The organism is Jejuia spongiicola, assembly GCF_023502325.1.
GTDB lineage: Bacteria > Bacteroidota > Bacteroidia > Flavobacteriales > Flavobacteriaceae > Wocania_A > Wocania_A spongiicola.
The window spans coordinates 346,028-576,713 of record NZ_JAMFLZ010000002.1 but is presented as its reverse complement, the minus strand read 5'-3'; the positions used below and the strand labels follow the sequence as shown (position 1 = coordinate 576,713).

The window sequence follows — 230,686 nt, the reverse complement described above, 5'->3', positions numbered from 1 at the left end:
ATTAAAATCAACAATACTATCAGATAAATTAATTTTGTTTGATTCTTCAATTGAAAAAGTGTCAGAAAAAGGTATTTTTAAAATCATACCTACTTTTAATCCACTTTCTGCCAACCCTGGGTTTAATGCTTCTATTTCGGTTTGTTCTAACCCTAATTTAAGTTTTAATCGGTAAAACCCTTCTTTTGGTAATACCTTATAATAGCTGTATTTTTCGTCAACCTCTTGCTCTTTATCATCGTCAATGTTTGGCACTAAAATTTCTTGACCATCTTGTAAAACTTCTCCCATTTCTGGATTAAGTTCTTCTAGCTCTCTAACAGAAATTCCAAATCTATATGCAATTCGCCATTTACCTTCTTTAGGCTGTACAATGTAAGTTTTGGTAAGCTCTACTTCTTCTATTTCTTCAGTTATTTTAAATATTGGTATTTGAAGCTTATCTCCCTTTCTAAGCGGATCTGCATATAGAAATTTATTATACTTTTTTATATCCTCTTCAGATATGTCGTATTTTTTAGCTAAGCTATATAAGGTTTCTTTTCTTCTTGTTTTATGTTTTTTAAACCCTTGTAACTCTTTAACTAGAGTAATTTTAGGTTTTTTAGATTTTGAAACTGGAATAATTAAAACTGTATTTGGTTTTAATTCCTCTTTTGCATCAGGATTTAATGCATAAATATCTGAAACAGTAACATAATAGCGACTTGCTATTTGCTCAATAGTTTCTCCTTTTTTAACTTGATGAGTGCTAAAATTTTGAGCATTGACAGTATTAAAACTAAAAAGTAGTATTAAACATAAAACGAAAAGAAATTTATTCATGTAATCTATTTTTTAAAATTGCGTTAAAGATATTATCCTTAGACATCTATCTGGGTAAATTTTATTCTTCTATTTTTACTATTTGCATATAGTATGCCAAAAATAAAAGATAAAATGTAAAGCCTGACACTATTTTTTTAACTTACTTAATTATATACGAGTATTTAATAAAAATCAGATAACTTTATACAATAAATATAGTTTATAAATATTGAGATCCCCAAATATTATGACACACTAATGATTAGCTAGTCACTAAAATTATTCCCACTCGATTGTAGCAGGTGGTTTTGAACTAATATCGTATACTACTCTATTAACGCCTTTTACTTTATTTATTATGTCGTTTGATGTTTTTTGAAGAAACTCATAAGGCAAATTAACCCAGTCAGCAGTCATACCATCTGTACTTTCTACTGCTCTAAGCGCCACACATTTTTCATAAGTACGTTCGTCTCCCATTACACCTACACTGTTTACGGGTAACAACATAGCTCCAGCTTGCCATACCTTATCATATAAACCCCATTTTTTTAATCCGTTTATAAAAATAGCATCAACTTCTTGAAGAATACGTACTTTTTCGGCAGTGATGTCGCCCAAAATTCTAATCCCTAACCCAGGGCCAGGGAATGGATGGCGCCCCAAAAGTTCTGGATCAATACCTAAAGTAGCACCAACACGTCTTACTTCATCTTTAAAAATAGCACGCAATGGCTCAACAATTTTAAGTTTCATAAAATCAGGCAAGCCACCTACATTATGATGAGATTTAATAGTTGCTGAAGGCCCTCCTGTAGCAGAAACACTTTCTATAACATCTGGATAAATAGTGCCTTGCGCTAACCATTTAACATCTTCAAGCTTATGAGCCTCATCATCAAAAACTTCTATAAAAGCATTACCGATGGCTTTACGCTTTTTCTCAGGATCTTCAATACCTTTCAAAGCATCTAAAAATCGTTGAGAAGCATCAACGCCTTTTACATTAAGCCTCATGCCTTCGTATTGGTTAAGAACGCTTTCAAATTCATTTTTCCGAAGTAAGCCATTATTAACGAAAATACAGTATAGATTTTTACCAATAGCCTTATTTAACAATACTGCAGCTACAGTTGAATCTACACCTCCTGAAAGACCAAGTACTACCTTATCGTTCCCTACTTTTTCTTGAATTGCCTCAACCGTTTCTTCAACAAAAGAATCTGGTGTCCAGTCTTGTGTTAAACCAGCAATATTTACTAAAAAATTTTCCAAAATTTGTTTTCCGTCAGTTGAATGGTAAACCTCTGGGTGAAATTGAATAGCAAAAGTCTGTTCGCCATCAATTTTGTAAGCAGCATTTTCAACATCATTAGTACTGGCTAATAAAACAGCATTATTTGGTAATTGTTTAATAGTATCGCTATGACTCATCCAAACTTGACTTCCTACAGATACATTATCAAAAAACCCTTCATCAGCTTTTATAAAAGACAGATTTGCTCGACCATACTCTCTAGTATTTGATGGTGCTACTTCTCCTCCAGAAAAATGGGCTAAATATTGCGCTCCATAACAAACTCCTAATAGTGGTTTTTTAGTTCTTATCTCAGATAAATCTGGATGTAAAGCGGCATCTCCTCTTACAGAAAATGGACTACCAGAAAGAATTACTGCTTTGTAATCTTCTAAAGTTGATGGAATTTTGTTAAATGGGTGTATTTCGGAATATATGTTAAGTTCTCTAACTCTACGCGCAATAAGTTGTGTGTATTGCGATCCGAAGTCTAAAATTAATACCTTGTCGTGTTGCATGCGCAAAAGTAAGAATTGATTTTATATTGACGAATATAGGATTAACAATTTTTTAAACTTTTTTACACCATAGAGTCCAAAATTAATTTGATGTCCTTTTCCGTAGTATCTGGGTTAATAAAACAGAAACGTGAAACTGTTTCAAAAGTATCTCCTTTTTTCCATTTGGTTGGCGTTACTAAAGCAAATCCTTTTTTATGATTTTCATAGGTCCAATGGGTATAATCTTCGGGCTTCCACCCTAATCTTCTATATAATACACACGACAAACTAGGCTCCCTTACTAATTCAACATTAGGGTTTTCTTTTATCATTCTACCTGCAATTTGAGCTAACTCTATACCGCGCTCAACCGCTTCTTTATATCTATCAGTACCATGTGTTGCTAATGAAAACCATAAAGGTAACCCTCTAACACGGCGTGTTAGCTGAATTTGATAATCGGTTGGATTAAAACCATGTGCGCCATCATCTTTAAAAATATCTAAATACGAGCCTTGTTGTGAATGAGCATTTTTAGCTAACTCTGGATTTTTATATATTACAGCGCCACAATCGTAGGGTGAAAACATCCATTTGTGTGGATCGACAGTAATACTGTCTGCTCTCTCAATACCATTAAATAATTGCCTAACAGAATCTGCAGCCAAAGCGCCTCCACCATAAGCAGCGTCAACATGAAACCATAGATTTTCTTTTTCACAGATTGAAGCTATTCCTTCTAAATCATCAATAATACCTGCATTGGTAGTGCCTCCTGTGCCAACAACAGCAAATAAACGTTTACGCTGATGCTCGGTTAAACTATTGATAGCTTTTTGTAATTCTGAGCCATGCATCACATCTTCTGTATCTACTAAAAGAATATCAACATCTGCAACTTTAGCCATTGCTTTTATTGAAGAATGCGCACCTATTGATGTGATAATTAACCCTTTTTCTCCTTTAAAATCATCATTCTCTCGCCAATGCTCGCGGGCTGTTACTATGGCAGATAGATTGGCTGCTGTACCTCCGCTAGTAAAAACACCAAAAGCGCCTTTTGGTAACCCTGTTAAAGACACTATCCATTTCATAGCTTCGTTTTCGCAAAAAATACCGCCAGCTCCTTCCATCCAATAAGCTCCATGAATACTAGAGGCCGATGTTACTAAATCGAACATAATTGCTGCTCTTGTTGGGGCCGCTGGCACAAACGCTAAATGCCTTGGATGATCTATAGGAACATTAGTTTTCATTAAATGCTTCCTCCACTTTTTAAAAGCAACTTCTCCGCCTATACCTTCTTTGGTAATAGTTTCTCCTACCAATGCTTTTAATTCTTCAGCTTTTTTGGGCTTTCCAATTTTTGGATTCGTAGAAGAAATCCTATCAATAGTATACTTCATGACATCCATTGTCATTTCTACTAGTTCTATATCTATTTTATGCATTTTGTGTTACGAGTTTAATATTAAAAACTCACCTCTTAAAGGCTCTAGACTTTCAACTAATTTTGGTATTAGTTGCTCTCCATACTCCAAATAAAATTCAGAAAAATTAGCTTGTCGTTCCTGTAAACTCTGGTTTGGAAATAAAACTCTTTGAATATCTGTCATCCTAGAAACTTGGTCTGCTAATTTTACTTTTTGAGATTTCAACAGGCGTTTTTCAAGATTATCTAACCCCTTTAGTTGTTTAACTTCTTGGGCTTTTACTGCTCCTAAAAATGATTCATCAGTAAGCTTTGCTAATTTATGCAAATCTTCAAATTGTTTTTTAAGATGCTCTCTTTGCGAAGAAAAATCGATTTCAATATCAGAAATTTGTCTTACTTTTTTATTAATAAAAGCATCGCTTTTTAAAAAAACATCTTCTTTTTGAATATTTAATCTTTCAAGTTTTTTATGCTGATTTTCGGTTTGAATCAAAACCGAATTACGTAACAATAACATTGGAAACGGTACATTTACTTCATCAAAAAAATGTTTTAACTGAAACCAATAGGCTAACTCACCACCACCACCAATGTAACACAAGTTTGGCAAAATAACTTCTTGATACACAGGACGCATAATTACATTTGGTGAAAATCGTTCAGCATGTTTTTTGACTTCATTCAAAATTTCATCTTTAGTAAAAGTTAAATCTGTATTATTAACTTTATAAACGCCTTCTTCAAAAATAATGCGCTCTCGCAAATTTTCTTTTAAATAAAAAAGATTTATTTCTCTAGGATTAACCTGAATATTATATGATTTTGAAAGTGCTTTATTTGTTTCAGAAACTGTTTTAAATGATGTTTGGTTTAATAACTCGTCTACAATAAATGGAACAAATTGTTTTTTTAAATCAGTAACATTAGCATCAATAATTACTAAACCATAATCTGCAAACAACTCATTTGCCAAAAAACGTGTTGCATCAGTTAAATTGCTATGTTTTATATAGGCTTTTTCAAATAAGCGCTTTAAATAATTTGAATTTTTACTATTACCTAATTCTTTTGAAAACAAATCAAAAACATCATCTAAACCTTCTGTTGTTAATTCTCCAACTGCGCCACTAGAATCCTTATTCCATTGTAGTTTCTTCCCTTTAAAATTGAAAAAATTTATTTCTTGAAAATCATGATCCTCAGTAGCCATCCAATAAATAGGCACAAAATTATATTTTGGATAGGTTTCTTTTAATTTTTTTGAAAGATTAATTGTGGATACTATTTTATATAAAAAATACAATGGCCCTGTAAATAAATTTAACTGGTGCCCTGTAGTTATTGTAAACGTATTATTCTTTTTTAGTAACTCAATGTTTTGAAGTGTAAGTTCTGATGCTTCAATATTTTTGTATTGCTCACTTAAAACAGAAGCTAAAACTAAGCGATGAGTTTCAGAAGTAAGTTTAGAATGATTTCTCTCTTCTATTTGAGATTTGAAATTTTGAAGATTAGGAAAACGATTATAAAATGAATTAAGCTCGTTTTTTTCGTCTAAATAATCACAAATAAGTGATGAAAAATAACCAGTATTACGAAACGGAATATGATTTTGTTGCATATTTAATTGAAAAATTATGTAAATATACAGCTATTCCATTTTTAAAAATCTAAAAAATAAGTTAAGAGTTTGCTATCTACTAATACCTAAAGCTAAACATAGCTTTAACACCTAAAAAATCAATATTTAAAGTATTTTATAAAAGCTTTGTTAATTCTTACATAACATTAATCCAAGAATACTATTTACATTCTTAATACTCTTTTAATCTTGTTAACTTTTCAATAACCCTAAATTAATACAACAACATTAATAGCTTAACAAGTTTTAAATAGTCTGGTTATAATTTTGGAATCAAATTAATAATCAAAATATATTCAAATCAAATTATGAAAAATTTATTCAAACTATTTTTATTTCTTTTTGTTACAGTAATGGTCAATTCTACATTAATAAGCTGTGATATTGAATCAGGAAAAGACGGACTAAATGGCGTTGACGGTATTGATGGTGCTGACGGACAAGATGGGAATGATGGAAATGATGGCTCAGACGCATCTATTTATTTAACAAACTCTAAAACTCCAAGCTTATTAAAAGTGACAAGTGCTTTTGTTAACTTAAAAATCTTTCCAATATTATCATCTGAAGATGTTATACCAAACACTCCAGATTTTGTTTATGGATCAATGGCTGATGGTGCTGGGTTAATTAATAATGGAGACGATACTTTCACTTTAATCAATAATATTGAAGCAGATTATTCAATTGCTCGTATTATTTTAAACAAAAACTTAAGACCAGTTTCTGGTGAGTATATTTTAAATGCTCAAGCTACTGCAGAAACAGCACAATGCTCTGGTTCCTTAATATCTCCAGAAGAGCATGGGTTTGGTCCATTATACCTTTCTGGTGGAGAATGGGGAGGCGCTTCTAAGGGAGTTTTCCTTACAGACCCTTTTAAAGAAACCACTGACGCTGGTACAGGTCAAATGTTATCAGCTTTTGGCCAATGGTCAACTGAAAATGCTGTAGCAATAGGCAAAGATGCTTACCCAAATAAAACTGTTGCTTTTATTGGTGATGATCACTCTGATAATTCTGTACCTTCTGGTCAATTAGGCATGTATGTTGGTGATAGAGGAGATTTAAATAATGGAAAACTATATGGCCTTAAAGTAACTTCTAGTAGTATAACTTATGAAGTAGATATGACTGAGGGTATTGAATATGATGCTGAATTTGTTGAATTAACTGAAAGAGAAATATCTGCTTTAGATACAGAATGCAAAACTAAAGGCGTTATGGGGTTCTCAAGACTAGAAGATATAGATTGGAGAAGAGGTTCAGCTGCAAATCAAAGAGAAATTTATTTTGCTGTAACTGGACGTAACAAATCAGGTTTAGTTGGGAAAGGATCTATTTTAGGAAGAATTTACAAAGTAACATTAAACGATACTGATCCAACTGGAGCTTGTAAAATTACATGTGTTTTAGATGGTGATAAAGTTGGTGGTAAAGCAGAAGGATTTCATTCTCCAGATAATATTTTAGTCACAGAAAACTACGCCTATATCCAAGAAGATCCAAACGGTTATTTAGACACAGCAACTAATGGCTACGCAAAACTATACCAGTACAATTTAACAAACGGCGAAATTAAAACCGTTTTAGAGTGTGACCAAGATAGAGCAGCTTCCTTAGGATATGGTTCAATCACTAGAAACTGGGAAATTACTGGTATGATTGATGTTACAGATGTTGTAAATAATGGAACAAATACGTTCTTATTAATTACACAAAACCATGGATGGGAGCCTGCAGACGGGACTTCGTTCACAGACCCAAATGCTAATCCTGATTTAGCCAACAGAAAAGAGGGTTCTACTTTATATGTAATCAAAGGTTTAGACAGGTAATTCCATGAAAACATATTTGAATTTTATTACATTCAAAGCAAAAACATGCATATTAAGTGTATGTTTTTTGCTTTTCTACACTTCTTGCTTAGATAAAGAATATAAAAAAATCGATTACCAAGAAAGCCTAAATCAATTAGAAAAGTTATATAAACATAATCTAACTAAAGCTTATATTTTTTTAGACAGTATCAGTTTAAAAAACAATCACGACCTTAATAAATCATACTATATAAATTCAAGAGAGTATTTTAAAAGGAGTGAGCCTATTCTTTCTTTTTTAGAAAAAGAAAACTTTAAATCTTTAAATGCTCCTAACATAATTAAGGTTCATGAAGAAGATCCTACGGATATTAAAATAAATCAACCTATTGGCTACCAAGTTATCGAAGAAAATTTGTTTTCAGAATCAATGGATACAATGGCATTGAAAAGAGCAATCAATATAACAAGTGCTAGACTTAAGCTTATAAAAAATAATAGCAAAACAATACTAAAAGAATATCATTTACTATGGCTAATAAGAGATGCTTTAATTAGAATTACAACTACTGGGTTATCCAATTTTGATTCTCCTGTGTTAGGACAATCTTTAACAGAATCTGGTTATGCATTAAATACTTTAAAAGATATTTTAGCTATTTATGAATCTAAGTTTAGCAATAAATCTCTTTATAATAAATGGCAAGACGAATTGGACAGCTCTATCATATCGCTAAAAACAGATTTTGACACTTTTGATAGGTATGAATACATTAAAACACATGCACACAAACAATTAGAGTTATGGAATGAAACAGTTAAAAACTGGCAGGTAGAATTTCCTTTTGAAATAGCTTTATCTAATGATTTTAATTCTCTATTTAGTGAAAACATGTTTAACAAGCTTCACTTCTCAGATTATAAAAGCGATACAACCAAACTTGAACAAAAAATCATCTTAGGAAAAAAGCTATTTAAAGACGTAAACCTTTCCAAAGAACGTAACATGTCTTGCGCTACATGCCACATAAAAGAAAAAGGGTTTACTGATGGCAAAACTACTTTTGACAATAGGCAGAAAAGGAATACCCCTACTTTAAGTTATGCGGCTTACCAGCAGCTTTATTTTATGGATGCTAGATCTGGGAGCCTTGAAGGTCAAATAGTTGGTGTAGTTAATAATCATGATGAATTTAATATGTCTATGGATTCAATCATTAAAAGAGTAAGAAAAAACACAAAGTATTCTTTTTTATTAGATTCACTATATAACAATGAAAGAGATGACTTTAATTTAAGGCATGCAATAGCTTCTTATGTTAGGACCTTAAACCCTTTTAACTCAAAATTTGATAACAATATTAATGGTAAAGAAAATACTTTAACAAAAAAAGAAAAACGAGGTTTCAACCTATTTATGGGCAAAGCTGCTTGCGCTACATGTCATTTCCCTCCATTATTTAATGGAACTATTCCTCCTAATTTTAATGATACCGAATTAGAGATTATTGGAGTACCAAAAACTAAGGAAAATAAAAACTTAGACGATGATTATGGTAGATATCATTTGTTTAATGTAGAAGAAAGGAAAGGTTCATTTAAAACACCTACAGTACGTAATATAGCCATAACTAACCCATACATGCATAATGGCGTTTACAATACTTTGGAAGAAGTTATGGATTTTTATAACGAAGGGGGCGGTGCAGGTTTAGGTTTTGACTTACCACATCAAACTTTGCCTTTTGATAATTTAAATTTGTCCGAAAGTGAAATTGAATCAATCATTGCATTTATGAAGACACTTACAGATAACTATTAGTTAAAAACTCTCATACGAATATATGCTTTTATGATTCTTTAATTAAAATATCGGTTTTATCGATTTTTAACAAAAAAACCGATTGATTTATGTAATTTTTATTAATTTCACACAACGTCGTCAAAATAAATCAATCATGAAAAATCAAAAATTCATCTTAACCTATTCATTTTTACTCCTTATTTTATTGAGTTGTAATAAATCTGGTGTTTTTGAAGAACCAGATATTGCTGAGCCAGGACCAAGAACTTACGAAGACATTCAAAAAGATTTTGAAGGATTTGATTTTACCCCTGGGCATAATGATGTAGAACTAGAAAATCTTAAAAATGAAATTTGGAAGTTTAGAGTAGTAATGCCCGATGTAGATTTTACAAATAATAACAGGCCTCTAATTATTTCTCTACACGGATGTGCCTCATGTGGTATATCACCAGATTCACATAAATTCACGGAATGTTTAGCAGAAACTGGATTTAGAGCTCTTGATGCCATCATTTTAAGCCCAAATAGTAATGGTAAATTATGGCCTACATTAGAAAACAATGAGCAAGTTATTACTTTAGTAGATTTGGCTTCTACTTACCTTCCTGTAGATACAGATAAAATTGTAATACACGGTTATAGCGACGGAGGTAATGGAAGTTGGTTTTTTTCAGAGACACAGTCTAGTTTATTTTCAGCATCTATTCCTATGGCTAGTCAATACAACACTACAAACAGTGGTGTTGGTAGGCTAATCCCTATACCAGTATATGTTATTCATGGGCAAGAAGACGCACTATTTCCAGTGGGCAATGTCGAAAATTGGGTTAACGCAAGTATTGACTCTGGCAGTGATATTACTATGGTTATTGCTCCAGATTTAACTCATAACGAGCCTTGTGAATACGCCTCTTATTTAGAAGATGCCGCAGATTGGTTGGTAAATGACGTCTGGAATTAATTAAATAATATTTTAAAAACATAAACTCTTTTTGATCCCGATAAATTTATCGGGATTTTTTATAACATATGAATCCATAAATTGAGTAAATTAGTGCTCTACATTAATTTCTTTTTATGAAATGTTATAGCCAGTATATAGGTACTAACCAGAATAAAAATTACGGCTTTACATCTAGTCTTAAAAAACAATAAATATTAACAAATGAAACATTATTTAAATAGTTTTCTTTTTTTTGCTTTTATAGTATTTACGATTAATATTAACTCTCAAAACCTTAAAAGCCCTTCTGAATTTTTAGGCTATAAATTAGGTACTCAATTTTCAAGACATCACCAAGTAGTCGATTACTTTAAGTATTCTGCCAATCAACAACCAAATCAAATAAAGCTTGAAAAATATGGCGAAACTTACGAACGTAGACCATTAATGGTAGCCTATGTTTCATCTGAAGAAAACATACATAACCTTGAAACTATTCGAAAAAACAACTTAAATAATACTGATGTAAACAATAGTACTTCATCTAATACAAATGTCGCTATTGTGTGGCTAAGTTATAATGTACATGGTAACGAAGCATCGAGCACTGAAGCAGCGATGAAAACACTTTATAAGCTTTTAACCGAAAAACAAGACTGGTTAAAAAACACCATAGTTATTATAGATCCATGTATAAACCCTGACGGGCGCGATAGATATGCTAACTGGTTTAACGAAACGGCGAGTGTACCTTATGATATTAATCAACAAGCTAGTGAACATAATGAACCATGGCCAGGGGGAAGACCAAACCATTATCTTTTTGATTTAAATAGAGATTGGGCTTGGGCTACACAAATTGAGTCTGCTTCAAGATTAAAAATATATAACAAATGGTTACCGCATATTCATGTCGATTTTCATGAACAGGGGATTAATGAACCTTATTATTTTGCACCAGCAGCTGAACCTTTTCATGAAATAATTACCAATTGGCAACGTGATTTTCAAACACAAATTGGAAAAAATCACGCTAAATATTTCGATACAGCTGGCTGGCTTTATTTTACAAAAGAGAGGTTCGACCTACTCTACCCTAGTTATGGCGACACCTACCCAACATACATGGGAGCTATTGGTATGACTTACGAGCAAGCCGGTCATGGTCGAGCTGGATTGGGTATTTTAAATGATGAAGGAGACGTTTTAACACTTATTGATAGAATAGCACATCACACAACCACAGGGTTATCTACTGTTGAAATAGCTTCAAAAAATGCTGAAAAATTGAATACTGAGTTTAAAAAATTCTTTAACAATTCAAACTTGAAATATAAAAGCTATGTAATGCAAGGTGATAATGACAAAATTGAATCATTAAAAAAACTGCTTGATAAACACGAGATTAAATATGGTTTCGCTCAAAGTGGAAGGATTAGCGGATATAATTACATGACATCTTCGCAAGGACAAATAAATACATCATCAAAAGATTTGGTAGTAAGCACTAATCAACCAAAAGGAAAAATGGTTAAAGTTCTTTTTGAACCTAATACCAAATTAAGCGATTCAATAACTTATGATATTACTGCATGGAGTATTCCCTATGCTTATGGTTTAAATGCGATGGCTTGCAAAAGCTTAGTAAAATCAAATAGCATATTAAAACAACATGATATAAACAATACTATTAGCAAAACTGCTACAGGCTATATAATAGATTGGAATCATTTAAAAGATGCTGAGTTTTTAGCTGATTTATTAAAACAAAATATTAAAATTAGATTTACCGAAAAAGCATTAAAAACTGGAGGGAAATCTTTTAATAGAGGTTCTCTTATTATAGTTAGAGGAGATAATAAAAAAATTGATGATTTTGATAACATCATTTTAAAATCTGCTAGCAAATACAACCGAGTATTACATGCTGTGCAATCAGGGTTTTCTACTGACGGGCCAGATTTTGGCTCACCAGAAATTAAATTAGTTAACAAACAAAAAATTGCAATGCTTTCGGGTAAAGGTACATCGTCTTTAAATTATGGGGCGCTTTGGCACTTTTTCGAGAGGCAATTGCATTACCCTGTTACATCTGTAAATACTGAAAATTTTGGTGGCTTAGATTTAAGCAAATTTGATGTGCTTATAGTACCTAGTGGGAGTTACAAGAGTGTTTTAAATGATAAAAGTCTTGAAAAAGTAAAATCTTGGGTTGCAAAAGGCGGAAAAGTAATTGCAATACGTAATGCATTAAATGCTTTTGCAGGTAAAAAAGGGTTTAAATTAAAAAAGAATGAAACTAACAAAAAAAATAAAGATACAAGTAACTTAATTGCGTATGCCAACAGAGAACGTGAGGGTATTAAAAACTTGATTTCTGGCGCAATTTTTAAAACAAAGGTAGATAATACGCATCCAATGGCTTTTGGTTATAACAACACATACTTTTCGCTCAAGTTGGGAAGTAGTTCTTATAAATTATTGGGTGGCAATAATTTTAATGTGACTTATTTGGAAAATAATCCAACACAAGTATCTGGTTTTGCAGGAAGTAATACTTTAAAAAAACTAAACAACTCTTTAGTTTTTGGAGAAGAACGTATTGGAAAAGGGAGTATGATTTATATGGTAGACGATGTTATGTTTAGAAGCTTTTGGGAAAACGGAAAATTGTTTTTAGTAAATGCAATTTTCTTTGTAAACAATAATGCTGTTGAACTATAAAATTTGACACTTGATATTGTGAAAGTTTTCATATAACTTCGTTTAACGGAGTATCTCACTCATTAAAACAGACTGAAATACTCAAAAAGTTGTGTACAATTTAAAAAATGGAATGATTAGAAAATATTTTGCTTACATTTTAATTCTTTTTGGATTACTCTGTTTTTTGATTACTGGGGGCGGATCTTTTCGCTATTCTAATGGTAGCGCATTTAGAAATATTACATATACAGAAGGATTCTTTTTAATAGCTTTTTTTATTATTACACCAATTCTAGGTTACTTCTGTATGAAAATAGGTTTTAGAATTTTAGATAAAATCAAGGAATAACAAAACCATACACGAACACGTTAAACGAACTTCTTCAATTCAAAACCTCAGCATACAAATCGAAATCTTCTGCTTCAATAATTTTAACAGTAGAAAATTCACCAGTCTTTAAATAGGTTTTAGTAGCATCAATAAGTACTTCATTATCTACATCGGGCGAATCAAATTCGGTACGACCAATAAAATAATTACCTTCTTTTCTATCAATAACTACTTTAAACTCCTGCCCAATTTTTTGCTGATTTAATTCCCAAGAAATCTGCGATTGAATTTCCATGATTTGGTTAGCTCTATCGATTTTCACTTCTTCAGTCACATCATCTTCTAAATTATAAGCATGGGTATTCTCTTCATGAGAATATGTAAAGCATCCTAAGCGTTCAAAACGCATTTCTTGAACCCAACTTTTTAAAGTTTGAAAATCTTCTTCCGTTTCTCCAGGATATCCAACAATAAGTGTGGTACGTATCGTCATATCTGGAACAGCTGCTCTAAATTCTTTAAGTAATGCTGTAGTTTTTTCTTTTGTAGTACCGCGACGCATACTCTTTAAAATAGCATCAGAAATATGTTGCAATGGTATATCTAAATAATTACAAACTTTAGGTTCTCGGTTCATTACATCCAGCACATCCATTGGAAACCCTGTTGGAAATGCATAATGTAAACGAATCCACTCCACGCCTTCTACCTTTACTAAGGCTTCAAGTAATTCGGCTAAATTTCGTTTTTTGTATAAGTCTAACCCGTAATAAGTTAAGTCTTGAGCAATTAAAATCAACTCTTTAACACCGTTAGCAGCTAATTTTTCAGCCTCAGTAACAATCTCTTCAATTGGTGTACTTTTATGTTTTCCTCTCATTAAAGGAATAGCGCAAAAACTACATGGTCTGTCGCAACCTTCAGCAATCTTTAAATAAGCATAATTTTTAGGAGTAGTCGTTAAGCGCTCACCAATAAGTTCATGCTTATAATCTGCACCTAAAGCTTTTAGTAAACCTGGTAATTCAGTTGTTCCAAAATACTCATCTACATCAGGAATTTCTTTTACTAAATCTGGTTTATAACGTTCGCTTAAACAGCCTGTTACAAACACTTTATCTACATCTCCTTCTTCCTTTTTTTTAACGTATTCTAAAATAGTATTTACGCTTTCTTCTTTAGCATTATTAATAAATCCGCAGGTATTAATAACAACAATGTTACCTTCCTCTTCGTGTACAACATCTTTATTATTGGCTTTAAGTTGCCCCATTAACACTTCACTGTCGTAAACATTTTTACTACAACCCAAGGTTACTACGTTTATCTTATTTTTTTTAAGAGTTTTTGTGCGCATACGTTCTATAAATCTGGGCGCAAAGATACGTAATACTTAATGATTTAAGATAATTGATTCCCAAATTACAATTTGAATTTCCGTATACTAATTAAACCTTTATTATATTTATATGTCTTAAATTAAAACCTACCACTATGAAAAAGATACTCTATCCCGTTTTATTGGTGATTATTTCTTTTTTTAATTGCTCATCAAATGACAATCCAATTGATGAAAATCTTACAGAAAATGAACTCTATTTTCCTCCTATAAATTCAGATATTTGGGAAACAAAGTCTATAAGTAGTTTAAATTGGAATGAAAGTGCACTACAACCGCTTTTAAGCTTCATTGAAAACAAGGGCACTAAAGCATTTCTTATATTAAAGAATGGTTGCATAGTAGTAGAATGGTATGGAAACGGTGAAGATGAAACTTCAAATTTAGCATGGAATTCTGCGGCTAAAACACTAGTAGCATATACAACTGGTATCGCTCAACAAGAAGGTTACTTAAATATAAATGATGCATCAAAAGATTATTTAGGTAATGGATGGTCCAACTTAACACAGGAACAAGAAGAAGCCATAAGTATTTGGAATCATTTAACTATGACTACTGGTTTAGACTATACGGTATCTAATAATAATTGTACAGACCCTGAATGCTTTATTTATAAAAATGAGCCAGATAGCTTTTGGTATTATCATAATGGGGCATACACTATTTTGCATGATATTGTAGCCAAAGCTGTAAATACTGATTTTAATAGTTATTTTAATGATAAGCTGAGAAATAAAATTGGCATGCAAGGTACATGGATACCTTTTGGGTATTATAAATTATATTATAGTAATGCTAGAAGTATGGCTAGGTTTGGGTTATTAAATTTAAATAAAGGGAAATGGAATGGAACAGATGTTTTAAATGACAACAGCTATTTTGAAGCCATGACAAACACTTCTCAAGACCTAAATAAAGCCTATGGGTATTTATGGTGGTTAAACGGAAAGAGCAATTATAGAAGCCCCGGTTTGACTTTAGAGTTTCAAGGAAAATTGATTCCGAATGCTCCAGATGATTTAATTGCTGGTTTAGGTAAAAATGACCAAAAATTATACATTGTCCCTAGTCAAAACCTAGTTATTGTCAGAATGGGTGATGATGCTGGCGACTTGTTATTAGGTCCATCAAGTTTTGACAACGACCTTTGGGGAGAAATTAATAAGTTGATTAATTAATTTTTTAGACTATCTCTATTTCGGCTTTAATAACAAAACGTATAATTCAGATCTATACGTACTATCTTCACTTTAGTATAAATATGAAATTGTAAAAACAAATAATTATCTTCAAATTACAAGAAATAATTGCATCTGAGTAATTAACCTTTTCATAAATTTTGCTAATAACCATGGGTGTTTTGTTAAAATGCTCTTAAATCTATCTCTACATTTCAATAATAAGGAGTTAATACTGCTATTCTAGTTATAGTTTCGCTTTATCAAATAAACTACTCTTAGCAATAAACTAGGAATGGTAATCTTTTAAGGTTGATGACTACCTTAAATGAGTTAGTTAACTATAATCTGTTCCTAGTTTTATTTGATAATAAGAACATCTGCTTAGCTAGCATCAAGTAAATTAAAGAAATGAAAATATCCATCAAAGTATTGGTGCTATTACTTATAAATTCAAACTTTCTTGTATCGCAAGAAAAAACTATTCGAAACACTTATAAATATAGTATTAAAGAAGCTGTTTCTATTATAAAGGTTGATGGTATTGAAAATGATGGAGAATGGAATGCTTACCAAACAATAGACACTTTTTATAACCATAATCCGAGCGATGTTGGTGTTTCAAAATATAAATCAGAAATCAAATTAACTTTTGACAATAAGTACCTATACATTATTGCTAAGCATTATGATGATGGTAAAAGAATTGTTCAGTCATTACAAAGGGATTCTGATGATGCACATTGGGGCAGCGAATCATTTACTGTAGCAATTGACCCTATTAATAAAAAACAAAGCGGTGTTTTATTTGGCGTTAATGCTGGTGGTGCAGAACATGATGGAAGCTTACTAATACAGCCTTCAAGAACTACTTATACAGATACTTGGGATCAACGTTGGTTTTCATCAACAAAACAATACAATAGGTATTGGTTAGTAGAAATGGCTATTCCTTTTAGTAGTTTAAGGTATAACCCAGAGAACCTACATTGGGGAATTAATTTTATAAGAGGGCATAAAACTGAAAACTTTTATTACACATGGACTCCTTTTCCAATAAATTTTAATGGTATAGATGTAAACTATATGGGCACATTACAATGGCCAAAAGTTCCTGTTATAAAAAACAACATTGCATTTATTAAACCCTATACTACACTTTCTTCACTTAAAGACAATCAAGCAGAAAACACAAGTACAAAAACAAATGTAAATGCAGGAATAGACCTTAAAGTTGGAATTACAAAATCTCTAAATGCAGATATTACCTATAATCCAGATTTTTCAAATGCTGATGTCGACGCAGAAGTAACAAATATTACTCGATTTGATATTTCTCTACCAGAACAACGTGAATTTTTTATAGAGAATGGAGACATATTTTCAAGTTTTGGAAGTTATTCAATAAACCCCTTTTTTTCAAGACGAGTAGGCCTAAATACTCCTATAGTTTACGGAGCAAGAGTAACAGGCAATATTAGTGATGATTTGCGTATTGGTATTATGAATTTGCAAACAGAGAAAAGTGATGGTATAGATGCTCAAAACAATACTATTGCTGCATTTAATTATAAAGTTTTAAATAGATCACAATTAAGAGGCTTATTTGTTAATAGGCAGGAAACTGGAAATAATAATGTAAATGACTATGCTAGGAATTTTGGAAGTGAGTTTACATATATTTCTAAAAAAGGAAACTTTAATAATAGCATAAAATACCATGCTTCAATTAACGATGAGAACTCCAAAGGATCTTATTTTGGAATAAATGGAAGCTATGCCACTAGAAGGTTTAGTGCAGGTTGGACCCTAGATGCTATAGATAAAGATTATCAAGCAGACTTAGGGTTTACACCTAGAATATTTAATTATGATGCAAACAATCAATCAGTAATTAGGAAAGGTTACATATTTTTGAATCCTTATGTTACCTATAAATTTTTCTCAAAAAAACAAAGTAGTAAGCTTATTTTTCAAGGGTTTAGATTTTTCCATAACATCTTTTTAAATTCAGATGGAAGCCTTAATGAACGAGATAATAGCTTAGCGTATGATTTAAGATTCAAAAATACTTCTGAGTTTTCTGTTATAGTTTCAAATAGAGAAGTAAATCTAGGTTTTGCAACCAATTTTTTAGGAAATGAGTACGATAATTTACCCATAGGAAATTATAATTTCACAAGTGCTACATTAAGTTATTCAGCAGATACTAGATCAATTTTTACTTATGATTCATCGGTTACCTATGGCCATTTTTATAACGGCTATAGGTTTTCTGGGGACTTAACAGGTAATGTTAGATTTGGGTACTGGGGCAAATTTAGCCTTACTTATAACTACAACAAAATCAATTTACCTAATAGCTACGGAAAAGTAAACCTACATTTATTAAGTGCTCGTGGCTTATTTAGTTTTACAAATAAGTTGTTTTTCAATAATACCATTCAGTACAATTCTCAAAGCGAAAATTTTAGTGTATTCTCAAAATTACAATGGAGATACTCGCCTTTGTCTGATATATTTTTAATATACAATCAAAACAATAATACACATAACTTTAACTTAAATAACAAATCTATAATCTTAAAATTAACCTATCGATTTGCGGTATAACTCAAATAAAATACAATGAAAAAAACATATCACACCCCTATCCTTCTTTTACTATTACTACTAAATTTTTCAAAAAGTAATGCACAAGTAGATTCAGTTTTAGTAAGTAATGTAGAATTTAATAATGCAAAGTACAATAACCCACATGCAGGAAGCGGTTTTTTATTAGAGTATAAAAATAAAATATATGCAATCACCGCAAAACATGTTCTATTCTTCGCTAAAACCGATAGTATGAAAACCGTCAGTTTTAATGGCGATTTAAAGTTTTGGGAGTTCAATTCAAAAGTTTTACCAAATAAAAAAATTATAGCTGGAAAACTAATCAATGAAAATTCAAATGAACTTATAGAAATGCCACCAAAAGGCGATTGGTTAATTTTTGAAACCAATAAAAACATACCAAAAAATGTAGCAATTTATCAACTAAGAGAAGACCCATTGAAATTAGGTGAAGAAGTTTATTTTCTTGGATATCCATATAAGAGTAAAAAGTCAATTAATATTAAAGGAACATACATTGGCTTAACCAAAGACAATAACCTAAGGCTTAATGTTCCTAAGGGTACTTACAACGGATGCAGTGGAGGCCCGGTTTTAGACAAACAAGGTAAACTAGTAGGCTTAGTATCGATGGGATACTTTAACGAAAAAGAAAACAAAATGATTTTTGAACCTGCATCATTAGGTTACTTCATAAAAACCATCGAAAGTTATATTGATACAAAACACAAATTATAAACTTATGAAAGCTTTCACTCTAAATAACTCGAAAACAATGAAAAAACGCTTCGCACAATTAGTTCTTGCTATCGTAGGTATAATAATGACATCATGTACTAATGAAAAAAATAATGATATTATTTTCTATTCTCAATTAGAAAATACAAATGTTCCGAAATTGTTTATGCCAGGAAATGTTTCAAAAAGAGGAGTTGTACATTTTGGTTCATCGTTTAGTAAACATGGTAAGCATTTAGTTTATACTATAACAAGTAAAGGGAAACCTGGAAGAGTAGTATACCAAACGTTTAAGGGTGATATGTTTTCTGAGCCAGAACTTGTTATTAATGATACAATACATTCTTATGCAGATGCAAGTATTTCGCTAGATGGAAAAACTATTACGTTAACAAGTAATAGGCCTACAAATATTAATAAAACTACAAGTAATTATAGCAATCTATGGCAATTCAAACATACAGGAGATGATTGGGGCACTCCAAAGCTTTTAACTTTAGAGATGGATTATAAAGGTGGTTTTGGATATCCTACAATGACTAAAGACAAAACCTTATATTTTGCATACTTGCCAGACGATGGATCCAGAAACATGGATATTTTTACTTCAAAATTCAAAAATAAAGCTTACGAAAAGCCTGTGAAATTACCGCCTCATATAAATTCAGAAAAGTTTGAAGGTGACCCTTTTATAGACAGTCACGAACGGTTCTTAATTTTTGCAGGTTTTGAAAGAGAAAAAACCTATGGAAAGAGTGATTTGTATATATCATTTAAATTAAAAAACGGTTGGTCCAAAGCTATAAATTTAGGTAAACCTATAAACTCTCATGGTTTTGATGGGAGTCCTTATGTAACTTCTGATGATAAATATTTAATTTTTACCAGCAGTAGACATCCAGAAGAAAAAGACAAAGAAGAGTATTTCAATATTTTTTATGTTTCATTCGATTTAGAAAAATATAAAAAACAGCTTAACGATAATTGAAAAATTCGTTTATAAAAAAATTGAATTTTTATCATAACTATTGCTGCTTTAGTAATAAATTAAGCTGGCTACTTAGCTGTTTTGCATCAATATTTTTTTCAATTATTAAACCCTTTTTGTCTAGTAAAAAATTTGATGGCAAAGTAGATAATGAATAAAGCTTATATATAGATAAATTTGAGTCCAGAATTTGCTGATGACTTAATAAGCCATCAGCTTTTATAGCTTCTTTCCATTGCCCTAAATCTTTATCAATACTTATGCTAATAATTTCAAACCCTAAATCTTTAAACTCCTCATATACAAGCATTAGCTTTGGGTTCTCAACTCTACACGGTCTACACCATGTTGCCCAAAAATCTATAAGCACATACTTTCCTGTAAAATCTGTTAATTTCACTTCAGAGCCTTCTAAGTTTTTCGCATTAAATTCTAATGCTTTTTTGCCTACTGAAACTCTATTTGCAACGTCAATTCTTCTTTGTAAAGATTTGCTCATTTCACCATCAGGATATTCTTCTTTAAATTTTCTTGCAGTTTCATCTATAAAAGCATAATTCTTATTCATATCAAAATATTGTAATGCATCAAATGCTAAAGCTGTTACTCCCATATCTCTCACAGCATTTTCTATATCTTTAGTAAACTCCTTTAAAACACTGTCCTTCTTTTTTTCCAATTCTATCAATGTTTTCTTATCATCTTCTTTGAGAGCCTTGTCAAATTTTTGAATCATTTTTTGAAAATGCTTTCTATTTAGCTCTTGAATTTTTACTTCGAAATTTGAAATATTTGCAACATCCGATTCTAATTTTATTGTTTCATCTAATTCAATATTTACAAAACCACTTTTCTCTATTGCTATTTTCACTTCTTTTATAGAGTTTGTTCTAAAAGAAAATATTGAAGGTTCTAAAAACTGAGAAGTGAAGACCTTTGAATTATTGGGTGCAATTTCATATAAAGTATCGATCTCAACCATTCTATCCAACTCAAAATTAAACTTAGAAAGCTTTATTTTTTGTATGGTTTTTGAGTTATTTATAACATTAAATGTTATTGTTGATTTTTCTTTTTTCTGAATACAAGAAATTAAAAAAATAGTATAAATGAATAGTTTAATTGTTTTCATGAGTTTATTTTATTTTCATCAAATATATCCAAGCATTAAACTACAATCGACTGAAAACGCGAATTCGAACTTATTTTATAATTAAAAATTAGTTCCGATTTATACAAGCATGAATTAATACTATTTGTATTTAGATTTAAACTCTGAAGGAGTAAGATTTGTTTTTTTCTTAAAAGTTGAATTAAAAGAAGATTTTGAATTAAAACCAACCTCATACATCACTTCTAATATGGTTAAATTTGGGTCAACCATATTCATTAGCATTACTTTTGCTTCTTTAATTCGGTATGTATTAATAAAATCAACAAAATTTTTATCGTAGTGGTCATTTATTAATTCAGAGAGAGTTCGTTTTGGAATATCAATTTCTTCTGATAGCGAACCTATTGTTATATTAGGATTTTTATATGATTCTGTCTCGGCAAGATATTTTTCTAAACGATTAATTAAGGTTTTATTTTCTATAAGCGAAGTGTTGCGCCGTTTTCTTGATTTTATTGAAATTGAAAGTTCTAGCTCTTCAGTATTAAATCTTTTAACCTTAGGTTGGTTAAATCCACTAAAATATAACAAATTGATAACTGCTAATATTAATATAAAAACGATTATTTCTAATCTTAATAATTTTTGAAATACTAAAATCGAACCAATTTGAATACCATCTACTATTACAATTAAAGAGAATAATATTAAAGTCCACTTAAGCCATTTTACATTCAAGCTTTCCAGTTTTGAATAATTGTCCATTAATACCTTTCTATACATTTTTAATTGCCAAAAGCAAGCCAAAATATAACTGAGAATATGCATTGCGTAAGCCATATACAGAATGACTTGCGGAATTCTTTCTTCTAAAAAAGCAGAAGTAGTAAGTATTAAAATAAATGGAAGAAAGTGAACAGCATCTTTAAGTTTAAATTTAAAATCTGAAAAGGTAATATCTTTACTATAGAGATATAGTAAAGGACCATAAAGGAATAAATAAACACTATTAATCTTATTGAAAAAATTTGTCTGAATGTTACGATTCACTAAGAAAATTCCAGTAATCTGAAGCACTAATGCTCCTATTAATAGCGCAAGAAAGAAGTCGTTTCTGGATTTTGGTTTATTATAAGCTAATATAAACAGAGCCAGCAAACTACCTTGAAAAATAATTATTACTTGTACTATATTCGTTAAAGAGTACATTTTCAACTGTCTTTTGAAAGCCGCAGAAGCTAAGTTACTTTAATTATTAATTAATTTTTATTCAGCTTTACGCTTTTATGTATACATTAACAAATATTCTATTTTAAAATCATTTATCCGTTCTGATTCGCGTATTCGAACCTTATTATAAAAAATCGATAATATCGCTTTAACTAAGTTAAATTTAACTTTTATCGTCGAGTCTTGAAAAAGAAACTAATTAACTAGTTATAATTTTTAGGCATTTTTCGTCTTTTAGAAACTTGCTCGTAAATATAAGCCCAATACAATAAGTTTTTTTCAAATAAGGGTTTACTTATAAACGTTAAACCCTTTGGAGCACCTTTTTCAGTATAACCCATAGGTACAGTTATAGCAGGATATTCAGCCACAGCAGCAAACTCTGCATGATAATTATTTATAGATAAGAATCCATCCAGACTATGCTTGTTTATTGGATTATCAAAAAAACTTCTTCCGTTTGTTTTTAGTGTATTCTTTATATTTTGAAACTCTGTATTCGTTGCATTATCTGCTACAATACCTTCAAATAGCTTTTGACCATAAGGCATAATATTTGCAGAATCTTTTTTGTTGAAGTCAATAACGTCTTTAACAGATTTCACCATAACTTCATTACTACCATAACTTGAAAGATATATAGGTAAGTCCTTTTTCATATCTAAGTTTAGTAACCTTAAAAAATCGGGTAGGTCAACTTTTTCTTCTTCAACCTCAACAATTATAGCGCCTTTAGTTTTTAAATCAGAAATAGCTTGAACATATAATGAATCTTCTAATAGTCTTTTAAATACACCAAATCGCTTTCCAATCAAAGAATCATCATATGGCATGTTGTCATAATAATAACCATTTCCCCATTTTGCATTAATTGATTTTGAATCTTTTTTATCAAAACCAAACATAGCATCTAATAAAATGGCATTATCAGTTACATTTTTGGTCATTGGACCAGAGGTATCTAAAGTAGATGAAATTGGCACAATACCACTTCTACTTAGCAAACCAATTGTTGGTTTTAAACCTACTACAGAATTCTGGCTTGAAGGAGACAAAATAGAACCTGATGTTTCACTACCAACTGCACCAACACAAAAATTAGCAGCCACAGCAACACCACTACCAGAACTTGAACCGCCTGTATCAATTGTTCTTCGTCCGTATGGATTAAGAGTTTGACCTCCAATAGCACTATAACCACTTGGACAATCTCCGCAAAAGAAATAGGCCCATTCGCTAAGGTTAGCTTTTCCTAAAATTATGGCTCCTTGATTTTTTAATTGCTTCACAACAAAAGCATCTTCAGTTATATTTTTTTGTAATGCAACAGCCCCCGCAGTAGTTATCATACCGGAAATATTAATATTATCTTTTAACAGAATTGGCATTCCATAAATGGGATGTGGTTCAACCTCAAAATCTGTATTATCTGCTTTTATTGCTTCTTTAATTACATTAGGATTTAATGAAATAACTGAATTAAGGGACAAATCATTTTCTCTATCAAATTTTCTAATACGATATAAATAGAATTTAGTCAATAACTCATAAGTTAGCCTACCGTTAGAGATATGCTTTTGAAGTGTTGGAATATTCGTTTCTAATATTAAAGGCTTTAATGCATTATAACTTTCATCAGTAAAATTTTCCAAGGCTTTATTAAAAGTATTCCAAAGTTCACTATTATCAATATACTTAGAGTCTAAGACTTTTAACTCTCTAAAGTCTTTTATAGATATAGTGTCTTCCACAACTACTGTTTCTGTAGTAGAATCTTTTGAATTTTGGTTTTTACAAGAAAGAATAAAAAAGGGCAATAGAAAAAAAATAGAAAACCTCATAATTAGTATTTTGAATAAAAATACATAATTAATTTAATGGCTTAGTTTCTTTCTTCAAAAGGAATGATTATTCCTTTTTCTAAATAATTTTTCAACCCATTTAAAAGCATTGCCCAACAAAATGAAGAGTGTTTAAAATGATGATTATCTTCTTGCCAATTTATATGGCTAAATTTAACTAATGTTTCATCATTTTTAGTTTCTAAATCGAACCCAAAAGAGGTTGGTTTCCAATCCTCATCAGATTTTGTCATTTTCAAGTAAAATGATTGGTTGTTTTCTATTTTTGATACTTTACAAAACCAGTTATAATCATCGGTAAAATTCAAATTATACTCTGTATTTAATTCTGGTTTCCCTGAAGATTTTAAAGTCCACCAATTATCAAGATGCTTTGGTTGAGACACGGCATCAAACACTGCTTTCTGTGAAGCTTTTATTAGAAGGTTATGATAGATGCTATAGCTCATTACTTCTATTTATAAGATTCCTGTCTTCGCAGGAATTTGTTATTTAAAAAACGAATCTACAAACTCATATTTATTAAATACTTGTAAATCTTCTATACCTTCTCCAACGCCAATGTATTTTACAGGTATTTGAAATTGATCTGAAATACCAATTACAACACCACCTTTTGCTGTTCCGTCTAGTTTTGTAACAGCTAATGAAGTAACCTCTGTTGCTGCAGTAAACTGTTTAGCCTGTTCAAATGCATTTTGCCCTGTTGAGCCATCTAATACTAAAAGTACGTCATGTGGAGCATCTCCAACAACTTTTTGCATAACACGCTTAACTTTGGTAAGCTCGTTCATTAGATTCACTTTATTATGAAGTCTTCCTGCTGTATCTATAATAATAACATCGGCATCTTGATTAACTCCAGATTCTAAAGCATCAAAAGCTACTGAAGCTGGATCGCTACCCATGTCTTGACGTACCATTGGTACATCTACACGATCTGCCCATACTTGTAATTGGTCTATAGCTGCAGCTCTAAATGTATCAGCGGCCCCTAAAACCACTTTTAAGCCTTGTTTTTTAAATTGATAAGCTAACTTTCCTATTGTTGTTGTTTTTCCAACGCCATTTACACCAACCACCATTAATACATATGGGGTTTTCGATCCATTTTCTTGTTTTGGTAAATTAGGAATAGTATAATCAGTCTCTTCACCAGAGTTTGTTTCGCTTAATAAACCAGCAATCTCTTCACGAAGAATTTTGTTGAGCTCGTCAGTGCCCAAATACTTATCTTTAGATACGCGCTCCTCAATACGGTCAATAACTTTTAGTGTTGTATTTACACCAACGTCAGAAGAAACTAAAACTTCCTCTAAATTATCTAAAACTTCATCATCTACTTTTGATTTTCCAGCTACTGCTTTGCTCAGTTTACCTAAAAAGCTAGATTTAGATTTTTCTAAACCTTTGTCTAGTGTTTCTTTTTTTTCTGATGAAAATATTTTTTTAAAAAAACTCATTAAAAAATTTTTATTTATTTATTTTGAAGCTTAATCTTCCTTTTGCGTTAGGGATTGAAGCACTTGTTGAAGCTCCTTGCAGAGAGCGACTGCTGAAAGCCCGACCCTCGTGGTAACGCTCAAATTATTTATGTCAATTTTCGCACCACAATTTTTTACTGTAATTATGGCAGTAAATTTACTAAAATATAAGCACAAAAAAACTGCTTCCGTAAGGAAAGCAGTTTATAATATTTTGTATTATTAGTTTTACTTTTTGTTTAAAAAGTCGTTTACTAAATCTGGACTCATAATTGATTCAACAAACATGTAAGCTCCTGTTTTAGGTGACTTCACCATTTTTATAGCTTTTGTTAATCTTTTTGATCCTGTTTGTAACGATGCTACTGCTTTTTTTGCCATGACCTATATGCGTTATTTGAAATTTTGCTTTCTTAAAATTTCTAATTATTTAATTTCTTTATGAACTGTCATACGTTTAAGGATGGGATTGAATTTTTTAATCTCCATTCTATCTGGCGTATTCTTTTTATTTTTTGTAGTAATATAACGAGAAGTTCCTGGTTGTCCAGACTCTTTGTGCTCTGTACATTCTAATATTACTTGTATTCTATTGCCTTTCTTTGCCATGTCTTTTTACTTATTAAATACAGCTATTATTTATAAAATCCTTTAGATTTTGCTTCTTTAATTGCTGCAGAAATACCAATTTTATTAATAGTTTTTAAAGCAGATGTAGAAACTTTTAAAGTTACCCAGCTTTCATCTTCTGGAATGTAAAAACGTTTCTTTACTAAATTCGCGTTAAACTTGCGTTTAGTTTTGTTCATTGCATGAGACACGTTGTTTCCAACCATTGCCTTCTTTCCTGTAAGTTCACAAACTCTTGACATTATTTATAACTTTAAATTTTTTGTTGCTTAAAATCGAGGTGCAAATATACAAATTCTTTATATTATGACAACCTAATTTTTATCTATTTTTTAAAATTTCTTTTTGAAGCATTTCGAATGCTTTATTTACTGCCTTATTTACAACTTTTACACGATGGTTTCCCATATTAAATACTTCTGAAAAAACATCTGTTTTTGTTGCTATGGCGATAAAAACTGTTCCTACTTCGGCATCAGAATCTCCTTTTTCAGGACCAGCATTTCCTGTAGTTGCAATAGCATAATCTGTATTAAATAACTGCAATGCATTTTTTGCCATAGACTCTGCCACTTGGGCACTTACAACAGAATGAGTATCAATAATGCCTTTTGAAACGCCCAAAACATCTGTTTTTGATTGTGTAGCATAAGTCACTAATCCGCCTTTAAAATATGCTGATGATCCCGCATTTGATGTAATTTGTTGTGCAATTTTACCTCCGGTGCAACTTTCAGCTACTGCTAATGTTTGCTTTAATTTTACTAATTGTTTACCAATAACCACCTCAATAGAATCATCGTCATCTTCAAAACCAAAAAATTCATCTTTAATTAAAGGCAATAACTTTTCAATTTGCTGGTCTACTTCGTTTTCAATAATGTCTTTATCAAATCCTTTTGCTGATAATCGCAATCTTACTTTTCCTAAATTTGGTAAATAAGCTAGTTTAATATAATTAGGTAATGCATCTTCCCAAGATTCAATTCTTGCTGCAAGCGAACTTTCACCAACACCATAAACTAATAATGTTTTATGTAATATAAATGGGCAATTAAATGTGTCTTTTAATTTTGGAATAACCTCGTTCTCAATTAGCGCTTTCATTTCAAAAGGCACACCAGGAAGCGAAACAAAAACTTTATTGTTCTTTTCAATCCACATCCCAGGAGCACTACCTAATTTATTCATCAACACCATACATTTTGATGGCACCAATGCTTGGTCTTTATTTACTTGAGCAAGCGGTTGTTTAATATATTGTTCCCATAAATGCTCAATATTTTTTAAAACTGAAGCATCACGCACTAGGGTATCACCAAAATATTCAGCAATAGTTTTTTTAGTAATATCATCTTTTGTTGGGCCTAAACCACCTGTTAAAATAATAATATCTGCGTTTTCTTGAGCTTCTTTTAAAGCTTTTAGAATGTGTTTTTTATCATCTTGGATGGAAGTGATTTGATAAACTGAAACGCCAATTTTGTTAAGTGCTTTGGCTATAAATACGGAATTGGTATCTGTTACTTGTCCAATAAGTAATTCATCACCAATGGTAATTATTTCAGCTAGCATTATAAATTAAAATCAGACTTAATTTCAGCTAGGGCATTATCAACTGCAGTTATAACAATATCTAATTGAGGTTTGATGTCTAATTCTGTTTTAGTGAATTTTCCCCAATCTTGAACTTCAATTAAGACATCTAACACTCCTAACTCAAACAAATCTACTGTAGGTTTCATTTTATGTGCCGCTTGATATGCTTCTTGATAGTCCTTTTCTGCTACTGCCTTTTTTAGTCGGTCTGCATCAACCGAAACTTCTTCTATAAAAGTTTCTGCCAATGTTGTAACAAAGTCTTCGTCGTTATCAGCTAATTCTCGCACTCTAAATAATTTGTAATGTTGTTCCATTTATTTTACTATTATTGAAAACATTTCTTTGTCTTCTATAAACCCTTTTAATCTATCATTTGCAATAACTTTGCCAACTCCTGCTGGCGTGCCTGTAAATATAATATCTCCAATCTTTAAAGTAAAATATTTTGAGACATATTCTATTAATTCATCAATTTTCCATAGCATATGACTTGTATTCCCTTGCTGAATAATTACATCATTTTTTTGTAAAGTAAAATTTATATCATCAACATTTTTAATCTCCTCAGTCGAGAGCCAATTACCTATAACTGCTGATCCATCAAACGCTTTCGCTTTTTCCCAAGGCAATCCTTTTGTTTTTAATTGGCTTTGTAAATCGCGAGCTGTAAAATCTATTCCTAATCCAATTTCTTTATAATATTTATGTGCAAATTTTTTATCGATATACTTCCCTACTCTGTTTATCTTAACCAAAATTTCAACTTCGTGATGCACATCATTTGAAAAATCTGGAATAAAAAAAGGTTGCTTTTTAAGAAGAATAGCAGTGTCTGGTTTCAGAAAAACAACTGGATTTGATGGCCTTTCATTTTCTAATTCTTTAATATGTTCGGTGTAATTTCTTCCGATGCAGATTAACTTCATAACTTTTATTAATGAGATTTCTGCCTTCGCAGAAATGACAAGGTTACCCCAATTTATTATTAAAGCTTTTTAATTTTATTGCTGTTAGTACCTTTTTGGTGTATAAAGGAAAATCGGCATTAAGTAACCATCCAAAATATCCTGGCTCTTTTTCTAAAACCTCAGTTACCAATTTACCTTTATGTTTTCCGAAAGAAAAACATTCTACGCCTTCACTATTATATGTAATAAAACCTGCAAAATCTGCAAACTTTTTACGTGAACTAAATTCTGCCAAAAATTTGGTGTTATTTTCTACTTCATCATATTTGGCTATTTGAGCTTTTAAAACCTCATAAGTTGCATTAGTATCTGCCTCTGCACTATGAGCTCCTTCTAAATTTTTATCACAATAAAATTTATACGCAGCGCTTAATGTACGTTGCTCCATTTTATGGAAAATAGTTTGTACATCAATAGACACTCTATTTTTCATATCAAAATCTACTTCTGCACGTAACATTTCTTCTGCTAAAAGCGGAATATCAAATCGGTTAGAATTAAAACCTCCTAAATCAGAATCTTTTATCATATTATATACCTCTTTGGCTAATTCTTTAAACGTTGGCTTATCAGCAACATCAGCGTCAGAAATACCATGAATTTCTATTACTTCTTTAGGAATTGGCATTTCAGGGTTTACCAACCACGTTTTGCTTTCCTCTTTTCCGTTAGGGTATACTTTAAGTATTGAAATTTCTACAATACGGTCTTTTGTGATGTTTATTCCTGTGGTTTCTAAATCGAAAAAACAGATGGGTTTTGTTAAGCTTAATTGCATTTACTTTATTTAATTGAAGCGTAAAGATACTAAATTACAAACCTGTAAAAAATAAAAAACCAACCGTTTTAAAAGGTTGGTTTTTTATTAAAAATAGATATATTAAATAATGTTAAATTAACATCATTACAAACAAGAATATAACGTAGAAAAATAAAAAAATGAATAAAACACCTACTAAATAATACAAAATTGTCAATCCAATTTCTTTAAAAAAAGAGGCCATTTTGTTCATAAGCATTATATCTCCCTATTACTATCCCAAGCTTCTAAATAATCTTTAACTGCTTTTACAAACTGTCCACCAAGTGCTCCATTTACAACACGATGGTCGTACGAATGCGACAAGAACATTTTGTAACGAATACCAATAAAATCTCCTTCTGGAGTTTCAATAACCGCAGGCACTTTACGTATAGCTCCTAAAGCCAAAATACCTACTTGTGGCTGATTGATAATTGGTGTTCCCATTATACTACCAAATGTTCCCACATTAGTAACTGTGTAAGTACCACCTTGTATATCATCTGGCTTTAACTGATTAGCTCTTGCTCGATTAGCTAAATCGTTGACTTGCTTTGTCATTCCAACTAAATTAAGTTGATCAGCATTTTTTATAACTGGCACAATTAAATTGCCATCGGCTAACGAAGCTGCCATACCTAAGTTAATGTTCCTCTTCTTTACAATAGTATCACCTTGAATAGAAATATTCATCATTGGAAAATCACGCAACGCCTTAGCAATGGCTTCCATAAAGATTGGCGTAAAGGTTAAATTCTCGCCTTCTCTTTTCATAAAGTCAGCCTTAACTTTCTTTCTCCAATTCCATATTTTAGTTACATCGGCTTCTATAAAACTTTGAACATGCGCTGATGTTTGTACCGATTCTACCATATGATGAGCAATAAGCTTACCCATTCTTGTCATTTCTATAATCTCATCTTCTCCATTTGAAACTACTGGTGCTTGCACAGGTTTAGGTTGCGCTTCAGTTTTTACAACAGACTTTATAGTTTCAGTTACATGCCCTTCTTCTTTTTTAGCAGAACCTCTATTTTCTATAAAATTTAGAATATCGTTTTTTGTAACACGTGCATCTTTACCAGAGCCTATAATAGCATCTAATTCATTTTGAGAAACACCTTCTTGCTTAGCTATATTTTTGACTAATGGTGAATAAAAGCGTTCGTCACTTGAGCTTACTGGAGCAACAGTTTCTTTCGCTACAACTATTGTTTGTGCTACTTGTTCAATTACTGCTGGTTTAGGCTTATCGATTTCAGCATGAGATGGCTGATCATCAGAAACATCTTCTCCTTCAGTTTCTATTACGGCTATGACTTGTCCAACTTGAACAACATCATCTACATTAAAACGCTTTTCAACTAAAACACCATCAACTTCACTTGGCACCTCGCTATCTACTTTATCTGTAGCAATCTCTAAAATCGCCTCATCTAGCTCAATAGTATCTCCAACTTCTTTTAACCAAGAGGTTATCGTTGCCTCAGCAACACTTTCTCCCATTTTCGGTAATTTAAGTTCAAACTTTGCCATATCAATAATGTAATCCTTGTTTTTTTATTTTATTTTGCAAAATTAATAAAAAAGCATTGATTTTTTTAAATTATTCTTATTAAATTAAAATTCGTTATTGCTCTTTGTTTATCCTTGTGCAAAGTTAAGACCTTTGCTGTATTACTTCAAAAGAAATTGATTTTTGTTTTAATTGTTTTTTAAAGTTTTCACTAGGGTTAACTATTACATTTCGCTTGGCGAGTTTTATTAAAGGCATATCATCTATGCTATCCGTTACCATTACATCTATGTGATTTATATTACTTTTTGACAAATAGTCCATGACATTTTCTTTTTTAGTAATTTTACTATTCTCGAAAGATGATTTAAAAGTAGAATTAGAAAAATCGGTTCCCAAACATATATGAAAACTATTGTTCTTTGCAATAATATTTGCATAGCAAGATGGAGCAGCGGTGGCTAATATTTTAATATCAAAACTAGAATCTTGTAATATTGATAATTCTCTTTTTTTTGTAGAAATAGTATTTACAAAATGATTAAAATCTATATCTGTTCTATCCTTTATTATGTTTAAAACATAAAACTTCATTTTTGCATGTGTTAGAAATAGTCGAGAAGAAAGAGCTAAACCTAACTTAAACAAAAACAACACGTTAACTTCTTTAATAGATTTAAAAGTAAGATACTTAATAAAATGATGAAACGTATTTATACTAAACAGTGTTTTATCTAAATCAACTACTAAAACTTTTTTTTTCAAAATCTTTACCTTTATAATCTTTAGACCACGGAAATCTTACTAAAACATTCTTGTAAATGTAAAAATCGGGTTTAATAATTGAATTTTCAAGCGTCCAAGATATAATAGCCGTTTTTATGTTTGCCTTTGGGAATTGTTTTTGCAAGCTATTCTTTATAATAAACATTGTTCTACCCGTATCTATTGCATCATCTACAATTAGAATATTTTTAACGCTTTTTTGGTGTAAAAAGCCTAAATGACCAAAACTTATATTATCTTTTTGTAATTCATCTAAATTCAACGCGCTAATAGAGTTCTTTGCTTTTTTAGACTCATAAAGTCTTAACCTGTCAAGAATTATATAAGGTAATATTTTAAGCAAAGTTCTAAAAACAATACTCTGCTTTATGTATTCCCTCCGTCTTTGAATTTTTATTTGTTTATACTGCGCTTTATTAAATTTTTTATCAACTTTAATCGCCTTCCCTAGATAACCACCAGCGCTTAACACTTCCACAACGATGTCCGGAACAATATCTATTTTACCAGACAACTCATCAAGCTTTTCAAAAAAATCAATAGCATTAAGTGTTATTACTTTCATATAATCTAATAAAAAGCATTTAAGCGCATTTCATCTTTACACACAATGTTCCTAATTTATAAAATTCAAATAAATATAGACTTACATATCCTTTTGAAAGAAAATATTTTATTATTGGTTTGAATATAATAAAAGACACCACTATTAGTCGTCTTAATCTAAAATACTTATAATATATTCGCAATAATCGAACATCTTCTATAAACTTTTTATCATAATTTATAAATCTAAGTATTTTAATTAAATTATCAACTGCGCTTTCTGTACTTGAAATATAACTATTATTACATTCTAAGCCGTCACTTAATACCGTATTATCAATATGAAGAATTTTAATATTTCTTTTTTTTAATTCAAAACCAAATAAGGTATCTTCATGCCCATATTGATTCAACCGCTCATCAAACTTTATTTGCTGAAATGTACTTTTAGTGATGACAAAATTGTTTGTCATGAAAGACTTATTAGGGCTTTTACCTCTAATTTCGTGTGATTTACTTTCTCTACTTACACCATATTTCCATCTTAATAACCTATCTCTTTTTGGAGGTATTGCTTTATAGGTTCTTCCTCCGCACATAATTTGAGCATTATTCGCTTTAATAATATCGATATAAGTTTTTAAAAAAGATTTAGAATTAATTATAACATCACAATCTAAAAAAAGAAGGTTTTCATATTTGGCATAATTAAGGAACTTATTACGTATTGCTGCTCTACCTATATTTTTATCTAACTTAATATACACCTCGTTAGAACATATACTTTCATTTACTTTTTTAATAGAACTTTTAGAGCAATCGTCTATCAGAATTATTTCAGATGAAACATTTAAAATAGACGACTGCCTAGACAATTCTTTTACAAGCTTTGTAACATTAAAATTATAAATAGGAATGCAAACTGAAATCATTATTCAATATTAAAAATCATGTGCTATTTTTTAAGCGTACTTTAAATAATTTGTAAATTATAGTTTTAGAGAGGTTTCAAACGGAATTCTATTAACAATACTTCTCCCTAAAGTAATCTCGTCGGCATACTCTAGTTCGTCTCCAACCGAAATACCTCGTGCAATAGTTGATGTTACAATTTTATATTTTTGAATTTGTTTGTAAATATAAAAGTTAGTTGTATCTCCTTCCATAGTCGAGCTTAACGCAAAAATAAGCTCTTTTATAATCCCTTGTTTTACTTTTGAAACTAACGATTCAATATTCAAATCGTGGGGCCCTACACCATCCATTGGTGATATTTTACCGCCCAAAACATGGTACAAGCCTTTAAAAGAACTTGTGTTTTCAATAGCCATAACATCCCTAATATCTTCAACTACACATACAATAGTTTCATTTCTGTTTGGGTTTGAGCAAATTTCACAAAGCTCAATATCACTAATATTATGACAAGATTTACAAAACTTAACATTGCTTCGCATTGATTGCAAAGCTTCAGATAACGCCATTGTCTGGTCCTTAGACTGTCTTAGCATATGCAATACCAAACGTAACGCTGTGCGTTTACCTATACCTGGTAATTGAGACATTTCGTTAACAGCACGTTCTAGCAATTTCGAAGAAAACTCCATGGTTGCGAATTTACTATTTAGACATGAATTTCGCTAATTTTAAATAACACTTTTAAATAACGCTCTCTACATTTGGAAATTGAAGTTTAATATTTGTAATTTGAAAGCTTGAAAAAATATTTTTATGACTGCTACACAAATTCTTCTTCTTATTGCTGCTTATTTTGGAGTACTTATTTTGATATCATATTTAACGGGAAAAGATGATAGTAATGAGGTTTTCTTTAAAGCTAAAAAGCAATCTCCATGGTATTTAGTCGCTTTTGGAATGATTGGCGCTTCGCTTTCTGGAGTCACATTCATATCGGTTCCAGGAATGATAGGTGGACAACAATTTGCTTATATGCAAGGAGTCTTTGGCTTTTTTGTGGGATATTTATTTATAATATTAATATTACTACCTCTCTATTATAAGCTTAATGTAACTTCTATTTACCAATATTTAGAACAGCGTTTTGGCAAAGTAAGTTATAAAACTGGAGCGTTTTTTTTCTTACTCTCTAGAGTTACTGGTGCTTCATTTAGACTATACTTAGTAGCCTTATCTATGCAGTATATAGTCTTTCAAAAACTTGGTGTCCCTTTTTGGCTAACTGTTGTAGTTTCTATTTTATTAATATGGTTATACACTAACAGAGGCGGTATAAAAACAATTATTTGGACAGATACTTTACAAACTTTAGCAATGCTAGTATCTGTTGGTGTTGGTATTTATTTAATCAATCAGAAATTAGATTTCTCATTAATTAGTATGTTAAAATCTGAATCCTTTTCTGCAAAAAGTCAAATCTTCTTTTTTGATAACCCAAATGCTACAACTTACTTTTGGAAATACTTTATTGGAGGCATTTTTATTGCTATTGCTATGACAGGTTTAGATCAAGATATGATGCAAAAAAACTTAACCTGCAAGAATAAAAAAGAAGCTCAAAAAAACATGCTTACAATGGCGACTTTAGTCATTATTGTAAATTTTGCGTTCTTATCCCTTGGCGCTTTATTGTTTATTTATGCTGATAAGTTTAATTTACAAATACCAGTTGTAAACGATATAACAAGAACCGATTTGCTATTTCCAGAAATTGCTATGAATCAAGGCTTGGGCGGTGCTTTATCTATAACTTTTCTTATAGGCTTAATTGCTGCAGCCTACAGTAGTGCAGATAGCGCGTTAACATCATTAACTACTTCTTTTTCTGTAGATTTTTTAAACATAGAAAAGAAGCCAAGTGAAGAACAAAAACCGCTTCGTAAAAAAGTACATATTGGTGTTTCTATATTATTAATATTTGTAGTTATACTATTTAATAACCTTGAAGGTAATGTTGTAAGTAACTTATTTAAATTTGCAACTTATACTTATGGACCACTACTAGGCTTATTTGCATTTGGTATTTTAACAAAACGACAAATTAAAGATCAATATGCTTGGGTTGTTGCTTTACTATCTATAATATTAAGTTTTGTAATAACCTCTTTACCAGAAAGTGTTTTAGGTACCTATAAATTTCATTGGGAAATTTTACCACTTAATGGCATAATTACCTTTATTGGTTTAATATTGATCAGTAGAAAGCAAAACTAAAGAGCAAGCTTCTTCAAAATAAATATTGTTTTCTTTTAAAATACTATAGAACTCTGGGTTCTCTGTTCCAGGGTTAAAAATAACACGCTTTGGGTTTAAAGAAATGATATAATCATAATAGTCTTTCTGCCTTTTAGAATTGAGGTACAAAGTTATTGTGTCTATTTTTTTATATTGTTTCAACACTACATCAATGTTAACACCTACTACCTCTCCTTCTTTTAGACCAAAAGCTACAACTTCAAAGCCTTGATTAACAAGCTTTTTAATCACAAAATTAGAATATCTGTTTGGCTTTAGAGAAGCACCTAGTACTAGTGTTTTTTTACTCATATGTTAAAAAGATGTTAATTCATGTCAAATATAGTAACAGAAATTAAATTTAGACGTCTACTTAATATTACAATTAATCAATCAAAAACAATCAATCAAAATGAAACAATTATTCTTTGTGTGCTTATTATTATTTTCAATAACTACACAAGCAAACACCACAGATCCTGAAAATAGTGCCGACAAGACTGGTACAATTTCAGGAAAAGTATTAGACGCAAAGTTAAAACAACCCTTACCTTATGTAAATGTTATTATAAAAAATAATGCTGGCGAAACCTTAACAGGTGGCATTACTTTAGAAGATGGCTCTTTTGAAATTAAAAAGGTAGAAGAGGGCAATGTAAAAGTAAGTATTCAATATATAGGATACAAAACAATTACTAAGGATATTACCATTGGTAAAGGCAACTATAAAATAGATCTTGGCAATATTCTTTTAGAAGAAGAAGCCGAAGGTTTAGATGCCGTTACAGTTATTGCTGAAACTTCAACAATACAGCAAAAGGTAGATAGAAAAGTTATTACCATTGGTAAAGATTTAGCAGCTTCGGGTAGTGCTTCAGAACTTATGATTGGTATACCTTCTGTAAGTGTAGATGCTCAAACGGGTGATATTAGCTTGCGTGGTAATCAAAATGTTCGTGTTATGGTAGATGGAAAGTTATCTAACATTCCAACGGCTCAATTACTTAAACAAATTCCTTCTACGGCTATAAAATCTATAGAACTAATCACTAACCCTTCAGCAAAATATAACCCTGAAGGTATGAGCGGTATTATAAATATCGTACTTCATAAAAATACCATGATAGGGTTTAATGGTAATTTTAATATAGGTTTATCTCATGAGAAAGAAGCTAAATTCAATAGTGCCTTAAACATGAATTATCGCAACGGTAAATTTAATTTATATGGAAGTTATAGTAATAACATTTCAAAAAACAGAAATCATGGAAATGTTGCAAGACCAGAAAATAATTCGGAGCAATTCTTTAAATTTTTAGATAAAAGACAGTCTCACTTGTATAAAGTAGGATTAGACTTTTATTTAGATGATAAGAATACCATATCTTTTTTCACTACTCAAAACACTTCTGACAGTAGTACCGAAGGTAGCACTGAAGCATTATTTTATAGTAATTCTTCTTTCAACCAAAGACAACTTTTTACTAACGATAGTGACAACTCCTCTTCTCAGTACAATTTTGATTATAAGCATGATTTCTCTAAAGATGGGCATAATATAGAATTGGAAGTAGACTACAATACTTTTGAAGATGACACGCCAGTAGATTTTAAGTTTCTACTAGGATCAAACGAGGATTACAAAGATTTTAATAATACTGATAGAAAAAGTACTACTGTAAATTTAGATTATGTAAACCCATTATCTGAAACCACAAAATTAGAACTTGGTTTACAAGCTCGTTTATTCAATTCTGATATTGCATATTCTTCTACAGGCGAAACTTTAAATGATCTAGGTGTTTTAAGACCAACACCAAGTACAGATTTTGATTATACAAGAGATATTTATTCTGCTTACGCAACGTTTAGTAAAAAGTTCGAAAAATGGACTTATCAAATAGGTTTGCGTACAGAAAACGTAAAAGAAGATGCCTTAGCATTATCGTCTGAAGCTATTAGTACTCAAACTTTTAAAAACGATTATTTCGAATTTTACCCTTCCGCTTTTATAACGTATTCGCCATCAGAAAAAAATTCATATCAATTTAGTTATAGCCGAAGAGTAGACCGTCCAGGGATAGGGCAAGTAAACCCAATAAAAGAATGGAGTACACCTTTAATTTCTTCTTTCGGAAATATTGACTTAAGACCTCAATTTACAAATTCTATTGAAGCAAATTATACAAGAACTTTAAACAACAGAAAAGGAAGTGTAACTGGAGGCGTATTTTACAGAATAATTTCAGATGAAATTAATAGAGCTCTATTTATTGATAGATCGGATGTAAATTCTGGGCGTATTATATTAACTCATGATAATTTTGACGACACCTCAGCATATGGTATTGAATTATCAACAAATTATAGACCAACAAAATGGTGGAGTATAAACGGAAGTTTTGATTTGTATTCGCAAACCCAAAAAGGTATAGCGGAAAATTTAACTGCCCCAATAGAAACTGCTACGATTAATGATATCGAAACTAATATAGATGAAATAGATAATGTTGCTTGGAACCTGAGAATGTTTAATAATTTTAAGGTAACTAAAACCATAAGTCTTACAGCATTTGGCTTTTACAGAGGAAAAAACAGAACATTACAATTTGATATGAAACCTATGTATTTTGTAAATATAGGTTCTCGAGTAAGTTTTGCAAAAGGAAAAGGTTCCTTTAGTCTGAACTTTAATGATATTTTAAACACAATGAACTTTGCTTTCGAGGGCACAAAACCTTTTGTCCAAGTTGGTCAATTTAACTGGGAAAGTCACACAGTACAAGCAAGTTTATCTTATAGATTTGGTGGCGGTAAATATCGTGCAAAATCTCGTAAGCGTAGAGATAATAATGAAAAATCTGGAGGCGGAGGCTTCCTATAAATACAATTTAATTACCTGCATAATAGTTGATGGTTAGTGTTAATGCACGGTTATTAAATTAAGAAAACCCAAAAGATTAATCTTTTGGGTTTTTGTTTGCTAAATTGTTAACACATTTGAAAAAAAAATGTTAAAAATGTTAAAAAAACAACATTTAGTGCAACAAAATCAAAAACCAAACGTTATATAGACATACAATCATACGAAAAAGTAATTATTTTAAGAGTTAGTCACCTTCATTTAACAAAATTTCGTCAATCAAAGATTCGTATAACTGTAAAACTCGAAATTAAAATTTCGAGTTTTTTTTTGTTAAAAATTTAAAATATCAACAATATATGTAATGAAGTTACAATTTATACGTCAAAACATTAACACGAGCCATAAAAGTATTGTTTATTTGAATTAGTCATCAAAAAAAAACATATGAGTTGCTAAGTGTATAAAAAACAGAAACTCGAAATTTTAATTTCGAGTTTCTTATGTTAAAGATGTTAAAAAATATAATAATATTAGTTTTTAAACGTCTACATATAATAATTTGTGTGGTTAACGCAAATTAAGGTGGTTAATAGCTAAAGAGCCCAAAACTTACTGTTTTGGGCTCTTTTTTTATATTCTTAAACTAATTACCATTTAATAATAGCGCTTCCCCAGGTAAAACCACTTCCAAAAGCTGCTAGCACAACATTGTCTCCCGCTTTTATTTTACCTTCTTCCCAGGCTTCAGTTAACGCAATAATTACAGAGGCTGCTGTAGTATTACCATATTTTTGAATGTTATTAAACACTTTATCATCCCTTAGCGCAAATTTTTTCTGAATGAATTGAGCAATACGCAAATTTGCTTGATGCGGAATAAGCATATCTATATCATCTTTAGACATATTGTTTTTAGCTAAGCCTTCTATAATAACTTCGCTAAATCTAACAACAGCATGTTTAAAAACAAAAGTACCATCCATATAAGGGAAATATGATAAATCCTCCTCTTCAGATTCTAGTATTTGTGGCACCCAATGTTTAATACTTGGCGATTCAACAATAAGCTTATCTGCGTATTTACCTTCACTATGTAAATGTGTAGACAGTATTCCTTTTGTCGTATCTTCTTCTCTGCTTAAAACACAAGCACCTGCACCATCTCCAAAAATAACAGTTACACCACGCCCCCTCGTTGTTTTATCCAATCCATTGGAGTGGTATTCGGCCCCAACTACCAAAATGTTTTTATACATTCCCGTTTTTATAAATTGATCAGCAACAGAAATGGCGTAAACAAATCCTGAACATTGATTTCTAATATCAATCGCTCCAACGTTTTTTAAGTCTAATAAATCTTGAATCTGAACACCACAACCAGGAAAATAATAATCTGGTGTCATAGTAGCGAATACAACAAAATCAATATCATCTTTAGTTAATCCAGAACGTTCAATAGCCATTTTTGATGCTTTAGCACCCATAACTGCAGAAGTATCATCGGTTCCTTCTTTAATCCATCTTCGTTCTTTTATACCAGTTCGTTCTTGAATCCAAGCATCATTAGTGTCCATCATTTTAGACAAATCATCGTTGGTTACAACATGGTCTGGAACATACTTACCTAAACCTATTATCTTTGAATTATACATAAAATTTCTTTAGTTATATAACATACATTGCATGGAAATGTATCCTTTAATAAAACCAAAATACAACAACTGAATTAATTTCTCAAATTTCAAATCACAAATTCACAAGCACTCTAAGTTCTTCCTTAGTTTTTTGAGTTTTGAATATAACTTTTTTAAAAGTTTTTCACTGTATCAAAATCAAGGTGTGTCAGTTTGTCACATTTTAACTATTGGTACTTTTTTTGTCTAAATTCATAAAGTAAGTTAAAAACTAAAATTAATCAGGTTCCTGACTTTACAGGAATAACAAATAAACTATTTATTATGACAAAAGGAAATATTAATGTTTCGGTAGAGAATATCTTTCCTCTCATTAAAAAATTCTTATACAGTGATCACGAAATATTTTTACGTGAGTTAATTAGTAATGCTACAGATGCTACTTTAAAACTAAAGCATTTAACTAATGTTGGTGATGCTAAAATAGAATATGGCAATCCACAAATTGAAGTTAAAATTGATAAAGATGGTAAAAAGCTTCATATTACAGACCAAGGTTTAGGAATGACTGCTGATGAAGTTGAAAAGTACATTAATCAAGTAGCATTTTCTGGAGCTGAAGAATTTTTAGACAAATATAAGGACTCAGCTAAGGATTCTGGAATTATTGGTCATTTCGGTTTAGGGTTTTATTCAGCTTTTATGGTTGCTGAAAAAGTAGAGATTATTACAAAATCTTATAAAGACGAACCTGCAGCACATTGGACTTGTGATGGATCACCAGAGTTTACATTAGAACCATCTAAAAAAACAGATAGAGGTACAGAGATTATACTTCATATTGCAGAAGACTCTACTGAGTTTTTAGAAGAAAGTAAAATTAGTGAACTATTATTGAAGTACAACAAGTTTATGCCTATTCCAATCAAGTTTGGAACTAAGGAAATAAACGACCCTGAACACGAGCCAAAAACTACTAAAGATAAAGATGGTAAAGAAACTACAGAACCTCACAAACAAATTACGGTAGATAACATTATAAACAATCCAAATCCTGCATGGACAAAACAACCTGCAGAATTAAAAAATGAAGATTATAGTGGTTTTTACAGAGAATTGTACCCAATGCAATTTGAGGAACCATTATTTAATATCCATTTAAATGTAGATTATCCGTTTAATTTAACTGGGATTTTATATTTCCCAAAAATGACAAACGATTTAAACATTCAAAAAGACAAAATTCAACTGTATCAAAACCAAGTTTTTGTAACTGATAATGTTGAAGGTATTGTACCAGAGTTTTTAACTATGTTACGCGGTGTTATTGATTCTCCAGACATTCCTTTAAATGTATCACGTAGTTATTTACAAGCTGATGGAGCAGTTAAAAAAATATCATCTTATATTACCAGAAAAGTTGCCGATAAATTAAAATCGTTATTCAATAATAACCGTGAAGATTTTGAAGCAAAATGGAACGATATTAAAATTGTTATTGAATACGGTATGCTTTCAGAAGAAAAATTCTTCGAAAAAGCTGATGCTTTTGCGCTATACCCAACAGTAGATGGAACTTACTACACATACGAAGAATTAGTAAATAAAATAAAAGCGAATCAAACCGATAAAGATGACAAAATGGTTATTCTTTATGCATCAAATAAAGATGAGCAACACAGTTACATTGAAGCTGCAAAAGCTAAAGGTTATGAAGTACTTTTATTAGATTCGCCAATAGTTTCACATTTAATGCAAAAACTAGAAACTACAAAAGAAAAAATATCTTTTGCCCGTGTTGATGCAGACCATATTGATAAAATAATTCAGAAAGACGAAACTAAAATTTCTAAGTTAGATGAAGATCAAACTAAAGTTTTAGATGAATTGTTAAAGGAAGTTATATCTTCTGAAAAATTTATTGTACAATTAGAGCCTATGGATAGTGATGCAGCTCCATTTATGATTACGCAACCAGAATTTATGCGTAGAATGAAAGAAATGCAAGCTACAGGTGGCGGAGGCGGAATGAACATGTTTGGGAGCATGCCAGAAATGTACAACCTAGTTGTAAATACTAATTCTGAATTAGTAAGCGAAATTTTAGGAACAAAAACTAAAAAGAAGCAAGAACGCTTAATCAATCAAAGTTTAGATTTGGCAAGATTATCTCAAGGGTTACTTAAAGGTGAAGAGCTAACAAACTTTATTAAGCGTAGTTATGATATGATAAAGTAACTTTTTTATTATAAAGTATAAATCACATTACAAAATATAGAAACCACTTTGTATTTCTCAAAGTGGTTTTTTATTTTCGTGAGAAATTTATTGTAAGACAAAATTATTATATATCCATGTTTTACGTTTCAGGATTAAAATTATGCCAAGAATAAAACTATTAGCCTGTCTTTTAACTTTTATTATTATTTCATGTGATAGCGATAAAGTTGAATTGGCAAATGAAGAACCAAAAATTGACTTAGGCAAAGAAATAATCAGTATTGACATCCCCGAGAATTTCATGAGAGAAGATCAAAATCTACATATAGTACTTTTTGACAGCTATGGAGAAATTTTAGACACAAAACCTTCGTCAAACTTAAAAGAAACTTTGACTTTTTATACTAAAAATGAATTTTCTGATGAAACCCAATTTTCTTTAGCATTTATTTCTAGCAGTGATCATGACATTTTTGGATTAAATATTTATCATAACGTAACTATAAAATCATTAAATGGTAAAATTGAATTAAAGCCTAGAGGGTATTCAAAAAGTACCCCAAGCCTAAAGATTGATGCTCTAGATCTTGATAACAGTTTAGTTTTAAATGCTAAAGGTCATGGGTATTCTATGGTAAATATTAACAATAGATTGTCTGGTCACTATACAGATGACTTTAATGAAAATTTAGGACCAAATAATATTCTAATTAAATATTTTGACCCCCATAGTGTATTAAATGACAGTTACAAATGGTTATTAACAGATAATATATCTACTTTATCCAAATTAGAAGTCAGTAGCTTTTCACATGAGCATGTTGAATATCATCAACTTAGCACCAATAGACCTACTGAGACACCTCTACTAGATTTCTTAGGATTTGAAAATGAAACATTGTTCAATAAAGTTTCTGGACACCAATTATACGGTTCAGACATCCCGCCCTTTGGTTTTGGAGGTAATCACTACTACTCTTTTCCTAATATCTTTTATAAAACTGCCTATTCTATTTCTTTTTCAGATTATTCGTTATTCAATGTTGGGATACCACCAAGCTCTATAGAAGTACCAAACTTGAATATAGATAGTAGTTATTTAGACGGGAAATTAACTTTTTCTGGAGTCGCAGGTTATGAAGTTGGAAGAATTATGCTTGATAATTATAATAATAGAATTAATATCCGATTAATTTTTGATGGCACTTCTAATGAAGTTCTGATGCCAAAAATCCCTACCGGAATTTTACCAGACAACATAACTAGCATCATCAATAATGGTCAATTAAGACTGGTTCAGACCATAGCCGAAGATTATGCCTCTTTTTCTAACTATAATGAATATCTTTTTAAGGTATTAAAAACCTCTACTCCTTTTTATATAAATTCCCCAAAAAGAGAAAGAGTTTATAAACCGCAAGGCACTTCTCATATCTTACCTTCTAGTGAATACCCCTATTACGTTAGATTTAGATAAGACAAAACCTTCTTTTTCAAAAAAATATATGAAAGTATTAATCTGGCTAGATTCTCAAAGCTTACATAAAAGTGAAGCGTTAACAAACTTTGTTAAGCATAGCTAGGTATGATAAAGCAAACTTTTATTAACATAAAATTCGTTTAGTAACTAATATATTAAAAAAACCACTTTGAAAAAACAAAGTGGTTTTGCTTTTTTAAACAGATTGACTAATTTATCCTACAAAATAACGAACATTAGATGTTTTGTAAGAGGTTTATCGTATTTTAACTATTTAGACATAAATTCAAGTGAGTGCTAATAGCTACATGGTAACAGAAATATTCAAAGGTCTTACTTTTTCAAGTGATGAGGTTATGATTTTAAATTCTGTATTCCATAAAGAAACTCATAAAAAGGGCACAATATTATTAAATATAGGAGATAAAGTAGATGTACAATACTACATTCAAAGTGGATATCTAAGATCTTTTTATATAGACCTGCAAGGTAAAGAATACACAGTACAATTTGGTTATAATGACTGGTGGATTAGTGATTACACAGCATTTTTTTCTACTTCAAAATCTATAATGACTATTGAAGTATTACGAGATGCAATACTATATAGAATATCAAAAGAAGATAAGGAGTTTTTATATTCTAAAATACCAAAAGTGGAGACTTTCTTTAGAATAAAACTAGAACGTGCATTTGCTGCTTTTCAAAAACGTATTCTGGCAAGTTTATCACAATCTGCTACTGAAAGATATACTAACTTTATTAAAGCATTTCCTAACATTGAACAAAATTTAAAGAATTACCACATAGCGTCTTATTTAGGAATTACTACAGAAAGCTTAAGTCGGATTAGAAAGGAATTGTCAAACAATTAAATTTATTACCATACATCAATTTTTATATTGATTTATCATTATAAATTTGTAAAATAGTTGAGAGATTATCATATTTTAAATTATTAATCCCTGTGATTAATAGCTAAAAAAAAGCGCATATATTATGCGCTTTTTTATTATATTTTTTTTTAAAATCAACTAAATAAAACTACCTCGAATAATTAGGCGATTCTTTAGTAATTGTTACATCATGAGGATGACTTTCGTTAATACCACTAGCAGTAATTTTAACAAACTGCCCCGTTTCTTTTAAAGTATCAATATCTTTAGCTCCACAATACCCCATACCAGCCCGTAAACCACCAATAAATTGATGAATACTTTCGTATAAATCGCCTTTATAAGGCACACGGCCTACTATACCCTCTGGCACTAATTTTTTAATATCGTCTTCAACATCTTGAAAATAACGGTCTTTACTACCATGCTTCATGGCTTCAACAGACCCCATACCTCGATAAGACTTAAATTTTCTTCCTTCATAAATAATAGTTTCACCAGGTGATTCTTTAGTACCTGCTAAAAGCGAACCTAGCATAACCGTATCTGCACCAGCAGCAATAGCCTTTGGTATATCACCAGTATAACGAATACCACCATCAGCAATTACCGGAACACCGGTTCCTTTTATAGCCTCTGCAACTTCTAAAACTGCTGAAAACTGTGGAAACCCAACACCAGCAACTACACGAGTTGTACAAATAGATCCAGGACCAATGCCAACTTTAACAGCATCTGCACCAGCTTCAACTAAATACTTAGCTGCAGCACCCGTTGCAATATTACCAACAATAACATCTAATTCTGGGAATTTAGTCTTTATCTCTTTTAAGACTAACACAACACCTTTTGTATGCCCATGTGCTGTATCAATAACAACAGCATCAACGCCTGCATTTACTAAAGCTTCTGCTCTATCTACAGCATCTCCTGTAACACCAATAGCAGCTGCAACACGCAAACGACCATATTTATCTTTATTTGCTATAGGTTTCTGACTTACTTTTGTAATATCTCTAAAGGTTATTAACCCAGATAATTTAAAATTATCGTCTACAATAAGTAACTTTTCTATTTTATGTTGCTGAAGAATTTTTTCTGCATCTTGTAATGAAGTTCCAACTGAAGATGTTACCAAGTTTTCACTTGTCATGACTTCTGTTATTGGTCTTTTATTTTCATGTTCGAAACGTAAATCTCGATTGGTTACTATTCCTTTTAAAATACCATTTTCATCAACAATAGGAATTCCTCCAATACCATTTTCTGCCATAGATTGCTTAGCATCTGCGACTATAGCTGTTAATGGCAAAGTAACAGGATCGATAATCATTCCGCTTTCTGCACGTTTCACTTTCCTAACTTTCGTAGCCTGCGCCTCAATAGTCATATTTTTGTGCAGCACACCAATACCTCCTTCTTGAGCCATAGCTATTGCCATTTTACTCTCTGTAACGGTATCCATGGCTGCCGAAATAATAGGAACATTGATCGTAATGTTACGAGTAAATTTTGTTTGGATATTAACTTCGCGAGGAAGTACTTCTGAAAATGCTGGAACTAAAAGAACGTCGTCGTAAGTTAAACCTTCTCCTACTAATTTGTTTTGATGTGAAGTCATTGTGCAATTACGTTATAATTGCGTGCAAATATACGACTTAAATATAAAATAAGTGTTAATTATTCGTATCTGTTTAAGCAATACTCCCTAAGGTTATTAAAAGCATAATTATATCGTGTTTCAGCATTTGAGAGATTGCCTTTAAAACGAATTGCTCTAGGAACAACTAATCCATATAAAAACCTGCCTTTTGCAATACGATGCAGCTTTTTTAAACTTCTCTCATCCATCTTTTTATAAATATTATCAATCCACTTATATTGTTCTTTATACAAAATATCTTTATCCCACTTTTCTGCTCTGCCTCCTTTATAAATTTTATCAGATTTATATACTACGCTTAATTCTAAAAATGCATTATTAAAAACTATTTCACTGCCTGTATTGGCATGTTCAAGAATTTTTTTACTAGAAAATATTGAAAATGGGAGAGATTCCATTTTACGCAATTTGATAGAAATATAATGCGCCATTTTTATCCAAACCATTTCATGTCCTTTTTTACTAAGTACATTATACATCCATTTATAAAAGTCTCTTCGTTCTTTAATTTTAGTATATTCTTGAGGTAAATTATTAATTAGGTTGTATTTGTTAGCTTTTTGCCAAATCAAAGTATTTTTTATCCGGTCAGATTTTAACCAATCGGATGGGGATAGATTTTGCTTTTGAGTAATTTTTTGATAGGTATTTAAACTTCGCCATTCTTTGGCAGAAACCGAATTATTAAAAATAAATAAGATTAATAATGTCAAAATCCATCTCATAACTTTATAAAAGTACGAGAAAATATATTTTAAGCTATCTTTTTTGAAGTAATTGTTTTAATACAATTAAAATTGAAAGAGAAAAAGTGAGTGTCATCAAAATACCAGAAAACATAACTATGTATTTTGTCCACAAGATACCTGTCCAAAGTAGATAAAGACCTCCAAAGGTAAATATAACAGATACAAATGGCTCAATGATTAAAAATAGTTTAAGCTTATTATTAAGCTTTGTAATAGCAACTAAAAGACCTATTAAAAAGAAAATAATGGACATTGATAATATATGATTATGTACCAATGTAAGCATTTCCCTTTCGCTTTTTTTAAAGCGCATTACTGTAGCATTTTCATCATCTTCATTACCTAAATATTGTTCTTCAATACCGTTAGGATTAGCTGATGATGTTTCGCCAACAAACAATAAACCTGTATAAAAACCTATACTTAATACAATTATAAAAGCACCGATTAATAATTTAATCTCTTTAGGAAGTGTAAATATTAATCCGTTTAACTGCATTTACAAGATGTTTTTACTTTGAAGTATTCTTAAAGACTCAAGAAAATCATTCATTGCATTTGTCATAGAACGTACAGAAATAGTAGCTCCAGAAATAGCCATAATATTATCGCCGTGTTTCAATTGATCTCCGCCTTTTTTACCTATAAATTGTTTTAACCAACGCTTACTCCCAATTTCGCCACCATACTCTTCTCTGTAAATTAAAACTTTTGATTTTAAAACAATTAAGTCTTTATCTAATAATACTAAATAATCAAAAAGTGCTGTTTTGCTTGGTGCCTTAGATAAGTAAGCATAACCTAAAAGGTTGCCATTAGCTTCAATTTTAAATAAATTATTGGTTTCAAACTTTGATGGTAACCCTTTTGCTACATCTGAAGCAATAATAACTTCGGTAAAATCGAAAGTTTCAACACCATAAGTTTTTACGATTTCTTTATTTACTTTTTTCTGAATGTTTTTTGGTAGACCAAAAGACATCATAATTAAAGCTAAAATTAATAATGAAACCTGTTTTAAATTCATATTGTAAAAGTATTGTTTTTTATTCTTTTAACAATTAAAATGCCAAATAGCTTATTGGTAATAATATTATTTACGAATAAGCTACTTGGTACTTGTACTTGTGCGTTAGGGTTTGAGGCATTTGTTGAAGCTCTTCCGATTTTTTATCGGGAAGCGACTGCCAAAAGCCCGACCCTAAAAGGGTAACGCCTTAAACTATTTTTTTTAGAACCAAACGCCAATACCAAAATTAAGCCTGTTTGGCACATCACCGCCAGATACTGCATTGTCTCTAAATTGGTAATCTCCTTTTAGCACTACTCCTGGGGCAATATGGTAGCTTAATCCTGTCGTAACATCGGTACGGTTGTAAGCATCATTTTGCACTAAAGCACCATCAGTATCAGCATGTGTATCATATTGTTCATACCTCAAAAACGCAAACAGTTTTTGCTGTTTTTCTTGCGAAAGTAAATTGTAAGCCCCTTCTAGGTACCATCCTTGAAGTGCGCTACCTAAATCTCGCCCTGTTAAATTATTATAAGCTTCTGTATCGCTTAAAGTTGCATGGATAAACTGTCCGCGTGCTGTAAAACGTTGGAATGCATAACGTGCGTCCAAACCTATCATTGAAATACCGATGTTGGCCCCATCAATTTCTTCTACATCATCTTCTGCTTGTGTTTTACCAAAATATCCTGCAAGTCCTAATCGTAATCCAGGAATACCATAGTAATCAAACTTTGTTGAAAGTGTAGGGCTATCAACTGTTGATTTTATTGCTTTTTGTCGCCCTCCTCGTAATCCGTTAGAACCTTTTAAAAAGCCACTTACTCCTCCTTCTCCATCAAAAGCAGTTGATTTGAAACCATTAAATACATAAGCTTGATATCCTAAAGATATTTCGTTAAATCTACCTGTAACACCAATACCAATTTCTCGCCATGTAGTTGGCACAATGGCATTGTCTATTGCTGGTCTTTCTACACCATTAAATGTAGTTGGCTCATGAAATTCGTTAACTATACCCATTGGTATCAACATTAAACCACCACGTAAACTTACATTTGGAGCAATAGCATAATTTACAAAGGCTTGCTCTACAAAAACTTCTTCCACATGTTCAAACTCAACCTCTGTAATAAACTGGGTTTTATCGTTAAATTTATAACCAAAAAGCAATACTAAACGCTGAACATCCAATTCTCCATTGTTAGCCTCTGGCTGATTATACGTTAATTCGCCATACGCACCAACTGTAACTGCTTTACCATAGTTACCAGAAAGCAAACGTTGTGCTGCATTTAATTGTTTTTGAGGATCAAAAGTGATTGAATCTTGCTGTGTTTGGGCACTTGCTAATGATACTAATAAGATTGAAAAAAGTAAGGTTAGTCTTTTCATTTTGTGTCTTGTTTTTATTTAGACTGATTATAAATAATTGTTTATTTGAAGCTGCAAATATAAAACAGATTATTATTTACACAAAGCTTATTTAGAATAAATTAAAATAATTTTTTACAAAAAATTATTACTTATTGAATATCAGAATTATAAGTGTAAAAATTTTAATGGTAAGTATTAAATATTTTAGAAGCTTCGTTATAAGCACTCTCAAAACTGAGTGCATTTAAACTATTATTTTTTTGAGAAGTGAAGTATGATAATAATTTTTCTGTTGGCATGTTTCCAGTAAGCTCATCTTTTGCCATAGGGCAGCCACCAAACCCTTGTATAGCACCATCAAAACGCATGCACCCTGCTTTGTTAGCTGCATCAATTTTTTCGAACCAAGTAGTTGGTGTTGTATGCAAGTGTGCTCCAAATTCAATATTTGTATATTGAGGTATTAAATTAGAAAATAAGTAATCAATACTTTTAGGGTTTGATGTACCAACAGTATCGCTTAATGAAAGTATTTTAACTCCCATTTTATTTAATCGCTCGGTCCACTCACCTACTATATCTACATTCCAAGGGTCTCCATAAGGGTTACCAAATCCCATAGATATATAAACAACAACTTCTTTGTTGGTTTTATCTGCAATATTTAAAATATCTTCTAAAATTAAAACTGATTGCGCAATAGTTTTATGAGTATTACGCATTTGAAAGTTTTCGGAAATTGAAAATGGATAACCTAAATAATCTATTTCATTATAAACTGAAACATTTTCGGCTCCTCTCTGGTTGGCAACAATTGCTAATAATTTACTAGTAGTTTTACTTAAATCTAATTGTGATAAAACCTCGGCAGTATCAACCATCTGGGGTATAGCTTTTGGAGATACAAAGCTCCCAAAATCTATAGTATCAAATCCAACACGCAGTAACGATTGAATATATTGAACTTTACTCGCAGTTGGAATAAAATCTTTTATACCCTGCATGGCATCACGTGGGCATTCAATTATTTTTACTTTACTAGGCATTTAACAAATAAAAATTGAACGATAAAAATACTATTATTTTGTAAGGGATTGTAATTTAATTAGACTTAAATATTTATTAAACCACTAAGCTATTAAACTCATGAAAAAAATTACTTCTTCACTATTTTTATTATTTACATTTTTCTCTGTACTTACAGTGTTTGGACAAAGTATAGCTACATATAATATTGAGTTTGAAAGTATATGGGAATCGGTTGCTGATAATCCAACTACAGGGCAAAGCACAATTGCTTTGCCAGTGAGTGCACATTGGTCAGGCTTAGTTATTACAACTCATAAAACCGCAGGAACATTTTTAATGATGGGAGCCGCTGCCTCTCCTGGAATTGAATCGGTTGCAGAAACTGGTGCTACTGCTACTTTTCAAACAGAAGTAAACAATAATGCTGATGCAAATCAGTATATTAATGCTGGTGGTTTAGGGTCAGCTAAGGGTACTATAACTAGAAATGGAGTGCAGGTAAGCGAAGATTTTCCATTAGTAAGTTTAGCATCTATGATTGCTCCAAGCCCTGATTGGTTTATAGGCATTGACGGTTTAACCCTAAGATCTGGGAATAATGGTGTAAACAATGGTTGGAAAGATACCTTTACCGTAGACGTATACCCTTATGATGCTGGTACTGAAGACGGATCAGGTTATTCAGGAAGTAATCCAGATACTAATCCAATAGGTGTTATAACAAATCGCTCAAATACTACACCTTTTAATGCTAATAAAATTGGTACTGTAACTTTCACTTATGTTAGTTCTGTGTTAAGCAATAATGATATTGAAATTTTAGAAAATGTAAAAGTTTATCCAAACCCTACTAAAGGAAAAATTACGATTACGAATATTAAAAAAATCGATTTGCTATCAGCAAAAATTTATAATGTTTTAGGAAAATTAGTAAAAGAAATTTCAGTTGAAAAAGGTCTATCTAAATTAGATATAGATTTATCTAATTTAAACAAAGGTGTTTATCTTTTAAGTTTAAAATCTGCCGATAAAAACACTACCAAGAAACTAGTAATTAACTGATTTTAAGTTGATTTTTCAATCTAACCGATAAAATATAACGCTTAAACGTTTTTATTATTCATAATATTCAATTAGGTATACATTTGAGTAAATGTTTGCCCCAATGAATATTTTCAAATCAAGATTTAAATTTCTTTTTTTCTTAGTATGCTTTACTATTACAAATATTCTGTATAGTCAAAGCATAACATCAGATTGTGGCACAATAACTTCTACTGAATCTATAAAATATATTCAAACTATAAAACCTCAACTTAAAGCCTTTGAGCAAGAGTTTTTTAATGCTAAATCTGGTAAAGGTGATATTCCTGTAAAAAATGTAAACGCAATTCCTATAAAAGCGCATATTATTAGAAACTCAAATGGAACAGGAGGGCTTAGCCTTACTGAGCTTAATAGTGCTATTTCTAATCTTAACGAAATTTATAAAGATGCCTTAATGGAATTTTTCTTATGTGATGGTATAAATTATATTGATGATGATAAATTATGTCATTTTAATAAAAGTGAAGAAAATCTATTAGCAGAAAATAATAATGTTGCAGGATTAATAAATATTTATTTTACAGATTTTATTAAAAATGATTCAAACGAAAGCATTTGTGGTTATAGTAATAATGCTGGAAGACAAGATGTTATTGTTATGAAAAACGATTGCGTTACAAATGATTCTTCATTAGCACACGAAATAGGGCATTTTTTCTCTTTGGTACATACACATGGACCAAAAAATGATTCCTTAACTACTGAATTAGTTGACGGTAGTAATTGTGATACTGATGGTGATGGCATTTGTGATACACCAGCAGACCCTAAACTTACAGATAAAAATGTCAACAATTTTTGTGAATACATTGGCATAGAAACTGATGCACATGGAAAAGAGTTTAATCCAGATACACAAAACATAATGTCGTATTCTAAAAAAGGATGTAGAGCTCATTTTTCACAACAACAATTGGCACGTATGTATGCTTTCTATATGACTACAAAAAACTACTTATCCTGTTCTTCGTTTAACGCGGATTTTAGTGCAGATATTAGTCAAACTTGTGATGAAAATTTGACTGTACATTTCAAAAGTGATTGTAATAACATAAGTCAATGGGAATGGGATATAGATTCTGATGGGATTATAGATTATACAGATCAAAACCCAAAGCATACATATAATTCTGGGGTTTACGATGTAACACTTAAGGTTTCAAACAAATCAAAATCTATAAGTAAAACCTATTCTAAATATATTAAAGTTGGTACACAACCAGAAATGCTAAATGAGAATTTTGATAGTTTTGAAATAGCAGGAGATAAAGGATGGACAGCCAACGATGTATCAAAAAACGGATACAATTGGTATTCTAATTTTGGAAAAACAGCTACTGATAATACAGGCCCCAATAATGATAATTCGGATGAAATTTTAGGTAAATATATTTATGTTGAAGCTTCTGGCGCCAAATCTGGTGATATTGCCGAATTTATTTCGCCTTGTTTTACTATTAATAAAGAAAACTCTGAACTTGAATTTGCATACCATATGTTTGGAAATGGTATTGGCGAGTTACATATTGATTTAAAAACAGAGACAGGTTATATAAACGACGTTATACCTGCAATTATAGGAAGTCAACAAAACAATCAAGATGATGCTTTTTTAACAGCATCGATTGATTTATCTTCTTACACAAATCAGACTATAAAGGTTAGATTTAGAGCTATCAGAGGTTCTAGTTGGGAAGGTGATATCGCCATTGATGATGTTTTTATTAAAACGATTTACACACCCATATCTGACGACACATATAAAGTATACCCCAACCCAGTTAAAAGTGATTTGCTTTATGTAAAAGCTAATGATTCAAAATTAATTTCCAACTATGTAATCTCCAATTTAGTTGGTCAAACATTTTTATCTGGTACAGTATCTAATCGACCAATTAATGTGAGTAGTTTACCTTCAGGAACTTACCTGCTAGTTTTAAATAATGGTAATTCAAGAGTTTTAAAAAAAATAATCAAATAAAAATTAGCTTTTCTTTAAAATTGCTTTATTTATAGACTTAATTAAACTTGGTCCTTCGTAAATAAAGCCAGTGTAAATCTGTATTAAATCTGCTCCAGCATTAATTTTATCTAGAGCATCTTTTGCTGAATGCACACCTCCAACACCAATGATAGGAAAGGATTTATTACTATTCTCAGAAAGGTATTTAATGACTTGTGTACTTCTTTCTTTTATGGGCTGTCCACTTAAACCACCATTTCCAATAGCTTCCAATTGTTCTTTAGTGGCTTTTAAATCACTCCTATCCATGGAGGTGTTACTAGCAATTACACCATCTAATTTAGTGTCAGTAACAAGTTGAATAATTTCATCTAGCTGATTTGTATTTAAATCTGGAGCTATCTTTAAAAGAATTGGCTTCTGTTTTTCAAAAGTTTTGTTAGCCTTTTGAACGGCATTTATCAGTTCTTCCAAATAGTCTTTATCATTTAACTTTGCGTGACTACCTACATTTGGACAACTTACATTTAACACAAAATAATCAACATAAGGATGTAGCGCATTAAAACAATCCAAATAATCATTTGTATAATCTTCTGGTTTTGTTTGGGTGTTCTTTCCAATGTTGCCACCAATAATCAGCTTCCCTTTGTTCTTCTTTAATTGAGAGATAGCACCTTCTAAACCTTCATTGTTAAATCCCATTCTGTTAATAATTCCTTGGTCATCTTTCAATCTAAACAAGCGTTTTTTAGGATTTCCGGCTTGCGCTTTTGGAGTTACCGTACCAATTTCAATAAAACCAAACCCAAAGTTTGCTAACTCATTATACAATACTGCATTTTTATCAAACCCTGCAGCTAAGCCAACTGGGTTTTTAAAAGTTAAACCGAATAGTTTGCGTTCTAGTCGTTTATCATTTATAACATATAAACTTCTAAATATTGAATTAAACCCAGGTAGTTTAGAAATAAATTTTATTAACGAAAAAGTAAAATAATGAATCTTTTCAGGGTCGAATAAAAAAAATAAAGGGCGAAGTAATATTTTGTACATCAGTATTATTTATGCAAAAATACTTCTAAATAAAAAATTGAGCAATTCTAAAGTAAAAAACTTATAAATTGTAACTTTAGCCATTAAAAAGTATTTAATTATTTGCTCATGATCTCAAAAGAACACATTATAAAACGTTTTATAGGCTACGTTACCATCGATACGGAGTCTGACCCAAATTCAAGCACCACTCCAAGTACAAAAAAACAATGGGATTTAGCCAATAAATTATTTGAAGAGTTAAAAGTTATTGGTATGCAAGATGTTACTATTGATGAAAACGCATATATTATGGCTACATTACCAAGTAATGTAGAACACGACACACCTACCATTGGTTTTATTTCTCATTTTGATACCTCACCAGATTTTACCGGTGCTAATGTAAATCCACAAATTTTTGAAAATTATCACGGTGGAGACATTTTATTAAATAAAGAAGAAAACATTGTTTTATCTCCAGATTATTTTGATGATTTGCGTCAATATATTGGGCAAACTTTAATTACTACAGATGGTACAACTCTTTTAGGAGCAGATGATAAAGCTGGTATTTGCGAAATTGTTTCGGCAATGGAATACTTAATTAATCATCCAGAAATTAAACACGGAAAAATACGTGTAGGTTTTACACCTGATGAAGAAATTGGTCGTGGTGCACATAAGTTTGATGTTGAAAAATTTAACGCCGATTGGGCTTATACTATGGATGGTAGCCAAATAGGAGAATTAGAATACGAAAATTTTAATGCTGCAGGTGCAAAAGTAAAAATAAAAGGAAAAATTGTCCATCCAGGCTATGCCAAAGGAAAAATGATAAATTCTATGTATATCGCTACCGAGTTTATTAACTCGTTACCACGATTAGAAACGCCTGAACATACTGAAGGCTATGAAGGCTTTTTTCACTTGCATAATATAAATGGTGATGTTGATGAAACTATTTTAGAATATATTATTCGTGATCACGATAAAAGCCATTTTGAAGCTAGGAAAGAAGTTATGTCCAAATTAGCAAACGAGCTTAATTCGCAATACGGAACCGAAGCTATAGTAGTAGAAATAAAAGATCAATATTACAACATGAAAGAAAAGGTTGAACCCGTTATACATATTGTTGATATTGCTGAAGAAGCTATGAAGCAATTAGGGATAGAACCTTTAATTAAAGCCATTCGAGGTGGCACAGACGGTTCACAATTAAGCTACATGGGATTACCATGTCCTAATATTTTTGCTGGCGGTCATAACTTTCATGGACGCTATGAATATGTACCAGTAGAAAGCATGATAAAAGCTACCGAAGTGATTTGTAAAATTGCCGAAATAGCAGCGCTTAAAAAGTAGTTAGTTGCATCAATTTTGAAATTTGAATTTATAAAAAATCATCTGCCTTCTTATACATTATATTAATTATTAAACAGAATGGACTGATATACTTAAAAACTTTAAGTGAATTCTCTAATGTTATTATTTATCAATCTAATAAATCCTTTAAAGCAGATTGCAAGTGATACTCTTTAAATTGAAACCCTTTATTTTCAATTTTTTTAGAACTTACACGTTGACTACCAAAAAGTAAGGTATGCATCTCTCCTAAAACAAGTTTCATGAAAAATTTTGGAATATTAGGTAAAAACAAAGGCTTTTTCAACGCCTTAGCAATACTTTTTGTCAACTCCATATTAGTAACAGGGTTTGGCGCTACGCCATTATAAACACCAATTAATTTATATTCTAAAACATATAAAAATAAATGTGCCAAATCTTTAATATGTATCCACGATTGCCATTGCTTTCCATTACCGAAAGCAGAACCTAAACCAAACCTTATAGGCTTAACCATTTCTATTAATGCACCTCCGTTGTTTGATAACACTAAACCAATTCTTATTTTAGATACAGCTATGTTTAACTTTGAAAACCCATCAACTACCCCTTCCCATTTTTGTACGACATCACTCAAAAAAGAATCATCAAAATCGTTAAAAGCTTCGTCATAATAATTAATTAAAGAATCTGGATAAATACCAATAGCACTTGCCGATACTATTTGTGTAATGGTGTGCATTTCTCCTTTTAGAGCATTTATCAACAATTGTGTACCTTCAATTCTACTAGAAAGAATTTCTTTTTTATAATCTATTGTCCATCGCTTTGAAACTGTTGCGCCTGCTAAATGAATAATAGCATCAACATTTTTAAAACAGGTTTTATCTATATCTTGCGTTTTTGGGTTCCAATAAAAACCTTGGTAGTTTTTCTGGCCTTTAATTTTAGATTTGCTAGTTGTAAGGTAGTTTACAGCAATATCTTTTTCATGGCAAAGTTTAACAACCTCTTGCCCTACTAATCCTGTCGCTCCAGTTATTAAAACTCGCATAGTTACTTTTTATATAAAAATACAAAATGCAAGTTTTAATAGCTACACATTTATACTTGGTTTAACAGATTTAACTGGTTTTTAACTTTTAGTAGCGCGTAACATTTCTCGTTTTCCAGGTGGTCCTGGTAATCGCTCTACTTTAAATCCTACAGTTTCCATAGCTCTTCTAACACTACCCTTTGCAGAATATGTAACTAAAATACCTTTAATTTTTAATGCACTGTACATTTTTTGAAATATACTCTCTGTCCACAATTCTGGTTGTACGCGTGCTCCAAAAGCGTCAAAATAGATGATATTATAACAATTCTCTTCTTTTATTTCTGAAAAGAATCTTTTTTGCTTTGCTAAAGAAAAGTAAGATGTTACTTTATGAAACTCCTCCCACGAAACTTCATGCAATTTATTAAAAAGTGATGATTTATCTTCAACATTTAATTCTTCTGAATAGTTTAGTTGATTTATTTCATCCATTAAAACTGGATAGGCTTCTACACCAAAATAATCAACAAAAATTTTTAATTTTTTAGCTTCTAACAAAGTAATAAACGCGTTTAAGCCAGTACCAAATCCAATTTCTAGTATTGAAATATTACGATACTTCTCTACGGAGCTCGAAGTAACATCAATTATTTTTCGTTGAGATTCTTCGCTTTGTTCTGAATTACAAAAGTAGTGCAAGCCATGCTTTATAAAGACATGATATGCTTCTTGTATAGCACCGTGTTTTGAATGGTATTGCTCATCCCATTCTGGTAAATGAATAGTTGACGAACCATCAGCAGTTATTACAATTTCTCTCTTCAAACTATTGTTTTAACAATACACCATCTGCCTCAAAAGAATATGTTCTTTTAGGTTCGGTTATACTTGCAATCTCTTCAGCTGTTTTACCTTCATCTTCAGCGTAATGACGTTGTTCATCAACTGAAACCTCTTTAACATATGCTTTTCCATTTATAACAACTTCCTTTCCTCCAATATCTTTAGGCATAAAAAATCCATAATCTTTAAACTTAACCATAACTTCTTTGTCATCACCCAAATTTAAAGTCATCCAACACCCTTTTGCTTGACAAACTTTGTTCACTGTTGCAATCATTTTAGAATTAATACTATCTCCAACATTCATAGTTTTATAATGCGACGCCATAGAAGCAGCTTCAATAGCATCATCAGCAATTATAACGTTTCCAAAAGAAGCATACTCTACTTTTTCAGCTTCAACTGGTTTTTCTTGCTGTTTATCATCTTTATTTTTGCAAGAATTTAACATGAATACGCAAATAATTATTAAGGTTATTGACTTCATAATATGAATTTTTCAATTTTAAACGATTTGTTACAAATATATCATTTTTAATACCGTTTTTAATTAAATTTGTACCATAAACAACTTGAATTATGGATACTTTAATCAACGACATAGAGGTTATAAAAACAAAAAAAACAAAAATTCATGATGTAGATTTTGATAATTTAAGCTTTGGGAAAACATTTTCTGATCATATGTTAGAATGTGATTATAAAGATGGAAAATGGCAAGCACCTAAGGTTGTCCCTTATGCTCCAATTTCTTTGGATCCTTCTGCTAAGATTTTTCATTACGGGCAATCTGTATTTGAAGGAATGAAAGCTTACAAAGATGAAAATGATAATGTATTATTGTTTCGTCCTATAGATAATTTCAAACGATTAAATATTTCATCAAAACGTCTTGCAATGCCAGAATTGCCTGAAGCGTATTTTATGGAAGGCCTAAAAGCGCTATTAAAAGTTGATAGCGATTGGATTCCTAAAAATGATGGTAGTTCTTTATATATAAGACCTTTTGTATTTGCTACAGGAAAAGGGTTTCATGCCTCACCTGCAGACGAATATAAATTTGTGATTGCAACTGCTCCATCTGGATCGTATTTTGCAGGGAAAGTAAAAGTTTTAATAGAAGAGAAATATTCTCGTTCTGCTAATGGTGGTGTTGGTTTTGCTAAAGCTGGCGGTAATTATGCTGGACAATTTTACCCTACTCAATTAGCCATTGAAAAAGGTTACCAACAAGTCATTTGGACAGATGATAATACGCATGAATATATAGAAGAAGCTGGTGCTATGAATATTTTTATTCGTATAAATGATACCCTAATAACTGGACCAACTAGCGATAGAATTTTAGATGGTATTACACGTAAAAGTATTATAGAATTAGCTGAAGCTGAAGGTATTCCTGTAGAAGTTAGAAAAATATCTGTTAGCGAGGTTGTTACTGCTGCTAAAAATGGTACTTTAAAAGAAATGTTTGGAGCTGGAACTGCTGCTGTAATTTCTCCAATAGCTGGTTTTGGCTATAAAGACGAAGATTTTGATTTACCAGAATTGGAAAACACCTATGCAAGTTCTTTAAAGAAACGCATCACAGATATTCAAACTAACAAATCTGAAGATCCTTTTGGATGGAGATATAATGTTTAAAAAAAAAAAAGGAAGCAGCCAAATAGCTTCCTTTTTTTATTTATCCAATATAGCTTCAATATTAGGTTTAAAATAATTTGGTCCTTTTAGCACTTTACCATCTTCACGATAAATTGGTTGTCCATCTTCACCTAATTTACTCATATTACTCCTTTGAATTTCATTAAAAACCTCTTCTATTTTATATTGCATGCCATGCTCAATAATAGTACCGCACAAAATATAAAGCATATCTCCTAATGCATCTGCAACCTCAATCAAATCATTATTGTTAGCAGCTTCAAAATACTCTTCATTTTCCTCTTTCATTAAATTAAAACGCAACGTATTCTTTTCGCTGCCTAAATCTGCTTTTGGAGTTTCTCTGTGACCTATTTTAAATGCTGTATGGAAGGCTTTTACGGCTTCAATTTTATTTTTCATAAATAAACTATTTTTTCATTTCCTTGAAGAAGGAAATCTTTAGTGTTTTCATTAAATTTGCATAAAAATAACCATATGTTTAGTAACGGTCAAATCATTTTCGGAGTTTTATTTTTTATTGCCTTTGCTATCATTATTGGTTTTACTTACCGAAAAGATTTAAAACTACATAAACGTTTTTATGCTGGTAGTGTATGGGTTTTAATTGCTTTTATTTCATTTATATTATTTATTGTTGCTATTAAATTCTTTTTAAAGTAGTATTTACATAGTTTTTTAAGCCTTCAAGCTAAATTTCGAAAAAATGTATTAGGGAAAAACGGTTTTTAACTGTTATATAAATAGATGTAAGATTTGACGCAACCAATTGTAAAATTTTGCATCTAGATAATAACTAGAGAAACCTGAATCATGAAAATACTATTAATTATTGCTGCTCTTATTGTTGTTAACCTAATTCTTTTAGTTTTTAGTGTAAATAAAAAAACAGAGCCTTAATTAAAAAGCTCTGCCTTAAAAACGGAATTATATAACACTTAATTTACTTCCGGTAAAAAGTTATAATTTTTACTATAGTCTAGCATTTGACCAGGAAATGTTTCTGGTTGTGTAACTTTAATTTCTGTAATTTCTCCAGTCTCATCCTTTTTGGCAACCAAAACAGGGTTAACAAAACCACTATATGGAGCAGACGTAAACTGTTTGTTTCTTTCTAAAACCTCGGCATGAATTGCTTGATTTACTTTTACACCATAGCCTTCTACTAAAGCTTCAACTGCTGCATAATCGCCTTCAGATTTTATGCGTTGTGTTTCTCGTAATAATTGCCCAAATAAATTATGTAATTTATCATAATCTGTAATGTTGAAATAGGTTTTTCCGTCTCTAGTTACTTTTTCAATAACATTATCAGCTTTTCCTTTTTCAAAAGCCCAAGCAGAAACCCATTGCCTGTTACGCATGTGCGCCTCTTCAACATCATCACCTAAATTTAAACGAATTAACTGGGTCATTAAACCATTTCTAATATACCCATCGAAAGCTGTTTTTCCAACAGTTTTCCAATCTTTAACTAATCCTAATTCTTGTAATTTAGGGTTGTATAAATAGTATAATCCTACTAAATCTGCACGACCTTCTTCAAGCGTAGATGCATAATTTTTTAATGTTTCCTTAGTTTCTCCAACACCTGGATTTAATTGCCCGGAAGCATGCCCAATAACTTCATGTAATGCTGTGTGTAATTTATCAGCTAATTGTCCGTATTCCTCTTCTAATTTTAATTCATCTTCATCATGTACAAATTCCTTTAAACGTCCTGAACTTCCTGCATTATTATAAGCATTAATAATGTTACCTAAAGATACAGATTTACTTCCTACAGCAGCTCTAATCCAATTGGCATTTGGTAAATTCACACCAATTGGCGTACTTGGTGATGCATCGCCAGCTTCGCCAGCTACATTAACAACTTTATATGTTACTCCTACCACATTTTTCTTTTTGTGGGCATCCATTAAAGGCGAGTTATCTTCAAACCATTGTGCATTATCCGATAAAACCTTCATTTTTTGAGACATATCAAAATCATTAATTTGAATAATATTTTCATAAGAACCTCTATAGCCTAATGGGTCGTTATATACTTCAATAAAACTATTAATATAGTCTACATTTCCTTTAGTAGCAGCAGTCCAGGCTACATTATAATCATCCCAAATTTGTAAATCACCTGTTTTATAATATTCAATTAGTAACCCAAGTGCATTTCCTTGAGCTTCATTTTCGGCAACACTCTTAGCTAATTCAAGCCATTTAATAATTTCATCTATTGCAGATCCGTATAATCCACCAGATTTATAAACACGCTCTTTTAACTCACCATTTTCTTTTACTAACTGAGAGTTTAATCCATACGATAAAGGCTTTTCTGGATTAGGAGATGTTTTAGTTTTATAAAAACTTTCTACATCAGCATTAGTAACATTTGGTCCATAAAAATTAACTGCAGAAAGTGCTACATTATCAACTCCTTTTGCCTGATTTACTTTTTTAGAATCAGCATCATTAAAAATAACATCAAAAGCTTCTCCTTCTAAAGTTGCATTAGTTTCTGCTAATAATTCTTTTAAATAATCTGAAGAAAACTCAGGTTTCAACTTATCATTTGAATAATGATGATGAATTCCATTGCTGAACCAAACGCGTTTTAAATAAGTTTCATAAGCGCTCCAATTAGCAGTAGTTTTATCTCCTTTATAATTTGCATAAATATGCTCTAAAGCTTTTCTAATTTTAAGATTATGGCGGTAATTTTGATCCCACATAATATCTCTTCCAGCTAAACCAGCTTGTGTTAAATAATACACAAGTTTTTGTTCTTTTAAAGTCAATTGCTCCCAGCCTGGAATTTGATAACGCAATATTTTAATGTCTGCAAATTGCTCAACGTTAAAATTAAATGCAGTCGCTTCTTTCTCTTTTATATTATCGCTTTGCTTTTCAGATTTATCGTTTCCACAGGATAATAAAAAAGTTGCTACAAAAGCAAAACTTAATACGGTTTTTAATTTCATTTATTTTAGTTTTAGTTTTTCTATAAAAATTGGACTCGTTATACCTGAAAAATTAGTGATTATTCAAAATAAACAAGTTCAATTGTTAAATATTTAATTTTAGAGTAGCAAATGTAATAATTTATTAATCAAAGATTAAAATGATTATATTTGATTTTCAATATTTATTATAATTTTATTTAAGATGAAAACGTTAAAATATATTCTGTTTTTATTACTGATAGGTATTATTGGCGCTGCTATTTATATTGCTGTACAGCCCAATGAATTTGAAGTTACCAGAACGCGAACTATAAAAGCACCTGCTGGAATTATTTATGATAATGTTATCGATTTTAAAAATTGGGAATCATGGTCGTCTTGGGTAGAAGCAGACCCAGATATGAAAATTACATTATCCGACCAAACAAAGGGTGTAAATGGGTCATATTCTTGGGAAGATAAAGATGGTATTGGTACTATGAAAACTACTGAAGCTTCTCCAAACACATCTATACAACAACATATGCAATTTGCTGAATTTCCTCCATCAGATGTAAATTGGAAATTCACACCTAACGAGGATGGTTCTACAGATGCCACATGGACCATTTCTGGGAAAGATTTACCTTTTGTTTTTAAAATGTTTTCTGTTTTAATGGGTGGTATGGAAAAACAAATTGGACCACATTATGAGAGAAGCCTTGAAAAACTAGATAGCATTGTTGTTGCCAGTATGAAAAAATACAGTGTTACTGTTAATGGACCTACCAATCATAGTGGTGGTTATTATTTATACAACACAACGTCTTGTAAAATAAGTGATTTAAAAAGCAAAATGATTGAAATGTTACCTAAAGTTGGTGAGTACGCCATGAAAAATAATATAACTATGGCTGGAGCTCCTTTTGTTGCTTACCATAAATGGGATGAAGAAAATAATGCTGTCATGTTTTCTTGTTGCGTACCTACTACTGAAAAAATAATTACTACAGATAGTGATATTTTAACAGGACAATTACAGCCCTTTAAAGCAATTAAAACAACTTTAAATGGAGATTATACTAATTTAAAAGAAACTTGGGAAACAGCAACTAAATATATAAATGATAATGGTTTAGAAGAAGTGCATGATTTACCAGCTCTTGAGGTATATTTAACAGATCCAATGAGCAAACCGAATCCTGCAGATTGGATAACCGAAATTTATATTCCAATAAAAGAATAACTCCATAAATGAAGCAAGTTTTATTGGTTTTTGTTGGTGGTGGTTTTGGTAGCGTACTACGCTTTTTAATTGGTAAATATTTAAACTCTACTACTACTGGAATACCTTACGGCACTTTTGCTGCAAACATTATAGGCAGTTTACTTATTGGAATTATTTTAGGGTTTGCTGCTAAAAATGATTCACTAACTCAAAGCCAAACTTTGTTATTAGCTACAGGATTTTGTGGAGGCTTTACGACCTTCTCTACTTTTGCTTATGAAAACCATGTATTTTTAAAATCTGGGGACTTTACAAGTTTTGCTTTATACACTATTGCCAGTTTTGTAATTGGTTTTTTAGCAGTGTTTTTAGGAATGTTTTTGGTGAAGTAAAGCTTGACTTTATTAGAAAAACGTTTAATGTTATATATAAATTGTTAAAACAGATTCATATACTTGAAAAACATTATCTACAAACTAAAAAATGATAGAAACAAAATTCGAAATAGAAAATAACACAAAAGACGTTAAGTTATATTCCTCAAAAGCAATTAGTGGTGCAACATTCTTAGGCGGACCTCTTGCTGCAGGATATTTAATAGGTGAAAATTTTAAAGCAATAGATAAACCAACTGAAGGACGTTATTCTTTAATTATTGGAATTATTTCTACAATAATACTTTTTGGCGGAATATTTATGATTCCCGAAAATATAATTGACAAAATTCCTCAACAATTAATTCCAATAATATACACAGGAATTATTTGGGGAATTGTTGAGTGGAAACAAGGAGATATTCTTAAATCTCATAAAGAACATAATAACTCTTTTTTTTCTGGTTGGCGAGCTGCTGGAATAGGATTCATTTCCTTACTAATACTTGGAATTGGAATATTCAGTTATGCTTTCTTATCTACAGATAACGAGTTATATGAGAAATATGACGCAAAACTTGCTCAATTTTCAAAAAATGAAAATGAAACTTTAATCTTTTACGATAATTTAAATACGGGAACAAACTATTCTTTACTTAAAGAGTTGGACGAGAAAACAATTCCAAAGTGGAAGGAAAATATTAAGATAATTAATAAAACAAATCAGTTTGAAGGTTTACCATCTGAACTAATAAAACAAAACGAAATTTTACTAAAATATTCAAAACTTAGAGTCCAAGCATTTGAACTATTCAGAAAAGCAATTAAAGAAGATACAGATAGATATGCTCAACAATTAGAACAAATACATATGCAGATTGATAACGAACTTAAAAAACTGAATTGAGAAAAGCCAACCTACAACACCCTATATAAAAATTTACTAGTTTTAGCTAGACCAAAGTTAGTTACTCGTTATTAATTTCTGATTTTCATTCGGAAAAATTCTCGTACAATAACACGCAACATTCCATATATAAACGTTAAACGAACTTCACATACTTCAATGCTTATCAAAAGCTTTAACACCAGCTTCTATCCTTGTTTTTAAATAGTTTTTTCTTGGTACAATTGGACAAGAATATTTATCGTTATAAGCACAATAAGGGTTATAGGCTCTATTAAAATCTATTACCATAGTATCACCTTCAGGAATTCTTGTATCAATATAGCGTCCGCCACCATAACTTTCTAATCCATTGGTTTCATCTAAAAAAGGTAAAAACAAATAATCTTCATAGCCCTCTTTTTCTATTAACCCTTGATTTTGATATATATTTAAGGTGAAGTTTTCTCCTTTTAAACTAAAATTCAATACACCGTATTTAACATATTCTGGAGTTCTATCTGTTGTGGTTTTCATTTTAAAAACTTTCTCGTTTGGAGTTCTTTTAAAACTTGCAATTACTACATAAGTAGAATCGAACTTAAAAAAATCTAAACCTTCAAACTTTTTTCTGTCCTTATCTTTTAAAGGTGATGCTGTGGCATCTTTATATTCAGCATTTATTTCACGTTGAAACTCGGTTTCTCCTTTTAATGGTTGCTTTTTTTGAGCGCAACTTGTAAAACAGATAACACAAAAACTTAGAGCAAATAATGATTTCATTTTTATATAGAATTAGTTTTTAGACTTAATATTTATAAACTCGACTAAAAGATTTTTAGGATACATTGTAAACTCGAACTGCTCAACAATTTCTTCAGGTTTTACCGCTAATTTGAAATTAAAATGTTTGCAAAGTGTAGAAACCAGTGTAACCATTTCGTTTATTGCCAAAAACATTCCAGGGCAATAACGAGGCCCTCCACCAAAAGCTTTTATAACTTGCGGAGAATGTTTTTTATGCATTGGGCACTCGCTAACCAACCATCGTTCTGGTTCAAACGAATTAGCGTTTGTAAAATACGCTTCGCTAGTTTGAGCCACTTTATTTTGTAAAATCACTTTACCGTTTTTGGGTATAAGCAATCCTTCTATTTCAATATCCTCATTTGCTTCAAAATACAATTGAGGAGTTGTTGGTTTTAACCTTATAGCCTCTTGTACCACCGCATTAGTGTATTTCAATTCTGAAAGCTTTTCAAAACTTGCTGGAGCATCATCATTAAAGTATACCGTATTAGCTTCTTCTCTAATTTTATTAACTACTTCGGGGTGCTGAGATAAATAAAACAAAGTCCATGATATAGAGTTCGACGTTGTATCTTCTCCTGCTAAAAGCATAGTAAAAATATTTCCGTAAACTTCTTCATCATTAAAAACATCATTTTCATTTGCTAATAAAAGGGCTTCTAAAAAGTTTGATGGTTGCGCTTTTAATTCTGGATTATTTTTTATTTTATTTCTTGATTCATCAATAAACTCATAAATTATTTTTTCAATAGCATTTATTGATTTTTGTAAAACCTCATCTTTTTTACGCTTTATAAATCGCCAAATAGGTATTGGTGCTGTAATACGTTCATTTATCATAGGAAAAATAACTTCCAAGTGTTTTTGAAAACTATTATCAGCATTATTTATAGTATCTAATTTATGTCCAAATGCTATTTCAGTTGTAATATCAATAGTAAAAAGCATAAGCTCTTTTTGAACATCTATAGCAATATTTTCTTTTGAATATGTTTTAAATTTATCAAGTAAACTATTCGTTTTATCTAAAATAATAGGATAATACCCTTTTACATGTTGCATATTTAAGGCCTCTGCTATTGGTTTTCTATGTCGTTTCCAATGAGCTCCTTCGGCATTAAAAACTCCAGAAACTCCCATTTCTTTTAAAATCTCATCAATTTTGGAGAAACGTTTAAATTTTTCTGGTCGTAATCTTAAAATTGTATTATTTAAAGATGGTTTAGCCGAAACAATAAACTCTTTGCCTACAAAATTTATTTTAAATAAATCACCGCATTCATCAACCCAACGCTCTAAAACCTGATGTTTATTATGTGTATTAAATTGAGGTAAATGCCCCAATATAGAATGTCCTTTAGGTGATGATAAATCCTTTATTTTAATTAACTCTTTACGATGCATAAATATTTTAGCTCTAAAATATAAATCATTATTAAAATATTTTTTTAAAATATTTCTATTCCAAAAGTACAACTTAAGAATATTTTATATAGCTTTGTGGTATACAAAAAGAAAAAATGCGTAATAACGTCACTATTTATAGAAAGCAATGGACCTCTTGTTTAAAGACAAGATGTTGGGCTTATTATATATTGTGGTGATATGATTATAAAATATTACAATATTAAAAAGTCCGACTTCACAGTCGGACTTTTTATTTTTAGTCTATTAAAGACTTTAACTTAAAATCAAAATATGTAGAAACAATTTGAACAATCAGTACTAATGAAAACACTATTTAACAATTATCTAAACACATTTAGCGGCCTTTCTCGAGAAGTGTGGTGGCTCGCTTTAATAACACTAATCAATAGAGCCGGGACTATGGTAATTCCGTTCTTATCGCTTTACCTTAAAGAAAGTCTTGATTTTTCTTTAAGCAATGTAGCATGGATAATGAGTGCTTTTGGTTTAGGTTCAGTAATTGGATCTTGGTTAGGCGGTAAATTAACTGATAAAATTGGTTATTATAAAGTAATGACATTTAGTTTACTAGCTACTGGTTTGTTATTTATTGCATTACAATTTTTAATAACCTTTGTATCATTTAGTTTAGGTATATTTTTAGTAATGTTGGTGGCAGACATGTTTAGACCAGCCATGTTTGTAGCATTAAGCGCATATAGCAAACCAGAAAACAAAACACGGTCGGTTACTTTAATTAGACTAGCTATTAATCTTGGGTTTTCAGCTGGTCCTGCAATTGGAGGTCTTATAATAACAACTTTAAGCTATGGCGGGTTATTCTGGGTAGATGGTATTACATGTATTTTAGCAACATTAGTTTTAATAAATGTATTGAATCCAAAAACAACAAAAACATTGGATGACATAAAAGTTGAGAACCCAAAATCGGCTTACCACGACAAAGCCTTTTTAATATTTTTAATAGCTATGGTGCTTTTTGGAGTGGTATTTTTACAATACTTCTCAACAATGCCAATCTATTACAAAGATGTACATGATTTATCCGTGACAGAAATTGGAGTCCTCTTGGGGTTGAACGGGTTTTTAATTTTTGCATTTGAAATGCCTCTAATAAAATGGTTAGAAAATACAACATTTACTAAAACTGGATTAATGCTTTTCGGTGGCATTTTAACGGGATTAAGTTTTATTATTTTAAACTTTACGTCTTGGACAGGCGTATTGATAATTGGAATGCTTTTAATGACGTTTGGAGAAATGATAGCGTTTCCTTTTTCTAATGCTTTTGCCATGGATAGAGCTAAAAAAGGAAATCAAGGCGAGTATATGGCATTATATTCTATCTCATTTTCAATTGCTCATATTTTTGGTCATAATGCTGGCTTACAAATGACAGATAAATTAGGCTTTGAAAACACATGGTATATAATTACTGGTCTTGCTGCACTTTGTGTTTTCCTTTTGTTCTTTTTAAGACAATATCTAAATGCAAAAAAGAGGATAAAAGAAAAAGAAAGAAAAGAAGAAAAAGAAATTTTATGGATTTAAATCAAATTACTATACCATCGTTAGATGTTGTAAACGCAACTAAATTCTATCAAACCTTGGGGTTGCATCTAATTGTAGATGCACTTCCAGGGTATGTTAGATTTGAATGCCCTAATGGCAATAGTACATTTTCAATTCATCAAGTAAATAAATTACCTAAAGGTCATGGTATTACAATTTATTTTGAAGATGATAATCTTGATGAATTAGTAAAACAACTAAAAAGAAAAGGCATTATATTTACAAGTGAGCCTGAAGATAAAATGTGGTTGTGGCGAGAAGCACACTTAAATGATTTGGACGGAAACCATATTATACTTTACAAAGCTGGTAACAACAGGAAAAATCCGCCTTGGCGCGTACAATAAACATGAAAAAAACACTATATTTTTTAATTGCAATGCTGTTTGTGAGTTGTAATTTTTCAGAAGAAAGAAAAGGAAAGAATAATGTAGAGTCTTCAATTGAAAAGCAATTCCCAAAATTAGAACCTAATCGATACAATGTAGCGTTTTTAATAATGGAAGGCGTTTATAACACAGAACTTACAGCGCCTTTCGATATTTTTCAGCACACTATTTTTAGAGATAGTATTAAGGCTATGAATGTATTTACTGTAGCCAATACAGATAAAGCGATTACTACTTTTGAAGGTATGCGAATTATTCCAGATTATAATTATTTAAAAGATACACTGCCAAAAATAGACATCCTAGTTGTGCCAAGTGCCGAACATCATTTAGACACAGATTTAGAAGATAAAGCTATGATCGATTTTGTGAAACAAGTAGATAAAGGCGCACAATTTATAACCTCGCATTGCGATGGTGCCTTTGTGCTTGCTAAAGCTGGCCTGTTGGATAATAGTGTGTCTACAACCTTCCCTAGCGATATTGATACCATGCGCAAAATGTTCCCCAAACTAGATGTTAGAAAAGATGTACTTTTTGTACATGATGGAAAATATATAACCTCAGCTGGTGGTGCAAAAAGTTTTGAAGCGTCTTTATATTTATGCGAATATTTATATGGCAAAAAAATAGCACAATCGTTAGCTGGTGGACTCGTTATTGATTGGGATTTAGAAGCTGTACCCCATTTAGTAATTCATAAAGAGTGATTTATTCAATTGGTTTAATCTCTTTCTGCTTTACCACACGAGATAAAACAATTTGTGTTTTTGTTTCGCCGTAACTAATAAGCTGATCTATAAATATTTCTAAGTGTTTTTGATTTTTTAAAACTACTTCCATAACAATGTTCTCATCACCTGTAATACGATAGCAATTTATAACCTCGTCATAGGTTTTTACTTTTTCTAAGAACGGTTTTAATTTACCCATAAAGGCACGTAAAGTAATTATGGCTTTAAATTGATATCCCAAATCGAAAGGAGAAACCATCGCTTTATAATCTTCAATAACCCCAATATCTTCCATTTTTTTTATGCGTTCGGATACAGCTGGAGAACTAATCCCAACTTGCCTTCCAATTTCTGCATTAGATTGCCTTGCGTTTTGTTGTAAACACTTTAAAATCTTCTTATTTAGGTTATCTATACTCATTTAAAGAAATCAAACTACAGAACATTAATATTTAAAGCAAATATACATATTTACTTTAAAATCAAAAGACTAATTAGAATTGTTGTGAGTAATTTTGATAAAATTGCTTTAGAAAAAGAAACATGTTATCTAATACCCCACAAAACCTATCGGAATTACCGGTTTATAAAAAAGCACTGGAGATTTTTGCTCTATCTCAAAACATATCTACATATTTAAATTATGATTTATCTGTTTTAAAAAATGATGGATCTGAAGATATAAATATTTACTTTTCTGGTGATATTGTTCAGCAATCGGTGTCTTTAGTTCCAGAAATTGTAAATGTAGAATTAGAACGTTATTCAGATAGAAGACATAAGCACATTGCTTCGTTAAAACGTATTACTAATATGCTTTATAAAAATTCATATCGTTTAGAACGTTCTAACAGTAATGGAAAAGATTTTTTGCCAATTTTGCGCAAGGAGTTAAAGAAATTTAAAAAAATTCAACGTAATTGGTTGTTAACTCTTTAAAGCTTCTTATATTTTTTCAAACTTTTCTCCGCATCCTTCAATACAAGGATACCAGAGTATTAACTCATTATTTGAAGTAATATCAAAATAAACTCTAGCTTCACTAAACCCGCAATCATTTGGTTTTATTTCTCCATCATGATTAATATCTGTTTCATTAGTACTAATTAACTTAAACGTTCCAGTACTTGGATTACTTTCTGAACCCAGAAAACACAAAGTTCCACTTGCTGTTACTATTGCGTTACTAAAAAACTCAACTGTTCTGTTGTATGTAGCTGGTTGAAAAGTACCACTTCCATCTCCTGGATCTACTAGCACTTCAATAACTTTCCATTTCCCCAATAACGCTTCGTTTTCAATTAAGACCTTATTATCATCTGATGTGCAACTAATTAAAATTAAAGCAAATAGAAATAATATAGAATTTTTCATTTTTTTAATATACTAATTGGGTTTATATTATAAAGATGCAAAAAATAAAAATGGTTGCTTCAAAAAAGTTAAAAGGTTTTGTAATAATTTTCTTTTAAAAGTGCTCAAGAATTCTATATTTACAAAAAATTAATTATGAATAACGAGTTAATAAAGGATAACACTTTAAGGAGTAAGTATACTTTAATTGCATTTGCAGTTCTTGCTGGCGTAGATGTACTATCAGTTGGGCTAACTTTTTATCAGAATTCGGTATTTAAATCATATGAACAAAATGATTATTCTGAAGAGTTTATAACCAATCTAGACTATGCCACCATATTTCTAGGAATATTGCAATTTATATGTATTATAACTCTAATTGTGCTATTTATTAAATGGTTTAGAAGAGCTTATGGAAATTTAATTCGTTTAGAAATAAGGATGGATTATACAGAAAACGGTGCGGTTTGGGGGTACTTCATTCCTTTTATAAATTGGGTAAGACCAATAAAAACAATGAAAGAAATATATATTAAAACTCAAAAAGCAATTAAAGAGTATGATTCTACACTAGTTTTAGACCAAAATCTAAATTTTATTGCAATTTGGTGGATTATATATATTGCAAATGGAGTTGTTGGTAATTTTGCTTCAAAAGCTATGAATAGAGCTATAACAATTGATGAGTTTATAGATGCTAATAATATTTATATAATATCAGATTTAGTAGATATTTTATCTATAGCGTTAGCTGTAATTGTTATTCAAAAAATAACAAAATTTGAATTATCATTAAAAAAAGTAGACAAATCTTTGTCATTAATTGATCAAATTGGTACCGAATAAACTTTTTATAATGAATACTGACTTCCTTGATTTGTATTAATAATATTAGCTTCTATAAGATAATACTTTTCAGATTTAATAATATTAATCAACCAATCTAAATGGTTTTCAGACTTCCTTCTAAATTTGTAGTTTAAAGTAGTTTTCATATCTAATATATTTGGGTTATTTGATATGAATTTACTTTTAGAATTTAAAATTTTACTATTTCTTAAAATATTTTAGTTCAATGGTTTACATACGTCCATAACCTGTTTTTTTATGTAAAAAAACACGATAAAACAACAACCAGACAGATTACATTCGTCTGATTTTTAAGCAATTAATAGTATGCTCTGTTAAAAAAATTAAAATTACATGTTTCTCCGATACTGCCCGCCTACTTTAAATAATGCTGAAGTAATTTCTCCAAGAGTACATACTTTACAAACATCCATTAAGGCTTCAAAAATGTTTTCATTATTAATGGCCTTCTTCTGCAAATTTGCTAGTAACTCTTTTGTATCGTTGGCTTTATGAAGGTTCTCTAATGTTTTAATTTGAAATTGTTTCTCCTCTTCTGTAGCTCGAATTACTTCCGCAGGAATAACTGTTGGAGAACCTTTAGAACTTAAAAATGTATTAACTCCTATAATTGGAAACTTCCCGTTATGTTTCAATGTTTCATAATATAAACTCTCTTCTTGAATTTTAGATCGCTGGTACATCGTTTCCATGGCTCCAAGAACACCACCTCTCTCAGTAATTCTATCAAATTCTAACAATACAGCCTCTTCAACTAAATCTGTTAACTCTTCAATAATGAAAGAGCCTTGAATAGGGTTTTCATTTTTAGCTAAACCTAATTCTTTATTGATTATTAATTGAATTGCCATAGCACGCCTAACCGATTCTTCGGTAGGAGTTGTTATCGCTTCATCATAGGCATTGGTATGTAATGAATTACAATTATCATAGATTGCGTATAAGGCTTGAAGTGTTGTACGAATATCATTAAAGTCAATTTCTTGTGCATGCAAACTACGTCCAGAAGTTTGAATATGATATTTCAGCATTTGAGCTCTAGCATTTGCTCCATACTTGTGTTTCATGGCTTTTGCCCAAATTTTACGTGCGACACGACCAATAACTGCATATTCTGGATCGATACCATTTGAGAAAAAGAATGATAAATTTGGACCAAATTTATTAATGTCCATTCCACGGCTTAAATAATACTCAACATAAGTAAATCCATTAGATAAGGTTAAAGCTAGTTGCGTAATTGGGTTAGCACCAGCTTCAGCTATATGATATCCAGATATTGAAACCGAATAGAAATTACGAACATTATTTTCAATAAAATATTCTTGAACGTCACCCATTAAACGTAATGCAAATTCAGTAGAAAAAATGCATGTATTTTGCGCTTGATCTTCTTTTAATATATCTGCTTGAACGGTACCTCTTACTTGAGCTATTGTTTTTGTTTTAATATCTTGATAAACACCTTTTGGTAAAACCTGGTCTCCAGTAACACCTAAAAGCATTAAGCCTAAACCATTGTTTCCTTTAGGTAAATCACCATTATATTTTGGTCGTTCTTTACCTTTATAAATTTTAGAAATTTTACTTTCTACATCGTCTTCCAGCTCATTTTCTTTGATATAAACCTCACATTGCTGATCAATAGCAGCATTCATAAAAAAGCCTAACAACATTGGAGCTGGCCCATTAATAGTCATACTAACAGAAGTCATAACATGTGCTAAATCGAATCCAGAATATAATTTTTTGGCATCGTCTAAACAGCAAATAGAAACTCCAGCATTTCCAATTTTCCCATAGATATCCGGACGATAATCTGGGTCGCTTCCATATAATGTTACACTATCGAAAGCAGTTGATAGACGTTTTGCTGGTAAACCTTCACTAACATAGTGAAAACGCCTGTTGGTACGTTCAGGTCCGCCTTCTCCAGCAAACATTCTTGCTGGGTCTTCCCCAGTTCTTTTAAATGGATATAACCCTGAAGTATAAGGGAACTCACCAGGAACATTTTCTTGCAAATTCCATTTTAAAATATCTCCCCAAGCTTCATATTTTGGTAAAGCTACCTTAGGAATTTGTATGTGAGATAATGACTCTGTATGGGTTTCAATTTTAATTTCTTTATCTCTAACTTTAAAAGAATATATTGGGTTTTTGTATTTATTAACTTTCTCATTCCAGCCAATAATCATTTCCCAATTGTAAGGATCGAGATTTAATTTTACACGATCAAATTCTGCAACTAATAGTTTAGTAAAGTCTTTATTTCCATCCTTAACTTGTTTCAGTATTTCATCATTATTTAGTCCGTATTTATCAAGAAGTAATTGGTTTTCCTTGCTCGAAATATCTAATACAGATTCAAGTGTTTTATATATTCCGTAAAGCTTTTGAGCCACCTCAACTTGTTCATTCGCTTTTTTATCATAAGCCCGATTGCTTTCTGCAATTTCTGATAAATAACGTGTTCTGTTTGGTGGAATAACAAAAATTTTCTCACTCATTTCTTTAGAAATCTCAAAAGTCGATTTTAAATTAGCATGCGCTTTTTCTACCAATTTATCCATAATCGCTTTGTAAAGCGTATTCATTCCTGGATCGTTAAATTGAGAGGCAATAGTTCCAAAAACAGGTAATTCATCTTGAGGAATATCCCACAGATTATTGTTACGCATGTATTGCTTTTTCACATCACGCAAAGCATCAAGCGAACCTCGTTTATCAAACTTATTAATTGCCACTAAATCAGCAAAATCGAGCATATCAATTTTTTCTAACTGAGTTGCTGCTCCAAATTCTGGTGTCATAACATATAATGATACATCACTATGTTCAATGATTTCAGTATCAGATTGACCAATACCAGAAGTTTCCAAAATAATTAAATCATATTCAGCTGCTTTTAAAACTTCTACAGCTTCATTAACATATTTTGACAAAGCCAAATTAGATTGACGGGTAGCCAAACTGCGCATATATACTCGTGATGAGTTAATAGCATTCATACGAATACGGTCTCCTAAAAGAGCCCCTCCTGTTTTCCGTTTAGAAGGATCTACAGATACAATTCCTACTGTTTTTTCAGGGAAATCGATTAAAAAACGACGCACCAACTCATCAACTAAAGACGATTTTCCTGCTCCTCCTGTACCAGTAATACCCAATACTGGAGTTTTTGATGCTTTATTTTTTATATGAATTTTATCTAATGTCTCTTTTGCTACTTCTGGAAAATTTTCAGTTGAAGAAATAACGCGTGCTATCGCTTTTGGATTTTTATTTGATAGCTCTTTAGCGTTAACATTCAATTTATCTCCAATTGCAAAATCTGATTGTTCAACTAAGTCATTAATCATACCTTGTAATCCCATTTCGCGACCATCATCGGGGGAATAGATACGAGCAATTCCATAATCCATCAAATCTTTAATTTCTGAAGGCAAAATAACACCACCTCCACCACCAAAAATCTTAATGTGTTCTGCTCCTCGTTCTTTAAGTAAGTCAAACATGAATTTAAAATACTCATTATGACCGCCTTGATAAGATGTTAAACAAATGGCATTAACATCTTCCTGAATTGCAGTATTCACAACTTCTTCAACACTTCTGTCATGACCTAAATGAATAACCTCTACTCCTGTTGCTTGAATAATTCGGCGCATAATATTTATAGAGGCATCATGCCCATCAAATAACGATGCTGCAGTAACTATTCTTACTTTATACTTTGGACTATATGGTTTTGCTTGTATCATTCTTAAAGAAACTTGGATTTTATGAAGCAAATTTACGGAATATTCAAAAAAACACGCTATTTATATTGAATTATCTAAAGCTTTAAAAACTTCAATATTTAAAGTTATCTAAAAATTATAAAACTAAAAATGTGACTTTATTTTTTTTCTCGTGTCACAAAATCAGTGGAAAAAATAACCATTAACTAAATTTTAATTTTTATGAAAACAAATTTATTTTTTTGCCTAACATTTATTTTAGGCATCGGATTTACTCAGGCACAAAGCTTACCTGACAATCCAGAACCTGGAAAATGTTACGTTAAATGTATTACAAAAGACGAATTTAAGGATGTTCAAGAAACCATAGAGGTTTATCCTGCATACAACAAATTAACTGTTGTTCCTGCTACTTACAAAACTGTTGAAGAAACTGTTTTAGTAAAAGAAGCAACTAAAAAGTTTGTTTATGTTCCTGCTGTTTATGAAACTGTTGATGTTTCTTATATTAAAAAAGAAGGAAGAACAGATTTAAGTATTAACCCTGCTACTTTTGGATCGAACTCAAGAACTTTTGAAACCTATCCAAAAACTTCTGGATGGGAGTATAAAGAAACAGCTTGTGATTCTCCTAATAAAGAAGATTGTGTAGTAGCATGTTTTGTTGAATACCCAGCACAGTTTAGAGATGTGAGTTATACAACTTTGGCAAATGATGCTAACACAAGTAATGTTCCTGTTGCAGAAATTCCAACAACATACAAAAAACGTGTAGTTAAAACACCTGCTAGAATGGATCAAATAGATATTCCTGCAGAGTATAAAACCATCAAACGTCAAGTAGTTGCAACTCCTGCTTCAACAAGAAGTGTTACTGTACCAGCAAAAATGCAAACAGTTACTAGAACTGTTTTAGCTAAAAAAGGAGGTATTACAACATGGGAAGAAGTAGACTGTGGTTTATTAGATGCTAACGTTTTACCTATATTTTACGAATTAGCAAGTGCTCGTATTACACCAGCATCAAAGAAAATTATTGATGAAACTTTGTTACCACTACTTAAAAGTAAGCCTGTAAGCATTGAATTAATGTCTCATACAGATTCTAGAGGTAATGACGATTATAATATGTCTTTATCGCAACAACGTGCTAACTCTGTAGTTAACTATTTAGTATCAAAAGGGATTTCAAGAAGTCGCTTAACTGCTAGAGGTTATGGAGAAACAAGATTGGTTAACCGTTGTTCTAATGGTGTTGAATGTGCTGAATCTGAGCATCAAAAAAACAGACGTACAGAATTTAGAGTACTAGGAAACTAAAAGAGGGATTTAATTAGTTTATAGTTTGTGATTGTTAAAAGGCACCTTTCTCTCAAGGTGTCTTTTTTGTTATTATATATTGAGGATATTTAACAGTTTTCTTTTCAATTTGAATGCCATAATTATCTTTAAAACTAGATGCCATCAAATCGAAATATTTATAATGTATTTGCCAGTCATGCAGCTTACTATCTAAATCCTTTTCATTAATTACAATAGGTGTTTCTAAAAGTGTGGCCAATTGATATTTTACTTGATTAAGCGTAACATTATCCGCTTGTATATCAGAATCTCCAATTAAAAAAGCTTGCGAATCTGTTCCCCAATCTATTTGTCTAGTATCCCAAAACGTTGGTTTTTTCAAATTAAAAATCAAGGCTTCACCTTCAGTTTCAGAATTAAACTGGTTTAATTTTAAAGCTTCTAAAATAGTTTTAGGCATATTTAAATAAGCATCACTTTTAAGCTTAAAACTCATTTTATAAGATTTATTTAAAGCCGAAGGTATTTTTATCTGATCTTTAAAAACATTAAATGAATAAGCCAAAATATCCTGTAGTGTTCCTTGTAATTCAATATGTGTACGCTTTTTTATAGCTTGAATTTCTGCAACTTTATCTGCTCTTATTTTTGAGTATTCAAAATCCTTTTTGAGTATTTCAGTATTAGAAACGAATTCTTTTTTATAAGATTGAGATTTAAACATTTTACCTACTGCAATCTTCTTTTTATTTTCTCTTAAAAACTTTTTGACATGGTGTGCTTTAAACTCTGCTGGGTGGCCTTCCCAAAGTTTTTCACCTTTAGCATTGTATAAAATACCATATGGTAAACTTTGTATATTGTTTTTTTGAAACGTTTCTCCTTGATAATCAATTGCAATAGCTAAATCCATTTTATGCTTTTTCATAAAACGCTTAACTACTTCTGGGTTTTCTTGTGATAACGACAGAATATAAAAGTTATCTGGATATTGTCTTTGTAGAGATTCTAAATATTTAGACACATGAATACAAGGCATGCACCAAGTGGCCCAAAAATCGATAAAATATAGTGCGTTTTCATCTTGTGTAGTTATATAGGAGTCTTGGATTTTTTCAGAAACCTTTATTTGTCCTAAAAAAATCATGGGACATAAAAAACATAATAAATAAATCGAGAGTTTTTTAATTTGCATCTATTTAATTCTTAATCATTTATTAAACATATAACAATTATTATGCTAAAATAGTATTTTATTAAAAATACTTTCTTTTTTAAGTAGCTACAACCCATAAATAGCACCTTCTTTAGCAAAACGAAAGCCTAAATTTTGAATACTATCTTTTAATCTGTGATTATCTTTTAATGTAGGGTTGGTATGATTAAAATGAATAAAGTGAATTTTATTTTTTGTTTCCTTTGATTCATTTTCAAACAGCGTTGTGGTTTCTGCCGTAAACGGATGCGGTATTTTACTCATATCTCTGTCCAATTCTCCATCTCTAAAAAAGGAAGCGTCTAAAAAAGCGTAATTTACTTTCTTAACTTCTTCAATAATATCTCGTTTCCAAACATGCCACTTATCAATATCTGGAATAAATAAAGCTGATTTGTTTTGTCCTTCAATTTTATAACCAACTGTTTCTGAATATTCATCACGATGCGGTACTAAAAAAGGAGTCACTTTTAATTCTGAATTTAATACCAAAGTAGAGTCGTTTTTAAGAGGTTTCAAATCAATATTGTTTAAACTTACTAACTGACTCCATGGTCCATTGTTCTCTAAAAAAGCTTTCATTTTTGGCATGGCGTAAACAGGAATGTCATTTCCGCCTAAAGCTTCTCTTCCAAAATACATCAGCCCAGTATAGTGCCCAACATGTGCATGGGTTAAAAATACACCATCAATAACTTTATGATTATCTATATGATTTTCTTTAAGTAGCTGGGTTTGTACAGCAATATCAGGCGTGGCATCAAACAACCATTTTTTGCTGGTCTTTAAATCAACCAAACCTAAACATGAAATTAATTTCTTTGATTCTTTTTCATTGTAAAAAGCTTTGCAGCAATCTTTATTGCAATTAATTTGAGGAAAACCAGCATCTTGAGCAATGCCTAAAACTGTTATATATTGTGTTGGTTTTTCTATTAACTCCCCTTCTCTTTCCTTTTTATTATCTTGACAATTAAATAATGCAACACAAAATATTAGGCATAGTATTTGAAATAACTTCATTTGTAAAAATATATCTTTGTTAAATATATAAAACATAAATTATGATTCGTAAATTTTTAGCAGTCTTCTTAATATTCAACCTTACTGCTTGTGCAGAATTACAAGAAATAGCGAAACAATTACCTCAAAGCGGAGGTATTGGAAATGCCGAAATAGCATCTGGATTACGACAAGCTTTAGATTTTGGTATAGACAAACAAGTTACTAAATTAACGCAAACCGATGGTTTTTTTAAAAATGAACTGGTTAAAATATTATTACCTGAAGAATTACAAAAAGTTGATAAAGCACTTAGAGATATTGGTTTAAGCAAATTAGCTGACGAGGGTTTAAAAGTTCTTAATAGAGCCGCTGAAGATGCTGTAAAAGAAGCAACGCCTATTTTTGTTGACGCCGTTAAAGGAATTACGTTTGCAGATGCTAAAAATATTTTACTGGGAAACAATGATGCAGCAACGCAGTATTTAACGAGTAAAACTCAAACCGCTTTATACAATAAATTTAATCCTGTTATAAAGAATTCGTTTGCTAAAGTTGGTGCTGATGAAATTTGGAATAACTTAATAAACAAATACAATAGCATTCCTTTTACAAATAATGTAAACCCAGACTTAACTGATTATGTTACTGGAGAAGCTTTAAAAGGCGTTTACACTATGATTGCTGTTGAAGAAAAAGAAATACGTACAAAACTATCGTCTAGAACAACTGATTTATTGAAGAAAGTTTTTGCGTTACAAGATTAGAGGTTATTTATATATCTAGTTAACTATAGTTAACACAAATGAAAAAAATAATTACTTTACTAATTTTTAGTTTATGCTTTATTAGTTGTAATAAGTCTGAAAAAAAAATAGCATATAATGCCACTCAAGAAACTGGAATTAAATGCTCAGAGAATGGTTGTCAAGGACTTTACGAAGGAGCTGAATTTATAAATGGGTCAGACATTGCTCACCAGTTCTCTAATAAAATGTCTAATGTAGTAGGTAATAAATTAAAAGAGTTATATAACTCTAAAAAATACAAAAAAGTAGATTTTTCAAAAATCGACATGACGACTCAAGGAATGGGCTCTGGGCATGTTATTTACAAATTATCTATTCCATTTATTTCTGTTCAAGAAAAATGTAATGCATATACATCTTTCGATCATGTTGGTGGTTGGAATCATAGTCCAGCTCTATCTGAGAGGGAATTACAGTTAAAAAAGGCTTTAATGAAAGACCATAAGTTAAATATTAGCGACTTAAAAACTACCCCAGAAGGGTTACAAGAATATTGGATTCAATGGAAAAACAAAAAAGTCCAGTTTGATTGTAAATAAAATACATTCAAAAATAAAATACTTTTTAAAAAAGGAAGCAACTATTCAACCTTCCTATACAACCCATCAAAAGCCACAGTAATATCTTTATCATTGGTAATAGTTTCCCAATACTGTCGTACTGAACCATCATCGTTTAAAGTCCAAGTTACACGATGGTAAAACGGGTTCCCATCTTTATTTTTGGCCTCATCAGTTTTTAAAATCATTTGATTACCAGCTCTATTGCCCTTTAAATGTAAACTTCCTCCTTTATTATCAATCCAAATTTGTTCCCATTGTTTGGTTTTTGCATTATAAAAATTGTTGCTTGTTCCTGTAAAGTTTCCTTTAGCACTTGTCCAGTTTTCACGAAGAATACAGTTATCTTGAATTTTATCAATCTTATTTGTTCCAGCTGCTGTTCCATCTGGATTAGTTACATTCCAATTGCCAATCCAAAAATCAAATTCAGAATGTTTTTCGGTACAACACCCACAATTGTTATTCTGTGAGAAGCTAGAGATCACAAAAAATAAAAGCGCTACTGTATTTATTAAAGTCTTCATGTTAATATAGTTTAGTTAGTGTTTTAAAGTTATTAAATACTCATTAAACATAAATCTATATTAACAAAACATTACAATAATTACATCTGTATTAGTTCATTAAAAAAATAGTTGGTAGCTACTTTTTATTTTTAAATAAAAAATGTATCTTTAATAGCTTGATTTTCAAATAGTAAAATGGACAGAATTGATATTATAAAAAGCAATCAAACAAAACTCAGCAAACGCTATAAAGAACTTGTTGAGCAGGCTTATAATTTTCGTCAAACTGATTCTGCTTTAAGTGATATTTCTGAATACAGAGCTATAAAACTTCTAAACAAACTTAACAGGTTAAAATATTTATCTAGAGAGTTAAGTCAACCCGTTATATAAATTTAGCAATTTTTTAACTTTTCCATCACATCTAAAAGACTGACATACACGTACTTTATATATAAAAAAGAACGTTATGAGTCCACATTTTTGTAGAGTTGGTAAAATTAAGCCCAACTTAAGTAAATTAATTAGCTTAAAAGAATTAGAAAATAAAATTGCAAATTTTGTAGATGATGCTACTAAAGTGCATTATTCTGAAGATTTAAACGGAGCATTTTAAAATACGCAAAAGCTTTTGTAAGTCTTGACCCGTACCAAGAAAACATTTCTCCATCTACCAACTCAATGGTTGCATTGGGATAAAACTCTTGCAATTCTCTTTTATGAGAGTTTTTAAAAGGAAACGGTTCGCTCGATAATAAAATTACATCTACACTTTTATTAATTGGCACATTAATAAGTTCAATTTCTGGATAACGCTTTTTGGTTGTGTAAACATTTTCTAACTTATTTAAATTCAGCACATAATTAATAAACGTATCATTTGCTGCTACCATCCAAGGTTTTCTCCAAATAAAATAAGCTACTTTTAACGTAGGTTTCTTTAAAATAAAAGCTTTAAACCCGCTAATTTCCTCATTAATTTTAGTTACAATTTTTATTGCTTCTTTCTTTTTGTTAAAAATTTTTCCGTATTGATTAATTAACTCAAGGCTATCTTCTATATTAAAAATATCAGACACATGAACATTACAAACTTGCTTGCAGGCTTCAACAATTTCTTTAGTGTTTTCTTCTTTATTACAAAGAATAATATCTGGTTTTAAACTTACTATTTTATCAATATGAATTTGCTTTGTTCCTCCAACTATCTGCTTTTCCTTTTTTAAATGAATAGGATGTACACAAAACTTAGTAATACCAACAATATTATTCTCTAAACCTATATCGACAAGTAGTTCGGTTTGACTAGGCACTAAAGACACTATACGTTTAGGAAGGCTTTTAAAATGAAGCACTCTGTTTAGTTGGTCTTGGATTTGTATTGCCATTGTGAAGAAAGTTTATAATTTTCTACGGTAATCTTACAATCGTTTGTAGACTCCCACGTTATTCTCAAGACTTGGAATGGCAATCCAGTTCAACAGCCATTTGCTTTTGAAGCTCCTCAGCTTTTATAGCTGCAGCTTCTGCAAAATCTTTTTCTTTTGAAGCATAAATTATACCGCGAGATGAATTAATAAGTAATCCAATTTGTGAATTCATACCATATTTACAAACCTCTTGCAAATTTCCTCCTTGCGCCCCTACTCCAGGAACTAACAAAAAACTTTCTGGAATAATTTGTCTAATATCAGCTAAGAATTCAGCCTTTGTAGCTCCTACTACATACATTAAGTTTTTTGAATTCTCCCAAGTTTTTGAGATCTCTAAAACTTGCTTATATAACTCCTTTCCATCAATAGTTTTGGTCTGAAAATCGAAAGCTCCTTGGTTTGATGTCAGTGCTAAAAGGATGGTATGTTTATCTTTAAAAGTCAAAAAAGGCTCAACAGAATCTTTTCCCATATATGGGGCAACCGTAACAGAATCGAACGCCAAATCTTCTAAAAAAGCTTTAGCATACATCGTACTCGTATTACCAATATCACCACGTTTTGCATCAGCAATAGTAAAAATTTTTGGATGATTTTTGTTTAAATAATGAATTGTTCTTTCTAAAGATTTCCAACCTTTCAATCCATAAGCTTCGTAAAATGCCGTATTGGGCTTATACGCCACACATAAATGATGTGTAGCATCAATAATGGCTTTGTTGAATGCAAATATTGGATCTTCTTCTTGTAAAAGATGTTCAGGAATTTTATTTAAATCAACATCTAATCCTATACATAGAAAAGATTTCTTTTTTTTGATTTCTTGAACTAGTTGATTTGTAGTCATCTAAAATTGAAATATTAATGTTCCTTTTATATTTTCTTCGTCAACAAAACCTCTATATCTTGAATCTAAAGAATTATCTCTATTATCACCCATAAAAAAGTATTTGCCTTTTGGCAAAAAAATTGGGCCAAAATTATTTTCATCCCAACCCAAAACACCTGAAAATAAATCTTTTGATAAATTATCTGTATTGTAGTTTAAAGAACGATTCATTTTAATTGGAAGATTTTCAGCAAAATCTTCATCTAGAAACACATAAACTGAGTCTTTTACTTTATAAGTTTCATAAAAATAAAAAGATTCGTCTTTAGTAAATTCATTTTTAATATGGGTTTCGAAAAAAGCCTTATCAACTAAATACCTGTATCTTAAATTTAAACCTTCATCTATATTTACATCATTAACATAAATGATTCCATTTTTACATTCAAGTTTATCATTTGGTAATGCAATTAGCCTTTTAACAATTGTATAACCTCTTAAACTATCAGAAAATTTAAAATACGCAAAGTCTAAAGCTTTAGGCTTCACTAAATTTGATCCAATAAACCGCGATCCTAATTTCAAATTCGGCTCATTTGATGTAGAAGGGATATTAAAAAAGCTTAAAGCTCCAAAAAGTTTTAAAAGCACAAATAAAATTGCAACGCCAATTAATATATTTCTACCAATTTTCTTCATAAAAAAGCCTCTTAAAAGAGGCTAAATATTTAAATCACATCATCATTAGCTTTCAACTTTTCAGTGTTTTCAGCTAACATTAATTCGTCAATTATTTTTTGAATATCACCGTTTATAATATTACTTAAATCGTAAAGTGTTAAACCAATTCTGTGATCAGTAACACGACCTTGTGGGTAATTATAGGTTCTAATTTTAGCACTTCTATCGCCCGAGGTCACCATACTACCTCGTTTTGCAGCGTCTTCTGCATTCTTTATTTCAAGTTCTCTATCATATAAACGAGAACGTAATACTTTAAAAGCCTTTTCTTTATTTTTATGCTGCGATTTTTGGTCTTGACATTGAGCTACCAAACCTGTTGGAATATGTGTTAATCGTACTGCAGAATATGTGGTATTTACCGATTGCCCTCCAGGACCAGATGAACAGAAAAAATCAATACGCACATCTTTTGGGTTAATTTCTACATCAAACTCTTCTGCTTCAGGAAAAACCATACAAGTTGCAGCACTTGTGTGCACACGTCCTTGAGTTTCGGTTTGTGGCACTCGCTGTACACGATGCACTCCTGCTTCAAACTTTAAAGTACCATAAACATCTTCGCCAGAAACTTCAAATTGAATTTCTTTAAAACCACCATTTGTACCTTCACTAAAATCTACAGTACTAACTTTCCATCCTTTACTTTCGCAATACTTTGTATACATTCTAAACAAATCTCCAGCAAAAATACTCGCTTCATCTCCGCCAGTTCCTGCTCTTAATTCTACAACAGCATTTTTAGAATCTTCAGGGTCTTTTGGTATTAAAAGCACTCTAATCTCTTCTTCTAATTTAGGAATGCCTTCTTTAGCTTCATCATACTGCATTTTAGCCATTTCTACCATTTCTTCATCACTACCATCTGCAATAATAGATTCTGCTTCAGCTAAATTGTCGGTTAGCTCTATATATTGTTCTCGCTTATCCATAAGAATTCGCAAGTCTTTATACTCTCTATTAAGTTCAACATAACGCTTTTGGTCAGTAATTATATCGGGTTGAATAATTAAATCGCTAACCTCATCAAAACGCTGTTTTACTATTTGTAATTTCTCTAACATCTACCTTTTTTATAGGTAGCGAAAATACGATAATTTATGAATTTTTAATACTATCCTGACACTCTTATAAATGAATAGTTAGAATATTTTTATACCAAATGCGTTATTTAAGTAGTTATGCAGCAGTTATTTTCAATATTCATATTTTACAGACCACTAATTTTATGGTCTTTTGGAATTAATACACTGCTTTCTTTTTTAAAATATGAAATCGTTCCAATTTTAATTGTAAAGCTATTATTAGTTGCCTTTTTGTGGTATTTTTTAAATGAAACAAATGCAAAAAGAAAATTAATTTTTTATAAAAATTTAGGCATCTCAAGTTTTAAACTATTCTCTTTTTTGTATATTATTGACTTACTTTTTAGTATTCCTTTTCTTTTAATTTTGGGAGAATTTATATGATTTTAGAAATAGATAATGTTGAACTTTATTTTAAAGAAAAACGTATTCTAAATGGTATTTATTTAAAGGCAGAAACAGGCGAAGTTACAGGGGTTTTAGGAAGCAATGGATGTGGCAAAAGCTGTTTACTTAATATTATTTTTGGAAGTTTAAAACCTAAATACAAACTAGTACGAATAAATAATAAACCCATTTTAAAGCCTTTATTCCAAACAAAATTAGTAGCGTATTTACCTCAACACAACTTTATTCCAGGAGCGCTAAAATTAAAAACGATTTTCACAATTTTCAAAGTCTCTTGGAAGGATTTTATAAATGATTTTGATTCATTTAGCATTTATATGAATTCTAAATTTAATAAACTATCAGGTGGCGAACGTCGTTTAATAGAAACTTATATTATCCTAAAAAGCAACAGTAAAATTGTTTTGTTGGATGAACCTTTTTCTCACTTAGCTCCTTTACATATTGAAAAATTAAAAGCTTTAATTTCTGAAGAAAAACAAAATAAAGCAATCATTATAACTGATCATATGTACAGGCAGATTATTGATATTTCTGATAATATTTATTTTTTAAAAGGAGGTAGCTCAAAACTTATTAAAGATTTAAAAGAACTTGAAGATTATAAATACCTAAACATGAACACCTTTGAATAGATAATCTAGATCACCCCATATAACGCTATAATTTGATCCCCATAACTGCTTAACATAGCAAGTCAATAAGTAATATTTCTTTCCTCTTAATTTACGTTTATTAGTGTATAATACCGATTATAACCTATAAGGCACGATTACAACTTTACAGTTTAAAAAGGGTAATTACGCACTTACATTTGTAGTAAATTCAATAATCTTAACTTATTTTTTATGGAAAAACTATACAATTTTATTATCATTTTAGGTATTCTTTTTTTTGCTGAAGCTTTACCGGCTCAATGTACAACAAGCAAAGTTGAGAATACATCTGGCACTACTGCTGCATCATATCAATTGAGCCCCGGTACCAATGAGAAATCTTTTGGACAATCCTTTATAACACCTAGTGTTCCTGGGTCTTTTTCAGCTGTTAGATTTTGGTTAACTGACATGACTCCAAATCTTGATACACCTAGCAAATACAGTATAAGAATTTATGAAGGTTCTGGAAATACTGGCACACTGGTGGTTAACCAACCTATAAGGGTTAGAAATGCTGATCAGAATTTAACATTTATATTAGCAACACCATTTGCATATAATCCAGAGACAACATATACAGCATATGTTCACGGCGCTGGAGGTTGGTCATTTAACATGGGAATGAGAGCAGCTTTAAGTAATGTTTTCAATGACGGGGTAGCATGGCAAGATAATACTACTCTATCTGGATTAGACTTTAATTTCACAGTTGAGCTTAGTAACATTTCACCACCAGATAATCTTGCTGCCACAAGAATTAATGACACATCTGTAAATCTTACTTGGGACAACCAAACAGGCTCAGATAGCTACGATTGGGTAGTAGTTAATCAAGGTGGTGACCCAGACAACCCATTAGATTATGTTGACAATGGAAATACTACAACCCCAAATGCAATAGCAGCGGGGCTAACATTAAATGCCACTTATGATGCTTATGTTAGAGTAAATGCCATTTGTAGTTCAAATTTATTAACATCTTTGTGGTCTTCGGAATTTACTTTTATTCCTAGCAATTTGACTGTATTAGGAATTAATAAAACTGATGCTTTTGAAACTAAATTATACCCAAATCCTACTACAGATTATGTAAAGTTAATAAGCAATAATCAAAATATTAAACAATACGCTATTTATAATATATTAGGATCTAAAGTGTCTGAAGGAAAGTTAAATAATAATAAAACTATTAATGTTCAAAATTACACAAATGGTATTTACTTTATTCGTTTAGAAAATGGAACTGTTTTTAAACTTATAAAAAAATAAAAAAGAGTATATTAAGTAAAGTATTAAAGCCTATGAACATAGGTTTTAATACTTTTTTTATTGTTTAAAAATCTACCGCAAAACCAACACCTAAAAATTGTTTCCACTGTATTTTAGCGCCTGCTTCGTCCAATTCGCCTTCAATTTCTGATGGCTTAGATGTTTTTACATCATCATCGTATTTTAAATGTGAACCAAGAGTTGCTCTAACAAAACTATTCACTTTAAAATCAAAATCTACTCTCCAATCCATATCAACATTACCAAAATTGTTTATATAATCGGTATATAAATTTACCTGATGCATCATTGTAATATTTTCAGCCACTTGCATTTTATAACTATTAGTAACTAAAATACCTACTTCATTTCTAACACGGTCGCCTTCCATAATTATGTTCCCATTTTCATCTAAAACGGCTGGAGTAACCCCAAAAGAACCAGCATTTGCTAACTCTTCATCTAAAACAAAAGTAGCTTTTAAAGTAATTGGCGAAAAATAAAAAGAGAGTTCTTCAATATCTTTCCCATACTCCATTCCTCCTCCAAAAAACAAATAACCAGGAGCCATAAGTCTAGAGATAGGATTATCTTTATTTGGATATTTATATCCGTTTGTTAACTGGGTTTTAAAATTAAGTCGAGCTGAATAAAACCAGTTAGATTCTTCATTTGGTTTATATCCAATGTTAGAGTTTACTTCAAACAAATCGTCAGTTTTTCTAACCTCTCTACTTTGCTGTTTATTAATACCATAGCGCGTCGCTATATTATTATTCCAAAAAAAGTATTTGTCTTTGTAGTTTGCTTCAGATCGTATACCAATTAATCCAGAGATAGAGTTACTACCACCAGCGTTCCAGTTAACAAATGCAACCTCGCTCAAATCTATTGTGGCTTTGTTTTTTTGAACCCATTGAGGTTTTACAATATCTTCTTTAGGAGTATCGGGTTTTATAAATAAAGAATCTGGTTGTGCAAATACAAATTGAAGACACATACAAAATGCAGCAATAAGTGTTTTTTTCATTGTTTGGTTGGATATAATTAAAATATGTTTTTTATCAAAAACCATTCCAATTTAACAAAAAAGAATGAGAATTAGTAATTAAACTCTCCGAACTCAGATTTTATTGTAAGCCTTTTAGTCTTAGAAGATTCTACCCTACCAATTATTTTAGCATCAACATTAAATGATTTAGATATTGAAATAATATCCTCCGCAATTTCTGGAGTTACATATAACTCCATTCTATGCCCACAGTTAAAAACTTGATACATTTCTTTCCAATCTGTTTTACTTTGCTCTTGTATTAATTTAAATAGCGGTGGTATTGAAAACATATTATCCTTAATAATGTGAAACTCGTCAACAAAATGAAGAATTTTGGTTTGCGCACCACCTGAGCAATGCACCATTCCATGTACATTTTCAGCATTGTATTTTGATAAAATAGATTTTATGATTGGAGCATATGTTCGCGTAGGAGATAGTACTAATTTGCCAGCATCTATTGGTGAGTCATCAACAGCATCTGTTAATTTTACACCACCTGAATACACTAAATCTTCTGGTACTGAAGCATCAAAACTTTCTGGATATTTTTTTGCTAAATATTTATGAAACACATCGTGTCTGGCAGAAGTTAATCCATTACTTCCCATACCACCATTATATGCTGTCTCGTAAGTAGCTTGTCCAAAACTTTCTAAGCCTACAATAACATCTCCCGCTTTAATATTAGCATTATCAATAACCTCGCTACGTTTCATTCTTGCAGTTACTGTAGAATCTACAATAATAGTTCGTACCAAATCACCAACATCTGCAGTCTCTCCTCCTGTTGAATGTATGGTAACGCCAAAAGATTTTAAATCTTCAAGTAATTCTTCTGTTCCATTAATAATAGCTGATAAAACCTCTCCTGGAATTAAATTTTTGTTACGCCCAATAGTAGATGACAACATAATATTATCAGTTGCACCAACACATAACAAATCATCAATATTCATAATTAATGCATCTTGAGCAATGCCTTTCCAAACAGAAACATCGCCAGTTTCTTTCCAGTACATATAGGCTAATGATGATTTTGTTCCCGCTCCATCAGCATGCATAATCAAACAATAATCATCATCATTTGTTAAATAATCTGGTACTATTTTACAGAAGGCCTTAGGAAATAACCCCTTATCAATATTTTTAATCGCATTGTGCACATCTTCTTTAGATGCAGAAACACCCCGTTGTGCGTATCGTTTTGAAACTTCTTGACTCATTGTGTTGTATTGTGATGCAAAAGTAAAGTAATATTTTAAAACTGATGCCTTTTCAGTAAAATATGAAACAGGTTTTATTAACGGTTTTTCAACTAAAACATTAATTGAATATAACCAAATGCAGAGAACCTACTTACTTGACTTAGTAAGAAAAAATGTCGACCTTCGTTTAACGCAGTATATCAATCATTAAAACAGACCGATATACTCAAAAAGCATTAGCGGCAAGCAGGGAGTAAATAAGACAACATATATTATATGTTAATTGTTTAGTCATGGTGAGAAAAAATCAGATTATTGTCCTATTTTAAGTTTTTCAATCATTAAGAGTATGAAAGTTTATTATTCATAATTAAAAAACAAAAAACATGAAAGATTTTATGATGTTATTTCACAGTGAACCCAATCCTGATTTTAATCCTACTCCTAAACAAATAGAAGAAGAGGTTAAAGCCTGGCAAGATTGGATGGGAAGTATTGACGCACAAGGCAAGCTAAAAAATCCAGGAGAAGCTCTGGGTTTTGAAGGAAAAACGATGCATGCCAATGGAACTATAACAGATGGACCATACGCAGAACTGAAAGAAATTATTGGAGGTTTTATCATTGTATCAGCTGGCTCCATTGAAGAAGCCATCAAACTGGCTAATGGTTGTCCAGCATTAAGTAGTGGTGGCAAAGTAGAAGTCAGAGATATTATGGTTTTTGATGGAATGTAATATTCAGATTATCTGGATAATGTAGTCTTATGGACGACAAACGATTATCTATAATATTTAAGTCTGAGTACAGCAACTTGATTGCTGTACTCAGCAACTATTATGGATTAAAAGACCTGCAATTAGCAGAAGATATTGTCTCCGAAACTTTTTTAAAAGCCATGAAAGCATGGTCTCATAAGGGCATTCCCAAATTTCCAAAAGCTTGGCTTAGAAAGGTAGCACAGAATTTAATGTTTGAACATTTCAGGAGGAAGAAGACTTTTGTGGAAAAAATCACTCCTGAATTAAAAGCAAGAACTCAGCAAATTAGCGAGATAGAAATTACCGATAAACTAATTGAAGACAGCCAGCTTCACATGATATTTGTGCTATGCGACCCTGAACTTAATAGAGAATATCAGCTCAGTATTGTTTTAAGAATTTTATGTGGTTTTAGTATTGAAGAGATAGCAAGAGCACTTTTATCAAATAAAGAAACGATTAATAAAAAAATATATAGAGCTAAGAAGGTTATTAAAGAACGAAATCGGATTGAAACGAATCTTACATCAAACCAATATGTTTCAAGGCTTGACAATGTATTAAGAGTTATCTATTTAATATTTAATGAGGGCTATTATAGCAGTGTTAGTGAAGAAAATATCCGATATGAAATATGTTGGGAAGCAATGCGACTTAGTCTTTTCTTGTCGGAGCAAAAAATCTTTCCAAAGCAAAAAATATATGCCCTGATATCCTTAATGTGTTTCCACACTTCGAGATTAGATGCAAGGACGTCTGGAGAGAAAGGTGATCTTTTATACCATGAACAGGATAAAAGAAAATGGAATAAAAATCTAATTCAAAAAGGCAGAAAATATCTTAACCTTTCTACTGAAGGAAATGTTGTTAGCAAGTATCATCTTGAAGCTGCAATCGCTTTTTGGCATACTGAAGAAAAAAAGGGAAAATGGAATAATATATTACTATTATATAATAAGCTACTCACTATAGAATATTCACCTATAATAGCTATGAATCGAACATACGCTCTTGCACAAGCAAATTCAATTGATGAAGCTATTCAAGAAGCGCATAAATTAAAATTAAAAGATAACCACCACTATTTCTGTTTATTAGCTGAGCTTTATCGAATGAATAACGATACCGAAAAAGAAATAGAGTACTTAAATAATGCGATTGGACTTGCTAATAAGAAAAATGAAAAAGAATTAATCAAAGACAAATTAGAAAAAGCAAGTCGATAACACATTTTATAAATGCGGATTGTAAATGAGTGGTACTATAAAAAGGGATTAATATTTATAAAAAATGTATTGCTAGTATTTAATTATATGCCAGCCGCTAACAATGTGTAAAAGTGTATTAAAACGCATTTTACACTAAACGTTAAACGAACCTTTCCAAAAACAAAACAACTTTCAGTTTTAAAAATATGAACTAGTAAATAAGTGCGTTAGGGATTGAGGCATTTGTTGAAGCTCTTTTTTGTTTTTCTCAAAAAAAGCGACTGCCGAAAGCCCGACCGCTTGCCCTAAGCACAGTCGAAGGGTTGTGGTAACGCCCAAATAAAAATCTATCTTGTAAATAATAGTTCTCTATACTTTGTTAATGGCCAAATTTCATCATCAACAAGCAGTTCTAATTTATCGCAGTGATAGCGAATATCTTCAAATAAAGGCTTTACATTATAGCAATACGCGTGTGCTTTCTTTTCTGCATTTTCAATAGCATTTGCTAACTTTCTTTCGTTAGTCATTTTTGTAACATTAGCATTAATACCTTCTATATGATTTGATATTTCTTCAATTAAATTAATTTGTTCTTTAGAAACTGTTTTAAATTTTTTATCAAAAATGGCTTTTAACCCTTTAACATTTTCAATTAACGTATTTTGATATTTAACTGCAGTTGGCACAATATGATTTCTAGCAATATCTCCTAAAACACGCCCCTCTATTTGAATATGCATAATGTAGGCTTCAATTTCAATTTCGTAACGCGCCTCGGTTTCAATTTTACTCATCACATTCATTTCCTCAAACAAGGCTATGGTTTCTTTAGAAATTCTAGCTTTTAAAGCCTCGGGCGTTGTTTTATTATTACTCAGCCCTCTTTTTTTAGCCTCTTTTTCCCAAGCCTCTCCATAACCATTCCCATCAAACAAAATGCGCTTAGACGATTTAATGTATTCTCTTAAAACATTAAAAACAGCTTCATCCTTCTTTAAATCTTTTTTATCGATTAGTTTATCAACTTCAACTTTAAAATCTTTTAATTGTTTAGCTACTATAGTGTTTAAAACCGTCATAGGATTACCACAATTTGCTGTAGATCCTACCGCTCTAAACTCAAATTTGTTTCCTGTAAATGCAAAAGGAGAGGTTCTGTTTCTATCGGTATTATCTAATAAAACATCAGGTATTTTACCAACAACATTTAGCTTTAATTCTGTTTTTTCTTGGGGCGATAATTTACCTTTAGTAACCCCTTCCAACTCTTCTAAAACCTTAGTTAATTGCTCTCCAATAAAAACTGAGATGATAGCTGGAGGAGCCTCATTAGCACCCAATCTATGGTCGTTACTTGCCGATGCAATTGCCGCCCTTAAAAGTGCTTCGTGTTCATTTACCGCTTTTATGGTATTAATAAAAAAGGTTAAAAACTGAAGGTTACTCATTGGTGTTTTTCCTGGAGCCAATAAATTTACACCTGTATCTGTTGAAAGTGACCAATTATTATGTTTACCCGAACCATTTATTCCCGCGAAAGGTTTTTCGTGCATTAACACTTTAAAATTATGTTTTGCCGCTATACGTCCCATAATATCCATTAATAAAGAATTATGATCAACCGCTAAATTAGCTTCTTCATATATCGGTGCTAACTCAAATTGGTTAGGTGCTACTTCGTTATGACGCGTTTTTACAGGAATTCCTAAAAGCATGCATTCTGTTTCTAACTCTCGCATAAAATTTAAAGCTCTACTTGGAATTGAACCAAAATAATGATCGTCTAATTGTTGTCCTTTTGCAGCAGAATGCCCTAATAATGTTCTTCCTGTTAAAGTAATATCTGGACGACTTGCTGCCAATGTTTTATCGACTAAAAAATACTCTTGTTCCCAACCTAAAGACGAGGTTACCTTTTTTACGTTTTTATCAAAATATTTACAAATTGCTGTTGCTGCATCGTCAACAGCATGTAACGCTCTTAATAGTGGTGTTTTATAATCTAAAGCTTCACCTGTGTAAGCCACAAAAATTGTAGGGATACAAAGGGTTGTTCCGTATATAAAAGCAGGCGATGTTGGATCCCAAGCGGTATAACCACGAGCTTCAAACGTATTTCTAATACCACCGCTTGGAAAACTTGAAGCATCTGGTTCTTGTTGTACCAATTGACCACCTCCAAACTTTTCAATAGCCATTCCTCCGCCAATAGTTTCAAAAAAAGCATCATGCTTTTCTGCAGTAGCACCTGTTAATGGTTGAAACCAGTGTGTGTAATGTGTTACGCCTTTTGACAATGCCCAATCTTTCATTGAAGAAGACACCTGATCTGCAATAGATCGATCAATTTTTTTGCCATATTGAATAGCATTCATTACCCCAACAAAAGCATCTTTAGTCAAATATTGTCGCATCGTATTTTCATTAAATACGTTTTTACCAAATAAATCAGAACGCCGTTCTTTTTCTTTTACTGCGATAGGTTCAGATGCAAGTGATTTTTTTATAGCATGAAATCTTAAGGTTGACATTTTAAAATAATTTTTAGATGTTTCAACAATATTTTTTTACAAAAGTAAGTACCAAAAATAATAAATGCATAAAACAGAAGCGCTTATTATTAACAATTTTTCAATTTTTACACAAATTTATTTCCTTTTTTCAAAATAAACCTCAAAAAAATGGGGGTTAAACAAAAACAACCCCAATGTTAATTAAAATACCCCCATAATATTTATAGTATATACATAAAATTTTATATTTGCTGAATTATTATTAGTATCGTATTTATAAAACATTCATTATGGCAAAAATTAAATTAGAATACCTTTGGTTAGATGGTTACAAGCCAACTCAAAACTTAAGAAGTAAAACTAAGGTTGAAGAGCATGAAAACTTTAAAGGAACTTTAGAGGAAATAGGAAACTGGTCTTTTGATGGATCGTCGACACAACAAGCTGAAGGAGGATCATCGGATTGCGTATTAAAACCAGTTGCAATTTATCCAGACCCTGCTCGTATTAATGGGTATTTAGTAATGACTGAAGTTTTAAATGCAGATGGAACTGCTCACGAATCTAACGGAAGAGCTGGTATTGATGATAATGATAATGATTTTTGGTTCGGTTTTGAGCAAGAGTATTTCATTATGGATACACATACGCAATTACCTTTAGGATTCCCTATCGGTGGATACCCTGGGCCTCAAGGTATGTATTACTGCTCTGTAGGTGGAAAAAACACTCATGGTAGAGATTTTGTTGAAAAGCATGCTGACTTATGTATTGAGGCTGGATTAAATTTTGAAGGTATTAACCAAGAAGTTGCTAGTGGACAATGGGAATTCCAACTGTTTGCCAAAGGTGCAAAAAAAGCAGGTGATGAAATTTGGATTGCTAGATATTTACTAGACAGATTAACTGAACAATACGGATACTATATAGAATATCACCCTAAGCCTGTAAAAGGGGATTGGAATGGTTCTGGTATGCACGCAAACTTCTCTAATACAACATTAAGAACTTGTGGTTCTAAAGAAACATATGAAGCCATTTGTGAAGCATTTAGACCAGTTACTAGAGAGCATATTGATGTATATGGTGAGTTTAACGACCAACGTTTAACCGGGTTACATGAAACTGCATCTATAAAAGATTTTAGCTATGGAGTTTCTGATAGAGGAGCTTCAATTAGAATACCAATTTATACTGTTGACAATGGTTGGAAAGGATATTTAGAAGATCGTCGTCCAGCATCAAATGCAGATCCTTATAAAATTGCTGCAAGAATTATTAAAACTGTTAAATCTGCTAAAATTTAATAATTTAGCTTAGATTTTGTTCATAAAAAAACGCTAGCAAATTATTTGTTAGCGTTTTTTAGTTTTAGTTATTGATTACAATACAGCTTACAAGAAAAGAGCATCAAAACATACCATTAAATTATATCATGAAGTGAAATATCACTTATTTTAAAGTATAAAACATTACCTAAAAATGGAAAATAAGAAGTTAACAATAATTGCAAAAATATTAGTAAAACCAGAAAAGCTTGAATTAGTTAAAAAGGAACTACTCAAATTAATTGATTTAACAAAAGCTGAAGAAGGATGTATTAATTATGATTTACACCAAGATAATCAAGATAAAAATCTATTTCTATTTTATGAAAATTGGGAAAGCAGAGCATTATGGCAAATGCATATGAATAGCAAACATTTGGCAAACTTCCAAAAAGTAACAGATGGTGCTATTACTGAAGTTATATTAAATGAAATGACACAAATTGGGTGAAACTTTTACTAACACAGATTAAAATTTCCCGGAAGTAAATACTAAAAACATAAATATCCCATAAGCAAAAACCAAGAAAAACCCTTTTGCTCTACTTATTTGTAACCTTTTAGGAATAAAAATCATTGGCAATAAAACTGCAGAAAAACCAAGCATCCAAAAAATATCACTTGATAATATTTGAGGCTCTGTAACTGGAATTGATTTTACCATAGAAGTTAATCCTAAAACTGAAGCTATATTAAAAATATTTGAGCCTATTAAATTCCCCAAAGAAATCGCTTTTTCTTGCTTTGCTGCTGCAATAACTGATGCTGCCAATTCTGGAACACTAGTTCCTATAGCAATTAAAGACACACCTATAACGGCTTCACTAACACCAATTGCAACAGCTATTTCTTTAGCTCCAAACACTAACCACTCACTACCAAAATACAAGGATGTTGCACCAATAGCTAGCCAAATAAATATTTTAAAGTTTGAAACTACTGCTAAGCTTTCATCAACCTCTTCAATGCTAGTATTCTTTTTTGTTTTTCTTATTAATAAGAATAAAAATAAAATAAGACCAGTAAAAAGAATACCTCCTTCATAAGCTGATAACATACTATCATTTTTAAGAAAGAAATATAACACTACAGAAAACAACATCATCACGGGCCAATTGAGTTTATAAAATGATTTATCAACCGAAATAGAACCAACCATTGCTGTAATACCTAGCACTAAACCAATATTAGCAATATTGGAACCTACTACATTATTAATGGCTATTGCTGGCGAACCAGATAGGGCTGCCTGTAAGCTCACCAACAACTCTGGAGCAGAAGTAGCAAAAGAAACCACCGTCATACCAATTATCATTTTAGAAATATTAAACTTAAATGATAAAGCTACAGACGACCTCACTAAAAACTCACCTCCAACTACTAGTAGTATAAAACCAAGTATAACCCAAAGTAAACTCATAATTAATATTTTTTGCGAAGATATTATAAAGTTAGATTTTAGAGCATTGAAGACCAAAGTTTATTATCTACTTACTTAACAAAGTCTTAACTCAAAGGCTTTTATAATCGATTAACTACATCAATTTCAGTTCGTTCATCGAAAAACAGATTAACTACATCGCTTTAAAAATAAAATTTGCAACATTTGATGAACCAAACCTATTAAAAACACTAACTATGAAAAAACTAACACTTTTTATGTTATTCTCTGTTTTCGCCTTAACATCTTGTTCTAAGGATGAAATAGAAGTTATTGGTCTTGAAATTAGTGGAACCAATAGCCTTAATGGAATTTATATGCTTGATAAAGCCAATACTAAAGGGCTAAAGTATGTTAATGCCGATGATAATACAGAACGTATAATAACTTATCTAGCTGACAATGGTAAAGATATGTGGGGCTTAATGAAAAATAACATATTATATTACAAAATTGAACAAAATGGGGTTTATCCTCCTGAATCTGACTGGGAATGTGGTATTGGAGTTGATAAAGATAAATTTAAATGTGAACTTATTATTGATTAGCATTTTACAACTCCAATTTAGCACTATCCGGTTCTTGTTTTAAGAATCGGATTTTATTTTTTAATGCAATAAAAACTATAAATTTCGTTAAATAACTATTAAAATAGTTGTATAACTATAAAAATAGTTATAGGTTTGTTTTATGCTATAGACGTAGCCTCTCTAATTTGTTATAAACATAACTATTAGGTACTACAGAAAAGCAAAGTAATGTCCAAACAATGTATAAATGGAAAAGTTAACAAACAAGGAGGAAGAAATAATGCACATTTTATGGAAGCTTGAAAAAGCTTTTGTTAAAGATGTACTAAATCAAATAGTTAAAGATAAACCACATTACAATACGCTTTCAACTATTATACGAAACCTAGAAGAAAAAGGCTTTGTAGCCTATAATGCTTATGGCAAAACACATCAATACTACCCTATTGTTACTAAGGAAGCGTATAAAAAAAGGTTTATGAATGTGGCCATTGATAATTATTTTAACAACTCTTATAAAAATATGGTATCATTTTTTGCTAAAGAAGAAAAAATAAGTGTTGATGAGCTAAAAGAGATTATTGCATTAATTGAAAAACAAAAATAACTTATGGAATATTTACTTAAAACGAGTACCGTTATTGCTGTTTTTTACTTGTGTTACAAATTGTTTTTACAGCGTGATACTTTTTTTCAATCTAATCGTTGGTTTTTATTAGTTGGTTTATTTACAGCTTTTGTCCTACCTTTTGTTGTAATTCCAATTTATATTGAACACACTCCTGTATTGATGGACACTTATGTATTTAGTGATGCAACTTCTTTAAATACAAAACCAGAGCAATCCATTACTTTTATACAGTTTTTATATATCATATATATATTAGGTGTGATATTTTTCTCAATTCGGTTTTTAATTCAGTTATTCTCTTTAGCTAAAATGATATTTTTAAACGAAAGAGAAAAACTGGGACTATATACTTACATAAAAACAAATAGTCAAGTCTCTCCTTTTTCATTTTTTAATTGGATTGTATATAATCCAGATTTATTTAATCAAAATGAATTAGAACAAGTCATAACACACGAAAAAGTACATGCACGCCAATACCATTCAATAGATATTTTACTAACTCAACTATCGTGTATTGTGCTATGGTTTAATCCCTTTGTATGGTTTTATAATAAAGATTTAAAACAGAACTTAGAATTTATAGCTGATCAAAATGCTCAGAACAAATCTGAATGTAAAAAAAGCTATCAATATACATTACTAAAAACAAGTATGCCAACTCATCAATTGGCTTTAACCAATAATTTTTATAATTCATTAATCAAAAAACGAATCGTTATGTTACACAAATCAAAATCAAAAAAAATTAATCGACTTAAGTATGTATTAGTCATTCCTATACTTGTTATTTTTTTAATGAGTTTTAATACAAAAAAAATCTATGTTGAAAAAGAAGTACCCGTTTTAGAAAATCTATTAATAAACAATCCTGTAATAGAAAAAGCGCTAATAGAAAATGAGAATATTTTTGAAGAGGATAAAAAAGAAACAAGCGTTAGCAAATCAACAGCAACAAAAAACACTAAAAAAACTAATGCAAAAAAAGTAGAACCTAAAAAAACAAATATAAAAAACACTAAAAAAACAAAAGCTATTGGTGATTTAGAAATAATTATAATTACTAAAAATTTCACTGAAGCTGATTTTGAAAAAGTTGTTAGTGACTTTAAGAAAAAAGGAGTTACAGTTAAATTTAAAAGCATTAAAAGAAATGATGAAAATGAAATTACAGCTATTAAAATAGATGTTAGCTCAAAAAAGTCTAGCACAAATTATAGTGTAAGCTCAGATGAAGCTATTAAACCAATAAAAATTTCTTTTGATGAAGATAAAGAATCCATTTCAATAGGAAGTGGTAGCTCAAAACACATCTACAGTGCTAATTCTTATTACATAAAGTCCAAAGATGGTAAACATAAAATTAGTAAATCTGGAAAAGGAAACAATGTATTTGTTTTTTCTAGCGAAGATGAGGATTATGAAATAATACATGAAGACACAATTAATTTTAATAAGCACGGGAAAAAGGGAAAATATCGTAGTATATCAATAAGTAAAAATGTAGAAACAATTATAGATGATGATGAAGATATTGAAGTTATTGTTGAAAGTGATTACGATAACGAGGAAGAGGAAGATGTCATTATTTTAAAGAATGCTAATGCAAAAGGCTCTTATAAAGTAAAAACATTAGGAAAGAGTAGTAATAGCAAAATTATTATTAGTGATGATAATGGAAAAGAACCTCTATACATACTAGATGGAAAAGAAATTAAAAAAGAAAACGTAGAAGATATAGAACCTAATAATATTAAAAGCATAACTGTTTTAAAAGACAAGTCTGCTGAAAAAAAATATGGTAAAAAAGGAAAAGATGGTGTAATAGAAATTAACACCAAAAAGAAAAACTAAACCTATTTAAAATAAAACTTTAAGGCACTCATTAAATGAGTGCCTTTTTTTTGTGCTTTAAATTAAAAAAAGATGAAATAGCCTAAAATCTTCATTTTTTTAATAAAAACTCCCTTGGTTTTTAAAATTAGCCCTAAAAAAAGCCTACAAATATTACAAATTAAAACAATTATATCATTTTAAAATTACAATATAAAACTTCAATAAAGAGAGTCACTAAAATATTGAAATATAAATCATTTTTTTACTTACAAATATATATTCAATTTTATTAATATATGTAAAAACATTTGGTGAACATATTCCCAAATATATATCTTCAAAAAACATTGATAAAATTAAACCAATTACTAACCTTTTAAAACCTAAAATTATGATGACACTTGCCAAATTTATAATCGATATTATCTTCATTATATTCTCGATTATATAAATTCAAAAAAAATGTAAAGCTTAGTCTAGAATAAGTTTTACTATTTTTACCTTCAAGCAAGGTTATAAAAATGAAAAAGCAAGTATTTAAATTTTTAGCAAGGGTAAATAAAATGGTTTTACCAAGTTATTCTAAAAAGCAATTGGACTTAGCTAAAGCCACAAAACTACAAATGGCTATTATAGGCTGGAGATGGTTTGTAACAAAAAATGCTTTGGATTAGTTTTATATAATTTCTAAGGCGTAGTAGCTTTATATATTGTTGCACTAGAGGTAGAAGATATTATATATTTACAATCTGCTTTTAAAAAGGCTGATTCGCCTTTACTAACAAGTAACTTATTACTATCTGTAACAATTTCTGCTTCACCATCAATAACTATTAAAATTTGAGCTGTTTTTGTTTTAGATTTATAGATATCTGATTTTTTTAAATCTATTTTACTAAGCTCAAAATCTGGTGCTGGAGTTTTATAAATTCTTTCAATGCCATCCTCTTGTAGGCTACCTTTCATAACATTTGGTATAGTTTCTTCAAAAGCAACATGTTTTAATAACTCAGACACATCGATATGCTTTGGTGTTAAACCTCCACGTAAAACATTATCTGAATTTGCCATAAGTTCCATATTCTGCCCTTCAAGATAAGCATGAGGAATTCCAGCATCTTGAAAAACTGCCTCTCCTTTGTTAGCCTTAACGATATTGAAAAAATAGATAGAATAAATACCTTTATCTAAAACATTTTTATCTGTTGAAGAATCTACGGCTTTAGCTGCCCAATAATCTGGACTAGATTTATCCAACTTCCCTTTTAAGTACAATGGCATTATACGATTTACCAAAGGTGCTAGCGTCTGGTTTGTTTCATCAACAGATTGCTCCATAACTCTTTTATACAAACCAAAATAACCAGCTTCGTTAAAAACAGACAACAAATCGATAAACTCTGGAGTATTTCTCAATCTTTCTTCAAGTTTGTCTTTAGACAAAAAGCCATGCAATAACCAAAACTCACTAAGAGCCACCATAATTTCTGGTTTATGGTTATCATCTTTATAATTTCTATGTGGTGCTGTTAAAGGTATTCCTAATTCATTTTCGTGTCTAAAACCTTTTTCAGCTTCAGTTTTGGTAGGATGCACTTGAATAGATAACATATCGTACACATCTAACACTTTAAATAGAAAGGGCAATCTACCAAAGTTTTCAACCACCTCATCTCCTAAACTTTCAGAATTATGAGATGCTAAATAGCTATCTAAATTTTGATCGCCATCTGATGTCGATATTACAGAAGGGGCATTTGCATGCGCACCTAACCAATATTCTGCACATTTATCATTATTACTTTCAATCCCCAATAATTCAGGAATAAACCTGGTTCCGCCCCAAGCATAATTTTGAATTTTTCCTTTAAGAGCAAATAATTTCGGCATCTTCTTTTTAGTTATTGATTAGTGCTATGCAAATTTAAAGCTAAACATAACAAAACAGAAATAAAACAAGAAAACCTTAACACGAATTATCAAATATTTAAAATTCTCGTTTTTGATAATCAATTATTAATCATGTAAGCCTTCACTTTTTAAATATTCAATCAATTCTTTAGGGCGATCTGTTTGAATAACATTGGCTCCTTTTTCTATAATCCATCCCCAATGTGCACTTGGATTTTCTATAGCTTTATCATCTGTATGGCCTGCGCATAGTTCATCCCATAATGTATTGACCCAAACCGAAATATTTTCTTTTTTCATCAATGCTATAGCATCTATTACAGGAGAATCTTCTTTATCATAAATAACCTCAAATGCGATTGGATTATATTTATCAATAAACCCTTTAGCATAAACATCTGGTGCTTCTGATGTTTCTCCATAAATATTATAGTTAATAGGCCACACCATAGGCATATAATTAATGCTATCCATTAGCTTTCCATGCTTTTTTCTCATGACATGCAATGGGTCATTACCCTTGAAAATAGCTTGATTTATTGTCCCTGTTTCTTTTAAAATAGCATAGCTTTCTGGTAAGTTATCCCAGGCTTTATCCAAATTAAGTAATACAGGTTTACCTTTTACAAAATTCATCACCTCCTTTAATGTTGGTACTTTATGTTTTGTAGGCATCCCAGCTCCATTTTTAAGTACAAACTTTTGAATTGAATCTAATACTATTTCTGCTATTTTACCTTTACCTGTTGTGGTTCTATCAACAGATTTGTCGTGCATTACAATTAAATGATTGTCCTTTGTTTTTCTAACATCAATTTCGACAATATCAATTCCCATATCTATTGCTCTTTTAATTGCATCAACAGAGTTTTCTGGTGCATTTCTCCAATCTCCTCTATGAGCAACTGTTAATATATATTCTGAAGAAGGGTTCTTTAATTTATTTAAAATAAGATTAGAACTCTTATTTTCAGATATTTTAAATTCTGTTTTTTCTTTTACATCTCCTTTACAAGAGGTGAAAGCAATCATCAATAATGAAACGAATATTATATTTTTCATAACTACTGTTATTAAGTATTAAACAAACTATTTAATGTGTTTTTGCTATTTATATGATACGTTTGTATTCCAGCTTTTTGAGCAACTTCTATATTTTCAAATGAATCATCAATAAAAAGAGTTTCTTTTGCTTCTATTTTACTAGATTTAAGAACAAAACGAAATATTTTTTCTTCTGGTTTTCTAATTCCTACTTGATGAGAATAATATACTTTATTAAATAAATCTTTAAAATTATAACCATTGTTAATTATGAATTCTCTTTCAAACTTTTCTTGATGTATACTATTTGTATTACTTAAAAGGAATAATCTATAATTCTTTTTTAAACTAATAAGCAGTTCAATTCTTTCTTTAGGCATATTCAATATCATAGCATTCCAAGCTTCTTTAACGTTTTTATAAGTTACGTTGGAATTTGACATCCCTAAAAGCTTATTTACAAATTCATCTTCTGATACTACACCAATTTCAAAATCATAAAAAACAGAATCTGTATAATGGTGTCCAGTACTATTTACAATGTTAGTTATTCCTAATCGTTCAAACTTTTCAATAGTTTTAGGAACGTTAAGATTCATAATAACACCTCCTAAATCAAAAACAATATTTTTAATTTTATTCATCTTTTTTTAAGTTTTCTTCCAAGTGAACAAAGCTAATAATACAGAAAGTATAGCAGCAGAAATCCAAAACACGGAAATCATATCAAAATTGTACAAAGTTTCTCCAGCAACAATTGTCTTATTATTTTCAATAAGATACCCACTAGCAATATCTTGAATGCCTGCGGCAGCATAACTCATGATTCCAACAATGCCTAAAGCTGCACCTGATGCTTTTTTTGACGCAATATCTACAGCCATTAAGCCTCCTAAATAACAAATCAACCCTCCTATAGCTAATCCAAAAATCACCATACTAGTTACATCAATCCACCAAGCATTTTTTGGACCAAGAAGAAAAAGTGAAATTCCAAATACATTCATTAGCCCAAAAATAAGAGCTGGTGCATTTCTTCTTCCTTTAAAAAATTTATCAGATACAAACCCTGAAGATGCTGTTCCTAAAATACCACATATGGCACTTATAGCTACTAAACTATTTGCCTGAGTAAGTGTATATCCTTTTGCAGCTTCAAAGTAATAAGGCCCCCAACTGTTTACCGCATACCTAGATATATACATAAAAGCACTAGACAAAGCTAGCAACCATACATAAGGATTTTTTATAACTCCCTTTTGCTCATTCCAAGTTGACAGTTTCTTTTCACTAAAATCTTTGTTTACTGTTGGTAATCCTTTACTTTCTGGCGTATCATGAAAAAATACAGCTACCATTAAAGCACCTGATACTCCTACTATAGCAGCAGCTCTAAACCCCCACTGCCATCCAAAATAAGAAGCAACTACAGCTGTAAATATATAGGTTATAGCTTCACCGATATTATGACTCGTGCTCCAAAACCCATAAAAGCTTCCACGTTCTTTATCTTTATACCACCGTGATAAAGAAACTACACTTGATGGTGCTCCCATAGACTGCACCCAACCATTAACTCCCCAACAAATAGCAAAAAACAAGAAACTACTAGTAAACCCCATAATTAAATTTGCTAACGAAGACACTAAAAGCCCCATAGACATAAACCGTTTTATGTTGCTATGATCGGCTAAAAAACCATTTATAAACTTCCCGATGGCATACGAAAAAAATAACGCAGACCCAATAATACCAAGTTCTGTTTCGGTTAAAAGTCCGCTATCTACAATAGGTTTTTTTACCACATTTAAACTTAAACGACACACATAGTATAACCCATATCCTAAAGTAGCAGAAATAAAGACTTGCCATTTTAATTTCTTATAAAGTGCTTTTTTTTCTTCAGCTGTTTTATTAGATTCATGAGGCAGCGACTTTTTAAAATAATTTATCATGTATTCTATTTTTATTAAAAAATAAGCGCAGCCACTCAACTGCGCTTATCAAACTAATTCAACCATATATGAAAAAAAATACGATTCTTAATTGTGAAGTCCTTTACTTCTCAAATAATTTAAGAGTAATTGAGGTCTATCGGTTTGAATGATATCTACGTTATTATTTATATACCAATCATATACCGAAGGGTTTATAGCAGCTTTTTCATCATCATGCCCACCGTTGTGGTGTGGCCAAAGCGAGTTTACCCAAACACTTGTTCCTAGTTCTCTTAGTTTTTTAAATCTGTTTATCCCTTGAAGCGTATCATATTTAGCAGTAAACTCAATAGCTTCGGGAGGTGATAATAGCATGTATTGATCTACTATCTCTTTTGCTCCGGGTTTATGAAGTCTTACTACAGGCATAAAAAGAACTTTATCTAAATACTGCCCGAACTCTTGCTCGACTTGCGGTTTACTTATAACTCCTTTAATAATGACCTGGTCTTGGGTTTGGGTTTCTTTGATGATTTTGTAACATTCATCAAAAATATCGTAGCTCTTATCTAAATTGACTAATATCTTATCTTTAGTAACCAACAATGCTTCCTTAAGGGTAGGTATTCTGTGTTGTGTTGCCACCCCTAACCCATCTTTTAATTGTAGGGTTTTTAATGAATCTAGTGTCCAATCTTTAACATAGCCTTTACCTGTTGTGGTTCTATCTATTGTTATATCATGAATAACAACTAGTTGATTGTCTTTTGTTTTTCGAACATCAATTTCTACCATATCTACACCCATATCTATACAATTTTGTATAGCTTGCAATGAGTTCTCCGGTGCATTACGCCAATCTGCACGATGTGCTACCACAATGATTTCCTTGTTTTTTGAGTCTTTGAAATTTGCAATCTTTTCTTGAATTGATGAGATTTTATATCCCTCTTCAATTTTTTCTTTTTTAATTAATGTCTTTTTATTACAAGACATTAATACCACAATAAAAAGAAGCACATAAAAATATATTTTCATTATATAATTGTTTTATCTCTGTTTTCTGAATAGTAATTTATTCTAAATTCACAAACACAATTACCTTATTCAGAAATTTGATATTGAAAAAAAGAGTCAATTAAATTAATATGAACAAGGGGATTTCTCCCCTTATTCACTAATAAACTAAATTCAAAAAACTATTCTTGTTTTTTTAATACCCAGAATTTTGAGTTAATGCTGGGTCTGTATCAAGCTGACTTTGTGGGATCGGTAAAATAAGATTATTAGTATCTATGGTTACATTTATACTATTGGCTGCAAACCATGCATTCATTGTTTGAATTGCTTTACCTGTTCTTTTTAAATCAAACCAACGATGTCCTTCACCTATAAACTCGAGTCTCCTTTCCATTTCTATAGCATCTCTCAGTTCGCTCTGTGAAGTAGCAGTTGTATTTGCTAAACCAGCTCTGTTTCTTACCATATTGAGGTACTGAGCTGCATTTGCTCCTCCAGATTCATTCAATGCCTCAGCATATTTTAACAATACATCTGCATATCTAATCACAATATGGTCAGAACCGCCATCATTTGCTCCAGTTGCTGACACTTCATATTTCAAAGAAAAATAAAATGGGTTAGCAACAACGTCTAAACCAACAAAATCATCCTTACGCGTATCTCCTGATTCATAAAGTGCCACAAATTCTGCTGAGGGCAAATTATGCCCTTTTGCATTTGCAGTTGTTCCTGAAGGTCTGAATTGTGAGGCTGCTGATTCTCCCTCGCTATTACCATCAACACCACTGGCATACTGAACTTCAAACAAAGTTTCTGAATTACCTTCATTTGCTACTCCAAAGATTTGTGAAGTTGTAGGCATTAAACTATAAATATTTGAGTTAACTACAGCTGCAAGATTAGTAACGGCCTCACTATAATTTCCCATATTCATTTGCACATCCGCTAATAAAGATTGAGCAGCTCCTTTTGCCGGTCGTCCTGAGGATTTGGCAGTTGGTAAGCTTTGTATTGCTCCATTCAAATCTGATATAATCTGAACATAAACTTCGGATGAAGGTGTACGCACTTGCCCGAAAAAATCTGACGGATTAGTTGTTTCTTCAATTACCAATGGAACATCTCCATACAATCTCACTAGGTTAAAATATAGCAACCCTCGTAGAAACTTCATTTCACCTATTCTAATGCTTTTTAAGTTACTATCCTCAAACTCTATAGCATCAATTCGATTAAGAACAATATTAACTCTTTGAATTCCTTCAAAAGACTCTCTCCAAATATCTCCCACCAAATCATTTCCTGCATTTGTTGAAAAATCATCTAATTGACCAAAACGACCGCCATCGTTTGCGGCAATTTCCTCAAAAGTATCCTCTCCTGGTATTTCACCAACTCCTATTAAATCCAGCCCGTAAAGCCCTCCTGTTTGAAGCTGAGCATATGCTCCTGTTATAGCACTTTCTATTTCAGATTCACTAGAATAAAAGTTACTCGCTGCTTTTTCAGTTATTGGAGCTAGGTCTAACTTCTCTGAACAAGACCCTAAAACCAATGACACTAAAGCTATAGTTATAATATTAAATTTGATATTCATTTTTAGTATTTTTTAATTAATTAAAACTTGATATCCATTCCTATGGCTATAAATCGAGTCAATGGACTTGAAGAATCAATATAACCTCGGGACAACGATTGCCTTTCATTTGATCTAGTATCTATTCCATCAGGATTATACCCCCTGAATTTTGTGATATTAAATATGTTATTTCCTGTGAAGTACAATCTCAAATTGTCTATATTTAATTTTTCGATTATTTCATTAGGTAAAGTATACCCTAATTGTAGACTTCTTAATCTAAAATAATCACCATCAAGCACGGAAAGATTTGATTTTCTTGTTAATCTTCCGGCAGACGAAAAACTTGAAAAATCTGGCCTTCTAAAAAATCCATCTGGATTGCGATCGTTAAAATAGTTATCAAAATAATATTGAGATGGGACAAAGAAACCTTCACCACTCTCTGTACGATTAATTATATTATCGGAAACTTTTCTACCTTCAACCCCAGTAAACTGTGCAGATAAATCAAAGCCTTTGTAGGCCATTGTAAACCCAAAACCATAAGTAAAATCCGGATTAAAATCTCCCTGCATTGCTCTGTCATCAGATGTGATTCTACCATCTCCATTGGTGTCTTGTACAATGTAATCACCTACTTCGGTACCAGATAGTGGTGTTACCGGATCATTATCAATTTCCGACTGCGACTTGTAAACTCCTGTAACATTATAATTGTAAAACTGAGCTACTGGGTAACCAACTTTGGTAATAAAATCTACGCCACTTCCAAATATTATTTGATCTTGTCCATTACCAAGCGCTAGTATTTTATTCTTATAAGAAGATATGTTAGCATTGAATCCTAATTTCAAATCACCAATATTAAAATTTCTCCCTTTTAATTCAAACTCAATACCTTTGTTTTCTAACTCACCAATATTTTGCAAAGATTCAGAAAAGCCTGATTGTTGTGGTACCGGAACATCAAGTAACAAATCGGTTGTTTTTGAAATGTAATATTCTGCAGTAAATAATAATTTGCTTTGTAAAAACCCTAAGTCTAAACCAAAATTTAAAGCAGAATTAGTTTCCCATGACAAATCAGCATTTGGCGATGTACTAGTGTATACCCCGGAAGTTAAACTTCCGTTTAAAACATAATTATCAGCAGAAACCAATGCAACAGATCCAAAATCTCCAATTTGATTGTTTCCTGTTTGCCCAAAACTTGCTCTAAGCTTTGCATAATTAACTACTTTGTCATCAGGAAAAAAAGATTCATTACTCAAAACCCAGCCAGCAGATGCAGAAACAAAACTTCCGTATTTTGTATTAGCTCCAAAACGCGATGAGCCATCTCTTCTTATAGAAGCAGACAACGTATATTTGTTATCAAAATCATATTGCAAGCGGGAAAAGAATGATTCTAAAGCCCATTTACTACTTCTAGAAGTAGCAGTAATAGATGTTGCTCCACTAACGTTTCTTAAATTATCATCTGCGAAATCTCTACTTTCCAGATCTGTTTGATTTCTAAATTCTTGTTGATAACTGTAACCTAATAATACATCAAATGTATGCGACTTAATTTTTTTCTTATAGCTCAAAAGATTTTCGATAATAAAATTTTCTCGCTTTGTATCATATTTTGCAGCCTGTGTAAGGTTATTAGCTACTGGTGTTCTATAATTGCCAAAAGTTGAAGGTGCAAAAAATTCTTCGACACTAGTATTGTAGTCTCCACCAAAGGATGTTTTTAATTTAAGAGCTTCTATAAGCTCAACCTCTACAAATGCATTTCCGAACAATCTAAAAGTATTTTTAGTAAAATCTGACAATAATACGTGTGCAATTGTATTTTCTGAAATTGGACCATCCCAATTTTGGTTGTTATCATCTATTTGATGAGCAATAGCTAAACTACCATCAGGGTTGTATATTGGATAGTATGGCTGCATTAATGTAATTGTAAAAGCAGGATCGGCTTGTCTGCCTCTTCCTAAAAGGGTTTGCGACCATGCGCGTTCTCCTGTTGGGTTTGCATCAGAGATAGAGATATTTGTATTAATGCCAAACTTAATACGATTGCTAATTTGTGAATTGAATCTGATATTATTAGTATATCTTTTATAATCGGATGCAATAATAATATTATCTTGATCAAGATGTCCAAATGAAATAGAGTAGTCACTCTTTTCAGTTCCACCGCTAAGGTTTAAATAGTGGTTTTGTTGCATTGCATCTCTAAAAATCGCATTAGCCCAATTTGTATTAGTTAAACCAGGCGTGCCATTAATATAGTCTTGAAGAAATGGTTGAATTCGACTTCGTTTACCTCCTCCATTAGCGTCTCTAGTTGCATTATCATCTGTAATACTTCTCCCAGGTCCACCAGATATATAACCAAAGTTACGAGCATCTAAATCAAATAATGCGGTATCATATGCATCAGTAACTTTAAATTTATCAATTCGCTGTTGAAAGCCAACATATCCGTTATAACTAACTTTAAGTTTACCCTTACTTCCTTTTTTAGTTGTAATTAAAATGACGCCATTTGATGCTCTAGATCCATAGATTGCAGCCGAAGCAGCATCTTTTAATATGCTAATGGCCTCAATATCATTTGTATTTATAGAGCTTAATGAAGACCCCTCACTTAGTGGGTTTCCATCTACTACAATTAATGGATTAGTGCCAGCAGTTAATGTACTAAGGCCTCTGATTTGAATTACAGAATTATCGCCAGGGTTTTTACTATTACCTAATACTTGAACACCCGAAATTGTACCAGATAAAGCCTGCTCAAAGTTAGCAGAAGAATAATTGTTTAGAGTTTTATTATTTACTTTAGATACAGACCCATTAAACTTTTCTTTAGTACTTGTACCATAACCCACTACAACTACTTCTGCTAATTTTGCTGCATCTTCTTGTAAAGTTACGGTAATGTTATCTTGATTATTAACTGATATTTCTTGTGATAAAAAGCCAATGTAAGATACAACTAAAACTGCATTTTCATTACTTACATTTAATGAAAATTTACCATCAAAATCTGTTTGTGTGCCATTAGTAGTACCTTTTTCAAGAATATTAGCTCCTGGCAGAGGTTGGCCAGAAGCATCTGTTATTTCTCCCGAAATTTTATGTTGTTGTTCAGGAATAATAGAATCTCTAGGTTTTTCTTGTATTAAAATGGCATTATTATCAGTTACTATAATATTTAAATTACCTTGAGACAAGGTTCTATTTAATAATTTATTAGTTTTTAAAGCCCCTTTCTTTAAATGTACCTTGGGAAAATCTTTAAATATTCCTTCTTCATAAAAGAATTTATAATCTGTCTGTTCCATTATAAGGTCAAATACCTCATCAACAGTTAATACCTTATCTTCTTTAACTTTAATTTTTGAATTTTGTGAAATAACATTATTAGGTGCTAAGGCAAAAACCATTGTGCAGCATAGAAAAATGAAAGTTCTCATTATAATCATTAAGAGCCGTTTTCTATATTGAAAACAAGCGTTAGTTAATTTAATTTCCATAAATTTGTTTGTTATTTGTTAGTTAAACACTATTAATTAATAGATAATGATCCTAGGGGATAGAGTTATATACTTTTGCCGGTTAAACTTTATCCTCCTTTTTTGTAATTGTTTTTTTATTTCATAAGCAATTAGTTGTATTTTATTAAACAGTTGTTTTTCATCCTCTTATACAAGGTTTTTCATTTTCACTAGATAAGATTCATCTAGCAAAATGAATGGTCTATTTTAAAATTATAGTTTTTCCCTCAATTTTATAGTCACTTATTGTACTAGACTTCATAATTGATAAAATTTCTTCAATGCTTTGATTTTTACCCAAAACACCTTTAAATTTTAATTCTTCTAATTTTTTATCTAAAAAGATAACATCAACATCATACCATCTAGATACAACTCTCATAATGTTTTTTAAAGACTTCCCTTTAAAACTAAAAACTCCGTTTTTCCATGAAATCTCCTCCTCAACGTCAACCACAGCTACTTTAATACTATTTTTTTCAAGATTTAAATTAGATTGCTGATTTGGAATTAAATTTTGTTTTGAAATACCGTTATCTACAACAACCTTCCCTTCTACTAATGTGGTATAAATATTAACTTCGTCTCTGTAAGCTTTAATATTGAACTCTGTTCCTAACACTTCAACTTCTTGAGATTTATTAAACACTTTAAAGTTAGACCCTTTATGTTCTGTACTTGGAGATACATCAAAATAAGCTTCACCATATACAAGTTCTACTTCTCGCGTTTCTCCTTCTATAAAACTTTCTGGATATTTTAGTTGTGTTTCTGAGTTTAGCCAAACTCGAGTGCCATCAGATAAGACAACATAATATTCTCCCCCTCTTGGAATCGTTAAATAATTATATACTATTTCTGTTGGTCTTTGCTTACTGGCTTCATAAACTATTTCTTCGCCATTACTATTCGCATTTTGCCCTTGGTATGTATTGCCTTTTTCCAGCACAACAATAGAGCCATCCCCTAAGGTTAATGTTGCTTTGTCTGTACCTGGCACAATAGTTTTAGTATCTACAATTGTTGGAGTTGGGTCTTCAATACTATTATTAAAAAATTTGTCTTTAAAGAAATAACTTGTTGCAAGAACGCCTACCAGAACTGCAGCAGCCGCATATTTAATAACATTTTTTCGTATGATTAATTTACGTGTCTTGTTTTTATCTTTATTTATTTGCTGTAGCAAATTTCCTTTAATTTTATTAACATCGGGGTTAGACATAGCTAGATTAATTTTGTAATAAGTTTTAACATAATCCTCAAAAATTATTTGGTTTTCTGGGGTTTGAATCCAATCTGATAAGGTGTTCAAATCTTCTGAATTTGCCTCCTGTATCAGGTATTTTATAATTGCTTTTTCTATAATTTTAAAACTCATTTGTAGACCTTAATTTATAGAAAGACAAACCTCATTTTAAAAACCCTAACTTTTTTATTCTTTTTTTTTTATCTTTTTTAATTACCTTCATCACCTAATTTAGCTAATGAATTACTTTTATTTGAGTTAAAATCATGCATTATAAGAATCAAAATGATTTAATTGAAGCTATAAAACAAGGCAAAGAGAGTGCTTTTGTTTATGCATTAGAAACTTATAACAAACCGCTTTTTGCCTATGCGCTTTCGCTGGCAAATGATGAAGCCATGGCACAGGACATTCTGCAAAATGTATTTTTAAAAACGTGGGAGCAGCGAAAAAAAATTACTATCAAAAAATCAGTGCAGAATTATTTATTCAAATCTGTATATCATGAGTTTATTAACCAGTACAAAAAAAACAAGTCTCATTTACTCTTGGAACAAAAATATTATGCAGCTCTAGAAAAAGTGGCAACGGAAGAGGATGACAGCTTTTTCAAAAAAGCTATTGAGCGTATTACATCTGAAATACAAAACTTACCTCCCAAATGCAAAGAAGTGTTTTTATTAAGCAGAAAAGAAGGGCTAACTAATATTGAGATAGCCAATTATTTAAATATTTCTGTTAAATCTGTTGAAGCGCATATTACTAAAGCTTTTTCTGTGATAAGAAAAAGAATAAGAGATAAGGTTGATGGGTTTTTGTTTTTACTTTTTAGAAAACAGAAAAAAGTCAGGTCTTAATCTATTTTTTTTAACAAAAATCAAGGTTTTCTATAAATATACACTTTAAAAAAGCACATAAAAACAAAAAAAGCAAGCTACATTTTAAGCTTGCTTTTTGTTTTATTTGTGACCCAAAGTGGGAAAAGTTCAAACTTTTTGGAAGATATTAAACTAACTTTGAAATCTGACTAATTTATTTATTTCTTGAGCGTACAGGAAAAATATCAAACTCATTAATACAGGGATTAAAGCAATTCAAAGACCTTTACTAATCTTTGAATAATATTTAGCAGACTTCCTAATACAAAAAGTAACTATTCTTTAGTTATAAATATTTAAATACATAGAGTACAAAAACAGTACAAATGAATAAAAATAAATTAAAGCTATCCTCCTATCATTGACAATCAAAATAAGAGCAGAAATTATGATATTTAAGCCCATCTTAATAATCCTTAAATTTATAAAGTCAAGGGTTGTACATGTAAGCTTTTTACATAATTTTTTTTCAAAAAAAAAATCCCCTTGCAGTATTTATTATAGTAAAGAAATTCATTTATTATTCATAATAGATATAATGTTGTTAATCTTTTAATATAAAATAAACAATTATCATCGCTATTGTAAGAACAAAAATAAAGTCATATAACTTTTCTAATATACTATGAATGCTTATTCTTTTAAATTTCATGTGGAGAATCCAAATACTGGTTAAAACCAATTAATATGAAAATTAATTATCTGTACACCTTAAGTACTTCAAAAAATTCATCTTGATTTTGAAGTTGATTGACTAAATCACTTTCTTTTTTTTGCTCAATTTTTTCTTCAAACCAATCAATCAATTGACTTGCATTCAATTCTTTTGATGCTTCTTTAGCTAACTTAATGATCTCACAACGTTCCCTTAAATTTAAATTAAATCTTGTTCTCTCTTTCATAAAAAATAGTTTAAAAGTTTATATTTACTTTAATACCGCTTTTACTAAATAAATAATTTTAAAAAGCCCCGAGCATCCCAAATCTAACTCGGGGCATCACTATTAAAAAACCCCTAACAGGATTATTAGCACTAACCAACCAAAGCGTGCTAATCTTTTTAAATTACAATACAAAACAACAACTATATATTTAAAAAGTAAATTAGAGGCAGTACGTATTTTTTAAGCCCCACTACCTATAAAACTTAATATAAATTGTTTATTTTAAGCAAAAGCCTTCTTAGTTTTCACCAGAAGGCTTAATTACAATGATTACACCCCTTTTGTAATAATCATTGTTTGTCAACAATAACAAATAATACTTTAATAGGTTTATAAACAACACCATTCTTTAAATAAGTAATTCTAATTATTCTTAAAAAGCCCTGAGTATATATTAGAACTCAGGGCTACCTATAAAAACCCAGAGGGATTATTAGCACTAATCAACCAGAAGCAGTGCTAATACCTTTAATGCTCTTACTCTTCTATTACTTACTCTTTAACCAATCGGATGGTTTTTTGACCATTACTGCTAAAGAGGTTTACAAAATATACGGCAGATTCTAAATCACTAACATCCAATGTTTCGAAATTTTCGTCTAGTCTTTTTACTAACTGCCCCGTCATTGTATATATTTCTACACCTATTAATTGACTAATATCTCCTTTTATATACACCTTATCTTTTGCAGGGTTTGGATATAAACGGAATGCATTTAAGCTAGTAATATCTGTATTACTTAAAGTTGAACAACTAAAAGTAAATGTTGTTGATGGTGTATTACTATCGTAACGCTCAACCCCTACAAAAGTTGGAAAAGCTTGTGACGTAAAATTGTTATCAAATTGTCTACCAGCCATATCAGCTTCTGTTGGTTCTGGATCTGATGTATTATCCCATAACCTTATACAATCGTTCTTTCCATCACTTAGGGTAAAGGTTAATAATAATACTGGTACACCATCTGTAAAAAATGGTGTTTTTATACTTGTACCCCCTGCGTTATCTGCCCAAGAGAAAAACTCTTCTGTTGGGGCAGCTCCTGGTTTATGGATACTAAAGAATTCAGCGGTATATGTTATTCCTGATGGACTTGTATGTGTAAAAGTTCTTGGTGCATCTAAGGCACTAACAGCTATTGATATTCTTGATCCTGCTGTATTATGAACCATTTCATTTGGCGAAAAGTTTGGTGTTGCCCATACCTCATAGTAGTTTTCGGTGGCATTCCATTCCAGAGCATACGTAAGAGTCTGGGCTTTTATTATTGCTGTACTAGACAGTAATAGGATTAGTAAAAAATGTAGATTTCGTTTCATGATAACTCTCTGGTTTTTGTATTAATAAGTATATGTTATGTTTAATTATTTGATTGCAATGTACTTTGATAGGTTACTTATTAAAATAAGAGCCATCTCGTAATTATTACGTACTGGTACGTATAAATTAAGTGTTATCACCTTAATCCTATTTTTAATAGCTATTTATTGCATAGAAAAAGCCCCAAATTTTGTGAAATTTGGGGCTTATCTATACTAATTACTCTTATACAAAATTACACAAAAGTAAATTGCATTAATGCTTAACAGGGTAAGTAATAAATGTAGATTCTTTCTCTAACTTATCATTTATCTCTATATATTCTACAGTTATCGTTTTTGGTGTTTTCACAACTTCTTTTGTTGTCAAAGATTTAGATGTTGTAACTCCTATTGGCAACTGTGTGGTATAGCCTGAAAAAGATAAACTAAACCCTGTGTTTCCTGGGTGGGTATACATCATGGTTTGCAATTGGGTAAAATCGCCTCCCGCACTGTAAAGCACCTTGCCATCCATATCTAAATCTTCATTATAATAGCCTTCTATTCCTGTATAACTTAAGCTGAATGCTGTATTGTCTGGTTCTGAATATAGTTTTGTAGATAGCTTTCCTGAATCTCCTGTCCCCGAAATATTAACAAAACCATTGCCATCTGCATCTCCTGCCAACATCGCCATAGGTCCTGCGCCTGTAAACGATAAATCTATCTGAGCATTAATACCATAAGTTGGTACACTACCATCGGTAAAATCTACCTCTGTTGGCGAAACACTCAAAGCTACTGTGTTCGCACTCATAATACCTAAATGGTTACGGTGTTTTACCGCCACATAATAATCACCAGCTGGTACATTATCAAAACGAACATCTGGAATCTTCTCAAAATATTCTTCTGATTGGATAGTACCATCACGTTGTAATATTGCTGATTTTCCGGCTACGACTATCGTTGGGTCGCTTACATCTCTTAACTCTACCCAAATCCAATCTACCATGGCTCTACTTCCTGCAACATTAAGTACCGAACCTCCTTGCAACATGTCAGCATAAGGGCTAGTTATTGGGATTAAATCATTAACTCGTAAATCGTCACGCATTAAGTTTTCTTCTCCTAAATTTGGTTTTAATGAAGCTCCTTGCAAATATACTTTTGGAGAAACTACAACAAAATCAGAACAATCCTTAGTATCTCCTGTAATAGACCAACCATAATCATCTATAAGGGCTTGTCTAGCGCTTTCCCCATCGCAATAAATCAATGGTGATGAATTAAGTGATATGAAGCTTGTATTGGATGATTGTGGAATATCATCTACACCATCTCCAGCTCCTCCATCACTTGTATCTTCTGCCCAACCTATCAATGTAGCATCATAATTACTGCGATCTAGGTTAGTATGGAGAAATATACCATTAAACGATATGTTAATGCTCGATAAATCCCAATTGCTAAGACTTTGATTAAAATTACTAGCAGAATTAAACATGAATGCCATATTAGAAACATTGGAAACATCCCAATCATTTAAATCTTGATTAAAATTTTCCGCAAACTCAAACATACCTTTCATATTCAACACATTACCAGTCTGCCAATTATTAAGAGGTTGATTAAATGCAAGAGCCGCACTAAACATACCTTCCATATTCTTAACATTAGAGACATCCCAATCATTTAAATCTTGATTAAACTTGGTACTAGTACTGAACATCCGCTCCATTTCGATGACATTAGAGACATTCCAATCTGCTAAGGGTTGGTTAAAATTAGAAGCTCTTCTAAACATAGAAACCATACTAGTAACATTGGAAACATTCCAGTTTTCTATAGGTTGATTAAATTCTAAAGCTCCTGAAAACATAGATGACATAAGTTCTACATTACCAACATTCCAATTGCCAATGGCTTGGTTAAATGAGAATGCGTCTAAAAACAATTCTTCCATGTTTATAATATTAAATGTGTCCCAGTTATTAAAAGCACTAGTACCTACAAGAGAATTACATGATTGAAACATAGCTTTTATACTTGTTACCTGAGATAGGTTTGGTGTATCTGTAGCAGTAACGTCTAAATTTTCACAGAAGGCAAAGGCCTCTTCCATGGAGCTCCACTGGATATTACCCCACTGACTTATTTCTACTATTTTTTCTAAAATAGCAGATGATGTGTCTAGTTCTGGACCGAATCCAGAATCTATATAAGGCGCAATACGCACTCTTGGGAAAATTCCTTTTATGGCTATGGTTTTTACACCACCGTTACCATCTGTTAACGCATAATCATGGGTTAAAGCTTCGGTAGTTGTTTGCACTGGCGACCCATCTCCCCAATCTATTTGGTAATAATAGGTTTCACCTTCTACTATTGGGAATGTGAATTCTAAATCATCATCTTCTAATTGCCATTTGGTAATAAAGGCTTCTTCTCCTGAACATTGTGTGTTTTGGCCACCATCGGTAATATTCCAACCATACATAATCTCTAAATCATTTCTGGCGTCTTCAGCAAAACAATATTGATTACTACCTCCTGAAAAGGTAGCATTTTGTGGTATTTGTGCCTCATCTACATCTAAAGTTGCCCAACCGATTAAAGTGTTGTCATAGTTTTCTATAGATAATTGCGCCGATGTTAACATATTAGAAGCATTAGATAAACTGGAAATATCCCAAGCTCCTAAATTTTGATTAAAGGCTCCTGCTCCCAAAAACATACTAGACATATTAGAGACTGTAGACACGTTCCAATTACCTATATCTTGATTGAAGGTTTCTGCTCCAAAAAACATACTGGACATATTGGATACATTAGAAACATTCCACTGGTCTAATGGCTGATTAAATAATATAGCGCTAATAAACATGTCTTTCATGTTGGTAACATTAGATACATCCCAATCGTTAAAAGCAGGTGTACCAACCAAGTTTTCACACCCTGCAAACATAAGTTCCATAGAAGATACGTTAGACAAGTTTGGTGTGTCTGTAGCTGTAATATCTAAATTTTGGCACAGAAAAAATGCTTCTTCCATAGTATTCCATGATGGGTTATCTCCCCATGCCATGATCTCTAAAATATTGGATTCGCTACCTGTATTACCGAATTTAATAGATTCAATTCTACCTATAACTGTTATAATATAATCGTCTCTAACCTCGCTATATTGATGTGTAGGATTGTTGTTAGAAACAGGTTCTGCAGAACCATCTCCCCAAATAATTATTACACTACCATTTGGTACTATGGGTAAGGTTATGGTTTGATTTGGAGCGGTTGTTTCCCATCTTGTAACAAAACTAAGGTTTGAACACTCTTTTGCACCATCATTAATAGTCCATCCCAAATTTAATAACTCCGTTCGTGCATCTTCACCAAGGCAATAGTTAGATAAGTTAGCGCCAAATATAACATTACTTGGTACATCATCTATACCATCTCCAGCTCCTCCATCACTTGTATCTTCTGCCCAACCTATTAATAAGGCATCATAATTACTTATGGATAATTGCACATTTAAAAGCATGTTACCCATATTAGTAATATTAGAAATATCCCAATCACCTAGATCTTGATTAAAGCTATTAGCACCAAGAAACATTGCAGACATATCAGTAACATTAGACACGTCCCAATGCCCTATATCTTGATTAAAGCTAGTAGCACCAAGAAACATTCCTGCCATATTTATGACATTACCTGTTTGCCAATTTCCTAAAGGCTGATTGAAACTTGCAGCTAGACCAAACATAGCATTCATAGTTGTAACACCCGACACATCCCAATTATTAAATGCTGGTGTACCTACCAATGAAGAACAGCCTCTAAACATAACTGACATTGATGTGACATTGGATAGGTCTGGGGCATCTGTTGCCGATATGTTTAAATTACTACAATTATTAAAAGCTTCTTCCATAGAAGTCCACTGTATATCTCCCCATTGTATAACATCTACTATTTTATCTATTGATTCGTCACTGTTTGGAAAATATATTCTTGGAAAATCTCCATAGATTTTTACTTCATATTCTTCTTCAGAAACATATGTATGAAAAGCATCACCTGTTAAGCCTGTACTAATAATACCATCTCCCCAATCTACAGTATAATTGTAACCATCACCTACTGTTGGAATGGTTATACTTTCGCCAGCTTCTACATTCCATTTTGTTATAAAGGGCGAAAAATTAGAACTTGGGCATGTAAAATCAAGACCATTATCATAAATATCCCATCCTAATCCTTCTAAAAGAGTTTTTGCATCTCCTCCTAAACAATATTGACTACCACCTGCATTTAATTCTAAATCTGTTGGTATTGGTCCTTCTCCTGCTTCTTGAGTTGACCATCCTATGAGCAGCGCATCATAATTTTCTGTAGAAAGTGTTACATTAGTAAACATCTCTGCTCCATATTGTAAATTTGTGATATCCCAATCACCTAGATTTTGATCAAAACTAGTCGCTCCAGAAAACATGTTACTCATTCCTATAACATTAGACACATCCCAATTATTTAAAGGTTGATTAAAATTTATACAACCATTAAACATATGATCCATATAAATAATATTAGATACATCCCAATTACTAATATCACCGTCAAAATTTATACAGTCAATGAACATAGACTCTATACTTGTAACATTAGATAAATCTGGCTCGTCTATATCAGGGTTAGTAATCTTTAAATTTTCGCAACCATAAAATGCTCTATTCATTGACGCCCACTCAATATCTCCCCATTGCTCTATACTTTCTAACTTGTTTCTATTACTCTGGTCTGAAGAGTAAAAATAGATTCTTGGAAAATCACCATATATTTTAACTTCGTAAGTATCTGGTGTAGGATAGGTATGGCTTGCATCACCTGTTAAGCCTGTACTAATAATACCATCTCCCCAATCTACAATATAATTATATCCACTTCCTGTAGTTGGAATGGTTATAATATCAAAAGGTGTGGTTGTTTTCCATGTTGTAATAAAAGGTTCAATACCACATAATAGGTCTTGGTTACCATCAACAATACTCCAATCGTATGCGCTACTTAATTCGGTTCTTGCAGCTTCTCCATCACAATATTTGCTACCACCACCATTGAAACTTAGACTACTTGGTATTGGTCCTTCTCCTACCTCTTGAGTTGCCCATCCTATTAATAAAGCATCATAGTTCTCAGTAGAGAGTGTTACACCATCGAACATACTAAATACTTGATCAAAACTTGTAATATCCCAATCGCCTAGATTTTGATCAAAAGAAGTTGCAAAAGCAAACATAGAATTCATATGAGTAACATTAGACACATCCCAATCATTTAAGGGTTGATTAAAGTCTGCACAACCATAAAACATAGAATTCATATGAGTAACATTAGAGACATCCCAATTATTGATATCACTGTTAAAATTTGAACAACCATAAAACATTGCTTGCATATTGGTAACATTAGAGACATCCCAATTATTGATATCACTGTTAAAATTTGAACACTGAAAAAACATGTTTCTCAAATTAGAAACATTAGATAAATTTGGTACGTCTGAAGCGGTTACAATTAAATTACTACACCCAGAAAAAGCATTTTCCATAGAAGTCCATAGTATATCTCCCCATTGTACAACTTCTATTATTTTGGCTTTATTTTCATCAGTAGAATTGCTAAAATCAATTCTTGGAAAAACACCATAGATTTTAACTTCGTAAGTATCTGGTGTAGTATAGGTATGACTTACATCTCCTGTTATATTACTTTCTGAAGTACCATCACCCCAATCTACTATGTAATTATAAACCTCGTCTGGCGATGTAGGGATTGTTATATTCATCCCGTTAGTGGCATCCCATTTGGTAGTAAAAAAAGCAACATTACTACAATCTAAACCAGCATCTTCAATAGTCCATCCTTGGCTTAGTAACTGACTTCTACCAGATTCTCCCGTGCAATAACTTATTTCTGGCGCATCAAAAGTGATTCCAGATGGTATTATGGTTTCACCAGAATCTTGAGTACTCCAACCAATTAATAAGGCATCATAATTGGCTGTAGAGAATGTCGTATTATTCGAAAACATCCCAGTAGCATCTGATAAACTGGAGATATCCCAATTACCTATATCTTGATTAAAAGCTTTAGAAAAAGTAAACATATAAGCCATATTTGTAACATTAGAAACATCCCAGCCTCCTATATCTTGATTAAAAGCTTTAGAAGAAACAAACATACGATACATATCTGTGACATTAGATACATTCCAGCCTCCTATATCTTCATTGAAATTAGTTGAAGCAAACGTATTTCTCATATTTGTTACATTACTTGTATCCCAATTATTAAACGAGTCGTTTCCTACTAGAGATGTACAACCAGAAAACATGTCCTCCATACTAGTTACTTTCGATAAATCTGGTATGTCTGTTGCTGTATATTCTAAATTAGTACATCCAGCAAAAGCACCTTCCATTGTTGTCCATTCAATATCTCCCCATTGCATTACCTCAATAATTTTACGTTGGTCGAAGACATCAGAAGTAGAAAAATCAATACTTGGAAAAACACCATAGATTTTTACTTCATAAGTGGCAGTTCTATTGGGATACCCATGGCGTGCACCACGACCTTGATAGTGCTCTAAAGCCGAACCATCTCCCCAATCAATGACATAATTATAAGGTCCCGGAAGATCTATTGGTAACGGTATGCTTATGAATATTCCTCTAGCTCTTACTATACTCCATTTTGTTATAAAAGGCCTTCCATTTAAAAAGCAGCTTGGATCTTCAACCCCTCCATCTGTGATATTCCAGCCAAATTCTCTTTTTAATGTGTTTCGCTCATCTAATGCTTCGCAATAGGTACTATTACCTGCGCTAAAAGTTATATCTTGTGGTATTTGTGTTTCGTTAGTATCTAACGTACTCCAACCTACTAATAAGGCCTCATAATTTTCTGTAGATAATGCTACATTTTCAAACATGCGAGCAGCGTTTTCTAAACTAGAAATATCCCAGTTACCCAAATCTTGATTAAAGAATGATGCATTTGCAAACATACTACTCATGTCAGTAACATTACTTACATCCCAATTGCTCAAATCTTGATTAAAGGATGATGCATTTGCAAACATATCACTCATGCCAGTAACATTACTTACATCCCAATTGCTCAAATCTTGATTAAAAGTATAAGCTTCAGTAAACATTTCACTCATATTTGTAACACTTGACACATTCCAATTGCCTATATCTTGATTAAAAGTAGAAACAAAAGCAAACATAGCAGTCATATCTGTTACATTACTAACATTCCAATTGCTCAAATCTTGATTAAAAGCAGAAGCAAAAGCAAACATTTCACTCATATTTGTCACCTTACTAACATTCCATGATGAAATATCTCTATTAAAACTATTATTTTCATTAAATAATTGCGACATATTTTCTACGTTACTAACATCCCAATTTTCAATATTTAAATTACCTCCAGCATTATAAAATGTACCTTTCATAGAAGTAACTTGACTTAAATTAGGTGCATTTGTTGCAGTTATTTGTAGATTTATGCAGCCCCAAAATGCACCTTCGAAAGACCTATAGATAATATCTCCCCAGTCTGAAACTTCAATTATTTTAGGAGCTTCAGCATCGTTATTAAATTGAAATCCAGGGAAATCTCCTGTAATTGACACTTCGTATACACCTGGTTGTGCATAGGTATGAAGAAAATCTCCTGTAAGACCAGTACTTGTAGTACCATCTCCCCAATTTACATTGTAATTGTATGTTTCTCCTTGTATTGTACGAATTGTTATTTGATTATCATTAGATGCTCCATCATTATTGGTTCTCCACTTAGTTACTAATGGGTCCATAGCAGCACAATTTACTCTACCATCATCTAAAATTGTCCAACCTTGATTTTGTATTAAGTTATCGCGTTCTTCATTTGCAATACAATAATTAATGCCTTCAGCTCCAAAGGTTACACCTTGGGGTATGGCTGTTTCTACTGCATTAGTATCTAAGGTATTCCAGCCTATTAATAGGGCATCGTAATTTTCTATAGATAAACCAGAATTATTAAACATATTAGCTGCTTGTTCTAAGCTAGAAATATCCCAAGTACTTAAATCTTGGTCAAATCCAATAGCACCTTCAAACATGCTAGCCATATTTGTTACTTTAGATACATTCCAAGTACTAATATCTGGATTAAAATTAACTACCTCCTTAAACATATTCCCCATAGAAATAATATTGGACACATCCCAATCGCCTAAAACTTCCGGATTGGTGATGACCGCTTTACTAAACGCAGAACCCATCTTAGTTACATTGGAAAGGTTTGGTGGTGCTTCAGGTAATGTAAGATTACATGATGGAAATGCAAATTGAAAAGACAACCATACATTATTGCCCCAACTCTCAACAGCCTTTAAGGCTTCTCTATCGTTAGTACTCGAGAAATCATATCGAAAACCACCTATGTTACCATAAATTTTTATAAAATATTCTCCTGCTCCAAAATAAACATGAGACGTAAAATCATCATATCCTGTAACATAGGTACCATCTCCCCAATCTACCGCATAGGTTTCATTTGAATATTGGTCTAAGGGTAGATTAAAATTTTGATTATCGGAAGCGGTTTCTATACGTAATACTACTGGATCTGCACAATCTATATTAGATACACTCGCCGAACAGGTTGCCGTATTGGCCGCAGCATCGGTAGCGTACAACGTAACATCTAGAGTAGAAGGACTATCACAACCAATGATTATAGGTAATGAAGAACGTATATTATTGGTATTTGTTGTTATTGTTCCTGTTAAAGATTGAAAAGTTGAGCTTGTAACATCTGCGCCATATACATATAAATAATATACCGTATTAGGATACATAAAATATGTATTGCTACCTCCTACAATGGTATTTGTTTCACTATCAATTGTTGCGCCTCCTATATAGCCTTGTCGTTCTGCCAACTCATCCGCAGTAGGTGGATAATCCCATATATGATAGGTAAATTGAGACTCCGCTCCTGTAACACCGTTATCTTCTATCTCTATATCAAAATCGAAAGTGTAATTCCTGGTAAATGGCACCGTAAATGTTGATGGCTCATAGTATTTACCTAAATCTTCATTATTAGAGGTATCTATATTGAGGTAAAACGTATTATTTTCTGTTAAAAAATGAAGTTGACCAGAATCGTCGGTTGAGCCATTATCAAAATCTGAAGGTGTAATAACATATCCTGTTGCAACATCTGGATATTCTCCTACTGCAACATCCTGACAATTTATAACAGGACTATTAGTATCTTCTACCGTTATGGTAAAAGAGCATAATACTCCCTTATTAAAGCCATCTGTCACTTCAAAAGTTTGTTGCGTTACTCCAACAGGAAAAAAGCTACCACTAGGTAAGCCTGACGTTTGTGTTATTTCTAAATCTTCTGAGGAACCACAATTGTCTGTAGCAACCAAATCTGTAAACGTTACTACAGCTCCCGCACTTCCGGGTGTTATTGGTACTGTGATATCTTCTGGACAATTTGTGAATTCTGGCGCTACGGTTTCTATGACTTGAACTTCAAAGCTACAGCTTGTGGTATTGCCTAAATTGTCTGTAGCTGTATAGCTAACAATCGATCTTCCTACAGGAAACACATCGCCAATTCCTAATGCAGAGGTTTGTACAAGACCATCAGGTATGGTAGTACAAGGCGAACCTGGTTCTGCTGTAAGCACAATTCCTTCTAAAATACCACCACAACTTCCATCTGAGAGTACTATGCTTATTTCATCAATAGATTCATTAATAGTTTCACAACCACTTATTATTGGTCCAGACGCCTCAATAGCCAAATCTACCATACAGTTGCTACTTTGCCCATTACTTTCAAAAGCATATAAATTTATGGGTATAGATGAGCCTATATCTGCACAGTCTATTGGTATATCTGGGCTGTTTAGATACATCATCTCTGAACTAAATGCTAATGTACCGTTAAAATTCCCTGTATTATTACCATCGTTTCTAATGACAGAGGCATAATAGGTTTTGCTACTTTGCAACATAAGGGTATTAGTTCCATTAGGCGTGTCTATGTTACCATTAGAGGTAAATTCTACAACGTTTAGATATCCGTCTCTATCATAATAATTTCCTGCATTTGGATTAAAGGCATCTTCCCATATGAATAATGTGCTCGATTGGTCTCCTGAAACAGTTAATGTATAATTGCCTGTTGCTGGTGGTTTTAATTCAAATAATTGATAACCAAAAACGGGGAAACTACTTATAAGTTCATCTGTAGGGCTATTGCTGTCAAGCACTACTGAAACTTCCGTTCCTGTACCAAAGGCAAAGCTTATGGCTTCAGATAAATCATTTGTGGCTTGTCCTACTATTTCTGGCGTTACATTTAAAGTTCCTTCTGCAGGTATGGTTATACTAGACTCACAGCTTAAAACGGGTGCCGTATCTACAATAACATTATAGCTACAAACTGAGCTTTGGTTACCCGCACTATCTTCAAGAGCCAGTTGTACTGTAAAATTTGTTGTTGGTACTGTTCCAAATGCAGGTCCATTATCTATACGTACTAAAGTTAATTCATTACTGGCAGAACAATTATCATCTGCAGATATACTAGGTGTTGGTAAAATTTGATTTTCTAATAAGGTAATAGCTCCTGGGCAATTATTGATAACTGGTGCCTCTGTATCTTCTACTATCACATTAAAGGTACATGATTCGTTAATACCCCCAGCCGTTTCTACTTCATAAGTAATAGCTGTACTTCCAACCGGGTATCCTCCAAAAGGCATTCCTGTATATGCTTCGGAAGCAATGACACAAATAGTGTTATTGAAAGTTATATTATTATAAGCTTCTAAATCAACAATTGCCCTACATGCACCTGGGGCTGCGTTAACTATAATATCGCTACATTGTAAGCCTGGTGATATTTTACTTCTAACGTACACAAAGGTTGTACAAGTATCTGTTAATCCATTACCATCGGTTACTGTTAAGGTAACGTTATGCTGGTCTTCTATATCACTACACTCAAAAGTGTTAGGAGATACTGCCATTGAAGCAATGCCTGAAATTCCAATATCATACGAGCCATCATTGATTTCTTCTGGGGTCAAAGTATATTGTCCATTACTATCAAGATTTATTTCTATTGATTTACATTGCGCAACGGGAGCAAAGGTATCTGCTCCTTCATAATGCACTATAAATTTTAAGTCGCTATTTGTAAAATCTTCATTGCCCTCAAACATATTTCCTGATGGATATGGACTACCGCTTTTCTCGGTTAAATTAGCACCTTCTCCATCAAATAATTTAAAGAAATACATTTCACCTGCAGTAACAGCATATCCACCAAATGTCACCGTATATGTCCTTCTTTCGTTTGTTGATGCAAATAGGGTAAATGATTTTGTTCTTTGACCATCGGTATCATTACCAACAGCTACTCTTGCAGTTGTAGTTGTTTCTGCATAGTCTGTAGAAAAGGTAACACCTACTATATTACCACTACATGATGCGATAAAGGTTTGTCCTTGAACACCTGAAGCTAAAGTTGTTTTTCTTGTATCATTTTGATTAAATTGTCCTATGTCATTTATAGGAGTACATTGTGCATTAACACTTTGTATACTAAAAGAAAAAACAAATAGTACTATGTAAATTAAAGGGGGTGTTGCTTTCATGATTATTTAATTTTTAAATCATGTGCAAGGTAGATTGAGTATTAGTTTTGAAAAATAAGAGACAGCACGTAAATACTACGTAGCGGTACTTATATTGTACTATTTTTATAAAAAAACCTCCTAATCTTTTTTATTAGAAGGTTTAATGACATCTTTTTTTTGTTTTGGGGATTGCTATTAATTAGTGTTTTTTATTTTACATCTTAAGATTAGCCTTAGTAGCTAAATTTCTTTAAAACACATTATTCTATTTTTATGAACTTAACTGTATATTCATTATTAAATTTCAAGAAGTAAAGACCATTATTAAAACTCCTAATATCAATTTTTTCATTATTACTAATTGTACCGTCCATTACTTCTTGTCCCAAATAGTTTATAATAGTATAGTTTTTAGAAAACTCTAAATTTGAAATTGTAATATAATCTGAACTTGGATTAGGGAAAATTGAAACTTCTTCTCTAAAATCATGATTATTGTTAGAAAGTGTGTTACCACACTCTATTTCTAAAAAATACAAAAAATCTCGATTGGGAAAACTGTCAAACCCTGAAGCATTAGTCGGTAGGGCCCCACCATAATCTAACGCTTTATAATAAACTGTACTTCCCATTATATTAGCATAGTCTGTAGCTTCACTAGTAATCTCGTAAATTGCCATAACCCAGTAATCACCCGGAGAAAGAACAATAGGTGTTACAGGTAACGATATTACTCCGTTTCCAACAGTACCAAAATCACTAAAAGTTATTAAATTATTAGGCACACCTGCATTATCATCATAAACAGCCATTTGCACTCCAGAACCAGTACCAAAACCAATCATATTGATAGACTTTAATGTACCTTCTTCTGAAAGCGTATATTTTGTCCCTAACAAGTTATTAGCTATAAAATTACCTGGTATTGGAGTAATAAATTCGTCATTACCAATATTACAGTTTTGGGCGTAAAATTTTAAACTTAAAAGTATTATTGTAAAAAAATAAAGTTGTTTCATAGTTAATTATAATTTGGTTTTTAATAATTCATTTAGCATTGTATATTGAAACTTTACATAAGATTTATCATGTAGAAAATATTTTTCATAATTAAAGGGAGACACTTTCATAACTATATAGTTATAAATCGTGTGCAAGGTAATTTGAATGTTTACTCTATAAAATAAGAGACGGCTCGTAAATACCTAGTAGTAGTACTTATATTAAGTATCGTTTCTTACTTGTTGGGCTATTATTTTAATCAAAAAAGCCTCAAGTTTAGTTTTCTTGAGACTTTTATATGCGCTTTTAAATAGTATAAATTATGTGTGATTTACCAGAAAACAAATCATATTAATACTTAACAGGATACGTAATAAACGTTGATACTTTCTCTAACTTATCGTTTATCTCTATATATTCTACTGTTATTGTTTTTGGTGTTTTCACAACTTCTTTTGTTGTCAACAGTTTAGATATTGTACCTCCTATTGGTAACTGTGTGGTGTAGCCTGAAAATGACAAACTAAACCCTGTGTTCCCTGGATGGGTATAAAGCATGGTTTGTAATTGGGTAAAATCGCCTCCTGCACTGTAAAGCACATTGCCATCCATATCTAGATCTTCATTATAATAACCTGCTGTTCCTGTATAACTTAAACTAAACGCTGTATTGTCAGGTTCTGAATATAGTTTTGTAGATAGCTTTCCTGAATCGCCTGTTCCTGAAATATTAACAAAACCATTACCATCTGCATCTCCTCCCAACATGGCCATAGGACCTGCTCCTGTTAACGATACATCTATCTGGGCATGTGTACCATATGTATTCATGCCTACATCTGTAAAATCTACCATTGTTGGTATAGCACTTAAAGCTATAGCACTAGCACTCATAATACCTAAATGATTACGGTGTTTGATAACTACATGATAATTATCTGCTGGTAAATCAAAAGTTAATGGTGATACTCCATCTACAGCTACTACATCACCGTCGCGTTGCAACAGGGCGGATTGACTATCAATTACCAGAGTGTTATTGGTCTTATCTCTTAATTCTATAAAAACCCAATCTACGATGGCATCAGTGCCCACAACAGTGAACACTGAGGCATCTGCTATTAATCCATCTCCATAGGGAGACATCGTAGGTATATAGTTAGCCACTCTTAAATCATCACGCATTAAACTTTCTTCCCCTGTATTTGGATTTAAACTTGCACCTTGTAAATAAACTTTTGGGGATAATAAAACTCTAACACAATTTGTATCTTGATCACCATCAGTGATTGTCCACCCAAAACCACCATCAACAATTGGTGTCATTAACAGCGTTCTCTCTGTCTCTGATAAACAATATTGACTACCACCTGCATTTAATTCTAAATCTGTTGGTATTGGCCCTTCTCCTGCTTCTTGAGTAGACCATCCTATGAGCAGCGCATCATAATTTTCTGTAGAAAGTGTTACATTAGTAAACATCTCTGCTCCATATTGTAAATTTGTGATATCCCAATCACCTAGATTTTGATCAAAACTAGTCGCTCCAGAAAACATGTTACTCATTCCTATAACATTAGACACATCCCAATTATTTAAAGGTTGATTAAAATTTATACAACCACTAAACATATGATCCATATAAATAATATTAGATACATCCCAATTACTAATATCACTGTCAAAATTTATACAGTCAACGAACATAGACTCTATAATTGTAACATTAGATAAATCTGGCTCGTCTATATCAGGGTTAGTAATCTTTAAATTTTCGCAACCATAAAATGCTCTATTCATTGACGTCCACTCAATATCTCCCCATTGCTCTATGGTTTCTAACTTGTTTCTATTACTCTGGTCTGAAGAGTAAAAATAGATTCTTGGAAAATCACCATATATTTTAACTTCGTAAGTATCTGCTGTAGCATAGGTATGGCTTGTATTACCTGTTAAATCACTTTGTATAGTTCCATCACCCCAATCTATACTATAATTGTAGCCAGTTCCGGTAGTTGGAATGGTTATGCTTTCATTAGCTCCGACATTCCATTTAGTAATAAAAGGATTTCCTAAACCACATATTGGGTTTTCTATGCCTAGATCATTAATAGTCCATCCATAACCACCATTAGATACTGATGCCACTAAAAGATTTCTGGCATGTACGCCTTCACAATATTTACTATTACCAGCATCAAACACTAAATTTATATCACTTGGTATTGGTCCTTCTCCTGCTTCTTGAGTAGACCATCCTATGAGCAGCGCATCATAATTTTCTGTAGAAAGTGTTACACCACTAAACATTTCAGTTCCAGAAACTAAACTTGTGATATCCCAATCTCCCAGATTCTGATCAAAGTTTGATGCGTTTAGAAACATCTTCTCCATATTAATAACATTAGACACATCCCAATTGTTAAACGAATCATTTCCTACAAGCAATTGGCAGCCAGAAAACATGCCTTCTGTATTGGTAACATTAGATAAATCTGGTATGTCTGAAGCGGTTACAATTAAATTACTACAACCAGAAAAAGCAGTTTCCATAGATGTCCACTCTATATCTCCCCATTGTACAACTTCTTTTATTTTGGCTTTAATTTCATCTGTAGAATTGCTAAAGTCAATTCTAGGAAAATCGCCATAGATTTTTACTATACGTTGTTGGTCAGAAAGATCATCATTAAGATAAAATGTGTCGTACTCGTGAGAAGCATCTCCTATTATGCCTGTGTCAAATGAGCCATCTCCCCAATCTACAATGTAATTGTAACCATCACCCATTGTTGGGATGGTTATGGTTTCTCTAATATCAGCAGTCCATTTGGTAGTAAATGGTGATTCTGTAAGACCACATATAGGACTAAGTCCAGAATCATTAATAACCCAATTATAAGTCATCATTAATTCTGTTCTTGCACTTTCGCCATTGCAATAAAGACTACGACCTGGGTTAAATGTAATACCTGTAGGGATCGGTCCTTCTCCTGCTTCTTGGGTAGACCAACCTATTAACAAGGCATCGTAGTTTTCTGTAGACAATGCAAGATTTCTAAACATATCTCCTGCTCCAAATTCTAAACTTGTAATATCCCAATTACTTAAATCTTGATCAAATGGTAATATAACAGAAGTATATTGACTATAAAACATCTTACCCATGTTTGTAACATTAGAGACATCCCAATTACCTATATCTTGATTAAAATTATAAGCATCAAAAAACATAAAGGCCATATTGGTAACATTTGATACATTCCAATTACCTATATCTTGATTGAATGGTTCTGCACCAGCAAACATACCTTGCATATTGGTAATGTTAGACACATCCCAATTGTTAAATGAGCTATTTCCTATAAGCGTATGGCAACCATTAAACATTCCAAGAGCATTAGTTACTTGAGATAAATCTGGTATATCTGTTGCTGTTACATTTAAACGATTACAACCAGAAAAAGCTTGCTCCATTGAAGCCCACTCTATATCTCCCCATTGTACAACCTCTCGTATACGCTCTTTTGTAATAACACTTGAGACTTCCCAAAAATAAATTCTTGGGAAGTTTCCATAGATTTTCACTTCATATTCCCCTCCAATGGCATATGTATGAGAAGCATCACCTGTTAAGTTATGTTCAATGGTACCATCTCCCCAATCTATACTATAATTATAGCCAGTTCCGGAAGTAGGTATAATTATACTTTGATCATCTTCTACAATCCATTTTGTTATAAAAGGTAAAAAATTACAACTAATAAAATCGCGACCATCATCATTAATACCCCAACTGTATGTGCTCATTAATTCGGTTCTTGCAGCTTCTCCATTACAATATTTGCTATCACCACCATCGAAATCTAAATTACTTGGTATTGGTCCTTCCCCTGTTTCTTGAGTTGCCCATCCTATTAATAAAGCATCATAGTTTTCTGTAGAGAGTGTTACACCAGTGAACATACTATTTATAAAATCTAAACTTGTAATATCCCATTCTCCTAGATTTTGATCAAAAGAAACTGCATTATTAAACATAAATTTCATATCTGTAACATTAGATACATCCCAATTGTTTATAGGTTGATTAAATGAACTAGAAAAAATAAACATTCCAGACATATTAGTTACATTAGAGACATTCCAATTATTTAAGGGTTGGTTAAAGTCTGTACAACCATAAAACATTGCTTGCATATTGGTAACATTAGAGACATCCCAATTATTGATATCGCTGTTAAAATTTGAACACTGAAAAAACATGTTACTCAAATTAGAAACATTAGATAAATTTGGTACGTCTGAAGCGGTTACAATTAAATTATCACAACCTGAAAAAGCATTTTCCATAGATGTCCATTCATTAATTCCCCAATTAGTAACTTCTATTATTTTAGCTCGATTTGCAGATGTTGAGCTATTAAAATCAATTCTAGGAAAATCACCATAAATTTTCACTTCGTAAACACCCGGTGTAGCATACTCATGAGTGGCGTTATCGGTTAAGCCTTCGTCTAAGGTACCGTCTCCCCAAAGAACCGTATAATTATATACTTCTCCAGGAAATGTTGGTATTATAATTGAAGAAGTGTTAGGTGTTCCGGAAACATCTGTATTCCAAGTTGTTATAAAGGGTTCAGGATTAACACATGTTGGGTCTTGTAGACCATCATTAATAGACCAACTAAAATTTGTTATTAAACGCGCTCTTTCAATTTCTCCATTACAATAACGACTATTTCCTGCATCGAAATTAACGTTACTTGGTATTGGGCCTTCTCCTGCTTCTTGAGTAGACCAACCTATTAACAAAGCATCGTAATTTTCTGTTGAAAGTGTTACACCTCCAAACATACTAGAAGCATTATCTAAACTTGTGATATCCCAATTATCTATATTTTGGTTAAAAGAGATTGCATTATTAAACATGTTTATCATATTAGAGACATTTGAGACATCCCAATTGTTAAACGAATCATTTCCTACTAGAAATGTGCATGAATTAAACATGCCTTGTAAGCTGGTTACATTAGACAAATCTGGCGTGTCAGAAGCGGTTACACTTAAATTATTACACTCTGTAAAAGCATTTAGCATAGTAGACCACTGTATATCTCCCCATTGGGTAACTTTTCTTATTTTACTTTTATTTACTCCAGTAGAACTACTGAAATCTATTCTTGGAAAATCGCCATAAATTTTAATTACGTATGTACCTGGTATGTCATACTGATGAGAAGCATCACCCGTTTGATCATATTCTACAGTAGCATCTGCAAAATCACTACCATCACCCCAATCTATTACATAATCATATCCGCTACCAGTTGTTGGTATTTCTATAGTTTGGAAATCACCTGTAAGTTGCCATTCGGTAATAAAAGGCCTTCCTAAACCACAAAACTCATCTGGACCATCACCAAAAATGTTCCAAAAATTATTAAACAATAAATTTAATCTAGCATTTTCACCGTTACAATATGTATAGCCATTGGCATTGAATGAAACGCTATTTGGTATTGAACCCTCTCCTGCTTCTTGTGTTGACCAACCAATTAAGAGCGCATCATAATTATCATAAGAGAGTGCTGTATCTGTAAACATATTATTGGCGGTAACTAAACTTGTAATATCCCAATTACCAACGTTTTGATCAAGATTAGTTGCTGATTCAAACATATTATTCATGTTTGAAACATTAGACATATCCCAATTATTAAACATATCATTTTCTGTTAAAGAAGTACAATCTTTAAACATAGATGACGTATTTGTAACATTAGATAAATTTGGTATGTCAGTAGCTGTAACTTTTAAATTACTACATTCTAAAAAAGCACCTGCCATTGAAGACCACTCTATAGCGCCCCATTGTTTAACTTCTCTTATTTTAGTTCGATTTGCAGATGTTGAGCTTCCAAAATGAATTCTTGGGAAATCTCCATATATTTTCACATCGTATTGTCCAGTAGACGTATACTCATGAGAAACATTACCTGTTTGATTATAACTAAAAGTACCGTCACCCCAATCTATACTATAATTATAACCATTTCCATTTGTAGGTATTTCTATAATTCTATTACCATTTGCATTCCATTCGGTAATAAATAATTCTTCTTCAGAAACACCACAAAATGGATCTCGGCCACCATCGCTAATAGCCCAACCGTATGTACTCATTAATTCGGTTCTTGCAGCTTCTCCATTACAATAGCGACTCTGAGGTGCATCAAAAGCTGTACCTGTAGGTATCTGCGTTTCTCCTGCATCTAAATTTGCCCAACCTATTAATAAATTATCATAATTAGTAGTTGATAAGCTAGTATTACTAAACATTGCAAAAGCATTATTTAATGAGCTGATATCCCAAGTTCCAAGATTCTGATTAAATGATGATGCAGTAGCAAACATACCATTAGCATTAACTAAATTTGATGTATTCCAAGTAGTAATATCTCCATTAAACGCATATGCATCTAAAAACATTCCAGTCATGTTAATTACATTAGATACATTCCAGTTATTAAGAGGTTGATTAAATTCTGTGGCGGAGAAAAACATTCCTTCCATAGTAGTTACATTAGATACATTCCAGCCATTTAAGGGTTGATTAAATATTGTGGCAGCAAAAAGCCCTTCCATATCAGTCACATTAGATACATCCCAGTTACTTATATCTTGATTGAATATACTTGCCCTAGCGAACATATGATTCATATTTGTAACGTTAGACAAGTTTGGTGGCGTGACTGGCAAAGATTCTAGGTTACTACACCCATTAAATGCCTCTAACATGGTTTCCCAAACATTATCTCCCCAACTTACTACACTTTTTAATATTGGAGCATTTGCATCATTTAGATCTACATCTGAGAATCTGAAATATGAAATATTTCCATATACTTTTATAGTATACTCTTCTGCAAGAGCGTAATTATGGTTAGTATATCCTGTATGTCCTGTTGTAGATGTTCCATCTCCCCAATCTACAGTATATGTTTCACCTGTATATGGCATAAATGGCAACTGAAAATCCTGGTTTGCTGTAGGTGATATAATTAATTCTATTGGGCAACTAATATTAGATACTGATACTGATGCCGTACAAGTATCTGTATTACCTACTCCATCAACAGCAGTAATTGTAACATCATCAATATTTACAGTACTACAATCAATAAACATTGGTAAAGACGAGCTTATGCTTGTCTCTACAGACATTATTCCTGTTAAATTCTCAAAAGTTGTACTTGTACTTGATGCTGCATATATATGCATATAGTATTTTATGCCTGCACTTAAGGTCGTGGTTGTATTTCCACTTACAACTTGACCTGTAGCAATATCAATTGTTGTATCGACTATAAGACCTTCTCCATTTTCTGTTGGCGGAATATTCCATATACTATACCTAAATTGAGACACGAACGTTCCTGATCCTCCATCGTTTTTGATAAGGTCAAAATCAAACGTATACGCTCCATTAGATGGCACCATGAAGATTGAAGATTGATGGTATAAGTTTGAATGTACAGGACTTGTATTGTCTATATTAACGTAAAATTGATCATACTCTGCTAAAAAATTTAATTGACTAGAATTATCGGTAGAGCCATTGTCAAAATCTGAAGGTAAAATGGTATATCCAATATCTGTTGTTGGGAGTTCTGGAACAGTAACATCTTGACAACTAATTATTGGTCCTTCTGTATCTTCTACAGTTATTGTAAATGTACACTCACCTGTATTTCCACTAGCATCTGTAACCGTAAACGTTTGGATGGTCTCACCGGTTGGGAACAATTCTCCACTACCCAATCCACTGGTTTGAGAAATTTGTAAATCTTCTGTCGCTGTACAATTATCAGTAGCGCTAATAACAAAATTAACAATAGCACCTGCACTGTTTGGATCTATATCAACAGTAATATCTGTTGGGCAATCTATAAATTCTGGCGCTACATTCTCGGTAGCATTTATACTTGGTACACAACTAGTATTTTGCCCATTATCTTCATATGCATACACGCTATTAGTTGCTATAATAGTTCCCGCATCAGAACAATCTAAATCTAAGGTAATTGAAGAAGGCCCATTTACATAAATTAATTCTGAACTAAAAGCTAGTGTTCCTGTAAAAAATAGATTTTCACCATCTTCTAACACAGACATGTAATAGGTCTTACCTCGTTGTAAGCTAAAGGTATTGTTGTTACTTCCTTGAGCTAGCGATCCATTTGCATTAAAACTTGCAAACCCAACATAACCTGGTCTTAAAGCAAAATCTCCTGTGTTTGGATTAAAACTATCTTCCCAAATAAATAAATTACTCGAATTATTACCAGACAAAGTGAATGTGTAACTTCCTGTGGTTGGTGGTATTAACTCAAATAACTGATAATGAAAACCTGTTGGTAAATTAAGAATTTGATCTGTAGGGCTATTATTATCTAATACAACCGGAACTTCTGTTCCTGTTCCAAAAGCAAGATTAGCAGTTGCTGATAAATCGTTGGTAGCATTTGCAAGTTCATTTAGTGTAAACTCAGATGTGCTTGTATTTTCATCGACTATAACAGAAGGTGATGAACAAGTAATTACGGGTGCGTTGTCGATAACCACATTATAACTACAAATACTACTTCTATTTCCGCTAGTATCTACAATACGATATTGTACTGTAAAATTTGAAGTAGGCACTGTACCAAAAGCAGGACCAGCATCTAATCGTTCTATAACCAATTGACTGTTAGCATCATAATTGTCACTACTGCCACTAGTACTAGGTTCTTGTAATGTTTCGCCTTCTAGTAACACAACATCTGTTGTTGGACATCCACCAAGTACAGGTGCTTCTGTATCATTTACAATGACATTAAAGGTACACGATTGTTCTTCTCCGTAATTATTAGTATACGTATAAGTAACTTGTCTTGGTTGACCTATAAAATATGTAAAACCAAAACCAGAGGCTCTATATGAACCTGTGAATGTATCACTAGGGCAGCCATTATCATTAATGGTTATGTTACTCCCATCAAAGTCTGCTGGACGAATAATGGCAAAACTCTGACCTGGATCGTTAGCAACAATATAATCACTGCATTGAATGTCTGCATAGTTACCGCTAATAACAGTTATTGTTGCAGTACAACTATCAGTAAGACCGTTAGCACTAATGCTTAAATCAATAAAATTATTACTTCCAAGGTGAGAACAATCAAAATTAATATTTCCGTCATAGATAATAAAGCCACCTCGAGTAGTAGAACCATTGTTAACCTCTGATGCGTTTATACTTGCCTCACCATTAGCATCTAATATCACTGTAAGATCTCTACAACGAGCTATTGGAGGTTCATCTTTATAATGTATATGAAACTTCAAATCTCTGGGTATCCAAGCATTTGGTACTCTAAAATCAGAAAAAATAAACATAGTTCCTTGTGTATATGGGTTCCTATCATCATATTTTATATCTATATGACTATTAGGACTATCTTTTATGATTCGAATCCCATACTCTGTTCCAGATTCCACTTCTGAAGGGTTATTAAATAAAACATACTGCTCTACTCCTTGATTAGAAGCAGAATGGGTACCGATGTTTCTTGTTCCGGTTGCCAATAACTCACGATTAGTACTAAAAGGGTTTTTGTACATCTCTACTGTTACATCATTTTGTCCTTGTAAAACTTCATGAGTCCAAAAGGAGAATCCTTCAATTTCTCCATCACAAGTTGCTATAAATGAATTTCCCATTATATCGATGACCTCATCACGATCATTGGCGCCTGACTGTACAATATCATGTACCGGACCACATTGTGCTTTAACACTTTGCAGACTAAAAAAGAGAATGAATAGTACTAGGGTAATTAAAGGGGTTTTTGCTTTCATGATTATTTAAAATTTAAATCATGTGCAAGGTAGTTTGAGTGTTAGTTTTGAAAAATAAGAGACAGCACGTAAATACTACGTAGTGGTACTTATAAATAATTCTTCTACTAGTAATCGTTTTACTCAAAAAAGACTCAAGTTTAGTTTTCTTGAGGCTTTTATATACGCTTTTAAATAGTATAAATTATGTGTGATTTACCAGAAAAAATCCTATTAATGCTTAACAGGATACTTAATAAACGTTGATACTTTCTCTAACTTATCGTTTATCTCTATATATTCTACTGTTATTGTTTTTGGTGTTTTCTCAACTTCTTTTGTTGTCAACAGTTTAGATATTGTACCTCCTATTGGTAACTGTGTGGTGTAACCTGAAAATGACAAACTAAACCCTGTGTTCCCTGGATGGGTATAAAGCATGGTTTGCAATTGGGTAAAATCGCCTCCTGCACTGTAAAGCACCTTGCTATCCATATCTAGATCTTCGTTATAATAACCTTCTATTCCTGTATAACTTAAACTAAACGCTGTATTGTCTGGTTCTGAATATAGTTTTGTAGATAGCTTTCCTGAATCGCCTGTTCCTGAAATATTAACAAAACCATTACCATCTGCATCTCCTGCCAACATAGCCATAGGACCTGCACCTGTAAACGATACATCTATCTGGGCATGTGTACCATATGTATTCATGCCTACATCTGTAAAATCTATTGTTGTAGCTGTGCTACTTAAGGCTATAGCACTAGCACTCATAATACCTAAATGATTACGGTGTTTTACAACCACATGATAATCATCTTCTGGTAAGTCAAAAAACAATGGTAAAATACCATCTATTCCTACCACATCACCATCACGTTGCAGTAAGGCTGATTGACTATCAATTACCAGAGTGTTATTGGTCTTATCTCTTAATTCTATAAAAACCCAATCTACGATGGCATCAGTGCCCACAACAGTGAACACTGAGACATCTGCTATTAATCCATCTCCATAGGGAGACATCGTAGGTATATAGTTAGCCACTCTTAAATCATCACGCATTAAACTTTCTTCCCCTGTATTTGGATTTAAACTTGCGCCTTGTAAATAAACTTTTGGGGAAACTTGAATAGCGCAACCATCTGCTTGTCCTTGATCATTGAATGACCATCCGTGAGTAGTTATCAATTCTTCTCTAGCACTAGCACCAGCACAGTATTGAGCACTTATAGTTCCCAGAGAACGGTTTATAGGAATATCATCTATACCATCGCCATCTATACCGCTTGAATCTGTACTCCAACCCACTAAAATAGCATCGTAATTCTCAACAGACAAAGCAGTTCCATTAAAAATATTAAAAGCGTCCCTCAAATTGCTAATATCCCAATCCCCAAGATCCTGATTAAAATATGATGCATTTCGAAACATACCGTCCATTTCTAATACATTAGAAACATCCCAATTACTAATATCTTTATTGAAACTAGAATTCATAAACATAAAATTCATACGCGTTACATTGCTTACATCCCAATTAGCAAAAATACCTGTATTTCCTAGAGATGTACACCCCGAGAAAGCACTACCCATATTATTAACTTCAGATAAATTGGGGATATCACTAGCTGTGATCTGTAAATTAACACAGCTTGAAAAAGCCGAATTCATCCTAGTCCATTTGCTATTTCCCCATTGCTGTATATCTACAAATTTGGCACTATCTGTAGGGTCACCATCGTTATCCTGATTAAAATAAAAATCGCCAATTATTTTTATGGTATATATTCCTGGAGTTGTATAGGTATGTGTACCTGTTCTGTTTGCTTCTTCTACATTACCATCTCCCCAATCTATTACTTTCTCTCCATAAACAAATAAATCTATAGAGTTATTATCTGTAATTCCTGAGTTCTCTGTATTGATGGTCATTATAAAAGCATTGTCAAAAGCTTCTGAACAATTTGGATCTAAGCCATCATCGTTAAAATTCCATCCATGAGTGTTGATTAATGCTGTACGTGCATCAAGTCCTGCACAATATTGAGCACTTATAGTTCCCAAATAACGATTAGCTGGAATATCATCTATACCATCGCCATCTATACCGCTTGAATCTGTACTCCAACCGATTAAAATAGTGTCGTAATTTTCAACAGACAAAGCTGCACCCTTAAAAATATTATAGGCGTCTCGTAAATTGCTAATATCCCAATCCCCAAGATCCTGATTAAAGTTTGATGCATTTAGAAACATACCATCCATATAACTAACATTTGAAACATCCCAATTACTTATATCGCCATTAAAACTAGAATTTAGAAACATAAAAGTCGTATTCGTTACATTGCTTAAATCCCAATTAGTAAAGACATCGGTATTCCCTAGAGATGTACACCCCGAAAAAGCAGCACCCATATTATTAATCTCAGACAAGTCAGGGGTGTCTGGTGCAGTAATTTGTAAATTAACACAGTTTGAAAAAGCCGAATTCATCGTAGTCCATTTGTTATTTCCCCATTGCTGTATATCTACAAATTTAGCACTATCCGTAGGGTCACTATTGTTATCCTGATTAAAATAAAAATTGCCAATTATTTTTATGGTATATATTCCTGGGGTTGCATATGTATGAGTTCCTATTCCAGATGGTGCCTGAATGTTACCATCTCCCCAATCAATTAATTTGTCCCCATAAACAAATAATGAAATGGAGTTATTATTTGTAATTCCCGGGTTCTCTGTATTGATAGTCATTATAAAAGCATCATCAAACGAACATTGTTGCCCTCCATCCGTAATGGACCACCCTTTATTATTTAGTAACCACGCTTTAGCAGAAGAAGCAATGCAATACTTACTTGAACCTCCATCAAAAACAAGATTAGATGGGGTATTTGACCCCATAGAACTGGTCATAAATCTCCAACCTATGAGTGTAGCATCATAATTTTCTAGTGACAATCCGACATTTTTAAACATGCCCCTTAGACCTGAATTACTTCCAGTGTCAACAATACTACTAATATACCAATCCCCTAGGTTTTGGTCAAAATTATAAGCCTCATGAAACATTTCAGCCATGTTTGTTACCTGATTTACGTTCCATGCAGATATATCTTGATTGAAAACTTCTGCACCAGCAAACATAAATGACATATCTGTGACAGTTGCTACATTCCAGTTTCCTAAATTTTGATTAAAGTTAATAGCACCATCAAACATACCGCTCATATTGATAACATTAGCCACATTCCAATTACTGATGTTTTGGTTGAAATTAGAAGCTTCTTCAAACATGGACTGCATATACTGTACATTACCGACATCCCAGGACGATATATCGCTGTTGAAATGGGTTGCAAGATGAAACATCCCAGACATGTCAGTTACATTAGAAACATTCCATAATGAAATATCGCCATTAAAAACCGTTGCTTCTAGAAACATATCTGCCATGGTCGTTACATTACCCACATTCCATGAAGTTATATTTCCGTTGAAATTATGTGCATAGCTAAAAGCGTCCGTAAGATTTGTAACATTGCTAAGATCCCAATTGTTAAGGTCTTGATTAAAAGCTTCACAATTACGAAATATCGCTTCCATAGTTGTAACATTAGAAACATTCCAACTATTAATACTGTAATTAAATACATCGCAACCTCTAAACATAGAAGCCATGGATGTAACATTAGAGACGTTCCAATTAGCTATATCTTGATTAAAAACAGTGCAATTACGGAACATAGATTCCATAGATGTAATGTTAGAGACATCCCAGTTACCTATATTACCATTAAAGGCATTACAACCATGAAACATAGATGCTAAAGATGTTGTATGAGATAGGTTTGGTGTATCAATAGTTGCATTAGTTATAGTAAGATTTTGACATCCACGGAAAGCAGATTCCATTGAAGACCACTCTATATTACCCCATTGTTCTACGGTTAATAGCTTATTTTTATCTCCATCATTATTAAAATAGATTCTTGGGAAGTTTCCTGTAATTTTTACGGTATGGGTTCCTGATATTGCATATCTATGACTAATATTACTAATAACTCCATAATTAATGTTACCATCACCCCAGTCCACATCATATCTATAAGCTCCACCTGCAGTAGGAATAGTTATGGTTTCATTAGGATTATCTGTTTGCCATGTTGTTATAAATGGATTAGATGTAGTTACTGTTACTTTAGACTCACAATAAGACATACGACCAAGGTCATCTATAAGAACAACATATATGGTATTATCCCCTATATCTGCAGAGGTATAAGTTATAGCATCGAAAGTATTAAAACCTGCACCTGTATTTATACCCCCACTAAATGTTGCTGGTGCCCCAGACTCGACTACAACTTGAAGGTAATAGGTTGTTCCACTACTTAAAAACACAGCATCATTATTGCTAAAAGACCCAAGATAATTATTGGGTTGATTGTATACGAAACCATCTAAAAATCCTGGTCTGTTTGTAACATCTCCTGTATTTGGTGCAACAGGTTGTTCACTTACAAAAACAAACAATAAATCATCTGCCTCTGAAGTACTAAAGTTAAACTGTGGTGCATAGTTACCATCTTCTGGCACGGTAAACGTGAATGATTCATAATATATTCCTGTTCCTTTATCGAAAACATCATCTGTAGGGCTATTTACTGTTGTTCGTCCATTAAACCCCTCTCCTGTTCCAGAACCAATACCTGGTGCTGTATCTGTTAAATACCAAGAAGCACCTTCACTAACACAAGGACCTTCAAACCCAGTAAAAAGATCATCTATGGTAACTGTTACTTGGTCATTAAAACTTAATGCTACCGTTTTATCTCTACACAAGACTTGAGAATCTTCTAACGTAATATTAACATGAGATATACAAGTGTCTTTATTCCCTGCTGCATCATAAACAGTTAATGTTATTTGATTCGCACCTGCATCGGTACAACCAAAAAAAGAGTTATCTATGAGCATTAAAGCAATACCGACATCATCTGTGGAATTATTATTAATAAGGTCTGGAGTAGTTGAAAAACCTGATGAATCCAGAGTAATATTTAAATCTTGACAAACCGCACTAGGAGGTACATTATCGTATGGAAGGTCATAAGTGCCTACCGGAAAAGGTACTGGAGCTGTTGCATTTGTTAGCGGGTTACCAAATAAAATATCTTGACCAGGTATACGCCAGTTAGACTCTATAAAACCTCCATCTGGCCCTGTGTTATTTATACGGTATGCCCAACCTTTTGTGAAATTCCATGATGCAGTACCTCCATTAACATTAACATCACCATAACTATCTAATAATACAGGAGACTCAACTTCATCAACAAATAATTCGATAGCAAAATAGCCTCTAAAATCATTGATTCTGCCTAAATTAAAATTGGCTGCAAACCCAAAAAACGCTTCAAAAGTATCTAGATCACTGGTTAAATAAATAAAATCTCCTGCAGTAGCAGAACCAGAGAGGTAAAATTCTTGACCATCTGAACCTCCGCCATCACCCACAATACCAATGGAAAAAACACTTAAATCTGGAATATCTTCATAGACGTACAATTCAATCGTATTAGTAAACACAGTATTGGCAGACATAACACCAGTAATTTTTATAGGGCTTGGCCCTAATGATGTCATAACGTTTACTTCCGAACCTAGATCTGCATCCACACCAGCTTCTGGGTTTTGACTAATAATATTGCCTAAAGCAATGGTTTGGCTATAGAATTCAGTATTAGTACCTAGCATCAATCCAACATTCGTTAATGCTACTTCTGCGTTAACTTGGGTATCTCCTGTTAGATCAGGAACACTAATCTGAGGGCATTGTTTTCCTCCATCTGAAATTGTCCAAGAAGCATCGTCTATTAAACTTTGTCTTGCATCTTCTCCTAGACAGTATACACTGCTGCTTCCTGCATGAAATGTAACATTGGTAGGAATTTGTGTTTCTTCATCACTTAAGGTTTGCCAACCTATTAATAAGCTATCATAATTTTCCCAGGATAATGATGTGCTTGATAGCATTGCAGATGCAAAATTCAAACTAGAAATATCCCAATTGCCTAAATCTTGATTAAATGAAGATGCTGCAAAAAACTGATGCGACATATTCTCTACCGCTGAAACATCCCAATTGTCCAATGGTTGATTAAAAGTAATTGCACTACGAAACATTTCTGACATGGTCGTTACGTTAGATACATCCCAATCGTTCAGTGGTTGATTAAATAACAAAGCTGCATAAAAAAGTTCTTTCATGCTTGTTATTGTTGAAACATTCCAAGTATTAAAGGCAGGTGTTCCTACTAAATTTTCACAAGCAAAAAACATCCCGTTTAAAGAACTTACCTGTGATAAATTAGGTGTATCTGTTGCTGTTACATCTAAATTTAAACAACCAAAAAAGGCATATTCCATAGACGACCAAGGGTAGCTTCCCCATTGAGAAATTTCTAAAAGCTTTTGATAATCGCCAGTAGCATTAAAATAAATTCTTGGGAAATCGCCATAGATTTTTATTGTATGTATGTCAGGAGCGGCATAAGTATGGCTTGTATTACCCGTTATATTATTTTGTATTGTACCATCACCCCAATCTACAGTATAATTATATCCAGATCCTGTTGTTGGAATAGTTATAATCTCATAAGGAGTGGTAGTTCTCCATTTTGTAATAAATGCATCCGAACAATTACTTCCATCATCTGTAATGGTCCAATTTAATCCAGATGGATCGGTTAATATATCTCTTGCGCTTTCTCCAATACAATATTGACTGTTTCCTCCATTAAGAACAAGGTTTGAAGGGATTTGAGTTTCACCTGGATCTAAAGTACTCCAACCTATTAATAAGTTGTCATAATTTTGTTGAGACAATTTAGCACCAATAAACATTTCTTCAGCGCTTGTTACATTAGAAATATCCCATGCTCCTATATCCTGATCAAAAGCATATGCATTTTTAAACATGTGGAATGTACTTCTTAAATTAGACACATCCCAATTGCTAATATCCTGATTGAACTCATGTGCATTGACAAACATATAACCAGCTTGTCCTAAGTTACTCACATCCCAACTGGAAATGTCCTGATTGAATTTTAGACACTCACCAAAGGCTACCCACATATCGGTAACATTGGATACATTCCAGTTGCTTAAATCTTGGTTGAATTTATAAGCTTTATAGAATAACCATCTCATATTTTCTATGGTAGACACATCCCAGTTATTAAAAGCAGATGTTCCTACAAGATTGTGACAGTTTCTAAACATACTATCAAAATTCGTTACATTGGAGAGATCGGGTACATCTGTGGCCGTTACATCTAGGTTTGAGCAGCCTACAAATGCATATTTCATTGATACCCAAGGGTTCGTTCCCCATTGTGCTACGCTGCGAATCTTATCTCTATCTTCGGATCCATTAAAGTAAATTCTGGGGAAATCACCAATAATGATGACTTCATAAATGCCTGGTGTAAAATATTCATGACTAGCATTTCCTGTAAACCCTTGTTCTTCTATGCCATCTCCCCAAATTACCGTATAATTATAATTATTGCCTGTAGTAGGAATGGTAATGGTTTCATTAGGTGTTGTGGTTTCCCAAGTGGTAATAAAATAAGTGCTAGGATCAACAATACATGGCCCCGGATCATTAACATGTATAACCAAGCTAATATCTGGAAAATTCTCATTTAACTTATCTAAAAGGGTGGTTTGTGTTGTGCCTTTGTCCACACAACTAAATGTAGTATATATAGGAGGCAACGAATAATTAGCCGCAATTTCTTCTAATGTATAGCATTGATTTGCTTGTGCATTAAATACCAAATCATCCATTGATAAATATCCTAATCCTTCATTGTTCAATAGAACCGTTGCGTCATTTACAGTTACATTAGTAGGAATAGCGTCATCTATAGCCACACTTATGTTTAAGGTTGGGAATGTTGTATTATTTGTGGGTGTTATTTCGTATGTATAACTTCCAAGACTATTACAAGTGTATGTAATGCCGCCTGCTGGCCAATTATAGTCGGAACGAATCTCAGCATCTGTTAAACACCCTGTATAAGTTATACTGCTAATAATATCATTAATCGTTAAAACAGTATCTCCACTAGTAGCGTTTACAGAAAGATTAATAGTTTCGTTATATTCAATAACTGGAATGTCTGTATCAATAATGTTTAAGGTAATTGGAAATTGAGGAGATTCATTTCCGAATTCATCCACTACTGTGGTAGGATAAGACATCGTACTACCTACGTCTGCACAGGTAAAAGAACTACCAATCACCGAAGAGTTTAAACTTAATGTACCATTTGCGCAAGGTGCATCAATAAAATAGGTTAAAACTTCACTAAAATAAGCTTCATCTAACGTTATTGAGCCATTATTTGGAATTTCTATATCATATATAGCTTCAGCTGGCGAGTTTACATTTTCATTTATTATTGGTGCTTCTTGGTCTATAATAGTTAAATCAAAAGTTGCTCCATGGATTTTTCCTGCTGTATCATAAACCCATACAACAAGGGTTTGTGTTCCTAAATCAGTACAATCAAAAGTTCGTGAGCTTAAATACTCTCTAACACCTTCTGAATTATCTAATGGAAATACAATTCTATCTATTGCACAATCATCGTAAGAACCATTATCTGCATCGGCAGCAAGAACAGTAACTTCACCATTAGCATCTAAAGTTGCCGTAAGATCTTTTAAGACTGCTGTTGGGAATTCGTTATCTGCTAGGTTTGAAGTAATTGAGAAATGAGTATCATCATACCATTCTCTCTGGTTGGTATAAGCATTTATATCTCTAAAAACCCAAACTTGATAATCCCCGACAGGTAAGTTTTCGTAAATTCCATTATTAGAATATCTCTGCCAACCCGGATCGTCTGACCTATATAAAACATATCTTATCTCTATATACTCTGGATTACACCCACCATCATTAGCTAAAAACACATCTACTCTTCCTTGTTCACTACAATCTGTAGCTTCGAACACATTTACACCAGATATTTCTGGAGTACAATCTGTTCTATTAACAAAACGATATTTTATTTCTCCATTTCTATTATTTACATTTGAAACTCTAATAGAAGTGTTATAATCATAATAATCGTTTCTAATATACGACCCTCCTCCTCCTGCGGCCCCAGCCTCACCACCATGATCACCGCCAGAATAACCGCCGCCACCGCCGCCACCTGGGTTTCCGTAACTTCCGTAATCATCAAAACCAGCACCTCCGCCACCAAATCCCCAACCACCTACATTATCTGCCCATGCATCATGATCATTTTCTAAAATACCACCTATACCCCCATACCAAATTCCTCGTTGACCACCATGAGTATAATTTAAACCATCATCATCTCTTGCAGAATCAAAAGCGCCTCCGCCTCCGCCTCCATAAGAATAAAAATTGCCAGAAATGGTTTCACCTCCATTCCCATCAGAACCCCCAGAATTTGCATTTTCTGTTAAAGATGCATCCTTACCATATTTCTCAACACAACCAAATAAACTTTCATTTGCATAAGAGCCACCACCACCACCAGCTACTGATAAAATAGAGTTATCTCCTCCTAAAACAACTATTGCGGAACCACCACCGCCTCCACCAGCACCATTTGTTCCACTTCCTGCTCCAGCTTGTCCTACATAAAAACGTAATGTTTTACCTTCTGAAATTTCGCCTATACCATTACCAATATTCCATGTTGCATTAATAATGGCACCGTTCCCTCCAGCAATACGATCGCAAGCAGTACCTCTTGCATTACCTCCATCTGCTCCAATTATTTCAAACTCTATATGTGTATAGTTAGTAGTAGGAATTGTAAAATCTTCATAATTACCTGTATAATTTATAGTATGCCAACTACCATCACCATTAAGCGCATTTTGTGCTAATAATGCATTTGCACCAATAGTTATAAAAAAAATTAAGGTGAATATTCTTTTTAACATAACTTAAAGGGGTTTTGTTATTAAACAAAATTACCTACTAAGCATATATCAAAAAATAAGAGGTGGCACACATATACTACGTGCCAGTACGTATAAAATATAACTGCTTAAACCTATTTACCCTACATCATGAAGCTTAAGTTCTGTTTTTAACTTAGAGAATATTTTTTTAGCAGATAAATCTTTACTCATACTGTAGCTGATGGATTGAACAATACCTGCTTTTTGACCTATCTCGTCTTTAGATCCCAATATTAGAAATTTAGACCTAATACGCTTAAAAACCAATGCCGTCTTTATGTCTGCAGCATTAAGCCCTGGCAATTCTTCTTCAACAATTACTAATTGGTTACGATTTTTTATAATATGCCTTAAAACTTCAAAGCCATCGTAAAAAATATGAATATCTGTAAAGCCGTTTTTAAAAAAGAATATTTTTAATTGCTCTACATATTCTTTATCACTGTGGGCTAATACTATTTGCATCCTTTATTTCTATCATAATTCAAAAAATGCAATGTATATTGAAAAGTTAATGTGTACCATAAGAACTAATACGTAATTATTACGTATTGGTACTTAGTCTATTGGGATAATATAACAGTTCTATTTACCAAAGCCCAATTTGTAAGTACGTTATTCCCTTTTTTAAGCCCTAGTTTTTCAATAATATTACTGCGATGTTTTTCAATAGTTCGAATTGATAAAGATAGGGATTCAGCTATATCTTGATTTGAAATTTCCTGAGCAATAAGTTTTAATATTTTTGTTTCTGAAAGCGTTAATAAATTTAGACGTTTTAGTTCGTCTGTTGCTAAGTTTAAAGGTTTATCATCTATGGATTTACTATAATAAATATTGCCCTTTAAAACCTCTTCAATGCAATGATCTATTTCAAAAAAACCATCTTCTTTTAAAAGGTAACCATCTATTTGAAATGTTTTAGCCTGTACAATGTAATAGGCTTCTTTATGAAATGATAAGATAATGAATTTGGTTTTAGATCCTTTTTCTCTTGCCATTTTAATGACTTCAAACCCTAAGAGAAGTGGCATATCTATATCTAGTAATGCAATATCGGGATGCAACTTTAATATAAGCTCCAATGCTTGTATGCCATTATTAGCCTGTGCAATGACATTGTAGCCATTAGATATTAACTCATCATTCAAGCCTTTTAAAAGCATTGGATGGTCATCTGCAATAACTAAAGTAATGTCTTTTTTATTCATGTTAAATGGGGATATTTAATGTTAATATAGTGCCTTTTCCTTTATTGCTATTAAGGTTAATCTGAGCATTCATTATTTTAGCACGTTCAAGCAGGGTTTTTAAGCCCAAACTCATGTTTCTATATTTCGATTTAAAATCAAAGCCTTTTCCATTATCACTTACAGTAACATTTATATTTTCAGTAGTTTTAGTAATATTCATTTTTACAGCTCTGGCTTCTGCATGCTTTACAATATTACTTAAAGTTTCTTGAATTATTCGATATAAATGTAATTCTGAGGCTTTAGATAGTAAATTATCTATGTTTTCAATCTCATCTGTAAAAAACAAATCGGTATTGGCGTTAATATCATAAAGTAAAGCATTTATAGCTTCGGTTAACCCTAAGCGTTCTAAGTTTGAAGGATGTAAGCCTCTGGAAATTGTACGAACTTCTTCTAATGTAGAATTGGCTAACTGTTCTGCGTTTTTATCTCCTAAATTCTTTGTAGTTTTACTCAAAAGCATTAATTTTTGTCCAACACTATCATGTAAGTCTCTTGCCAATCTTGAGCGTTCTTTTTCTTGTTGATTGATAAGCTCTTGTGAAAATTGTTCTTGCAGTGCTTGTTTTGACATAGCAAATTTTCGAGTCCGCGTTAAATAAATAATTAGAAATAGCGCCAATAAGCCTATTCCACCAAATAATATCCAATATTTTTTTATTCTATTCTGCACATATAAAGTTTCTATTTTCGCTTCTGACAGTTTTTTTTCTTGTACAAATAATAAACTATCTTTTAATTTTTCTTTTTTATATTGATACTTGATATCTAATTCTGCAAATTCTCGGATACTCTTTACATTTAAATCTTTTATTTGCTGTCGTTTATATAACCTATAATATGAGAAGGCAGTTTCATGCTGTTTTAAATCACTATGAGCGTTACTTAAAGCCAAATATCTATTGGCTAACCTACCTGTTATTTCCATTTCCTGTAATAAATCCAAAGATTTTTTATAATAATGAATTGCAGTTTTTGGATTATTTAATTTTCTATACGCATACCCAGAATTTTTATAACTTCTTTCCATGCCTATTTTATCATTTATTAAACTGGAAATCTCCAAATTCTTTAATGAATAGCTTAAAGATTTTTTGTAGTTCTTTTTAGCTCTTTCATAGCGTGCCAAAAAAGCTAAGGCATTTGCTTTACCTTTCAGATAATGAATTGAATCTGCATATGATAGTGCTTGTTCTGCATATAGTTTGGATAACTCATTATCTTCATAAATAATATAGAAACTACTATAATTATTAAGTAGATTTATTTTTTCTTTATCATTTGGATATATAGCTAATAAAGCGAAAGCTTTGTCATAATATTTTTTAGCTTTCAAACTATCTCGTTTACTTTGAAACAACCTTCCAAATTGGTTATAGGTAGTTGTTAATGAACTTGAATCTTTTAAAATTTCTCCTATTCGTAAGCTTTCTTGTATGGCTTTTAAACCTGATACATACTCTTTATCTAGCCTATATTGTTCACATAAATACTGTAAAATAGAAGCCTTTTTTAGTAAGAAGTACGAATTAGCGGGCTTTTTATTTAAAATAGTATTAACAATATCTAATGCTTTTATAAAATTTGATTGTGATGTGTTAGGTTTAATAGATACATATTTGATTCCATTCTCATATAAGTTTTCAAGTTGAAGGCTGTCATTTTGAGCAAAAGTTGTACTCAAAAATAGTAAGCCAATGGAATATGATATGAAATTTTTCATTATCGTTTTTTATAAGTTTAATGTGTTATAGTTAGTGTTACTTTGGTTCCTTGATTTACAACACTATCTAAATTCATTTTAGCACCTAAAATTTTGGCGCGTTCAAAAAGTGTTTTTAAGCCTAAACTCATATTTTTATATTTCGATTCAAGATCAAAACCCTTTCCATTGTCGCTAATCATTACTTGAATGTCATTGGCTGTTTTTTGAATTTTCATTTTTACAGCTTTTGCTTCTGAATGCTTAATAATATTATTTAGAGTTTCTTGAATTATTCGATATAAGTGTAATTCTGACTCTTTAGATAATGCATTGTCGATATTATCAATCTCATCTGTAAAAAACAAATCGGTATTGGCATTAATATCATAAATCAATGCATTAATAGCTTCAGTTAATCCAAGGCGCTCAAGGTTTGAAGGATGTAAGCCTCTTGAGATACTACGGACTTCCTCTAAGGTATTGGTTGCTAACTTCTCTGCATTTTCATCTCCCAGTTTTTGAGTTGTTTTTGAAAGCAACATTAATTTTTGACCTACACTATCATGTAAATCTCTAGCTAAACGAGAACGTTCTTTCTCTTGTTCATTAAGTAAATCTTGAGAGAATTTTTCTTGTAATTCTTGCTTTGAAGCTATAAATCTTCTTGATCGTATTAAATAAATGATTAAAAAACCTAACAATAAACCAGCACCTCCAAATAACATCCATTGTCTGTTTATTTTATTTTCAGCATCTAATAAAGCTATTTGCGAAGCTTGATCTGCTATTTTAAAATCGCGTTTTTCGGTTTCATACAAGGTTTGGTAGTAAGATAGTGCTCTGGATTTTTGAATACTGTTAATAGAGTCTTTAAATCGATTATATTTTGAAGTATATGTAAAAGCCTTTTCAAAATCATTAAGTCCGCTGTAGATTTCAGTTAATTTATCATAAGACTCATAAATCCCTTCGGTATTGTTAGTACTCAAATGAATGTCTAAAGCCATTTGCGCATTAGTTAATGCGTTTTTATAATTTCCAACAGCAATAAAATAATCTGCTAAAGACGACCTGTATGCGTATTCAAAGGGAACAGGTTTGTTGTTTGAAAATTTATTCTGAATTTTATTAAAAAATTGTTGAGCTTTAACTAAGCTATCATTCTCTGAATAAGCACTCAAAAGAGCGTAAGATATTATTGATGATAGTTTTGTACGCGGTGTTGTAGACTCATCTGGCGTATTGTAATAATAACTTTCATTTAAATACTTAAGCCTCAATACTTGATCACCATTTTTATTAGCGTCAATTGCAGCATTAAATAAATTAGGAATTAAAGCTCTGTAATCTCTTTGTGATTTGCTAATCTGAATAACTTCGGTACGCTCTTTCTTAGCTTCTTCATAAAATCCCATTTTACTATATACTACTGCTAATGTATTTCTTGCCCCTATCAAACGGGTAGTATCTTTTAAAATTGTAAATATTTTAGCTGTTTCTGAAAGTAATTGTGACCCAGTAGCATAATCTCCCATATCTACAAACGCAGATGCTTTATATGTTCTTGCTTCAGCATATAATATGCTGTCATTATCTTTTAAAGCATATGCTTCAGCTTCATCATATATTGGAATAGATTCTTTTATAGTTCCTGAAAAAAAATAAGCATCTCCTGCATTCGTATATAATCTTGCAAGTATATCGTTATCACTTATATTTAACTTTTTCTTTTTAAAATCATTAAAAACGTTTATTCCTTCTTTTGGTTTATTAACTCTATTTGCATAATAAAAGATTAAAGATGATGTTCGAGCAACAGCAATTTCAAGAGAGTCCATTTTATAAGCATACTCTATAGTAGCTCTAATAATTGAGTCTGCTTTTAATTTAGGATTATTAGTATAATTAATTAAGCGAGATAAGCTATCCATAAGTTTTAGCTTTGATCCACCTTCTAACTCAGAAATTTTAATTTTTAGTTCTTTAACTTGATTGGTAAGTGCTTCTTGCGAATACGTTAAAGTAGGTATTAGCAAATACATACTTGTAATAAACAATATACTTAAATGCGCTATTTTATTCATTTTTCAAAGGTATACTTAATGTTATTACCGTGCCTTTTCCTAGATAACTTTCTATATTCAAATTGGTATTGATAATTTTTGCACGCTCTTCAATGGTTTTCATCCCTAAACTCATCTTATAGCTGTGATTTTTATCAAAACTAAAACCTTTTCCGTTATCTCTAATAAACATCTCGATAGTTTCGGATACTTTTTTAATATTAATTTTTACAGCTTTAGCTTCTGAATGCTTTACAATATTGTTTAAAGTTTCTTGAATAATTCTGTAAAAGTGCAATTCTGAAGTTCTAGATAACAATCCATCAATATTATCTACATCCTCAGAAAAAAATAAATCTGTATTAGAATTTATTTCATATATCATAGCATTTATGGCCATAGTCAATCCTAAGCGTTCTAAATTAGAAGGGTGCAGTCCTCTGGAAATTTGACGTATCTCTTCTAAAGTTGTATCAACCAAATGCTTTGCATTAGTATGTACTGTATTTTTAATCGTTTTTGATAATAACATTAATTTTTGACCTACACTATCATGCAATTCCCTTGCTAAATGAACACGCTCTTTTTCTTGTTCATGTAACAAATCTTGAGAAAAATTTTCTTGTAGTTCTTTCTTATAAGCTATAAATTTTCTTGAACGTAATAAATAGATGATTAAAAATAATAATAATAAACCAGTACCTCCAAATAACATCCATTGTTTGTTTATCTTATTTTCAGCATCTAATAAAGATATTTGTGAAGCTTGTTCTGCTATTTTAAAATCGCGCTTCTCCGTTTCATATAGTGTTTGATAATAAGACAGTGCTCTTGCTTTTTTTAGGCTATTAACAGAATCTCTATAATGATTATACTTAGTTGTGTAAGTATAAGCATTTTTATAATCATTGCGCTCTTTATATATTTTTGCTAACCTATTGTAGGACTCAAAAACTTCTTCAGCCAAATTAGCACCCAAGAACATATTTAAAGCTTTTTGGGCTTCTGGCAAAGCCTTTCTATAATCATGCGTTGCAATATAATAATCTGCTAAAGCAGATCTATAAGTGCTTTCATAAGGTATTGGAATTCTAGTTCCGTATGTTCTCTGAATATTTTCATAGTATGTTTTAGCTTTAATCAAACTATCATTATCGGCATAAGCTCTTAAGAGATTATAACTGATTATAGGCTTAAGAGAGAAGCCTTCGTTAGATTTAAAACCATATGCATAAGCTTCTTTGAGATAAGCTATACGTGATTTCTGATCTCCAATTTTATCGGCATCTATTGAAGCATTATGTAAATTAGACTGTAGACTATTATAATCTTTTGCTAAAACTGATAAAGCAATAACTTCATCACGTTCTTTTTTAGCGTTTTCAAAAAAACCCATTTTACTATAAAGTGTCGCTAAGGTATTTCGTGCAATTAGTAAACCCGAAGTGTCTTTTTTAACTGTTAAAATTTTTACTACTTCAGAAAGTAATTGTGATCCAATTGCATAATTACCCATGTCTACAATAGCTCCAGCTTTATAAGTTCTTGCTCGAGCATATAGCGCACTATCTTTTGCTTTTAAAGCCCATATTTCTGACTTATTATACAGCGATATAGATTCTTTGAGCTCCCCCGAAAAAAAATAACTATCGCCTCCATTCATATACAATTTAGCTAGCAATATATTGTCTTTTATTTTCAAGTTTAATTCTTCAAACTCTTTAAATAGCAGCATACCTTTTTCTGGTGTTTCAGAACTATTTGCGTAGTAAAAAACAAGGTCAGACATATATTGTCCAGCTAGATTAATAGAGTCTAGCTCCATAGCATAAGTTATTGCTTTCCTCGCTATTGAATCATATTGATATTCTGGCTTATCCAAAACGAGCGTATGTAAACTATCTAATAACTCAAGTTTTTCATAGTTCTTAGCTTTGGCAATATCTTTTTTTAACGTTTGGACCTTTAACTCTACTGAAGATTCTTGAGCATCTGTGGAAACATATTGAAGCATAAACAAAGACACAAATACCACTTTTGTTTTTAAATCAAATATTCGTAATCCCATATGAGTATACCTTAAAATTATGCTAAACAAACATACAGGAACGAGTCATAGCATTAAATAAGAGGCAGTACTTAACTTATACGAGGCAGTACTAATAAAGTATGAAAAGGTACTACAGAAAATCTTTTTATAAGACAATAGTCTCTCAAAAAGATAACATTAAGCGATTTGTTTTGAAATCAACTGAAAACAAAAAACCAGCAGTTCTTACAAACTGCGGGATAATGAATTTAATTGAAAGTATTTCTGTGACCACGGCAGGATTGTATATCCTAACAAAGCTCCGCTTTGAAAAACAAAAAAAATCCTAGATTATAAATTCAAGCATGCTTGATTTAATACTAGGATTCTTTGTTTTATTCGTGACCACGGCAGGATTCAAACCTGCAACCTCTTGAGCCGTAATCAAGTGCGCTATTCAGTTGCGCCACGTGGCCTTTTTAAGTGGCTGCAAATATAGTATTTTTATTAAAACTCTACCAAATATTTATTTCAAATTTCAAATTCATTACTTTTGAATATGCCAAAGGAATTATTGCAACAAAAATTTAGTCACCTTTTAGATGATACTCTTATTGAAGAAATCTATGCTTCGGGTATTTTTAAAACATTTGAAAAGCACGATATTATTATAGATATAAATCAAACATTAAATTATATTCCGCTATTATTAAGCGGTAGTATTAAGATTTTAAGAGAAGATAATGATGGTAACGATTTACTCATTTACTTTTTAGAGTCTGGTGAAACCTGTACTATGTCGCTTACTTGCTGTATGGGAACATCAAAAAGTAAGGTTAGAGCTGTTGCCGAAAAAGATTCAAGTTTAGTAATGATTCCTGTTTCAGTAATGCAAAAATGGTTTCATAATAACGAAAGCTGGAGAAATTTCATTTTAGAAAGCTATCAAACACGATTCAACGAAATGCTTGAAACCATTGATAATCTTGCCTTCATGAAAATGGATGAGCGTTTGTACAAGTACTTAATAAATAAAGTAAAGCTAAACGAATCCAAAATTATAATAGTAAAACATCAAGATATCGCTGAAGATTTGCACACTTCTCGTGTTGTTATTTCTCGACTACTTAAACAATTAGAAAACGAGACAAAAATTAAGTTAAGCAGAAATAAAATTGAAGTTTTATAAAACTTTAGGTAACATTTATTACAAACTTAAGTAAAACATAAATTTATCTTTGTGCTTTTAAATCACATTTATGGAATACGTTTTAAACCCTTGGCCTTGGTACATAACGGGCCCACTAATAGCCTTAGTTATGGCATTATTACTCTATTTTGGTAAAACATTTGGCATGTCATCAAATCTAAGAACTATGTGCGCCATAGGCGGTGGTGGTAAATTTTCAGATTTTTTTAAGTTTAATTGGAAAGAACAAGTTTGGAATTTAATTGTAGTACTAGGCGCTATAATTGGTGGTTTTATTGCTACTCAGTATTTGTCAAACGATGCCATTACTAATTTAAATCCAGAAACCATTTCTGAATTACAGCAAATGGGATTTAAAGATACTGGTGCAACATTAGTACCTAACGAGATATTTGATTTAGAAACCCTAAACTCAAAAAGCTTAATCTTATTAATTATTGGAGGTTTACTTGTTGGGTTTGGAACAAGATATGCTGGTGGTTGTACTTCTGGTCATGCCATTACTGGATTAAGTAGTTTACAAAAACCATCTTTAATTGCTGTTATAGGCTTTTTTATAGGCGGATTAATTATGACTAACCTTCTTTTACCTTTAATTTTTAACTAATGAAATATTTAAAATTTTTACTCGTTGGCATCTTTTTTGGAATTATCTTAGTTAAATCTGAGGCCGTTTCTTGGTATCGCATATACGAAATGTTTCGTTTCCAGTCCTTCCACATGTATGGTATTATTGGTACAGCAATAGCTACTGGCGTTCTGTTTTTACAAATTTCAAAAAAAGGTTATATAAAAAGTATTAAAGGCGCAGATATTTTTGTTCCAAAAAAAGATCGTGGACTTATTAGATATATTGTTGGTGGAATCATTTTTGGGTGTGGTTGGGCACTCATTGGTGCTTGCCCTGGGCCTATGTACATTTTATTAGGTACTGGCGTGTTAAGCATGCTTATTGTAATTGCTGCTGCCTTATTAGGTACATTCATTTATGGTGTTTTAAAAGACAAACTACCACACTAAATGGATACCACACAACTCTTAGGATACATTGGCGCTTTAATAGTTGGTCTAGTTTTAGGGCTTATTGGTGGTGGTGGTTCAATTCTTACTGTTCCATTATTGGTTTACTTACTAGGGTACAATCCAATTATTGCTACGGCATATTCGCTATTTGTGGTTGGTACCACATCTATGGTGGGAACATATCAAAAATACAGAAAAGGTCTAGTAGATTTTAAAACCGGGTTAGCTTTTTCTTTCCCTTCATTTATAGCAGTTTACTTATCACGCAGATATTTAGTCCCAGGAATTCCTGATACTCTTTTAAGCTTTGAAAGCTTCACTTTAACAAAAGAAATGGGTATTATGGTATTTTTTGCCATAATTATGCTTTTAGCTTCTGTTTCTATGATTAAAAACAAAAAAGAAACAAACGAAGTTTCAGAAAAACAAGCTTACTACAAAACATTTATTCAAGGGTTAATAATAGGAACAATTACAGGAATAATAGGTGCTGGAGGAGGATTTTTATATGTACCTGCACTCGTACTTTGGGCAAATATCCCTATGAAAAAGGCAGTAGGAACTTCATTAATTATTGTTACTATTAATTCATTAATTGGTTTTACTGGCGATATTCAAACCATCGAAATAGAATGGGGCTTTCTACTAATTTTTACTTTAATTTCCATTTTGGGAATTATATTAGGTGTATTTCTTTCAAAATTCATAAGTGGTAAAAAGCTAAAAAAAAGCTTTGGTTTTTTCACATTAATTATGGCCATATATATAATTTATAAGGAAACAAATTAGTATAATGTGACAAAAGTCACAAACGAAACCATTTAGGTTTCATATTTTTGAATGATTTATATATTGAAATATTTTCCGCTATGCGGATATGAAAATAAGTTTATAAAATGAAGATAGAACAAATTTATACAGGCTGTTTAGCTCAAGGTGCATATTATATAGAATCTAATGGCGAAGTTGCAATTATTGACCCGTTGCGTGAAACACAGCAATATGTAGACAAAGCCAATGAAGAAAATGCAAAAATCAAATATATTTTTGAAACGCATTTTCATGCTGATTTTGTTTCTGGCCATGTAGATTTAGCTAAAAAAACAGGGGCTACCATTATTTTTGGCCCTAGTGCCACAACTGATTACAAAGCTCATATAGCAACTGATAATGAGGAATTCAAACTAGGTAATGTTACCATTAAAGTTTTACACACCCCTGGACATACTTTAGAGTCAGTTACCTTTTTATTAATTGATGAAAAAGGTAAAGATTATGCTATATTTTCTGGAGACACTTTGTTTTTAGGTGATGTTGGTCGACCAGATTTAGCTATAAAATCAGATCTTACCAAAGAAGATTTAGCTGGTATGCTATACGATTCTTTACGAAACAAAATCATGCCACTAGCTGATGATGTTATTGTGTATCCAGCGCATGGAGCAGGTTCGGCCTGTGGAAAAAATTTAAGTAAAGAAACTGTTGGTATTTTAGGCGAACAAAAGCAAAGCAACTATGCCTTGAGATCAGATATGACAAAAGAGGAGTTTGTAGAAGAAGTACTTGATGGTATTGCGCCACCTCCACAATATTTTGCTAAAAATGCAATGATGAATAAGTCTGGGTATGATGATTTTGAAACTGTTCTTAAAAAAGGTGATGTTGCATTAAGCCCTGAGGAATTTGAAGCTGTCGCAAACCAAGAAGATGCTTTAGTTCTTGATGTTAGAAACGAAAAAGATTTTGTTAAAGGTTATATACCTAACTCTATATCTATTGGTATCCATGGTGGATTTGCACCTTGGGTAGGTGCTTTAATTACCGATTTAAAACAACCTATTTTGTTAATTACCCCGGAAGGTAAAGAAAAAGAAACTGTAACTCGATTATCTCGTGTTGGTTATGATAACACATTAGGTTATTTAAAAGGCGGTATTGATGCGTGGAAAGCTGCAGGAAAAGATATTGAAACTATAGAATCTATAACTGCTGATGAATTTTCTAATAGATTTAAAAATAATAATGTAGAAACTCTTGATGTTAGAAAAGATGGAGAATATAAGTCTGAACATATTGAAGGTACAAATGTGCATCACTTTGCGCTAGACTATATTAATGATAACATGAGTTCTATTGATAATAAAAAAATTTACTATTTACATTGTGCTGGTGGTTATAGATCAGTTATAGCTGCCTCCATTTTAAAAGCTAGAGGCTTTGATGTAATAGATGTTGCTGGTGGTTTTGGGGCGCTTAAAAAGACCGACTTACCAATGACAAATTTTGTTTGTCCGTCAACATTGTAACTATGTACATAACATTAAAAATACAAAACTTGAAATGTGGAGGCTGTGCTAACACTATTGTTAATAAACTAGGTGAGCTAAATAACATTACAGAAATTAACGTTGATAATACTAATGATTCTGTATCTTTTGGTTATTCAACCGACGAAGATGTTAAAAACATTAAAACTTTATTAGCAAAACTCGGTTATCCAATAGTTGGAGAAAAAAATATCTTAACAACAAAAGCAAAATCTTTTGTTAGTTGCGCCGTAGGAAGAATGAGTAAATAAATTAAAAAAGCTCCAATTTTTAATTGGAGCTTTTTTGTTATATTATTTCTGCGCTTAAACCAGCTTCAAGAAGCATGGAGCAACGTGGCTTTAAATCATCATACAATCCTGTTTTAACTGTACATTTTCCGTTATGATGTACAATAATAGAGCATTGCTCTGCTTGTTCTGCTGTATGTTCACAAGCATAAATAAGCGTTTCTATAACATGATCGAAAGTATTAACATCATCGTTATATAAAACAATCTCATTTTGAGTTTTTACTTCTTCTTTAAGTAATAATTCTTCTGATGTTTTTTCTTTAGTACTCATCATCTCAATTTTTTGGGGACAATTCTTCTACTAATTTAAAAATTTTAATGATACCCAATTGTTTCTTTCCAATTTTTCTTCAAATTTTAACAAATGTTTTTCACATTCTGCTTTAATCATTGGAATATCATCATTATAAAATCCGCTTAAAAACAACATACCGTTTTTATTTAAGCAAGAGGCATACGTTTTTAAATCTTGTAGCAAAATATTTCTATTAATGTTTGCAATGATAATATCGTATTTTTTATTTTTCAAAACCGATGCATCGCCTTCAATAACAGTAATATGGTTACAGTTATTACGTTCTACGTTTTCTAAACTATTTAAATAACACCAATTATCATAATCTACAGCATCAATGGGATTTGCACCTTTAAGCTCTGCCAGAATCGCTAAAACTCCTGTTCCGCAACCCATATCTAAAACGGATTTATTTTTGAAATCGTTATTTAAAATATGTTGAATCATCATATGGGTAGTTTCATGATGACCTGTACCAAAACTCATTTTGGGTTCTATAATAATATCGTATTGCGTATCAAACTTATCATGAAATGGTGCACGAACTGCACAAACATTATCAACTATAATTGGGTTAAAATTCTTTTCCCATTCTGCATTCCAATTAGTTTGTTCTATGTCTTCAAACGTATATGTGATTTCAAACTCGTCTGAATTTAGAATTTGAATATCTTCCAAAATAGCCTCTCTCCATTCATCTTTTTGAATGTAAGCTGTAACTCCTTCGTCGGTTTCAACAAAACTTTCAAAACCTGCATAACCTAATTCTGCAATTAAAATTTCTACTGCAGGTTGCTGTGGTTTTACTTTAAAATAATAACCTATATAAATGATGTTTGACATTTGCCTTGGGAAATTAATTAAGCTGATAAACTCGCGTTAGCGATTGAAATGACATCCTTTTTTGAGGCACGAAAAAAAGATATAATGGAAAGCGCGACCCATGCCTTAAGCTTGGGTAACGCCCTAATTATTTTTTTATTTAAAACGCATTCACAATTGCGAAAAAATCTTCAGCTTTTAAAGATGCTCCTCCAATTAAACCACCGTCTACATCTGGTTTAGAGAAAATCTCCTCGGCATTTGCTGGTTTAACACTACCTCCATAGAGAATAGAAACAGTATTTGCAACTTCATTTCCATACTTATCGGCTAATGTTTTTCTAATAAATGCATGCATATCTTGCGCTTGTTCTGGGCTTGCAGTTTCGCCAGTGCCAATAGCCCAAACAGGCTCGTAGGCTAAAACGATATTTTTGAATGCTGATGCTTCTAAATGAAATAAAGCGTTTTTAATTTGGCTTCCAACTACGTTTTCCTCGTTTCCAGATTTTCTGTCGGCTAGCTCTTCTCCAAAACAAAAAATAATTCTCATGTTATTCGCTAAAGCCGTATCTACTTTTTTAGCCAATAATTCATCCGTTTCATTAAAATATTCACGACGCTCACTATGACCTAAAATAACCGTATTAACCCCTACACTTTTAAGCATACTTGCATTTATTTCGCCAGTATAAGCTCCATTTTCAGCAAAGTGCATGTTTTGTGCTACTACTTCAATATCTGTATTGCGTAAGGTATCAAAAGCTTGGTGTAAATTAGTAAAGGTTGGTGCTACCATTACCTCTGCTTCTGTTGTTTTAGTTTGTTTTTTTAAGTCGGCAAGTAATGATTCTGTTTGCGATAAATCATTATTCATTTTCCAGTTTCCAGCAACGATTTGTTTTCTCATAATATTGGTCTTAAAACTTTCTTTTGAAAGACTTTATTTGTAGTTATTTATTACTGCAAAAATACTACTTTTTTAGCGCGTTTACCAACTTATTATCGTCTGCTTCAGTAGCTTTAAATAATTCTATATTTCCGTCTTTATTTATTACCATATATCTAGGAATCCATCTAATTTTTACAAAATCTCCAAAGGCACTTTTTTTACCTGATGGCATATAATAATGTTCTCCCTCAATTTGATACTTTTTAATCCCTCTTTTCCAAGGTTTATCTCCCCTATCTAAAGAGAAAAATAAATATACAGCGTCATTATATTTTTTTTGTATTGCTTTTACTTTTGGCATACCTTTTATACAATCGCTACACCAGGATGCCCAAATATCGATAACAATAGTTTTACCCTCATGCTTTTCTAAAATAGATTTTAGGGTAACTTGATTACCGCTTAAAGTTGTAAATACATCATTTAAAGCTTCTTCAGAGAATTGAGTTGGTGCTTCTATATTGCAATTAAAAACACTAAGCAGTATAACTAATAAATATTTTATTTTTTTCATGCTTACTGTAACTTCACTTTAGGGTCTAACCAAACATAGATTAAGTCGACAAAAATGTTGATAATTACAAACATTGTAGCTATTATTATAACCGACCCCATAATTACAGGTAAATCTAAGGTATTTAAAGCATTTACAATTTCTTTTCCTATACCGTTCCACCCAAAAATATATTCCACAAAAACAGCTCCAGCAAGCATGGATGCAAACCAACCTGAAATTGCTGTAACCACAGGATTTAATGCGTTTTTTATAGCGTGCTTTTTTATAATTTGAAATTCGCTTAATCCCTTTGCCCTTGCGGTACGGATATAATCTTGGTTAAAAACCTCTAACAAACTATTACGCATTAGCTGAATAACAACAGCTAATGGACGAATACCCAAAACAATGGCTGGAAGGATTAAATTTTTCCATTTAATATGCATGGATTCCCCAAAATCATCTAATTCATAGAGACTACCTGTCATTTCTAAATTGGTATATTGATGCAATATATAGCCAAAAAACCACGCGAATAAAATGGCACTAAAAAAAGATGGTACACTCATACCTAAAGTACTAAATATCTGAATAGTTTTATCTAGCCATTTGTCCTTATACAATGCAGAAATAACACCAAAAAGAATACCTAAAATTATAGCAATCACAATGGCTGATACTGCTAAAACAAAAGTGTTTGGTAAAGTCTCGGCAAGTACTTCACTTACTTTTTTACCTTGCTTTGTAAACGACTCTCTTAAATATGGAAACTTTAAAACTGTTGTAGTGTTGCCTATTGAAAATAGTTTGGTTGCTGAGTACTTGTTAGCCCTTAAATAGGTATAATCTTCACTATTGTTTGAATGAAATGAGATAGGAAGCAAATCGTTTAAATAGTATAAATATTGTGTGCTTACAGGCTTATCAAATCCATATTTTTGTTTTACGAGGGCTAGTTGCTCACTGTCCTCATTTTGTCCCAACATCATTTGCGCAGGGTCTCCAGGAAGCACGTTAAATAAAAAGAAAATAACAGTTACTACTCCAAATAATGTGAGTAATGCGTAACCGGTTTTATTTAAAAGATAGTTTATCAGTTTATTTTTTTAGTTGCCACGAATTCACGAATCTTTTTTCAATACAATCTCAACAAGCCCATTGTAATTACTATTATTAGCTTGATTAATTGAATCTAACATTTTTGTAGCAGATCCATCTTTTGAAACATTGACTTCCTTTATGTCATTAGAGTCTATACTATCTGCTGCTTCCTTTGAAGAAATTTTATCATCTACCAAATATAAAATTCCATCGTCCTTAATCAATTCAACCTTTCTTTCAACTTTAGGCAGTTCCAAATCATCAATGTCATTCCAATGTAATTTTTGCTTAACAGTCCCTGAATCCAACTCTAGAATACCTGGATTAGAGCGCACTACCGTTTTTAATGCTTTTTCATCACATAAATACCAATCAAAATTTAAATTATAAGCTTCGCTAATTCTTTGTTTTGCTTCTTCCCCAGATGCTGTTAAGCCTATAACTTTATAACCATTTTTAATAGCTCTATCTGTTGTGGTTTTTAATGTTTCAATACCTTCTCTTTCTATTTTTTCTAGACTGTAAGATACAATTACTATTAGGTTGTCTTCATTTAAAAATTGTTGAGTTAAATCTTCGTCATTTGACTCTATAGAAAAATCTACAACAGGAGGAGAATACCCTTCTTTAATCACCTTAGTATCTACACTTATATATTCGCCTTCAACGCTTGGATAGCTTCCATTTGTAATAATCTCTTTTTCTTCTCCGTTAACATTAAATGTCCAAGTAAATTCTTGTACTGCTTTAGGTGCATCTTCTGGAATAATCATACCTTCATAAATATTATTTCCAATTTTATAAGCTCTAAAATCGATAGCTGGCAAATGCATTAACACATGATAACCAAACCATAAACTTATAATAAAACTTAGTAATGCTAGAACTGTTGTTGGCAATTTTGAAAAAATAGTATTGATATGTTTCACTCCTATAAATAAAATAACTATCAAAACTAAAAGCACGACATCTTTCCAAAAAGATTCCCATGGTTTTAATTTTAAAAAATCTCCAAAGCAGCCACAATCTTTTACTTTTTCAAAATAAGCAGCATAAAAAGTTAAAAATGTAAAAAATATAATCATTAGTAACAAACTCCAAACTGTAAATTTGGGTTTATAACCAATCAACAAAAACACACCTAAAACCACTTCAAATACCACTACAAAAACAGAAATGAGTAATGCATAAGGTTCTAAAAAAGGAATGTTTAAAACATCTGCACTAAAATATTCTTGAAGCTTATACGAAAATCCTAATGGATCGTTAAGCTTTATAAATCCTGAGAATATAAATAATACACCAACAAAAACTCTACTTATACTTACTAATATTTTCATATTATTCTTTTAAATGAATCAACGCAAAAATCGCATAATTAATCATATCTTGATAATTAGCATCAATACCTTCGCTTACCAAAGTTTTTCCTGCATTATCTTCAATTTGTTTAACACGTAATAATTTTTGTAAGATTAAGTCAGTTAAACTACTTACTCTCATATCTCGCCACGCCTCGCCATAATCATGGTTTTTATCTTCCATAAGTTTTTTGGTGATTGCTACTTGCTCTGTATATAGTTCTGTTGCTTTTTCAGTAGACAGATCTGGTTGCTCAACCACACCTTTTTCTAACTGAATAAGCGCCATAACACAGTAATTTATAATACCAATAAACTCACTTACTTCTCCCTCATCAACTTTTCTTACTGCATTTTGTTGAAGCCCTCTTATGCGCTGTGCTTTAATAAAAATTTGATCTGTAAGTGATGGTAACCTTAAAATTCTCCAAGCACTACCGTAATCACTCATTTTTTTAATAAATAAACTTTTACAAGTATCTATTACCGCATCATATTGTTTTGAAGTATCTTGCATAAATAAAATTCAATTTTGCGTAAATTTCGCATAAATAATTAGAAAGTTCAAGGTTTCTGGTTTAAAGTTTTAAACTTAGTACAAACACCTTGCAAAACTGTACAAATGACAATAAATTGTAAAGGACAACTCATTGATTTATCATCTCCGAAAGTAATGGGAATTTTAAACATTACTCCAGATTCTTTTTATGATGGAGGGACTTATAAAAATGAAAAAGACATTTTAAATCAAGTAGAAAAAATGCTTAATGAAGGTGCCACGTTTATTGATGTTGGTGCATACAGCTCACGACCAAATGCAGACCATGTTAGTGAAATTAACGAATTGGAAAGAATTTTACCTATTGTTAATTTTGTTTTAAAAGAATTTCCTAAAGCACTACTTTCAATTGACACCTTTAGAAGTTCGGTTGCTAAATCATGCATTGAGGCTGGAGCTAGTATGATTAATGATATTTCTGCAGGAAATTTAGATGATAATATGTTGCAAACTATAGCTAACCTAAAAGTGCCATACATTATGATGCACATGCGCGGAACACCAAAAAACATGCAACAATTAACCGATTATGATAATATAACAAAAGACATAATAAAGTATTTTTCTGAAAGAATATTTGCTGCCAAACAATTAGGTATTATTGATTTAATTATTGATCCTGGTTTTGGGTTTGCAAAAACTTTAGAGCAAAATTTTGAGGTTTTAAATCAATTAGAATTATTTAAAATGTTAGATAAGCCTGTACTAGCTGGAATTTCTAGAAAATCTATGATTTATAAAACATTAGAAACTTCTGCAAAGGAAGCATTAAATGGAACCACTGCTTTAAATACAGTAGCCTTACAAAAAGGAACTTCAATTTTACGGGTACATGACGTTAAAGAGGCTATGGAATGTATTAAATTAACTAGATTATTAGATTGTTAGAAGTCATGAAGTATATATTTTACTTAATTATTTTATCTGTTTTCTTTTCCTGTGGAAAAGAAAAAACAATTTTACTTCCAGAGATAAATCATTCTAATATTTCAGAAATTAAGGACGTCTCTCCTGCTTATTTATTTTACGATGAAACTAAAACTGACAGTGTAGAACTTAATAGGAAAAATTTAATTAGCACGACTAATTGGTTAGTTAATGTAGACAAACGTCTTACCTTAAAACAAGCGATTCCGCATATTAAATTTCTTCAAGAAAAAAAGAAAAATTCCAGTCATAAAAACGAAAATGCTAAAAATTATTTTACTTGTAACGATACGAGTAAAAAGAGTTTAGGATTTATTGAATTTACAGATGTGATTTTTCATGAAGAGTCTTCTGAAGAATATATTTCAAAAATTTCTGATTTGAAGTATTCAGAAAACATAAAACCAATCAGTATTAATTTGAAAGGTGAAATTTCTATTCTAAATTCTAACTCAAAACCTTTTATTATTAAATCTACAAAAGAAACTATACTAAATGATTTAAAAAAATTAGACTCAGGTAAGAACATTATTTTTTTAAATTTCAATGAAGGTTTATTTTTTCAAGATTATATCACTTATAAATCATTACTTTTAAAAGCAGATTTACAATATGCAACATTATCTAATCAAGAGTTTCTACATAATTAACCATATTTTATTAAATTTACCAAAACCCACTGCCTTTGGAAATTTTTAAAGATCTTTTAAAATTTACAGTAGTCGATGTTATCGATGTTATTCTTGTCGCATTACTACTCTACTATATTTATAAACTTGTAAAAGGCACCGTAGCCATCAATATTTTTATTGGCATCATAATCATTTACTTAGTTTGGAGGTTAACTGACTTTTTAAATATGGAACTTCTTACCGGTATTTTTGGTGGTTTTATGAAAGTGGGAATTATTGCGTTAATAGTAGTGTTTCAACCCGAAATCCGTAAATTTTTGCTTATGGTCGGCTCAACAAACTTTAGTAGGCGGCGCAAGTTTATGCAACAATTTAAATTTATAAAAAACGAAACGGGAGACGAAACCAATGTAGATGCAATAGTTTCAGCTTGTGTTAAAATGGGAGCTTCAAAAACTGGTGCTTTAATTGTTTTTGAGCGTAATAACAATCTTGATTTTTTATCTTCTTCTGGAGACGAAATGAATATAAAAGTAACCCAACCCATTATAGAAAGTATCTTCTTTAAAAATAGTCCGTTACATGATGGAGCCATCGTAGTTAGTAACAATGTTGTAAAAGCTACACGTGTTATTCTTCCTGTTAATAACGAAAAAAATATACCGCAACGTTTTGGGCTACGCCATAGAGCTGCTATTGGTGTTACCGAAAAAACAGATGCGTTGGCTATAGCTGTTAGTGAGGAAACTGGACATATTTCTTATTTTAAAGATGGTGAGTTTGTTGTATTTGAAAACACTAGTCAACTTAATGATATAATTAAAAAAGATTTGGCATAGGTGAATTGTAAAAACTGTAATACTTCGCTTTTAAATCATCAAAAATTCTGCCTTGAATGTGGTGCAAAAGTGATTAAAAATAGGTTGACTTTAAAAAACATTTTTGAAGACATTAATGACCAATTTATAAATATTGATAATATTTTTTTAAAGACTTTTATTCACTTATTTACAAAACCAGAGTTAGTTATTAGTGGCTATATTAATGGTACACGAAAACAATATATAAGTGTTATTCAATACTTTGCTATTTCTCTAACACTTGTAGGGATTCAGTTGTTTTTAATGAACACTTTTTTTAAAGACGCTTTAAATATGGATGCGCTCTTTGGGGACTCTTTTAAGAAATTAGCAGAGCAAAAAGACAATCCGTTTTCGCCATCAAACTTTGACTATAATCAAATTAATAATTATCAAAGTTTAATTTATGTTTTAACCGTTCCGTTTTCTGCATTATCAACATGGCTAGCTTATGTTATTGTTGGTGATAAGCAATTAAATTTTACTGAACATTTAGTACTAAACCTTTATTATTCAGCTCAAATAATAATAGTTACTAGTCTTCTCACTATCATATTTTTATGCTTTGGATTGGACTATATGCTAATTACTAGCTGCATATCCATTATCACGTTTATATATTGGTTTTATGTTCTAAAACGCGTTTTTAATCATAGTTTTCTTGATACTTTAGCTCGTTTTATGTTAGCTATTATCGCATTAGTAGTTATATTTTTTGGAATAATTATAATATGTGTAATTATTGGGATAATTATAACTTTAATTCAAAAAGCATAAATGATAAATTGTAAAAACTGTAATACTTCATTATCAGCTGAAAGTGACTACTGCAATGTTTGTGGTGGCAAAGTGATAAGAAACAGACTTACGCTTAAAAACTTATTTGAACATATAAGCGAAACGTTTTTTAATTATGATAATAAACTGTTAAGAACTTTTTTAACTCTTTTCAAGAAACCAGATGATGTTATTGGTGGTTATATAAGAGGTACTCGAAAAAAATACGTTAATGTTATTAGCTATTTTGCGCTTGCCATTACACTGGCTGGGTTACAAATTTTTATCATTCAAAAATTTCAAACTGATTTAACTTTTTATGATACTACCACAGAAATAGGTCAGAAACAGCAGGCATTGTTTGACAAAATATTTAAGCTCACTAGTGATTATCAATCATTAATTATGATGCTTTACATACCATTCTATGCACTATTTGCAAGAATTGTATTCTTTAAAATCAATAAATTAAATTACACAGAATTACTTGTTGTATTTTTATATGCACAGGCTCAAATGTCTATTTCAATAGCCATGATAACTATTATAGTTGTTCCTTTAAACATAATTTCTTTTACTGCAATGGGCTTTTTTATTATGCCTTTACAAATATTATATTTTACATATTGCTTAAAACATGTTTATGGCTTAAACAATACTCAAATGTTAATAAGAACCTTAATATTTATTGGTATTCTAGGCTTTATTATGTTACTATTTATAATAGCTGGGGCAATATTTGCTGCAAAATCAGGAATGTTTGATGAAATGTTTGAAGCACAAAAAGCTGCAGCTGAAGCAGCAAGACAGGCACAATAATTAAGCTACTTCCTCCTTTAAAAATTGCACCTCGTATAAGTTTTTATAATACCCGTTTTCTTTTTTAAGTAGTTCGTCATGGGTACCTTGTTCAACAATTTCACCAGCATCCATAACTATAATTTTATCAGCCTTTTTAATAGTTGCTAATCGGTGAGCAATAACAATAGAGGTACGCCCTTTTGTTATTTTATCAGTTGCATTTTGAATAAGCTGTTCTGAATACGAATCGACAGACGAAGTGGCTTCGTCTAACACTAAAATACTTGGGTTTGTTACGTATGCTCTTAAGAAAGAAATTAATTGACGTTGGCCAGAAGACAACATCACACCTCGTTCTTTTACATTATATTGATAACCATTTGGTAAACTCATTATAAAATCATGAATACCAATAGCTTTTGCAGCTTGATGTACTTGATTTTCAGTAATCTTTGGATGATTAAGGGTAATATTATTTAAAATAGTATCGGCAAATAAAAACACATCTTGTAAAACTACTGCTATTTGTGTTCGCAATGATTCTAAAGTAACTTCTTTAATATCAATACCATCAATACAAATAGCGCCATTATTTATTTCATAAAAACGATTTAGTAAATTAATAATAGTAGATTTTCCAGCACCTGTAGCGCCAACTATTGCCACAGTTTCGCCCGCATTTACATTAAATGATATCCCTTTTAAAACTTCTTCGTCTTCAACATAACTAAAATGAACATTTTTAAAAGCTATATCTCCTTTAAAACCTTCTGCTATATGTGATCCAGTATCATCAATTTGCGATGTTGTATCTATTACTTTAAATACTCTATTTGCGGCGACCATACCCATTTGAAGTGTGTTAAACTTATCGGCTATTTGCCTAAGTGGTCTAAATAACATAGGAATAAACATTATAAATGCAAATAATGTTCCTTGGGTTACACTACCTTCAAGTACTACATTTAATCCACCGTACCAAGCCACCAAACCTACAGTTATAGAGCTAGATAAGTCTGCAAGTGGAAAAAATATTGAATTATACCAAACTGTTTTTAACCAGCCTTTCTTATGGCGCTCGTTTATTTTTTTAAAACTTTTATACTCGGTAACTTCGCGAGTAAAAAGCTGTAATATTTTCATACCTGTTAAGCGTTCTTGCACAAACGAATTTAAGTTAGATACTTCGTTTCTTACTTCCTCAAAAGCTTTTTTCATGTATTTCTGAAAAATTCGAGTTGCATACAATAATAACGGCAACATTAAAAAGACAATCAAACTCAACTTTAAATTAGAGTAAAGCATAACACCAAATACGACTATCATAGTCAGTAAATCCCTAAAAATCATAAATAAACCTTGACCAAAGATATCGGCTATACGTTCCATATCAGTTACAGCTCTGGTAATAAGAACTCCAACCGAAGAGTTATCATAGTATTTCATTTTAAAACGAAGTAAATGATTAAACAACTTTACACGAACATCCATCACTAAATTTTGACCTAACCACGAAGCATAATATATAAATGCAAATTGAAATAGTGTTTGCAAAATTAAAACACTCAACATTAAGGTTATATAAAACAAGAATTTTTTAGGGTTTTCTCCAGCAATACTGTCATCTATAATAAACTCAGTAAGTTTTGGAGTTGCGGCACCAAAAACTGCAAGCAATACAACCAATAATATCAACCCAAAAAATACCGCTTTATACGGTTTTATATATTGAAAAAGACGCGTGAATAATTTTACGTCAAAAATGTTTTCTTTCTTTTTACTCATTTATAATTTTATATCGTCTGGGTATTCAATTTTTATTAAATATAAAGCATGTGCAGGCACAGAAAAACCAGCTTCACTTCTATTTTTAGATTTTATAATCTGGTGTAAATCTTCAACATTTATTTTACCTAAACCAATATTAATAATGGTTCCAACAATGGCTCTCACCATATTTCGCAAAAATCTATCGGCTTTAATTGTAAAATGAAGCTCATTATTTTTAAAAACCCATTCTGCCTTCATTATATTACAATAATACGTTTTTACATCGGTATTAGTTTTTGAAAAGCATTGAAAATCTTTATAATCAAATAAAATTTTTGAAGCTTCTCTCATTTTTTCAACATCTAAAGCTTGTTTTACATAAAGTGCATTATTAAAAGTAAATACATTTTTTTCTAAAGTTATTCTATATAAATACGTTCGACTTAATGCATTAAAACGTACATGAGTATCATCTTTTACTTTAAAAAAATCATGAATGGCTATGTCCTTTGGTAAAAACGAATTTAGCTTAAATATTATGTTTGTATCATTCAATTCATTATTAAAATCAAAATGAGCAAACATTTGTGATGCATGTACACCTGTATCGGTACGTCCTGCTCCCATTATAGAAATAGGCGTTTTTAGTAAAGTAGATAGTGTGTTTTCTAAAACTTCTTGAACAGATATAGCTGTGGGTTGATTTTGCCAACCGTGATATGCACTGCCATTATAAGAAAGTTCTATAAAATACCTCAATCTATTTTTAATATTTTTTATGAACTAACAAAGATAGACAGATTTGTTATCCTAACGAAAACAGATGTCTTAATTATATATTAAAAGATTTTTTGGTGTTATCCTGTTGGTTTGGAGTTCTTGTTACATCTTTTAAAATGTCAATACTAAGTTGGAAGGTGTCATTATCTATCACTTCTTAGCTTCTTAATTAATTTAAAAACTCTTTTGTTTTAAAACTCTAATATTTTAGAAATTAATGTTTTATATTCTTGAACATCTTTTTCAAATTTTTTCTGCACAGCAATCCATAGTACAATTCCTAATACTAGTAAGACCCCTCCTAGCATGAATAATGAAGGATTGTTGATCATTCCTGAGAATATCGCAATTAGAAAGCCAAACCCCAAAAACATATGAGTAAATATTAACAATTTCCATAAAAAGTATTGAGTAAAGGAGATTTCTATGTTGGTCTCGTTCTCTATATCTGTTTTTAAAATCTTTCCATTTAAAATGACTTTGTTAATAAACATCAGGTAAAACGCATACAAACCTCTTTTACGTATTTTGAATGTTACTGAATCATTTTCATCATGATCCATATTAAAAACAAATCCCTTAGCAGAACCAAGCGTAGAGTTTAACTTATTAATAATTTCTTGAGAATTACTTCTTACTTTAAAATTCCATGCTTTCATATTATCGCTTTAAAGGTTTAGTAACGTATAGATAAAGTGCTGTTTTAATCAATTTACCTAGATTAACGAAGTTAACCAATCTTTCTGACAAAATCAATAAAATTCCTATTTCAAAATTTAGAATAGGTTAGTTCAAATATTAATAACTTTACCAACCATTAAACTACTAAAAAACAAGTTGGATATAAATGATAAAAATTCTTTTACTTTCTGATACACATAGTTATATTGATGACGACATTTTAAAATATATAAAGCAAGTTGATGAAGTGTGGCATGCAGGAGATATAGGTGATTTAAAAGTAACTGATGCTATAAAAAAACTAAAGCCTTTGCGCGGGGTTTATGGCAATATTGACGATGCTCAAATTAGGTTAGAATTTCCTGAACATAATCGCTTTATGTGTGAAGGTGTTGATGTTTGGATTACTCATATTGGTGGCTACCCAAAAGCTTATAATATTAGAGTAAGAGACAAAATAAAACAAAACCCTCCAAAACTTTTTATTTGTGGGCATTCGCATATTTTAAAAGTTATGCCTGATAAAAAACTAAATTTATTACATATGAATCCTGGTGCAGTTGGTAAGCATGGATTTCATAAAACTCGTACTATGTTACGCTTTACTATTGATGGTAATAAAATTGACAATTTAGAAGTTATTGAATTTAATAAAAGGTAGTTTATCTTTGATTGGCGTTTTTACTTTGCTGACAGTGAGTGTAGTTGAAATGCAAAGGTAACACCCAAAAATAAAAAAGCCCAAAATTTTCATCTTGGGCTTTTACGCACTAATACTACTAAGATGTTAGGTTTATCGTAATCGATCTACAGATTTTACGAGATCTTCATCCTTCTTGATGGCCTTATTGGCTAATGCCAAAAACACGATAGAAACAATAGGGAGAAACATCCCAATACCTTTCTCAGAAACCGCCGTTTCTCCAGATATGTTTAGAGATTGATATACAAAAAATCCTAGTAAAAAAAAGTTTAATATGATGTTAAGGCGCCCCAACATAAATTGAGACTTCCTGTTTTTGTATCTAAATATTGTTACAATTGAAAAAAACGCTGATGTTAAGAAGCCAGCAAACACGTAATTAATGTCAGCTGCAAATACTTTTAAGTCATCAGATGTAATCCATAATTCAAACACATAAATTAATCCTGCCGAAACTCCTGCGGCAATTAAAAGATATATAGTTTGTATACGTTGTAACATAAGCTTTAAAAAACTAGACAGCAAAAATAATAGTTTCTTTTATAAAATAAGCCCTAAAAATTAAAATAAAGTTGTATAATTGCAGTAATGATTCACAACAACCACTATTGCAGGTTGTTAATTCTTCAAAATAAAGAAATCATTTTCAGAATAAAATCTAAAATTATATTCAAAAAACATATATTCAATTAAACATCAATGTTTGAAATTTCACAATTAAAAGAAAAGAAACTCTCTGACTTACAAGAGATTGCAAAACAATTAAAGGTCCCAAAATACCGCTCATTAAAAAAATTAGATTTAGTTTATCAAATACTCGATCAACAAGCTGCTGACCCAAAAAAGGTAACAGCAGTAATTGAACCTAATAAAGAGACTGAAGCACCCAAAGAGAAAAAAGCTGAGCCAAGAAAACCTAGGCAACGTGTGCAAAAGCCTGTTAAGAATACACCAGCAAAGCAGGAAACAAAACCTTTAGAAGCAAAACCTCAGGAAGCAACTAAAACTCCAGATGTAAAATCGACAGAGGTTACTCAAGATAATAAAGAGGAGAGAAAGCAAGCCCACAAACCAAATCCTAGACCTTCTAACGATAATCAAAAGGATAACCAGCAGAAGCCTCATCAAAAAAGAGATAATAATCAACAGCATAAAAACCAGCACAGAAATCAGAAAAACGGCAATATAGATAAGGGTAATAAAGATAGTAGAAACCGTTATCGTGAACCAGATTTTGAATTTGATGCTATTATTGAAAGCGAAGGTGTTTTAGACATCATGCAAGATGGGTATGGTTTTTTACGTTCATCTGATTATAATTATTTATCATCGCCAGATGATATTTATGTATCACAATCTCAAATACGCTTATTTGGTCTTAAAAAAGGAGATACTGTTTTGGGTCATGTAAGACCACCAAAAGAAGGAGAAAAATATTTTCCTTTAATAAAAGTGAGTAAAATTAATGGTCAAGATCCTAATGTGGTTAGAGACCGTGTTGCGTTTGAACATTTAACACCATTGTTCCCACAGGAGAAGTTCAACTTAGCAGATCGCCAAAGTACCATTTCGACTAGAATCATGGATTTATTTGCTCCTATTGGTAAAGGACAACGTGGTATGATTGTTTCGCAACCAAAAACAGGTAAAACCATGTTATTAAAGGATGTAGCAAACGCTATTGCAGCAAATCATCCAGAAGTTTATCAAATGATTTTATTAATTGATGAACGCCCTGAGGAGGTAACCGATATGCAACGTAATGTTCGTGGAGAAGTTATTGCCTCAACCTTCGATAAAGAAGCTCACGAACATGTAAAAATTGCCGACATTGTTCTTGAAAAAGCAAAACGATTGGTAGAATGTGGTCACGATGTGGTTATTTTATTAGATTCTATAACACGTTTAGCACGTGCTTATAATACCGTGCAACCAGCTTCTGGAAAAATTCTTTCTGGGGGTGTAGATGCCAATGCGCTACACAAACCAAAGCGTTTCTTTGGAGCTGCACGTAATATTGAAAATGGAGGGTCTTTAACTATTATTGCTACTGCATTAACTGAAACAGGTTCTAAAATGGACGAAGTTATCTTCGAAGAATTTAAAGGAACAGGTAATATGGAACTGCAATTAGATAGAAAAATTTCTAACCGTAGAATTTTCCCAGCTATCGATTTAACATCATCAAGTACGCGTAGAGATGATATTTTATTAGACGCAAATACTATTCAACGTATGTGGGTAATGCGCAAATACCTTGCAGACATGAACCCTGTTGAAGCTATGGAGTTTATTAACGAACGTTTTAAACAAACCAGAAACAACGAAGAATTTTTAATTTCAATGAATGGATAATTTATCCTGAACTTAGGTTTAAGGAAATTATATAACTAACTCAAACTAAAAAAAGGTCTTAGCTAATATTGCTAAGGCCTTTTTTATATATTGAACTTATTTTCATCACTTCATCAAATCGTCTAAGTGGATATTTATCTTTTGGGCGTTACCCAAGGGTCGCGCTTTCCGTTTCAATCTTTTTGTTCGTACCTCTCAAAAAGGATTTCCTCTACAATCGCTAACGTGCATTAAAACTAACTTAAACCAACAAAAAAAGCCTCTCATTACTGAGAAGCTTTTAAATATTTTAAAACTTTAAATCTAATTATAGAGTAGCAATATGTTTTGCTAGACCAGATTTTAAGTTAGCCGCTTTATTAGCGTGTATTACATTTTTCTTAGCTAATCTATCAATCATAGAAGCTACAGATGGAAACATTTTTTCAGCATCTTTTTTCTTCGTTAACTCACGTAATTTTTTAATAGCATTACGAGTTGTTTTATGCTGATACTTATTAACTAAACGTTTCGCTTCGTTACTTCTAATTCTCTTTAATGCTGACTTATGATTTGCCATTTTATTCTTTTCTATTATTAAAATATTGTAGCCCGTAGGGGAATCGAACCCCTCTTACCAGGATGAAAACCTGGCGTCCTAGCCGATAGACGAACGGGCCATTTGTTTTAAGTATGCAAATAAATTATTAAAATTTAGACTTGCATTACTTTTCAAATAACTTACAATGTCTCCATTGCGGATGCAAAAATACAACTATTTTTAAATGTTGCAAGCACTATATAATTTTTTTTTAAAAAAAATCACATTAGTACGCTTTTGCAAACAATACTCTACGTTCAGAAGGGTTTCCACTATATACACAAACCCCATCTTCATCCTTAGAATCTAACGGAATGCATCTAATAGTTGCTTTTGTTAGTTCTTTAATTTTATCTTCAGTTTCTGCTGTTCCATCCCAATGTGCCGAAATAAAACCTGCTTTAGTTTCTAAAACCGTTTTAAACTCATCAAAAGTATCAACTTCTGTAATATGATTATTTCTATAATCTAGGGCTTTATTATATAAAGAATCTTGGATTTCAGTCATTAATCCCTTAACGATTTCTGTTAAATTACTCAGTTCCACTGTCTCCTTCGTTAAAGTATCTCTCCTTGCTAACTCAACCGTTCCGTTTTCTAAATCTCTAGCACCAATTGCAATACGCAAAGGGACGCCTTGTAATTCATGCTGCGCAAATTTGGCACCAGGTCTGTGAGTCGTTCTATTATCAAACTTAACAGTAATATCATTCCCCCTTAAATCATTCATAATACCATTAACCACATTAGTAATTGCTTCCAATTGTTCATCACTTTTATAAATTGGTACAATAACCACTTGGTTTGGTGCTAAACTAGGAGGCAAGACTAATCCGTTATCATCACTATGAGTCATAATTAAAGCTCCCATTAATCTAGTAGAGACACCCCATGATGTTGCCCATACATAATCCTGCTTACCTTCTTTATTAGCAAACTTTACATCAAATGCTTTAGCAAAATTCTGACCTAAAAAATGTGATGTTCCAGCTTGCAATGCTTTCCCATCTTGCATTAATGCTTCAATACAATAAGTATCTTCAGCTCCTGCGAAACGTTCACTTTCTGTTTTTACACCTTGTATTACAGGTATGGCCATAAAATTTTCAACAAAAGTAGCATATACTTGATTCATTTGCTGAGTTTCAGCAATTGCTTCTGCCTTTGTTTCATGAGCAGTATGACCCTCTTGCCATAAAAACTCAGCAGTACGCAAAAATAAACGCGTTCGCATTTCCCAGCGCACTACATTAGCCCATTGATTAATTAATAGTGGTAAATCTCTATATGATTGAATCCAACCACGGTATGTATTCCATATAATCGCTTCAGAAGTCGGTCTAATAATTAATTCTTCCTCTAATTTTGCTTCAGGGTCTACTCTAAGTTTTCCTGTTTTATCAGGATCATTTTGTAATCTATAATGCGTTACAATAGCACATTCTTTTGCAAAACCTTCTGCATTTTTTTCTTCAGCCTCAAACAAGCTTTTTGGTACAAATAGAGGAAAATAAGCGTTTTGATGTCCAGTTTCTTTAAACATTTTATCTAATTCTGCTTGCATTTTTTCCCAAATTGCATAACCATAAGGTTTAATTACCATACAACCTCTAACTGCTGAGTTCTCCGCTAAATCAGCCTTAACAACAAGTTCGTTATACCATTTTGAATAATCATCCGCTCTACTTGTAAGTTTTTTGCTCATATCAATGTTTTGGCACAAATATTGTGACTATGTTAAATAAAAAAATAGTTCAGCAAAACTAACTATTTTTGTTATGTTCAACAATAAAATTCTGGAGATATGCAATTTAATAACTACTTAAAAAGAAAAATGCCACTTTTAGCATTACTTGGTTTGCTATTTGGTTTATCATCATGTGGCTCTTATCAATATGTAGGAGTTGACAATGATGGTATTTATGGTGCCTCAGAAAAACCTGTGCAACAAGAAGAAACTGTTGTAGCTACTAATAACAATTCACAAAACGATTATTATACAAACTATTTTAAAACAAAAGCTTTAGAATATGAAAATTTATCTGATAATGAAGTATTTACAGATATTGATTCTTATGTTGGAAATAATTATGTTGAAAATGATTCTATAAACAACAACTATCAAGGTTATGGTGGTTGGGGTCAAGACAATAATCAAGTTACTATAAACTATATTGACAACGGTTGGAATAACTGGGGTTGGAATGCCGGATTTGGCTGGGGTTGGAATAACTGGAACCGCTGGGGATGGAATAATTGGGGTTGGAATAACTGGGGTTATTATGATTCTTTTTGGTGCCCTCCTTACTATGGCGGCTTCAACAATAGATGGGCTTTTTACAACCCATATAGATTTAGGTCTTATGGATACTATGGTTATCCATATTACAGAAACAACAGATATTATGGAAACAATCGTTATTATGGCTCTGGAATAGCTTATAACGCTAGTAGACGTGGTAGCGTAGCTAGGCGTTCAAATGGTGTAAATTCTACAAATTCTAGATACTATGCTTCAAGAAGAGGTGGTTCAAACTCTTCAACTATAAATAGAAATCGCTCAACAAATTCGCGTGTTGGCACTAATGTAGTTAGGCGACGCTCTACAGCTTCTCCAGCTGCAAACTCTACAACAAGATCAACTTCACCCGCAGTAAGGAGAAATAGATCAGCTTCAAGACCATCTAGTAACTACAATTCAGGAACTAGTAGAAGAAGCTCGAACTCAAGCTCTTCAGTAAGAAGGTCATCGTCTTCTAGCAGTAGAAGCTCAAGCTCTTCTGGAGTAAGATCATCTTCAAGCAGAAGTTCAAGTGGAAGTAGTAGAAGTTCAGGTGGTTCTTCAAGAGGACGACGCGGATAAAATCTAAAAAAATAAAAATTTACATATGAAAAAGTTAAGTTTACTATTCATAGGTATCATATCTATGTCTACAATGTACGCTCAAGATATAACAGATGCCTTACGCTATTCGCAAGATAATATACAAGGAACCGCTCGATTTAGAGCTTTAAGCGGTGCTTTTGGCGCCCTTGGAGGAGATATGAGTGCCGTTAGCTTAAACCCGGCTGGATCTGCAGTATTTAGTAGTAGCCATGCTTCATTTACATTATCTAATTCAGAAACTACTAATGACACACAGTATTTTAATGGTGCTGGTAGTAAAAATGATTCAAATTTCGATATAAATCAGGGTGGTGCAGCATTTGTTTTTGCTAATAGAGGTGATTCTCCTTGGAGAAAATTTACTATAGCTATAGCTTACGATAAAACTAATGATTTTGACAACAATTGGTTTGCTTTCGGAACAAACACCAATAATCAATCTATTGACCTTTATTTTTTAAACTATGCAGATGGTTTAAGGCTAGACGAAATTTCTACTTTAGATGGTGAATCATTTACCGACGCTTATGCAGATATAGGTAACTTATATGGTTTTGCCCATCAGCAAGCCTTTTTAGGGTTTGAATCTTTTATTTTAGAACCAGATGATATAAATGATGATGCAAATACAGCGTATTCTTCAAATTTAGCAAATGGTAATTTTAATCATGATTACACATATACATCTACTGGTTATAATGGTAAAATCACCTTCAATATGGCGGCTCAATATGAAGATAATTTATATTTAGGATTAAATTTAAATTCGCATTTTATAGATTACCAGCGTTCTACATTACTTTTTGAAGATAATGCTAATGCAGGATCTATTATAAACGATATTGAATTTGAAAATAATTTATCTACAACAGGAAACGGTTTCTCTTTTCAATTAGGTGGTATTTTAAAATTAAGTCCAGAGTTTAGAGTTGGATTAACATACGACTCTCCTACCTGGTATACTATTGAAGAAGAAACCACTCAATACTTAGCAACAGTAAGAGATGATGCTGGAACCAATGTAACTCAAGTAGTAAACCCACAAATAATTAATATTTACCCTCAATACAAATTACAAACACCTTCAAAAGTTACTGGAAGTTTTGCTTATGTCTTCGGAACACAAGGTTTAATTAGTTTCGATTATTCTCGCAAAGACTATAGTAGCACAAAATTTAAACCTGAAAATGATTTCACTAATGTAAACAATAACATTAATAATATGCTTACTGATGCCTCAACTTATAGAATTGGTGGCGAATATAAGCACAAAGAGTTTAGTTTTAGAGGTGGTTATCGTTTTGAAGAAAGTCCATATAAAAATGGCGTAACAGTAGGTGATTTAACAGGCTACTCTTTCGGAATTGGTTATAACTTCGGAAACACAAAATTAGATATTACTTATGATCAATCTAATAGAACGTCAGAAACACCTCTTTATAATGTAGGCTTAACAGATGTTGCACTTATTGATAGAACAAATTCTAACCTCACACTTTCGTTAAGTTTCAATATCTAAAAAATATAAATCGTTTTTTTTAAAGCTTGAATACAAAATATTCAAGCTTTTTATTTAAATGTAATTAAACTATTAAAAAACAGACAAACACATAAATTCTCGTTTTTTCGAGAATAACATACTAAATTTAATACCACGTATAAAAAACCATGGTATTACTTAACAATTAATTGTTTGTTAATACAAAACATAACAAAAGTGTTTTGTTTATCTTTGCAGACTTAAAATAAGATTTTTTTTAACTGATGAAAATTGAAAATAAAATAGAAGATTTTGAATCTTTAGGAGACGACCATATTGGAACTTCATCAAATACACCGTTACGTAATGATGCTTTTAAACTTTCTAACGAAGAAAAGATAGACATTATTAAAGACGATGTACGCCACATCATGGAAACTTTAGGCTTAGATTTAAGTGACGATAGCTTAAGCGGTACGCCAAATCGTGTAGCAAAAATGTTTGTTAAAGAAATTTTTGGAGGCTTAAATCCGAAGAAAAAACCAAGTGCATCTACTTTTGATAACAAGTATAAATATGGGGAAATGTTAGTTGAAAAAAACATTACGGTATATTCAACTTGCGAACATCATTTATTACCAATTGTTGGAAAAGCGCACATTGCATATATTTCAAACGGTACTGTTGTTGGCTTATCAAAAATGAACCGCATAGTTGATTATTTTGCAAAACGACCTCAAGTTCAAGAGCGTTTAACCATTCAAGTTGTTAAAGAGTTACAAGAAGTTTTAGACACTAAAGACGTTGCTTGCGTTATTGATGCTAAACATTTATGTGTAAACTCAAGAGGTATTAGAGATATTGAAAGCAGCACTGTAACTTCAGAATTTGGAGGTAAATTTAAGGAAGAAGCAACTCGCAGAGAGTTTTTAGATTATATCAAATTAGACACTAAATTTTAAATTAAGACCTTTAAAATTAAACCAACCAAAATGCAGTTATATCAAAATCAACAGATAAAACTATACAATACACTTACTGGCAAAAAAGAAACATTCAAACCTATAAACGATGGTTATGTAGGCATGTATGTTTGTGGTCCAACAGTTTATAGTAATGTACATTTAGGGAATGTTAGAACCTTTATGTCTTTTGATATGGTTTTTCGGTATTTAAAGTATTTGGGTTATAAAGTACGTTATGTGCGAAATATTACTGATGCTGGACATTTAGAAAACGATTCAGATATGGGCGAAGATAAAATCACCAAAAAAGCACGTTTAGAACAAATAGAGCCGATGGAAGTTGTTCAGCGCTATACGGTAGATTTTCATAATATATTAAATACGCTAAACTTTTTACCTCCAAGTATTGAGCCTACTGCAACAGGACATATTATTGAACAAATTGAGCTAATTGAAAAGATTATAGATAATGGATTTGCTTATGAAGTTAAAGGTTCTGTTTATTTTGATGTACATAAATACAACGAAACTAATGACTACGGTATCTTAAGCAAACGAAAGCTTGAAGATTTAATTCATAATACCCGTGAACTTGACGGCCAAAGTGATAAAAAAAATCCACAAGATTTTGCACTTTGGAAAAAAGCCGAACCTCAACATATTATGCGATGGCCTTCACCTTGGAGTGATGGATTCCCTGGCTGGCACTTAGAGTGTACTGCAATGAGTACTAAATATTTAGGCGAGCAATTTGATATTCATGGAGGTGGAATGGATTTGAAATTTCCACATCATGAATGTGAAATCGCACAGAACGAGGCAGCTAAAGGAAAATCTCCAGTAAAGTATTGGATGCACGCCAATATGTTAGAAATGAATGGGCAACGTATGTCTAAGTCAACTGGTAACACCATCAATCCTGACGAACTACTGTCTGGAAACAATACTATTTTTAGTAAAGCTTATGCTCCAAGTGTTATACGTTTTTTTAATGCACAATCATCTTATCGAAGTGTTTTAGATTTAACAGATGCTGGGTTATTAGCAAGCGAAAAAGGGTTTTACAGATTGATGGATGCTGTAAATTTAATGGAAAGTTTAAAAGCCTCTGAAACATCATCAATAGATGTAAATGCATGGAAACAGAAATGTTATGATGCTATGAATGATGATTTTAATTCACCCATTTTAATAGCTCATTTGTTTGAAGCCGCAAAATACATCAACCAAGTTAAAGAAGGAACCGAAAGTTTAAACGATAAAGATTTAAAAATACTAAAGGAAACTATAAACGCTTTTGTTTTTGATGTTTTAGGGTTAGAAAACGTAACTAAAAAAGATTCTGGATCAGAAGATAAGCTTACAGGAGCAGTAGATGTCTTAATTAAATTGAGGCAAGAAGCTAGGGCAAATAAGGATTTTGCTTTATCAGATAAAATTCGTGATGAATTAGCCTCTGTTGGTATTCAACTTAAAGATGGTAAAGACGGGACAACATTTACGACTAATTAAATCAAACTATTATTCCGCTTTGTTGTGTGGCATTCACTTTTAAAATTAAATTTCAATTAATATAGATTCTCTCCGATGAGGGAATGACAAATAGATTTTGAAAAAACTACTTATTGCGCCATTTTTGTTTTTAATAAAAGTTTATCAAACATTGATATCCCCTTTAACGCCAGCAACTTGTAGGTACAATCCAACTTGTTCTCATTACTCTAAAGAAGCATTACAAAAACATGGGATTTTTAAAGGTGGTTGGCTGGCAATAAAACGTATTTTTAGTTGCCATCCATGGGGTGGCTCAGGATACGACCCTGTTCCAGATAAGGATAATAATAGCTAAGATTTCTCTTATTTTAGTAAGGCAATAAAACTAGTATCCTGAAGATGCAACTAAAAGTGACCATAAACCTTCACTAAGGTTACTTTCCTTTTTCAATTCTGAAAGTTTTTCATTATCTTTTTTAAAGATAGCCAGTACTAACTTATTAGCTATATCATCCTTCTTTGTTGGCTTTTCTAAAGTCGATACCAACATATTTAAGTCAGCATTGCGCCCTAGTCTTTTAAGAGCTAAAAGATTAAATAATTTATTAATGTTACGTCCGCTTTTATTTGCATTTGTATGATTAATTATACCCTCTAATAGATTGTTTCGTTTACTATCATTTTTTAGTTTTTCGAAACATATAGCTAGTAAATAATCCTGAAGCCTATCATCCACACTATATGGCTTTCCTACACCTAAATATTCTGGCCATTCTTTTGAATTTTTTAAAAGCTGAATTGCCTTAGTATACTTCCCTTCTTGGATATATTGATTAGCTAGAAACACATGTGCATCAAAATAAATATCTCGACTTATCATTGCTAACTCTGAAGGTAAAACAACTGTGTTCTTTAATACTTTTAAACTTTGATTATATTTTTTTACTTCAACTAATGATTTTGCATATAATAATTCAATATTATAATTACTTGGAAACTTTTTAAACGCTTTTTTCCCATTGGCAAATGCTTCATCATATTTACCATTTATTAAATAAAATTGAATAAGCTCACCCCATACTTTCCAATTATTACTATTTAACTCAATTGCTTTTTTATAATCTTGAAGTCTAAAAGTATAATTTTCGCTTTCTAAATAAGTCGCTCTAAATCTATAAAAAACATCAGAGTCAGGCTCGTTAAAACTATCTTTCAAGAGCTTTTTTCCTTTATCAATCAATCCAACAGCAATATAGCTTTGAGCTAAATAGAATTTTAATTTCCAATGCTGCTTTTCTTGAATTGCCCATTCTAATACTGGAATTGTTTCTCTTCTATATGGCAAAACAAAATTAGGAGATATGGCAAGAACCTCTTCTAATAATTGGTTACAATCATGAACGCTCTTTTCTTTTAATAAATAGGCCATCCATAGTTTTACTTTTACATCTCCTTTAAAATCTTTTAACACATTAATCGCTTCATCATTTTCTCCTAATTTTTGATATTGCATAGCCAGTTCTATTGCAGTTTCAACAGGAAATTCGCTATTTAAACTTGATTTATAGGTGTTATCATTAGTATATAAATAGTTTTCATATAAGGCAAAATGATTTAAAGGATCTATATCTAAAACAGTAGCTAATTGGGTTTTGAAAGCTTCATGCGTTTTTTGTTTTCTTGCTAAAACCATTAATACTTTTCTAGCATTAAGATTATAAGTATTAAAATTTAAAGCTTTTGAGGCATATTCCTTAGCCTTATTATAATTATTTAATCTTAGATGTATTTCTGCCATTTGTGCATAAGACACCGATCTATATTCAGTAGATCTAGCGGCCCATCCAAAAGATTCTAGTGCGTTAACATAATCTTTCTTTGCTCGATATATAATTCCTGCTTTATAGTTAGCTTCTGGGTTGTAAGTATCCATTCTTAAAACAGTATTGGCACACCTTAAAGCTTTATTGTAATTGGTTTTTCTATATTCCAACTCAGCCAATTTAACCAACGCTTCTTGGTGCGATGGGTCTATTTTAATAAGAGCAGAAAAGCTTTCAAAAGCTTTGTCATAAGCTCTATATTTCATAGCTTCCCAACCATCAGTATATAACTTTTGCGTTTTTGAAATTTGCAAGGTTGTGTCTGAATAAAACGGTCTTTTTATTAAAGATGCTTCTGAGTTTGCTGTATACTTCAATTTATTATCTCCAATAATAACTTCAATCTTATCTGAAGGTTTAGATGGTATTGTTTTGGAAAAAGTATCCATAGGATTCATATTTAGCTTTTCATCTATTACTTGTTTTTCATTAACAAACACGTGAATAGTTTCATTTAAGCTCTGGAGCGCATTAACTCCAATGTATGATTCACTTTCAGAGTGTTGAACATTTAACACACCATATTCTGAAGCATCAACCATTCCATCAATATCTTTAAAAGGAAACCAAATTTCTCGCCATATATCCATAGCATGGGGCTCAAAATTAGCTTGAGCTATAGGGTTTTTATCCTTTTCAGGAAAATATTGATTAAAAAGTCGTCCTGCTTGAAATTCAATGTACTGCCCATCTGTGTCGGTAAGTAAATCTTCCCAAACACCTCCAGATCGTGATAAAGCCCATAACCAAAGCTTTTGACCTGGCATTTCTTCATAGGGTGACCAATGGCCAAAACCAAAGTTTGTATCATGATAATAGCCTCCAAAAAAGTCTTTGTAATCACCTACAATATGATAAGATTTATGTGGCCCAAAATTGTTGTTCTTATAGTGAGATAATGTTCTTCCATTTTCATCAATGGGCCAAAATTTTGCATTTCCTCCATGTTCAAGGTATTTATTACCTGGTATAAAAAACTCTAAATCATTTTTGGCAACTGCTGCTGCGGTCATCCAATTATAATAAGACTGATTTAACGGTGTTGGGTTATACCACGATGCTTTTGTTTCAAAATAAGCCTTATCTTTTTGTAAATTAATCTCAACTCTCCATTCGGTTCTTGAGGGTAAATCCATAGTGCCAACAATACAGCTAACACTTCCATCTTTATTTTCTTTAATTGTATAATCTACTGGTGTTGCCGTAGCTGGAGTATGTCCTATAATTCCAAAATTGAACTCAATTCCTCCAGATGTCCAAGGGCCACGCATAGCAATATTTCTAAATTTAAGGACATCGTTTTTATATACAAACTCTTCTCCAGTAGTCTTTTCTATAGCTCCCCAAACTTTTCCCCCTACTTCTGGTAATACCCATAATTTAATATAGTCATTCTCCAAAGTAACAACTTTCCACTCTTTATTTTTGGCTGTATGCTCATAGCCTTCAAATTTATAATAAGGATATATTTTAGAGTTTTCTTTGAGTATTGGTAAAGGGTTAGGTTCATCAAATGTATATGTTTTAATTGTTTTTATTTCCTCTTTTATTGTAGCAGTTTGTGCATATGCTACATTCGAAAAAAGGAAACAACATACCCCTAAAAAAAATAAACAGGTTTTTTTATAATATAATTTCATGTGTTTATATTTATTATTTTTAAAATATCACATGCAACATCTACTTAACTAATCTTCAGCTTAGCAAAATTTTTAGTTCAGGATGTTTCATTTTTAACGTATTACTTAGAAGTGGTTTAATTATGTTCTATTGCCTGTAGAAAATCATTATTATTAGCAACTAAAATCACTTCTTTATCACCAACTTTAATAACTTTCATATCCTTGGCATCATTCGGTGCATAAAACCCACTCTCCTTAACTGAATCTGGTAAAAATTCTCCTTTACCATTACCCTTTAAAAGTAAGCCTATACTTGCATCATTACGCGGTGTTTCAATTTCAGCTGGAAATAAATTTCCAGAAATCAATAAATCTTTATTACCATCAGAATCATAATCATTAACTAGAATACTATTAATTGAAGATATTTGAGCTAAGCTTGGTAATGGTTTTATATTGAAGTTCCCATTCCCTTCGTTTTCTATATAAGCAGACGCAAAAGTTTTAGCCTTCAAATTTAACGCTGTCTCTAATGAGGCACCATAAATATTTTGCAAATTGGAATCGCCAAACGCTTCATACGTTTCAAATTTTTCACTTAATGATGGTATTTGCTGTGTAGAACAGCTTTTCCCCCTTACAGGAAAAGAAACACCATGCTCATAATAACTTAATACAATATCTAGACTGCCATTATCATCAAAATCATAACTATGTACTTCAAAAGGTTCTTTAGATGAAGCTTTATATTTGTAATTTAAACCTAGGTTACCTACAATTATATCTTGATCACCATCATTATCCATATCTGCTGTTTTAACAGAATAATACCAACCTTCACTTTCTTCTAAACCACTTAAAACCTGCTTCTCAAAGTTACCGCTTTCAGATTGAGTAAAAATGGTTATTGGCATCCATTCGCCTACAACAACCAAATCAATCAACCCATCTTTGTTATAATCCAACCAACTAGCTGATGTAACCATACCCAAATTACTAAACTCTGGAGCTTTTTTACTTGATACATCTACATATTTACCGCCTTTATTTTCTAATAAATGGCTATTTGCTGCATGAGGATACTTTTTTGGAGTTAAACGTCCTCCTATAAATAAGTCTAAATCACCGTCATTATCAAAATCATTTGGTATTACACAAGATCCGCTTGTTAAATATTTAGGTAATGCGCTAATCTTTTTGGTAAATTTACCCTTACCATTATTTATATAAAGCCTGTCTTGTAAAGCTTTATCATTTTCATTGAATTCATTTCCTCCACTAACAACAAATAAGTCTAAATCTTTATCCCCATCTACATCTATCAGTTCTATTCCCATATCTTCGCTAGCCTTATCTTGAGTCCAACCACCTTCTTCAATCTCATCAAAAGTTCCTTTATTATTTTGCAAAAACAATCTACCAGAGATTCCTGCTGCTCCACCTAAAAAGAAGTCTTCTTTATTATCACCATTAACATCTCCAACGGCTAATGAAGGTCCAAATTGTGACATTTTATGTGGTAATAGTATTTCATATGCATAATCATCATGATCATTCTCTATATGTCTTATTTGATCTAATTTTATAGCTTTAGTAATTTCTTTAAAAATTGGCTTTTTATTTGATTCTAAAGCTTCTTTACTTTCTGCATTAGACAAAGAAATTTCGTGTACTTGATTAATGGCCAAATCATTAAGAGTAGTTTTACTACCATCTTGCCATTCTATTATTGCCTTATCAATTTTACTAGCATCTCCAACCCCAAAATGTAGAATATCTTCGCTTTTAGACATGTAGCCTCTAGCATTAGATATTTGGCTCACTTGCCAAACCTTGTTGGCTTGATACAGTGTTATTTTTGTACCATAAATTATTTGACCTTTTTTTGGAGCAATTTTGAATCTTACATAGTTTCCAATACCGTTTTCTACGGCATGATTTCTGTAGAGCATTGCATTATCATCAATATTATTAATTACCAAATCTAGGTCCCCGTCTAAATCAAAATCAGCATAAGCTGCACCATTTGATAATGTTGGAGTTTCTATCCCCCAATCTTTCACTTTGTTAGCAAAAGTAAGATCTCCATTATTTTTATAAATATAATTTGATAGTTTGTCAGTAGGAGCTAAATTAGCAAAGTCCATTACATCTATCATTCTAGCTGGGTTTACTCTTCTTTGTTGCGCTAAGAGCTTAATGCTATCTATTCTTTTTTCATAAGTTACTACTAAGTCACTATTACGGTTATTACTCTTTACTCCATTTGTAATAAAAAGATCTTTATTTCCATCATTATCGAAATCTGCAAATAAAGGAGCCCAACTCCAGTCTGTATTTGTAACACCTCCTAATTGTCCTAGGTCACTAAAAGTACCATTACCATTGTTCCTTTGTAGCGTATTAAACATATATTGATAATGCCCTCCATTATTGACAATTTGCCAAAATTTTTCGGGTTGCATGCCTCCCATGTTTGTTTTTATTCGCTTATGGTCTTCCGCCATCATATCAACAACTATAACATCTAAATTTCCATCATTATCATAATCAGCAATATCACTTCCCATACTAAAATTTGAAATATGCTTAGTAGAATTATGAATAACATCTTTAAATGTGCCGTTTTTTTGATTGATATATATTTGATCAGCAACATCAAAATCGTTAGTAACGTATATGTCTTCCCAACCATCATTATTTAAATCAGATGTAGTTGCTGAAAGACCAAAACCAAAGTTTCTAACGTTGGCTTTTATCGTATAATCTTCAAACTTACCATTACCCATATTTTTGTATAGTCTATCACTAAACAAAATATCGGAGAATTGGGAGAGATTGAGTTTATCTCCAATACCAGGAATACTTGGAGGTTGATTTACAATGTAAACATCTATTAAACCATCTTTATCAAAATCGAAAAACGTGGCCTGTATAGAAAAACCCTTATCTGCTAAACCAAAAGAAGCAGCTTGTTCGGTAAATGTAAGATCTCCATTATTAATATAAAGTTGATTAGCACTCTTTTCATTTTCCAAATACACAAAACGACAAACATAAATATCTTGGTCGCCATCATCATCTATATCAACAAATGTTACTCCAGTTGACCATTTATTATCTGGGGTAATGCCTGCCTTTTGAGAAATATCTTTAAATTCAAAATCTCCTTTATTTAAAAAAAGTTTATCACTAACTTGATTTCCTGTAAAAAACACATCTTGTAAACCATCTTGATTTATATCTCCAACTGCAACACCTCCACCAGATATAAATGCAGAATTTATCATATGGTTATTCTCTCTGGTTTGTACAACAGTATTTTTGAAAAGTAAATTTGAATGATTAGTTGGTATAGCAGCAAACATGCTATCACTTTTCATCATTTCAATTGAGTTATCCTTACAACTACTAAAAAATAATAAAACTACTAAACTGGAGATTATAAATTTATGTTTCTTAATCATATTTATTTAAAGATTATCCGTACAAAAATTATTGGAATATATAAAATTAAATAAAAAGAGTTGTTTAAACAGATTTAAACAACTCTTTTAGATTCAAAAAAAAAAACTAAAAATTCGGTCCTCCGGTGTCCCACCAAAGTCTTGTTCCTATTTCATCTGGTCCGCCTAGGAAGCCAGTAGCCTCTGCCACGGAGGCAGCATTATTTTCTCTTTGACTTGTTAAAAACACTTGTCTTCTTAAGAAATCATCTGCTGGTATTACTCCCCAATCTGCATTACTATCATTTTTGTAATTGTAAGGTAATTTAGGATATCCTGTTCTTCTGTGATCAACCCATGGTTCAATTGAGTTCGTATAAGCATTAATCCACTTTTGAGTAATGATTTTTTCTAGTTTAATCTCATTATCAGCTGCTTCATCCCATGCTACTGTATTTGTAATTCTAGTTACAAAATCATTTATAGCTCCAGCAGCTTTAGGATCATCATAATCTATAGGTAAACTAGTATTATCAGCTAAATATGCTGCTGCTCCTCCAGCTCCCCAATCTTCAAAGGAAGCATTAACACCAGCTTCATAATTTTCTTGTGCAGTACCAGCACCAGCCCAACCTCTTAAGGCAGCCTCAGCTTTTAAGAATTTTACTTCTGCTGCAGTAAAAAAGCGTCTGCTATCTACATCTTTAAAATCAGAACTAATGTTTGAATAAGACAATCTATCCCCTTTAGCAACCAGTTCAGCTCCGTTTCTAATACCTTTATAAGGATGACCTGGATGATCTGGATATAAAGTATCATCTGTTGCAGGATCAAAGAACTTAGAAATTCTAGGATCATCATATCCTATTAAAATAGATTCCATAGAAGCACTCATTCTTGTATCTCCCCATCCAAAACTAATAGTTACTGGTGGAAAAACAGCACCATATAAAGATACCATAAAGTTATCTCCATTGGTTTCAATTAATCCTCCTGGTTCACTTAATGCCTTTTCGCCTTGAGTTTTTGCTAATGCAGGATCAACTTTTGACAATCTAATTGCCAATCTCAATCTCATACTATTTACTAGTTTATTCCATTGTGCAATATTTCCTCCATAACTAGCATCAAACTTACCTAATCCAGTATAATCCATATTAGCATTGAAAACTGCCTGAATTTCATCTAACTGAGTAAAAAATGCATTATAAAGCACTGGTTCAGAATCATAAGTAGCTGGTTCTTCTCCAAACTTCGTGTATATTACTGGACCATGATATGCTGTTAATCTAGACATTCCCAGTATTTTTATCAACTTAGCCCATTCTACAAAAACTGGATAGTCTTCTGCCACTGCTACTTTTGTAACTTGGGCAGCTGGTGACATAATTTGTCCATAAATTCTATTCCAGTATGTATTCCAACGAATATAGTAAGTTGTGTTATTAATACCTCCAACAAATGGGGTTGGCGTAGCTAAGTGCCTTACCCATGAATCATGAGATAAATTGTGTTCGATCTGATGACCAAATAAGTTTTTTAACATTGGTGGATAAAATGCTCCAACATTATTAAAATCTTGTTGTAATGATTCATCAGTAACTTGATAAGGATTTTCGTTTAAGCCCTCAAAATTATCTGTACAAGCAGTTATATTGAATAAAAGTGCTGCAATAAATATATATATTATTTTTTTCATGTCTTACTTATTAAAATGTTAAACTTAAGTTTAGACCATACGTCCTAGTTGATGGTAAATTAAAATTATCTACACCAGCATCGTTTCTACCTGTACCTTGAGATAACTCTGGGTCATAAGGCGCGTCTTTATAGAAAAAGAATAAGTTGTTCCCTACAAAAGAAAGTGATGCATTTTTAAGCCAATCAAATTTATCTACATTGATATTATAAGAAAGTGCTAATTGAGCCAATCTTACACTAGTTCTATCATAAATATGAGGTTCATCAATTCCATTTCTACCACCAATAGCATCATAGTATGTAAAAGGATCTATTTGTGTAACTGCTGCACCATTTTGTACTGCATTTATTGTTTCAAACCCCCTGTCTCTAGCAGCTGCAGATCTTTCAGATACACCATATCCGTCTAATAATGCCTCTGTTTGACTTGCTGTAAATCCGCCAAACTTTCCATTAATTTGCATATTAAGAGAAAAATCTTTGTAATTAATAGTATTATTCCATCCTAAAGCATAATCAGGTTCAGCATTACCAATTAATTCTCTTGTTGCAGTTCTTCTTGGTCTTCCAGAAGCATCATCTAAGATAATTCTACCTTGATCATCTCTTAAAAATTTAAAAGCATAAATATCACTAATTGCTCCGCCTTCAACTAATCTAACATTAATTCCTTCAGCACCACCTTGACCTATTGATTGAACATCAGGATGCAATTCAACTATTTTATTTGTGTTTTTAGAATAATTTAATGCTGTTGTCCAAGTAAAATCTTCAGTTACTATAGGCTTTCCAGAAAGTGTGATTTCTACACCCTTATTGTTTATTTCACCTGCATTTACAAAAAATGAAGTAAAGTCTTCAATTGGTGCATTTATCTGAATAAACTGATCTTTACTAGTTATATTATAATATGTAAAATCAAGACCTAATCTGCTATCAAAAAATCTCCAATCTATACCTATCTCAGAAGTAGTTATAATTTCTGGTTTAGCATCTGTAAATGGTTTAATTGTATTAAAGTTTACAGAACCATCTGCATTAATTGTATGTCTTGGGAATATTGTATTGTAAGGCACTTCATTACCAACTCTAGCAAAAGATCCTCTAATTTTTGCAAAACTAATAAATTCAGGCATTTCAAACATCTCGCTTAAAAGAGCTGTTAAACCTGCTGAAGAGTAAAAGTATGAATCGTTACCAGTAAGTGATAAAGTTGATGCCCAGTCATTTCTTCCTGCAACATCTACAAACAACATTTCCTTAAACCCTATAGTAACATTACCAAATAACGATTGCTTTTCTACTCGACTATCTAGAGTTGAGCGAACTTGAACAACTGGTAAAAGGTTTTGAAAGTAAAACTCGTTTGCATAGGCTAGCCCATCTGCACTACCTCCAGTGTCTACTGCAACTCCATTACCAAATACTGTTCTTTGGTTAGTTCCTCCAGCTAAAGCTGATAATGTAAAATCTTCTCCAAAGGTTGTATCATAACTTAAAATAGCATCTAAATAACTACTTGTATCGTCATACTTTTCATAAACCCAACGACCATTAGAAGGTACCGTAGTAGTATTTCCTCCTGCATTACGCTGATTATTGAATTCTTTTACTGCATAATCATAGTTACCTCTAACCTGTAGTTTCAATTTTTCACTTATATCATATTCTATGTTTAAACTAGCAATAGCCCTATTAGTTTTATCTATTTGTTTTTCTTCATTTAATAACCAATAAGGATTTGATTGTAAGTGATCTGCAATAAACCAATTCATTTCATTGGTATTTCTTGCAGGATTAAATACACTATAATTATTTTTAACATCAGCAAAATTTCTATCTCTTGGGAACCAATATAATCCTGTTAATGGATTGTTATAATACCCAGCTCTATTACGTCCGTTAGTTTTTTCTTTCGCTAAAATAATGTTTGACGTTACTTTAACTTTATCTTTAAAAAGCTTTGTAGACTGCTTAAAAGAGATATTGTGCTTACCATAAGTATTATTTGGCGTAACTCCAGTTGAAGACGTATTCGCATAAGAAAAATAAGCTTGTGTTTTATCGTTCCCTCCGCTTACAGAAACAGAGTTAAAGTAATTTGCTCCAGTTTCAAAATAATCATCAACAAAGTTGCTATCATAATTACCTTGAGTATAAGACCAGCTTTCTTTTGTTCCACCTTCACTACCATAACGGTATTGTAATTCTGGAGTGTCTATAATACTCTCAAATGTAATACCTGAATTTACCTTTACAGTGGCTGTTCCTTCTCTACCACTTTTAGTTGTAATAACTACAACACCATTAGCACCTTGACTACCATAAAGTATAGCTGCATTAGCTCCTTTTAAGATACTCATACTTTCTATATCATCAGGGTTTAATTGAGATAAACCATCTCCTTGGTCAACTCCATCCCATAATCCAGGTTGATTACCTCTATTATTAACCATTGGTATACCATCAATTACAAATAAAGGAGAACTGTCACCGCTTAAAGATTTACTACCTCTAATTTGAATTTTAGTAGATCCTCCAGGTCCTGAACTACTCTTACGTATTTCTACACCTGCAGCTCTACCATTTAAACCACTTACTGGATTAACATCTCTAGAAAGTGTAAGAGACTCTCCTTTAACTGTTTGTTGAGCATAGGTTAATGTCTTTTCTTCTCTCTTAATACCTAATGCCGTTACAACAACTTCATCTAGTTGACTAGCATCTTCCTCCATAGTGATATTAACAGTGTTAGAATCTCCAACTGTAATCGATTGTGTTTTAAATCCTATGTAAGAAAACTCTAAAACATCTCCGGCATTTGCTTGGATGCTATACTCTCCATCAAAATTTGTTTGTGTCCCAGAAGATGTACCTTGAATAATAATATTCACTCCTGCAAGGGGTATACCTCCAGCATCTATTACTGTTCCTTTTATCTCATTCTGAAGAGCATCTTTAATAATAGCTTCAATTTCCTTGTCTAAGTTTTCGTTTTTAATTAAATCTTCAATGACTTTAATCACTGATTCATCATTCTTAGGAAATAATATTATTTGATCCTTTAAAAGTCTGTAATCTATGTGTGTGTCTTTAAATAAATTAACAAGAACTAAATCTAATTCTTCATTAGTTGCATTTAAAGAAACTTTTTTAGATACGTCAACTAAACTGTTGTTATAAAAGAAATTGAAATTGGTTAAAGACTCAATTTCTGTAAAAACAGTTTTAAGTTCAGCATTCTTTACATTAATAGTTACATTCTGCCCATTGGCCTCAACTGCAAACAGTTTTGCCATAGAAACAAAAAGCAAGAGGGTGTAAATTTTCATAATCCGTAAAAGATTTTTTTGTGACAAAAATTTAGTGTCATTTTTTTTCATAATTTTGCTTGGTTTAATTTGTTATTACTCAACTAGGGTAATAATTTTAATCATAAAAGGGAATGTGGCAGCATTCTCTTTTTTTTTTTTGCAGGTTTAGATTAAAATATTTTTATTCTAGTATAATTTTTCCGTTTTTGATGGAGTACTTAATTGGGGACGAAATAGTTAATAATTTAAGTACTTCATCAATACTTAGGTTGTCAAATGTTCCTGTATACTCATAGTTTAATAGTTTTTGTGAATTAATATTAATTTTAACGTTGTATTTTCTTTCTAAATCAATTACAACTTCTTGTAATGATGTTTTCTTAAATATCAGCTTCCCTTCTTTCCAGGCTACGACCTCTAAAGATTTTACTTCTTCAATTTCTAGTTTGTTTTCCTTTTTATAAAAAACAGCTTTTTGCGAAGGTGCTAATACAATAGGTGTTTCTTTGTCTTTAATCAATTCCACTTTACCAGTTACCAATGTAGTCTCGACCTTTTTATCTTTATCATAAGATTTAACATTAAACGAAGTTCCTAAAACTTTTATTTTGATACTATTGGTATTAACTATAAAAGGTTTGTTTACATTTCTTTTAATATCAAAAAAAGCTTCACCAATAAGTGTAACTTCTCTTATACTATCATTAAACTCTTTTGGATATATTAATTCGCTCTCAGCATTTAAGACAATCTTAGAGCCGTCAGGAAGGTAAATTTCTTTTTTATCTCCTCTATATGTTATGAGATTGATTTCCTCAGGAATTATGTTTGTACTAACAACTTGAGGATTATCTTGTATAACTGTATTATTAGATTTATTGTTTGCATTCCATAAAAACAAAAACAATACAAATATAGATGCAGCGGCGTACAAATATTTATCAAGTTTTCTTTTCTTTATTATATTTTTAAATCTTTCAAAAAAGAAATCACTATTGTTATTTGGAACATCTTTAAATGTTGAAGCAATGTATTCTGCTTTTAAGATATTAAACACTTTATGGTTTTCTGGGCTTTTTCTTATCCATTCTATCGTTTTTCTTTTTTCGACAGAATCCATATCACCTTTTAAATATCTTAATAATTGCTTTTTATTCATTATAATGTGGACAGTTATATATATGACGTATTTAATTAAGGGTACCCCTTAGTCAAAAGTCATTTTAATTCAAAAAAATTATAAAAATGGTAAAAATTCACGTAGAGAAACACGTAAATGCTTAAGGGCCTTAGTTATATGTGTTTCAATAGTTTTTGTCGAAATATCCATTTTCTGGGAAATTTCTTTATGGTTAAGCCCTTCTATGCGGCTTTTAACAAATACATCTTTGCATTTAGGAGGAAGTAAATCTATTGATTTCAAAACAGCTTCATATAATTCTTTTTCTATAAGAAGAGATGCTGTATCATCTGAAAAAGCTGTATGATTTATTGAAGCTTCTAATTGATTTAAATTGTTTTCAATATTTAGTAATTGTTTTTTTGTTCTTAAGTAGTCTAAACATGCATTTCTAGTAACTTTATATAAATATCCATTTATATTAGACTGTACATTTTTTTTGGACCAAACCTTAATAAAGACATTTTGAATTATTTCTTCGGCATCTTCTTTACTTGCAATATACTGTGAAGCTATGTATAATAATTTTGAGCGGTATAACTTAAATAATATTTCGAAAGCAGCAACATTGCCTTCATTTATTAAACTAATAAATTCTTCATTATTTATACTGGCTACTTTATTCATTCAAGAACTAAATTATTACTTAGTTAAGGTTAGAATTTTAATAATTAGGGACTTCAAATCTAAATAAATTTTATTAATTAATTAACATATATCTAATATTAACATTAAATATAATGCAAAAAAACATATAAACCAATGAAAAAATCTGTATAGATAAACAAATTTGCAATCAAATAGACAAACTTTAAAAGCTAATATAAATGGATATTTATATAAAATTATCCTTTCGGAATACTCTTCAAAATCTCAAGTACAAATTTCCAATATTTCTGAGCCGATGAAATTTGAGCACGTTCATCTGGTGAGTGCGCTCCTTTTATATTTGGACCAAAACTAATCATATCCATAGTAGGGTAATTAGTTCCAAGAATGCCACACTCTAATCCTGCATGGCAAGCAGCTACATGGGGCTTTTCTCCATTTAAATCTTCATATAATTTAGTCATTACTTTTAAAATAGCAGAATCCATATTAGGTGTCCAGCCTGGGTAATCGCCAGAGAACTCAACTTCACATCCAGTTAACTCAAAAGTAGCACGAAGTGTATTTGCCAAATCCATTTTAGAGCTCTCGACCGATGAGCGTGTTAAACATCCAATATGGATATTACCCTCTTTAATAATAACTCGTGCAATATTGTTTGATGTTTCTACCAAGTCCGGAATATCAGCACTCATCCTATAAACTCCATTTAATGCAGCATACAATGCCCTAGTCACTCCTTCTTGAACCCCTAAATCCATTATTTTATTTGGAGCCTCAGCTTTAGATATAGTGATTTCTAAATCAGGCTCCATGGTTTTAAGTTCTTTTTTAATGATTCCGGTTTGTTGAGCGACTTCTAATAAAAATGCTTCTTCATGAACTGCATCAATTGCTACAATAGCTTTACTTTCTCTTGGAATAGCATTACGCAAACTCCCTCCATCAATTTCAGAAACTCGTAATCCAAAATTCTCGAAACCATCAAATAAAATACGGTTCAAAATTTTATTAGAATTCCCTAAGCCTTCGTGAATTTGCATACCAGAGTGCCCCCCTTGTAAACCTTTTACAGTTATAGCATAACCTATTTTAAATTCGGGCGTGTCTTCTTCAGTATAACTTCTAGTAGCTGTAACATCTACACCACCTGCACAACCTACTCCTATTTCGTCATCCTCTTCTGTGTCTAAGTTCAATAATATTTCACCTTCAAGTAAGCCTCCTTTTAAGCCCATAGCTCCCGTCATTCCTGTTTCTTCATCAATTGTAAACAAGGCTTCAATGGCTGGGTGTGGTATGTCCACACTTTCTAATATTGCCATTATAGTGGCAACACCCAAACCGTTATCGGCACCTAAAGTTGTTCCTTTTGCTTTTACCCAATCTCCTTCTACAAACATATCAATACCTTGAGTGTCAAAATCAAAAACTGTATCATTATTTTTTTGGTGTACCATATCTAAATGCGATTGCATTACAATAGTAACTCGGTCTTCCATTCCAAGGGTTGCTGGCTTTTTTATAATAACATTCCCAACTTCATCCTCAATAGTTTCTAATCCCAGGTTTTTACCAAAATCTTTCATAAAGGCAATAACACGTTCTTCTTTCTTGGATGCACGAGGTACTGCATTTAAATCTGCAAATTTATTCCAAAGTTGTTGCGGTTGAAGTTGTCTTATTTCTGAGCTCATTGTTATTTTTATTAAGTTGCGTAAAGGTAACAAAAATGCACAGATTTTGGCAGCTACTCCTGATTGAAGTGACATCCTTTTTTGAGGCACGAAAAAAAGATATAGCGAAAAGCAGGAAGAAACCTTAATAGACAAACAAATGCCATTGGGTACAAATTTTTATTACTTTTGAAAGATGTTGAAGAACAAAAAAATAAGTATTGCACTTTTACTGATTCCACAATATATAATAGTTAAATGGTTAGCCCATTACCCAGAGTTTATAGAAAGCTATTACAGTAATGGATTGTATCCTTATATTTCGAAAATTTTTAGGTATGTATTAGGTTGGCTACCATTTTCTTTTGGTGATTTAATTTACGCATTTGCTATTATTTACGCAATTAGATGGCTGTATAAAAATAGGAAGCGATTACGAAAAGACACTAAGCAATGGTTTATTGATGTGTTTGCTGTTGTATCGATTTTTTATTTTGCTTTTCATTTGTTTTGGGGATTAAATTATTACAGGCTTCCTCTTCATAAAAATCTTAATTTAAAACATGACTATACAACCGAACAATTAGTTTCTGTGACTAAAAAGCTAATTGAAAAATCCAATGACCATCATTTAAAAATAACAAACAATGATACTGTAAAAGTTGATATTCCTTATAGTAAATCGGAAGTTTTTGAGATTACCAAAAAAGGTTATGATAATTTAAAACAAGTATTTCCGCACTTAGAATACAAACCAAAAAGTGTTAAAAAATCTTTATTTAGCTACCCTTTAACATACATGGGGTTTAGTGGATACTTGAATCCTTTAACTAATGAAGCACAAGTTGATGCTATTATTCCTATTTATAAATTCCCTACAACAACGGCACACGAAATAGCACATCAATTAGGTTATGCTGCCGAAAATGAAGCCAATTTTATTGGCACTTTGGCTACTATAAATAATGACGATATTTATTTTAAATATACTGGTTATACATTTGGATTACGTTTTTGTTTGAATGAAATATATAGACGTGATGAAGCTTTATATGAAACCATTGTAAAAACCGTAAATAAAGGCATTTTAAAAAATTATAAAGAAGTCCGTGATTTTTGGGAAACACACCAAAACCCTACCGAACCTCTTTTTAAACTCTTCTATAGCAATTTTTTAAAAGCCAATAGTCAAGAAAAAGGCATGGAAAGTTACAGTTATGTTGTTGCTTTATTGGTTAACTATTTTGAGAATAAGTCTTTATAATTAAATGTTAAAAAACATTTAATGCAGCACAACTACTCGCTTAATTTATATCTTTAGAAAGATAATTTTTAACTAACCAAATAATGATAAAAAAGCAATTTTTAATCTTCACACTTTTGTGTAGCTTTTCTTTTTATGCACAAGATTATTTTCCTAAAAATGACGGAGTAAAAGCAACAAACACAAATTATACCGCATTTACAAATGCTAAAATTTTTGTTACTCCAACACAAGTTATTAATAAAGGCACCCTACTTATTCGTAACGGAAAAGTAGTCGCTTCTGGAACATCAGTTAATATTCCTAAGAATGCAGTGATTATTGATGTTTCTGGTAAAAGTATTTATCCTTCTTTTATAGACATGTATTCGAGTTTTGGCATAGAAAAACCTAAGCGTTCTTCAAGTAATAGTAGAACTGCTCAATACGATGCTAGTAGAACAGGATACTATTGGAATGACCATGTCATGCCAGAAAATAAAACAATTAACAATTTTAAGTACGACTCTAAATCGGCCAAAGCGCTTATTAATGCTGGCTTTGGTGTTGTTAACACGCACATTCAAGACGGTATTGTAAGAGGACAAGGTACTTTAGTTGCACTAAATGAAAACGCGGGTAACGAAACTAGGGTTTTAGATGTAAGCTCTGGACAGTATTTATCCTTTAGAAAAAGTGTTACTTCAAGACAGGCTTACCCTAGCTCTATTATGGGAAGTATGGCTTTACTACGTCAACTTTATTTGGATGCCGATTGGTATGCAAAAGGACACAATAAAACTAAAGATTTATCAATAGAGGCTTTAAACCATAACAAAAGTTTAGTTCAAATTTTTGATGCTGGCAGTAGAGCAAATATTTTAAGAGCCGATAAAGTTGGTGATGCACATAATGTGCAATACGTTATTCTTGGTGGTGGTGATGAATATGAGCGCATTGCCGATATAAAAGCAACTAATGCATCATTAATTATCCCTATAAACTTCCCAAAAGCTTACGATGTTGAAAATACTTTTTTAGCATCTACTTTATCGTTAGCAGATATGAGAGCGTGGAATCAAAAACCATCAAACCCAAAAATGCTAGCAGAAAACAACATAACATTTGCATTAACAACACACAGTTTAAAGTCGCCTAATGCATTTAAAGCCCATCTTTTAAATGCTATAAAACATGGACTTTCTAAAGAAAAAGCATTGGAAGCTTTAACTACAATTCCTGCACAACTATTAGGGAAATCTAAAATGATTGGTTCTTTAAAAAACGAGAGTCAAGCTAATTTTTTAATTACTTCTGGCGATATTTTCGATAAAAAAACCAAGCTTTTTGAAAATTGGGTTCAAGGGAATAAAAATGTTATAAAAGATATGAATACCAAGGACATTACTGGTAACTATAAATTTTCTTTAAATGGTCAAACTTATAAAATGTCTATAAGTGGTGAATCAAATAAATTAAAAACCAAAATCACTTCTAATGAAAAAGTGCGTGGTTCTAGAATAACTTATAAAGATGACTGGGTAAATATTGCTTTTACAACTGCAGACTCAACAAAACAAGAATTTATAAGAATTGTAGCCAATGTTGATGCTAATAAAAATCTGAACGGGAAAACAATTATGCCTAATGGCAATGAGCTTTCTTTTTTTGCAAAACATTCTAAAGAAGAAGATGTTTCTAAAAAAACCACAAATAAAGATGATACTGAAAGCGAAAAAATTTTCCCTGTAACTTATCCTAATAATTCATATGGCTTTTCAGCATTACCCAAAGCTGAAGCCCTCTTATTTAAAAACGCAACGGTTTGGACTAACGAAAAAGAAGGTATATTAAAAAACACAGACGTTTTAATTAAAAATGGGAAAATTGCAAAGATTGGACAAAACCTATCAGATAGCAATGCAAAAATTATTGATGCAGAAAACAAACATTTAACTTCAGGCATTATTGATGAGCACTCGCATATTGCTGCTGCATCCATTAATGAAGGCGGACAAAACTCATCGGCAGAAGTTTCTATTGAAGATGTAATTGATGAAACTGATGTTGGTATTTACAGAAATTTAGCAGGAGGCGTTACTTCAATTCAAATATTGCATGGCTCTGCTAATCCAATTGGTGGCCGGTCTGCTATCATAAAATTAAAATGGGGAGAAACGGCAAATAGTTTAATCTATAAAAGTAGTCCTAAATTTATAAAATTCGCTTTGGGAGAGAACGTAAAACAAACCAGGCATCAAAACGGAGTTCGTTTTCCGCAAACACGAATGGGTGTTGAGCAAGTTTATATAGATTATTTTACAAGAGCTAAAGAGTATGATGCATTAAAGAAAAGTGGTAAGCCATACAGAAAAGATATTGAACTAGATGTGCTTGCTCAAATTTTAAACAAAGAGCGCTATATTTCCTGTCACTCTTATGTGCAAAGCGAAATTAATATGCTTATGAAAGTTGCAGAACGCTTCAATTTTAACATCAATACATTTACACATATTCTTGAAGGTTATAAAGTTGCAGATAAAATGAAAGCACATGGTGTTGGTGGTTCAACATTTAGTGATTGGTGGGCTTACAAATATGAAGTAAATGATGCTATTCCGTATAACGCAGCCATTATGCACAATGCTGGTGTAACCGTTGCTATTAATAGTGATGATGGAGAAATGTCTCGTCGTTTAAATCAGGAAGCAGCAAAATCAGTTAAATATGGTGCTATTAGCGAAGAAGAAGCTTGGAAATTTGTTACACTAAATCCTGCAAAATTGTTACATATTGATGAACGTGTTGGTAGTATTAAAGTCGGTAAAGATGCTGATGTTGTGCTTTGGTCGCACAATCCATTATCTATTTATGCAAAAGCTGAAAAAACAATTATTGAAGGTGTAACTTATTTTGACTTAAAACAGGATAAAATAAAGCGCTCAGAAATAAAGAGCGAAAAAAGTGAACTTATTAATATGATGATGCAAGCTAAAAATAAAGGTCTAAAAACACAACCTATTAAAAAGAAAATAAAAGAGCATTTACACTGCGATTCTATTGATAACGATTACCAACACTAAAAACATATTACAAATGAAAAATTTAAAAAAAATATTCTTATTCGTTATGTTATTGTGTTCTTCAATAGTAATAGCACAACAAACACCTGCTCCAAAGCAAACAAAAACCATAACTATTGAAGGTGCTACAGCCCATTTAGGGAATGGCAAAGTTATAGAGAACTCACTTATCATGTTTGATAGTGGCAAAATCACTTTCGTTGGAAGTGCTTTAACAAAAATAGCTCGTATTGGCGAAATTATAGATGGAAAGGGGAAGCACATATATCCTGGATTTATAATTCCAAATTCCACTTTAGGTTTAGTTGAAATTGATGCAGTAAAAGCTACAGACGATGATGCTGAAATGGGAACATGGAATCCACATATTAGAAGTCTAATTGCATACAACACTGAATCTAAAGTTATTGAATCTATGCGGCCAAACGGTGTGCTTTTAGGGCAGATTACACCTCGCGGTGGTCGTATTTCTGGCACCTCATCAATAGTGCAGTTTGATGCTTGGAATTGGGAAGATGCTAATATAAAGACTAATGATGGCATTCATATGAATTGGCCTAATAATTTTACAAGAGGCCGATGGTGGCTTGGAGAAGATCCTGGCCTAAAAATAAATAAAAAATATGCAAATCAAGTTTCCGAAGTAGCTAACTATTTTAAAGCAAGTAAAGCTTATAATAAAGGAAGTGAGTCTATAACTAATTTACCTTTTGAAGCTTTACAAGGTGTTTTTGATGGTTCTAAAACACTTTATATAAATGTTAATGACGAAAAAGGTATTACTGACGCTATAAATTTTTCTAAAGAAAATGGTATAACAAAAATGGTTATAGTTGGAGGCAGAGACGCTTATAAAATTACTAATCTTTTAAAACAAAATAATGTTCCTGTACTATTGCAACGTGTACATTCTAGACCAAATAATGATGATGATGATTATGATTTACCTTATAAAAAAGCTAAGCTTCTAGTTGATAATGGTGTTTTAGTAGCCCTGCAAGCCAGTGGACAAATGGAACGCATGAATTCCAGAAATTTACCTTTTTATGCTGGCACCACAGTTGCTCATGGATTAACTAAAGAACAAGCATTGCAACTTATTACATTAAATCCTGCTAAAATATTAGGAATTGACACTAACTATGGAAGCTTAGAAACTGGTAAAAGTGCAACCCTTTTTATTAGCGAAGGAGATGCTTTAGATATGCGGACAAATATTATAATTGAGGCGTTTATTGATGGTAGAAAAATAAGCTTAGATACTCACCAAACTAAACTCTGGAAACGCTATTCAAATAAGTTCAAGAATCAATAAAAACAAAAAAGCTTCGTAAGGATTTACGAAGCTTTTTATTAAAGTTACTATTCAATAATTTTTGCGCCTTCAGGTATTTCAAATAAAGTATCTGATGGCTTTTCTTTTGATAGAATTACATTTATAAACTTTAAATCGCTACGTTTTGTTGTTGGTTTATTATTTTCATAATTATACCATGTTAACGTTTCGGGTAGCAGCAAACCTTCAATAGTTTGCCAGTTACTGTATTTTATATAACGAAATTCTTTACTTTTTTCTTTTGAAAAATAGGTGACTGTATAGCTCAACCAAGTCATTTTGTTTGTCTCAGAATCGTAGTACAATACATACTCATCTTCTGGTGACTCTCCTACTCCATCATTATAAGAAATTTTAATTCCTGGATATTCTTTTTCTTCAAAAATTAATGGTTCAACATCTTCGTAGATAATACCATCATCTCCTAGAATAAAAGGCATTGCGTAAAAATAAGACATTAGATTATAATAAAATTTGGCATTGCCTTTATAAGCTAATGTGTCTTGTTTTAACCAAACTTTTTCGCCATCAAAACCAATCTTAAATTTATTAGTTTCAATTAATGATTTTCTACTTTTTAAAGCTGTTGTCGTTTTTTCATTGCCTTCAGGAAGCTCAGTTTCAAACACCAAATTCTCCATAACATTCCAAGTATCAATACCTCCATGGGCTTTAAATATTTTTGAAATGTTTTCTGGGTAAATTTTAGAAGTCGTTGTAATTACTGCTTCTTCTATTTCTGTTTTTGCTTCTGGTGTTTGCTTGCAAGAGGCAATTAAAAATACTAGTAATACTGGAAATATGCTTTTCATTTTGCTTAAAATTAGTTTGATGTGTTTGTCGTCTTTTAAAAGCTTGTATTACAATTTATACCTTATTTATTTAACCATTAACTTTCTTGTAAATTCATTAACGCCATCATTTACTTTAAGAAAATACAATCCACTTTTTAAAGAAGAAACATTTAATTGAACCGCTTTATTTTGCAATTGATTTTTATTACTAAGAATCATTTTTCCTTGAATATTATATATTCTAGTTTCGATACTATTGCTTGAGTATTTATTAAATTTTAATTCAACCAAATTATTTGCTGGATTTGGGAATAAAACAAACTCTGAATCACTAATCTTTTCATTAGAAAGTGTAGTTACAAATTCTGTTTGAAATGTATTAGTGACAACTGCAGGGTTAAAATCAAAATAAATCTCGGCTGTGTTTGGTATAATATCACCAACACTATATCCAGTTAAAGGCTTTATTTTATAATATACGTAACCATGGCTATTAGGCTCGTCCATATCTTCACTTGGTAAATGAATATTATCAAATTTCCAATTTAATTGACTATCTACTCTAGTAAACACATTGGCATGACTTGACAAAAGCATTTGAATGGTTGACTTATCTAAACGAGAATCTAATGTATTATCAATAGATACATTTATAGCATCAGCTGTTCCTACATTTTGGAATCTTACGGTGTAATATAAATAATCAGTAGCTTCAAAATCACTATGAATAATTTCTGGTCCATGAGATTCTGCAATGTCATTAGGGTCGTATGAACCTATTACGGTTTCAGACAAAACAGATGTGTTGTTTTCAGCAGATAAATCAGTTACAGAATATGTAGCTGTATTTGTTAATAAAGCCCCTAAGCTTGTTGGAACAGGAACATTCATATTAATTAATACTGTTTCTTGTTGATTAGGCGCAAGATTAATAAAATCTAAAGTAAAACCAGTAGCAGTATTTACAACACTATTGCCAGCATCTATATAAGTTACATTATTGAAAGTTACCAATGGATCATGAACAAACTCAACTGAACCAGAAGCAACAGTTTCTAAACCTTTATTTTTAATTACTAAATAATTGACATAATCGAATCCAGGTCTTGGCGGCACATAGGACACTAAATAAATGGCAATATCTCCACAATCTTGAACTTTGGTAATTGGGAAGTTATAAGTTACAAGGTTTCCGTTTGTTGCACTAACATCTTCGTACAAATCAGTTGTAATATTATAGCAATCTAAATACTCATCGTATAAACTATAACTTATGTCATAAGTATTATTATCGTCGTCACTTATAATTTCGAAAGACCCTGTTGAAGAACTTACAACGTATTGAATGCCATCATTATTCATTTCATAGGTAAAAAGCCCATTCACAAAAAGGTTTTCATCATTTTCAAAAGTACCATTAGTATCTTCATCATAAAACGCATTGACTTCAATAACGCCAGAATTAGAACAATCTTTCACATACAAGTCCAAAGTAGTTATTGCAAAACATCCTGTGGGGTCATTCTGAACTCTTACATATATTGTTAGCGGGTTAGCGTAATTAGTGAATGAAGATGGTAAAGGGTTAATATCAACTTCAGCATCAAACAGAGTTGAATAATAAGATATTGACACACCTGTTTGAGTACCAATTATTTCTGTGTTTTTAGAATTTAAATCAAAAGTTTCAACTCCATCTCCGCTAATATCATCACAAACTTCTAAAGGTGTTGGTTGATTTATTTGCGGAATAGGCAATACACTTATACTAAACTCTCCTGTATCAAAACAACCGAATGAATTTTCAACTCTTACATAAATTGTTTGTGGATTTGTTATATTTTGATACAAGGTGTTTTTGTCTATAGGATTTGTAAAAGAAGAATCTTCATAATACAATACTTCGCTACCTACTTGCCCATTTAAAATTTCAGAATCTTTATTAGTTAAATCAAATTCAATAAACCCATCTGAGTCATCATCGCAAACCAAAACACTAGACACACTATTCATTGTTGGCGGTATCCAAACAATCAACTCAAATGATGTTGTTTCCACATACCCTGTATCTAAATATTCAACTCTTGCGTGAATAGTTTGTGTATTAGAGTAATAAGCAGTTGGGTTAACAATTAAATCAGTTTGAGCTTTATCTTTATAATATGAAACAGAATAATTACTTGGTACGCTTCCGCAAAATATACTAACTCCTATTTGTGTTAAATCAAATATAGCATATCCATTTGTGTCATCTCCATCTGATAAATCATCACAAACTTCTAATGGAGAAATAGTAGTAGATAACCTTTTAATTTCTACAAAATCATCATACGATGTAAGGGATTCAAAGTTCCCTCCAGAATTTATAGCATTTGCTCTAAAATAAATGACTTGTGGGTTAGATATATTTGTATAGGCTTCAGGGTTTATAATAGCATTCGTTTCATTATTCATATCATCCTGCGTCTCATAATAAGAAATTGTATGATAATCAGTCTCAACTTCCCCTTGGCTAGCTGCGCAAAATGAAGTAAATGGAAATAAACCCCTCAAATTCAACTCTTTAAAACCATCGTCATTATCATCACAAATGTAAACTGATGTAATTCCACAAGGCGGTGGTGGCCCTTGTTGTGAATAAATAGAAATAGAAAATGAAATGAATAAGCTGAATAGTAATAGTTGTTTCATATTTGTAGTAAATTTGCAGAAACAAAATTAGTAAACAATTGCCTACAAAGTCAATAACCAGTATACAAAACCAAATTATTCGACAACTTACTCAATTAAAAGATAAGTCGCGCGAACGCAAAAAAACTGGGTTATTTTTAATTGAGGGCAAACGCGAAATTTCTTTAGCTTTAAAAGGGGGATATGAAATAGAAACCATTTTGTTCTATCCTGAATTATTTTCTTTAGATCAGGTAAACGACTTAATAAATCAACCAGCAAGCATTATTGAGATTTCTAAAGAAGTATACCAAAAACTGGCTTATCGGGATACTACTGAAGGTATTTTAGCTGTTGCAAAAACTAAGGCAAGTAGTATAGATAATTTAGCTATTAAAACTGAAACACCTTTAATTTTAGTAGTAGAAGCTCCTGAAAAACCAGGTAACATCGGCGCTATTTTACGAACTGCCGATGCTGCCAATGTTGATGCTGTAATTATTGCAAATCCAAAAACCGATTTGTACAACCCTAATATCATAAGATCTAGTGTTGGTTGTGTTTTTACAAATAAAATAGCTACAGGAACCACAGCAGAAATTATTAGCTTTTTAAAAGCTAAAAACATTTCTATTTACTGCGCCGCTTTAAAAGCTTCAGTAGAATATGACACACAAGATTTTGCTAAACCAACAGCTATTGTTGTTGGTACTGAAGCTACTGGATTAAGCAATGATTGGCTGAATAATTCGACGCAAAATATTATTATCCCAATGCAGGGAGAAATAGATTCTATGAATGTATCAGTTGCGGCAGGAATTCTTATTTTTGAGGCCAAACGACAACGTCGTTTTAAATAAAACATATGACAGCAAATACACTTTTTTATATTATCATCGGTATCATTATAATCAATTTTATAGTTGACAAGGTTTTGAATACATTAAATGCTAAACATTTTAATGATGCTCTTCCAAAAGATTTACAAGATGTTTATGATGATGCAGAATATAAAAAGTCTCAAAATTATAAAGCCACAAATTACAAATTCGGGCTAATCACCTCTTCATTTTCTATTCTTTTAACCTTAGGTTTTTTGTTTTTTGATGGGTTTGAATTTGTTGATAATATAGCTAGAAATTATAGTGACAACCCTATTCTAATAGCTTTAATTTTCTTCGGCATTATTATGATTGGCAGCGATATATTAACTACTCCTTTCTCTTATTACAGCACGTTTGTTATTGAAGAAAAGTTTGGCTTTAATAAAACAACTGTTAAAACATTTTTTCTTGATAAGATAAAAGGTTGGCTAATGATGGTGCTTATTGGTGGTGGGATTTTAGCTTTAATCATTTGGTTTTATCAAGCTACTGGAGCAAATTTTTGGTTATATGCTTGGGGGTTAGTTGCCCTTTTTACCTTGTTTATGAATATGTTTTACTCTAAACTTATTGTGCCTTTATTTAACAAACAAACGCCTTTAGAAACTGGAAGTCTACGTGACAACATTTCTGAATATGCCCAAACCGTAGGATTTAAGCTTGATAAGATTTTTGTAATAGACGGTTCTAAACGTAGCACTAAAGCCAACGCTTATTTTTCTGGTTTTGGAAGTGAAAAACGCGTAACCCTTTATGATACTTTGATAAACGATTTAGATGATGATGAAATTGTTGCAGTTTTAGCACATGAAGTAGGCCACTATAAAAAGAAACATATTATTTTTAATCTGTTTGCTTCAATTTTATTAACTGGGTTAACACTTTACATTTTATCATTATTCATTTCTAACCCACTTTTATCAAATGCCCTTGGAGTTGACATACCTAGCTTCCATATTGGTTTAATTGCTTTCGGGTTACTCTACTCTCCTATTTCTGAAATTACGGGATTGATTATGAATGTATTTTCCAGAAAGTTTGAATACCAAGCCGATGATTATGCTAAAAACACCTATAAAGCAGAACCTTTAATTACTTCTCTAAAAAAATTATCAAAGAATAGTTTAAGTAATTTAACACCTCACCCTGCTTATGTTTTTATGCATTATTCGCACCCTACTTTGTTAGAACGAATTGGAAATTTGAGGAAATAATTTGACGCAACCTTTTGTTATAATATTCATCTACAAATAAATACTATTTGTATTATGAAAAATTTTATCTTTATTTTATTTTCTATATTAATTTTCACCTCTTGTACAAAAGAAGATAATTCTCCTTTTGATATCAATGGAATGTTTACATATAATATTCCTAATTGTGATAATGGTGGTAACCCTGAAATACATTGTACTTTATTTATTAATTTTGTTAATGATTCAAATGTTAGCCCTATTTCTATTACTGGAGGTGATATTGTTTATGAAACCTCTTATGTAATAAACAAAAGTATTATCAAATTCAATAAATCATCAAAATTTAATTTCAATGTTTCATTTGAAATTATAAACAATAAAACTCTTAAACGTATAGAAGATAATACGCTTTGGGTAAAAGAAGAATAAATTCTATTCTATTTTCTATACTTGAGCATTTTTTGGCACAAAATAGAATTAAACAAATTACTACAGTGCTTTTTTCATTTGCAATGATACTTTTTTAAAAATATTGAGTAGTGAAAGCGTGTTAAAACTTCCAAAAATTGATAATCCAAATAAAAGCTTATCTTTGCCGCTTGAAACTCAGAAAGTGAGTTAAATTCCTCAGAGAGAGGGTGTGTTACAAGAAGTTTAAGGTTAAGTATGTCGATTCGCTTCTTTATGTAACACTACATAACATAATCGAATACTTATACAAGAATGAGCACATTCCAAGAATTAGGTCTTAATGACGACCTTTTGCACGCAATTACAGATTTAGGTTTTGAAAAACCTAGTGAGGTACAAGAAAAAGCAATCCCAATTTTATTAGAATCGGAAACCGATTTAGTAGCATTAGCGCAAACAGGAACTGGTAAAACAGCAGCCTTTGGTTTTCCTATGCTAGAAAAAATAGATATTGATAGTAGAACCACTCAAGGTTTAATTTTATCGCCTACTCGCGAACTTTGTTTGCAAATTACAAACGAAATGAAGCAATACGGCAAGTACTGTAAAGGGCTTAACGTAGTGGCTATTTATGGTGGATCTAGTATTACAGATCAAGCCAGAGAAGTTAAAAGAGGGGCGCAAATTATTGTGGCAACTCCTGGACGAATGAAAGATATGATTAGCAGACGTTTGGTTGATATTTCTAAAATACAATACAGTGTTTTGGATGAAGCTGATGAAATGCTAAACATGGGTTTTAAAGAAGATATCACAGATATCTTATCGCACACACCTGATGATAAAAACACTTGGTTATTTTCTGCAACTATGCCCAGAGAAGTGGCAACGATTGCTAAAAAATTCATGCATGATCCACAGGAAATTACTGTTGGTAACAAAAATGAAAGTACAAGTCAAGTATCTCACGAGTATTATTTAGTTAATGCTAGAGACCGTTACCAAGCATTAAAACGGTTATCGGATGCCAATCCAGATATTTTCTCTGTGGTTTTCTGTAGAACTAAACGTGATACACAAAAAGTTGCCGAACAGCTTATTGAAGATGGTTATAGCGCTGGAGCTTTACATGGAGACTTAAGTCAGAATCAACGTGATTTGGTTATGACATCTTTTCGTAAAAAACAAATACAAACGCTTGTGGCAACAGATGTTGCTGCTCGTGGTATTGATGTAGATGATATCACTCACGTTATAAATTACCAATTACCAGACGAAATTGAAACTTACACACACCGTTCTGGTCGTACAGGGCGTGCTGGAAAAACGGGTGTTTCTATGGTGATTGTTTCTAAAAGTGAGGTTCGTAAAATAAAAAGTATTGAGCGTATTATTAAAAAGCAATTCGAGAAAAAGGATATTCCTGATGGGGCTGATATTTGCGAAGTACAGTTGATGTCGCTTGCTAATAAAATTCATAATACAGAGGTTAATCATGAAATTGATAAACATTTATCAAATATTAATGAATTATTTGTAGACACAGATAAAGATGAGTTAATTAAAAAATTCTTTTCAGTGGAATTTACTCGTTTTTATAACTATTACCAAAAATCTAAAAACTTAAATGTTTCTGAAAGCTCTAGTGATAGAGAGGGTGGAAGAGATTTTAGCAGAGGTGGTAAAAACTCAACACGTTACTTCATTAATGTTGGCGGAAAAGATGGTTTTGATTGGATGAAGTTAAAAGACTTCCTTAAAGAGCAATTAAACCTTGGTAGAGATGATGTTTTTAAAGTGGAAACTAAGGACAGTTTCTCGTTTTTTAATACTGAAAACGAATTAAAAGAGAAAGTCCTAGCTCATTTTACCGACTTTAAGCATGAAGGTCGTTTTGTAAATGTTGAAGTTTCTGAAAACCGTGGCGGTGGTGGAAGACGCGACAGACGTGGTGGTGGAAGACGCGATGGAAAAAGTGGCGGAAGGCGTAGTGATAGAAAAGGAGGTTCTGGAAACAGAAGCGATAGAAGGCGTTCAGAAGGAAAGTCTAGTTCAAGCAGACGTTCAGAAAATAAGTCTAGTGATTTTGGAGCTTCAAGACCAAGGCGCTCCAGACGCTAATTAAAAAAGAGTCTATCGATGTTAATCGTCGAGGTTTTATTAAAATTTTGATTGTGTTTTGCCAAAAAATTAAACGTTTTTGTTAATTTTTAGTCAAAATAAAAAGTGTTATTCAATTGTTACTATTTTGTTTAGTACTTTTATAGCTAAATTAGCGTTATTGAATTAGCATTATGAAAAACTACTTATTCCTATTTACTTTTATATTAACCTCTGCATTTAGTTTTGGACAAGATGCTAGTAAAGTAATTGGTGTAGTTATAAATTCTGCTGATGACAAACCTCTTGAAAGTGTAAATATTGTTAACCTCAATCAGGTTATAGGAACTACAACAAACAACAAAGGTGAATTTCAAATTTCCGCGAAAGCGAATGATACATTACATTTTTCTTATTTAGGTTTTAAATCTATTAAAGTTAGGGTTACTAATGACTGGTTAAAGTTTGGAAGCTCAAAAATTGAATTAACAGAATTAGCTTTAGCACTTGAAGAAGTCGTTGTAAATCAATTAAAATTAACAGGATATTTGGAGGTTGACATTAAGCAAGTTCCTGCAGTTAACAACAATTACAGATACAGTATTTCTGGTTTACCAAGCACCGGATATGAAGCTGGAAAACCTACAGCTGTTACAAAAATATTAGGTTCTATTTTTAATCCTGCCGATTTTTTATACCGCATGTTTGGTAAAAAACCAAATGAATTACGTAAGCTAAAAAAGATGAAGAAAGATGACGAAATAAGAAACCTTTTAGCTTCTCGTTTTGACAGAGAAATGCTAACCGTATTACTTCAAGTTGATCGTGTAGATTTAGATGAAATTGTAAGCCAATGCAACTACTCCAAAGGCTTTATACAAACGGCTAACGATTTGCAAATATTAGACGCTATTAGTGAATGTTACGAGGAATACAAGCTATTGAGTAGAGGACGCAGTAAACGTCTGTAATACTCATTTAAAAATAAAACAAAAAGAGGAAGCAAGTTACACTTCCTCTTTTTTTATTGCGTTAGCATGTAATGCTACTCGATTACCTTCAGTATCTATAAAAACACCCATAAAACCATACTCTGGGGAAATTTCGGTTTTAGGCTGATAAATTTTTCCGCCAGCTTGTTCCACTCTATCCAGTTCGTTTTGTACATCATCACTCATAAAATACACCAACGTACCTTCTTGACTCGGTATGTAAGATTCTTGTTTAATTAAAGTCCCTGTGGCACCTTCTTTCCCTTCTGCAAAAGGAAACCAGCCCATTAAGATGCCACCAAAATCTTGAACAGATATTTCTACATTAAAAACAGTTTCGTAAAATGCTTTGGCTCTATCCATATTACTTACAGGAATTTCAAACCAACCTACCATATTTTTTTTCATAATTTCTACTTTTCTAAAATTTCTTTTAAACTTTCTAAACCTTCATCAAAATCTTTTCCTACAGACTTTTCAAAGTTAAAAAACAACATGAAAACATTTATAGGTATTGGGTTATTACCTGTAAAACCCCAAGTTACTTTAGTTTGGTTCGCATCTATTTCATCAACTTTAATATACGCCTGAGACACCGATTTCCAGGGTTTAAAAAAACGCAATTCTGATGATATTTGCTTATTCTTCTCAATACCTAGAATTTCTTGCTCTCCTATTCCAACCTCTTTATTCCCTTCCCATTTAGAAATAAAACCTATTTCTCCATCGGTACCCACAAATTCTTGTTTCATGTTTGGGTCTTTCTTTTTCCAAGGCGACCATTGATCTTGGTTTTTTATATGTTTTAAATATTCAAAAACTTCTGGTAGTGGTTGATTAATTAAAATACTTCTATTTACTTCATATGTTTTTGGGGAGATTAAAGCGAGCAATACTATAATTGCAAGAATACCTATTATGATGTAAAGCGCTATATACATATTTTTTCAGTTAACTGATTAAGGGATTTAAATTTACACATTCTTTTATGGATTATAAAAACGCTCAACAATTTCGTCGTAGCTCTTAATTGTTTTTTTACACCAATCTAAACGTTTAATAAGCATCTCTTCTTTAGTTAGTTGCCAATCGATATTAGTTAGTTTTAACTTTGTTGTAACATGCTGCAAAATAATGGCGGCAGAAACAGAAATATTTAAACTTTCAGTAAATCCAACCATAGGAATCTTTAAAAAACAATCTGCTTGTTCTATAACCTCTTCAGATAATCCTTCAGTTTCTCTTCCAAAGAAAAAGCATGATTTTTTTGTGACATCAAAAGCATCAAGTAATCCATCATCTTTATGTGGCGTAGTAGCTACTATTTGATACCCTTTCTGCTTTAAATCTTTTAAACAATCTTTTACAGAGTGAAACCTATTCACATCAACCCATTTTTGTGCGCCCATAGCAATTTCTCTATCAATACGTTTAGAATTTCGCTCTTCTACAATATTAACCTCCTGTATACCAAATACATCGCAACTGCGTATTACAGCACTAGTATTATGCAACTGATATACATCTTCAGTAGCCACAGTAAAATGTTTAGTGCGCTGCGATAAAACAGCATCGAAACGTGCTTTACGCGATTCGGTTAAATAACTTTCTAAATGTTCTAAAAGTTTTGTATCCATTATCAAATAAAAAAATGTAAGTTAATAAAATTGATGAGATTCTTCTCTTTGTTCAGAATGACAGAATAACTATTTTTATAAAATGAATAAGCACATAGTGATACTTACAGGAGCAGGCATGAGTGCCGAAAGTGGTATAAAAACCTTTAGAGACGCCGACGGTTTATGGGAAGGGCACGATGTTATGGAAGTTGCTACTCCTGAAGGCTTTGCAGCAAATCCAAAACTAGTTTTAGATTTTTATAATCAACGCAGAAGCCAATTATTTGAGGTTGAGCCTAACTCAGCACATTATAGTTTAGCTAAATTAGAAAATGATTTTAAAGTAAGTATTATTACCCAAAATGTTGATGATTTACATGAACGTGCTGGTAGTAGTAATGTTATACATTTACATGGTGAGTTATTAAAAGTTAGAAGTACTTTTGATGAAAGTGATATTAAAGATTGGAAAACAGATTTAGTTATGGGAGATACTTGTAAAAAAGGTTATCAATTACGCCCACATATTGTTTGGTTTGGTGAAGATGTACCTATGATACCTAAAGCGATTAGTATCTGTGAAACTGCAGATATTTTAATTATTATTGGCACTAGTATGCAGGTATATCCTGCTGCGAATTTAATGCATTATGTGCCACAAAACACAGCAACTTATTTTATTGACCCAAAACCAAATATCGACAGCAAACAAAACTTAACAGTTATAGCAGAAAATGCTACAGTAGGAATAAAGAAAGTTATTGGCTTATTAAAAAATTAACTTTTTTCAATAACTGTGATTGGTAAATCTTTAGTTCCAGCATAAAAAACAACAATCTCAACTGGTTTATTACCTTCATTTATACCATAATGAATTTTATTTACCAATTCAACAATAACATCACCTACTTTTAAGTGAAGAACATTTCCTTCTATATCGACTACTTTTAGTTTTCCTTTTAGTAAAATTCCAGAATTAATTACTGGATGATAATGCTTATGAAGTATTGTTTTTGGTGGAATAGTTATTTTTAAAACCGTTATTTTTGGTTCTCCTTCCGGGTAACTTGGAAGCTTATCTCCATTCCAGCTTTTTGTAGTTTCAACTAACTTTACAACTTCTATTTTTTGGTTCTTTTTTACCGCACAAGATGATAATAAAATCATAGTTAATGCTATACAAGCAAGCTTAATTTTCATTTTTAGTATCAATATTTTTATTTTTCTCTTCTATCCATTTACTCATAAACTTGGTGCTTTGCTGTATATTATGCAGCAACATTTGTCCAATAAAGTTCTGCAGTCGTTTTTCGTTAAGATGTTTAATTGTCTCTTCTACTCTATTTAAAAAAAATTGCTGGTGTATAAGTTTACCAAAACGGGTATTGATTATTGAAAATCCATTTTGCTGCTTTGAATTCCATAAATCTTCATCATTATATAGTTGAGCAGCTTTATTTACAAATTCTTGTGGTTTATCTTCTACAAATCCATTGGTTTCTAAATTTCCAAACATTCCTTCTGCTGCCATATTAGTCATTACACAAGGTGTTCCATTTTGCATCGCATCAACTAATTTTCCTTTTAAACCTGCACCAAAACGTATAGGCGCCAAGCATATTTTAGCCAGTTGCATTACTTCATTTACATCTTCGATAAATCCTTTTATTAAAAACCTTTCTTTTTTATTATGCAATTGATTTACTTTTTGGGATGCATAAGCTCCATAAATATGTAATTCGACCTTTGGTAATTGCTTACTAATTAATGGCCAAATAGTTTCTTTTAAATATAAAACTGCATTATAATTAGGTTCATGTAAAAAATTACCAATAGTTATAAAATGTTGACGATCTTTAAATTTTGGTAAACTTTCTGCGTTTTTTTTTGAAACCTCACTAAGCATAAACGGTAAATACACTAGCAGCGACTCATCAACTTTAAATTGATTTTTAAGAATTTCCATTTCTGCTTCCGAAATTATCAAACTTAAATCACTTCTATAAATACTAGCAATTTCTCTTTTTGATGAGTCATTAAATAAATATTCTATATTAAAATTACTTCCGTCTTTAAACGCTTGCTGCCTTCCTTTTCTTAAACAATGTAAATCTTCGGTATCAAGAATTCTTAAAGCGTTGGGGCAATGTTCTGCAACACGCCATCCAAATTGTTCTTCCATCATAAAACGATCAAACAATACAATACCTGGATTCAACTTATTTACAAAAGCATCAAAACTTGAATCGTTTAATTCAATACTTTTTTCTGTAACTCCAATACTTTCAAGGTTAAAAGCATTCTTGCTTTTTGCACAAGGCGTAGCAAATGTAATTTTATAATGTTGCAATAAAAAAGTTTCAATTAATTGCATCATTCTGCTTCCAGCAGCAGAACTTTGGGGCTCTGGCCATACAAAACCTATAATGAGTAAATTTTTATTCATGAAAATTTTCTAAAATCTTAAAAACCAAGTTTTAAGTCTATATGCTTCGTAATTACAATTTGATTTTTTAGATTTTATGTTTATTCTGGTTTTGGCTCTAAGCTATACTTAAGCCGCACTTGTTTTGCCCAATCAATAACAGCTTTTCTTTGTTCATCATTAAGCTTAGCTTCTTTATGCGTCCAAGTATAAGAGTTTAATGGCATTGTTTTGTCTTCTACCATTTCAATTAGTTCTTCAAACTTATGATCTTTTCGTTTTGTAGAATTTCCTTCCCATTTAGACATATTAAAGTGTCCTTTTCCATGTTTAATATGACCCGCAAGCCAATAGTTTATTGGTGTTATATTATTATACCAAGGGTATCGTGTTACATCGCTATGGCAATCGTTACAACTTTCTTTTAAAATAAGCTTTACATCTTCAGGCGGGTTAGTTTCTGCTAAAAAAGCATCTATTGATGCTAAATCTCCTGCATTTTTATCTGGTCTAAAAAATTGAGATATTAACAGTACAATAAGTATAAGCCAAAGAATCTTTTTTATAATTTTCATTTTTGGTAATTTTAGAAACTTAAAAATAAGAAAACCTTTTGACTACTGAACAACTCTACGAAGAATTAAATTATGTAAATCATTCGCGTGAAAAGCGATTGTATTATGCACACTTAATGCAAGACAATCCAAATCTAGTCCCAAAGTTGTTAAAAATTCTTTTTATGGTAGATGATAAAATTTCACCTAGAGCTGCTTGGGTTTTCGAATTTATGTGCAATGATAATATTGACACCATAATTCCTTACTTAGATTATTTTACAAAAAACATGCATAAAGTTCATTTAGATTCTGCTGTTCGACCTGTAGCAAAAATTTGTGAGTTTCTAGCAAAATCTTATACCTCTAAAACTACCAATAATATAAAAAAGGGTTTAACTGAAGCCCATAAAGAGCGTATTATTGAAGTCTGTTTTGATTATATGATTAATGATGAAAAAATTGCACCAAAAGCCTATTCGATGAACACACTTTTTTTATTTGGAAAAGATTACGATTGGGTACATCCAGAATTAACACTAATTTTAGAACGTGATTTTCAAATGCAAAGCTCTGGTTTTAAAGCAAGAGCACGGCATATTTTAAAAAAAATTAAAGCCGCATAATATTTTTAAGCTCATCTTTTGAAATAATCAAAAGTTTACTTTTCACCAATCGGGGCACTAATAATTTCCAATTATTGTCTTTACTAAAAATAGATTTCAAAATTGGTTTTGCTTTTTCAAACTCTTTATTATTTACCAAGTTTATTGCGTACCAATATTTCATTTCGATATTATTTGGAAACAGCTTTTGAGCTTCAAGGTACAATTTCTCAGCTTCAATAGAGTTTCCTGCTTCCATAGCTAAATCACCATTATTCATAAAATCATAGGCTTTATGAATTTTGATTAATCTTTCTAATTCTTTTATAGGGTTTTCATGATCTTCAACCCTTAAATCCATAACAGTGTCTTCCCAAGAATTCCCAGTGGCTTCGCCCTTTACTATTAAAATTGCAGCAGATTGTTTTCCTCTTATATCTCCTTTTTCATTTTCGGCAGCTTTTAAAGAAGCTAAAATTCGTTCACTTAAACTTCCTTTAGTAGTTTCAAAAGCTTTAGCCATAGCATTCCAAACTGTATTATTAAGCATCATATTTGCTTGTACCGAAAAGTTTTTCCCTTGTCTATGTCCTGCTTCTTCAATACATAAATTACCAGTATGCGTTGCAACTTGTCCTTTTTTATTTAGAAATGCAACCTGTCTATACATTTCGCCTTCATCATTTTTAATTAAGGCTTTCAATGCTTGCTTTGGAGATAATCCTTCTCCCATAAGAGTCAATCCTTTTGGTCCATAACTAGGGTTAACTAACGATTGTGTTGCCACAACACCAACACCTGCTTTACCATAAGTAACAACACTACCTACACTAAACCAATGAGATTGTACAGCAACACCCATATCTCCAGTAATAGAATCTCGAGCTACAATAGAATATGTATGCGTAAAAGGTTCTGACTTCTTATAGCTTTGTGCTGTTATAACTTGAGACATGATAAATGTAATTAAGAAAATAATGTTTTTCATTTTAGCGGAATTTGTCAATAAATATACTTATTTATAAGAAAACCTTAATTGATTAAAGTTTTCAAACTCTTTTTATTATTAACCAAAAAACTAAAAAGCATACCTCATTCTTCTACACAAAAATAGTATCTTTGCCTCTTCTTAAAAACAACACAAAGCATGTCATTATCATCATTAAACGCCATCTCTCCAATTGATGGAAGATATAGAAATAAAGTTAACGAACTAGCTCCTTATTTTTCGGAAGAATCTCTTATAAAATACCGTGTTTTAGTAGAAATTGAATACTTTATTGCACTTTGCGAAATTCCATTACCGCAGCTTGAAAGCATCGATAATGATATTTTTGAAGACTTAAGAGCTATTTACAAAGATTTTTCTACTGAGGATGCTTTGGCAATTAAAGATATAGAAAGTGTTACCAATCATGATGTTAAAGCCGTTGAGTATTTCATAAAAGAAAAATTTGACGCTTTAAGTTTATCTCAATATAAAGAGTTTATACATTTTGGATTAACCTCTCAAGACATTAATAATACCGCAGTCCCTTTAAGTATTAAGGAAGCGATGAACAATGTTTACGTTCCTGAATATTTAACAGTTTTAGAGAAACTTAAAAGTTTATCTCAAGAATGGTCAGCAATTTCCATGTTAGCAAGAACTCATGGTCAACCAGCCTCTCCAACTCGTTTAGGAAAAGAAATTGAAGTTTTTGTAGTGCGATTAAAAGAACAGTTTAATTTATTAAACGATATTCCAAGTGCTGCCAAATTTGGTGGTGCCACTGGTAATTTTAATGCACACCATGTAGCATACCCAAATATTGATTGGAAAGCATTTGGCAGTAAATTTGTTCAAGAAAAGTTAGGTTTGCAGCATTCATTTCCAACAACACAGATAGAGCATTACGATCATATGGCTGCTTTATTTGATACTTTAAAACGTATAAACACCATTTTAATTGATTTAGATAGAGATGTATGGACGTATGTATCGATGGATTATTTCAAGCAAAAAATTAAGAAAGGGGAAGTTGGAAGTAGCGCAATGCCACATAAAGTAAACCCTATTGATTTTGAAAATTCAGAAGGTAATTTAGGGATTGCTAATGCAATTTTTGAACACCTTTCAGCTAAACTTCCAATTTCAAGATTACAGCGCGATTTAACTGACAGTACCGTTTTACGTAATGTTGGTGTTCCTTTTGGACATACCATAATTGGTTTTAAATCAACTTTAAAAGGATTAGATAAATTATTATTAAATGAATCTACGTTTGCTGAAGATTTAGAAAATAATTGGGCGGTAGTAGCCGAGGCTATTCAAACTATTTTACGTCGTGAGGGTTACCCAAACCCATATGAAGCTTTAAAAGGCTTAACACGTACTAATACAAAAATAAATCAGAATTCTATTTCCGATTTTATTGATACTTTAGAGGTTTCAAACACAATAAAAGAAGAATTAAAACGTATTACTCCTAGTAACTATACTGGAATATAATTTGTTATGTTAAACGATAAACAAACTTTGGCTTTAAGTGGCTTAATGGCTGGAGGCATTTTTGTAACTGGAATTTTAGAGATTCTTGATAATTTTATTGTTCTAACCGTGCTTACTATTATTTTTTTAGCAGTTATTATTAATATTTTTTACGTTAACAGGATTTCAAAAAAAAAATAGCACTTGTTTATATAAACTAAAAAAAGGGTTGTTGAAAATTTTCAACAACCCTTTTTAATTAACATTACTATAAATTTATTTAAAGAAATTCATAATATCTTGAATTTGATTTTCATCAACATCAGCATTTTGCATTGCATTTACTAAGGTTACCATTTTATCTGGATTCATGTCATTTCCTAATACACGAACAATTCCGAAACCTAATTCATTTGCACTACCAAAAATAACAACCTCATCTGCTTCCTCATCTGTACCAATGTATTTAACAATAATTTTATTCCCTTTATCGCTAAATTCCATAAGATCATTATACTTTTTATCGCTTAAAATAGTTTTTACTTTTGCTAATTCAGCTTTAAAAACTTCTGCTTCGGTTCCTTCTACTTTATAGCCTAAAAAGTTTAATCGCTTTACAGATTTATAAGCTTCTTTTTGATCTTCAGTAAACTTAGAATCATCTATTTTAACCATAGATATTGGTATATCTTGAGAAACAAAATTTGTTGCTTCTTGGTTATCTACAAAATAAGTTTGTAAACTTTTACCATCGTTACAGCTTACAAAAGCTACAGCTAAAAGAAGTACAAATACGATATGTTTGATTGTTCGTTGCATGATTGATGTTCTGTCTTTATTAATTCTTTTTCTCTAAATGTTTTCCTCCAGGGATATTCATTTTATTAGTAAGTTTAGAAATTTCATTCAAATCAATATCTCCAGTCATCGATACCACTACGGTTTCAATTTTACGCTCTTTTCCATTAATTTCAATTTTGTCTTCCATCACTTTATCAATACCATTTACAAAAATTAAAAGTTCTTTTACATGGTCAGAATCTTTACCTTCTTTTACATAAAATTTAACCTCAGTTCCATCGTCCTTAACTTCCATTAACTCTTCTAAGCCACCAGAACGCGATTTAACCCATTTTGAAATATCTGTAGATATAGCTTTATTATCAGTTACAATAGTTTTAAAACTTGTGATGCTTTTTACCATATCCATATAAGCTTTAGCTTCCTCATCTTCAACATTAATACCCATTTTTGCTATCATTTGAAACATCTTTGGTTTAATGTTAACATAAGTTACATCGTTATTGTCGCTATATTTATCAAAAATATTGCTTTGTGCCATTCCTGTTATTGGTAACAACATAATTGCCATTACTAATACTATTAATTTATTTTTCATTGTTCTTATTTTTAAATTGTTTGTATTCATTAATTCTAATTAATTAGTTTTAAAAATTATACTAGTTGTGTTTTCAATTTCGTTAAGATATCCTAGTGTTGAAGTACCTTTATTTACTTCATTTAAATATCCTACGGTTGAAGTGCCTTTATTGAAGCTTTGAGAAATCATTTCTAAAGATTTTGTAACTTCGTTAAGCGCTTCTTCAGGTTTATCATAAGTTCCATAAGCATATTCATTGTACGAAGCTGCTACTGGATCTTTAAAATAAACGCCCAACATGAGAACAGCAACTGCAGCAACCGATAGCCATTTGTAATTAAATATACGCTTAGTTTTTAATGGCACGTCTTTAGTAAATTGTTCTTGTTGGTTTCCCAAAAAATACGCAAACATGGGTTTATACATTTCTAAATGAGGTGCTACAGTGTCGCTGGAAAAATAGTTTTTTAACACTTGCTCTTCTTTAAGTGATGTCTCACCGTTTTCGTACTTTTCTAGTAAGTTTTCTATATTATTTAATACCATAATTATGTGTATTAGTTAATTTTTCTCGTATTGCTTTTCTTGCTCTCGACAAGTTTACACGTACTGCTGTATTATTCATATTCAGCATTTTTGCAATCTCATCATAATCATATTCTTCTATATCTCTTAGCTGAATTATCATGCGTTGTTGTTCTGGTAACTCTTCAATAATTTTTGCTACCCAATTAACACTATCGTTTAATTCAACTTGCTTTTGTAATGGTGTTCCTTTTTCTTCATAATTACTATGTACAATCTTTAAATTTTGAGCTTGCTTCGATTTTAATTTATCAAAACAAAAATTCTTTGTCATAGTCATCGAAAAAGCTTCTACATTTTTATATTCAGCAATCTTCTTTTTATTATTCCATAACTTTAACAGAATTTCTTGCGTTGCATCTTCAGCTTCTTCAGTAGATATTAGCAATCGTTTTGCTAAACGAAATACTTTATCCTTAAAAGGCATTACAATTTTTAAAAACTCTGTTTGAGTCATTTTGGTTTGGTTTAGTTTAAAACAACTTAGTTTAGGCTGTTTGATATTACGACGACCATGTATTTGTTTTGTTACATTACAAATAAAAAAAATTAAATAATTAGGGCGTAACCCTATAGGGTCGGGCTTTCTCTACTCGCTTCCTCCTAAGTCGGCGAGCTCAAACAAACCGTTCAATCCCTTACGTGAAATTCTGCCTCTATGTGCATTCTACAATACAATCTACTTTACTAAACTTAATTATATTGACTAATATTCAGAATCAACAATTTCAACCAATTATTTTTTATTATACAATAATGTAAGTAAATTTAGGGTTTTATAGACTACTTATATAAAATAATGCTATGCGATATTTAAAAGCCCTAATCCTAATTCTTATAGTTTCCTTTTCTACTGTAAGCTGTTTTGAAGATAATGATGATAATCTAATTTCAGCAAGTCAAATAAACGATTTTGTATGGAAAGGTATGAACACTTTCTACTTATACAAAGATGATGTACCAGACTTGGCAAATGATAGATTTCCATCAAACGACGATTATGCAACATATTTAAATGGTTTTAATTCTCCTTTCGATTTATTTGAAAGCTTAATACATCAAAGAGAGACTGTTGACAGGTTTAGCTGGATTGTTGATGATTATATTGCCTTAGAACAACTTTTTAGTGGCATTATTACCAGTAATGGAATGGAATTTGGCATATTTGGTTTTTCTCCTACAGATACTAATAGGTATGGCTATGTTCGATATGTACTGCCTAATACAAGTGCTGCAAGCCAGGGAGTAAAAAGAGGAGATATCTTTTATGCAATTAATGGTACACAACTTACTTCAGATAATTGGAGGTCGCTTACTAGTACAGATAATTACACTATCAATATAGGGAGTTATGAAGATAGCGGAACACCAGAAACAACAGACGATTTTGTAACAAACACTTCAGAAACTGTTACACTATCTAAAACACAATACACAGAAAATCCAATTTTAACAAACAAAGTTATAGATGTTGGAGGCATTAAAGTAGCATATTTAATGTATAATGGATTTACAGGTACCGATCAATTCAATGCAGAGTTAAATGATACATTTGGAGCATTTAAAAGTGCTAATGCAACTGAATTAGTGCTCGATTTACGATATAACCCAGGAGGTTCTGTAAATACAGCCATACTATTATCTAGCATGATTACTGGGCAATTTACTGGAGATATTTTTAGTACAGAACAATGGAATTCCGAATTTCAACAGGCTTTTGAGGATGAAAACCCCGAGTTTTTAATAAGTAGATTTGTAAATAATAATGACGGAGCAGCATTAAACAGCTTAAACCTCTCTAGAGTTTTTATTCTTACTACAAGATCGAGTGCATCAGCAAGCGAATTAGTAATTAACAGTTTATCCCCTTATATAAATGTTGTTCAAATAGGAACCTCTACAACAGGAAAATATCAAGCATCTAGGACATTATACGATTCTCCAAATTTTAGTAGGTCTGGTGCAAATCCTAGTCATACTTACGCTATGCAACCCCTTATTTTTAAATCGCTAAATGTTAATGGAGCAACAGATTATTTTAATGGGCTTTTTCCAGAACCTAATAATATTTTAGCAGAAAGTATTCGAAATTTAGGTGTTCTAGGCGATGTAAATGAACCACTACTCGCAAGAGCTATTAGCATAATTGATGGTACTGGAAAGTCCTCTAGTCCTGCAAGCTCAAAAAGTGAGAACAATATAAAAATTACTGGCAGTAGTAAAGATTTAATTCCTTTTTCAAATGAAATGTATATTGATAAAGACATTCCAGATGATTTAATAAAAAGAGTTCTATTTGAATAAACATAAAACCTACTTCAACTGGAGTTCTGGAAAAGATTCCGCTTTAGCGCTCTACTATCTATTACAAAATGAGAGTTACTCAATAGATGAGTTAATCACAACAGTTAATAGCCATTACAATCGTGTTTCTATGCACGGACTGAGAAAAGAACTGTTAATTGCACAAACCAAAGCCTTAAACATACCAGCAAGTTTAATAGAACTTCCAGAAATGCCAAGTATGGAAATCTATGAACAAAAAATGCTAGAAACCGTTTCTAGACTAAAAAATGATGGTTTTACGCATACAGCTTTTGGCGATATTTTTCTTGAAGACTTAAGGGTTTACAGAGAGAAACAATTAGAAAAGCAGGGCTTTAAAGCCGTATTTCCTATTTGGAGAAAAGACACTAAAGCTTTAATTCACGAATTTTTAAATTTAGGTTTTAAAACCATAATTGTTTGTGCGAATTCTAAGTATTTTAATGAAGACTTTGTAGGAACAATAATAGATGAAAACTTTATAGACAATTTACCTGATGGTGTCGATCCCTGTGGCGAAAATGGAGAATTTCATACCTTTTGTTTCGATGGTCCTATTTTTAAAAACCCAATTGATTTTAGCATTGGTGAAAAAGTATACCGCGAGTATAACGCACCAAAATCTGACGATGATTCTATTTGTAAAAGTGATTCTGAGAAATATGGTGTTTGGTACTGTGATTTAATTCCTTGAACTTAAAAAGTGCCACCAAATAGCAGAATGGTGGCACTTAATAAATTTGGCTTACGCCAAAGCATTGACTTTATTCTCTCACTATAAAGTCAATTGAAAACCTATCCTAACGTTTCTTCCTTTAGTTACATAACCTGGAACATCTTCATAATCCTCATTTAAGATATTATCAAGCCCTCCAAAGAATTTTATTTTATTTTTTAAAACAGTATGGCTTACATACAAATTAACTAAGCTAAAGCTCTCCAAAAGAGGCACAAAGCTATTCTCAAATCTATCGTGTGTATATTGATAAGATAATGATGCAAAAGTCGTTTTTGAAAAATCGTAACCCAATTGCAAATTAGCTTTATGCTTAGGTATTCTTCTTGCTAAACTTTCTTTATATTCAGTAAATGCATAGTTAGCAGTAATAGATAATTTCTCAATTGGTGTCGTATTTACTTCAACTTCTACGCCTCTTGCATGTAAATCCTCAGTTGCATTTAAATACCCTCCATTAAGCCATAGCACGGTATTTTTTTCTTCTCTATTAAAGAAAAGCCCAGTTACTCTAAAATTATCATTTAATTTAAACTCTGTTCCAACTTCAATCGTTCTATTCTCTTCTGGCCCTAAGTCTGGATTAGCACCAAAATTACCAAACAATTGAGATAACGAAGGTGTTATAAAAGATGTACTAAAAGAACCAAAAAGCTTTGTATAACCATCATTATTAGATTTAAAAGTAAATGATGGATTTAAGTTATATGTAAAGTGAGAGCCATACTCGTTATGGTTATTTAAGCGTGCTCCAGCGTTAATATTTAAACCAAAATCTGAAACATACACAAAATTAGCGTATGGGTCTATAATATTAAATCTTACATCATTAGCAAATATGGCTTTATTTTCTATAGCGTTTAAACCGATAATAGTGTAGAACATTTTATTAAAAACATATTTGTTATAAATATCTAACACATAATTTTCAGACTTAAATATTGATGGAAAGTTAGAGATAAACACTCTTTCATACTCACTGTAAGCAGCATTTAAATTAATGCTACCATTTCTATATTTAAATTTAGATGAAAGCCCAAATCGATATTGTTCATTGTTAAATTCATCAGGTGTATCTACTAAACTAAAATTAGAATCAAATCCATCAATTTCTGAATTTGTATCTGTAAAGTTTCCATAAACATTTAAAGAAAAGTCTTTATTAAACTTATACCCTAAATTAATATCTATTCCATATTTAGAATAAACATCTTTCTCATTAGTATCACTAATTGCTGCCGAAAGACCATCAGAAAACTGATTACTAAATGCCGTACGATATGTAAACTTATTTAACGTTCCACTTAAAGCAACACTGTTATTGAAATCAGCGATATTATAATTTTGATCAGATTCTGTTTGATTAGTTCCAAAACTTGAAGAAAAAACGGCACTAATCTTTTTTGCATCGGCTTTTTTAGTTGTAATACTAATAACAGCTGATGCTGCACCACTACCATACAAGGTACTTGCAGCTCCTTTAATTATCTCTATAGACTCAATTTGATTTAAATTTAAAAGTCTAAAATCGTATTCAATATTAATTTGTGACGGATCGCTTACTTGAATACCATCAATTAAAACTAAAACTTGACGATTACGCCCACCACGAGCATATACGCCCAAGTTCTGGCCTGCATTGCTCCTACTACCGTTAATTTCGATACCAGATTGTGCATTAATTAATTCAGAAACTGTTCTACCTTGGTTTCTTTCAATATCAACTTTTGATATTTTAATAACAGATTTACCTGAATTTTCACGTTTTAATGCAAAACGAGAATCTGTAATAACAACTTCATCTAGTTGCTCTACTTTTGTTGAGTCGACTTGCTGTTGTGCAAATCCAATTAAAGACATACCAAAACACAGCACGCCTAAAACATTTGTTTTTTTGTTCATTTTAATGAATAATTACTCGAGAATCGCATGGATTATCATACGCAAACTTTTATCCCGAAAGTTTAACTTATTTGTTTTGAATTAGGCAGGTCTCCTGACTTGCGTCTTCATGTTGGTCTTCCCAAAGATTACTCTTCAGTGACAAAGAAGTTTAACATGAAGCTTTATAGCTTACAGTTGCGGGAACAGTTCTGGTTTCTCACCAGATTCCCTTTTAATTCATCCTATATAAATACAGAACAAAACCAAAATTCGCTGCAAATGTACTATCTATTTTTAGAATCAAAACTATTTTATTGCGTAATTCTTTAAAAAAGAATAATATTTGTGCTAGTAATCAACAACACATAATTCATGATTTATTTCATAACTGGTGGCGAACGTTCTGGAAAAAGTAGTTATGCACAAAGCTTGGCATTATCACTTTCAAACACACCTAAATATGTTGCTACATCGCGCATTTGGGGTGATGATCATAGAAAACGTATTGACAGACACATTGCTGATAGAGATGAACGTTGGACATCTATTGAGGAAGAAAAGATATTAGCATCGGTTATAAAAACTAATGATGTTGCTGTTATTGATTGTGTAACGCTTTGGCTTACCAATTTTTATGTGGATACCAAAAACGATATTGAAAAAAGCCTCGAACTAGCTAAAATAGAATTCAATAAACTACTAGATATTGATGCTACTATAATTATAATTTCTAACGAAATTGGCATGGGAGTACATGCGCAGACCGAAGTGGGTAGAAAGTTTACAGAGTTACAAGGTTGGATGAATCAGCATATAGCTAAACATGCCAATAAAGCTACCATGATGGTTTCTGGTATACCATTAACCCTTAAATAATTTCAATGAAAAATATTAGTTCAATAAAAAATCAAGAGTTAGAAGTTGCACTTCAAAAAAAAATTGATTTAAAAACAAAACCTTTAGGCGCTTTAGGCGATTTAGAACATTTAGCTTTTAAAATAGGCTGTATTCAAAATACTGAAAATCCAAAAATAGCTAATCCAACTATTGTTGTTTTTGCAGGTGATCATGGTATTGCTAAAAAAGGAGAAGTCAACCCTTTTCCACAAGAAGTAACAGCTCAAATGGTTTATAATTTTGTAAACGGAGGCGCTGCTATAAATGTGTTTACAAAAACTAACGACATTAACTTAAAGGTAGTAGATGCTGGCGTTAATCATAATTTTGAAAACAACTTAAATATTGTTGATGCTAAAGTAGGTTTTGGCACCAAAAACTATCAAGAAGAGTCTGCAATGACTATTGAACAATGCCAAGATGCATTCTCAAAAGCTGAAAATATTATACATAAAACACATTCTGAAGGCTGTAATACTATTGGGTTTGGCGAAATGGGAATTAGTAATACCTCATCAGCATCATTACTCATGGCTTATTTTATGAATAAACCAGTTACCGAATGTGTTGGTTCGGGTACAGGTCTAAATTCTGAAGGTATAAATAAGAAAAGTACCATTCTCTCCGATGTTTATAAAAAATACAAACCGCAAACACCAAAAGATGCTTTGTCTATTTTTGGAGGATTTGAAATAGCCATGCTTTGTGGTGCTATTTTAAAAGCCGCAGAGTTAAAAATGATTATTGTTATTGATGGTTTTATAGTGTCTTCGGCACTATTAGTTGCCCAAGCCATAAATAAAAATGTATTAGATTACTGCATATTTGCTCATAATTCTAACGAGCAGGGTCATCAAAAAATGTTGGAGTTTCTAAATGCAAAACCGCTATTATCACTAGGTTTAAGATTAGGAGAAGGTACTGGAGCTGCTCTCGCTATACCATTATTAAAAGCTTCTGTAGATTTTTTGAATAATATGGCAAGTTTTGAAAGTGCTGGAGTTAGCAATGAAATTGAAAAGAACTAAAAAATGAAAAAAGAAATCCAAATATTCTTAACGGCTATTATGTTCTTCACAAGAATTCCTTGTCCAAAATGGGTAGATCATAATGCAGAATACTTAAAGAAAAGTGCTAAATATTTTTCATTAGTTGGAATTATTGTTGGAAGCATTGGTGCTTTAGTTTTTTACGGCTTCTCTTATATGTTTTCTACAGAAGTAAGCTTGCTACTTAGTAT

The 230,686-nt window shown here is 31.6% G+C and carries 183 protein-coding genes, 2 tRNA genes and 1 riboswitch (2 of these 186 cut by a window edge); of the genes, 77 read left to right on the top strand and 108 right to left on the bottom strand.

From position 1 onward, the window contains the following. The 4 genes from M3P09_RS06470 to bshC form a co-directional block, all read right to left on the bottom strand. Window positions 1-825 carry the start of a LysM peptidoglycan-binding domain-containing protein gene (locus M3P09_RS06470; protein ID WP_249972472.1) on the bottom strand. Its footprint begins 1,104 nt before the window's first position, so 825 of the gene's 1,929 nt are visible here — the first part of the coding sequence; the start codon lies at window positions 823-825; its stop codon lies off the left edge, out of view. Between the two features lie 261 nt (window positions 826-1,086). After that, window positions 1,087-2,622: a glutamine-hydrolyzing GMP synthase gene (guaA, locus tag M3P09_RS06465; protein WP_249972471.1), complete on the bottom strand. Its 1,536-nt coding sequence runs from the start codon at window positions 2,620-2,622 to the stop codon at window positions 1,087-1,089. 62 nt (window positions 2,623-2,684) lie between these two features. Next, window positions 2,685-4,055: a pyridoxal phosphate-dependent decarboxylase family protein gene (locus M3P09_RS06460; protein ID WP_099565564.1), complete on the bottom strand. Its 1,371-nt coding sequence runs from the start codon at window positions 4,053-4,055 to the stop codon at window positions 2,685-2,687. Between the two features lie 6 nt (window positions 4,056-4,061). Beyond that, window positions 4,062-5,660, bottom strand: coding sequence for a bacillithiol biosynthesis cysteine-adding enzyme BshC (bshC, locus tag M3P09_RS06455; RefSeq protein ID WP_249972470.1), 1,599 nt, complete (start codon window positions 5,658-5,660; stop codon window positions 4,062-4,064). A gap of 329 nt (window positions 5,661-5,989) precedes the next feature. On the opposite strand from bshC, the gene M3P09_RS06450 reads away from it, so the two are divergent. The 5 genes from M3P09_RS06450 to M3P09_RS06430 all read left to right on the top strand — a co-directional run bounded on the left by M3P09_RS06450 (window position 5,990) and on the right by M3P09_RS06430 (window position 13,306). After that, window positions 5,990-7,519, top strand: a complete 1,530-nt coding sequence (locus M3P09_RS06450; protein WP_249972469.1) for a PhoX family protein — start codon at window positions 5,990-5,992, stop codon at window positions 7,517-7,519. Window positions 7,520-7,523: 4 nt separating this feature from the next. After that, on the top strand, window positions 7,524-9,323 hold the full coding sequence (locus M3P09_RS06445; RefSeq protein WP_249972468.1) for a cytochrome-c peroxidase: 1,800 nt from the start codon (window positions 7,524-7,526) through the stop codon (window positions 9,321-9,323). A 136-nt stretch (window positions 9,324-9,459) separates the two neighbouring features. Then, entirely contained in the window at window positions 9,460-10,269 is an 810-nt protein-coding gene (locus tag M3P09_RS06440) for a dienelactone hydrolase family protein (protein ID WP_099565567.1), read from the top strand. A gap of 204 nt (window positions 10,270-10,473) precedes the next feature. After that, window positions 10,474-12,975 (top strand): M14 family metallopeptidase, encoded by a 2,502-nt coding sequence (locus M3P09_RS06435; RefSeq protein ID WP_249972467.1) that lies wholly within the window; start codon window positions 10,474-10,476, stop codon window positions 12,973-12,975. Window positions 12,976-13,087: 112 nt separating this feature from the next. Beyond that, window positions 13,088-13,306, top strand: coding sequence for a hypothetical protein (locus M3P09_RS06430; RefSeq protein WP_099565569.1), 219 nt, complete (start codon window positions 13,088-13,090; stop codon window positions 13,304-13,306). A gap of 34 nt (window positions 13,307-13,340) precedes the next feature. On the opposite strand, the gene rimO is transcribed toward M3P09_RS06430, so the two are convergent. After that, window positions 13,341-14,645, bottom strand: coding sequence for a 30S ribosomal protein S12 methylthiotransferase RimO (gene rimO / locus M3P09_RS06425; protein ID WP_249972466.1), 1,305 nt, complete (start codon window positions 14,643-14,645; stop codon window positions 13,341-13,343). 137 nt (window positions 14,646-14,782) lie between these two features. Between rimO and M3P09_RS06420 the strand changes: the two genes are divergently transcribed. From M3P09_RS06420 to M3P09_RS06405, 4 genes are all read left to right on the top strand, one after another. Next, the gene (locus M3P09_RS06420) at window positions 14,783-15,868 is read left to right on the top strand and encodes a serine hydrolase domain-containing protein (protein ID WP_249972465.1); all 1,086 of its coding nucleotides are present in this window, start codon (window positions 14,783-14,785) and stop codon (window positions 15,866-15,868) included. A gap of 411 nt (window positions 15,869-16,279) precedes the next feature. After that, window positions 16,280-18,481 carry a DUF5916 domain-containing protein gene (locus M3P09_RS06415; RefSeq protein WP_249972464.1) on the top strand — a complete coding sequence of 734 codons (2,202 nt, stop codon included), beginning with the start codon at window positions 16,280-16,282 and terminating at the stop codon, window positions 18,479-18,481. A gap of 15 nt (window positions 18,482-18,496) precedes the next feature. Then, window positions 18,497-19,222 carry a S1 family peptidase gene (locus M3P09_RS06410; protein WP_249972463.1) on the top strand — a complete coding sequence of 242 codons (726 nt, stop codon included), beginning with the start codon at window positions 18,497-18,499 and terminating at the stop codon, window positions 19,220-19,222. A 37-nt stretch (window positions 19,223-19,259) separates the two neighbouring features. Beyond that, window positions 19,260-20,210, top strand: a complete 951-nt coding sequence (locus M3P09_RS06405) for a hypothetical protein (protein WP_249972462.1) — start codon at window positions 19,260-19,262, stop codon at window positions 20,208-20,210. Between the two features lie 37 nt (window positions 20,211-20,247). Here the strand turns inward: M3P09_RS06405 and M3P09_RS06400 are convergent, their stop codons facing one another. From M3P09_RS06400 to recR, 17 genes are all read right to left on the bottom strand, one after another. After that, entirely contained in the window at window positions 20,248-21,342 is a 1,095-nt protein-coding gene (locus M3P09_RS06400; protein WP_249972461.1) for a TlpA family protein disulfide reductase, read from the bottom strand. A 120-nt stretch (window positions 21,343-21,462) separates the two neighbouring features. Next, window positions 21,463-22,533: a helix-turn-helix domain-containing protein gene (locus tag M3P09_RS06395; RefSeq protein ID WP_249972460.1), complete on the bottom strand. Its 1,071-nt coding sequence runs from the start codon at window positions 22,531-22,533 to the stop codon at window positions 21,463-21,465. A 224-nt stretch (window positions 22,534-22,757) separates the two neighbouring features. Next, complete coding sequence (locus M3P09_RS06390) at window positions 22,758-24,395, bottom strand: amidase family protein (protein ID WP_249972459.1); 1,638 nt, start codon at window positions 24,393-24,395, stop codon at window positions 22,758-22,760. 41 nt (window positions 24,396-24,436) lie between these two features. Next, on the bottom strand, window positions 24,437-24,865 hold the full coding sequence (locus M3P09_RS06385) for an SRPBCC family protein (RefSeq protein WP_249972458.1): 429 nt from the start codon (window positions 24,863-24,865) through the stop codon (window positions 24,437-24,439). A gap of 39 nt (window positions 24,866-24,904) precedes the next feature. Next, window positions 24,905-25,879, bottom strand: coding sequence for a signal recognition particle-docking protein FtsY (ftsY, locus tag M3P09_RS06380; RefSeq protein ID WP_099565579.1), 975 nt, complete (start codon window positions 25,877-25,879; stop codon window positions 24,905-24,907). Between the two features lie 249 nt (window positions 25,880-26,128). Next, on the bottom strand, window positions 26,129-26,281 hold the full coding sequence (locus M3P09_RS06375) for a DUF4295 domain-containing protein (RefSeq protein WP_099565580.1): 153 nt from the start codon (window positions 26,279-26,281) through the stop codon (window positions 26,129-26,131). Between the two features lie 45 nt (window positions 26,282-26,326). Beyond that, window positions 26,327-26,509, bottom strand: a complete 183-nt coding sequence (gene rpmG / locus M3P09_RS06370) for a 50S ribosomal protein L33 (protein WP_007648529.1) — start codon at window positions 26,507-26,509, stop codon at window positions 26,327-26,329. Between the two features lie 26 nt (window positions 26,510-26,535). Continuing rightward, on the bottom strand, window positions 26,536-26,772 hold the full coding sequence (rpmB, locus tag M3P09_RS06365) for a 50S ribosomal protein L28 (RefSeq protein ID WP_099565581.1): 237 nt from the start codon (window positions 26,770-26,772) through the stop codon (window positions 26,536-26,538). A gap of 79 nt (window positions 26,773-26,851) precedes the next feature. Then, window positions 26,852-28,105, bottom strand: coding sequence for a competence/damage-inducible protein A (locus tag M3P09_RS06360; RefSeq protein WP_249972457.1), 1,254 nt, complete (start codon window positions 28,103-28,105; stop codon window positions 26,852-26,854). Then, window positions 28,105-28,446, bottom strand: coding sequence for a P-loop NTPase family protein (locus M3P09_RS06355; protein WP_099565583.1), 342 nt, complete (start codon window positions 28,444-28,446; stop codon window positions 28,105-28,107). The genes M3P09_RS06360 and M3P09_RS06355 overlap by 1 nt, the downstream gene beginning before the upstream one ends. Further along, window positions 28,447-29,058: a fumarylacetoacetate hydrolase family protein gene (locus M3P09_RS06350; protein WP_249972456.1), complete on the bottom strand. Its 612-nt coding sequence runs from the start codon at window positions 29,056-29,058 to the stop codon at window positions 28,447-28,449. It abuts the gene before it with no gap. Window positions 29,059-29,101: 43 nt separating this feature from the next. Continuing rightward, window positions 29,102-29,878, bottom strand: coding sequence for a 3'-5' exonuclease (locus tag M3P09_RS06345; protein WP_249972455.1), 777 nt, complete (start codon window positions 29,876-29,878; stop codon window positions 29,102-29,104). A 240-nt stretch (window positions 29,879-30,118) separates the two neighbouring features. Beyond that, the gene (locus M3P09_RS06340; protein WP_249972454.1) at window positions 30,119-31,438 is read right to left on the bottom strand and encodes a dihydrolipoamide acetyltransferase family protein; all 1,320 of its coding nucleotides are present in this window, start codon (window positions 31,436-31,438) and stop codon (window positions 30,119-30,121) included. Window positions 31,439-31,562: 124 nt separating this feature from the next. Beyond that, complete coding sequence (locus tag M3P09_RS06335; protein ID WP_249972453.1) at window positions 31,563-32,183, bottom strand: HAD family hydrolase; 621 nt, start codon at window positions 32,181-32,183, stop codon at window positions 31,563-31,565. Continuing rightward, window positions 32,158-32,769 carry a hypothetical protein gene (locus M3P09_RS06330; RefSeq protein ID WP_249972452.1) on the bottom strand — a complete coding sequence of 204 codons (612 nt, stop codon included), beginning with the start codon at window positions 32,767-32,769 and terminating at the stop codon, window positions 32,158-32,160. The genes M3P09_RS06335 and M3P09_RS06330 overlap by 26 nt, the downstream gene beginning before the upstream one ends. Window positions 32,770-32,788: 19 nt before the next feature. After that, the gene (locus tag M3P09_RS06325; protein WP_099565589.1) at window positions 32,789-33,682 is read right to left on the bottom strand and encodes a glycosyltransferase family 2 protein; all 894 of its coding nucleotides are present in this window, start codon (window positions 33,680-33,682) and stop codon (window positions 32,789-32,791) included. 57 nt (window positions 33,683-33,739) lie between these two features. Beyond that, window positions 33,740-34,357 (bottom strand): recombination mediator RecR, encoded by a 618-nt coding sequence (gene recR, locus M3P09_RS06320; RefSeq protein ID WP_249972451.1) that lies wholly within the window; start codon window positions 34,355-34,357, stop codon window positions 33,740-33,742. A 124-nt stretch (window positions 34,358-34,481) separates the two neighbouring features. On the opposite strand from recR, the gene M3P09_RS06315 reads away from it, so the two are divergent. Then, complete coding sequence (locus M3P09_RS06315; protein WP_249972450.1) at window positions 34,482-35,942, top strand: sodium:solute symporter; 1,461 nt, start codon at window positions 34,482-34,484, stop codon at window positions 35,940-35,942. Here M3P09_RS06315 and M3P09_RS06310 read toward each other — a convergent pair. After that, window positions 35,913-36,275, bottom strand: a complete 363-nt coding sequence (locus M3P09_RS06310; protein WP_249972449.1) for a CoA-binding protein — start codon at window positions 36,273-36,275, stop codon at window positions 35,913-35,915. The two genes, M3P09_RS06315 and M3P09_RS06310, sit on opposite strands and share 30 nt — an antisense overlap. Window positions 36,276-36,375: 100 nt before the next feature. Between M3P09_RS06310 and M3P09_RS06305 the strand changes: the two genes are divergently transcribed. Continuing rightward, a complete protein-coding gene (locus M3P09_RS06305; RefSeq protein WP_099565593.1) occupies window positions 36,376-38,847 on the top strand; it encodes a TonB-dependent receptor in 2,472 nt (823 codons plus the stop codon). Between the two features lie 629 nt (window positions 38,848-39,476). Here the strand turns inward: M3P09_RS06305 and M3P09_RS06300 are convergent. After that, window positions 39,477-40,481, bottom strand: a complete 1,005-nt coding sequence (locus M3P09_RS06300) for a 3-oxoacyl-ACP synthase III family protein (RefSeq protein ID WP_099565594.1) — start codon at window positions 40,479-40,481, stop codon at window positions 39,477-39,479. A 306-nt stretch (window positions 40,482-40,787) separates the two neighbouring features. Between M3P09_RS06300 and htpG the strand changes: the two genes are divergently transcribed. The 3 genes from htpG to M3P09_RS06285 all read left to right on the top strand — a co-directional run bounded on the left by htpG (window position 40,788) and on the right by M3P09_RS06285 (window position 45,038). Then, entirely contained in the window at window positions 40,788-42,701 is a 1,914-nt protein-coding gene (gene htpG, locus M3P09_RS06295; RefSeq protein WP_099565595.1) for a molecular chaperone HtpG, read from the top strand. 142 nt (window positions 42,702-42,843) lie between these two features. Beyond that, on the top strand, window positions 42,844-44,160 hold the full coding sequence (locus M3P09_RS06290; RefSeq protein WP_249972448.1) for a hypothetical protein: 1,317 nt from the start codon (window positions 42,844-42,846) through the stop codon (window positions 44,158-44,160). 311 nt (window positions 44,161-44,471) lie between these two features. Continuing rightward, window positions 44,472-45,038: a Crp/Fnr family transcriptional regulator gene (locus M3P09_RS06285; protein ID WP_233192489.1), complete on the top strand. Its 567-nt coding sequence runs from the start codon at window positions 44,472-44,474 to the stop codon at window positions 45,036-45,038. A 169-nt stretch (window positions 45,039-45,207) separates the two neighbouring features. On the opposite strand, the gene guaB is transcribed toward M3P09_RS06285, so the two are convergent. The 6 genes from guaB to M3P09_RS06255 all read right to left on the bottom strand — a co-directional run bounded on the left by guaB (window position 45,208) and on the right by M3P09_RS06255 (window position 50,909). Then, window positions 45,208-46,680, bottom strand: a complete 1,473-nt coding sequence (gene guaB, locus M3P09_RS06280; RefSeq protein WP_099565597.1) for an IMP dehydrogenase — start codon at window positions 46,678-46,680, stop codon at window positions 45,208-45,210. A gap of 59 nt (window positions 46,681-46,739) precedes the next feature. Next, complete coding sequence (locus M3P09_RS06275) at window positions 46,740-47,447, bottom strand: Insecticidal toxin complex protein (RefSeq protein WP_249972447.1); 708 nt, start codon at window positions 47,445-47,447, stop codon at window positions 46,740-46,742. A gap of 34 nt (window positions 47,448-47,481) precedes the next feature. Next, window positions 47,482-47,970 carry a hypothetical protein gene (locus tag M3P09_RS06270; RefSeq protein WP_099565599.1) on the bottom strand — a complete coding sequence of 163 codons (489 nt, stop codon included), beginning with the start codon at window positions 47,968-47,970 and terminating at the stop codon, window positions 47,482-47,484. Further along, window positions 47,971-48,498 carry an FMN-binding protein gene (locus M3P09_RS06265; protein WP_099565600.1) on the bottom strand — a complete coding sequence of 176 codons (528 nt, stop codon included), beginning with the start codon at window positions 48,496-48,498 and terminating at the stop codon, window positions 47,971-47,973. A gap of 204 nt (window positions 48,499-48,702) precedes the next feature. Continuing rightward, window positions 48,703-49,881, bottom strand: a complete 1,179-nt coding sequence (locus tag M3P09_RS06260; RefSeq protein ID WP_099565601.1) for a hypothetical protein — start codon at window positions 49,879-49,881, stop codon at window positions 48,703-48,705. 164 nt (window positions 49,882-50,045) lie between these two features. Beyond that, complete coding sequence (locus tag M3P09_RS06255) at window positions 50,046-50,909, bottom strand: hydroxymethylglutaryl-CoA lyase (RefSeq protein WP_249972446.1); 864 nt, start codon at window positions 50,907-50,909, stop codon at window positions 50,046-50,048. Between the two features lie 100 nt (window positions 50,910-51,009). Between M3P09_RS06255 and M3P09_RS06250 the strand changes: the two genes are divergently transcribed. Both M3P09_RS06250 and M3P09_RS06245 read left to right on the top strand, forming a co-directional pair. Then, complete coding sequence (locus M3P09_RS06250) at window positions 51,010-51,954, top strand: T9SS type A sorting domain-containing protein (protein WP_249972445.1); 945 nt, start codon at window positions 51,010-51,012, stop codon at window positions 51,952-51,954. Between the two features lie 103 nt (window positions 51,955-52,057). Further along, complete coding sequence (locus tag M3P09_RS06245) at window positions 52,058-53,980, top strand: T9SS-dependent choice-of-anchor J family protein (RefSeq protein ID WP_249972444.1); 1,923 nt, start codon at window positions 52,058-52,060, stop codon at window positions 53,978-53,980. Between the two features lie 3 nt (window positions 53,981-53,983). Here the strand turns inward: M3P09_RS06245 and M3P09_RS06240 are convergent, their stop codons facing one another. Further along, complete coding sequence (locus tag M3P09_RS06240; protein WP_249972443.1) at window positions 53,984-55,018, bottom strand: quinone-dependent dihydroorotate dehydrogenase; 1,035 nt, start codon at window positions 55,016-55,018, stop codon at window positions 53,984-53,986. Window positions 55,019-55,126: 108 nt separating this feature from the next. Here M3P09_RS06240 and pepT point away from each other — a divergent pair, with 108 nt between their 5' ends. Then, complete coding sequence (pepT, locus tag M3P09_RS06235) at window positions 55,127-56,365, top strand: peptidase T (protein ID WP_249972442.1); 1,239 nt, start codon at window positions 55,127-55,129, stop codon at window positions 56,363-56,365. Between the two features lie 130 nt (window positions 56,366-56,495). Here the strand turns inward: pepT and M3P09_RS06230 are convergent, their stop codons facing one another. The 3 genes from M3P09_RS06230 to M3P09_RS06220 all read right to left on the bottom strand — a co-directional run bounded on the left by M3P09_RS06230 (window position 56,496) and on the right by M3P09_RS06220 (window position 58,716). Then, window positions 56,496-57,401 (bottom strand): TIGR01777 family oxidoreductase, encoded by a 906-nt coding sequence (locus tag M3P09_RS06230; RefSeq protein ID WP_249972441.1) that lies wholly within the window; start codon window positions 57,399-57,401, stop codon window positions 56,496-56,498. Window positions 57,402-57,482: 81 nt separating this feature from the next. Continuing rightward, window positions 57,483-58,211, bottom strand: a complete 729-nt coding sequence (gene mnmC2 / locus M3P09_RS06225) for a tRNA (5-methylaminomethyl-2-thiouridine)(34)-methyltransferase MnmC2 (protein WP_249972440.1) — start codon at window positions 58,209-58,211, stop codon at window positions 57,483-57,485. Window position 58,212: 1 nt separating this feature from the next. After that, window positions 58,213-58,716: a DUF4920 domain-containing protein gene (locus tag M3P09_RS06220; protein WP_249972439.1), complete on the bottom strand. Its 504-nt coding sequence runs from the start codon at window positions 58,714-58,716 to the stop codon at window positions 58,213-58,215. A gap of 92 nt (window positions 58,717-58,808) precedes the next feature. On the opposite strand from M3P09_RS06220, the gene M3P09_RS06215 reads away from it, so the two are divergent. After that, entirely contained in the window at window positions 58,809-59,873 is a 1,065-nt protein-coding gene (locus M3P09_RS06215) for a branched-chain amino acid aminotransferase (protein WP_249972438.1), read from the top strand. A gap of 36 nt (window positions 59,874-59,909) precedes the next feature. Here M3P09_RS06215 and M3P09_RS06210 read toward each other — a convergent pair whose 3' ends face one another. Further along, window positions 59,910-60,296 (bottom strand): pyrophosphohydrolase domain-containing protein, encoded by a 387-nt coding sequence (locus tag M3P09_RS06210; protein ID WP_099565611.1) that lies wholly within the window; start codon window positions 60,294-60,296, stop codon window positions 59,910-59,912. 75 nt (window positions 60,297-60,371) lie between these two features. On the opposite strand from M3P09_RS06210, the gene M3P09_RS06205 reads away from it, so the two are divergent. Next, entirely contained in the window at window positions 60,372-60,557 is a 186-nt protein-coding gene (locus M3P09_RS06205) for a hypothetical protein (protein ID WP_099565612.1), read from the top strand. Window positions 60,558-60,832: 275 nt separating this feature from the next. Here the strand turns inward: M3P09_RS06205 and M3P09_RS06200 are convergent, their stop codons facing one another. Continuing rightward, window positions 60,833-62,872 (bottom strand): dipeptidyl peptidase 3, encoded by a 2,040-nt coding sequence (locus M3P09_RS06200; protein WP_249972437.1) that lies wholly within the window; start codon window positions 62,870-62,872, stop codon window positions 60,833-60,835. A 184-nt stretch (window positions 62,873-63,056) separates the two neighbouring features. Between M3P09_RS06200 and M3P09_RS06195 the strand changes: the two genes are divergently transcribed. From M3P09_RS06195 to M3P09_RS06185, 3 genes are all read left to right on the top strand, one after another. Further along, window positions 63,057-64,079 carry an SRPBCC family protein gene (locus M3P09_RS06195; RefSeq protein ID WP_249972436.1) on the top strand — a complete coding sequence of 341 codons (1,023 nt, stop codon included), beginning with the start codon at window positions 63,057-63,059 and terminating at the stop codon, window positions 64,077-64,079. 8 nt (window positions 64,080-64,087) lie between these two features. Further along, a complete protein-coding gene (crcB, locus tag M3P09_RS06190; protein WP_099565615.1) occupies window positions 64,088-64,453 on the top strand; it encodes a fluoride efflux transporter CrcB in 366 nt (121 codons plus the stop codon). Window positions 64,454-64,544: 91 nt separating this feature from the next. Beyond that, window positions 64,545-65,342 (top strand): hypothetical protein, encoded by a 798-nt coding sequence (locus M3P09_RS06185; RefSeq protein ID WP_099565616.1) that lies wholly within the window; start codon window positions 64,545-64,547, stop codon window positions 65,340-65,342. Window positions 65,343-65,498: 156 nt separating this feature from the next. On the opposite strand, the gene M3P09_RS06180 is transcribed toward M3P09_RS06185, so the two are convergent. Further along, window positions 65,499-66,104, bottom strand: coding sequence for a DUF1684 domain-containing protein (locus tag M3P09_RS06180; RefSeq protein ID WP_249972435.1), 606 nt, complete (start codon window positions 66,102-66,104; stop codon window positions 65,499-65,501). A gap of 12 nt (window positions 66,105-66,116) precedes the next feature. After that, on the bottom strand, window positions 66,117-67,535 hold the full coding sequence (locus tag M3P09_RS06175; protein ID WP_249972434.1) for a cytochrome P450: 1,419 nt from the start codon (window positions 67,533-67,535) through the stop codon (window positions 66,117-66,119). Window positions 67,536-67,859: 324 nt separating this feature from the next. Here M3P09_RS06175 and M3P09_RS06170 point away from each other — a divergent pair, with 324 nt between their 5' ends. Genes M3P09_RS06170 through M3P09_RS06160 form a run of 3 tightly spaced genes read left to right on the top strand, consistent with a single transcriptional unit; the run spans window position 67,860 to window position 70,230 of the window. Then, window positions 67,860-69,110 carry an MDR family MFS transporter gene (locus M3P09_RS06170; RefSeq protein WP_249972433.1) on the top strand — a complete coding sequence of 417 codons (1,251 nt, stop codon included), beginning with the start codon at window positions 67,860-67,862 and terminating at the stop codon, window positions 69,108-69,110. Next, window positions 69,101-69,478 carry a VOC family protein gene (locus tag M3P09_RS06165; protein WP_249972432.1) on the top strand — a complete coding sequence of 126 codons (378 nt, stop codon included), beginning with the start codon at window positions 69,101-69,103 and terminating at the stop codon, window positions 69,476-69,478. Before M3P09_RS06170 ends, M3P09_RS06165 begins: the two co-directional genes overlap by 10 nt. Window positions 69,479-69,480: 2 nt before the next feature. Continuing rightward, window positions 69,481-70,230 (top strand): DJ-1/PfpI family protein, encoded by a 750-nt coding sequence (locus tag M3P09_RS06160; RefSeq protein WP_249972431.1) that lies wholly within the window; start codon window positions 69,481-69,483, stop codon window positions 70,228-70,230. Between the two features lies 1 nt (window position 70,231). Here the strand turns inward: M3P09_RS06160 and M3P09_RS06155 are convergent, their stop codons facing one another. Continuing rightward, window positions 70,232-70,675 carry an Lrp/AsnC family transcriptional regulator gene (locus M3P09_RS06155; RefSeq protein WP_099565622.1) on the bottom strand — a complete coding sequence of 148 codons (444 nt, stop codon included), beginning with the start codon at window positions 70,673-70,675 and terminating at the stop codon, window positions 70,232-70,234. 122 nt (window positions 70,676-70,797) lie between these two features. On the opposite strand from M3P09_RS06155, the gene M3P09_RS06150 reads away from it, so the two are divergent. Further along, complete coding sequence (locus M3P09_RS06150) at window positions 70,798-71,193, top strand: hypothetical protein (protein ID WP_099565623.1); 396 nt, start codon at window positions 70,798-70,800, stop codon at window positions 71,191-71,193. 6 nt (window positions 71,194-71,199) lie between these two features. Here the strand turns inward: M3P09_RS06150 and M3P09_RS06145 are convergent, their stop codons facing one another. Then, window positions 71,200-71,628, bottom strand: coding sequence for a hypothetical protein (locus tag M3P09_RS06145; protein ID WP_099565624.1), 429 nt, complete (start codon window positions 71,626-71,628; stop codon window positions 71,200-71,202). 135 nt (window positions 71,629-71,763) lie between these two features. Here M3P09_RS06145 and M3P09_RS06140 point away from each other — a divergent pair, with 135 nt between their 5' ends. Continuing rightward, window positions 71,764-72,456: a DUF4328 domain-containing protein gene (locus M3P09_RS06140; RefSeq protein ID WP_249972430.1), complete on the top strand. Its 693-nt coding sequence runs from the start codon at window positions 71,764-71,766 to the stop codon at window positions 72,454-72,456. 5 nt (window positions 72,457-72,461) lie between these two features. Here M3P09_RS06140 and M3P09_RS06135 read toward each other — a convergent pair whose 3' ends face one another. Beyond that, window positions 72,462-72,605, bottom strand: coding sequence for a hypothetical protein (locus tag M3P09_RS06135; RefSeq protein ID WP_249972429.1), 144 nt, complete (start codon window positions 72,603-72,605; stop codon window positions 72,462-72,464). Between the two features lie 204 nt (window positions 72,606-72,809). Next, window positions 72,810-76,244, bottom strand: coding sequence for a methylmalonyl-CoA mutase family protein (locus M3P09_RS06130; protein WP_249972428.1), 3,435 nt, complete (start codon window positions 76,242-76,244; stop codon window positions 72,810-72,812). Between the two features lie 201 nt (window positions 76,245-76,445). Here M3P09_RS06130 and M3P09_RS06125 point away from each other — a divergent pair, with 201 nt between their 5' ends. Next, window positions 76,446-77,543, top strand: a complete 1,098-nt coding sequence (locus M3P09_RS06125) for an OmpA family protein (protein ID WP_099565627.1) — start codon at window positions 76,446-76,448, stop codon at window positions 77,541-77,543. Between the two features lie 52 nt (window positions 77,544-77,595). Here the strand turns inward: M3P09_RS06125 and M3P09_RS06120 are convergent, their stop codons facing one another. Together M3P09_RS06120 and M3P09_RS06115 are read right to left on the bottom strand one after the other, a co-directional pair. Then, the gene (locus tag M3P09_RS06120; RefSeq protein WP_249972427.1) at window positions 77,596-78,672 is read right to left on the bottom strand and encodes a TlpA family protein disulfide reductase; all 1,077 of its coding nucleotides are present in this window, start codon (window positions 78,670-78,672) and stop codon (window positions 77,596-77,598) included. Window positions 78,673-78,807: 135 nt separating this feature from the next. After that, a complete protein-coding gene (locus M3P09_RS06115; RefSeq protein ID WP_249972426.1) occupies window positions 78,808-79,764 on the bottom strand; it encodes an MBL fold metallo-hydrolase in 957 nt (318 codons plus the stop codon). A 41-nt stretch (window positions 79,765-79,805) separates the two neighbouring features. Between M3P09_RS06115 and M3P09_RS06110 the strand changes: the two genes are divergently transcribed. Together M3P09_RS06110 and M3P09_RS06105 are read left to right on the top strand one after the other, a co-directional pair. Beyond that, on the top strand, window positions 79,806-80,510 hold the full coding sequence (locus M3P09_RS06110) for a DUF4197 domain-containing protein (protein WP_249972425.1): 705 nt from the start codon (window positions 79,806-79,808) through the stop codon (window positions 80,508-80,510). A 38-nt stretch (window positions 80,511-80,548) separates the two neighbouring features. Then, window positions 80,549-81,091, top strand: coding sequence for a hypothetical protein (locus M3P09_RS06105; protein WP_249972424.1), 543 nt, complete (start codon window positions 80,549-80,551; stop codon window positions 81,089-81,091). Window positions 81,092-81,132: 41 nt separating this feature from the next. Here M3P09_RS06105 and M3P09_RS06100 read toward each other — a convergent pair whose 3' ends face one another. Further along, window positions 81,133-81,639, bottom strand: coding sequence for a hypothetical protein (locus M3P09_RS06100; protein WP_249972423.1), 507 nt, complete (start codon window positions 81,637-81,639; stop codon window positions 81,133-81,135). A 177-nt stretch (window positions 81,640-81,816) separates the two neighbouring features. On the opposite strand from M3P09_RS06100, the gene M3P09_RS06095 reads away from it, so the two are divergent. Next, window positions 81,817-82,014: a Lacal_2735 family protein gene (locus M3P09_RS06095; protein WP_249972422.1), complete on the top strand. Its 198-nt coding sequence runs from the start codon at window positions 81,817-81,819 to the stop codon at window positions 82,012-82,014. Window positions 82,015-82,090: 76 nt separating this feature from the next. Further along, window positions 82,091-82,237 carry a hypothetical protein gene (locus tag M3P09_RS06090; RefSeq protein WP_158231470.1) on the top strand — a complete coding sequence of 49 codons (147 nt, stop codon included), beginning with the start codon at window positions 82,091-82,093 and terminating at the stop codon, window positions 82,235-82,237. On the opposite strand, the gene M3P09_RS06085 is transcribed toward M3P09_RS06090, so the two are convergent. The 4 genes from M3P09_RS06085 to prfA all read right to left on the bottom strand — a co-directional run bounded on the left by M3P09_RS06085 (window position 82,197) and on the right by prfA (window position 85,688). Then, complete coding sequence (locus M3P09_RS06085) at window positions 82,197-83,009, bottom strand: helical backbone metal receptor (RefSeq protein ID WP_249972421.1); 813 nt, start codon at window positions 83,007-83,009, stop codon at window positions 82,197-82,199. The two genes, M3P09_RS06090 and M3P09_RS06085, sit on opposite strands and share 41 nt — an antisense overlap. A 64-nt stretch (window positions 83,010-83,073) precedes the next feature. Further along, window positions 83,074-83,901, bottom strand: coding sequence for an orotidine-5'-phosphate decarboxylase (gene pyrF / locus M3P09_RS06080; RefSeq protein ID WP_249972420.1), 828 nt, complete (start codon window positions 83,899-83,901; stop codon window positions 83,074-83,076). After that, complete coding sequence (lepB, locus tag M3P09_RS06075) at window positions 83,902-84,582, bottom strand: signal peptidase I (protein ID WP_249972419.1); 681 nt, start codon at window positions 84,580-84,582, stop codon at window positions 83,902-83,904. It abuts the gene before it with no gap. A gap of 29 nt (window positions 84,583-84,611) precedes the next feature. Next, window positions 84,612-85,688 carry a peptide chain release factor 1 gene (prfA, locus tag M3P09_RS06070; RefSeq protein ID WP_099565636.1) on the bottom strand — a complete coding sequence of 359 codons (1,077 nt, stop codon included), beginning with the start codon at window positions 85,686-85,688 and terminating at the stop codon, window positions 84,612-84,614. Between the two features lie 401 nt (window positions 85,689-86,089). Here prfA and M3P09_RS06065 point away from each other — a divergent pair, with 401 nt between their 5' ends. Together M3P09_RS06065 and M3P09_RS06060 are read left to right on the top strand one after the other, a co-directional pair. Next, on the top strand, window positions 86,090-86,752 hold the full coding sequence (locus M3P09_RS06065; RefSeq protein ID WP_249972418.1) for an ATP-binding cassette domain-containing protein: 663 nt from the start codon (window positions 86,090-86,092) through the stop codon (window positions 86,750-86,752). Window positions 86,753-86,965: 213 nt separating this feature from the next. Continuing rightward, window positions 86,966-88,045 carry a T9SS type A sorting domain-containing protein gene (locus M3P09_RS06060; protein WP_249972417.1) on the top strand — a complete coding sequence of 360 codons (1,080 nt, stop codon included), beginning with the start codon at window positions 86,966-86,968 and terminating at the stop codon, window positions 88,043-88,045. A gap of 64 nt (window positions 88,046-88,109) precedes the next feature. Here the strand turns inward: M3P09_RS06060 and M3P09_RS06055 are convergent, their stop codons facing one another. Both M3P09_RS06055 and M3P09_RS06050 read right to left on the bottom strand, forming a co-directional pair. Beyond that, window positions 88,110-89,075 carry a DUF3078 domain-containing protein gene (locus M3P09_RS06055; protein WP_099565673.1) on the bottom strand — a complete coding sequence of 322 codons (966 nt, stop codon included), beginning with the start codon at window positions 89,073-89,075 and terminating at the stop codon, window positions 88,110-88,112. A gap of 71 nt (window positions 89,076-89,146) precedes the next feature. Further along, window positions 89,147-90,325: an AIR synthase related protein gene (locus M3P09_RS06050; protein ID WP_249972416.1), complete on the bottom strand. Its 1,179-nt coding sequence runs from the start codon at window positions 90,323-90,325 to the stop codon at window positions 89,147-89,149. 380 nt (window positions 90,326-90,705) lie between these two features. On the opposite strand from M3P09_RS06050, the gene M3P09_RS06045 reads away from it, so the two are divergent. Together M3P09_RS06045 and M3P09_RS06040 are read left to right on the top strand one after the other, a co-directional pair. Beyond that, a complete protein-coding gene (locus tag M3P09_RS06045) occupies window positions 90,706-91,044 on the top strand; it encodes a YciI family protein (RefSeq protein ID WP_249972415.1) in 339 nt (112 codons plus the stop codon). Window positions 91,045-91,073: 29 nt separating this feature from the next. Then, on the top strand, window positions 91,074-92,294 hold the full coding sequence (locus M3P09_RS06040) for an RNA polymerase sigma factor (RefSeq protein ID WP_249972414.1): 1,221 nt from the start codon (window positions 91,074-91,076) through the stop codon (window positions 92,292-92,294). A 329-nt stretch (window positions 92,295-92,623) separates the two neighbouring features. On the opposite strand, the gene M3P09_RS06035 is transcribed toward M3P09_RS06040, so the two are convergent. Further along, window positions 92,624-94,810, bottom strand: a complete 2,187-nt coding sequence (locus M3P09_RS06035) for a glutamine synthetase III family protein (protein WP_249972413.1) — start codon at window positions 94,808-94,810, stop codon at window positions 92,624-92,626. A 272-nt stretch (window positions 94,811-95,082) separates the two neighbouring features. Here M3P09_RS06035 and M3P09_RS06030 point away from each other — a divergent pair, with 272 nt between their 5' ends. Together M3P09_RS06030 and M3P09_RS06025 are read left to right on the top strand one after the other, a co-directional pair. After that, a complete protein-coding gene (locus M3P09_RS06030) occupies window positions 95,083-96,099 on the top strand; it encodes a glutamine synthetase beta-grasp domain-containing protein (RefSeq protein ID WP_099565644.1) in 1,017 nt (338 codons plus the stop codon). 175 nt (window positions 96,100-96,274) lie between these two features. Further along, window positions 96,275-96,571: a putative quinol monooxygenase gene (locus M3P09_RS06025; RefSeq protein ID WP_099565645.1), complete on the top strand. Its 297-nt coding sequence runs from the start codon at window positions 96,275-96,277 to the stop codon at window positions 96,569-96,571. 18 nt (window positions 96,572-96,589) lie between these two features. Here M3P09_RS06025 and M3P09_RS06020 read toward each other — a convergent pair whose 3' ends face one another. Beyond that, entirely contained in the window at window positions 96,590-97,540 is a 951-nt protein-coding gene (locus tag M3P09_RS06020) for a calcium/sodium antiporter (protein ID WP_249972412.1), read from the bottom strand. A 218-nt stretch (window positions 97,541-97,758) separates the two neighbouring features. On the opposite strand from M3P09_RS06020, the gene M3P09_RS06015 reads away from it, so the two are divergent. The 4 genes from M3P09_RS06015 (at window position 97,759) to M3P09_RS06000 (ending at window position 101,232) form a co-directional block, all read left to right on the top strand. Further along, window positions 97,759-98,109, top strand: coding sequence for a hypothetical protein (locus M3P09_RS06015; protein WP_099565647.1), 351 nt, complete (start codon window positions 97,759-97,761; stop codon window positions 98,107-98,109). A gap of 229 nt (window positions 98,110-98,338) precedes the next feature. Then, window positions 98,339-98,698, top strand: a complete 360-nt coding sequence (locus tag M3P09_RS06010) for a BlaI/MecI/CopY family transcriptional regulator (protein WP_099565648.1) — start codon at window positions 98,339-98,341, stop codon at window positions 98,696-98,698. A 3-nt stretch (window positions 98,699-98,701) separates the two neighbouring features. Continuing rightward, complete coding sequence (locus M3P09_RS06005) at window positions 98,702-100,576, top strand: M56 family metallopeptidase (protein ID WP_249972411.1); 1,875 nt, start codon at window positions 98,702-98,704, stop codon at window positions 100,574-100,576. 503 nt (window positions 100,577-101,079) lie between these two features. Then, window positions 101,080-101,232 (top strand): SsrA-binding protein, encoded by a 153-nt coding sequence (locus M3P09_RS06000; protein ID WP_099565651.1) that lies wholly within the window; start codon window positions 101,080-101,082, stop codon window positions 101,230-101,232. Window positions 101,233-101,245: 13 nt separating this feature from the next. Here the strand turns inward: M3P09_RS06000 and manA are convergent, their stop codons facing one another. From manA to M3P09_RS05960, 8 genes are all read right to left on the bottom strand, one after another. Then, window positions 101,246-102,448, bottom strand: a complete 1,203-nt coding sequence (gene manA, locus M3P09_RS05995; protein ID WP_249972410.1) for a mannose-6-phosphate isomerase, class I — start codon at window positions 102,446-102,448, stop codon at window positions 101,246-101,248. Between the two features lie 126 nt (window positions 102,449-102,574). Next, window positions 102,575-103,531, bottom strand: a complete 957-nt coding sequence (locus M3P09_RS05990) for a glycerophosphodiester phosphodiesterase family protein (RefSeq protein WP_249972409.1) — start codon at window positions 103,529-103,531, stop codon at window positions 102,575-102,577. Between the two features lie 11 nt (window positions 103,532-103,542). Continuing rightward, window positions 103,543-104,157 carry an HAD family hydrolase gene (locus tag M3P09_RS05985; protein ID WP_249972408.1) on the bottom strand — a complete coding sequence of 205 codons (615 nt, stop codon included), beginning with the start codon at window positions 104,155-104,157 and terminating at the stop codon, window positions 103,543-103,545. 6 nt (window positions 104,158-104,163) lie between these two features. Next, window positions 104,164-105,468: an MFS transporter gene (locus M3P09_RS05980; RefSeq protein WP_249972407.1), complete on the bottom strand. Its 1,305-nt coding sequence runs from the start codon at window positions 105,466-105,468 to the stop codon at window positions 104,164-104,166. 87 nt (window positions 105,469-105,555) lie between these two features. Beyond that, on the bottom strand, window positions 105,556-106,488 hold the full coding sequence (locus M3P09_RS05975; protein ID WP_249972406.1) for a glycerophosphodiester phosphodiesterase family protein: 933 nt from the start codon (window positions 106,486-106,488) through the stop codon (window positions 105,556-105,558). Window positions 106,489-106,663: 175 nt separating this feature from the next. Continuing rightward, the gene (locus M3P09_RS05970; RefSeq protein WP_249972405.1) at window positions 106,664-108,070 is read right to left on the bottom strand and encodes a RagB/SusD family nutrient uptake outer membrane protein; all 1,407 of its coding nucleotides are present in this window, start codon (window positions 108,068-108,070) and stop codon (window positions 106,664-106,666) included. 20 nt (window positions 108,071-108,090) lie between these two features. Next, complete coding sequence (locus tag M3P09_RS05965; protein ID WP_249972404.1) at window positions 108,091-111,525, bottom strand: SusC/RagA family TonB-linked outer membrane protein; 3,435 nt, start codon at window positions 111,523-111,525, stop codon at window positions 108,091-108,093. Window positions 111,526-111,808: 283 nt separating this feature from the next. Continuing rightward, window positions 111,809-112,984 carry a FecR family protein gene (locus tag M3P09_RS05960; protein WP_099565659.1) on the bottom strand — a complete coding sequence of 392 codons (1,176 nt, stop codon included), beginning with the start codon at window positions 112,982-112,984 and terminating at the stop codon, window positions 111,809-111,811. A gap of 134 nt (window positions 112,985-113,118) precedes the next feature. Between M3P09_RS05960 and M3P09_RS05955 the strand changes: the two genes are divergently transcribed. Then, window positions 113,119-113,709, top strand: a complete 591-nt coding sequence (locus M3P09_RS05955) for an RNA polymerase sigma factor (RefSeq protein WP_249972403.1) — start codon at window positions 113,119-113,121, stop codon at window positions 113,707-113,709. Between the two features lie 719 nt (window positions 113,710-114,428). On the opposite strand, the gene M3P09_RS05950 is transcribed toward M3P09_RS05955, so the two are convergent. From M3P09_RS05950 to M3P09_RS05895, 12 genes are all read right to left on the bottom strand, one after another. Next, a complete protein-coding gene (locus tag M3P09_RS05950; RefSeq protein ID WP_249972402.1) occupies window positions 114,429-114,632 on the bottom strand; it encodes a hypothetical protein in 204 nt (67 codons plus the stop codon). Between the two features lie 534 nt (window positions 114,633-115,166). Continuing rightward, window positions 115,167-115,994 (bottom strand): T9SS type A sorting domain-containing protein, encoded by an 828-nt coding sequence (locus M3P09_RS05945; RefSeq protein ID WP_249972401.1) that lies wholly within the window; start codon window positions 115,992-115,994, stop codon window positions 115,167-115,169. A gap of 256 nt (window positions 115,995-116,250) precedes the next feature. Then, window positions 116,251-127,737, bottom strand: a complete 11,487-nt coding sequence (locus tag M3P09_RS05940; RefSeq protein WP_249972400.1) for a BspA family leucine-rich repeat surface protein — start codon at window positions 127,735-127,737, stop codon at window positions 116,251-116,253. A gap of 242 nt (window positions 127,738-127,979) precedes the next feature. Further along, window positions 127,980-128,738, bottom strand: coding sequence for a T9SS type A sorting domain-containing protein (locus M3P09_RS05935; RefSeq protein WP_249972399.1), 759 nt, complete (start codon window positions 128,736-128,738; stop codon window positions 127,980-127,982). Between the two features lie 334 nt (window positions 128,739-129,072). Beyond that, the gene (locus tag M3P09_RS05930) at window positions 129,073-138,627 is read right to left on the bottom strand and encodes a BspA family leucine-rich repeat surface protein (protein ID WP_249972398.1); all 9,555 of its coding nucleotides are present in this window, start codon (window positions 138,625-138,627) and stop codon (window positions 129,073-129,075) included. A 213-nt stretch (window positions 138,628-138,840) separates the two neighbouring features. After that, window positions 138,841-148,620, bottom strand: coding sequence for a BspA family leucine-rich repeat surface protein (locus M3P09_RS05925; protein ID WP_249972397.1), 9,780 nt, complete (start codon window positions 148,618-148,620; stop codon window positions 138,841-138,843). Between the two features lie 117 nt (window positions 148,621-148,737). Next, a complete protein-coding gene (locus tag M3P09_RS05920) occupies window positions 148,738-149,106 on the bottom strand; it encodes a response regulator (protein WP_249972396.1) in 369 nt (122 codons plus the stop codon). Between the two features lie 98 nt (window positions 149,107-149,204). Next, on the bottom strand, window positions 149,205-149,852 hold the full coding sequence (locus M3P09_RS05915) for a response regulator (protein ID WP_249972395.1): 648 nt from the start codon (window positions 149,850-149,852) through the stop codon (window positions 149,205-149,207). A 1-nt stretch (window position 149,853) separates the two neighbouring features. Then, window positions 149,854-151,620: a tetratricopeptide repeat-containing sensor histidine kinase gene (locus tag M3P09_RS05910; protein ID WP_249972394.1), complete on the bottom strand. Its 1,767-nt coding sequence runs from the start codon at window positions 151,618-151,620 to the stop codon at window positions 149,854-149,856. A 17-nt stretch (window positions 151,621-151,637) separates the two neighbouring features. Further along, entirely contained in the window at window positions 151,638-153,686 is a 2,049-nt protein-coding gene (locus M3P09_RS05905) for an ATP-binding protein (protein WP_249972393.1), read from the bottom strand. After that, window positions 153,679-155,733, bottom strand: coding sequence for a tetratricopeptide repeat-containing sensor histidine kinase (locus M3P09_RS05900; RefSeq protein WP_249972392.1), 2,055 nt, complete (start codon window positions 155,731-155,733; stop codon window positions 153,679-153,681). Before M3P09_RS05900 ends, M3P09_RS05905 begins: the two co-directional genes overlap by 8 nt. Window positions 155,734-156,096: 363 nt before the next feature. Continuing rightward, window positions 156,097-156,170 (bottom strand) — tRNA-Arg (locus M3P09_RS05895). An 83-nt stretch (window positions 156,171-156,253) separates the two neighbouring features. On the opposite strand from M3P09_RS05895, the gene M3P09_RS05890 reads away from it, so the two are divergent. From M3P09_RS05890 to M3P09_RS05865, 6 genes are all read left to right on the top strand, one after another. Continuing rightward, complete coding sequence (locus tag M3P09_RS05890) at window positions 156,254-156,883, top strand: Crp/Fnr family transcriptional regulator (protein WP_249972391.1); 630 nt, start codon at window positions 156,254-156,256, stop codon at window positions 156,881-156,883. A gap of 70 nt (window positions 156,884-156,953) precedes the next feature. Next, complete coding sequence (locus tag M3P09_RS05885; protein WP_249972390.1) at window positions 156,954-157,511, top strand: YeeE/YedE family protein; 558 nt, start codon at window positions 156,954-156,956, stop codon at window positions 157,509-157,511. Then, complete coding sequence (locus M3P09_RS05880) at window positions 157,511-157,924, top strand: DUF6691 family protein (RefSeq protein WP_249972389.1); 414 nt, start codon at window positions 157,511-157,513, stop codon at window positions 157,922-157,924. Before M3P09_RS05885 ends, M3P09_RS05880 begins: the two co-directional genes overlap by 1 nt. Then, the gene (locus tag M3P09_RS05875) at window positions 157,925-158,716 is read left to right on the top strand and encodes a sulfite exporter TauE/SafE family protein (protein ID WP_099564142.1); all 792 of its coding nucleotides are present in this window, start codon (window positions 157,925-157,927) and stop codon (window positions 158,714-158,716) included. A 107-nt stretch (window positions 158,717-158,823) separates the two neighbouring features. Beyond that, window positions 158,824-160,233, top strand: coding sequence for an MBL fold metallo-hydrolase (locus tag M3P09_RS05870; RefSeq protein ID WP_249972388.1), 1,410 nt, complete (start codon window positions 158,824-158,826; stop codon window positions 160,231-160,233). 2 nt (window positions 160,234-160,235) lie between these two features. Then, window positions 160,236-160,505 carry a heavy-metal-associated domain-containing protein gene (locus M3P09_RS05865; protein ID WP_099564144.1) on the top strand — a complete coding sequence of 90 codons (270 nt, stop codon included), beginning with the start codon at window positions 160,236-160,238 and terminating at the stop codon, window positions 160,503-160,505. Window positions 160,506-160,542: 37 nt separating this feature from the next. On the opposite strand, the gene M3P09_RS05860 is transcribed toward M3P09_RS05865, so the two are convergent. From M3P09_RS05860 to M3P09_RS05830, 7 genes are all read right to left on the bottom strand, one after another. Next, complete coding sequence (locus M3P09_RS05860; RefSeq protein WP_099564145.1) at window positions 160,543-160,818, bottom strand: ATP-dependent Clp protease adaptor ClpS; 276 nt, start codon at window positions 160,816-160,818, stop codon at window positions 160,543-160,545. Window positions 160,819-160,848: 30 nt separating this feature from the next. Continuing rightward, the gene (gene prmA / locus M3P09_RS05855) at window positions 160,849-161,685 is read right to left on the bottom strand and encodes a 50S ribosomal protein L11 methyltransferase (RefSeq protein WP_249972387.1); all 837 of its coding nucleotides are present in this window, start codon (window positions 161,683-161,685) and stop codon (window positions 160,849-160,851) included. 139 nt (window positions 161,686-161,824) lie between these two features. Beyond that, entirely contained in the window at window positions 161,825-162,574 is a 750-nt protein-coding gene (gene tpiA / locus M3P09_RS05850) for a triose-phosphate isomerase (protein ID WP_249972386.1), read from the bottom strand. 64 nt (window positions 162,575-162,638) lie between these two features. After that, window positions 162,639-163,130: a TlpA family protein disulfide reductase gene (locus M3P09_RS05845; protein ID WP_249972385.1), complete on the bottom strand. Its 492-nt coding sequence runs from the start codon at window positions 163,128-163,130 to the stop codon at window positions 162,639-162,641. A gap of 2 nt (window positions 163,131-163,132) precedes the next feature. Next, complete coding sequence (locus M3P09_RS05840) at window positions 163,133-164,209, bottom strand: ABC transporter permease (protein ID WP_249972596.1); 1,077 nt, start codon at window positions 164,207-164,209, stop codon at window positions 163,133-163,135. 24 nt (window positions 164,210-164,233) lie between these two features. After that, entirely contained in the window at window positions 164,234-165,553 is a 1,320-nt protein-coding gene (locus tag M3P09_RS05835) for a BT_3928 family protein (RefSeq protein WP_249972384.1), read from the bottom strand. A 1-nt stretch (window position 165,554) separates the two neighbouring features. After that, on the bottom strand, window positions 165,555-166,091 hold the full coding sequence (locus M3P09_RS05830) for a DUF1599 domain-containing protein (RefSeq protein ID WP_249972383.1): 537 nt from the start codon (window positions 166,089-166,091) through the stop codon (window positions 165,555-165,557). Window positions 166,092-166,196: 105 nt separating this feature from the next. On the opposite strand from M3P09_RS05830, the gene folP reads away from it, so the two are divergent. The 5 genes from folP (at window position 166,197) to M3P09_RS05805 (ending at window position 170,148) form a co-directional block, all read left to right on the top strand. After that, window positions 166,197-167,021, top strand: a complete 825-nt coding sequence (gene folP, locus M3P09_RS05825; RefSeq protein ID WP_249972382.1) for a dihydropteroate synthase — start codon at window positions 166,197-166,199, stop codon at window positions 167,019-167,021. A 5-nt stretch (window positions 167,022-167,026) separates the two neighbouring features. Next, window positions 167,027-167,710: a hypothetical protein gene (locus tag M3P09_RS05820; RefSeq protein WP_249972381.1), complete on the top strand. Its 684-nt coding sequence runs from the start codon at window positions 167,027-167,029 to the stop codon at window positions 167,708-167,710. A gap of 35 nt (window positions 167,711-167,745) precedes the next feature. Next, window positions 167,746-168,531: a diadenylate cyclase gene (locus tag M3P09_RS05815; RefSeq protein ID WP_099564154.1), complete on the top strand. Its 786-nt coding sequence runs from the start codon at window positions 167,746-167,748 to the stop codon at window positions 168,529-168,531. Between the two features lie 84 nt (window positions 168,532-168,615). Continuing rightward, the gene (locus M3P09_RS05810) at window positions 168,616-169,329 is read left to right on the top strand and encodes a DUF3667 domain-containing protein (RefSeq protein WP_249972380.1); all 714 of its coding nucleotides are present in this window, start codon (window positions 168,616-168,618) and stop codon (window positions 169,327-169,329) included. After that, window positions 169,330-170,148 carry a DUF3667 domain-containing protein gene (locus M3P09_RS05805; RefSeq protein WP_249972379.1) on the top strand — a complete coding sequence of 273 codons (819 nt, stop codon included), beginning with the start codon at window positions 169,330-169,332 and terminating at the stop codon, window positions 170,146-170,148. Here the strand turns inward: M3P09_RS05805 and M3P09_RS05800 are convergent, their stop codons facing one another. From M3P09_RS05800 to M3P09_RS05790, 3 genes are all read right to left on the bottom strand, one after another. Then, a complete protein-coding gene (locus M3P09_RS05800) occupies window positions 170,149-171,915 on the bottom strand; it encodes an ABC transporter ATP-binding protein (RefSeq protein WP_249972378.1) in 1,767 nt (588 codons plus the stop codon). It abuts the gene before it with no gap. Continuing rightward, window positions 171,916-172,659, bottom strand: a complete 744-nt coding sequence (gene truA, locus M3P09_RS05795; protein WP_249972377.1) for a tRNA pseudouridine(38-40) synthase TruA — start codon at window positions 172,657-172,659, stop codon at window positions 171,916-171,918. A gap of 212 nt (window positions 172,660-172,871) precedes the next feature. Next, entirely contained in the window at window positions 172,872-173,339 is a 468-nt protein-coding gene (locus tag M3P09_RS05790; protein ID WP_249972376.1) for a DUF423 domain-containing protein, read from the bottom strand. A gap of 188 nt (window positions 173,340-173,527) precedes the next feature. Here M3P09_RS05790 and M3P09_RS05785 point away from each other — a divergent pair, with 188 nt between their 5' ends. Beyond that, window positions 173,528-174,022 (top strand): metallophosphoesterase family protein, encoded by a 495-nt coding sequence (locus M3P09_RS05785; protein WP_099564160.1) that lies wholly within the window; start codon window positions 173,528-173,530, stop codon window positions 174,020-174,022. Between the two features lie 132 nt (window positions 174,023-174,154). Here the strand turns inward: M3P09_RS05785 and M3P09_RS05780 are convergent, their stop codons facing one another. After that, window positions 174,155-174,565, bottom strand: coding sequence for a DUF4293 domain-containing protein (locus tag M3P09_RS05780; RefSeq protein WP_099564161.1), 411 nt, complete (start codon window positions 174,563-174,565; stop codon window positions 174,155-174,157). A 198-nt stretch (window positions 174,566-174,763) separates the two neighbouring features. On the opposite strand from M3P09_RS05780, the gene rho reads away from it, so the two are divergent. Beyond that, a complete protein-coding gene (gene rho / locus M3P09_RS05775; RefSeq protein ID WP_249972375.1) occupies window positions 174,764-176,419 on the top strand; it encodes a transcription termination factor Rho in 1,656 nt (551 codons plus the stop codon). A 307-nt stretch (window positions 176,420-176,726) separates the two neighbouring features. Here the strand turns inward: rho and rpsT are convergent, their stop codons facing one another. The 3 genes from rpsT to proS form a co-directional block, all read right to left on the bottom strand. After that, window positions 176,727-176,978 carry a 30S ribosomal protein S20 gene (rpsT, locus tag M3P09_RS05770; protein WP_099564163.1) on the bottom strand — a complete coding sequence of 84 codons (252 nt, stop codon included), beginning with the start codon at window positions 176,976-176,978 and terminating at the stop codon, window positions 176,727-176,729. 28 nt (window positions 176,979-177,006) lie between these two features. Beyond that, window positions 177,007-177,078: transfer RNA gene (locus tag M3P09_RS05765), tRNA-Glu, on the bottom strand. A 147-nt stretch (window positions 177,079-177,225) separates the two neighbouring features. Beyond that, a complete protein-coding gene (proS, locus tag M3P09_RS05760; protein ID WP_249972374.1) occupies window positions 177,226-178,704 on the bottom strand; it encodes a proline--tRNA ligase in 1,479 nt (492 codons plus the stop codon). A gap of 99 nt (window positions 178,705-178,803) precedes the next feature. Between proS and M3P09_RS05755 the strand changes: the two genes are divergently transcribed. The 5 genes from M3P09_RS05755 (at window position 178,804) to yidD (ending at window position 184,180) form a co-directional block, all read left to right on the top strand. Further along, window positions 178,804-179,862, top strand: a complete 1,059-nt coding sequence (locus M3P09_RS05755; protein ID WP_099564165.1) for a hypothetical protein — start codon at window positions 178,804-178,806, stop codon at window positions 179,860-179,862. Window positions 179,863-179,887: 25 nt separating this feature from the next. After that, window positions 179,888-181,405, top strand: coding sequence for an OmpP1/FadL family transporter (locus M3P09_RS05750; protein ID WP_249972373.1), 1,518 nt, complete (start codon window positions 179,888-179,890; stop codon window positions 181,403-181,405). 245 nt (window positions 181,406-181,650) lie between these two features. Next, window positions 181,651-182,328, top strand: a complete 678-nt coding sequence (gene folE / locus M3P09_RS05745; RefSeq protein WP_099564167.1) for a GTP cyclohydrolase I FolE — start codon at window positions 181,651-181,653, stop codon at window positions 182,326-182,328. A 30-nt stretch (window positions 182,329-182,358) separates the two neighbouring features. After that, window positions 182,359-183,843, top strand: a complete 1,485-nt coding sequence (gene cysS, locus M3P09_RS05740; RefSeq protein ID WP_249972372.1) for a cysteine--tRNA ligase — start codon at window positions 182,359-182,361, stop codon at window positions 183,841-183,843. Between the two features lie 94 nt (window positions 183,844-183,937). Then, on the top strand, window positions 183,938-184,180 hold the full coding sequence (gene yidD, locus M3P09_RS05735; RefSeq protein ID WP_249972595.1) for a membrane protein insertion efficiency factor YidD: 243 nt from the start codon (window positions 183,938-183,940) through the stop codon (window positions 184,178-184,180). 30 nt (window positions 184,181-184,210) lie between these two features. Here the strand turns inward: yidD and M3P09_RS05730 are convergent, their stop codons facing one another. The 7 genes from M3P09_RS05730 to M3P09_RS05700 all read right to left on the bottom strand — a co-directional run bounded on the left by M3P09_RS05730 (window position 184,211) and on the right by M3P09_RS05700 (window position 199,277). Continuing rightward, a complete protein-coding gene (locus tag M3P09_RS05730) occupies window positions 184,211-187,348 on the bottom strand; it encodes a DUF5107 domain-containing protein (RefSeq protein WP_249972371.1) in 3,138 nt (1,045 codons plus the stop codon). A 116-nt stretch (window positions 187,349-187,464) separates the two neighbouring features. Next, complete coding sequence (locus M3P09_RS05725; RefSeq protein ID WP_249972370.1) at window positions 187,465-190,797, bottom strand: VCBS repeat-containing protein; 3,333 nt, start codon at window positions 190,795-190,797, stop codon at window positions 187,465-187,467. A gap of 106 nt (window positions 190,798-190,903) precedes the next feature. Further along, entirely contained in the window at window positions 190,904-192,475 is a 1,572-nt protein-coding gene (locus M3P09_RS05720; protein ID WP_249972369.1) for a SusD/RagB family nutrient-binding outer membrane lipoprotein, read from the bottom strand. A 10-nt stretch (window positions 192,476-192,485) separates the two neighbouring features. Further along, the gene (locus tag M3P09_RS05715; protein ID WP_249972368.1) at window positions 192,486-195,809 is read right to left on the bottom strand and encodes a SusC/RagA family TonB-linked outer membrane protein; all 3,324 of its coding nucleotides are present in this window, start codon (window positions 195,807-195,809) and stop codon (window positions 192,486-192,488) included. Between the two features lie 163 nt (window positions 195,810-195,972). Continuing rightward, complete coding sequence (locus M3P09_RS05710) at window positions 195,973-196,950, bottom strand: FecR family protein (RefSeq protein WP_249972367.1); 978 nt, start codon at window positions 196,948-196,950, stop codon at window positions 195,973-195,975. A 78-nt stretch (window positions 196,951-197,028) separates the two neighbouring features. After that, window positions 197,029-197,598: an RNA polymerase sigma-70 factor gene (locus M3P09_RS05705; protein WP_099564175.1), complete on the bottom strand. Its 570-nt coding sequence runs from the start codon at window positions 197,596-197,598 to the stop codon at window positions 197,029-197,031. Window positions 197,599-197,816: 218 nt separating this feature from the next. Continuing rightward, a complete protein-coding gene (locus M3P09_RS05700; protein WP_249972366.1) occupies window positions 197,817-199,277 on the bottom strand; it encodes an aminoacyl-histidine dipeptidase in 1,461 nt (486 codons plus the stop codon). A gap of 175 nt (window positions 199,278-199,452) precedes the next feature. Between M3P09_RS05700 and M3P09_RS05695 the strand changes: the two genes are divergently transcribed. The 3 genes from M3P09_RS05695 (at window position 199,453) to M3P09_RS05685 (ending at window position 204,897) form a co-directional block, all read left to right on the top strand. After that, on the top strand, window positions 199,453-200,520 hold the full coding sequence (locus tag M3P09_RS05695; protein ID WP_249972365.1) for a DUF3810 domain-containing protein: 1,068 nt from the start codon (window positions 199,453-199,455) through the stop codon (window positions 200,518-200,520). Between the two features lie 83 nt (window positions 200,521-200,603). Beyond that, window positions 200,604-203,582, top strand: coding sequence for an amidohydrolase family protein (locus M3P09_RS05690; protein WP_249972364.1), 2,979 nt, complete (start codon window positions 200,604-200,606; stop codon window positions 203,580-203,582). Window positions 203,583-203,595: 13 nt separating this feature from the next. Next, window positions 203,596-204,897 (top strand): amidohydrolase family protein, encoded by a 1,302-nt coding sequence (locus M3P09_RS05685; RefSeq protein ID WP_249972363.1) that lies wholly within the window; start codon window positions 203,596-203,598, stop codon window positions 204,895-204,897. A 47-nt stretch (window positions 204,898-204,944) separates the two neighbouring features. Here the strand turns inward: M3P09_RS05685 and M3P09_RS05680 are convergent, their stop codons facing one another. Both M3P09_RS05680 and M3P09_RS05675 read right to left on the bottom strand, forming a co-directional pair. Further along, on the bottom strand, window positions 204,945-205,730 hold the full coding sequence (locus tag M3P09_RS05680) for a DUF6503 family protein (protein ID WP_249972362.1): 786 nt from the start codon (window positions 205,728-205,730) through the stop codon (window positions 204,945-204,947). A gap of 66 nt (window positions 205,731-205,796) precedes the next feature. Further along, the gene (locus M3P09_RS05675) at window positions 205,797-208,403 is read right to left on the bottom strand and encodes a T9SS type A sorting domain-containing protein (protein ID WP_249972361.1); all 2,607 of its coding nucleotides are present in this window, start codon (window positions 208,401-208,403) and stop codon (window positions 205,797-205,799) included. A 38-nt stretch (window positions 208,404-208,441) separates the two neighbouring features. On the opposite strand from M3P09_RS05675, the gene M3P09_RS05670 reads away from it, so the two are divergent. The 5 genes from M3P09_RS05670 to M3P09_RS05650 all read left to right on the top strand — a co-directional run bounded on the left by M3P09_RS05670 (window position 208,442) and on the right by M3P09_RS05650 (window position 213,944). Next, the gene (locus M3P09_RS05670; RefSeq protein WP_249972360.1) at window positions 208,442-209,242 is read left to right on the top strand and encodes a TrmH family RNA methyltransferase; all 801 of its coding nucleotides are present in this window, start codon (window positions 208,442-208,444) and stop codon (window positions 209,240-209,242) included. A gap of 5 nt (window positions 209,243-209,247) precedes the next feature. Next, the gene (locus tag M3P09_RS05665; protein ID WP_249972359.1) at window positions 209,248-210,480 is read left to right on the top strand and encodes a M48 family metallopeptidase; all 1,233 of its coding nucleotides are present in this window, start codon (window positions 209,248-209,250) and stop codon (window positions 210,478-210,480) included. Window positions 210,481-210,534: 54 nt separating this feature from the next. Then, complete coding sequence (locus M3P09_RS05660) at window positions 210,535-210,891, top strand: hypothetical protein (protein WP_249972358.1); 357 nt, start codon at window positions 210,535-210,537, stop codon at window positions 210,889-210,891. Window positions 210,892-211,185: 294 nt separating this feature from the next. Beyond that, window positions 211,186-212,994: a DEAD/DEAH box helicase gene (locus M3P09_RS05655; RefSeq protein ID WP_249972357.1), complete on the top strand. Its 1,809-nt coding sequence runs from the start codon at window positions 211,186-211,188 to the stop codon at window positions 212,992-212,994. Between the two features lie 173 nt (window positions 212,995-213,167). Continuing rightward, on the top strand, window positions 213,168-213,944 hold the full coding sequence (locus M3P09_RS05650; RefSeq protein ID WP_099564184.1) for a carboxypeptidase-like regulatory domain-containing protein: 777 nt from the start codon (window positions 213,168-213,170) through the stop codon (window positions 213,942-213,944). Between the two features lie 36 nt (window positions 213,945-213,980). Here M3P09_RS05650 and M3P09_RS05645 read toward each other — a convergent pair whose 3' ends face one another. From M3P09_RS05645 to M3P09_RS05635, 3 genes are read right to left on the bottom strand one after another with little or no spacing between them, the layout of a single operon-like run. Next, window positions 213,981-214,373 carry a VOC family protein gene (locus M3P09_RS05645; protein WP_099564185.1) on the bottom strand — a complete coding sequence of 131 codons (393 nt, stop codon included), beginning with the start codon at window positions 214,371-214,373 and terminating at the stop codon, window positions 213,981-213,983. Window positions 214,374-214,378: 5 nt separating this feature from the next. Further along, entirely contained in the window at window positions 214,379-214,906 is a 528-nt protein-coding gene (locus tag M3P09_RS05640; protein ID WP_249972356.1) for an SRPBCC family protein, read from the bottom strand. Between the two features lie 45 nt (window positions 214,907-214,951). Then, window positions 214,952-215,605, bottom strand: coding sequence for a TrmH family RNA methyltransferase (locus M3P09_RS05635; RefSeq protein WP_249972594.1), 654 nt, complete (start codon window positions 215,603-215,605; stop codon window positions 214,952-214,954). A 79-nt stretch (window positions 215,606-215,684) separates the two neighbouring features. Here M3P09_RS05635 and M3P09_RS05630 point away from each other — a divergent pair, with 79 nt between their 5' ends. Further along, the gene (locus tag M3P09_RS05630; RefSeq protein ID WP_249972355.1) at window positions 215,685-216,365 is read left to right on the top strand and encodes an SIR2 family NAD-dependent protein deacylase; all 681 of its coding nucleotides are present in this window, start codon (window positions 215,685-215,687) and stop codon (window positions 216,363-216,365) included. On the opposite strand, the gene M3P09_RS05625 is transcribed toward M3P09_RS05630, so the two are convergent. The 3 genes from M3P09_RS05625 to M3P09_RS05615 all read right to left on the bottom strand — a co-directional run bounded on the left by M3P09_RS05625 (window position 216,362) and on the right by M3P09_RS05615 (window position 218,584). Next, window positions 216,362-216,784 carry a cupin domain-containing protein gene (locus M3P09_RS05625; RefSeq protein WP_249972354.1) on the bottom strand — a complete coding sequence of 141 codons (423 nt, stop codon included), beginning with the start codon at window positions 216,782-216,784 and terminating at the stop codon, window positions 216,362-216,364. The genes M3P09_RS05630 and M3P09_RS05625 overlap by 4 nt on opposite strands. After that, on the bottom strand, window positions 216,774-218,030 hold the full coding sequence (locus M3P09_RS05620) for a glycosyltransferase (protein ID WP_249972353.1): 1,257 nt from the start codon (window positions 218,028-218,030) through the stop codon (window positions 216,774-216,776). The genes M3P09_RS05625 and M3P09_RS05620 overlap by 11 nt, the downstream gene beginning before the upstream one ends. An 80-nt stretch (window positions 218,031-218,110) precedes the next feature. Then, on the bottom strand, window positions 218,111-218,584 hold the full coding sequence (locus M3P09_RS05615) for a heme-binding domain-containing protein (protein ID WP_249972352.1): 474 nt from the start codon (window positions 218,582-218,584) through the stop codon (window positions 218,111-218,113). 38 nt (window positions 218,585-218,622) lie between these two features. On the opposite strand from M3P09_RS05615, the gene M3P09_RS05610 reads away from it, so the two are divergent. Then, a complete protein-coding gene (locus M3P09_RS05610) occupies window positions 218,623-219,189 on the top strand; it encodes an adenylosuccinate lyase (protein ID WP_249972351.1) in 567 nt (188 codons plus the stop codon). Here the strand turns inward: M3P09_RS05610 and M3P09_RS05605 are convergent. Continuing rightward, a complete protein-coding gene (locus M3P09_RS05605; protein ID WP_249972350.1) occupies window positions 219,176-220,156 on the bottom strand; it encodes a DUF1028 domain-containing protein in 981 nt (326 codons plus the stop codon). The genes M3P09_RS05610 and M3P09_RS05605 overlap by 14 nt on opposite strands. A gap of 159 nt (window positions 220,157-220,315) precedes the next feature. Here M3P09_RS05605 and purB point away from each other — a divergent pair, with 159 nt between their 5' ends. Further along, window positions 220,316-221,659 carry an adenylosuccinate lyase gene (gene purB / locus M3P09_RS05600; RefSeq protein WP_249972349.1) on the top strand — a complete coding sequence of 448 codons (1,344 nt, stop codon included), beginning with the start codon at window positions 220,316-220,318 and terminating at the stop codon, window positions 221,657-221,659. A 255-nt stretch (window positions 221,660-221,914) separates the two neighbouring features. Here the strand turns inward: purB and M3P09_RS05595 are convergent, their stop codons facing one another. From M3P09_RS05595 to M3P09_RS05580, 4 genes are read right to left on the bottom strand one after another with little or no spacing between them, the layout of a single operon-like run. Next, the gene (locus M3P09_RS05595) at window positions 221,915-222,457 is read right to left on the bottom strand and encodes a DUF4252 domain-containing protein (RefSeq protein WP_249972348.1); all 543 of its coding nucleotides are present in this window, start codon (window positions 222,455-222,457) and stop codon (window positions 221,915-221,917) included. A gap of 19 nt (window positions 222,458-222,476) precedes the next feature. Continuing rightward, window positions 222,477-223,037 carry a DUF4252 domain-containing protein gene (locus tag M3P09_RS05590; protein ID WP_249972347.1) on the bottom strand — a complete coding sequence of 187 codons (561 nt, stop codon included), beginning with the start codon at window positions 223,035-223,037 and terminating at the stop codon, window positions 222,477-222,479. 39 nt (window positions 223,038-223,076) lie between these two features. Beyond that, complete coding sequence (locus M3P09_RS05585; RefSeq protein ID WP_099564194.1) at window positions 223,077-223,565, bottom strand: hypothetical protein; 489 nt, start codon at window positions 223,563-223,565, stop codon at window positions 223,077-223,079. Then, window positions 223,552-224,061, bottom strand: a complete 510-nt coding sequence (locus tag M3P09_RS05580) for an RNA polymerase sigma factor (RefSeq protein WP_099564195.1) — start codon at window positions 224,059-224,061, stop codon at window positions 223,552-223,554. The genes M3P09_RS05585 and M3P09_RS05580 overlap by 14 nt, the downstream gene beginning before the upstream one ends. A gap of 347 nt (window positions 224,062-224,408) precedes the next feature. On the opposite strand from M3P09_RS05580, the gene M3P09_RS05575 reads away from it, so the two are divergent. Continuing rightward, window positions 224,409-225,908: a S41 family peptidase gene (locus M3P09_RS05575; protein WP_249972346.1), complete on the top strand. Its 1,500-nt coding sequence runs from the start codon at window positions 224,409-224,411 to the stop codon at window positions 225,906-225,908. Continuing rightward, complete coding sequence (locus tag M3P09_RS05570; RefSeq protein ID WP_249972345.1) at window positions 225,901-226,623, top strand: Dph6-related ATP pyrophosphatase; 723 nt, start codon at window positions 225,901-225,903, stop codon at window positions 226,621-226,623. The genes M3P09_RS05575 and M3P09_RS05570 overlap by 8 nt, the downstream gene beginning before the upstream one ends. A gap of 81 nt (window positions 226,624-226,704) precedes the next feature. Here M3P09_RS05570 and M3P09_RS05565 read toward each other — a convergent pair whose 3' ends face one another. Next, entirely contained in the window at window positions 226,705-228,567 is a 1,863-nt protein-coding gene (locus M3P09_RS05565) for a TonB-dependent receptor plug domain-containing protein (RefSeq protein ID WP_249972344.1), read from the bottom strand. 67 nt (window positions 228,568-228,634) lie between these two features. Then, window positions 228,635-228,832: riboswitch (cobalamin riboswitch) on the bottom strand. An 89-nt stretch (window positions 228,833-228,921) separates the two neighbouring features. Between M3P09_RS05565 and M3P09_RS05560 the strand changes: the two genes are divergently transcribed. The 3 genes in view from M3P09_RS05560 to M3P09_RS05550 are tightly spaced (at most 5 nt apart) and all read left to right on the top strand, a layout consistent with a single transcriptional unit that may run on beyond the window. Beyond that, window positions 228,922-229,425, top strand: coding sequence for a bifunctional adenosylcobinamide kinase/adenosylcobinamide-phosphate guanylyltransferase (locus M3P09_RS05560; protein ID WP_249972343.1), 504 nt, complete (start codon window positions 228,922-228,924; stop codon window positions 229,423-229,425). A 5-nt stretch (window positions 229,426-229,430) separates the two neighbouring features. Further along, window positions 229,431-230,474 (top strand): nicotinate-nucleotide--dimethylbenzimidazole phosphoribosyltransferase, encoded by a 1,044-nt coding sequence (gene cobT, locus M3P09_RS05555; protein WP_249972342.1) that lies wholly within the window; start codon window positions 229,431-229,433, stop codon window positions 230,472-230,474. Between the two features lie 3 nt (window positions 230,475-230,477). Then, on the top strand, window positions 230,478-230,686 hold the 5' end (the start) of the coding sequence (locus M3P09_RS05550) for an adenosylcobinamide-GDP ribazoletransferase (RefSeq protein ID WP_249972341.1). It continues 553 nt past the right edge of the window; 209 of the gene's 762 nt are visible here — the first part of the coding sequence; it begins with the start codon at window positions 230,478-230,480; its stop codon lies beyond the right edge, outside the window.

Excerpts from the sequence above, each read along its gene's own strand:
- M3P09_RS05560 (WP_249972343.1), top strand. The coding sequence starts at position 228,922 with ATGATTTATTTCATAACTGGTGGCGAACGTTCTGGAAAAAGTAGTTAT.
- M3P09_RS05980 (WP_249972407.1), bottom strand. The coding sequence starts at position 105,468 with ATGATAAATTATTTTAAAAAGTCGCTGCCTCATGAATCTAATAAAACA.
- M3P09_RS06405 (WP_249972462.1), top strand. The coding sequence starts at position 19,260 with ATGAAAAAACGCTTCGCACAATTAGTTCTTGCTATCGTAGGTATAATA.
- proS (WP_249972374.1), bottom strand. The coding sequence starts at position 178,704 with ATGAGCAAAAAACTTACAAGTAGAGCGGATGATTATTCAAAATGGTAT.
- M3P09_RS06290 (WP_249972448.1), top strand. The coding sequence starts at position 42,844 with ATGCCAAGAATAAAACTATTAGCCTGTCTTTTAACTTTTATTATTATT.
- M3P09_RS05870 (WP_249972388.1), top strand. The coding sequence starts at position 158,824 with ATGAAGATAGAACAAATTTATACAGGCTGTTTAGCTCAAGGTGCATAT.
- M3P09_RS05585 (WP_099564194.1), bottom strand. The coding sequence starts at position 223,565 with ATGGTATTAAATAATATAGAAAACTTACTAGAAAAGTACGAAAACGGT.
- M3P09_RS06215 (WP_249972438.1), top strand. The coding sequence starts at position 58,809 with ATGGATACTTTAATCAACGACATAGAGGTTATAAAAACAAAAAAAACA.
- M3P09_RS06390 (WP_249972459.1), bottom strand. The coding sequence starts at position 24,395 with ATGAGGTTTTCTATTTTTTTTCTATTGCCCTTTTTTATTCTTTCTTGT.
- M3P09_RS06145 (WP_099565624.1), bottom strand. The coding sequence starts at position 71,628 with ATGAAAAATTCTATATTATTTCTATTTGCTTTAATTTTAATTAGTTGC.
- M3P09_RS05625 (WP_249972354.1), bottom strand. The coding sequence starts at position 216,784 with ATGAAAATTAAGCTTGCTTGTATAGCATTAACTATGATTTTATTATCA.
- M3P09_RS06150 (WP_099565623.1), top strand. The coding sequence starts at position 70,798 with ATGTTATCTAATACCCCACAAAACCTATCGGAATTACCGGTTTATAAA.
- M3P09_RS05575 (WP_249972346.1), top strand. The coding sequence starts at position 224,409 with ATGCGATATTTAAAAGCCCTAATCCTAATTCTTATAGTTTCCTTTTCT.
- M3P09_RS06195 (WP_249972436.1), top strand. The coding sequence starts at position 63,057 with ATGAAAACGTTAAAATATATTCTGTTTTTATTACTGATAGGTATTATT.
- M3P09_RS06300 (WP_099565594.1), bottom strand. The coding sequence starts at position 40,481 with ATGTATAATTCAAAGATAATAGGTTTAGGTAAGTATGTTCCAGACCAT.
- purB (WP_249972349.1), top strand. The coding sequence starts at position 220,316 with ATGTCATTATCATCATTAAACGCCATCTCTCCAATTGATGGAAGATAT.
- M3P09_RS06030 (WP_099565644.1), top strand. The coding sequence starts at position 95,083 with ATGGCAAAAATTAAATTAGAATACCTTTGGTTAGATGGTTACAAGCCA.
- M3P09_RS05565 (WP_249972344.1), bottom strand. The coding sequence starts at position 228,567 with ATGAACAAAAAAACAAATGTTTTAGGCGTGCTGTGTTTTGGTATGTCT.
- M3P09_RS06090 (WP_158231470.1), top strand. The coding sequence starts at position 82,091 with ATGAGTCCACATTTTTGTAGAGTTGGTAAAATTAAGCCCAACTTAAGT.
- M3P09_RS06400 (WP_249972461.1), bottom strand. The coding sequence starts at position 21,342 with ATGAAAACAATTAAACTATTCATTTATACTATTTTTTTAATTTCTTGT.
- M3P09_RS05820 (WP_249972381.1), top strand. The coding sequence starts at position 167,027 with ATGAAGTATATATTTTACTTAATTATTTTATCTGTTTTCTTTTCCTGT.
- M3P09_RS05970 (WP_249972405.1), bottom strand. The coding sequence starts at position 108,070 with ATGAATATCAAATTTAATATTATAACTATAGCTTTAGTGTCATTGGTT.
- M3P09_RS06375 (WP_099565580.1), bottom strand. The coding sequence starts at position 26,281 with ATGGCAAAAAAAGCAGTAGCATCGTTACAAACAGGATCAAAAAGATTA.
- M3P09_RS06085 (WP_249972421.1), bottom strand. The coding sequence starts at position 83,009 with ATGGCAATACAAATCCAAGACCAACTAAACAGAGTGCTTCATTTTAAA.
- M3P09_RS05725 (WP_249972370.1), bottom strand. The coding sequence starts at position 190,797 with ATGATTAAGAAACATAAATTTATAATCTCCAGTTTAGTAGTTTTATTA.
- M3P09_RS05590 (WP_249972347.1), bottom strand. The coding sequence starts at position 223,037 with ATGAAAAATAAATTAATAGTATTAGTAATGGCAATTATGTTGTTACCA.
- M3P09_RS06180 (WP_249972435.1), bottom strand. The coding sequence starts at position 66,104 with ATGAAATCATTATTTGCTCTAAGTTTTTGTGTTATCTGTTTTACAAGT.
- M3P09_RS05890 (WP_249972391.1), top strand. The coding sequence starts at position 156,254 with ATGCCAAAGGAATTATTGCAACAAAAATTTAGTCACCTTTTAGATGAT.
- M3P09_RS06360 (WP_249972457.1), bottom strand. The coding sequence starts at position 28,105 with ATGCTAGCTGAAATAATTACCATTGGTGATGAATTACTTATTGGACAA.
- M3P09_RS05685 (WP_249972363.1), top strand. The coding sequence starts at position 203,596 with ATGAAAAATTTAAAAAAAATATTCTTATTCGTTATGTTATTGTGTTCT.
- M3P09_RS06125 (WP_099565627.1), top strand. The coding sequence starts at position 76,446 with ATGAAAACAAATTTATTTTTTTGCCTAACATTTATTTTAGGCATCGGA.
- M3P09_RS06010 (WP_099565648.1), top strand. The coding sequence starts at position 98,339 with ATGGAAAAGTTAACAAACAAGGAGGAAGAAATAATGCACATTTTATGG.
- M3P09_RS06245 (WP_249972444.1), top strand. The coding sequence starts at position 52,058 with ATGAATATTTTCAAATCAAGATTTAAATTTCTTTTTTTCTTAGTATGC.
- M3P09_RS06260 (WP_099565601.1), bottom strand. The coding sequence starts at position 49,881 with ATGAAAAGACTAACCTTACTTTTTTCAATCTTATTAGTATCATTAGCA.
- M3P09_RS06160 (WP_249972431.1), top strand. The coding sequence starts at position 69,481 with ATGAAAAAAACACTATATTTTTTAATTGCAATGCTGTTTGTGAGTTGT.
- M3P09_RS05700 (WP_249972366.1), bottom strand. The coding sequence starts at position 199,277 with ATGAGCTCAGAAATAAGACAACTTCAACCGCAACAACTTTGGAATAAA.
- prmA (WP_249972387.1), bottom strand. The coding sequence starts at position 161,685 with ATGTCAAACATCATTTATATAGGTTATTATTTTAAAGTAAAACCACAG.
- M3P09_RS05940 (WP_249972400.1), bottom strand. The coding sequence starts at position 127,737 with ATGAAAGCAACACCCCCTTTAATTTACATAGTACTATTTGTTTTTTCT.
- M3P09_RS06420 (WP_249972465.1), top strand. The coding sequence starts at position 14,783 with ATGAAAAAGATACTCTATCCCGTTTTATTGGTGATTATTTCTTTTTTT.
- M3P09_RS06155 (WP_099565622.1), bottom strand. The coding sequence starts at position 70,675 with ATGAGTATAGATAACCTAAATAAGAAGATTTTAAAGTGTTTACAACAA.
- htpG (WP_099565595.1), top strand. The coding sequence starts at position 40,788 with ATGACAAAAGGAAATATTAATGTTTCGGTAGAGAATATCTTTCCTCTC.
- M3P09_RS05835 (WP_249972384.1), bottom strand. The coding sequence starts at position 165,553 with ATGAAAATATTAGTAAGTATAAGTAGAGTTTTTGTTGGTGTATTATTT.
- M3P09_RS06035 (WP_249972413.1), bottom strand. The coding sequence starts at position 94,810 with ATGTCAACCTTAAGATTTCATGCTATAAAAAAATCACTTGCATCTGAA.
- folE (WP_099564167.1), top strand. The coding sequence starts at position 181,651 with ATGAAAATTGAAAATAAAATAGAAGATTTTGAATCTTTAGGAGACGAC.
- M3P09_RS05800 (WP_249972378.1), bottom strand. The coding sequence starts at position 171,915 with ATGAGTAAAAAGAAAGAAAACATTTTTGACGTAAAATTATTCACGCGT.
- M3P09_RS05865 (WP_099564144.1), top strand. The coding sequence starts at position 160,236 with ATGTACATAACATTAAAAATACAAAACTTGAAATGTGGAGGCTGTGCT.
- M3P09_RS06355 (WP_099565583.1), bottom strand. The coding sequence starts at position 28,446 with ATGGAACAACATTACAAATTATTTAGAGTGCGAGAATTAGCTGATAAC.
- M3P09_RS06315 (WP_249972450.1), top strand. The coding sequence starts at position 34,482 with ATGACTGCTACACAAATTCTTCTTCTTATTGCTGCTTATTTTGGAGTA.
- M3P09_RS05595 (WP_249972348.1), bottom strand. The coding sequence starts at position 222,457 with ATGCAACGAACAATCAAACATATCGTATTTGTACTTCTTTTAGCTGTA.
- M3P09_RS05755 (WP_099564165.1), top strand. The coding sequence starts at position 178,804 with ATGCAATTTAATAACTACTTAAAAAGAAAAATGCCACTTTTAGCATTA.
- folP (WP_249972382.1), top strand. The coding sequence starts at position 166,197 with ATGACAATAAATTGTAAAGGACAACTCATTGATTTATCATCTCCGAAA.
- M3P09_RS05790 (WP_249972376.1), bottom strand. The coding sequence starts at position 173,339 with ATGAAAGCATGGAATTTTAAAGTAAGAAGTAATTCTCAAGAAATTATT.
- M3P09_RS06350 (WP_249972456.1), bottom strand. The coding sequence starts at position 29,058 with ATGAAGTTAATCTGCATCGGAAGAAATTACACCGAACATATTAAAGAA.
- M3P09_RS05720 (WP_249972369.1), bottom strand. The coding sequence starts at position 192,475 with ATGAAAAAAATAATATATATATTTATTGCAGCACTTTTATTCAATATA.
- M3P09_RS06175 (WP_249972434.1), bottom strand. The coding sequence starts at position 67,535 with ATGCATCGTAAAGAGTTAATTAAAATAAAGGATTTATCATCACCTAAA.
- M3P09_RS06020 (WP_249972412.1), bottom strand. The coding sequence starts at position 97,540 with ATGAGTTTACTTTGGGTTATACTTGGTTTTATACTACTAGTAGTTGGA.
- M3P09_RS06330 (WP_249972452.1), bottom strand. The coding sequence starts at position 32,769 with ATGAAAGTAATAACACTTAATGCTATTGATTTTTTTGAAAAGCTTGAT.
- M3P09_RS06115 (WP_249972426.1), bottom strand. The coding sequence starts at position 79,764 with ATGAAGTTATTTCAAATACTATGCCTAATATTTTGTGTTGCATTATTT.
- M3P09_RS06440 (WP_099565567.1), top strand. The coding sequence starts at position 9,460 with ATGAAAAATCAAAAATTCATCTTAACCTATTCATTTTTACTCCTTATT.
- M3P09_RS06050 (WP_249972416.1), bottom strand. The coding sequence starts at position 90,325 with ATGAGTCAAGAAGTTTCAAAACGATACGCACAACGGGGTGTTTCTGCA.
- M3P09_RS05780 (WP_099564161.1), bottom strand. The coding sequence starts at position 174,565 with ATGTTACAACGTATACAAACTATATATCTTTTAATTGCCGCAGGAGTT.
- M3P09_RS05950 (WP_249972402.1), bottom strand. The coding sequence starts at position 114,632 with ATGAAAGAGAGAACAAGATTTAATTTAAATTTAAGGGAACGTTGTGAG.
- M3P09_RS05645 (WP_099564185.1), bottom strand. The coding sequence starts at position 214,373 with ATGAAAAAAAATATGGTAGGTTGGTTTGAAATTCCTGTAAGTAATATG.
- rpmG (WP_007648529.1), bottom strand. The coding sequence starts at position 26,509 with ATGGCAAAGAAAGGCAATAGAATACAAGTAATATTAGAATGTACAGAG.
- M3P09_RS05705 (WP_099564175.1), bottom strand. The coding sequence starts at position 197,598 with ATGAATAAAGTAGCCAGTATAAATAATGAAGAATTTATTAGTTTAATA.
- M3P09_RS06255 (WP_249972446.1), bottom strand. The coding sequence starts at position 50,909 with ATGCCTAGTAAAGTAAAAATAATTGAATGCCCACGTGATGCCATGCAG.
- M3P09_RS06170 (WP_249972433.1), top strand. The coding sequence starts at position 67,860 with ATGAAAACACTATTTAACAATTATCTAAACACATTTAGCGGCCTTTCT.
- M3P09_RS05660 (WP_249972358.1), top strand. The coding sequence starts at position 210,535 with ATGAAAAATTTTATCTTTATTTTATTTTCTATATTAATTTTCACCTCT.
- rho (WP_249972375.1), top strand. The coding sequence starts at position 174,764 with ATGTTTGAAATTTCACAATTAAAAGAAAAGAAACTCTCTGACTTACAA.
- M3P09_RS05920 (WP_249972396.1), bottom strand. The coding sequence starts at position 149,106 with ATGCAAATAGTATTAGCCCACAGTGATAAAGAATATGTAGAGCAATTA.
- M3P09_RS05990 (WP_249972409.1), bottom strand. The coding sequence starts at position 103,531 with ATGAAAAATATAATATTCGTTTCATTATTGATGATTGCTTTCACCTCT.
- M3P09_RS06065 (WP_249972418.1), top strand. The coding sequence starts at position 86,090 with ATGATTTTAGAAATAGATAATGTTGAACTTTATTTTAAAGAAAAACGT.
- M3P09_RS06240 (WP_249972443.1), bottom strand. The coding sequence starts at position 55,018 with ATGTACAAAATATTACTTCGCCCTTTATTTTTTTTATTCGACCCTGAA.
- M3P09_RS05860 (WP_099564145.1), bottom strand. The coding sequence starts at position 160,818 with ATGAGTACTAAAGAAAAAACATCAGAAGAATTATTACTTAAAGAAGAA.
- M3P09_RS05665 (WP_249972359.1), top strand. The coding sequence starts at position 209,248 with ATGACAGCAAATACACTTTTTTATATTATCATCGGTATCATTATAATC.
- M3P09_RS05965 (WP_249972404.1), bottom strand. The coding sequence starts at position 111,525 with ATGAGAACTTTCATTTTTCTATGCTGCACAATGGTTTTTGCCTTAGCA.
- M3P09_RS06110 (WP_249972425.1), top strand. The coding sequence starts at position 79,806 with ATGATTCGTAAATTTTTAGCAGTCTTCTTAATATTCAACCTTACTGCT.
- M3P09_RS05640 (WP_249972356.1), bottom strand. The coding sequence starts at position 214,906 with ATGTATATAGCGCTTTACATCATAATAGGTATTCTTGCAATTATAGTA.
- M3P09_RS05650 (WP_099564184.1), top strand. The coding sequence starts at position 213,168 with ATGAAAAACTACTTATTCCTATTTACTTTTATATTAACCTCTGCATTT.
- cobT (WP_249972342.1), top strand. The coding sequence starts at position 229,431 with ATGAAAAATATTAGTTCAATAAAAAATCAAGAGTTAGAAGTTGCACTT.
- M3P09_RS06270 (WP_099565599.1), bottom strand. The coding sequence starts at position 47,970 with ATGCAGTTAAACGGATTAATATTTACACTTCCTAAAGAGATTAAATTA.
- M3P09_RS05690 (WP_249972364.1), top strand. The coding sequence starts at position 200,604 with ATGATAAAAAAGCAATTTTTAATCTTCACACTTTTGTGTAGCTTTTCT.
- M3P09_RS05905 (WP_249972393.1), bottom strand. The coding sequence starts at position 153,686 with ATGAATAAAATAGCGCATTTAAGTATATTGTTTATTACAAGTATGTAT.
- M3P09_RS05900 (WP_249972392.1), bottom strand. The coding sequence starts at position 155,733 with ATGGGATTACGAATATTTGATTTAAAAACAAAAGTGGTATTTGTGTCT.
- M3P09_RS05695 (WP_249972365.1), top strand. The coding sequence starts at position 199,453 with ATGTTGAAGAACAAAAAAATAAGTATTGCACTTTTACTGATTCCACAA.
- guaA (WP_249972471.1), bottom strand. The coding sequence starts at position 2,622 with ATGCAACACGACAAGGTATTAATTTTAGACTTCGGATCGCAATACACA.
- rpmB (WP_099565581.1), bottom strand. The coding sequence starts at position 26,772 with ATGTCAAGAGTTTGTGAACTTACAGGAAAGAAGGCAATGGTTGGAAAC.
- bshC (WP_249972470.1), bottom strand. The coding sequence starts at position 5,660 with ATGCAACAAAATCATATTCCGTTTCGTAATACTGGTTATTTTTCATCA.
- M3P09_RS05925 (WP_249972397.1), bottom strand. The coding sequence starts at position 148,620 with ATGTTAAAAAGAATATTCACCTTAATTTTTTTTATAACTATTGGTGCA.
- M3P09_RS06060 (WP_249972417.1), top strand. The coding sequence starts at position 86,966 with ATGGAAAAACTATACAATTTTATTATCATTTTAGGTATTCTTTTTTTT.
- M3P09_RS05715 (WP_249972368.1), bottom strand. The coding sequence starts at position 195,809 with ATGAAAATTTACACCCTCTTGCTTTTTGTTTCTATGGCAAAACTGTTT.
- tpiA (WP_249972386.1), bottom strand. The coding sequence starts at position 162,574 with ATGAGAAAACAAATCGTTGCTGGAAACTGGAAAATGAATAATGATTTA.
- crcB (WP_099565615.1), top strand. The coding sequence starts at position 64,088 with ATGAAGCAAGTTTTATTGGTTTTTGTTGGTGGTGGTTTTGGTAGCGTA.
- ftsY (WP_099565579.1), bottom strand. The coding sequence starts at position 25,879 with ATGAGTTTTTTTAAAAAAATATTTTCATCAGAAAAAAAAGAAACACTA.
- M3P09_RS05875 (WP_099564142.1), top strand. The coding sequence starts at position 157,925 with ATGGATACCACACAACTCTTAGGATACATTGGCGCTTTAATAGTTGGT.
- M3P09_RS06265 (WP_099565600.1), bottom strand. The coding sequence starts at position 48,498 with ATGAATTTAAAACAGGTTTCATTATTAATTTTAGCTTTAATTATGATG.
- prfA (WP_099565636.1), bottom strand. The coding sequence starts at position 85,688 with ATGTTAGAGAAATTACAAATAGTAAAACAGCGTTTTGATGAGGTTAGC.
- M3P09_RS06045 (WP_249972415.1), top strand. The coding sequence starts at position 90,706 with ATGATGTTATTTCACAGTGAACCCAATCCTGATTTTAATCCTACTCCT.
- M3P09_RS05675 (WP_249972361.1), bottom strand. The coding sequence starts at position 208,403 with ATGAAACAACTATTACTATTCAGCTTATTCATTTCATTTTCTATTTCT.
- M3P09_RS05960 (WP_099565659.1), bottom strand. The coding sequence starts at position 112,984 with ATGAGTTTTAAAATTATAGAAAAAGCAATTATAAAATACCTGATACAG.
- M3P09_RS06430 (WP_099565569.1), top strand. The coding sequence starts at position 13,088 with ATGATTAGAAAATATTTTGCTTACATTTTAATTCTTTTTGGATTACTC.
- rimO (WP_249972466.1), bottom strand. The coding sequence starts at position 14,645 with ATGCGCACAAAAACTCTTAAAAAAAATAAGATAAACGTAGTAACCTTG.
- M3P09_RS06275 (WP_249972447.1), bottom strand. The coding sequence starts at position 47,447 with ATGAGATGGATTTTGACATTATTAATCTTATTTATTTTTAATAATTCG.
- M3P09_RS05910 (WP_249972394.1), bottom strand. The coding sequence starts at position 151,620 with ATGAAAAATTTCATATCATATTCCATTGGCTTACTATTTTTGAGTACA.
- M3P09_RS06450 (WP_249972469.1), top strand. The coding sequence starts at position 5,990 with ATGAAAAATTTATTCAAACTATTTTTATTTCTTTTTGTTACAGTAATG.
- M3P09_RS05915 (WP_249972395.1), bottom strand. The coding sequence starts at position 149,852 with ATGAATAAAAAAGACATTACTTTAGTTATTGCAGATGACCATCCAATG.
- M3P09_RS05655 (WP_249972357.1), top strand. The coding sequence starts at position 211,186 with ATGAGCACATTCCAAGAATTAGGTCTTAATGACGACCTTTTGCACGCA.
- M3P09_RS06305 (WP_099565593.1), top strand. The coding sequence starts at position 36,376 with ATGAAACAATTATTCTTTGTGTGCTTATTATTATTTTCAATAACTACA.
- M3P09_RS06310 (WP_249972449.1), bottom strand. The coding sequence starts at position 36,275 with ATGAGTAAAAAAACACTAGTACTAGGTGCTTCTCTAAAGCCAAACAGA.
- M3P09_RS06135 (WP_249972429.1), bottom strand. The coding sequence starts at position 72,605 with ATGAAAACTACTTTAAACTACAAATTTAGAAGGAAGTCTGAAAACCAT.
- M3P09_RS05985 (WP_249972408.1), bottom strand. The coding sequence starts at position 104,157 with ATGAATAAAATTAAAAATATTGTTTTTGATTTAGGAGGTGTTATTATG.
- M3P09_RS06185 (WP_099565616.1), top strand. The coding sequence starts at position 64,545 with ATGATAGAAACAAAATTCGAAATAGAAAATAACACAAAAGACGTTAAG.
- M3P09_RS05750 (WP_249972373.1), top strand. The coding sequence starts at position 179,888 with ATGAAAAAGTTAAGTTTACTATTCATAGGTATCATATCTATGTCTACA.
- M3P09_RS05615 (WP_249972352.1), bottom strand. The coding sequence starts at position 218,584 with ATGAAAATTATAAAAAAGATTCTTTGGCTTATACTTATTGTACTGTTA.
- M3P09_RS05845 (WP_249972385.1), bottom strand. The coding sequence starts at position 163,130 with ATGAAAAAAATAAAATATTTATTAGTTATACTGCTTAGTGTTTTTAAT.
- M3P09_RS05880 (WP_249972389.1), top strand. The coding sequence starts at position 157,511 with ATGAAATATTTAAAATTTTTACTCGTTGGCATCTTTTTTGGAATTATC.
- M3P09_RS05710 (WP_249972367.1), bottom strand. The coding sequence starts at position 196,950 with ATGAATAAAAAGCAATTATTAAGATATTTAAAAGGTGATATGGATTCT.
- M3P09_RS05935 (WP_249972399.1), bottom strand. The coding sequence starts at position 128,738 with ATGAAACAACTTTATTTTTTTACAATAATACTTTTAAGTTTAAAATTT.
- lepB (WP_249972419.1), bottom strand. The coding sequence starts at position 84,582 with ATGAAGAAAATTGGTAGAAATATATTAATTGGCGTTGCAATTTTATTT.
- M3P09_RS06285 (WP_233192489.1), top strand. The coding sequence starts at position 44,472 with ATGGTAACAGAAATATTCAAAGGTCTTACTTTTTCAAGTGATGAGGTT.
- M3P09_RS06015 (WP_099565647.1), top strand. The coding sequence starts at position 97,759 with ATGAAAAAACTAACACTTTTTATGTTATTCTCTGTTTTCGCCTTAACA.
- M3P09_RS06220 (WP_249972439.1), bottom strand. The coding sequence starts at position 58,716 with ATGAAGTCAATAACCTTAATAATTATTTGCGTATTCATGTTAAATTCT.
- M3P09_RS06345 (WP_249972455.1), bottom strand. The coding sequence starts at position 29,878 with ATGCAATTAAGCTTAACAAAACCCATCTGTTTTTTCGATTTAGAAACC.
- M3P09_RS06210 (WP_099565611.1), bottom strand. The coding sequence starts at position 60,296 with ATGAAAAATAAAATTGAAGCCGTAAAAGCCTTCCATACAGCATTTAAA.
- M3P09_RS06435 (WP_249972467.1), top strand. The coding sequence starts at position 10,474 with ATGAAACATTATTTAAATAGTTTTCTTTTTTTTGCTTTTATAGTATTT.
- M3P09_RS06000 (WP_099565651.1), top strand. The coding sequence starts at position 101,080 with ATGAAAAAGCAAGTATTTAAATTTTTAGCAAGGGTAAATAAAATGGTT.
- M3P09_RS05620 (WP_249972353.1), bottom strand. The coding sequence starts at position 218,030 with ATGAATAAAAATTTACTCATTATAGGTTTTGTATGGCCAGAGCCCCAA.
- M3P09_RS05830 (WP_249972383.1), bottom strand. The coding sequence starts at position 166,091 with ATGCAAGATACTTCAAAACAATATGATGCGGTAATAGATACTTGTAAA.
- rpsT (WP_099564163.1), bottom strand. The coding sequence starts at position 176,978 with ATGGCAAATCATAAGTCAGCATTAAAGAGAATTAGAAGTAACGAAGCG.
- M3P09_RS06205 (WP_099565612.1), top strand. The coding sequence starts at position 60,372 with ATGTTTAGTAACGGTCAAATCATTTTCGGAGTTTTATTTTTTATTGCC.
- M3P09_RS05975 (WP_249972406.1), bottom strand. The coding sequence starts at position 106,488 with ATGAAAATATATTTTTATGTGCTTCTTTTTATTGTGGTATTAATGTCT.
- M3P09_RS06040 (WP_249972414.1), top strand. The coding sequence starts at position 91,074 with ATGGACGACAAACGATTATCTATAATATTTAAGTCTGAGTACAGCAAC.
- M3P09_RS06415 (WP_249972464.1), top strand. The coding sequence starts at position 16,280 with ATGAAAATATCCATCAAAGTATTGGTGCTATTACTTATAAATTCAAAC.
- M3P09_RS06325 (WP_099565589.1), bottom strand. The coding sequence starts at position 33,682 with ATGATTTCAGTTTGCATTCCTATTTATAATTTTAATGTTACAAAGCTT.
- M3P09_RS05580 (WP_099564195.1), bottom strand. The coding sequence starts at position 224,061 with ATGACTCAAACAGAGTTTTTAAAAATTGTAATGCCTTTTAAGGATAAA.
- M3P09_RS06250 (WP_249972445.1), top strand. The coding sequence starts at position 51,010 with ATGAAAAAAATTACTTCTTCACTATTTTTATTATTTACATTTTTCTCT.
- M3P09_RS06445 (WP_249972468.1), top strand. The coding sequence starts at position 7,524 with ATGAAAACATATTTGAATTTTATTACATTCAAAGCAAAAACATGCATA.
- M3P09_RS06105 (WP_249972424.1), top strand. The coding sequence starts at position 80,549 with ATGAAAAAAATAATTACTTTACTAATTTTTAGTTTATGCTTTATTAGT.
- M3P09_RS05805 (WP_249972379.1), top strand. The coding sequence starts at position 169,330 with ATGATAAATTGTAAAAACTGTAATACTTCATTATCAGCTGAAAGTGAC.
- M3P09_RS06200 (WP_249972437.1), bottom strand. The coding sequence starts at position 62,872 with ATGAAATTAAAAACCGTATTAAGTTTTGCTTTTGTAGCAACTTTTTTA.
- M3P09_RS05630 (WP_249972355.1), top strand. The coding sequence starts at position 215,685 with ATGAATAAGCACATAGTGATACTTACAGGAGCAGGCATGAGTGCCGAA.
- cysS (WP_249972372.1), top strand. The coding sequence starts at position 182,359 with ATGCAGTTATATCAAAATCAACAGATAAAACTATACAATACACTTACT.
- M3P09_RS05885 (WP_249972390.1), top strand. The coding sequence starts at position 156,954 with ATGGAATACGTTTTAAACCCTTGGCCTTGGTACATAACGGGCCCACTA.
- M3P09_RS05945 (WP_249972401.1), bottom strand. The coding sequence starts at position 115,994 with ATGAAACGAAATCTACATTTTTTACTAATCCTATTACTGTCTAGTACA.
- M3P09_RS06460 (WP_099565564.1), bottom strand. The coding sequence starts at position 4,055 with ATGCATAAAATAGATATAGAACTAGTAGAAATGACAATGGATGTCATG.
- M3P09_RS06130 (WP_249972428.1), bottom strand. The coding sequence starts at position 76,244 with ATGATACAAGCAAAACCATATAGTCCAAAGTATAAAGTAAGAATAGTT.
- guaB (WP_099565597.1), bottom strand. The coding sequence starts at position 46,680 with ATGACTTCACATCAAAACAAATTAGTAGGAGAAGGTTTAACTTACGAC.
- M3P09_RS06095 (WP_249972422.1), top strand. The coding sequence starts at position 81,817 with ATGGACAGAATTGATATTATAAAAAGCAATCAAACAAAACTCAGCAAA.
- M3P09_RS06385 (WP_249972458.1), bottom strand. The coding sequence starts at position 24,865 with ATGAGCTATAGCATCTATCATAACCTTCTAATAAAAGCTTCACAGAAA.
- M3P09_RS06005 (WP_249972411.1), top strand. The coding sequence starts at position 98,702 with ATGGAATATTTACTTAAAACGAGTACCGTTATTGCTGTTTTTTACTTG.
- pyrF (WP_249972420.1), bottom strand. The coding sequence starts at position 83,901 with ATGACTACAAATCAACTAGTTCAAGAAATCAAAAAAAAGAAATCTTTT.
- M3P09_RS06120 (WP_249972427.1), bottom strand. The coding sequence starts at position 78,672 with ATGATTTTTTTAGGACAAATAAAGGTTTCTGAAAAAATCCAAGACTCC.
- M3P09_RS05955 (WP_249972403.1), top strand. The coding sequence starts at position 113,119 with ATGCATTATAAGAATCAAAATGATTTAATTGAAGCTATAAAACAAGGC.
- M3P09_RS05680 (WP_249972362.1), bottom strand. The coding sequence starts at position 205,730 with ATGAAAAGCATATTTCCAGTATTACTAGTATTTTTAATTGCCTCTTGC.
- M3P09_RS06410 (WP_249972463.1), top strand. The coding sequence starts at position 18,497 with ATGAAAAAAACATATCACACCCCTATCCTTCTTTTACTATTACTACTA.
- manA (WP_249972410.1), bottom strand. The coding sequence starts at position 102,448 with ATGCCGAAATTATTTGCTCTTAAAGGAAAAATTCAAAATTATGCTTGG.
- M3P09_RS06025 (WP_099565645.1), top strand. The coding sequence starts at position 96,275 with ATGGAAAATAAGAAGTTAACAATAATTGCAAAAATATTAGTAAAACCA.
- M3P09_RS05605 (WP_249972350.1), bottom strand. The coding sequence starts at position 220,156 with ATGAAAAACATTATTTTCTTAATTACATTTATCATGTCTCAAGTTATA.
- M3P09_RS05930 (WP_249972398.1), bottom strand. The coding sequence starts at position 138,627 with ATGAAAGCAAAAACCCCTTTAATTACCCTAGTACTATTCATTCTCTTT.
- M3P09_RS06140 (WP_249972430.1), top strand. The coding sequence starts at position 71,764 with ATGAATAACGAGTTAATAAAGGATAACACTTTAAGGAGTAAGTATACT.
- recR (WP_249972451.1), bottom strand. The coding sequence starts at position 34,357 with ATGGAGTTTTCTTCGAAATTGCTAGAACGTGCTGTTAACGAAATGTCT.
- pepT (WP_249972442.1), top strand. The coding sequence starts at position 55,127 with ATGATCTCAAAAGAACACATTATAAAACGTTTTATAGGCTACGTTACC.
- M3P09_RS06100 (WP_249972423.1), bottom strand. The coding sequence starts at position 81,639 with ATGAAGACTTTAATAAATACAGTAGCGCTTTTATTTTTTGTGATCTCT.
- M3P09_RS06055 (WP_099565673.1), bottom strand. The coding sequence starts at position 89,075 with ATGAAAAAAACACTTATTGCTGCATTTTGTATGTGTCTTCAATTTGTA.
- M3P09_RS05730 (WP_249972371.1), bottom strand. The coding sequence starts at position 187,348 with ATGAAATTATATTATAAAAAAACCTGTTTATTTTTTTTAGGGGTATGT.
- M3P09_RS06230 (WP_249972441.1), bottom strand. The coding sequence starts at position 57,401 with ATGCGAGTTTTAATAACTGGAGCGACAGGATTAGTAGGGCAAGAGGTT.
- M3P09_RS06395 (WP_249972460.1), bottom strand. The coding sequence starts at position 22,533 with ATGTACTCTTTAACGAATATAGTACAAGTAATAATTATTTTTCAAGGT.
- M3P09_RS06165 (WP_249972432.1), top strand. The coding sequence starts at position 69,101 with ATGGATTTAAATCAAATTACTATACCATCGTTAGATGTTGTAAACGCA.
- M3P09_RS06340 (WP_249972454.1), bottom strand. The coding sequence starts at position 31,438 with ATGGCAAAGTTTGAACTTAAATTACCGAAAATGGGAGAAAGTGTTGCT.
- M3P09_RS05785 (WP_099564160.1), top strand. The coding sequence starts at position 173,528 with ATGATAAAAATTCTTTTACTTTCTGATACACATAGTTATATTGATGAC.